Origin of the sequence: Flavobacterium flavigenum (genome assembly GCF_027111255.2) — a bacterium.
Classification (GTDB): domain Bacteria; phylum Bacteroidota; class Bacteroidia; order Flavobacteriales; family Flavobacteriaceae; genus Flavobacterium; species Flavobacterium flavigenum.
In genome coordinates, this window is the sequence record NZ_CP114285.2 from 1,903,158 (window position 1) to 2,133,843 (window position 230,686).

The 230,686-nt window shown below is 34.1% G+C and carries 203 protein-coding genes, 2 tRNA genes and 1 riboswitch (2 of these 206 only partly in view); of the genes, 117 read left to right on the forward strand and 88 right to left on the reverse strand.

Translation table 11 applies throughout. From position 1 onward, the window contains the following. The 7 genes in view from OZP09_RS07510 to OZP09_RS07540 are tightly spaced (at most 39 nt apart) and all read left to right on the forward strand, a layout consistent with a single transcriptional unit that may run on beyond the window. On the forward strand, window positions 1-470 hold the end of the coding sequence (locus OZP09_RS07510) for a sugar phosphate isomerase/epimerase family protein (RefSeq protein WP_269237236.1). It extends 583 nt beyond the left edge of the window; 470 of the gene's 1,053 nt are visible here — the last part of the coding sequence; the start codon falls outside the window, past its left edge; its stop codon occupies window positions 468-470. Window positions 471-490: 20 nt separating this feature from the next. Next, on the forward strand, window positions 491-853 hold the full coding sequence (locus OZP09_RS07515; protein ID WP_269237237.1) for a c-type cytochrome: 363 nt from the start codon (window positions 491-493) through the stop codon (window positions 851-853). A gap of 12 nt (window positions 854-865) precedes the next feature. Then, on the forward strand, window positions 866-2,329 hold the full coding sequence (locus OZP09_RS07520) for a Gfo/Idh/MocA family protein (RefSeq protein WP_281310548.1): 1,464 nt from the start codon (window positions 866-868) through the stop codon (window positions 2,327-2,329). 30 nt (window positions 2,330-2,359) lie between these two features. Beyond that, on the forward strand, window positions 2,360-3,070 hold the full coding sequence (locus tag OZP09_RS07525) for a 3-keto-disaccharide hydrolase (protein ID WP_281310549.1): 711 nt from the start codon (window positions 2,360-2,362) through the stop codon (window positions 3,068-3,070). 39 nt (window positions 3,071-3,109) lie between these two features. Then, complete coding sequence (locus tag OZP09_RS07530) at window positions 3,110-4,339, forward strand: nucleoside permease (protein ID WP_269237239.1); 1,230 nt, start codon at window positions 3,110-3,112, stop codon at window positions 4,337-4,339. Window positions 4,340-4,360: 21 nt separating this feature from the next. Continuing rightward, window positions 4,361-5,251 carry a hydroxypyruvate isomerase family protein gene (locus OZP09_RS07535; protein WP_269237240.1) on the forward strand — a complete coding sequence of 297 codons (891 nt, stop codon included), beginning with the start codon at window positions 4,361-4,363 and terminating at the stop codon, window positions 5,249-5,251. Between the two features lie 21 nt (window positions 5,252-5,272). After that, complete coding sequence (locus OZP09_RS07540) at window positions 5,273-6,145, forward strand: sugar phosphate isomerase/epimerase family protein (protein ID WP_269237241.1); 873 nt, start codon at window positions 5,273-5,275, stop codon at window positions 6,143-6,145. Window positions 6,146-6,283: 138 nt separating this feature from the next. On the opposite strand, the gene OZP09_RS07545 is transcribed toward OZP09_RS07540, so the two are convergent. The 3 genes from OZP09_RS07545 to OZP09_RS07555 are packed head-to-tail and all read right to left on the reverse strand — an operon-like array spanning window position 6,284 to window position 13,049. Next, window positions 6,284-10,270 carry a T9SS type A sorting domain-containing protein gene (locus tag OZP09_RS07545; RefSeq protein WP_281310550.1) on the reverse strand — a complete coding sequence of 1,329 codons (3,987 nt, stop codon included), beginning with the start codon at window positions 10,268-10,270 and terminating at the stop codon, window positions 6,284-6,286. Between the two features lie 45 nt (window positions 10,271-10,315). Continuing rightward, complete coding sequence (locus OZP09_RS07550) at window positions 10,316-11,077, reverse strand: LytR/AlgR family response regulator transcription factor (RefSeq protein ID WP_281310551.1); 762 nt, start codon at window positions 11,075-11,077, stop codon at window positions 10,316-10,318. Between the two features lie 10 nt (window positions 11,078-11,087). Continuing rightward, window positions 11,088-13,049: a tetratricopeptide repeat-containing sensor histidine kinase gene (locus tag OZP09_RS07555; RefSeq protein WP_281310552.1), complete on the reverse strand. Its 1,962-nt coding sequence runs from the start codon at window positions 13,047-13,049 to the stop codon at window positions 11,088-11,090. A gap of 259 nt (window positions 13,050-13,308) precedes the next feature. Here OZP09_RS07555 and OZP09_RS07560 point away from each other — a divergent pair, with 259 nt between their 5' ends. Beyond that, window positions 13,309-17,673, forward strand: a complete 4,365-nt coding sequence (locus OZP09_RS07560; protein ID WP_281310553.1) for a PKD domain-containing protein — start codon at window positions 13,309-13,311, stop codon at window positions 17,671-17,673. 15 nt (window positions 17,674-17,688) lie between these two features. Continuing rightward, the gene (locus OZP09_RS07565; protein ID WP_269237251.1) at window positions 17,689-18,690 is read left to right on the forward strand and encodes a PorP/SprF family type IX secretion system membrane protein; all 1,002 of its coding nucleotides are present in this window, start codon (window positions 17,689-17,691) and stop codon (window positions 18,688-18,690) included. 138 nt (window positions 18,691-18,828) lie between these two features. On the opposite strand, the gene OZP09_RS07570 is transcribed toward OZP09_RS07565, so the two are convergent. Genes OZP09_RS07570 through OZP09_RS07580 form a run of 3 tightly spaced genes read right to left on the reverse strand, consistent with a single transcriptional unit; the run spans window position 18,829 to window position 21,108 of the window. Next, window positions 18,829-19,239, reverse strand: coding sequence for a VOC family protein (locus tag OZP09_RS07570; protein ID WP_269237252.1), 411 nt, complete (start codon window positions 19,237-19,239; stop codon window positions 18,829-18,831). A gap of 32 nt (window positions 19,240-19,271) precedes the next feature. Continuing rightward, a complete protein-coding gene (locus OZP09_RS07575) occupies window positions 19,272-20,021 on the reverse strand; it encodes a DUF6597 domain-containing transcriptional factor (RefSeq protein WP_281310554.1) in 750 nt (249 codons plus the stop codon). Beyond that, window positions 20,011-21,108 (reverse strand): hypothetical protein, encoded by a 1,098-nt coding sequence (locus OZP09_RS07580; RefSeq protein WP_281310555.1) that lies wholly within the window; start codon window positions 21,106-21,108, stop codon window positions 20,011-20,013. Before OZP09_RS07580 ends, OZP09_RS07575 begins: the two co-directional genes overlap by 11 nt. Before the next feature lie 362 nt (window positions 21,109-21,470). Here OZP09_RS07580 and OZP09_RS07585 point away from each other — a divergent pair, with 362 nt between their 5' ends. The 6 genes from OZP09_RS07585 (at window position 21,471) to OZP09_RS07610 (ending at window position 26,025) form a co-directional block, all read left to right on the forward strand. Continuing rightward, a complete protein-coding gene (locus OZP09_RS07585) occupies window positions 21,471-21,635 on the forward strand; it encodes a hypothetical protein (protein ID WP_269237255.1) in 165 nt (54 codons plus the stop codon). 195 nt (window positions 21,636-21,830) lie between these two features. Then, complete coding sequence (locus tag OZP09_RS07590; protein WP_349293625.1) at window positions 21,831-23,396, forward strand: tetratricopeptide repeat-containing sensor histidine kinase; 1,566 nt, start codon at window positions 21,831-21,833, stop codon at window positions 23,394-23,396. A gap of 6 nt (window positions 23,397-23,402) precedes the next feature. Beyond that, a complete protein-coding gene (locus OZP09_RS07595; RefSeq protein WP_269237256.1) occupies window positions 23,403-24,071 on the forward strand; it encodes a response regulator in 669 nt (222 codons plus the stop codon). A 140-nt stretch (window positions 24,072-24,211) separates the two neighbouring features. Continuing rightward, complete coding sequence (locus OZP09_RS07600) at window positions 24,212-25,276, forward strand: type I restriction endonuclease (RefSeq protein ID WP_269237257.1); 1,065 nt, start codon at window positions 24,212-24,214, stop codon at window positions 25,274-25,276. A 106-nt stretch (window positions 25,277-25,382) separates the two neighbouring features. After that, window positions 25,383-25,796 carry a hypothetical protein gene (locus tag OZP09_RS07605; RefSeq protein WP_269237258.1) on the forward strand — a complete coding sequence of 138 codons (414 nt, stop codon included), beginning with the start codon at window positions 25,383-25,385 and terminating at the stop codon, window positions 25,794-25,796. Between the two features lie 13 nt (window positions 25,797-25,809). Then, the gene (locus tag OZP09_RS07610) at window positions 25,810-26,025 is read left to right on the forward strand and encodes a hypothetical protein (protein ID WP_269237259.1); all 216 of its coding nucleotides are present in this window, start codon (window positions 25,810-25,812) and stop codon (window positions 26,023-26,025) included. Window positions 26,026-26,075: 50 nt separating this feature from the next. Here the strand turns inward: OZP09_RS07610 and OZP09_RS07615 are convergent, their stop codons facing one another. Next, a complete protein-coding gene (locus tag OZP09_RS07615) occupies window positions 26,076-26,486 on the reverse strand; it encodes a VOC family protein (protein WP_025572698.1) in 411 nt (136 codons plus the stop codon). Between the two features lie 188 nt (window positions 26,487-26,674). Further along, entirely contained in the window at window positions 26,675-27,094 is a 420-nt protein-coding gene (locus tag OZP09_RS07620; protein WP_269237260.1) for a lipocalin family protein, read from the reverse strand. Window positions 27,095-27,860: 766 nt separating this feature from the next. Here OZP09_RS07620 and OZP09_RS07625 point away from each other — a divergent pair. The 3 genes from OZP09_RS07625 to OZP09_RS07635 are packed head-to-tail and all read left to right on the forward strand — an operon-like array spanning window position 27,861 to window position 34,998. Beyond that, window positions 27,861-28,319: a T9SS type A sorting domain-containing protein gene (locus OZP09_RS07625; protein ID WP_281310557.1), complete on the forward strand. Its 459-nt coding sequence runs from the start codon at window positions 27,861-27,863 to the stop codon at window positions 28,317-28,319. 3 nt (window positions 28,320-28,322) lie between these two features. Next, window positions 28,323-34,628 (forward strand): RHS repeat-associated core domain-containing protein, encoded by a 6,306-nt coding sequence (locus tag OZP09_RS07630; protein ID WP_281310558.1) that lies wholly within the window; start codon window positions 28,323-28,325, stop codon window positions 34,626-34,628. A gap of 7 nt (window positions 34,629-34,635) precedes the next feature. Further along, a complete protein-coding gene (locus OZP09_RS07635) occupies window positions 34,636-34,998 on the forward strand; it encodes a hypothetical protein (RefSeq protein WP_281310559.1) in 363 nt (120 codons plus the stop codon). A gap of 383 nt (window positions 34,999-35,381) precedes the next feature. Here OZP09_RS07635 and OZP09_RS07640 read toward each other — a convergent pair whose 3' ends face one another. The 4 genes from OZP09_RS07640 to OZP09_RS07655 form a co-directional block, all read right to left on the reverse strand. Then, on the reverse strand, window positions 35,382-36,821 hold the full coding sequence (locus tag OZP09_RS07640; RefSeq protein WP_269237267.1) for a TolC family protein: 1,440 nt from the start codon (window positions 36,819-36,821) through the stop codon (window positions 35,382-35,384). Then, complete coding sequence (locus OZP09_RS07645) at window positions 36,814-39,981, reverse strand: efflux RND transporter permease subunit (protein ID WP_223681991.1); 3,168 nt, start codon at window positions 39,979-39,981, stop codon at window positions 36,814-36,816. Before OZP09_RS07645 ends, OZP09_RS07640 begins: the two co-directional genes overlap by 8 nt. 78 nt (window positions 39,982-40,059) lie before the next feature. Then, complete coding sequence (locus OZP09_RS07650) at window positions 40,060-41,139, reverse strand: efflux RND transporter periplasmic adaptor subunit (protein WP_269237268.1); 1,080 nt, start codon at window positions 41,137-41,139, stop codon at window positions 40,060-40,062. A 170-nt stretch (window positions 41,140-41,309) separates the two neighbouring features. Then, window positions 41,310-41,660: a hypothetical protein gene (locus OZP09_RS07655; protein ID WP_281310560.1), complete on the reverse strand. Its 351-nt coding sequence runs from the start codon at window positions 41,658-41,660 to the stop codon at window positions 41,310-41,312. Window positions 41,661-42,015: 355 nt separating this feature from the next. Between OZP09_RS07655 and OZP09_RS07660 the strand changes: the two genes are divergently transcribed. The 8 genes from OZP09_RS07660 (at window position 42,016) to OZP09_RS07695 (ending at window position 49,447) form a co-directional block, all read left to right on the forward strand. Continuing rightward, window positions 42,016-42,516, forward strand: a complete 501-nt coding sequence (locus tag OZP09_RS07660; RefSeq protein WP_281310561.1) for a tetratricopeptide repeat protein — start codon at window positions 42,016-42,018, stop codon at window positions 42,514-42,516. Window positions 42,517-42,641: 125 nt separating this feature from the next. Continuing rightward, window positions 42,642-43,601: an ion channel gene (locus OZP09_RS07665; protein ID WP_281310562.1), complete on the forward strand. Its 960-nt coding sequence runs from the start codon at window positions 42,642-42,644 to the stop codon at window positions 43,599-43,601. Window positions 43,602-43,675: 74 nt separating this feature from the next. Further along, window positions 43,676-44,575 carry a MerR family transcriptional regulator gene (locus tag OZP09_RS07670; RefSeq protein ID WP_281310563.1) on the forward strand — a complete coding sequence of 300 codons (900 nt, stop codon included), beginning with the start codon at window positions 43,676-43,678 and terminating at the stop codon, window positions 44,573-44,575. Between the two features lie 34 nt (window positions 44,576-44,609). Then, a complete protein-coding gene (locus OZP09_RS07675; protein ID WP_281310564.1) occupies window positions 44,610-46,070 on the forward strand; it encodes a phytoene desaturase family protein in 1,461 nt (486 codons plus the stop codon). A gap of 10 nt (window positions 46,071-46,080) precedes the next feature. Beyond that, complete coding sequence (locus OZP09_RS07680) at window positions 46,081-46,920, forward strand: phytoene/squalene synthase family protein (protein WP_269237273.1); 840 nt, start codon at window positions 46,081-46,083, stop codon at window positions 46,918-46,920. A 23-nt stretch (window positions 46,921-46,943) separates the two neighbouring features. After that, window positions 46,944-47,384 carry a sterol desaturase family protein gene (locus tag OZP09_RS07685; protein ID WP_025572284.1) on the forward strand — a complete coding sequence of 147 codons (441 nt, stop codon included), beginning with the start codon at window positions 46,944-46,946 and terminating at the stop codon, window positions 47,382-47,384. Between the two features lie 122 nt (window positions 47,385-47,506). After that, the gene (locus OZP09_RS07690; protein ID WP_269237274.1) at window positions 47,507-47,974 is read left to right on the forward strand and encodes an SRPBCC family protein; all 468 of its coding nucleotides are present in this window, start codon (window positions 47,507-47,509) and stop codon (window positions 47,972-47,974) included. A 177-nt stretch (window positions 47,975-48,151) separates the two neighbouring features. After that, on the forward strand, window positions 48,152-49,447 hold the full coding sequence (locus OZP09_RS07695; RefSeq protein WP_281310565.1) for a cryptochrome/photolyase family protein: 1,296 nt from the start codon (window positions 48,152-48,154) through the stop codon (window positions 49,445-49,447). A 133-nt stretch (window positions 49,448-49,580) separates the two neighbouring features. Here OZP09_RS07695 and OZP09_RS07700 read toward each other — a convergent pair whose 3' ends face one another. The 9 genes from OZP09_RS07700 to OZP09_RS07740 form a co-directional block, all read right to left on the reverse strand. Next, complete coding sequence (locus OZP09_RS07700) at window positions 49,581-50,027, reverse strand: hypothetical protein (protein WP_269237275.1); 447 nt, start codon at window positions 50,025-50,027, stop codon at window positions 49,581-49,583. A gap of 29 nt (window positions 50,028-50,056) precedes the next feature. Next, window positions 50,057-50,188 (reverse strand): hypothetical protein, encoded by a 132-nt coding sequence (locus OZP09_RS07705; RefSeq protein ID WP_269237276.1) that lies wholly within the window; start codon window positions 50,186-50,188, stop codon window positions 50,057-50,059. A gap of 351 nt (window positions 50,189-50,539) precedes the next feature. Continuing rightward, the gene (locus OZP09_RS07710; RefSeq protein ID WP_269237277.1) at window positions 50,540-51,268 is read right to left on the reverse strand and encodes a hypothetical protein; all 729 of its coding nucleotides are present in this window, start codon (window positions 51,266-51,268) and stop codon (window positions 50,540-50,542) included. Next, window positions 51,265-52,857, reverse strand: coding sequence for an RNA-directed DNA polymerase (locus OZP09_RS07715; RefSeq protein WP_269237278.1), 1,593 nt, complete (start codon window positions 52,855-52,857; stop codon window positions 51,265-51,267). The genes OZP09_RS07710 and OZP09_RS07715 overlap by 4 nt, the downstream gene beginning before the upstream one ends. 376 nt (window positions 52,858-53,233) lie before the next feature. Continuing rightward, a complete protein-coding gene (locus tag OZP09_RS07720) occupies window positions 53,234-54,652 on the reverse strand; it encodes an SDR family oxidoreductase (RefSeq protein WP_281310566.1) in 1,419 nt (472 codons plus the stop codon). A 5-nt stretch (window positions 54,653-54,657) separates the two neighbouring features. Beyond that, window positions 54,658-55,341 carry an SDR family NAD(P)-dependent oxidoreductase gene (locus OZP09_RS07725; RefSeq protein WP_269237279.1) on the reverse strand — a complete coding sequence of 228 codons (684 nt, stop codon included), beginning with the start codon at window positions 55,339-55,341 and terminating at the stop codon, window positions 54,658-54,660. Continuing rightward, a complete protein-coding gene (locus OZP09_RS07730) occupies window positions 55,338-55,616 on the reverse strand; it encodes a TIGR03643 family protein (protein WP_269237280.1) in 279 nt (92 codons plus the stop codon). Before OZP09_RS07730 ends, OZP09_RS07725 begins: the two co-directional genes overlap by 4 nt. Beyond that, window positions 55,613-56,920 (reverse strand): ABC1 kinase family protein, encoded by a 1,308-nt coding sequence (locus OZP09_RS07735; protein WP_269237281.1) that lies wholly within the window; start codon window positions 56,918-56,920, stop codon window positions 55,613-55,615. Before OZP09_RS07735 ends, OZP09_RS07730 begins: the two co-directional genes overlap by 4 nt. Then, complete coding sequence (locus OZP09_RS07740) at window positions 56,917-57,579, reverse strand: TetR family transcriptional regulator C-terminal domain-containing protein (RefSeq protein ID WP_281310567.1); 663 nt, start codon at window positions 57,577-57,579, stop codon at window positions 56,917-56,919. The genes OZP09_RS07735 and OZP09_RS07740 overlap by 4 nt, the downstream gene beginning before the upstream one ends. A 98-nt stretch (window positions 57,580-57,677) precedes the next feature. Between OZP09_RS07740 and OZP09_RS07745 the strand changes: the two genes are divergently transcribed. Next, entirely contained in the window at window positions 57,678-58,589 is a 912-nt protein-coding gene (locus OZP09_RS07745; RefSeq protein ID WP_269237283.1) for a TIGR01777 family oxidoreductase, read from the forward strand. Window positions 58,590-58,595: 6 nt separating this feature from the next. Here the strand turns inward: OZP09_RS07745 and OZP09_RS07750 are convergent, their stop codons facing one another. The 4 genes from OZP09_RS07750 to OZP09_RS07765 all read right to left on the reverse strand — a co-directional run bounded on the left by OZP09_RS07750 (window position 58,596) and on the right by OZP09_RS07765 (window position 61,747). Further along, entirely contained in the window at window positions 58,596-59,165 is a 570-nt protein-coding gene (locus OZP09_RS07750; RefSeq protein ID WP_269237284.1) for a YceI family protein, read from the reverse strand. A 198-nt stretch (window positions 59,166-59,363) separates the two neighbouring features. Beyond that, window positions 59,364-59,759, reverse strand: a complete 396-nt coding sequence (locus OZP09_RS07755) for a VOC family protein (protein ID WP_269237285.1) — start codon at window positions 59,757-59,759, stop codon at window positions 59,364-59,366. Between the two features lie 18 nt (window positions 59,760-59,777). Continuing rightward, window positions 59,778-60,326 (reverse strand): acyl-CoA thioesterase, encoded by a 549-nt coding sequence (locus OZP09_RS07760; RefSeq protein ID WP_269237286.1) that lies wholly within the window; start codon window positions 60,324-60,326, stop codon window positions 59,778-59,780. A 47-nt stretch (window positions 60,327-60,373) separates the two neighbouring features. Next, window positions 60,374-61,747 (reverse strand): DNA recombination protein RmuC, encoded by a 1,374-nt coding sequence (locus OZP09_RS07765; RefSeq protein ID WP_269237287.1) that lies wholly within the window; start codon window positions 61,745-61,747, stop codon window positions 60,374-60,376. A 190-nt stretch (window positions 61,748-61,937) separates the two neighbouring features. Between OZP09_RS07765 and OZP09_RS07770 the strand changes: the two genes are divergently transcribed. From OZP09_RS07770 to OZP09_RS07785, 4 genes are all read left to right on the forward strand, one after another. Next, window positions 61,938-62,798 (forward strand): protease complex subunit PrcB family protein, encoded by an 861-nt coding sequence (locus tag OZP09_RS07770; protein ID WP_281310568.1) that lies wholly within the window; start codon window positions 61,938-61,940, stop codon window positions 62,796-62,798. A gap of 210 nt (window positions 62,799-63,008) precedes the next feature. Then, the gene (locus tag OZP09_RS07775) at window positions 63,009-63,485 is read left to right on the forward strand and encodes an RNA polymerase sigma factor (RefSeq protein ID WP_269237838.1); all 477 of its coding nucleotides are present in this window, start codon (window positions 63,009-63,011) and stop codon (window positions 63,483-63,485) included. Beyond that, the gene (locus OZP09_RS07780) at window positions 63,482-65,401 is read left to right on the forward strand and encodes a hypothetical protein (RefSeq protein WP_269237290.1); all 1,920 of its coding nucleotides are present in this window, start codon (window positions 63,482-63,484) and stop codon (window positions 65,399-65,401) included. Before OZP09_RS07775 ends, OZP09_RS07780 begins: the two co-directional genes overlap by 4 nt. A gap of 15 nt (window positions 65,402-65,416) precedes the next feature. Then, window positions 65,417-65,950, forward strand: a complete 534-nt coding sequence (locus tag OZP09_RS07785; RefSeq protein WP_269237291.1) for a MepB family protein — start codon at window positions 65,417-65,419, stop codon at window positions 65,948-65,950. Between the two features lie 53 nt (window positions 65,951-66,003). On the opposite strand, the gene OZP09_RS07790 is transcribed toward OZP09_RS07785, so the two are convergent. The 3 genes from OZP09_RS07790 to OZP09_RS07800 all read right to left on the reverse strand — a co-directional run bounded on the left by OZP09_RS07790 (window position 66,004) and on the right by OZP09_RS07800 (window position 70,986). Then, on the reverse strand, window positions 66,004-69,432 hold the full coding sequence (locus OZP09_RS07790; RefSeq protein ID WP_281310569.1) for a T9SS-dependent choice-of-anchor J family protein: 3,429 nt from the start codon (window positions 69,430-69,432) through the stop codon (window positions 66,004-66,006). A 278-nt stretch (window positions 69,433-69,710) separates the two neighbouring features. Then, window positions 69,711-70,463 (reverse strand): SDR family NAD(P)-dependent oxidoreductase, encoded by a 753-nt coding sequence (locus OZP09_RS07795; protein WP_269237293.1) that lies wholly within the window; start codon window positions 70,461-70,463, stop codon window positions 69,711-69,713. Between the two features lie 148 nt (window positions 70,464-70,611). Further along, on the reverse strand, window positions 70,612-70,986 hold the full coding sequence (locus OZP09_RS07800; RefSeq protein WP_281310570.1) for a hypothetical protein: 375 nt from the start codon (window positions 70,984-70,986) through the stop codon (window positions 70,612-70,614). A 140-nt stretch (window positions 70,987-71,126) separates the two neighbouring features. Here OZP09_RS07800 and OZP09_RS07805 point away from each other — a divergent pair, with 140 nt between their 5' ends. Both OZP09_RS07805 and OZP09_RS07810 read left to right on the forward strand, forming a co-directional pair. Then, window positions 71,127-71,702: a pseudouridine synthase gene (locus tag OZP09_RS07805; RefSeq protein ID WP_269237295.1), complete on the forward strand. Its 576-nt coding sequence runs from the start codon at window positions 71,127-71,129 to the stop codon at window positions 71,700-71,702. A gap of 81 nt (window positions 71,703-71,783) precedes the next feature. After that, window positions 71,784-72,242: a tRNA (cytidine(34)-2'-O)-methyltransferase gene (locus OZP09_RS07810; protein ID WP_269237296.1), complete on the forward strand. Its 459-nt coding sequence runs from the start codon at window positions 71,784-71,786 to the stop codon at window positions 72,240-72,242. A 134-nt stretch (window positions 72,243-72,376) separates the two neighbouring features. Here OZP09_RS07810 and OZP09_RS07815 read toward each other — a convergent pair whose 3' ends face one another. From OZP09_RS07815 to OZP09_RS07825, 3 genes are read right to left on the reverse strand one after another with little or no spacing between them, the layout of a single operon-like run. Further along, window positions 72,377-73,162 carry an ABC transporter ATP-binding protein gene (locus tag OZP09_RS07815; RefSeq protein WP_269237297.1) on the reverse strand — a complete coding sequence of 262 codons (786 nt, stop codon included), beginning with the start codon at window positions 73,160-73,162 and terminating at the stop codon, window positions 72,377-72,379. 11 nt (window positions 73,163-73,173) lie between these two features. Next, window positions 73,174-74,202 carry an iron ABC transporter permease gene (locus tag OZP09_RS07820; protein ID WP_269237298.1) on the reverse strand — a complete coding sequence of 343 codons (1,029 nt, stop codon included), beginning with the start codon at window positions 74,200-74,202 and terminating at the stop codon, window positions 73,174-73,176. Window position 74,203: 1 nt separating this feature from the next. Continuing rightward, a complete protein-coding gene (locus tag OZP09_RS07825; protein WP_269237299.1) occupies window positions 74,204-75,346 on the reverse strand; it encodes an ABC transporter substrate-binding protein in 1,143 nt (380 codons plus the stop codon). 148 nt (window positions 75,347-75,494) lie between these two features. Between OZP09_RS07825 and OZP09_RS07830 the strand changes: the two genes are divergently transcribed. The 8 genes from OZP09_RS07830 (at window position 75,495) to OZP09_RS07865 (ending at window position 83,678) form a co-directional block, all read left to right on the forward strand. Continuing rightward, on the forward strand, window positions 75,495-75,857 hold the full coding sequence (locus OZP09_RS07830; protein WP_269237300.1) for a C1orf53 family protein: 363 nt from the start codon (window positions 75,495-75,497) through the stop codon (window positions 75,855-75,857). 161 nt (window positions 75,858-76,018) lie between these two features. Next, window positions 76,019-76,528, forward strand: coding sequence for a bifunctional adenosylcobinamide kinase/adenosylcobinamide-phosphate guanylyltransferase (cobU, locus tag OZP09_RS07835; RefSeq protein WP_269237301.1), 510 nt, complete (start codon window positions 76,019-76,021; stop codon window positions 76,526-76,528). Window positions 76,529-76,736: 208 nt separating this feature from the next. Further along, complete coding sequence (cobT, locus tag OZP09_RS07840; protein ID WP_281310571.1) at window positions 76,737-78,416, forward strand: nicotinate-nucleotide--dimethylbenzimidazole phosphoribosyltransferase; 1,680 nt, start codon at window positions 76,737-76,739, stop codon at window positions 78,414-78,416. A gap of 48 nt (window positions 78,417-78,464) precedes the next feature. Beyond that, on the forward strand, window positions 78,465-78,902 hold the full coding sequence (gene tnpA, locus OZP09_RS07845) for an IS200/IS605 family transposase (protein WP_281310572.1): 438 nt from the start codon (window positions 78,465-78,467) through the stop codon (window positions 78,900-78,902). Between the two features lie 241 nt (window positions 78,903-79,143). Further along, entirely contained in the window at window positions 79,144-79,929 is a 786-nt protein-coding gene (locus OZP09_RS07850; RefSeq protein ID WP_269237304.1) for an adenosylcobinamide-GDP ribazoletransferase, read from the forward strand. Next, window positions 79,914-80,450, forward strand: coding sequence for an alpha-ribazole phosphatase (gene cobC, locus OZP09_RS07855; protein ID WP_281310573.1), 537 nt, complete (start codon window positions 79,914-79,916; stop codon window positions 80,448-80,450). The genes OZP09_RS07850 and cobC overlap by 16 nt, the downstream gene beginning before the upstream one ends. Window positions 80,451-80,517: 67 nt before the next feature. After that, window positions 80,518-80,748, forward strand: a riboswitch (cobalamin riboswitch). 28 nt (window positions 80,749-80,776) lie between these two features. After that, window positions 80,777-82,630, forward strand: coding sequence for a TonB-dependent receptor plug domain-containing protein (locus OZP09_RS07860; RefSeq protein WP_269237307.1), 1,854 nt, complete (start codon window positions 80,777-80,779; stop codon window positions 82,628-82,630). A 4-nt stretch (window positions 82,631-82,634) separates the two neighbouring features. After that, window positions 82,635-83,678, forward strand: coding sequence for a DUF5074 domain-containing protein (locus OZP09_RS07865; protein ID WP_269237308.1), 1,044 nt, complete (start codon window positions 82,635-82,637; stop codon window positions 83,676-83,678). Between the two features lie 138 nt (window positions 83,679-83,816). Here OZP09_RS07865 and OZP09_RS07870 read toward each other — a convergent pair whose 3' ends face one another. Beyond that, window positions 83,817-84,101 carry a GNAT family N-acetyltransferase gene (locus tag OZP09_RS07870; RefSeq protein ID WP_432419452.1) on the reverse strand — a complete coding sequence of 95 codons (285 nt, stop codon included), beginning with the start codon at window positions 84,099-84,101 and terminating at the stop codon, window positions 83,817-83,819. A 283-nt stretch (window positions 84,102-84,384) separates the two neighbouring features. On the opposite strand from OZP09_RS07870, the gene OZP09_RS07875 reads away from it, so the two are divergent. Further along, window positions 84,385-85,041, forward strand: a complete 657-nt coding sequence (locus tag OZP09_RS07875) for an alpha/beta hydrolase (RefSeq protein WP_269237310.1) — start codon at window positions 84,385-84,387, stop codon at window positions 85,039-85,041. Window positions 85,042-85,354: 313 nt separating this feature from the next. On the opposite strand, the gene OZP09_RS07880 is transcribed toward OZP09_RS07875, so the two are convergent. Continuing rightward, window positions 85,355-85,870 carry a DUF2892 domain-containing protein gene (locus tag OZP09_RS07880; RefSeq protein WP_163398961.1) on the reverse strand — a complete coding sequence of 172 codons (516 nt, stop codon included), beginning with the start codon at window positions 85,868-85,870 and terminating at the stop codon, window positions 85,355-85,357. Between the two features lie 167 nt (window positions 85,871-86,037). On the opposite strand from OZP09_RS07880, the gene rpmH reads away from it, so the two are divergent. Beyond that, complete coding sequence (rpmH, locus tag OZP09_RS07885) at window positions 86,038-86,199, forward strand: 50S ribosomal protein L34 (protein WP_008464848.1); 162 nt, start codon at window positions 86,038-86,040, stop codon at window positions 86,197-86,199. A gap of 145 nt (window positions 86,200-86,344) precedes the next feature. After that, window positions 86,345-89,200 (forward strand): carbamoyl-phosphate synthase large subunit, encoded by a 2,856-nt coding sequence (gene carB, locus OZP09_RS07890; RefSeq protein ID WP_269237311.1) that lies wholly within the window; start codon window positions 86,345-86,347, stop codon window positions 89,198-89,200. 57 nt (window positions 89,201-89,257) lie between these two features. Here the strand turns inward: carB and OZP09_RS07895 are convergent, their stop codons facing one another. From OZP09_RS07895 to OZP09_RS07920, 6 genes are all read right to left on the reverse strand, one after another. Next, window positions 89,258-89,776 (reverse strand): hypothetical protein, encoded by a 519-nt coding sequence (locus tag OZP09_RS07895; protein ID WP_269237312.1) that lies wholly within the window; start codon window positions 89,774-89,776, stop codon window positions 89,258-89,260. Window positions 89,777-89,845: 69 nt separating this feature from the next. Further along, entirely contained in the window at window positions 89,846-90,244 is a 399-nt protein-coding gene (gene yiaA / locus OZP09_RS07900) for an inner membrane protein YiaA (protein WP_269237313.1), read from the reverse strand. 171 nt (window positions 90,245-90,415) lie between these two features. Next, the gene (locus OZP09_RS07905) at window positions 90,416-90,955 is read right to left on the reverse strand and encodes a GFO_1091 family lipoprotein (protein WP_269237314.1); all 540 of its coding nucleotides are present in this window, start codon (window positions 90,953-90,955) and stop codon (window positions 90,416-90,418) included. 11 nt (window positions 90,956-90,966) lie between these two features. Beyond that, window positions 90,967-91,542 (reverse strand): DUF4252 domain-containing protein, encoded by a 576-nt coding sequence (locus OZP09_RS07910; protein WP_269237315.1) that lies wholly within the window; start codon window positions 91,540-91,542, stop codon window positions 90,967-90,969. A gap of 15 nt (window positions 91,543-91,557) precedes the next feature. After that, on the reverse strand, window positions 91,558-92,016 hold the full coding sequence (locus tag OZP09_RS07915) for a PG0215 family putative anti-sigma factor (RefSeq protein WP_281310574.1): 459 nt from the start codon (window positions 92,014-92,016) through the stop codon (window positions 91,558-91,560). Further along, complete coding sequence (locus tag OZP09_RS07920) at window positions 92,003-92,512, reverse strand: RNA polymerase sigma factor (RefSeq protein ID WP_281310575.1); 510 nt, start codon at window positions 92,510-92,512, stop codon at window positions 92,003-92,005. The genes OZP09_RS07915 and OZP09_RS07920 overlap by 14 nt, the downstream gene beginning before the upstream one ends. A 232-nt stretch (window positions 92,513-92,744) precedes the next feature. On the opposite strand from OZP09_RS07920, the gene OZP09_RS07925 reads away from it, so the two are divergent. After that, entirely contained in the window at window positions 92,745-94,208 is a 1,464-nt protein-coding gene (locus tag OZP09_RS07925) for a GFO_1087 family putative carboxy terminal peptidase (protein ID WP_269237316.1), read from the forward strand. Window positions 94,209-94,284: 76 nt separating this feature from the next. Here the strand turns inward: OZP09_RS07925 and OZP09_RS07930 are convergent, their stop codons facing one another. The 3 genes from OZP09_RS07930 to OZP09_RS07940 all read right to left on the reverse strand — a co-directional run bounded on the left by OZP09_RS07930 (window position 94,285) and on the right by OZP09_RS07940 (window position 97,859). Continuing rightward, on the reverse strand, window positions 94,285-95,919 hold the full coding sequence (locus OZP09_RS07930) for an ABC-F family ATP-binding cassette domain-containing protein (protein WP_269237317.1): 1,635 nt from the start codon (window positions 95,917-95,919) through the stop codon (window positions 94,285-94,287). Window positions 95,920-96,151: 232 nt separating this feature from the next. After that, window positions 96,152-97,327, reverse strand: coding sequence for a GlmU family protein (locus OZP09_RS07935; protein WP_269237318.1), 1,176 nt, complete (start codon window positions 97,325-97,327; stop codon window positions 96,152-96,154). Between the two features lie 277 nt (window positions 97,328-97,604). Beyond that, the gene (locus OZP09_RS07940; protein ID WP_011921626.1) at window positions 97,605-97,859 is read right to left on the reverse strand and encodes a type B 50S ribosomal protein L31; all 255 of its coding nucleotides are present in this window, start codon (window positions 97,857-97,859) and stop codon (window positions 97,605-97,607) included. 248 nt (window positions 97,860-98,107) lie between these two features. Between OZP09_RS07940 and OZP09_RS07945 the strand changes: the two genes are divergently transcribed. The 5 genes from OZP09_RS07945 to OZP09_RS07965 all read left to right on the forward strand — a co-directional run bounded on the left by OZP09_RS07945 (window position 98,108) and on the right by OZP09_RS07965 (window position 104,315). Beyond that, window positions 98,108-98,638 carry a DUF4199 domain-containing protein gene (locus tag OZP09_RS07945; protein WP_269237320.1) on the forward strand — a complete coding sequence of 177 codons (531 nt, stop codon included), beginning with the start codon at window positions 98,108-98,110 and terminating at the stop codon, window positions 98,636-98,638. A 7-nt stretch (window positions 98,639-98,645) separates the two neighbouring features. Continuing rightward, window positions 98,646-99,602, forward strand: a complete 957-nt coding sequence (locus tag OZP09_RS07950; protein WP_281310576.1) for a glycosyltransferase family 2 protein — start codon at window positions 98,646-98,648, stop codon at window positions 99,600-99,602. 130 nt (window positions 99,603-99,732) lie between these two features. After that, on the forward strand, window positions 99,733-101,460 hold the full coding sequence (locus tag OZP09_RS07955; RefSeq protein WP_281310577.1) for a phospho-sugar mutase: 1,728 nt from the start codon (window positions 99,733-99,735) through the stop codon (window positions 101,458-101,460). A 193-nt stretch (window positions 101,461-101,653) separates the two neighbouring features. After that, window positions 101,654-103,483: an ABC transporter ATP-binding protein gene (locus OZP09_RS07960; protein ID WP_281310578.1), complete on the forward strand. Its 1,830-nt coding sequence runs from the start codon at window positions 101,654-101,656 to the stop codon at window positions 103,481-103,483. A 130-nt stretch (window positions 103,484-103,613) separates the two neighbouring features. Beyond that, window positions 103,614-104,315 (forward strand): hypothetical protein, encoded by a 702-nt coding sequence (locus OZP09_RS07965; RefSeq protein ID WP_281310579.1) that lies wholly within the window; start codon window positions 103,614-103,616, stop codon window positions 104,313-104,315. A gap of 165 nt (window positions 104,316-104,480) precedes the next feature. Here the strand turns inward: OZP09_RS07965 and OZP09_RS07970 are convergent, their stop codons facing one another. The 4 genes from OZP09_RS07970 to OZP09_RS07985 all read right to left on the reverse strand — a co-directional run bounded on the left by OZP09_RS07970 (window position 104,481) and on the right by OZP09_RS07985 (window position 110,048). After that, window positions 104,481-105,200: a CREC-EF hand family protein gene (locus tag OZP09_RS07970; RefSeq protein ID WP_269237323.1), complete on the reverse strand. Its 720-nt coding sequence runs from the start codon at window positions 105,198-105,200 to the stop codon at window positions 104,481-104,483. Window positions 105,201-105,532: 332 nt separating this feature from the next. After that, window positions 105,533-105,880, reverse strand: coding sequence for a hypothetical protein (locus OZP09_RS07975; protein ID WP_269237324.1), 348 nt, complete (start codon window positions 105,878-105,880; stop codon window positions 105,533-105,535). Further along, on the reverse strand, window positions 105,877-108,342 hold the full coding sequence (locus OZP09_RS07980; RefSeq protein WP_269237325.1) for a TonB-dependent receptor: 2,466 nt from the start codon (window positions 108,340-108,342) through the stop codon (window positions 105,877-105,879). The genes OZP09_RS07975 and OZP09_RS07980 overlap by 4 nt, the downstream gene beginning before the upstream one ends. Window positions 108,343-108,353: 11 nt before the next feature. Continuing rightward, a complete protein-coding gene (locus tag OZP09_RS07985; RefSeq protein WP_281310580.1) occupies window positions 108,354-110,048 on the reverse strand; it encodes a M23 family metallopeptidase in 1,695 nt (564 codons plus the stop codon). A gap of 179 nt (window positions 110,049-110,227) precedes the next feature. Here OZP09_RS07985 and OZP09_RS07990 point away from each other — a divergent pair, with 179 nt between their 5' ends. The 3 genes from OZP09_RS07990 (at window position 110,228) to rny (ending at window position 112,584) form a co-directional block, all read left to right on the forward strand. After that, window positions 110,228-110,518 (forward strand): hypothetical protein, encoded by a 291-nt coding sequence (locus tag OZP09_RS07990; RefSeq protein ID WP_163398981.1) that lies wholly within the window; start codon window positions 110,228-110,230, stop codon window positions 110,516-110,518. A gap of 5 nt (window positions 110,519-110,523) precedes the next feature. After that, window positions 110,524-110,817, forward strand: coding sequence for a cell division protein ZapA (locus OZP09_RS07995; RefSeq protein WP_269237326.1), 294 nt, complete (start codon window positions 110,524-110,526; stop codon window positions 110,815-110,817). Between the two features lie 207 nt (window positions 110,818-111,024). Next, window positions 111,025-112,584: a ribonuclease Y gene (gene rny / locus OZP09_RS08000; protein ID WP_281310581.1), complete on the forward strand. Its 1,560-nt coding sequence runs from the start codon at window positions 111,025-111,027 to the stop codon at window positions 112,582-112,584. Between the two features lie 86 nt (window positions 112,585-112,670). Here rny and xerD read toward each other — a convergent pair whose 3' ends face one another. The 3 genes from xerD to OZP09_RS08015 all read right to left on the reverse strand — a co-directional run bounded on the left by xerD (window position 112,671) and on the right by OZP09_RS08015 (window position 115,517). Beyond that, a complete protein-coding gene (gene xerD / locus OZP09_RS08005) occupies window positions 112,671-113,567 on the reverse strand; it encodes a site-specific tyrosine recombinase XerD (RefSeq protein WP_281310582.1) in 897 nt (298 codons plus the stop codon). Window positions 113,568-113,692: 125 nt separating this feature from the next. After that, the gene (locus OZP09_RS08010; protein WP_281310583.1) at window positions 113,693-114,790 is read right to left on the reverse strand and encodes a M12 family metallopeptidase; all 1,098 of its coding nucleotides are present in this window, start codon (window positions 114,788-114,790) and stop codon (window positions 113,693-113,695) included. Window positions 114,791-114,932: 142 nt separating this feature from the next. Further along, entirely contained in the window at window positions 114,933-115,517 is a 585-nt protein-coding gene (locus tag OZP09_RS08015; RefSeq protein WP_223681888.1) for an outer membrane beta-barrel protein, read from the reverse strand. Between the two features lie 352 nt (window positions 115,518-115,869). Between OZP09_RS08015 and OZP09_RS08020 the strand changes: the two genes are divergently transcribed. From OZP09_RS08020 to OZP09_RS08030, 3 genes are all read left to right on the forward strand, one after another. Then, a complete protein-coding gene (locus OZP09_RS08020) occupies window positions 115,870-116,433 on the forward strand; it encodes a porin family protein (protein WP_269237329.1) in 564 nt (187 codons plus the stop codon). Window positions 116,434-116,573: 140 nt separating this feature from the next. Further along, a complete protein-coding gene (aroQ, locus tag OZP09_RS08025) occupies window positions 116,574-116,987 on the forward strand; it encodes a type II 3-dehydroquinate dehydratase (RefSeq protein ID WP_269237330.1) in 414 nt (137 codons plus the stop codon). Between the two features lie 70 nt (window positions 116,988-117,057). Then, a complete protein-coding gene (locus OZP09_RS08030) occupies window positions 117,058-119,547 on the forward strand; it encodes a DUF5686 and carboxypeptidase regulatory-like domain-containing protein (protein WP_281310584.1) in 2,490 nt (829 codons plus the stop codon). A 274-nt stretch (window positions 119,548-119,821) separates the two neighbouring features. Here OZP09_RS08030 and OZP09_RS08035 read toward each other — a convergent pair whose 3' ends face one another. The 4 genes from OZP09_RS08035 to OZP09_RS08050 all read right to left on the reverse strand — a co-directional run bounded on the left by OZP09_RS08035 (window position 119,822) and on the right by OZP09_RS08050 (window position 123,286). Further along, on the reverse strand, window positions 119,822-120,697 hold the full coding sequence (locus OZP09_RS08035) for a cation diffusion facilitator family transporter (RefSeq protein ID WP_281310585.1): 876 nt from the start codon (window positions 120,695-120,697) through the stop codon (window positions 119,822-119,824). A gap of 169 nt (window positions 120,698-120,866) precedes the next feature. Then, entirely contained in the window at window positions 120,867-122,180 is a 1,314-nt protein-coding gene (murA, locus tag OZP09_RS08040; protein ID WP_223681881.1) for a UDP-N-acetylglucosamine 1-carboxyvinyltransferase, read from the reverse strand. 89 nt (window positions 122,181-122,269) lie between these two features. Continuing rightward, window positions 122,270-122,986 (reverse strand): DUF4290 domain-containing protein, encoded by a 717-nt coding sequence (locus OZP09_RS08045; RefSeq protein WP_269237332.1) that lies wholly within the window; start codon window positions 122,984-122,986, stop codon window positions 122,270-122,272. A 3-nt stretch (window positions 122,987-122,989) separates the two neighbouring features. Then, window positions 122,990-123,286 (reverse strand): DUF493 family protein, encoded by a 297-nt coding sequence (locus OZP09_RS08050; RefSeq protein ID WP_078225905.1) that lies wholly within the window; start codon window positions 123,284-123,286, stop codon window positions 122,990-122,992. A 319-nt stretch (window positions 123,287-123,605) separates the two neighbouring features. Between OZP09_RS08050 and OZP09_RS08055 the strand changes: the two genes are divergently transcribed. The 5 genes from OZP09_RS08055 to OZP09_RS08075 all read left to right on the forward strand — a co-directional run bounded on the left by OZP09_RS08055 (window position 123,606) and on the right by OZP09_RS08075 (window position 128,189). Continuing rightward, entirely contained in the window at window positions 123,606-124,139 is a 534-nt protein-coding gene (locus OZP09_RS08055; protein WP_269237333.1) for an AAA family ATPase, read from the forward strand. A gap of 66 nt (window positions 124,140-124,205) precedes the next feature. Then, complete coding sequence (locus OZP09_RS08060) at window positions 124,206-126,101, forward strand: RecQ family ATP-dependent DNA helicase (protein WP_281310586.1); 1,896 nt, start codon at window positions 124,206-124,208, stop codon at window positions 126,099-126,101. Continuing rightward, complete coding sequence (gene fmt / locus OZP09_RS08065) at window positions 126,101-127,048, forward strand: methionyl-tRNA formyltransferase (protein ID WP_269237334.1); 948 nt, start codon at window positions 126,101-126,103, stop codon at window positions 127,046-127,048. Before OZP09_RS08060 ends, fmt begins: the two co-directional genes overlap by 1 nt. 180 nt (window positions 127,049-127,228) lie before the next feature. Further along, window positions 127,229-127,501: an HU family DNA-binding protein gene (locus OZP09_RS08070; RefSeq protein WP_223681873.1), complete on the forward strand. Its 273-nt coding sequence runs from the start codon at window positions 127,229-127,231 to the stop codon at window positions 127,499-127,501. Between the two features lie 127 nt (window positions 127,502-127,628). Then, window positions 127,629-128,189 (forward strand): YqgE/AlgH family protein, encoded by a 561-nt coding sequence (locus OZP09_RS08075; RefSeq protein WP_223681871.1) that lies wholly within the window; start codon window positions 127,629-127,631, stop codon window positions 128,187-128,189. Here OZP09_RS08075 and OZP09_RS08080 read toward each other — a convergent pair. Both OZP09_RS08080 and OZP09_RS08085 read right to left on the reverse strand, forming a co-directional pair. Further along, complete coding sequence (locus OZP09_RS08080) at window positions 128,186-129,022, reverse strand: aminotransferase class IV (RefSeq protein WP_269237335.1); 837 nt, start codon at window positions 129,020-129,022, stop codon at window positions 128,186-128,188. The two genes, OZP09_RS08075 and OZP09_RS08080, sit on opposite strands and share 4 nt — an antisense overlap. Window positions 129,023-129,076: 54 nt before the next feature. Continuing rightward, on the reverse strand, window positions 129,077-129,469 hold the full coding sequence (locus OZP09_RS08085) for an START-like domain-containing protein (protein WP_269237336.1): 393 nt from the start codon (window positions 129,467-129,469) through the stop codon (window positions 129,077-129,079). Between the two features lie 153 nt (window positions 129,470-129,622). Between OZP09_RS08085 and OZP09_RS08090 the strand changes: the two genes are divergently transcribed. Then, window positions 129,623-129,696: transfer RNA gene (locus OZP09_RS08090), tRNA-Met, on the forward strand. A gap of 70 nt (window positions 129,697-129,766) precedes the next feature. Here the strand turns inward: OZP09_RS08090 and OZP09_RS08095 are convergent. Together OZP09_RS08095 and OZP09_RS08100 are read right to left on the reverse strand one after the other, a co-directional pair. Next, the gene (locus tag OZP09_RS08095) at window positions 129,767-131,023 is read right to left on the reverse strand and encodes a tyrosine-type recombinase/integrase (protein ID WP_281310587.1); all 1,257 of its coding nucleotides are present in this window, start codon (window positions 131,021-131,023) and stop codon (window positions 129,767-129,769) included. Continuing rightward, window positions 131,020-131,424 (reverse strand): hypothetical protein, encoded by a 405-nt coding sequence (locus tag OZP09_RS08100; protein ID WP_269237340.1) that lies wholly within the window; start codon window positions 131,422-131,424, stop codon window positions 131,020-131,022. The genes OZP09_RS08095 and OZP09_RS08100 overlap by 4 nt, the downstream gene beginning before the upstream one ends. A 207-nt stretch (window positions 131,425-131,631) precedes the next feature. On the opposite strand from OZP09_RS08100, the gene OZP09_RS08105 reads away from it, so the two are divergent. From OZP09_RS08105 to OZP09_RS08115, 3 genes are all read left to right on the forward strand, one after another. Further along, entirely contained in the window at window positions 131,632-132,402 is a 771-nt protein-coding gene (locus tag OZP09_RS08105) for a hypothetical protein (protein ID WP_269237341.1), read from the forward strand. 90 nt (window positions 132,403-132,492) lie between these two features. Beyond that, the gene (locus OZP09_RS08110; RefSeq protein ID WP_269237342.1) at window positions 132,493-132,993 is read left to right on the forward strand and encodes a hypothetical protein; all 501 of its coding nucleotides are present in this window, start codon (window positions 132,493-132,495) and stop codon (window positions 132,991-132,993) included. Between the two features lie 486 nt (window positions 132,994-133,479). Further along, window positions 133,480-134,139 carry a hypothetical protein gene (locus tag OZP09_RS08115; RefSeq protein ID WP_269237343.1) on the forward strand — a complete coding sequence of 220 codons (660 nt, stop codon included), beginning with the start codon at window positions 133,480-133,482 and terminating at the stop codon, window positions 134,137-134,139. A gap of 488 nt (window positions 134,140-134,627) precedes the next feature. Here OZP09_RS08115 and OZP09_RS08120 read toward each other — a convergent pair whose 3' ends face one another. Both OZP09_RS08120 and OZP09_RS08125 read right to left on the reverse strand, forming a co-directional pair. After that, a complete protein-coding gene (locus tag OZP09_RS08120) occupies window positions 134,628-135,110 on the reverse strand; it encodes a lipocalin family protein (protein ID WP_269237344.1) in 483 nt (160 codons plus the stop codon). Between the two features lie 44 nt (window positions 135,111-135,154). Next, window positions 135,155-135,640: a hypothetical protein gene (locus tag OZP09_RS08125; protein WP_281310588.1), complete on the reverse strand. Its 486-nt coding sequence runs from the start codon at window positions 135,638-135,640 to the stop codon at window positions 135,155-135,157. A gap of 121 nt (window positions 135,641-135,761) precedes the next feature. On the opposite strand from OZP09_RS08125, the gene OZP09_RS08130 reads away from it, so the two are divergent. The 3 genes from OZP09_RS08130 (at window position 135,762) to OZP09_RS08140 (ending at window position 138,116) form a co-directional block, all read left to right on the forward strand. Continuing rightward, window positions 135,762-136,031 carry a helix-turn-helix domain-containing protein gene (locus tag OZP09_RS08130; RefSeq protein WP_269237346.1) on the forward strand — a complete coding sequence of 90 codons (270 nt, stop codon included), beginning with the start codon at window positions 135,762-135,764 and terminating at the stop codon, window positions 136,029-136,031. 156 nt (window positions 136,032-136,187) lie between these two features. Next, a complete protein-coding gene (locus tag OZP09_RS08135) occupies window positions 136,188-136,778 on the forward strand; it encodes a recombinase family protein (RefSeq protein WP_269237347.1) in 591 nt (196 codons plus the stop codon). Between the two features lie 63 nt (window positions 136,779-136,841). Beyond that, window positions 136,842-138,116, forward strand: coding sequence for an AbiH family protein (locus OZP09_RS08140; RefSeq protein WP_281310589.1), 1,275 nt, complete (start codon window positions 136,842-136,844; stop codon window positions 138,114-138,116). 22 nt (window positions 138,117-138,138) lie between these two features. On the opposite strand, the gene OZP09_RS08145 is transcribed toward OZP09_RS08140, so the two are convergent. The 4 genes from OZP09_RS08145 to OZP09_RS08160 all read right to left on the reverse strand — a co-directional run bounded on the left by OZP09_RS08145 (window position 138,139) and on the right by OZP09_RS08160 (window position 141,217). Beyond that, window positions 138,139-138,591 carry a hypothetical protein gene (locus OZP09_RS08145; RefSeq protein WP_269237349.1) on the reverse strand — a complete coding sequence of 151 codons (453 nt, stop codon included), beginning with the start codon at window positions 138,589-138,591 and terminating at the stop codon, window positions 138,139-138,141. Further along, window positions 138,570-139,184 (reverse strand): hypothetical protein, encoded by a 615-nt coding sequence (locus OZP09_RS08150; RefSeq protein ID WP_269237350.1) that lies wholly within the window; start codon window positions 139,182-139,184, stop codon window positions 138,570-138,572. Before OZP09_RS08150 ends, OZP09_RS08145 begins: the two co-directional genes overlap by 22 nt. Window positions 139,185-139,187: 3 nt before the next feature. Continuing rightward, entirely contained in the window at window positions 139,188-139,832 is a 645-nt protein-coding gene (locus OZP09_RS08155; RefSeq protein WP_269237351.1) for a hypothetical protein, read from the reverse strand. A gap of 968 nt (window positions 139,833-140,800) precedes the next feature. Next, window positions 140,801-141,217 (reverse strand): integrase core domain-containing protein, encoded by a 417-nt coding sequence (locus OZP09_RS08160; protein WP_432419446.1) that lies wholly within the window; start codon window positions 141,215-141,217, stop codon window positions 140,801-140,803. Between the two features lie 278 nt (window positions 141,218-141,495). On the opposite strand from OZP09_RS08160, the gene OZP09_RS08165 reads away from it, so the two are divergent. The 5 genes from OZP09_RS08165 (at window position 141,496) to OZP09_RS08185 (ending at window position 158,764) form a co-directional block, all read left to right on the forward strand. Next, window positions 141,496-142,635: a hypothetical protein gene (locus tag OZP09_RS08165; protein ID WP_269237352.1), complete on the forward strand. Its 1,140-nt coding sequence runs from the start codon at window positions 141,496-141,498 to the stop codon at window positions 142,633-142,635. A 193-nt stretch (window positions 142,636-142,828) separates the two neighbouring features. Further along, complete coding sequence (locus tag OZP09_RS08170; protein ID WP_281310591.1) at window positions 142,829-148,825, forward strand: hypothetical protein; 5,997 nt, start codon at window positions 142,829-142,831, stop codon at window positions 148,823-148,825. Between the two features lie 13 nt (window positions 148,826-148,838). Further along, window positions 148,839-149,423, forward strand: a complete 585-nt coding sequence (locus tag OZP09_RS08175) for a hypothetical protein (RefSeq protein WP_269237355.1) — start codon at window positions 148,839-148,841, stop codon at window positions 149,421-149,423. Window positions 149,424-149,479: 56 nt separating this feature from the next. Beyond that, on the forward strand, window positions 149,480-158,332 hold the full coding sequence (locus tag OZP09_RS08180; protein WP_269237356.1) for an RHS repeat-associated core domain-containing protein: 8,853 nt from the start codon (window positions 149,480-149,482) through the stop codon (window positions 158,330-158,332). 3 nt (window positions 158,333-158,335) lie between these two features. Then, a complete protein-coding gene (locus OZP09_RS08185; protein WP_281310592.1) occupies window positions 158,336-158,764 on the forward strand; it encodes a hypothetical protein in 429 nt (142 codons plus the stop codon). 195 nt (window positions 158,765-158,959) lie between these two features. Here the strand turns inward: OZP09_RS08185 and OZP09_RS08190 are convergent, their stop codons facing one another. Together OZP09_RS08190 and OZP09_RS08195 are read right to left on the reverse strand one after the other, a co-directional pair. Further along, window positions 158,960-159,169 (reverse strand): hypothetical protein, encoded by a 210-nt coding sequence (locus OZP09_RS08190; protein WP_281310593.1) that lies wholly within the window; start codon window positions 159,167-159,169, stop codon window positions 158,960-158,962. A gap of 434 nt (window positions 159,170-159,603) precedes the next feature. Beyond that, a complete protein-coding gene (locus OZP09_RS08195) occupies window positions 159,604-159,951 on the reverse strand; it encodes a helix-turn-helix domain-containing protein (RefSeq protein ID WP_269237359.1) in 348 nt (115 codons plus the stop codon). Between the two features lie 156 nt (window positions 159,952-160,107). On the opposite strand from OZP09_RS08195, the gene OZP09_RS08200 reads away from it, so the two are divergent. The 7 genes from OZP09_RS08200 to OZP09_RS22725 all read left to right on the forward strand — a co-directional run bounded on the left by OZP09_RS08200 (window position 160,108) and on the right by OZP09_RS22725 (window position 166,290). Then, entirely contained in the window at window positions 160,108-161,691 is a 1,584-nt protein-coding gene (locus OZP09_RS08200; protein WP_269237360.1) for a hypothetical protein, read from the forward strand. A 51-nt stretch (window positions 161,692-161,742) separates the two neighbouring features. Then, complete coding sequence (locus tag OZP09_RS08205; protein ID WP_269237361.1) at window positions 161,743-162,777, forward strand: tyrosine-type recombinase/integrase; 1,035 nt, start codon at window positions 161,743-161,745, stop codon at window positions 162,775-162,777. Then, a complete protein-coding gene (locus OZP09_RS08210) occupies window positions 162,770-163,546 on the forward strand; it encodes a tyrosine-type recombinase/integrase (RefSeq protein ID WP_269237362.1) in 777 nt (258 codons plus the stop codon). Before OZP09_RS08205 ends, OZP09_RS08210 begins: the two co-directional genes overlap by 8 nt. A 4-nt stretch (window positions 163,547-163,550) precedes the next feature. Continuing rightward, complete coding sequence (locus tag OZP09_RS08215) at window positions 163,551-163,841, forward strand: hypothetical protein (RefSeq protein WP_269237363.1); 291 nt, start codon at window positions 163,551-163,553, stop codon at window positions 163,839-163,841. Next, entirely contained in the window at window positions 163,841-164,131 is a 291-nt protein-coding gene (locus OZP09_RS08220) for a type II toxin-antitoxin system RelE/ParE family toxin (RefSeq protein WP_269237364.1), read from the forward strand. The genes OZP09_RS08215 and OZP09_RS08220 overlap by 1 nt, the downstream gene beginning before the upstream one ends. 902 nt (window positions 164,132-165,033) lie before the next feature. Then, window positions 165,034-166,050, forward strand: coding sequence for a CdiA C-terminal domain-containing protein (locus OZP09_RS08225; protein ID WP_281310756.1), 1,017 nt, complete (start codon window positions 165,034-165,036; stop codon window positions 166,048-166,050). 3 nt (window positions 166,051-166,053) lie between these two features. Continuing rightward, a complete protein-coding gene (locus OZP09_RS22725) occupies window positions 166,054-166,290 on the forward strand; it encodes a DUF8617 domain-containing protein (RefSeq protein ID WP_489886123.1) in 237 nt (78 codons plus the stop codon). Between the two features lie 598 nt (window positions 166,291-166,888). Here OZP09_RS22725 and OZP09_RS08230 read toward each other — a convergent pair. Further along, the gene (locus OZP09_RS08230) at window positions 166,889-167,236 is read right to left on the reverse strand and encodes a helix-turn-helix domain-containing protein (protein WP_269237359.1); all 348 of its coding nucleotides are present in this window, start codon (window positions 167,234-167,236) and stop codon (window positions 166,889-166,891) included. 156 nt (window positions 167,237-167,392) lie between these two features. Between OZP09_RS08230 and OZP09_RS08235 the strand changes: the two genes are divergently transcribed. The 10 genes from OZP09_RS08235 (at window position 167,393) to OZP09_RS08280 (ending at window position 175,838) form a co-directional block, all read left to right on the forward strand. Next, window positions 167,393-168,976 carry a hypothetical protein gene (locus tag OZP09_RS08235; RefSeq protein WP_269237360.1) on the forward strand — a complete coding sequence of 528 codons (1,584 nt, stop codon included), beginning with the start codon at window positions 167,393-167,395 and terminating at the stop codon, window positions 168,974-168,976. Between the two features lie 51 nt (window positions 168,977-169,027). Beyond that, entirely contained in the window at window positions 169,028-170,062 is a 1,035-nt protein-coding gene (locus tag OZP09_RS08240) for a tyrosine-type recombinase/integrase (RefSeq protein WP_269237361.1), read from the forward strand. Beyond that, entirely contained in the window at window positions 170,055-170,831 is a 777-nt protein-coding gene (locus OZP09_RS08245; RefSeq protein ID WP_269237362.1) for a tyrosine-type recombinase/integrase, read from the forward strand. Before OZP09_RS08240 ends, OZP09_RS08245 begins: the two co-directional genes overlap by 8 nt. A 4-nt stretch (window positions 170,832-170,835) precedes the next feature. Further along, on the forward strand, window positions 170,836-171,126 hold the full coding sequence (locus tag OZP09_RS08250) for a hypothetical protein (RefSeq protein ID WP_269237363.1): 291 nt from the start codon (window positions 170,836-170,838) through the stop codon (window positions 171,124-171,126). Next, the gene (locus OZP09_RS08255; RefSeq protein WP_269237364.1) at window positions 171,126-171,416 is read left to right on the forward strand and encodes a type II toxin-antitoxin system RelE/ParE family toxin; all 291 of its coding nucleotides are present in this window, start codon (window positions 171,126-171,128) and stop codon (window positions 171,414-171,416) included. Before OZP09_RS08250 ends, OZP09_RS08255 begins: the two co-directional genes overlap by 1 nt. A gap of 902 nt (window positions 171,417-172,318) precedes the next feature. Further along, entirely contained in the window at window positions 172,319-173,011 is a 693-nt protein-coding gene (locus tag OZP09_RS08260) for an RHS repeat domain-containing protein (protein ID WP_269237843.1), read from the forward strand. A gap of 8 nt (window positions 173,012-173,019) precedes the next feature. Next, entirely contained in the window at window positions 173,020-173,397 is a 378-nt protein-coding gene (locus tag OZP09_RS08265) for a hypothetical protein (protein ID WP_269237366.1), read from the forward strand. Between the two features lie 2 nt (window positions 173,398-173,399). Next, window positions 173,400-173,732 carry a hypothetical protein gene (locus OZP09_RS08270; RefSeq protein WP_269237367.1) on the forward strand — a complete coding sequence of 111 codons (333 nt, stop codon included), beginning with the start codon at window positions 173,400-173,402 and terminating at the stop codon, window positions 173,730-173,732. Window positions 173,733-174,069: 337 nt separating this feature from the next. Next, the gene (locus OZP09_RS08275) at window positions 174,070-175,377 is read left to right on the forward strand and encodes a hypothetical protein (protein ID WP_269237368.1); all 1,308 of its coding nucleotides are present in this window, start codon (window positions 174,070-174,072) and stop codon (window positions 175,375-175,377) included. Window positions 175,378-175,580: 203 nt separating this feature from the next. Continuing rightward, entirely contained in the window at window positions 175,581-175,838 is a 258-nt protein-coding gene (locus OZP09_RS08280) for a hypothetical protein (RefSeq protein WP_269237369.1), read from the forward strand. Between the two features lie 62 nt (window positions 175,839-175,900). On the opposite strand, the gene OZP09_RS08285 is transcribed toward OZP09_RS08280, so the two are convergent. The 9 genes from OZP09_RS08285 to OZP09_RS08325 form a co-directional block, all read right to left on the reverse strand. After that, a complete protein-coding gene (locus OZP09_RS08285) occupies window positions 175,901-176,914 on the reverse strand; it encodes a substrate-binding domain-containing protein (RefSeq protein ID WP_349293629.1) in 1,014 nt (337 codons plus the stop codon). A 223-nt stretch (window positions 176,915-177,137) separates the two neighbouring features. After that, window positions 177,138-178,040: a carbohydrate kinase family protein gene (locus OZP09_RS08290; RefSeq protein ID WP_269237370.1), complete on the reverse strand. Its 903-nt coding sequence runs from the start codon at window positions 178,038-178,040 to the stop codon at window positions 177,138-177,140. A gap of 129 nt (window positions 178,041-178,169) precedes the next feature. Beyond that, on the reverse strand, window positions 178,170-178,985 hold the full coding sequence (locus tag OZP09_RS08295; protein WP_269237371.1) for a T9SS type A sorting domain-containing protein: 816 nt from the start codon (window positions 178,983-178,985) through the stop codon (window positions 178,170-178,172). A 205-nt stretch (window positions 178,986-179,190) separates the two neighbouring features. Beyond that, on the reverse strand, window positions 179,191-183,690 hold the full coding sequence (locus OZP09_RS08300; protein ID WP_281310594.1) for a pectinesterase family protein: 4,500 nt from the start codon (window positions 183,688-183,690) through the stop codon (window positions 179,191-179,193). 53 nt (window positions 183,691-183,743) lie between these two features. Continuing rightward, window positions 183,744-185,198 (reverse strand): right-handed parallel beta-helix repeat-containing protein, encoded by a 1,455-nt coding sequence (locus tag OZP09_RS08305; protein WP_269237372.1) that lies wholly within the window; start codon window positions 185,196-185,198, stop codon window positions 183,744-183,746. Between the two features lie 105 nt (window positions 185,199-185,303). After that, window positions 185,304-186,884 (reverse strand): DUF5123 domain-containing protein, encoded by a 1,581-nt coding sequence (locus OZP09_RS08310; RefSeq protein ID WP_269237373.1) that lies wholly within the window; start codon window positions 186,882-186,884, stop codon window positions 185,304-185,306. A gap of 38 nt (window positions 186,885-186,922) precedes the next feature. After that, on the reverse strand, window positions 186,923-188,740 hold the full coding sequence (locus OZP09_RS08315) for a RagB/SusD family nutrient uptake outer membrane protein (RefSeq protein ID WP_281310595.1): 1,818 nt from the start codon (window positions 188,738-188,740) through the stop codon (window positions 186,923-186,925). Window positions 188,741-188,757: 17 nt separating this feature from the next. Beyond that, complete coding sequence (locus OZP09_RS08320; protein WP_269237376.1) at window positions 188,758-192,012, reverse strand: SusC/RagA family TonB-linked outer membrane protein; 3,255 nt, start codon at window positions 192,010-192,012, stop codon at window positions 188,758-188,760. A gap of 471 nt (window positions 192,013-192,483) precedes the next feature. Further along, the gene (locus OZP09_RS08325) at window positions 192,484-193,662 is read right to left on the reverse strand and encodes an MFS transporter (RefSeq protein WP_281310596.1); all 1,179 of its coding nucleotides are present in this window, start codon (window positions 193,660-193,662) and stop codon (window positions 192,484-192,486) included. Between the two features lie 183 nt (window positions 193,663-193,845). On the opposite strand from OZP09_RS08325, the gene OZP09_RS08330 reads away from it, so the two are divergent. From OZP09_RS08330 to OZP09_RS08340, 3 genes are all read left to right on the forward strand, one after another. Beyond that, window positions 193,846-194,406, forward strand: coding sequence for a helix-turn-helix domain-containing protein (locus tag OZP09_RS08330; protein ID WP_281310597.1), 561 nt, complete (start codon window positions 193,846-193,848; stop codon window positions 194,404-194,406). 83 nt (window positions 194,407-194,489) lie between these two features. Further along, complete coding sequence (locus OZP09_RS08335) at window positions 194,490-195,203, forward strand: heavy-metal-associated domain-containing protein (RefSeq protein WP_281310598.1); 714 nt, start codon at window positions 194,490-194,492, stop codon at window positions 195,201-195,203. Between the two features lie 86 nt (window positions 195,204-195,289). Further along, window positions 195,290-195,439, forward strand: a complete 150-nt coding sequence (locus tag OZP09_RS08340; RefSeq protein WP_223679732.1) for a hypothetical protein — start codon at window positions 195,290-195,292, stop codon at window positions 195,437-195,439. 67 nt (window positions 195,440-195,506) lie between these two features. On the opposite strand, the gene OZP09_RS08345 is transcribed toward OZP09_RS08340, so the two are convergent. Beyond that, window positions 195,507-195,959 (reverse strand): DUF4442 domain-containing protein, encoded by a 453-nt coding sequence (locus OZP09_RS08345; protein ID WP_269237379.1) that lies wholly within the window; start codon window positions 195,957-195,959, stop codon window positions 195,507-195,509. A gap of 253 nt (window positions 195,960-196,212) precedes the next feature. On the opposite strand from OZP09_RS08345, the gene OZP09_RS08350 reads away from it, so the two are divergent. The 5 genes from OZP09_RS08350 (at window position 196,213) to OZP09_RS08370 (ending at window position 200,579) form a co-directional block, all read left to right on the forward strand. Continuing rightward, window positions 196,213-196,668: a DUF4870 domain-containing protein gene (locus OZP09_RS08350; protein ID WP_269237380.1), complete on the forward strand. Its 456-nt coding sequence runs from the start codon at window positions 196,213-196,215 to the stop codon at window positions 196,666-196,668. A gap of 199 nt (window positions 196,669-196,867) precedes the next feature. Beyond that, window positions 196,868-197,200: a PadR family transcriptional regulator gene (locus OZP09_RS08355; RefSeq protein WP_017498072.1), complete on the forward strand. Its 333-nt coding sequence runs from the start codon at window positions 196,868-196,870 to the stop codon at window positions 197,198-197,200. Window positions 197,201-197,203: 3 nt separating this feature from the next. Beyond that, a complete protein-coding gene (locus OZP09_RS08360; RefSeq protein WP_281310599.1) occupies window positions 197,204-198,919 on the forward strand; it encodes a PspC domain-containing protein in 1,716 nt (571 codons plus the stop codon). A gap of 7 nt (window positions 198,920-198,926) precedes the next feature. Further along, complete coding sequence (locus OZP09_RS08365) at window positions 198,927-199,658, forward strand: head GIN domain-containing protein (RefSeq protein ID WP_269237381.1); 732 nt, start codon at window positions 198,927-198,929, stop codon at window positions 199,656-199,658. An 87-nt stretch (window positions 199,659-199,745) separates the two neighbouring features. Next, window positions 199,746-200,579, forward strand: a complete 834-nt coding sequence (locus tag OZP09_RS08370) for a GIN domain-containing protein (protein WP_281310600.1) — start codon at window positions 199,746-199,748, stop codon at window positions 200,577-200,579. 124 nt (window positions 200,580-200,703) lie between these two features. Here OZP09_RS08370 and trxB read toward each other — a convergent pair whose 3' ends face one another. The 4 genes from trxB to OZP09_RS08390 form a co-directional block, all read right to left on the reverse strand. Beyond that, window positions 200,704-201,651, reverse strand: coding sequence for a thioredoxin-disulfide reductase (gene trxB, locus OZP09_RS08375; protein WP_025571964.1), 948 nt, complete (start codon window positions 201,649-201,651; stop codon window positions 200,704-200,706). Window positions 201,652-201,852: 201 nt separating this feature from the next. Next, on the reverse strand, window positions 201,853-203,028 hold the full coding sequence (locus OZP09_RS08380; RefSeq protein WP_269237384.1) for a cation:proton antiporter: 1,176 nt from the start codon (window positions 203,026-203,028) through the stop codon (window positions 201,853-201,855). 77 nt (window positions 203,029-203,105) lie between these two features. Beyond that, window positions 203,106-203,558: an Hsp20/alpha crystallin family protein gene (locus OZP09_RS08385; protein ID WP_281310601.1), complete on the reverse strand. Its 453-nt coding sequence runs from the start codon at window positions 203,556-203,558 to the stop codon at window positions 203,106-203,108. 482 nt (window positions 203,559-204,040) lie between these two features. Continuing rightward, a tRNA-Pro gene (locus OZP09_RS08390) sits at window positions 204,041-204,115 on the reverse strand. Window positions 204,116-204,414: 299 nt separating this feature from the next. Between OZP09_RS08390 and OZP09_RS08395 the strand changes: the two genes are divergently transcribed. From OZP09_RS08395 to OZP09_RS08420, 6 genes are all read left to right on the forward strand, one after another. Next, window positions 204,415-205,182, forward strand: coding sequence for a ParA family protein (locus OZP09_RS08395; protein ID WP_025571958.1), 768 nt, complete (start codon window positions 204,415-204,417; stop codon window positions 205,180-205,182). A gap of 5 nt (window positions 205,183-205,187) precedes the next feature. Then, complete coding sequence (locus OZP09_RS08400; RefSeq protein WP_269237387.1) at window positions 205,188-206,090, forward strand: ParB/RepB/Spo0J family partition protein; 903 nt, start codon at window positions 205,188-205,190, stop codon at window positions 206,088-206,090. Continuing rightward, a complete protein-coding gene (locus tag OZP09_RS08405) occupies window positions 206,090-206,653 on the forward strand; it encodes a DUF5683 domain-containing protein (RefSeq protein WP_269237388.1) in 564 nt (187 codons plus the stop codon). The genes OZP09_RS08400 and OZP09_RS08405 overlap by 1 nt, the downstream gene beginning before the upstream one ends. 49 nt (window positions 206,654-206,702) lie before the next feature. After that, window positions 206,703-207,410, forward strand: a complete 708-nt coding sequence (dapB, locus tag OZP09_RS08410; protein ID WP_269237390.1) for a 4-hydroxy-tetrahydrodipicolinate reductase — start codon at window positions 206,703-206,705, stop codon at window positions 207,408-207,410. Window positions 207,411-207,457: 47 nt separating this feature from the next. Next, a complete protein-coding gene (gene lepB / locus OZP09_RS08415) occupies window positions 207,458-209,020 on the forward strand; it encodes a signal peptidase I (protein ID WP_269237391.1) in 1,563 nt (520 codons plus the stop codon). Window positions 209,021-209,101: 81 nt separating this feature from the next. Beyond that, complete coding sequence (locus tag OZP09_RS08420) at window positions 209,102-209,716, forward strand: WbqC family protein (RefSeq protein WP_269237392.1); 615 nt, start codon at window positions 209,102-209,104, stop codon at window positions 209,714-209,716. Window positions 209,717-209,795: 79 nt separating this feature from the next. Here the strand turns inward: OZP09_RS08420 and OZP09_RS08425 are convergent, their stop codons facing one another. The 6 genes from OZP09_RS08425 to OZP09_RS08450 form a co-directional block, all read right to left on the reverse strand. Further along, window positions 209,796-210,842, reverse strand: a complete 1,047-nt coding sequence (locus OZP09_RS08425) for an endonuclease/exonuclease/phosphatase family protein (RefSeq protein ID WP_281310602.1) — start codon at window positions 210,840-210,842, stop codon at window positions 209,796-209,798. Window positions 210,843-210,858: 16 nt separating this feature from the next. Continuing rightward, window positions 210,859-211,722, reverse strand: a complete 864-nt coding sequence (locus OZP09_RS08430; RefSeq protein ID WP_281310603.1) for a rhomboid family intramembrane serine protease — start codon at window positions 211,720-211,722, stop codon at window positions 210,859-210,861. Between the two features lie 41 nt (window positions 211,723-211,763). Next, entirely contained in the window at window positions 211,764-212,513 is a 750-nt protein-coding gene (locus tag OZP09_RS08435; RefSeq protein ID WP_281310604.1) for a rhomboid family intramembrane serine protease, read from the reverse strand. Then, a complete protein-coding gene (gene mutL, locus OZP09_RS08440) occupies window positions 212,510-214,429 on the reverse strand; it encodes a DNA mismatch repair endonuclease MutL (protein ID WP_269237394.1) in 1,920 nt (639 codons plus the stop codon). The genes OZP09_RS08435 and mutL overlap by 4 nt, the downstream gene beginning before the upstream one ends. A 177-nt stretch (window positions 214,430-214,606) precedes the next feature. Beyond that, window positions 214,607-215,179: a 6,7-dimethyl-8-ribityllumazine synthase gene (gene ribH / locus OZP09_RS08445; RefSeq protein WP_269237395.1), complete on the reverse strand. Its 573-nt coding sequence runs from the start codon at window positions 215,177-215,179 to the stop codon at window positions 214,607-214,609. Between the two features lie 78 nt (window positions 215,180-215,257). Beyond that, the gene (locus OZP09_RS08450) at window positions 215,258-216,037 is read right to left on the reverse strand and encodes a tetratricopeptide repeat protein (RefSeq protein WP_269237396.1); all 780 of its coding nucleotides are present in this window, start codon (window positions 216,035-216,037) and stop codon (window positions 215,258-215,260) included. 243 nt (window positions 216,038-216,280) lie between these two features. Between OZP09_RS08450 and recF the strand changes: the two genes are divergently transcribed. The 10 genes from recF (at window position 216,281) to OZP09_RS08500 (ending at window position 224,801) form a co-directional block, all read left to right on the forward strand. Further along, entirely contained in the window at window positions 216,281-217,360 is a 1,080-nt protein-coding gene (recF, locus tag OZP09_RS08455) for a DNA replication/repair protein RecF (protein WP_269237397.1), read from the forward strand. Between the two features lie 45 nt (window positions 217,361-217,405). Beyond that, complete coding sequence (locus OZP09_RS08460) at window positions 217,406-218,083, forward strand: DUF2461 domain-containing protein (RefSeq protein WP_281310605.1); 678 nt, start codon at window positions 217,406-217,408, stop codon at window positions 218,081-218,083. 85 nt (window positions 218,084-218,168) lie between these two features. Next, on the forward strand, window positions 218,169-219,218 hold the full coding sequence (locus tag OZP09_RS08465; protein WP_281310606.1) for a glycosyltransferase: 1,050 nt from the start codon (window positions 218,169-218,171) through the stop codon (window positions 219,216-219,218). A 130-nt stretch (window positions 219,219-219,348) separates the two neighbouring features. Next, complete coding sequence (gene murB / locus OZP09_RS08470) at window positions 219,349-220,362, forward strand: UDP-N-acetylmuramate dehydrogenase (RefSeq protein ID WP_269237398.1); 1,014 nt, start codon at window positions 219,349-219,351, stop codon at window positions 220,360-220,362. 30 nt (window positions 220,363-220,392) lie between these two features. Further along, entirely contained in the window at window positions 220,393-220,902 is a 510-nt protein-coding gene (locus tag OZP09_RS08475) for a hypothetical protein (protein ID WP_269237399.1), read from the forward strand. Between the two features lie 7 nt (window positions 220,903-220,909). Then, window positions 220,910-221,524, forward strand: coding sequence for an FMN-binding negative transcriptional regulator (locus tag OZP09_RS08480; protein ID WP_269237400.1), 615 nt, complete (start codon window positions 220,910-220,912; stop codon window positions 221,522-221,524). A gap of 81 nt (window positions 221,525-221,605) precedes the next feature. Next, entirely contained in the window at window positions 221,606-222,712 is a 1,107-nt protein-coding gene (locus OZP09_RS08485; protein WP_281310607.1) for a glycosyltransferase, read from the forward strand. After that, window positions 222,703-223,254 carry an RNA polymerase sigma factor gene (locus OZP09_RS08490; RefSeq protein ID WP_269237401.1) on the forward strand — a complete coding sequence of 184 codons (552 nt, stop codon included), beginning with the start codon at window positions 222,703-222,705 and terminating at the stop codon, window positions 223,252-223,254. Before OZP09_RS08485 ends, OZP09_RS08490 begins: the two co-directional genes overlap by 10 nt. 157 nt (window positions 223,255-223,411) lie before the next feature. Continuing rightward, entirely contained in the window at window positions 223,412-224,248 is an 837-nt protein-coding gene (locus OZP09_RS08495) for an energy transducer TonB (RefSeq protein WP_269237403.1), read from the forward strand. Window positions 224,249-224,420: 172 nt separating this feature from the next. Then, complete coding sequence (locus OZP09_RS08500; protein WP_269237405.1) at window positions 224,421-224,801, forward strand: PH domain-containing protein; 381 nt, start codon at window positions 224,421-224,423, stop codon at window positions 224,799-224,801. A 63-nt stretch (window positions 224,802-224,864) separates the two neighbouring features. Here OZP09_RS08500 and OZP09_RS08505 read toward each other — a convergent pair whose 3' ends face one another. Beyond that, window positions 224,865-225,740 carry a M48 family metalloprotease gene (locus tag OZP09_RS08505; protein ID WP_281310608.1) on the reverse strand — a complete coding sequence of 292 codons (876 nt, stop codon included), beginning with the start codon at window positions 225,738-225,740 and terminating at the stop codon, window positions 224,865-224,867. Window positions 225,741-225,980: 240 nt separating this feature from the next. Here OZP09_RS08505 and lipA point away from each other — a divergent pair, with 240 nt between their 5' ends. The 3 genes from lipA (at window position 225,981) to OZP09_RS08520 (ending at window position 229,820) form a co-directional block, all read left to right on the forward strand. Further along, complete coding sequence (lipA, locus tag OZP09_RS08510; protein ID WP_269237406.1) at window positions 225,981-226,847, forward strand: lipoyl synthase; 867 nt, start codon at window positions 225,981-225,983, stop codon at window positions 226,845-226,847. A 61-nt stretch (window positions 226,848-226,908) separates the two neighbouring features. Further along, a complete protein-coding gene (gene gap, locus OZP09_RS08515; RefSeq protein ID WP_269237407.1) occupies window positions 226,909-227,907 on the forward strand; it encodes a type I glyceraldehyde-3-phosphate dehydrogenase in 999 nt (332 codons plus the stop codon). Window positions 227,908-227,933: 26 nt separating this feature from the next. After that, window positions 227,934-229,820 (forward strand): tetratricopeptide repeat-containing hybrid sensor histidine kinase/response regulator, encoded by a 1,887-nt coding sequence (locus tag OZP09_RS08520; protein WP_281310609.1) that lies wholly within the window; start codon window positions 227,934-227,936, stop codon window positions 229,818-229,820. Window positions 229,821-229,834: 14 nt separating this feature from the next. Here the strand turns inward: OZP09_RS08520 and lpxK are convergent, their stop codons facing one another. Further along, window positions 229,835-230,686: the 3' portion of a tetraacyldisaccharide 4'-kinase gene (lpxK, locus tag OZP09_RS08525; protein ID WP_281310610.1), read on the reverse strand. 159 nt of this gene lie beyond the right edge of the window; 852 of the gene's 1,011 nt are visible here — the last part of the coding sequence; its start codon lies beyond the right edge, outside the window; the stop codon is at window positions 229,835-229,837.

The following is a 230,686-nucleotide window of genomic DNA, read 5'->3' on the forward strand; positions in this document are numbered from 1 at the left end:
ATGGCGAAACTTACGAAATGTTTCTCAAAGCCGTAAACAATCATCAACGAGCGTGCATTCTCTACGACCCATCCCATTTTGTGCTGCAGCAACTGGATTATATTCAGTATATCGATTTTTATCATGAACGAATCAAAGCCTTCCATGTTAAAGATGCCGAATTTAACCCAACAGGAAAACAGGGAACTTTCGGAGGGTATCAAAGCTGGCTGAATCGTGCAGGACGTTATCGCTCACCTGGCGATGGTCAGATTGATTTTAAAACCATTTTTAGCAAATTAGCACAATACGATTACAAAGGCTGGGCCGTAATGGAATGGGAATGCTGTTTAAAAAATCAGGATGACGGTGCCCGTGAAGGAGCCGAATTCATAAAAAAACACATTATCAAAGTAACTGATAAAGCTTTTGATGATTTTGCTGCGGTAGAAAGTAACTCAGAGCTTAACAGGAAAAATTTAGGATTATAAATTTGTTTAATTAATAGAATATGAAAATTAAAATTTTAGTTGCAATGATAGTTTTGGGCGCTTTATGCTCTTTTTCGAATTATGATTCAATTCCCGCAGAATACAATGTCATAAAGCAAACTAAACCATCTGAAGGAGAAGCTTTAATAAAAAAAGAAGATTGTGCTACCTGTCACAAAATAGATAAAAAAGTTGTAGGCCCCTCCTATTTAGATATCGCCAAAAAATATCCAATGAACGATAAAAACGTAAAGTATCTGACAGAGAAAATCACAAAAGGAGGTTCAGGCGTCTGGGGCGCAATACCTATGTCAGCTCATACTGCATTAAAAAAAGATGATGCAAAGAAAATTGCAATATACATTCTATCATTGAACAAATAAATTAAGACCTACATGGATCAGGATTTAAATAAAAATACAGAACCAGAATCGACTATACGCAGGGATTTTCTAAAAAAAGGAGTGTTGGCGACTGCCGCATTTATGATCATTCCAAGACACGTAATGGGCAGAGGCTTTGTCGCTCCCAGTGACAAATTAACAATTGCCGGTATTGGTGTTGGCGGAAAAGGAAGATCAGACATTTCATCTTTTGAAAGAAGCGGCATCGCAAATATCGCTTATTTGTGTGATGTTGATACAAGAAGAGCTGCTGATAGCGTAAAATATTATCCTAAAGCTAAATTCTACAAAGACTGGCGTGAAATGCTGGATAAAGAGCATAAAAACTTCGACGCGGTTTCTGTTTCTACACCCGATCATAATCATGCGATTCAGGCTTTTTCAGCTATGCAATTAGGCAAACATGTCTATGTGCAAAAACCATTGACGCATGATATTTATGAAGCACATATGCTTACTCAGGCAGCCTCTCGTTATAAAGTAGTTACTCAAATGGGAAATCAGGGATCCTCCAATGATGGTACCCGACTTTTAAAAGAATGGTATGATGCTGATTTAATTGGTGATGTGCATACGGTTTATGCCTGGACAGACAGACCCGTATGGCCTCAGGGAGTTCCGTGGTCAACCGCAAAAACCGAAATCCCAAAAGAATTAGATTGGGATTTGTGGCTGGGCACTGCTCCTTACAAAAATTATGTTGACAAATTAGTACCGTTCAACTGGCGTGGCTGGTGGGATTATGGAACTGGAGCATTAGGTGACATGGGATGTCATTTGATGGAAGCACCATTTTCCGTATTGAATCTAAAATATGCAAAAGATGTGCAATGCAGTGTTGGCTCCGTTTATGTAGATGAATTCAAAAGAGGCTATTTCCCCGAAAGCTGTCCACCTTCGAGTCATGTCACATTAACTTTTCCAAAAACCAATAAAACGAAAGGCGATATCAAACTGCACTGGATGGATGGCGGTATTCAGCCCGAACGCCCTGAAGAATTAGGTGCTAACGAAATCTTCGGTGATGGTGGAAACGGTACTTTATTTATTGGAACAAAAGGAAAAATGCTTTGTGATACCTATAGCGAAAATCCAAGATTATTGCCTTTAAGCCGTAACGAAAATCTAAAAATAAAAGAAAAATATCCTCGTGTAAAAGACGGTGCCAATGGCCATCAAAGACAATGGATAGAAGGATGTATTGCAGGCTATGGCAAAAAAGAACTGAGTTCACCATTTGAAATCGCAGGCCCTTTGACAGAAGCTTTATTAATGGCTAATCTTGCCGTAAGAGGCTACGATTTATATAAAGAAGTACTTGGTGAAGATGTGTATCCTGGACGTTCGGTTAAATTGCTTTGGGATAATGATGCCAAGAAAGTAACCAATGTAGATGATGTAAACCAATTTGTAAAACGCAATTATAGAGAAGGCTGGAAAAACCTGAGCTTCTAAAAAACAATAAAAGAATTAAAAAGTTAAACCATGAAAAAGATTATCACAGCAGTATTAGCATTCACTTTATTACAAACGCTACAAGCCCAAAAAGGATTCAAGCCTATTTTTGACGGAAAAACAACAACAGGCTGGCATACGTATGGTAAAAAAACAGCAAGTGCCGGTTGGAAGGTAGAAGATGGCGTATTGCATTTTGACCCTGAAGCTGCAAAAAATGGTCAGGGTGGAGATTTAGTAACGGATGCCGAATATGAAAATTTTCATTTAAAATTAGAATGGAAAGTTGCTCCAAATGCCAACAGCGGAATCATTTTTTATGTGAATGAAAACCCGCAAAAATATCCAAACACTTACGAAACCGGTTTAGAAATGCAGGTTTTGGATAATGATGGCCATCCTGACGGAAAAATAACAAAACACCGAGCCGGAGATTTATATGATTTAATTCAAAGCAAATCAGAACCGGTGAAGCCCGTTGGAGAATGGAATACTGCAGAAGTGGTTTGTAAAAACGGAAAACTGAGCTTGGTCTTAAACGGAGTTATTATTGTTGAAACGGTACTTTGGGATGACAATTTTAAAGCCCTGGTTGCAGGAAGCAAATTCAAAGCATGGCCAGCTTTCGGAACATTCAAAAAAGGAAAAATTGCTTTGCAGGATCACGGTAATAATGTATGGTATCGCAATATCTCTATTAAAGAATGGAATACTATGGAAACTACAACGGGCTGTAAATAATAACAGCCCAAATATATCTAACCAAAATAACCACAATATATGAATACAACTATTCGCATTAAATTATCTGTAATGATGTTTCTCGAATTTTTTATCTGGGGAGCATGGTTTGTTACTCTTGGCACTTTTTTAGGAAGCAACCTAAAAGCTTCCGGTTCAGAGACAGCAGCCGTTTTTTCTACCCAATCCTGGGGAGCCATCATTGCTCCTTTTATTATTGGCTTGATTGCAGATCGTTATTTTAATGCAGAGAAAATCTTAGGTATTTTACATTTAGCTGGTGCTTTTTTAATGTATCAAATGTATCAGTCGACAGATGTTGGAATGTTTTATATATATGTATTGAGTTATATGGTTTTGTATATGCCAACATTGGCTTTAGTAAATTCTGTAGCATTCAGTCAGATGAAAGATGCGGAGAAAGAATTTGCGAACATCAGGGTTTGGGGTACAATTGGATGGATTTTGGCCGGACTGTCGATTAGCTTCTTCTTTCATTGGGATTCAGCAGAAGCTGTTTCTAACGGATTGCTTAAAAATACATTTCTATTGGCCGGAATTGCAGCTTTGGTTTTAGGCTTATTGAGTTTTACTTTGCCAAAAACCCCTCCAAAAGTTAGTGAAGGAAAAATTAGAATTGCAGATATTATTGGCCTTGATGCATTAAAGCTTTTGAAAGACAAAAATTTCCTGATCTTTTTCATTTCATCAATCCTGATTTGTATCCCATTAGCTTTTTATTATCAAAATGCACATCCTTTTCTGACTGCCGCCGGAGTTGAAAACCCGACAGGAAAAATGGCTATAGGCCAGATCTCCGAAGCATTGTTTTTATTGTTTATTCCTGTATTTTTTGCCCGTTTTGGTTTTAAGAAAACAATTCTGGTGGGAATGTTAGCCTGGGCAATACGCTACGTTTTATTTGCTTATGGAAATGGAGGCGATTTGAGTTTTATGCTGATTACCGGAATCGCATTACACGGAATTTGTTATGACTTTTTCTTTGTTTCCGGACAAATTTACACCAATTCAAAAGCAGGCGAAAAATACAAAAGTGTCGCTCAGGGTTTGATAACGCTGGCCACTTACGGTATCGGAATGTTAATTGGATTTGCAGTTGCAGGCTGGATCACGGACAATTACAAAACTGCTGAAGGAGCAATCAATTGGGTAATGGTATGGATAATTCCTGCCGGAATCGCTTTTGCCGTATTCCTGATTTTTGCTCTTTTATTTCAGGAAAAAAATAAACTGGCAAATGAAATTTAAGTATTTTTAAAAATGAAAAAGATGAGTACAACTTTTAACAGAAGGACCGCTATAAAAGGTATTCTTGCCGGAACCGTTACTTTAGGCGTTCCGGCAGATTTATTTGCTTTGGCTAAGCCTGACGAAGAACTTAAATTAGATTCAATGCTAAAAGGAAAGATTAATCATTCGGTAGCGCGTTGGTGCTTTAACGATTTTGACATCGAAACACTTTGTTCAGAAGCTAAAAAAATAGGCATTACTGGTATTGATCTGGTGGGACCAAAAGACTGGCCGGTATTAAAAAAGCACAATCTTGTTTCGACTATGTGCAATGGTGCCGAATTAAATCTTGTGGACGGTTTCAACGATCAAAAATTTCATGGACAGCTAATTAAAAATTATACCGAAATGATTCCGCTGGTTGCTGAGGCGGGTTACAAAAACCTGATTTGCTTTAGTGGAAACACCAGAGGGAAAACCGATGAGGAAGGATGGAACAATTGTGTTCTTGGACTTCAAAAACTGATTCCACTGGCAGAAAAGCATAAAGTAACCCTGGTGATGGAATTGTTGAACAGTAAGATCAATCACAAAGATTATCAATGCAGCAAAACATACTGGGGAGTTGAACTGGCAAAACGAATCAACTCTGAAAATTTCAAACTGCTCTATGATATTTACCACATGCAGATTGACGAAGGGGATGTCATCCGAACCATTAGAGAAAATCATAAATACATTGCCCACTATCATACAGGCGGGGTTCCGGGGCGAAATGAAATTGATGAAACTCAGGAACTCAATTACAGCGCTATAATGAAAGCTATTGCTGAAACCGGTTTTACAGGTTTTGTGGGGCAGGAATTTATTCCGCTGCAAAAAGATAAAATAGCCTCTTTGAAAAAGGCAATTGCAATTTGTGATATTTAATTCAATATAAAAGTAACAATCATGATAAAGAGAAGAGATTTTATAATTAACAGCGGTTTGGCTTTGGGTGCATTGGCAATTGCTCCTTCCCTTGCGTTTTCGGCTAAGCCAAAAAGTATTGGACTTCAATTGTATACTTTGAGAACAGAATTTTCTAAAGATGTAAAAGGCGTTTTAGAACATGTGGCCAAATCGGGCTACAAAGAAGTAGAAACGTATGGATTCTCAGCTGACAAAGGTTTTTTTGGCACTTCTGCAAAAGATTTCAAAAAAATATTGGTTGATAACGGCCTTAAAGCGCCAAGCGGACATTATGATTTTAATTCTTTTATTAAAGATAATAATGCTGATTTTCTAAAAGCTTGTATTGAATGCGCTAATCAATTAGGAAGTGAGTATATAACTGTTCCCTGGCTGGATGAACAATTAAGGAGTGACTTAGACAGTTACAAACGAATTGCTCAAAAAATAAATGAGGCAGCCGTTTTATGCAAACAATCAGGATTAAAATTAGCCTATCATAATCATGATTTTGAATTTAAGAAGTTTGGAAATCAGACAGGGTATGATATTTTACTACAGGAAACAGATAAAAAACTGGTTGATTTTGAACTGGATTTATACTGGGTAGTTCGTTCAGGAAATGATCCTTTAGAAATGTTCAAAGCGAATCCAGGCCGATTTACGATGTGGCACGTAAAAGACATGGATAAATCCAAAGCAGAATGGAATACCGAAGTTGGCGAAGGAAGCATCGACTTTAAACCTATTTTTGCACTAGCTAAACTATCCGGAATGCAGCACTTTTTTGTGGAACAGGAAACGAATTACTCTCCAAATCCAACGGAATCTATAAAAACAAGCTGGGATTTTGTTTCTAAAAATTTAATTTAGGCAGAAGACATACAACTTCTTGAAACTATTTCGAAAAAGATATTTTTCTGAACTTTTCTTTGATTCCAAATAATTAAAAGCCTTTCAAAATCAACGACTTTGAAAGGCTTTTATGCAGAATAAATAATGTACCTAAATCTATTCCTTAATCAATTTTTCTACTTTGCTTCCTTTCTCAGTAGTAATTCTGATAAAGTAAAGACCGTTTGGTTTGTTCGAAATATCAAACTTAGTTGTATTGCTATTTTCGATTGAAGTTTGGAGCAGTCTTCCCTGAACATCGAACAATTCAATATATTTTAAAACGGTGTCACAGTTGATATTTACATTTCCTTTAGTTGGATTTGGATATACTGAAATACTTTTATCTTTTTTAAAATTATCATTTCCTAATGATTCGAAAACGGTTTCTGCCTTATTAGTTTCAATTGGGAAATTGTAATCAAAAAAGATATTGGCTGTTTTATCAACCTGATCACCTTTAAGAAGATCATCTGCGCTTTTTATTTTAAACAGAATATTTCCGTGACCTCCAACAGGATTTTTCTGTTTGGAAGTAGAACTAGCTGCCAAATGGATTTGTTCAAAAACAAATTCAACAATATTTCCGTGAATAACAGTCTTAGAAGAATGTGATGAATTTAATAATTGTAAAGAACTCAGATCATATTTACTTTGATCAACAGCTATTTTTACGACTATATTTTCTGCTTCATACGTTCCGGTATTTTCAAAATTGACAATGTAATGTAAATATTCGCCAATTGTATCTGGAGAAACGCTTTCGCCTTCAAGACACGTAATATCATTAGGATCAAATGAACCCACAACAGTTTGATGGTATGTAAAAGTATTATCAGCAGGTGATTCATCCCCGGCAACAGGTGTTATGGCAACTGTAAAGTTGAAGATATCACCATTATTTACCGCTGGAGTTTCCATCGGACTATTTACATTAAATTCAAGATCGATAGTACGGCTTTCAAAGGGAAGTAACCCATTGTAACTCCACTCAAAATTATTTACTGTTTCAATATCAACTGCCGGTGTAGCAGAAAGCAAATCCATTTTTGTATCATCAAAAGTCAATTTGATATTTCCTGAAAGCACCTGATTTCCTTTATTTTTATAGACAATTCTGTATGCCGAATCAAAGCCCGGTCTTGCAGGAGTAATTGGACTTATCACAATTTCTACATCGGGATGAACCCCATTTGCAGACAAACAAAAGCTTTGATAATTCGTATTATAGTTGTTATCTGTAAAATTGATTGTAGCTGATGCCGGTGAAATATTGAAAGCACCCGCATTTTCTATATTTGGAAATATATTATAAGTTCCTGCCTGCGTAAAGAATGTAGAAGTTCCGTCAGTATTGGTAAAAGCTGATCCAGTAGTTGTTCCGTCGTTTATATCGATTCTGATATTTGGATGCAAAGGATCATTAAGGTTACAGCCATTATTATTACCATCAAAGATTGTAGTTCCTACAACCGTATTGTGTTGTCCTCCGGGAGTGAAGCTGCAATAAGAATTAGCGACAGTTGCCGTCATTCCCATACTATTTAATTGTGATTGTACATTTGCAATTTGAGAATCATCTGCACAAATGTAAGTCAGACCCGGATTTCCGGAAAAATCAAGAGTTTCACTGCGTCCATTTTTTAGAAACAAATTAGTAAGCAAATTATTTGCACAGTACAAGCTGGAAAGATTATTTAAGGCACTTACATCGAGAGTTGCGATTTGATTACCATTACAAGCTACATTTTCAAGCGTTCGGCAATTGCTAACATCAAGATTGGTAAGCTGATTAAATCTAAAATCAATAGATCTTAAATTTGATAAAGCACTAATGTCAATATTCGTTAATTGATTGTTTCGGCATTCAATATCCAAAAGATTTGTCAGACCACTAAGATCAAGAGCAGTAAGCAGATTAATACTGCACCCTAAATGCAGTAATGAAGTTAAAGGGCTTAGATCAAGATTTACCAGTTCATTACCGCTGCAATATAGACTTTGAAGTTTTATAAGACCATTTAAATTAAGACTCGAAAGCTTGTTAGCCCCACATTGCAAATAAGTTAGGTTCGTTAAATTATTTACATCAAGAGTTGTCAGTTTGTTGTTGTTGCAACTAAATTCAGTCAGATTTGTAAAAGTATTTACATCCAGACTGGTTAATAAATTATTGCCACAATGAAATTTTGTAAGCTGGTTTAACCCACTTAAATCTAATGCTGTAAGTGCGTTGTAACTACAATTCAATGTTGTAAGATTTGGCATGGTCAAAACATTCAAAGTGCTTATAGTATTGTAGGAACAATCTAATTCTTTTATATTCACTAAACCAATCATATTAAGATTAGACAATTGATTGTGACCATAATTCAAATTTGTCAGCTGAGTCAGGCCAATCAAATCTAAACTCGTCAATAAATTATAAGAACAATCTAAAGTAGTAAGATTCGTTAATCCGTTTACAACCAGACTTGGAAGACGGTTTTTAGAACATTTTAATTGTTCCAGCAAAATTAAATTATTAACATCCAGTGAAGTAATTACATTTCCTAATGCTCCTATTACCCCATTATAACCGTAGTTAGAACAGTCTAGATATTTAAGCTTTGTTAAATTAGCTACAGCTAAAGACGTAATCTGGTTTCCAATTGAAGTTGTCGAAATATGATTCGAACAATCTAAATATTCCAGATTTGATAATCCGCTAATATCTAAATTGGCTAATAAGTTATTGTTACAATCCAGATACTTTAAATTAGGAACGCTGCTTAAATCGATACTGCTGATTTTGTTTATTCCAAAATTCAATGAAGTCAGATTCGTCAAATTAGTTAAATTCAGACTTGTCAATTTGTTATTACTACAGTTAAGTGACGCAAGATTGTTTAAACCATTTAAATTTAAACTTGTCAATAGACCGTTGGAACAGTTGATAGATTTAAGATTGGTCATTCCCGAACCGTTTACAGTAAAACTCGTAGTCTGATTGTTAAACATATTAATATTGGCAAGATTGTTAAATCCTGAAACATTTAATGTAATGCTTGCCGGAGATAAATTTAAATTCAGGTTTTCGATATTAGGAAAACCATTTAAAGTTAAATCTGAATTTGAACCTGTGTATTGAAACGTTTTCAAAGCTGTCAGGTTCGATCCATTGATAACTAAATTATTAGGCAGATATGAGCAATTCAAAGTCTTCAAATTACTCAAACCATTCAGGTTTAAAGTTGCGATATGATTTTCCCCGCAACTTAATTCAGTTAAAAGAGTTGTATTACTCAAATCTAAATTTGTAATTTGATTGTAAAAGCAATTCAGCTTCGTAAGTTTAGACAAATCACTAACATCCAGACTGGTAAGAAGATTATAATTACACTCTAGACTATCCAGGTTTGTCAAGCCATTTAAGTTAAGGCTAGCCAAATTGTTATAACTGCAAAGCAAGGATTTAAGACTTGTTAATCCGCTTAGATTAAGATTAGCGAGTTTGTTCGTTTCACAAAGCAATAAATCAAGTTTAGTTAAACCCGTAAGATCAATGCTTGTCAGTTGATTGTTGCTGCAGTACAATGTTTTAAGCTCATTTGCACCATTTACGTTAAGACTTATTAATTTATTATTACTGCAAAATAAGATTTTAAGATTGTTTAAACCACTTACATTCAGACTTGTCAGTTGGTTTTGATCTAAAAAAAGGTTCACAAGATTGGTTAATGTACTTACATTGAATGTAGACAGATAATTTGAAGTACAATTCAACTGAGTCAGATTGGTTAATGCAGTAACATCAAGGTTTAAAAGGATGTTGCTGGAACAATCTAAATTTTTAAGGTTTGTAAAACTGGAAATTCCGGTTAAATTAAGGATTCCTGAATTCGAAACTTTCAGTTGATATACCGCAAGGGCTTCACTACTGTCAATTTCACCATTGTCATCAGTATCGATTTTAATTGAAATTCCTGCCGAATTCAATGCTATAGAATTCGTGGTATTTGCTTCCAGCAATTTGGCTTTGAAATTTGCATCGGGGACATTAACATTTTGTGCCTTTACTATCGTGGTCAGTAACAGCACAAACAAAAGTATTTTTCTTTGCATAATTAAAAGGTTGTTTTGGATTAGTTTATAGTTTGGAGATATATCTTATAAGGATTTGATTAGTTCCTGCAGTTTTTCTTTTTTGCTTTGGGCGATTGGAATATTACTGTTATCCGCCATGATCACATAACCCCCATCTGATTTTATATAAGATTTCAAATACGAAAGATTAATTAAATGTGATTGGTGTATGCGTTCAAAACCATGTTCTGTAAGCAGTTCTTCATATTCTTTTAATGTTTTTGAAATCAGCACCGGTTTGTGATTTTTTATAAAAAACTCAGTATAATTGGCTTTAGCCTCACAACGAATAATATCAGCTACTTCAAACAGATGAATACCGTCACTGGTGGATAAAGCGATTCGCTTAAAATTATCTACTTTTTTCCGAATGTTTTCGAGCAGCAAATCGATGTTTTCAAAGGAGTTCTTTTTACCGGCTGCTTCTTTTATTTTTACTATGGTATCCTGCAATTCTTCAGGATCAACGGGTTTCAGAATAAAATCAAGAGCACTGAATTTAAACGCTTTCAAAGCATATTGCTCATGGGCCGTAATAAAAACAACATGAGCTTTTAGTTTTCCGTTTACTTTTGAAAGATTTTCCAAAATATCAAAACCGGTCCCGTCAGTGAGGTGAATATCCAAAAAAATAACCTGCGGACGCAACTTTTCAATGGCCGCTATTCCTGTTTTGACACTTTCGGCTTCACCAATAATAAAAATATCATTGGTATAACGCTCTAAAAGTGCTTTTAAACCGGTTCTTAAATGTTTGTCATCGTCTATAAGTAATGCTGTTATCATTGGCTTTTTATTATGATATATATTGAACAGGCAAATACAATATTGCTTTTGTACCTGTTTGGTTTTTTGAATTTAGTTCGAGTATTTCAATCCTTGCCGATTTAGATGTAATAGATTCCATGATCTTAAGGCGTTTTTTTGTGATGTTTAACGCCATCGACTGATGTGCTGTAACCGAATTTTCCTTTAAGAGTTTGGATTCTGATAGTCCAATTCCGTCATCGGTAATGGTGCAGATCAGCTGTTCATTTTGTACATCAAAATCAACATTTATTTTTCCTTTTCCTTGTTTAGGAACCAAACCGTGAAGAATCGCATTTTCTACAAAAGGCTGAATCAGCAAAGGAGGCAGCCCTACGTTAAATTCGACATTTTCGGTTGAATTGATTTCGAATTCAAATTTATTCTCAAAACGAAGCTGTTCCAGTTCCAGATAATTCTGAAGGCTTTCAATTTCTTTATCAATCGGAATAAGAGAGCCTTTAGAATATTCGAGCGTCAGACGCATGAGCTTTGAAAATTTCGACAAATATTTTAGCGCCGAATCGGTTCCGTTTTGTACAATAAAACTTGAAATTGAACTCAGGCAGTTGAATACAAAATGAGGGTTCATTTGCAGATGCAGAGCCTTTTGTTCGTATTCCGCTAATTCTTTTTTAAGTGTGAGCTGGCGTTTTACCTGCATCCGGTTATAAATTACGCAGCCTAAAACAATGAGTAAAATCCCTCCCAAAACAGAGAATACAATCAACTGAAATTCTCTTTTGTGCTTTTCAGAAAGTAAGGCCTCTTTTTTCTTATACTCATAATTCATTTCGGCCATTGCAAACTTTTTGCTTGTTTCCTGATTGATGATACTGTCACGGGCAATAATTGATTTTTTGTAGTGAGTTAAAGCAGCTTCAGGTTCTTTTAAGGATTCATATAATTCACTTAACAACTCTTCCGTATGATAGGTTTGATCCAGTACACCAATTTCCCGGGCACAGGCCAATGATTTCGTAGCAAAATGTACAGCTTCTTTATATTTTTTCTGCTCCTGTAACAGCAATCCGATGTTGTACAAAGCCAGAGAAGCCCCGAATTTATTCTGAATTTCTTCATACAAAGCCAATGATTTTTGATAATATTCATTCGCCAGAATAAAATTCCTCTGCTCTGCATAATAATCTCCCAAATAATTATTGAGTAAGGCAGAGCCTCGTTTGTTTTCATTTTTCTTAAATCCTTTTTGAGCTTTTTGGTAATACTGAATTGCATTTTGATATTCGCCGATTTCGAAATAAATAACGCCAATATTAGTCAATGTCATAGGCGCATTTTTCTCCCCTAAAATGATTTGTATCTGATGAGCTTCTTTAAGATATTGTAATGCTTTAAGATACTTTTTCTGTGATTTGTAAAGAATTCCAATATTATTCAGGGTTTTAGAAATACCTTCCTTTTCGTCAATCTGCTGATATAATTTTAGGCCTTCTTCATAATTTTTTAGTGATGAAGTATAATCGCCCTGCTCTGAATACACAACTCCTGAACTTGCATAGGCACGTGCCAGACCACTTTTTATTCTGTTTTTATTCCTTTCTTTTTGTAATGCCGTTTCAAATTCTGATTGTGCATCTTTAAAGAATTTCAATGCATCAGAATAATTCCCAAGTATAATAGAAGCATTTCCCTTGTTTAAATAAGCTGTTGCAAGTCCAAAATGATATTCGTTTTTTAAACTAATAACAATTGCTTTCTGAGCATAGGAAAAAGTCAAATCAGGGTCGATTTCTTTATATAAATCAGCTATTTTATTGTACCGATCAGCTTTTAGAGTATCAATTTTAGTATTCTCAACAAATCTTTTTAAACTATCTAGCTGAACATGTTGCGCATGTAATATTTCGCAGAAATGAAAGACGAAAAAGAAAATTATAAGATGTAATTTTAGATTCACTTTTGCTTGTTCTTGTTTGTTGTCTGACAAATGTATAATATGTTTCTAACTATCATACTACCAATTATTATTTACAAGGTTCTGATTATTATTTGATTCTTTTGACTTATTGTGAAAGCATTAAAACTATTATATAAATGATTAATGATTTATCTCTACAAAAGAAAATTTCAGGTATTATCAATTTTGCTATAAAACTTACAAATTATACAAAATCATTATTCGTAATCTTTCTTTGATTAAAAAAAAACACATACTTTTACCGCCGAAAATAACCGAATTATACTACATGAAGAAACTCTACTTCTTAACATTATTTTTTCTTTTAATCATTTCTACTGCTGCCTATAGTTATAATTGCAACGATAGAAATAATTTTACGAATAAAGATTACAGCAATTTTATAGCGCCGAGCGTCGATTTTAATTTTACTAATGATGGTGCCTGTTCCGGAACTCCTGTCACATTTACCCCTATAGTAAACGGGAACGCTCCCTTTTCTTACAAATGGGATTTTGGAGACGGAACTAGTTCAACAGAAATGAATCCAAGTCATAACTTTACAGCAGTTGGCTGTGGAACTCAAAATTTCAGTGTAAAACTAACTGTTACAGATGCCAGTGGGGAAACTTCTATTACAAAAACTGTTTCTGTAAAACAAAAACCCGATTTAAAATTTACCGACCTGAATGCCCCGGGTTCTAATAAACCTTTTGAAAGATGCGGGGACAATAATTCAAATCCAAAATATACTATTAATGTTGGAAACAGTTCAGCTTCTGCTTCATGTATAACATCTTATAATGTTAACTGGGGAGACGGAAGTACGGAAACAAATGTCACTTTCCCAAAAAGCCATGAATACCAGAAATTAGGTTCTTATAATATGGTAATTACGGCCGTTGGAAGCTGTAATAATTCTGTCACTTATGTAGTTAAAAATTCTAACAATCCCATTGGTTCCCTTATTGCTCCTGGAAACACTACCAATTTATGTGTTCCGGTTGACCCAATGGATTTTGCAATTGGTTCCTGGGCACTTAACCCTTCAGATACCAGGTATGTAGTTGACTATGGCGATGGCACAACTCAAAGTTATACTCAGGCACAACTTGAAAATTCTGTTTATTATAACAGATTCAATCCTCAGGCTTCACAAAATTTCCCTATTCCTCATAAGTTTACAAGAGCGAATTGTCCAACAGGAAATACCGTAATCTTAACTATTACAACTTCTTGCGGAAGTACTTATCTTACTGCCGGACCTATTATTATTTTGGATGTACCGGTAATCAGTTTTAGCATTCCGTCTGTTGCATGTGTAAATTCAAGTGTACGCTTCAATAATTCAACGTATGCCGGTTATACTAATGGCTGTAGTACTGTAAATGTTTATACCTGGGATTTTGGAGACGGAACAACTTCCAGAGAGGTTAATCCATATCATTCCTATGCAGCACCTGGAACTTATAAAGTTACACTCAAAGCTACAACCCCATGTGGCGTCGGATTAGATGTTGCTCCACAATATATATGTGTGGAACCTGTATTACAGCCACAATTTACTTTTGGTAATGCCTGTGCTTCAGAAACGGTTCAGATAACCAATACTACTGATACAAATTTAAGCTGTGGTGTTTCAAGTTTCTTTTGGGATGTGACTGGTTATTCTCCGGCGTATTGTGGTAAAGAAACTTCACCGGGATCAGGAAGAGGTCAATGGAATTTTGCAAACGGAACTTATTCCTCTTCTAAAGATCCTGCTTTTAATTTTACAACACCAGGAATTTATTATCTAAGACTTAGAACCTGGAATTCGTGTGGAATAGAGCGTGAAACCACTCAGGCAATCCATGTAAAAAAGAAGCCTGTTATTTCCTTGAAACCAATTTCAGATTTTTGTAAATCGGCAACAATCTACCCGGAAGGATTAGTAGAAGAAACCTGTTCCCCTCCTTCAGAAATCACTTATTTGTGGAGTTTCCCGGGCGGTACACCGTCAACTTCTACATTACCTAATCCTGGGGCTATTAATTATACTAAAACAGGAAATTATGTCGCTACATTTAGCGTTACAAACAGTTGTGGTACCTCAACAGTATCAAGAAATTTTTCTGTTGACATGGTTCTTTCTCCTGTTATAACTCCTAAAACAGCAAAGATATGCAGCGGCAATACTTTTCAGGTTATACCTTTCAGCAACGGAACAACAGATAATGTCCCTTCAGGAACTACTTATGTATGGTCTAATCCTGTAGTTTCTCCGCCGGGTGCTATAAGCGGTGCCAGTGCACAATCAAGCCCAAGAACAAGTATTAGTCAGACATTAATAAATAATACTGCCAGTCCTGCAACGGTAACCTATACTGTATCTCCAATATCAACTTCATGTCCCGGACCTGATTTTACGGTTACCGTCACCGTAGAACCAACAATAAAAGTTACTCAGACTATAAAAAATGTCACTTGTTATGGATTGAGTGATGGTTCAATCAGCTTAAATATAAGTGGAGGAACACCCCATACAACAGGAAAACCCTATATTATATCCTGGACAGGTCCTAATAATTTTAAAAGTTTTGATGAGAATATTTCTAATTTAAAAATGGGTACCTATTATTTATCGATTACAGATAATGGAGGTTGTCCTATTAATACTTCATATTACGTATCAGAGCCTGGAGAATTTAGGATTACAGGCGAAAGTAAAAACGACATTACGTGTTTTGGATTAAAAAACGGAACCATTAATACCTCTGTAACCGGCGGAACACCACCTTATAATTTTGTCTGGACAAAAGATGGGGCTCCATATGCTGTTAATTCCGGAAACCTAAACAATTTAGAAAAAGGGGTTTATCAGGTAAAAATAACAGAAGCTAACAATTGCAACATTCTTACAGGAACCAGTTTTACCATTATTGAACCTCCATTATTAGAAGTAAAATGGGAAAGCCAGGTTGATGTTTTATGCTACGGATATAATACCGGTGAAATTAATGTTAGTTCATCAGGAGGAAGATTACCCCATCGTTATAGCTGGACAGGACCAAACGGATTTAGGAGTAATCTTCAAAATTTAAAAAACCTTTATGCCGGCATATATAATTTAACGGTTACGGATAATTCAGGTTGTACTGTTTCTCTAAAAGTAGAAATACTTCAAAACCCGGAAATAAAATTAAATTACTCTGTCACTCATTTAACTTGTTTCAGCGTGAGGGATGGAGTTATAAAAATTAATTCTATCACAGGAGGAGTACCTTTTGCAACCGGCGATCCGTATATTATAAAATGGAGTAATTTAGGAACGGGTATGGAACAGTCTAATTTATCTGCAGGAAACTATTTAATTACCATTACTGATGCCTTGGGATGTCCGAAAGATTTTCCTATAACGGTTAACAATGCGCCGGTATTTATGATCAATCCTGATTTTCAAAATATTTCGTGCCATGGGGCAAATGATGCACACATCCGACTTAATCTTGTTGGCGGGCAGGCACCACTTAAACTGGAATGGAGTGATGGTTCTACAGCTGGGATTGAGCGAAACAACTTAGGCCCGGGAGTCTATAAAGTAAAAATTACCGATGCCAAATTATGTTTTATAGAAGCCGAATATAGAGTTATTGATCCGCTTGAGCTGGAAATAAGAGGAGATGTTTCAAATCCGCTTGACTGTGATAAAGCAAATACTGGTGTTATTGACCTTGTTGTTACCGGAGGTACTGCACCTTATACTTATGCCTGGTCTAATGGGGCACGAACTGAAGATTTAAGCCAGCTTACTCCTGACAACTATACTGTTACGGTAACAGACTCAAGAGGCTGTAAAAAATCAGATACCTTTAAAATTATCCGATTCGAACAACTTACACCCACAATCGAAGTGTTAACTGATTTTAATTGCGAGACCCGATTTGTAGATCAGACATTTGTAGGACACGTTAAAGGAGGTATTCCGCCTTATACTTTAAAATGGTCAGACGGAGTTGTTTCTGGTACTAATGGCGAAATAATGAAAACCGATAATAAAGGGTTAATCATTTTTACAGTTACCGATAGTTTTGGCTGTACTGCCGATGTAAATCATAATGTCAAAAAACCTGTTTTAGGTGTCGCAAATTTCTCTACAAGCTCTTACGGAAAAGAGATGTTTGATCTTTATTCTATTTACGATCCGGTTAAATTTACAAATCAGGCCACAGGGGATTTCACAAGTACATCATGGGATTTTGGAGACGGTAATTTTTCAACAGAAACAAGTCCGGAACACATTTATACCAGAGAAGGGACCTATACCATCAAACAAGTTGTGAACTATCCTTTCGGATGCCAGTATTCTTATGAAACCAGTATTCTTGTAGAAAAAGGATATAAGCTCGTTATGCCGAACGCTTTTACGCCGAATAATGACGGAATCAACGATTCATTTGCACCTGTATTTCAGGGACTCAACAATGTAACCCTTGATATTTATGATACTTGGGGAGGTATTATTTATACAGAAAGCGGAGTAAACATTCATGGCTGGAGAGGAAAAATTAAGGATCTGGACGCTGAAAACGGTAATTACTATTACAGGATAACGGCCAAAACGTTCTACAACCACACTATAACAGAAAAAGGATCATTAACATTAATTAAATAAAAGCAACAGATTAAAATGAGATTAAGATTATTATTTGTTATACTGATAACATGTTGTTTTTATACCAAAACAAGAGCACAGGATCCAATTTTTACACAATATTTTTTAGTTCCCGAAACCCTAAATGCTGGTTTCACCGGTTTTATGGAAACTACTTACGCCGGAATTATACATCGCGAACAATGGCCTGAATTAGACCTAAGTGTCGATACTGATTATGCTTTTGTAAATACCTGGAGTGACAAACTTAACAGTGGAATCGGCTTAAACATTTTAAACCAGAGAGAAAATGCTTCCAAATATAATTTTACACAAATCAATGCCAATTATGCATACAGGGTAAGAATAAATGATACATGGACTTTCAGACCTGGTATTGAAGCTGGTTTTGGTTTAAAATCATTTGCCTTTGGAAATTTACTATTGGAAGATCAGATCAATATAGGCGGTTCAAACAATGCAACTTCTATCGATCCTCTGCTAGCTAATGACAGGGTTACTTTTTTTGATGTGTCTGCCGGAATGGTTTTCAATACAGATGATCTTTGGATCGGTCTTTCGATGAAACACCTCAACCGACCAAATATTGCCCTGAGTGCAAACGGAAACCTGCCATTAAATACCTTTTTCTCGCTAAGCAGCGGATATGAATTTCTGGTAGCAGATTATATTGATGTATTGTTTTTTCCGTATGAAACTAAAATGTTTTTTACTTCAAACTACATGCAGCAAGGAAGATATAACCGATTTGATTTAGGCGCTTCTATCTTATTCGAAAAAATGTTTTTTGGAACAACATTCGTTACAAATCCTGCTAAAAACGGAATGAACAATGAATTACTAACCTCAGTCAATTTTTTCACAGGATTGCAATACGAACATTTACGATTAGGACTTTCATATGATCTTAATACTACCAAAATAGGAAGAACCGGAGGCGTTTATGAACTTTCATTAACCTATCAGTTTGATTTGTCACGTAAATGTTTCGGATGCCCGAATTATGGGGATAACTAAATTATTTTTGATCTACAAAATAGCCAGAAAAGAATTAAATCCAATTATTAAAAAATCAAAAAGCCTCCCGACAATTCAGGAGGCTTTTGATTTTTATATTCTGTTATTTGTTTTTAAGAAAAGACTTTTCCTCTTCTATTAATGATTGTCCCATTTTTCTTTTGGCAGCTCCGAATATAATTCGATTAAATTATGTTCAGGATCTCTAAAATGTACTACTCTAATTCCCCAAGCTGGCATATCTTTAGGTTCAGTTAAAAACTTCACTCCTTTACTTTGTAATAAAATATAAGTTGCATCAACACTCTCCACTTCTATGATGATAGCCATTTTGTCCTGAAAAGTTTCATTTTTTTCCGCTTTTTCATTGATGGCAAGACTCATTAGTTCTGCCTTAAACAAAGCAAGGCCTGAGGGGATACCGATATTAAAACTGGCAAAATTATCACCTGGTTTTCCCCACGTACATTCTAAGCCAAGAATATCATTGTAAAAAGTAAAACAATTATCAAAGTCATTTACTAAAAGTCTAATATTGCTAAATTTCATTTTGCTTATTTTATTTATTTATAAATGCAAAACTACTTTTCACTTATCGTTGTCAATTGTAAAAATCGGTCGTTTTTATTCTCAAACAATTCAGTTGGCTTATTCCCTGTTACTTTTTTCAGGTCTTTTATAAAATGTGACTGATCAAAATAATTATGTTCAGGGTAAAGCTGTCCCTTCTTGATATGTTTGTAAGAAGCATAACATTTTAAAATTTTACAATAGGACTTTAGAGAAATACCAAATCTGCTTTTAAAATAGCGATTAATTTGCCGACTCGTCCAAAAAACCTGTTTTGAATAATCTTCAACTGTCAGTTCACCATTTGTTTGATACAATAGAGAGAAAAGCTTTTGCTTTCTACTATCAATTTCTTTTTGACCATTTAAAATCGAAAGCATTCTTTTATCCAATTTGTCTGTTACACTTTCCAAATCTTCAAATGAAGTTTTATCTAATTCCCAAAAACTGCTTTCTTTTATTTCTTCACTATCACAAAATGATGCAACACTTTGCTGTATAATATAATCAGCCGCCAATAGCTTAAAACGGATTCCGAAAAGCTGAACATTGGGATCAATGGATATTTCTACTTGTTTTGTCCACAATCCGGTTAATGAAATTTCTTCCTGCTGCTGGTTATTAAATGAAACAATTAAATCAAAACAGCCGTCCGGCAGAATAGTAAAATCAAGTTGCTGATCTGTTGAATTATCAAACCACCAATAGTTCTTAACAAAATCACTTAGCACTACATCGGGCTGAAATTCTTTATAAATCATTTATTTTTTTGTCTGTTAGTTTACAAGATCCTTCTTTCACGTACTTATCAATAATATATTTTGTTACGGGTCTTAATGGTTTTTTATTATTTTCAGGATGCATTCCGTGTGTGTTAAAAAATTCTATCCCATCTCCTACTTTAGCATACCATATAACAGCTTCTCCGTTTTTAAAAAAAGTAGTGGTATCACACACCTTAATTTTTCGAAGGTTAATTATTCTTTCATCAAAAGGTTCGACTACATTGTAGGTTCCTATTCCCTGTATTTCTAAATCACAGCTTACTTCTTCATAATGATCTCCTGACCATTGCATGCATTCGTTTTTTTGTGTGAAGTAATAATAAGCTAAAAGTCCTAGAAAAGAAAGTATTCCCATCCCAACCCATTTATTCCGTTTTATCCAATCACCCTTTTCTTGGCCTGGATCACCTTCAATGCCCAAAAATAATTCTACTGGCTTAAGAACTTGTGTTATTTTAACTTCTTTTAAAATATTTTCTTCTTTTGGAATTCCATGATCGATGATTAATTTCTCTTCTTCATTAAATAGTGCTGTTTTATCTAAATTTTCTTCTTCCAATAAATTACTCTCCTCACTTAATTTTTCTATTTGAATTGAATCTTCATTTTTAACTTCGCTTTCAATTTGAAACTCTTGAGCAGTTTCTATTTCATACATCAAATCATTTTCTTCTTCCGTATTTTTCTGACCATTGGTATAATGCTTTTTAAACTTCGCAAAAGGTCTAAATTCAAAATCAACTAAAACTGCCGCAAAATTTATAGTATCAATTTTTGCTGGTTTCGTTTCTCCTTTAAAAAACCTTCCAACTTTTTTAAATTTATCAGTATAAGTAGTTGAAGTATCTTCATTATTTGAATCAAATTTAAATTTAAAAAAATCACTGTATGCATTTAAATCATCTGTGTTTTCATTTGATTTAAAAATCTTCCAACACAAATCCCTCAAGTTAGCTTGAGACGGATTATTCAAATAATTAGAATAAATCCCCTCTTTTTCTTTTTCAAATTTACTTCTAACTGCTTCTTTATAATCATCTTCATTTAAAGTATTGTTATACATAGGCATCACTTTTATACTATTTTTTTCCGGACATAATCGGATTTTTCTGGACATCTCAAACCTTTATAGGATTTAAATCGACTTTTCAGGGCGTCCCGGAATTCCGTATCAATTCAGGTTTGCAATGGTTGTTACTTTGCCTCAGAATCAAGTTAACGTTTTGATCTGCAGGTTAAAACAAAAGTACAAAACTAGTTCAATTAAAAGTGCGGAAAACCGTAAGACGGACTTTATCCGGGAAGTATAAATAAAATTTTACTGTTCTACGCACTTCACTTCCCAACCAAAATTTGGTATTGCCAAACAAGATCTGGACAGAATCCGGACAGCAATACCCATGTCTAATTTTAAATCACAAAAAGATGAAAACTTTATTTTTAATGGGAGCGTTTGCGCTATTGACAACTACATTATTTTCCTGCACAGCAGATGAATATGAAACTCAGACTAAAAAAGATGTCGCACCAGCTTATGCTGATGGCCCTGGAGATCAGCCTATCATTGTACCGCCACCGCCAACTAAATAATTAATCAATTAAAAATCTGTAATTTATATTTAATTACTAATTTCGGGGAAAGTAAATTCTATGTTACGATCCCCGTTTTTTTGTTTCGTCATTTTCCTTTTACTCCTTTCGTGCACGAAAAAAGCTCCTATTGCCCTTAATCAGGAAGCTATAAAAAAGGAAGCCGTTAACTTAAGAAATAAAGGAATCTCAAACATGGAGAAAAAAAACTTTAATACGGCTTTCTACAATTTCAACAAATCAAAAATAATCTTTGAAAGAGTAAAAGACAGTGGCAATGTTGTCTTCAATCTTATTCAGATGGCTTCCATTCAACAAGTTAATGGCGATTATTACGGAAGTAAGGAAACCTTAACAGAGGCATTGCCTTATATCAAAAAAAAAGATGTTTACAGTGCTTCTGTCAATAACTCTTTTGGCATTGCAGATAAGGAGCTTTCTATTTACAATGATGCCATTCATTATTACAAAGAAGCAATAAAAGAATGCACAGATTCTGTTTCAAGACAAGGACCGCTAAATAATATTGCAGTCGTATACATCCATCAAAAAAAATACGATAACGCAATCCGTATATTAGAAACTATTGTTGATTCAGAAACATTAGACAATCAATCTCTAATAAACAATAAAGCAAGAGTTTTAGACAATTTAGGTTATGCTTATTTTAAAAAAGACATCCCTGAAAAAGGTCTTATTCTAATGACAGAAAGTTTTAAACTAAGAAATAAGATTAATGATACATACGGAGCTATCGAAAGCAATTTGCATCTGGCAGAATATTACTCAAAAACTGACACAGGAAAATCAAATAATTATGCTATAAATGCTTATAAAATCGCGACTAAATGTAATAGTATAGATGAACGTTTAAAATCTTTAGCAATCTTAATAGCCAATGGTTCGGGAACTAAATATGCAAAAAAGTACCTTACCCTAAACGACAGCATAATTAAAATCAGAAATAATTATAAAAATAAATTTGCTAAAATAAAATACGATTCAAAAAAAGAAAAAGACGAAAACCAGAAACTGCGCTTAGAAAAAGCAGAAAATTTATTGGCTCTTCAGGAAGTTAAATACCAAAGAATCTTTTTTATAATTGGAATTATTTCCCTGTTCTGTTTAATGGCCTATCTAAAAAAACGGTATGAGAACCGAAACCGAATTGAAAAAATAAAAACAGCCTACGATACCGAAACCAGAATTGCCAAAGATATCCATGATGAACTGGCCAATGATGTTTTTCATACTATTACTTACGCACAAACCCAGTCTTTAACTTCCGGGAACAATAAAGAAACCTTATTACAAAACCTCGACCATATTTATTCACGCGTTCGCGGAATTTCCAGAGAGAATAGCAATGTTGATACCGGTCCTAATTATGCTGCCAACTTAAAAGAAATGCTTTCGAATTATAATAGCAGCAATACCAACGTTATTATTACAAACATTGAAAAGATAAACTGGGAGAACCTGGATGATGAAAAAAAGGTTACCATCCATAGAGTACTTCAGGAATTAATGGTCAACATGAAAAAACACAGTGAAGCTTCTTTGGTCGCTATTAAATTTGATAGTAAATCGAATTTGGTGTCTATCAATTATTCGGACAACGGAAAAGGCTGTGAAAAATCAAAAATCATACAAAATGGTTTGCAAAATATGGAAAACCGTATTCTGGCCATAAAAGGAACTATTACTTTTGATACTGAACCCGATAAAGGTTTCAAAGCACAAATAACAATGCCTAAATAAAAGCCTATGTTTAAAAAAGTAATAATAGCAGAAGATTTTGAAGAATTCAATTTAGCAGTCAAACAAACTTTAACTGATTTCAACATTGTCAATTTTCAACATGCAAAATATTGTGATGATGCTTTTCTAAAAATAAGAAAAGCTATTCAGGATAATGAACCTTACGATTTATTAATTAGTGATCTTTCATTTAAAAAAGACCATCGTGAGGTAAAAATAATTAGCGGAGATGAACTAATTCAAAAAGTTCGGGAGGTACAGCCTAATATTAAAATCATCGTCTACTCAATCGAAGACAAAGGAATTCGCATCAAATCACTTTTTGAAAATGATGAAATTGATGCCTTTGTATTAAAAGGACGAAACAGTATCGAAGAATTTAAGAAAGCAATCAGCATTATTTCGACTTCAGACCAAAAGTTCATTTCTCCGGAAGTAGCATCTGCCCTTCAGGAAAAAAATAATTACGAAATTGACGATGTAGATATTCAGATTCTAAAACACCTGTCTGCTGGCACTTCGCAGGATGAAATCATAGAAATTTTTAAAAACTCAGATATTAAGCCCAACAGCAAAAGTGCTGTCGAAAAAAGGCTTTCAAAACTCAAAGACTTTTTTAAAGCAAATAATACGGTTCATCTGGTTTCGATTACAAAAGATATGGGTATTATTTAAACTCATGTATAATACAATTTATAAGCTCCTTCAGGGGCTTTTTTTATTGCCAAGATTTAAAATTTACGGATTATGGTTTTCCGTAAAACACTGATTTAAAATAGGTTTAAGTTTGAATAATTAATTTAAACCACCAACTAATGGAAATCAATATTCAACTAAAATCATTAGCCGATAAAATCAATCAGCTAAAAAACAAAATTGATACAGAAGAATCTACCAAACACGCTTTTGTACTGCCTTTTATACACGTTCTCGGATACGATGCTTTTAATCCGCTTGAAGTTGTGCCTGAGTTTACTGCTGACCTTGGCTTAAAAAAAGGAGAAAAAGTAGATTATGCTATTTTCCAGAACGGCGAACCCATTATAATTGTAGAATGCAAAAGCTGGAAAGAAAAACTAACCATTCATAATTCGCAGTTATTCCGCTATTTCCATGTTACCAAAACCAGATTCGCTCTTTTGACCAACGGAATCAATTATCAGTTCTTTACCGATCTGGATGCTCCGAATAAAATGGATGAAAAACCATTTCTGGAATTTGACATCACAAATCTTAAAGAAAATACGATTAATGAAATCAACAAATTTCACAAGTCTAATTTTAATGTCGATAATATTGTGAGCAATGCGAGTTCCTTAAAATATATTAAGGAAATCAAAAAGCAGATCAACGCAGAGCTTGAAAATCCATCCAATGATTTCACTAAGCTTTTTGCCAGTAAAGTTTATACCGGAAGATTAACTGAAAAAGTAGTGGATGAGTTTAAAGATTTGGTTCAGAAATCATTGAGTCAATACATAAACGACCGTATTAATGACAGATTGAATGCCGCCCTTACGAAAGAGACAATCAAGCAACAGGATGAAGAAATAGTAACTGCTGAAGAAGAAGGCAAAATTGTAACCACTGAAGAAGAACTGGAAGCGTACCGAATCGTTGTGGCGATTTTGAGAAGAAAAATTCCAATTAAAAGAATTGTCCATCGTGACACGCAATCGTATTTCGGAATCCTCTTAGACGATAATAATCGGAAACCGCTTTGCAGGCTACATCTTAATGGAGGAAAAAAATACATCAGTCTTTTTAATGATAACAAAACAGAGTCAAAAACTGCCATTTTATCAATTGATGACATCTACCATTTTGAAAAAGAATTGCTGGATACTGTAGAAATTTATGATGGTCAAAATCAAGTATAAGTACTCATTTTAAAATACCGAATTGTATTTAGATTTATCAGACATTCATCAAAAACAATTCTAAAGTACTGACTTAAGCCAGCTTTACTTTAAAGCCACGTCGCCTATGCTAAAAAACTACTCCATCCTGTTATTACTATTGTCTACATTTTCCTGTAAAAAAACTTGCATAAAGTCACATTCACCGCAAATCAACTCTTTTTACAAGGAAGTTATCTCAGCAGATGACCGTAAAACCATTACACCCGAAGAAGCCAAAACGTATCATGTGGACAAAACCTATCAATACGAATACAGAACCGGATATTCAGGAAATTACGAGTATAATTATGATGTAAAAGGAATTAATAATAAAGGTGATTCGGTTTTTGGTAATATAAATGTTGAAGGAAAATACGGTGCCGGAATTTTAATAAACGATAGCATTGGAGATATCGAAATTAATACCGAATGGATTTCTTATGGAAAGCTAAAAGGGTATGATAAAAAAAGAAACGAATATTATTTAATGGTCAAATAAACAAACACTTCACATGAAATATAACTTATTATTAATTCTCATGGTTGTTTTACTTTCTTCTTTTCAACCTGTCGAAAACAGTATTTTTATATGCGGACCAAGAGGTGCTAAAAAATATCACTATTCTGAAAATTGCCGCGGACTTACTGCCTGCAGACATGAAATTATAAAAACCTCCTTGAAACAGGCCCAGGGTTATGGACTCACACTTTGCGGTTGGGAAGATTAAAAACAACAACCTCTCAGCATATATCTGAGAGGTTTATAACTAATAGAATACTAAGCTGGCTCCCAAAGTTCAATTTTATTTCCTTCAGCATCCATAATATGCACAAATTTCCCGTAATCATATGTTGCGATATCGTCCAGTATCGTTACTCCATTTTCTGTAAGCTGAGCTACTAATCCTTCAATGTTCTGAACGCGATAATTAATCATAAAATCTTTTTTCGACGGAGAAAAATAGTCATCTCCTTTTTTGAAAGGACTCCATTGAAGCGAGTTTATTTCCTCTGGTTTATTGAGATCCCGGGATTCAAAACTGGAAGTGCCCCAATCACTGATTTCAAAACCTAAATTTTTAGCATACCAGTCTTTGGTTTTCTGCGGATCATCTGAAAAGAAAAAAATCCCGCCAATTCCTGTGACCTTAGGTATTAAATTATCTGCATTACTTTTTTGATCTTCCATATTTATTGTTTTGAGTTAGTCAAAATCATCAACTAATATAATCAAAATCAATTATATATTAATTTGTTTAAAAACAAATTCGATCATAACCTGCTTAATTTTATAAATAAAAAACGGCAATAACATCGATGTGTTATTGCCGTTTTTTTAATACTAATTCAAATAAATGTTTTTGACTTAAGACATAATTATCTTTTATAAACTGTAATCGCGCCAGTCAATTTGTCTTTTAATTTCAACTCTTTATTAGTAAGGTTCATGATATCAGAAGTTGTACTTAGATTACCAAAAGTGAGAGTCAAATCATTATGAGATCTTACGTAAGTTCCTGTTGTTTCAGTTTTGTTACACTCTGTTCCGCTATAGTCTCCAATAACTGCAACATTACTCAATTTTAATTCTAAATAATCTTTGGAGCATCCACTTTGATTTTGCGCTGCATCAATTAAAACCTCTTTCCCATTAACTATCTCTCCAGTTTGGCTTAACTCATATTTTCCCTGAATTGGTACAATTGTTTCTCCGTCATTGTCTTCGTTGCTGCATGATGTTGTTGCGAATAATCCAAAACTTAAGGCTAATACATATAAAAAATTTCTAGTTTTCATGTTTTTTGTTTTTAAAAATTATAATTTGATTTGTTTTTACGAATTTACATTCGACTTGATTCAAATCTGTTTCAAAATTTTCAAAATAACTTACATAATTGCTGTTTAAATGAAAAATCATAATTTTACACTAACATGTCCTCAGAATAATCAAAAAAAACCTTCTAAAACTACTTCAGAATGTTTTTGATCTACGATCAATTTATACTAATTATTACAATATCTTTTTAACTAATGATAGAGAGAAATTGTAACTTTTAATCTTTGAATTAGCTATACTACTTTATTAAATAAATAATTGGATTCTTTAAAAATGTTATTCGAAATAGAAAAAATGTGTAATACAAAGCTTTTTAAAGATTAAAATTTTAAAAGTCTCAACTGTTTCTAAAGCTTATTTAAGTATCAATAATCATAAATCAGTTTCTTTGAATAAAATTCAAGAAAGATTAACGAACTAGATAATAAATAATTGAAAGTCATTTTTTAGACTGTATCTTCCTAAGAACTAGTGTTACAGAATAATTATTAATTTGATTAGACAGATTTTCCTTTTTTTAGGCAGAAAAACTTTATTTAATTTTATTTTAACAAAAGTGTTGTATTTGTTAAAATTAACCTAATATTTCAATACATATTTGCCATATAAGTATTTAATCGATTATATATACATTTTTAACGATTATTTTGATATTTAAACAATACTTATGTAAGTATTGTACTAAATATTTATTTCTGTTTTATTTGCATAAACATAAAAGAAGAAATGATGAAAATAATATGTGCAATTATTTTTTTGGGAATTACAAATTTTGCCCATGCTCAAAATGATCTGGTAAAATTCACTTACGATAGTGCTGGTAATCAGACGCAACGTATAATATGTATAAACTGTTTATCAGCAAAAAAAACTAATGACAGTATCAAAGAAGTTTCTGTATTGCAGGAAGAAGATTTACAAAAGTTTATACCAGACGATGATATCTCCTATTATCCAAATCCGGTAAGGGAAGAACTGTATCTTCAATGGCATTTTTTTGAGGGGACTCAAATCTCTTCTATTAACGTGCATGACTTGAATGGTCGCTTACTTCAATCTTTAAATGGCATGAGTAAAGTAACTAATCAAAATATTTCTTTTCAAAATTACCCAAGAGGAGTGTATGCTATTGTACTAACTTATAATAATGGTGAACAAAAATCAATCAAAATCATTAAGGAATAAAATATGAAACATTTTTACTTTACCCTATTCTTTTTAGGTTTATCTTTTTTGTTATCTGCACAGGAAATGGGAGGCACTCCAGTGGAAGGTTTATTACCTATCAAAAAAATAGACAATTCTGAAGGAGCATCAATCTCTAAGACAAGTGACTTAGGTTCAGCCTCGAATAGAATACTAACAACCTCAGCAATAACTCCTACAGGAAGTTCTTCTGAAGTTGGAATCACTGAAGGTCTATTATCAGTGTCGCTTTCTGGATCAGCAAATTATAATATTCCTATTTTAGTTCCCCCTGGCATTAATGGTGTAGTCCCTCAGGTAAGTTTAGCTTATAGCAGCCAGGGAGGCAATTCCATAGCTGGATATGGTTGGAATATTACAGGAGTTTCTAAAATTACAAGGATACCTGCAACAAAATTTCATGATGGAATTATCGATGGAGTTGATTTTGACAATTTAGATCGTTTTGCACTTGATGGCCAACGATTGGTCATAAAAAGCGGTACATATGGAGCAAGTGGTGCAGTATATGAAACGGAAAACTTTTCTAATATAAAGGTTACTTCATATGGAATTCACCCAAATGGTGTCTCTTATGGACCTGCTTATTTTATAGTTGAATACCCTGATGGCTCCAAAGCTTATTACGGTAATTCTACAGATTCCAGAAGTATAATGGAATACTCCATTACTTATTGGGAAAATCCACAGGGAGTTCGTATCAGTTATACATATAATAATGTCAATAACAGCTTAAGCATTGCTACTATTAATTATGGGACATTAGGAGCAACAACTGGTATAAACAAAATCCAGTTTAATTACGGTACAGCTAATCAGAAGGAAGAATTGTATGTAGGAAATCAAAAAATTTTACAGGACAAAATTTTATACAGCATTGTTGTGACAGCTAATAGTATTGGTTATAGAAGCTATCAATTGGCACATTGGCCAACCTCTCAGGGCTATCAACGACTAATTAGTATTACTGAAAAATCAGGAGATGGTTCAAAAAGCTATAATCCTACCATTTTTACTTATGAAGATACTACTCAATCTATTTCCTATGCTGACATCACTACTAATTTGAATATTGGAAATATTACATCATTAAATGCAGGAACTGTATCGGGAGATTTTGATGGAAATGAAAAAATGGAATTCATACTTTATCCAACTACCGGTACTGACAGCAAAGCTAAATACTGGTTGTTTTCAAGTATAGATTCAGATAATTACGTAAATTTTGGCACTCAGCATAATGTAGGAGCATTTGAAGAAATTTTTGCAACCACCTGGTTGAGTTGGAATAATCATCTTATGCCTAAACAAGGATGGACAGTCGTTAAAAAAGCAAATACTAATTATACTTTTACGGTTTATAGTGCTTCAGCTACTTACCCTATTCTTTATCAATATGAGCGGGTTGTTAATTTTCCAGTGGAGCCAATGGCTGGTTTATGCTACAAAAACCAAATGGTTCCTAAAAAGATAATTTCAGGAGATTTTAATGGTGATGGATTAACTGATGTAATTGCAATTGACAATCCTTCTTCTTGCACTAAAAAGAAAGTCTATTTTGTTGATTTAAAAAGAGATAATACCTCTAATTATTTAACCTATTCAGGGGAATTGCTAGTTAATCTGAGTTCTACTTCACGAGTGGATGTGGCTGATATGGATGGAGATGGGAAATCAGATTTTATGGTGTTTGAAAATGGAAAAGTAACTTGTTATACTTTAGATAACGCCAATCAATTGGTTTTATTGTGCAATTATTCTGATACCAATATCTCCGTTGCTACTACTAAAACAATTATACTTGGGGATTATAATGGTGATGGAAAAACTGATTTTATGATTCCAAAAGCATATGATTCGTATGATTGGTATAAATATTCCTCTACAGCAACGGGCTTTTATAAACAAATAGTTTCATCAGTACCATACTATAGAAATATTTCAACAGAAACCCACAATTATATAGCATCTGATTACGATAAAGATGGAAAATCCGATATAATTCGAGCAACGAATACCCGAAACTCAGCAAATACTTCTGGAAAAATACTAATAGTATGTTACGTGAATACCAATGGTTCTTTCGGTTATACTTCAGTTGAAGCAGTTAGTCCATTTCTATCCGATATAAATCTCAATACACTTCCTATTTATCTACCTACAGGAAAAGGATTTCAAAGCAAAGATAAACCTTATAATCCAACATTAGAAATAGCATTTTTAAGTAACAATAAAATTTTCTATTTTAATTCTGGCAAGGATAATACTAAGGATCAATTATTACGCTCTATTACTACTGGTAATGGTGTAAAAGAGTTCATCACTTACAAACCTTTAAACTCAGATGTTGATTATGAAAATGGTTTTTATAATCCTATTTATAATAGCTCTTATTCCGAGAGTTACCCTAATTCAAATATTGAATCGGCTTCCAGCATGCAGGTGGTTTCTATGTTGGAAAAACAAAGTGCTACAGATTATAAAAAACAGTTGTATTCTTATTATGATGCTATTTCAAACACAGAAGGATTAGGATTTTTAGGTTTCAAATCAACTGCTAATACCAATTGGTTTGACAATAATAATCCAACTATTTCAACAATATCTAAATTTGATACGAACTTGCGCGGAGCAAATATAGAAAGCTATAGTGTTATTGGACAGTACAATGCCAGTAATTATGCTGCACCAAGTGATTTTATTAGTAAAACAACATCAACATACATTAGTTCATTAAGTGCTACTAAAGTATTCAATCTCAAACTGACCAATTCTCAACAATACAACGGTTTGGAAAATACCAGCATAGAAACTTCCTCCATCGTATATGATGCTTTTAATAATCCAACAACATCAACAGTTACAACAAAAGAAGGAGGTGCAACCCAACAAACTACAGTAACTAATTTGGCGTATGCTGCACCTACAAGCTCTCCTTATGTTGTAGGCAGGCCCACGAATAAAACCCAAAGTGTGACAGTTTCAGGAGACACTATGACTACTGAAGAACAATACGTTTACAATACAGGGGGTTTATTAACTCAAGTGAAGAAAAAAGGACATAATACTAACTTTATTACCGAAAACAATGTCTATGACTCCTTTGGCAACATTACCAAAAAAATAATTTCAGCTAACAATGTTTATCCAAGAGAAACAATTTATGAATATGATCCATCGGGAAGATTTTTAACCAAAAGTATTGATGTAGAAGGACTAGCAACCAATTATAATTACAATACAGCTAATGGCGTATTAAATTCAGAAACAAATCCGTATGGATTAACAACTTCTTATTTATATGACGCCTGGTTCAAGAAAACAAAAACTACCGATTATCTAGGGAAGAATAATACTTATACCTATACCCAAATTAACGAAAAAACAAAAATAACTACCACCGGAGATGACGGCAGTTTTAATGAAGAACTCTACGATGATTTAGGACGAAAAATAACCACTACTGCAAAAGACTTAAATGGCAATGTATCTAGCGTTTCTTATCTTTATGATATTTACGACAGAAACTATAAAATAAGTGAACCTTATAGTGGCAGTAGTGCAACTCAATGGAACGAAACGCAATATGATGTATATGGAAGACCAACTCAAAATATATCTTTTACAGGCAAAACGACAAGTTTCAGTTATTCTGGTTTGACCACAACCATTAATGATGGCACTAAAACAAAATCAGTAACTAAAAATGCGTTAGGCAATACAGTATCTTTAACCGACACCCCAGGTGGAACAATTACCTATACTCATTTTGCCAATGGTAATCTAAAATCATCCAATTATAATGGAGAAGTAACCACGATTGAGCAGAATGGCTGGGGCAGAAAAACTAAACTTACTGACCCATCGGCTGGTGAATATAATTATACTTATAATGATGTAGGGCAGGTCTTAACAGAAACGACACCCAATGGCACCACAACTTACGCCATAAACACAGTAGGCAAATTAACGCAAAAAAAAATTGTAGGAACGAATACTAACACTACGACTACATATACGTATGATGTTGCCAGCAAATTACTAACATCAAGTACTTTTGTTGATGCCTTAGAAAATAATGCAACCACTACAACTGTTTACACGTATGACAGTAATAAAAGGTTGACATCTTCAGTTGAAACAACTCCATATGCAAGCTTTACCAAACAACTAACTTATGATGCCTTTGGCAGGGTAAATACTGAAACCTCAACAGCTACTGCAGCTGGAAAATCAAGTACTAAAACCGTACAGCATACCTATAAAAACGGACAGCCATGGCAAATAATAGACACATCCAATTCTCAGGTATTATGGCAAACTAATACCATTAACGCCAGAGGACAGCTTACTGGTGCGACTATGGCCAATGGAAATATTGCCATCAGTAATACTTATGATTCTTATGGATTTATTTCTCAAAGTAAACAGGACCGATTGATTGTTTCCCCGGGAAACATCATGACCCTTAATACGGTGTTTGAATCTCAAAAAGCAAATTTAACCAGCAGGACCAATAATTTATTTAACTGGAATGAAAGTTTTACTTATGATGCCTTAGACCGTCTTACTTCGTTTAAAAACACCGCAGGTATAACCGAAACCCAAAGCTATGATGACCGAGGAAGGATTACCCAAAATGCAGTAGGAACTTATAATTATACCAATACTGCCAAAGCATACCAAAATACCTCGATAGCAGTTACACCTGAAGCTTTAACTCATTATCAGGTAAATCAGCAACAAGATATTACCTATAATGTCTTTAAAAGTCCTTACCAGATTGAGGAAACAGGCAAGGATAAAATTAGTTTTACATACAACGATGCTAACAGCCGTAGTACCGTATTTTATGGTAGTACCGATAACGACAAACTATTAAGACCATTACGTAAATACTACTCTGCCGATGGCAGCATGGAAATTAAACACACCATTCAGACTGGAGCAGTTGAGTTTGTAACGTATATAGGTGGCGATGGCTATAGCGCTCCTGTAGTATTAAAAAGTGATGGCGCTACCCAGAATTATTTATATTTACAAAGAGATTACCAGGGAAGTATTGTTGGTATTAGCGATGCTACAGGCCAATTGCTGGAAAAACGTTTGTTTGATGCTTGGGGCAATGTGTTAGTACAGGATGGGGCAGGAAATGCATTAAACGGTCTTACTTTGTTAGATAGAGGTTATACCGGTCATGAACATTTGCAAAGTGTAGCGTTGATACACATGAACGGGCGTTTGTATGATCCTAAACTTCACCGTTTCTTACAGCCGGATAATTATGTGCAAGATCCTACCGATACGCAAAATTATAACCGTTACAGTTATGTGCTAAACAATCCATTAAAATACACAGATCCTAGTGGGGAATTATCATGGAGATCTGTAGGGGGATGGATTAAGAGAAATTCACAAGCCATTACTATTGTAGCAACAGTTGTGGTAGCTGTCGGTTTAACTGTAGTAACGGCAGGTATGGCTAGTCCACTAGCAGCAGCAGCCATTGTTGGGGCTGGAGCAGGCTTTACATCAGGTGCAGTAGGTACATGGACACAGGGAGGAAGTTTCGCAGACGGTCTTCTTAATGGTGCTATACAAGGTGCTATTGGTGCTGCTTCAGGCTATGCCGGAGCATATATGAGTACCGCTATAAATGCAGTTGGAATTATTCCGGGTGCCTTATCTGGCGCGGCTACTTCTACTTCTTTAGGAGCAATGACCAATTTGATATCAGGCAACGATTGGAATGCCGGTTTGGGAATGGCAGCAGTGTTTGGCGGAATTGGCGGTGGTATTTCCGGATTTTCAGCAGCTAAAGCAAGTGGTTCTGGTATTTGGTTTGGAACAGAAGTTAAGCCTTCTGCTACAGTTATTGCAGGAAATATTAATAATGCAACTGCAGAAGCTCGAGTGGAATATAATAAATCTACACAGGTTCAGACTGAACCTACGAGTATGTCTAATTCTAGCAGTGCGACACAGTTCGATGAATTACCTTCTGATGTATTAAATAAAACAGCTGAATACCCTAGTGCATATTTAGATTATCCAAGCCAAACAGGTACTCCAAATAGTATTCATCAATATACAACTAATAGTGGTAAACCTCTCCAAAATACTATTTATAATGGTGATGGAAAAGCAGTAATGCAACTCGATTTTAAACCACATGGAACTGGAAATATAAATGGTGTTCCTCACGGACATATAATGGAAGTTCCTGGAGTAATTTCAACAGGACATCAAGGAAATCATATTCCATTTATGTTATTAAAATTTAAATAAACAAGATATGTTAGAAAAGATCACACCAAGGTATGGCAATTTTCCTGATAGCCTTATTGAAAGAATTATTTTTTATCCAATTACAGGAAGTACCGAGAGCAATGTAGAGGTTCTTTTAAGTTGTTATAATATAAAAAATGAAATGAAGAAAGAAATGATAAAATTATCCTTTAAAAAAATAAAACAAATAAAACTAAGTCAACTTAATGATAATCCTAGTTTATTTTTGAATGAAATTTATATTGAGAATAAAAACGATTTAATTACATTCGATTTTTTTCCCATTGATCATTTTGATTATTTAGAAGAAAATCCTAATTCAAGTTTTATTATAAAATGCAGCGAGATTGATTTTGAGGTTTTAGAATAAGTCAAAATAGGAGATTACTTGTGGCGAGAAGGATAATCAATGGGTAGGCGCATGCCTGTAGCTTGTAACCACAAACAAGGTAACTTAATAAAATTTAATTATAACACATATTAGGGATTTCAAAAAAAATAGTATTTTAAATTAGAATAATAGCTAATTTACAAAATCTAAACGTTCCAAATTATATTATGACAGACTTAGTGCAGCTATTTACGTACGTTATAAAAATTATAGTACTAAAAAACTGTATTTTTTTTGGTTATAAATAAAACAATATTCTTCAGAATTTTCTGCAATAATTGATATTGGCACTAAAAAACCTCCCGAAAATTTAAACTTTTCCGGGAGGTTCAATCCTACAACTATTAATAAAAAAAATGATACTATTTCCAGCCGCCGCCTAAGTCTTTATAAACATAGACTGCTGCATTGAGCTGTTCTTTTTTGGTATCTATCAATTCTAATTTTGATTCTAACGCATCACGCTGTGTCATCAAAACTTCGAAATAATCTACTCTTGCCGATTTAAACAAGTCATTCGAAACCTCAATCGATTTATTTAAGGCATCTACCTGCTGTGATTTTAAATCGTAGCTTTTCTGTAAATTATCAATTTTAGAAAGTTGATTCGAAACTTCCAGATACGCATTCAAAATTGTACGGTCGTAGTTGTACAATGCCTGAAGCTGTCTGGCATTAGCACTTGAAAACTCGGCTTTGATAGCATTTCTGTTAATCAGCGGCGCTGCTAAATCTCCTGCCAGCGAATACAAAATAGATTCAGGAAACGTAAACAAATAAGACGGTTTAAAAGCCTGCACGCCAAAAGCTGCCGAAATATCAAGCGAAGGATAGAATTCGGCACGGGCAACTTTTACATCCAGTTTTGCTGCCACCAATTCTAATTCGGCTTGTTTCACATCCGGGCGGTTCATTAGTAACTGAGACGGAATTCCGGAGTTTACTTCAGCAGGCAATAACGTTAAAAAGTTAGTATTGGTTCTCTTTACTTCCTGAGGATATCTTCCTAATAAGAAATTGATTTTATTCTCGTTTTCTTTAATTTTCTGAAGAATATCAAACTCTAAACTTTTAGAAGTCAGCACCTCAGCCTGAAACTTCTGCACACCTAATTCTGTAGCTCTGGCTGCCTGTTTCTGAATTTTTACAATTTCTAAAGCATTTGTCTGTAACTCAATGGTCTGTTTTACAATATCCAGCTGACTGTCTAAAGCCAATAACTCGTAATAGGAATCGGCTACCTCAGCAATCAGATTGGTGATTACAAAGTTTTTGCCTTCTACAGTTGCCAGATAGCGGTTTAATGCGGCTTTTTTAGAATTGCGCAATTTTTTCCAGATATCTACTTCCCAATTGGCGTAAGCAGCAATGGTAAAATCTCCTAAAGGGTCCGGCATTTCTACACCTGGTTTAATTTCTGTAGTGGCATCACCCGCACCCTGACTGGTGTATCGCCCTACTTTTTCTACTCCTGCTCCGGCACGTACGCCTACAGACGGCAGTAAAAGCCCTTTTTTAACACGGATATCATTTTTTGCAATTTCGATTTCCTGCAGTGTAATGTTTAGTTCCTGATTGTTTTTTAAGGCTGCATCAATTAAGTCAATTAGATTTTGATCCTTAAAAAATGTTCTCCATTTCATAGAACCGGTATTGACTGTGTCCAGATTTTTGACTGCTCCAAAAGATTCCGGAACAGGGGAACTTGCCGTTGCAGTCTCGGCTACAGGGGCTTTACAGCCCACTACAGCAAGACAAATACCTAATGCAATACTATATTGATATGCTTTGAATTTATACATGATTGTTGTCAATTTCTTCAGTTAATGGATTCTCTTCTTCATGTTTTACCAGTTTATGTTTCTCGGCAATTTTAGCAAAGATGTAATACAAGCCCGGAATTACGAATACTCCGCAAATCGTCCCGATTAACATACCTCCTGCTGCTGCAGTACCAATAGTTCGGTTACCAATTTTTCCCGGACCAGTAGCAAAAACAAGCGGTATTAATCCGGCAATAAATGCGAATGAAGTCATCAAAATAGGACGGAACCTTGCCTTTGCACCTTCCATAGCAGCTTCTAAAACCGTTTTGCCTGCAGCATGTCTCTGGATTGCAAACTCTACAATCAATACGGCATTTTTACCTAATAATCCAATAAGCATAACCATCGCTACCTGCGCATAAATGTTGTTTTCTAATCCTGCAATCTGCAATAAAAGGAAAGCACCAAAAATACCGGCAGGAAGAGAAAGAATTACTGATAATGGCAAAATAAAACTTTCGTACTGAGCTGCAAGAACCAGGTATACGAATCCTAAACAAATTAAGAACACCCAGATTGCCTGATTGCCCTGTGCTACCTCATCGGCAGAGATTCCCGCCCAGTCAATATCATATCCTCTTGGTAATTTTTTCGCAGCTACTTCCTGAATCACCTTAATCGCAGTACCGGAACTGTAACCCGCAGCTGGAGAACCACTGATCTGTGTAGAAGTGTACATATTATGACGTGTAATCTCTGAAAGTCCATATACTTTTTCCAGTTTCATAAAAGCAGAATACGGCACCATCTCATCACGATTGTTTTTTACATACAACTTCAAAATATCATCTGGCTGTGCACGATATTCCGGTGAAGCCTGAACGATTACTTTATAATTAATTCCAAATTTGATAAAACTGATTTCATAATTACTACCCACAAGAGTCGACAGGGAATTCATGGCGTTTTCGATTGAAACCCCCTTCTGCTGTGCAAGGTCATTGTCTACTTTCATCATAAATTGAGGAAAACTGGCACTGTAAAAACTAAACACATTGGATAATTCAGGCTGTTTGTTTAATTCAGCCACAAAATCGTTGTTTACCTGCTCCATTCTCTTGTAATCGCCAGAACCTGTTTTATCTAACAAACGAAGCTCAAATCCTCCGGCAGCTCCATAACCAGGAACAGCTGGCGGTTGGAAAAACTCGATATTAGCTCCTGCGATATCTTTGCATTCTTCCTCCATTTCATGCATAATCTCCAGAACAGATTCTTTTCTTTCACTCCAGTCTTTTAGATTCACCAAACAAGTACCTGAGTTTGCTCCTGTACCCTCTGAAAGGATTTCATAACCTGCTAATGAAGAAACCGATTTTACGCCATCAATATGTTCTGCAATTTTTTGAACTCTCTCTGCAATATTGTTGGTTCTTTCTAGTGAAGATCCTGGTGGTGTCTGGATAACCGCATAAAACATTCCCTGGTCCTCATTTGGAATAAATCCGGAAGGCACGTTACTGCTTATTAGCCATGTTCCCGCACAAAATCCTAAAAGCGCCACTATGGTAACCACTCTTCTGTTGACAATTTTACCTAATAAATTTTGGTACTTGCCCTGCGCCAGATTAAACTTGTTGTTGAAACCATCGATAAACCGGTCAGCAAGAGTTTTTTTCTTAGGTTTACCATGATTGTTTTTTAACATCATTGCACACAAAGCCGGAGTCAGGGTCAATGCCACAATACCCGAAAGAATAATTGCTGTGGCCATGGTAACTGAAAATTGTCTGTAAAATACTCCAACTGGTCCTGACATAAAGGCTACCGGAATAAATACTGCCGCCATAAGAAAAGTAATTGCAATGATTGCCCCCGCAATTTCGTGCATTGCTTTTTTAGTAGCCTTAAATGGCGACAGATGTTCTTCTTCCATCTTGGCGTGAACGGCTTCGATAACCACAATCGCATCATCGACGACGACCCCGATTGCTAGTACCAAAGCAAATAAAGTAATTAAGTTCAGCGAAATATCAAAAAATGTCATGAACACAAAGGTTCCTACCAGCGATACCGGAACCGCAATGGCCGGAATAACCGTTGAACGCCAGTCTCCTAAGAAAAGGAAAACTACTAATCCTACCAGAATAAACGCTTCAACCAATGTGTGAATTACCTTTTCAATAGAAGCGTCAAGGAATTTAGAAACGTCATACGAAATTTCATAATCCATTCCTTTTGGAAATCTTTGTTTGATTTTTTCCAGCTTGGCTTTTACTTCTTCGATAACCTGATTGGCATTACTTCCAAAAGATTGTTTCAATACAATCGCCGCTGATGGTTTTCCGTTCAAATTCGAATAAATATCATACATCGAACTTCCAAATTCAACTTTTGCAATATCTTTCAAACGTAAAAGCTCTCCATTTGGATTTGATTTTACGACAATGTTCTCATATTGTTCTTTTGTAGTAAAACGTCCGGAATATTTCAATACATATTCAAATGCCTGAGAACGTTTTCCTGAGCTTTCCCCTGTTTTACCCGGGGAAGCCTCCAAACTCTGACTTGATAAAGCTTCCATTACCTCATCTGCAGAAATTTTATAAGCCAGCATACGATCTGGTTTCAGCCAAATACGCATGGCATATTCACGTGTTCCTAAGATATCTCCGGAACCAATACCGTTTACCCTTTTTAATTCAGAAAGTACGTTAATATCAGCATAGTTGTATAAAAACTTCATGTCGGTATTTGGGTCTGTACTGTAAAGGTTCACGTACATCAGCATACTTGGTACCTCTCTGGTAATTTTGATACCTTCACGAATTACCAAAGGAGGAAGTTTATTGGTAACAGAAGCCACACGGTTCTGAACGTTAATTGCTGCCTGGTTAGGATCAGTACCTAAGTTAAAAACTACTTTTATTGTTGCTTCACCATCGTTTCCGGCATCTGAAGCCATATATTTCATTCCGGGAACTCCGTTTAAGGCTCTTTCCAAAGGAATAACAACCGCCTTAACCATCAATTCTCCGTTAGACCCAGGATAGTCTGCAGTAACATTCACCATTGGAGGTGAAATGGTAGGGAATTGGGTAATTGGCAAACTTAATACCGATAAGACCCCTAAAAAGACAATTATCAACGATATTACTATCGAAAGAACAGGTCTTTGAATAAATTTATTAAACATTTGTTATATTTTTTATGATTGGATCAATTCAGAGTTTCAGGTTTCAGGTTTCGCTCTAAATTTGAAACCTGAAACTTTTTACTCCGCTTTTAGTCTTAAATTGTTGATTACCTTTTGCGGGGCGATATAAACGTAATTGATTTTATCTCCTTCTTTTACTTTCTGAACACCTTCAAGTAAAATTTTATTATTTTCTGTCAGTCCGCTGCTTACAACATATAAATCCGGAATTTCACCAGTAATCGTGATTTCTTTTGCGCTTACCTTATTGTTCTTATCGACAATAAACACATATTTTTTATCCTGAATTTCGTAAGTCGCTTTTTGTGGAATCACAATAGCATTTTTCAAAGGAACCAACATCTGAACCTTCCCGGTTTCTCCGTTTCTAAGTAATTTTGAATTATTAGCGAACCTTGCCCTAAAAGCAATATTTCCGGTTTCGTTATTAAATTCACTTTCGATAACCTCAACATTTCCTTTGTACTTAAAAGGTTCACCGTTGGCCAAAAGCAGCCCTACTTTTGTTTCTGCACGGTCTTTTACATCGGTTTGATATTGCAGGTATTCCGGCTCAGAGACATTAAAATAAGCAAACATCTGAGAGTTATCTGAAAGGCTGGTCATCAATTCTCCTTCATCAATAAGACTTCCTAATTTTAACGGAATACGGTCGATCGTTCCGTCAAAAGGCGCTTTGATTTCGGTAAATGACAAATGAAGTTTAGCCAGTGCCACCTCAGCTTTTGCCGACTGCAGTTTTGCCTGGGCAACACTTAGTTCGTTTTTAGAAACGATATTTTTATCTGCCAGGGTCTTCGCGTTTAAAACCTCAATTTCTGCAGATTTTTGTTCTGCCTGGGCTTTTAGCAATTCTGCCTGATACATGTTGGGCATGATTCTGAATAATAACTGACCTGCTTTTACAAACTGTCCTTCATCCACATAAATATTTTGTAAAAACCCTTTTTCCTGGGCGCGGATTTCGATGTTTCGTACAGAACGAATCTGCGAAACATATTCTTTGGTAAATGAAGTGTCAATTTTTACAGGATTGGTTACTGTAAATTTTTCTGCTTCCTCTTTTTCTTCTTTTTTAGATGTACAACTGGTTAGGCACACTAAGGCAATTAAGCCTGTGAAAACAATTCTTTTCATGATTTAAGTATGGAAATTAAGCGATTGAATGCTTGGAATAAAAAATTCCTTTAGAGGTAAAAAGCATCAGTAACCATAGTCAGAACAGAACTGTCCCATGTGAAGAAGTAAAAATATACATCACGAGATATGAATGCTCATAACTCAGGCAACCGATGTATAAGTATTTATCAGATTCTTAAAACGCGCTGCGTAATGTAAATAGGATTTGAATAGCCACAGAATGGCACAAAGAATTTGAAATAACGGTGATAATTTACAGTAATCTGATCTGAGAATGTCAGATACCAATTATCAAGCAGACTATAATTTGCAGCAAAAATTTTGCCGCCTAAATCATTTTTAAGAGCATCGCCTCCCAGAAATTCCTCATCCAGATCAAGGTCGGCTTCTTCAATTATAGAAGTTCCCTGTTCGTGGGTGATGTATTTTACACGGTGTTTATGCTCATAATTGTGAGAAGAATTTTGATGGGTACCGGCATTGATATATTGCCCTCCGCCCAGCAGAAGGAAATTCATGAATACCAAAAATAAAATTATTCTTCTCATATTGGTTGCGAAAGTAAGCAAAGAATTGAAACAAAAAAATAAATTTTAATAAGGTTTAACAACTATAAACCAACTAAAACGTTTTCTTTCACCCATTAAAAATTTAACAAATTAATTTTCAGATTTAATTTGTAAAAAATAGAAGACTTTTTTCATTATCAAATAAATCTTTTTTCATTTTTTAACCACTGGTTATCATTTAAATAACTCAAAAACACAAAATTATTTCTTCAATTCAGTCTAATTTTGGGTAAAAGAACTTCTCTTACAAATAAATATTTCTATATTCGTTTAACAAATATCAATTAACCCCAAATTAGTTTTTATGAAACACGTATTACTTACTTTATTTTTTATGGCGACCTGTTCAGTATGGTCACAATCAGCAACTGCTTATTTCGACAAAGCAATGAAAAAAGCCGAAGCCGGCAACACAAAAGGCGCAATTGCAGACTACACAAAAGCAATCAGTATGAATTCAAAATTTGTAGAAGCCTATCAGAACCGTGGTGTAGCCAAATTCAAGCTAAACGATTTCACAGGTGCTTTGGCTGATTTTAACAAAACCATCGAGTTAGATAACATGAATGCTGATGCCTATACAGGGAGAGCAAACGTAAATTACAAACTATTAAATTATCCTGATGTTATTAAAGATTGTTCTTATTCGATTATGTTAAACCCAAAAGATTATGTGTCTTATAATCTTAGGGCATTAGCCTATAACAAATCAGGCGACAAAAAAAATTGCTGCAAGGATTTCTCTAAAGCGATAGAATTAGGAAGCCAAAGTGCGATTAAGAACAGAGCAACTTTTTGTAAATAAACATTAGCTAAAAAATAATATCGGCAATCTGTAGAATTCAAATTTTACAGGTTGCTTTTTTTTTGTAAAAAGAAGCACATTTTTAACTCCAGAAGATATTCTTACATTTGCTCAAAATAAATGAAATGGCTCTTTTAAAGAAAATAAATAATAAGGCACAAACAGATCAAAATTCAGGTTTTGGCACAAATGCTAACAGCTATGGCGGAAGATTTGTGAACAAAAACGGAACGCCAAACATCGAGAAAAGAGGCATGCATATGTTGCGCAGGATCAGCTGGTACCATACCATGATAAATATGCCCAACTGGAAATTCATGTTGATTTTATTTATTTTTTATATTGCCATCAATTTTGTTTTTGCAATGCTATATTATGCAATCGGAATTGAACATCTTGACGGAATATCTCAATCGCAAAATGTTTGGACACAATTTGGACAGGCTTATTTTTTCAGCGCACAGACTTTTACAACTGTTGGTTACGGACATATCAGTCCAATCGGATTTTTGACCAGCGCCCTTTCTGCTGCAGAAGCTTTAATCGGACTTTTAAGTTTTGCCATAGCGACAGGTTTATTCTTTGGAAGATTCAGCAAACCAACCGCTTTTTTAAAATTTTCCCATCATGCCCTGATTTCTCCATATAAAAATGGCAAAGGTTTAATGATAAGGCTTGTCCCTTTTAAAAACACCAATTTTACTGATGCAAAAGCAAAAGTAACACTTGGGATGAGCATAGAAGAAAACGGAGTAATGACCAATAAGTTTTATAATCTTGATTTAGAACTAGACAGAATTAATGCACTTTCCTTAAGCTGGACGCTGGTTCATCCAATAACAGAAAACAGCCCTTTGTATAATTTTACCGAAGAAGATTTCATGAAGGTCAATGGAGAAATCCTGGTCTTTATTACTACTTTCGATGATATGTTCAGCAATACCGTCGCTGCAAGGACTTCTTATACATTTAATGAAATTATATATGGAGCCAAATTCAAAACCATGTACAACCGAAGCAAAGACGGTTCCAGAACAATTTTACACTTAGATTTATTAAACAGTGTAGAACAGGCAACTTTCTAATAATCTATCATTTTGATGAGGTTTTAGACGTAATCTCAGATTTTATTCTATTTTTGTTTATCCAATAACAAAGAATGATAAACAATATAAAAACAGTTTTCAATATAAAAGATCTTGAAAACTTATCCGGAATAAAAGCACACACTATTCGCATCTGGGAAAAGAGGTACAATATCCTTGAACCTATGCGGACTGATACTAATATCAGACTATACGATTTAGCCAGTTTACAAAAGCTGCTCAATATTACCCTGCTTCATGAATACGGATACAAGATATCTAAAATCGCCACTTTTCCTGAAGAAAAAATTCCGGAGTTGGTCCGCGAAATTATTTCAATGAAAAATTCACAGAATTACGCCATCAATTCGTTTAAGATGTCTATGATGAATTTCGATCAGGAGCTTTTTTTTAACACCTTCGACTGGCTGATTTCTGAAAAATCATTTCAACAGGTTTTTAAGGAACACTTTCTTCCACTTTTGAAAGAATTAGGACTTTTATGGCAATCACAAACCATCAGTCCGGCAAACGAACACTTCATGAGCCACCTGATTAAGCAAAAAATATTAATTTATACCGAGGGGCTTCAAATTGTTAAGCCTACCAAAACAGATAAAGTATTTGTGCTTTCTTTACCGCTGAATGAAATTCATCAAATAGGATTGCTGTATCTTCAATACGAAATCGTACTCAAAGGCTACAAAAGTATTTATCTGGGCGAAAGCATGCCTATAGAAAACCTGGAGGACCTCACCAGACATTTCAACAAAATTACTTTTGTTACCTTTATGACTGTACAGCCAGATCGCGGCGTTGTAAATCAGTATGTAAAAACAATGGAGAAAAAACTGCTTTTAAAAACCAACGAAATCTGGCTGATTGGAAAAATGGTTGAACATATTGACCGAAAAAACTTATCAGAAAGAACATTTGTTTTTGACACAATGGAAGAAACTATTCAAAGAATATAATTTTGTCTAAAGTTTTTGTATATTTGTTAAACAAATGAAAAAAACTATCTCCATAATAGGTTCTGGGTTTTCTGCTTTAGCAGCTTCATGCTACATGGCAAAGCTTGGACATGACGTAACTATATACGAAAAAAACGATTCGATTGGCGGAAGGGCAAGACAATTTAAAAGCAACGGTTTTACCTTTGATATGGGGCCAAGCTGGTACTGGATGCCGGATGTTTTTGAACGATTCTTTCAGGATTTCGACAAAAAACAATCGGATTATTATGAGCTTATCAAATTAAATCCTGCCTATCGGGTTTATTTTGGCATTGATGATTTTATAAATATCTGCGACAATCTTGAAGCAATAAAATCTACTTTCGAAAACATCGAAAAAGGAAGCGGACAAAAGCTTCAGACTTTTATCAATGAGGCTAAAAGCAATTACGATATTGCCATAAAAGATCTGGTATATCGTCCCGGGGTTTCTCCTTTAGAATTAATAACACCAAAAACTGTTTTAAAACTTAACGAGTTTCTTAGCACAGTCAGTTCTGATATCCGGAAAGAATTCAAAAATGAAAGACTGATCCAGATTTTGGAATTCCCCGTTTTGTTTCTGGGTGCGAAGCCTTCCAAAACCCCTTCGTTTTACAATTTCATGAATTACGCCGATTTTGGTTTAGGCACCTGGCATCCTAAAACCGGGATGTTTGATGTGGTTCGCGGGATCGAAAAACTGGCTTTAGAATTAGGCGTGACAATTAAAACCAACTCGGGAATTGAAAAAATAATTGTAGAAAATAAAACGGCTACCGGAATTGTAATTAACGGAAAAACAATCCAGTCGGACATTATTTTAAGCGGTGCCGATTACCAGCATACCGAAACTTTACTCGAAAAAGAATATCGCGCCTATTCTGACAACTATTGGGAGAGCCGTGTTTTTGCCCCTTCTTCCCTGCTGTTCTTTGTAGGTTTTGATAAAAAAATAGAAAACATAACGCATCATGCCTTATTCTTTGATGTTGATTTCAATCAGCATGCAGCTGATATTTATGATGACCCAAAATGGCCTGATGCCCCATTGTTTTATGCTAACTTTCCATCAAAAACAGATCCGACAGCAGCACCTGAAGGAATGGAAACGGGTTTCTTTTTAATTCCGCTAGCACCGGGAATAAATGACAGTGAAGCACTTAGGGAAAAATATTTTGAGAAAATCATCACTCGTTTTGAGCAGATTACGCAACAAAAAATAAAAAATAATATTATATTTAAGAAATCATTCTGTAAAAACGATTTTGTAGCGGATTATAATGCTTACAAAGGAAATGCTTACGGAATGGCAAATACCTTATTACAAACTGCTTTTTTAAGGCCAAAATTAAAAAGCAAAAAAGTACGTAATTTATATTTTACAGGACAATTAACAGTTCCTGGTCCAGGGGTTCCGCCTGCTTTAATTTCAGGAAAACTGGTTGCTGAGTTAATTCAAAAATCACTTTAGATCTTAAAAAATGAAATCATTATTCGACACCGTTTCTTTCAAATGCAGTAAGCTGGTTACCAAAAACTACAGCACTTCTTTTTCGCTTGCCGTACACATGCTGGCACCAAGCATTCGCGATGCCATTTACAGCATTTATGGTTTTGTGCGATTTGCTGATGAAATTGTAGATTCTTTTCATGATTATGAGAAAGAATACCTTATTGACGATTTCGAAAAAGAATATTACAAAGCGATGCAATTAGGAATAAGCCTCAATCCTATTCTTAATTCTTTTCAGCATACTGTAAAAGAGTATAACATCACAGACGATCTGGTTCAGGCGTTTTTAAAAAGCATGAAACTTGACCTCATCAAATCAAATTATAACACCCAGACTGAATATGAAGATTACATTTATGGATCAGCGGATGTGGTGGGTTTAATGTGCCTGAAGGTTTTCGTAAAGGGAAATAATCAAAAATACGAGCAGCTTAAAAATGAAGCGATGCGATTGGGATCAGCTTTTCAAAAAGTGAATTTCCTGCGGGATTTAAAAGACGACAATCTGGTTTTAAACCGAAATTATTTTCCGGGTGTCAATCTGAATTCATTCGATGAAAATACAAAAACTGCTATCATCAACGAAATCGAAGAAGATTTCAGAGTGGCCTATCAGGGAATCGTTAAACTGCCAATTGAAGCTAAATTTGGGGTTTACACCGCGTTTATCTATTATAAAAAACTACTGAAAAAGCTTAAAAATACTCCCTGCTCCGAAATTGGAAATTCAAGAATCCGTGTTTCAAATTATACTAAAGCAGGTCTTTTGGCCCAGTCTTTTGTAACTTACAAATTAAAATTAGTCTAAGGACTCAATCAAAAAAATACAAAATGATTTCTTTTTTAATCTTTTTAGGGGTTTTTCTGTTCATGGAATGCGTTACCTGGCTTACGCACAAATACATTATGCATGGGCTGATGTGGTATTTCCACGCAGATCATCACCAGCCAAAATACGAACATACTTTTGAGCGTAATGATATCTTTTTTGTCATTTTCGCCATTCCAAGCATCATTCTTTTTTACTTTGGAGTCCAGGGCGGTTTCAATTATTTGTTTTTTGTGGCATGTGGCATTACCACTTACGGAATATGCTATTTTCTGATTCACGATGTATTGATCCACCAACGTTTTAAATGGTTTAAAAACACCAAAAACAGATATCTTATCGGCCTACGAAAAGCACATAAAATCCACCATAAACATTTAGGAAAAGAACACGGCGAATGTTTCGGAATGTTATTCGTGCCTTTCAAATATTATAAAATGTAGCAAAATTTGGGCGTTCCCCAAGGGTCGGGCTTTCCGTTCCCGCTTCCCGATAAAAAATCGGGAGAGCTCCACTTTAATCCCTAACGCATTCGTAAATCAGGAAATTTCCCTAATCCAAGTCTATGAAAATCTATAAACTAGAAACCGTTCAGCATCTTAATGCCACTATTGAAGAATGCTGGGACTTTTTCTCAAGTCCTCAAAACCTTCAAACCATCACACCCAAAGACATGAGCTTCGAAATCCAGGATTTTGATGGAAAGCGCATGTATCCCGGACAAATCATAACCTATACGCTGAAACCTTTGTTCGGAATTAAAATGAATTGGGTAACCATCATTACCGTTTCTCAGGAAAACCAGTATTTCATAGACGAACAACGTTTCGGTCCTTACGCTTTATGGCATCACAAACACTTTTTTGAACCGGCAGAAAATGGCGGAACTAAAATGACCGACATCGTGCATTATGCCATTCCATTTGGATTTCTCGGACAAATCATGAATACGTTAGTGGTAAATAAAAAGATCAGGGGCATCTTTGATTTTCGTCGTACCAAAATCGACGAATTGTTCAATTCGAAATTATAATTGCAAACTTTATGTTTAAACACATGGAAACATAGATTCAATTTGTGCTTAAAGGCGTTTCACTTTTATAAAAACACATAGTTATGTGTTGAGAAATGTGTTTCTCTTTTTACACCCTCTTGAAAATCAAAATCTATGTATCTATGTGTTAAAAAATAAACAGTGAAAACCCATATAATGGCAAAACAAAAAGTTACTTTTTTCTGGTTCCGACGCGATTTGCGTTTAGAAGACAATACTGGATTATTTCACGCCTTACAATCCGGTTTTCCTGTTATTCCGCTTTTTATTTTTGATGACTCAATTCTGGAAAGCCTCCCAAAAAATGATGCCAGAGTGAATTTCATCTATGATTCACTTGAAAAGATAAACACTGAATTGCATGCTGTACCATCTTCAATCTTAATCAAAAAAGGAAACACTAAAAACGTCTGGCAGTCACTTATCGAAGAATTTGATATTCAAACTGTTTTCTTCAACAAAGATTACGAACCTTATGCCATTAAGCGTGATTTAGCCATTACCAAAGTATTAAAAGAAAACAATATTGAATCTTTCTCCTTCAAAGATCACGTTATTTTTGAAGAAAAAGAAATCACAAAAACTGATGGTCTCCCATATACAGTTTACACACCCTACAAAAACAAATGGCTGGAGAAATATAAAATGGCAGGACAAGTTCCTGAATACGATACCAAACCATTATTGAGCAACTTTGCGAAAACTTCATGTCCATTTCCTGCATTACCTGAAATTGGTTTTGAAAGAAGCTCGATAAAAGTCCAGCCACACAACTTAAGCCAGATTGGAAATTATAAAGAAACCCGTGATTTCCCGGCTTTAGACAGTACTTCGTATCTTTCACCGCATTTGCGTTTTGGAACCGTTAGTATTCGGAAATTAGTGAATTGGGCCAACCGAAAAAACCAGATTTTTTTGAGCGAATTAATCTGGAGGGAATTCTTTATTCAGATTCTGTTTAGCTTTCCGAAATGTGTCAATCACAATTTCAAACCAGCTTATGACGGAATTGAGTGGCGCAATAACGAAGACGATTTCAAGCGCTGGTGCTCCGGAACAACAGGTTATCCCATGGTCGATGCCGGAATGCGTCAACTCAACGAGACCGGTTATATGCACAATCGCGTACGTATGGTGGTAGCGAGTTTTTTATGCAAACATCTATTGATCAACTGGCAATGGGGCGAAGCTTATTTTGCAGAGAAATTATTAGATTTTGAATTAGCCTCCAACGTTGGCAACTGGCAATGGGCAGCCGGAACGGGCTGTGATGCTGCTCCGTATTTCAGGGTTTTTAATCCGGAAATCCAGCAAAAGAAATTCGACGAAAAAGGAACCTACATCCGCAAATGGATTCCTGAATTTGATTTGGGTTATAATGAACCAATGATTGATCATGCTTTTGCGAGGGATCGTGCAATTGCGACTTACAAGACGGGGATTTTGAAGTAATGTTACCTTGTTATTTTCGACTTATGAAAAATGAGTATTTCAGTGAAATGCAAAATTGTTAATATAAAATACAAAACCAACTTCCCATTAAGTTTATTGCCTCAAATCCGTTGTAGCTTTTAATAGTTCGTTTTTATTTTTTAACAAGGAATCTCAGTTTTTCTTTTTTAAATTGATATTCAATTTCCTCAAAATTTCTATTTTCAATTATTTCTCTTTCTTTGATGTCAATAATAAAACTTACTTTAGTAATCCAAGTATTAGAAACATTTGAAAAGTCAGAGTCAATTTCTTTTTCATCAGAGTCAATTTCAATTTCATAATCTTTGGTCAGTAAGGTTATTTTAGTTCCACGAGATGTTTTTAAATTCAAATGACTCAGAATTGTAGAATTCATAAATAAAAATCCATTTAATTCCTGAAAGTCTAACCAAAATTGACCTTGTTTTGATTCTGCAATTTTAATACCTGAAATATTTTTAATTTTCTCTTCAGTGTGAGTATCAACGTGTAATTTTTCAATTGCCCTAATATTTCCAAGAGCTGCTAAAATTTCATCTTTTTTTCTTAAAATATTCATTTACTCGATTTTTATTTTTAGTAAAAACTCTAAAAGTTAATAGAAATGATTTTATCCCATTTTTCTATTTCGGAAATTAGTTTACTGTTCTCGGTCAGTTTTCCATTTTCAGAATCTTCGGCTGACTTATCAATTCTTTTCTGAAACTCTTTTATTGTCATTGGTTTCAACTCACAACTATTTTGTTTTTTTTCTGTAATAGTTTTTCTAAATGAGAAATTGCTTTCTCACTTTCTAGTTTGAGAAAATCTTTTATAAAATTTAATTTTCGAGTTTGCAAATCCATTTTTTCTGTCTTTCTTTTTTCTAAACTACAAATTAACTTTAAACGATTGTTTTATTTTATACAGATTTTGCCAAACCAGAGTTTTGGCGTATATCTTTTTTGACTCGTCATAAGATACTAAACTCAATCTGTCTGTCGTTTGTAACTAATGCCTATTTTAAAACGAGTTTCATTGTTCGTGCTACGCACGCAACGAAATTATAGCTGTTAACAGTAGTAATTTCTTTCAAAATCTACTGTCAATTTCAACATCTCTATTGAGTCCATTTAGTAGGTTTTCAAATGCTTCATTTGGTGTCTTTCCACCTGTCAATTTATATATTAAACTCTTAATATTGAATTTACAATAAACTCCTTTTCTTGGATTATATAAGCCTGCAAATTTCCAATTTTCTTCTCCGCTTACTTGTCTTAAAGCGATGTAAATAAATAGTTGTTTTAAGTCACTTGATTTGAAATTTCTGTTTACTGTTTTTATCTCAAATAATGAATCTCCAATTGAAATGTCTGCAAACAAATCAGGTATAAAGCTATATCCTTTTAACTTTGGCTTGAATATGACGTCTTTTCCGCCCAATTTTTCAATAAATTCAAGTGTGTTGTCTGCGATAGAAATTATTTCTAGTTTCTCGATTTCTGAAATACTTAAATCATTTTCAGAATAATTGCCAGACCTCCAAATACTTCTTGCGGTTTCTTCTATAATTATATCTTGTTCCTTTTCGGTGAATGCGTTCAAAGGAGTTACCTTGTTCAAAAAGGCAAATTCAGAAAGGTTAAAAGCAGCTTCTGAAACTAAATCATACCTTACTTCATCTAAAGCAATTACTTGTTTTGCATTTATCGCTGTAATTTGGGTATCATTAAACACGCGAATGAAAGTTGGTGTAAGTAATGGAAAATGCTGTTTCCATATTGCACTGAATTTTTCAGATATATCTCTTTCACTTATCATACTAATATGTTTTGATTAGCTTGTTTTCTCATAGCACACCAGTCTCTAAAAAGTTTTTCTTCCTTACTGAATAGTTTTTTGTTATCGCCTCTCCAATGATTACCCTCATCATCTAAGAAATATGATGCATAAATAACTGCTCTTCTTTCCCAAGCCGTCAATGTTGTAAAGTTGTTTTTTATATCAACAAGCCAATAATGACAGTTCCAATTTGACATTGCAATAATTATTTGCCTCTTAATAAAGTGGTTTATTGGCATTTCAAATAGTTTGACGAACAAATACTCTTTTTCAGCTGAGTGTCTTATAGATAATATTTGTATGATATAACTGATATTCATTTCTATTTTAGTTAGAAAACTTTCAATGTTGAATAAGTTAATTAGTGAGCTATCAACCAAATCTTTACCCTCATTAATCAAGTCATCATAAACACTTCTTACAGATCGCATAATTGAAGTGAAAACAGGAGAGAGTGTTACCAAATTATTTTGGTCAAGTAAAATTTTTACTGCTTGCACTTGATTTTCAGGTATCAATGCTTTTATAGCGTTGATAGCTTGCTTTGTAACCGTTTGGTCAATTCTCGTTTTGTTAACCTCTCTAGAAAGAATACCGATAATATCAATTTCTCTTACGGCTTCCTTTAGAGTTTCATAATCTTCGACTGCTGTAGCTGAGTAAGGGTCGAATCGTATCGAAATATTTAGTAGTTTTTGTTCATCTTCTGCAACTTCCGAATTTGGTTGTGGGTCAAGAAATAGGTGTATTTCTTTGAATTCTTCGGATGCCATAATTTTAGTTTTATCTTTTTGCAATCCAAGTTGGTCGTTAGATAACTTTTCAGAAAGCAGAATTAGTTTTTTATATGCATCAGATTCACTTTCACAAAATATTGTGTAGTCATCTGCATACCTGCAAAAAACAACTCCTTTTGATTTTAAATGTTTGTCTGTATGATTAAGAGCGAGTTCTGCTAAAATTCTTGAAGCAGGACCACCAACTGGAAGTCCATAAGAAATTGTTCCAGAGAACTTGCTAAGTATTTTCATTATTTTGCCTTGAACTTTGTTGTTTGGGTCAATTCGTTTTAATTCATTCTCTAATTTATGATGGTTAATTCTGGGATAAAAATTTGATATGTCAGTTTGTAAAACATAGTTGTAATTTTTCGAATACTCAATGCACTGTTTTTTATAATCTATCCAAGTAGTATCCTTGAATAATGACCCAGTTGATTCATTCCATTGATAACGATATGAGAATACATTTTTTTCTTGTTCATTTAGTCTTTTGTTTTCAATGTCTTCAGCTATTGATATAACAAGTCCTAAGAAATATGCATTCCAAAAAGGTTCAATTAATGTTGCTTGTCTGAAGCCATAATATCCAACTTGGCTTAGTTCAACTATAGTCAAAGGTGGCGATTGTGCAATTGCTTCATCAATATTATTGTGATAAGCCTCTAAAATATCTAGAGTTTCTTCCAACTTTTGTTCAAAAAGATTTCGTTCAAATGGAAACGGGAAAATGTCTGTGTCACCGTGTCGAACTATATTTTCCAATGCTTTTTTAAAATTGTCTCTCATTTATCTTGATGTATTGTGGTCGTCTTTAAAATTGGTGCTAACTCATTTATATCAGCCATAAAATGACTTAAATAAACTTATTTTGTGTTCGCTTTGTGCCATAAATTGCTTAGCGAATATAGGAAAAACTTTCATAAATCTTTAAATATAATTTTATACCTCAGAGAACTTCTATACCGTTTAGCCTGACCGCTATTTTAATTTCAACAAATGGATTATTAACACTAAAAATATACTTATGAAACCTAAACCCCTAGCCCAGATGGAAACGGCATCCTTTTGTGGCGGTCCCGATAACTATCGGGAGCAAACAAAAGATACAGTGTACAGCTGGACACGAGCGATATCGAACTGACGAAGTAAATAGCTCCTGAAACTACTTAATGAGTTTATTCAGCATTCCGTTGAAGATAAAGCCATGAAAAGGCAGAACGGAATACCAGTACAATTTTCCTAAGATTCCTTTTGGCTTAAAAGTTGCTGCCTGATACAACGTATTGTGAATGATTTTAAATTCGAGCCAGGCTTCGCCGGGGAGTTTCATTTCGGCATATAAAATCAGTTTTCCTTCTTTTTTATTGGCGTACAGAACGCGCCAAAAATCGAGTGCGTCTCCGGGATAAATATTGTGTTTATTGGTCCTGCCGCGACGGGAACCAACGCCTCCAAACAGCTTATCGATAAAACCTCTCAAGCTCCAGAGCCAGTCACCATAATACCAGCCGGTATCGCCTCCAATAGACCAAATCTGATTAATGGTATAATCCCGATCCAGAATTTCTTTTTTTCGCCGGTCAATGTAACAGCCTTTTTTAGGCACTTTTATATGTGAAGAAAGTCTTTGGCTCAACCTGCCGCTAATGAGTGAATCCTTCCAGCTTGAAGCCACTTTATCTTCATCCACTTTTAACAAGGCTCTTGAAAGCGCTTCTTTGTAACTGATTGGCTGTACACCTAAAAGGTCATTGATGCGGTGATCGCTGCAAATTACCTCCACTTTCATACTGCTTACCAAAGCGGTTGCCAGTTTATAGGAAGTCGAGGTTACAAAATACAGCCAGTAGGATGACAGTTTGGGTGTCATTACCGGAATGGTAAAAATATACCTTTTTAGATTTTTTGCTTCGGCGAAAGCCAGTAGCATTTGTTTGTAGGTTAGAATATCCGGACCTCCAATATCAAAACTTTGATTATAGGTAAGGGTATTAAAAAGTGATTTTGAAAGGAATTCCAATACATCATTGATGGCAATTGGCTGGCATTTTGTATTGAGCCATTTAGGCGTAATCATGACAGGAAGTTTGTTGACCAGATCACGGATAATTTCGAAAGAAGCACTTCCGGATCCTACTATAATTCCTGCTCTTAACGTCGTCAATGGCACTTTTGATTTTGCTAAAATACTTTCGACATTTTTGCGTGAAGACAGATGTTTTGAGAGTGATTTATCATTTACGATTCCGCTCAAATATAAAATTTGCTGCGCCTGGGTTTGATTGATCCTCTCTGAAAAATTCGCTGCCGAAATACTTTCGAGTTCATCATAATTGGTATCAGAACCCGACATGGAATGGATGAGATAAAATGCAGCATCAATATCTGCCGGAATATTTACCAGGGTTGATTTATCTAAAAAATCAACTTCAACAACCTGTATTTTTCCCTGGAAATCTTCAGGTACATAAAATCTGTTTTTATCCCTTACAGAACAAACTACATCATGACCTTGTGCTAACAAAATAGGTAAAATCCGTTTACCGATATAACCTGTAGCGCCTGTTAGCAGAATTTTCATCGCCCTTAGATTTTAAAAGTCACGAGACCATAATCCATTTCGAAAATCTGACCTGAAATAGAATTTGCTTTTTCTGAAATAAGGAAATCAACCATGTTCGCTACTTCATCAGGCTTTAAATAACTTTTCATTGGATGTCTTTCGATCATATTTTCTTTCATGCGATCGTTTCGGAGTATGGAAGCTGAGAGTGAAGTATCCGTTATAGTAGGCGCAATCGCATTAATGCGTACAACAGGAGCCAATTCTGCTCCAAGTGATTTTACCAAACCTTCAACCCCTGCTTTTGCAGTTGCAATACTGGCGTGAAAAGGCATTCCTAATTTAGCAGCAACTGTACTAAATAAAACGACAGAAGGCTGGTTGCCTTTTTTTAAAACAGGTAAATATTTCTGGATTGCTTTTACGGCACCTATCACATTAATTTCAAAGTCATTTCTGAAATCATCAACACTTAATCCCGAGATAGGCTTTAAATTAATAGAACCCGGACAATAAATCAAGGTATCAATGCTTTCGACAGGAGGAAGTTCGTCCTTCAAAATATCTAAACCAAAATGAGTCAGGTTTGGATGGGAAAAATCAGGTTCTGTCCTACTGATATTTAATACTTTGTTATTTTCTAACTGCTGCATTAAAATACCTCTTCCAATACCTTTACTTCCGCCAACAATTAGAATGTTTTTCATCTTTTCGAAATTTTATTATGGGTTATATGTCTTTGTCGGGAACATTTAAAACGACCTTCTCTAAAGTCTCTCAATTTTTCATGCTTGGTTTTCCTACCCTGAACACGTTCCCGCCACATTTTAAAACTTGAAGCTTTCATTTCGATTCGCATTAAATCGATAACTTCCTGTTCTTTTAAACCAAATTGCATAAAGATAGCCTCAAAAGTAGTCCTGTCTTCCCAAGCCATTTCTATGATTCTGTCTTTTTCCAGATCTGTCATTTCTTTTATCATTTGTATTTTTGAAATTCGTTCACTACAATTTTTGCTTTCAGATCAAACATTAAATTATAAAGCCCAAAGAACGTACGGTTCATGTAAATAAAATGTTTGGATCCGCGGTTTCCGTTCATTTTTTTCAGGTTGGTATCTTCTGAGAAACGTTTTCCTAATTCGGCAATAGCGTTGAAAAATTCCTCATCAGCAAAATCGAAAGTTTCGTTTTGAAAAGGTTTGGTAAACAATGATAACAAATCATGAAACATTGTTGTAAAATATTCAATTTCAGCAGCAGTATCGTCTGTGCGAAGGATTTCTAATTCGAATAATTTATCATTGAAAAGATCTTTATCAGTAATAACATTTTTGTTTATCAGTTCGAAATACGGAATATAAAACTCATTCGGAATTTGTTTCATACAGCCAAAATCCAATGCAATCAGTCGGTTTTGATCGTCAACCAGAAAATTTCCGGGATGCGGATCTGCGTGCACTTTTCGTAACACATGAATCTGATACATATAGAAATCCCAAAGCGCCTGACCAATTTTATTTCCTGTTTCACGATCAAAATCTTTGGCCGTAAACTCAGAAAGGTGAATTCCGGTCATCCAGTCCATCGTAATGATTTTCTCTGATGAAAATTCAGGATAATAGCTTGGAAAAAGAATGTTTTCTATTTTACTGCAGGCTTCTACAACTTCCTGACTTTGTTTTAACTCCAGCAAATAATTCGTTTCTTCGATGAGTTTGTCTTCAACCTCCTTAAAATATTTATCAGAATCTTTTCCCTGCAGGTTAAACATTCGGATGGCGATTGGTTTTACCAAAGCCAGATCTGATGAAATGCTGTTGGCAACACCAGGATACTGAATTTTAACGGCAAGCTTCTTCCCGTCTTTCTTCGCCAGATGCACTTGCCCGATACTGGCTGCATTAACCGAATTGGCATTGAATTCATCAAAAATTTCATAAGGAGTTTTGCCAAAATTATTCTTGAAGGTTTTTAAAACCAAAGGCGCCGAAAGTGGCGGAACAGAAAATTGCGACAAAGAAAATTTCTCTACATACGCCTGAGGCAAAAAGTTTTTGTCCATACTCAGCATCTGGGCGACTTTGAGTGCACTTCCTTTTAAGCTTTTTAGTCCGTCGTAAATGTCTTCGGCATTATTTTCATTGAGTTTATCGCGCGTCAAATCAGGATTGACTATTTTTTCCGCATAATGCTTTACATAGTTTACGCCAATTTTAGCTCCTGTTTGCACGAGTTTTCCAGCTCGTTCTATTTTTGACGTTGGTATATAATCGATTGTTTTCATTGTTTGCTGTATATTTTTTCTTTGAAGAGAAATTTTCCTAAATCTATAAGATGGTTCATTGGCGCCACATTCATTAATTCGAAGGAAGCATTAACCGATTTTTCGATAAAAATATCTGTTTTTTCAAAAGCTGCAGATTCATCATCTTTCCAGAATTTTATGGTCAGCATCAATTGCAGCCAGGCGCTTTCCTGAATGGTTTTCTCCTGAAACTTCTGCAGTTTTTCAACTTCAAGTCTATAATCATCCGTCAGGATTTCAGCAACATATGCTTTAAAACTATCCCTGAGCGAAGTAAGCTGCGTTAAGTTTTTCAATGGATTTCTGTCGGTTTTCAGTGATTGTAATACATAACTTCTGTTGGCTGTCAGGATTTCGAAGAAGGTAAAATAAAAACTCAGCATTTTGTTTTTCATATCATATTCCGGATAGTCCTCGTGCTGATGCAATAACTTCAAAGTGTTATCAAAAAACAATCTGAAAATTTCTTTTTCCAAACCTTCGAGCGTTCCAAAAAATGAATAAAATTCAGCCTCCGTAAAATCCTTATCTTTAACAAAATGATAAACGGATTTTGGCTTTTCGCCTTTTTCCAGTACTTCATTCATATATATTGAAACAATATCTTCTTTAGTGATTATCTTATTTTTAGGAGCCATTTCTTTTAAATTTAGAATTTGCCTTAAAGGTAAGGAATGTTTAACTATCTTTACGGATAGTTAAACAAAAGTTACTGTTAAATATTTGATAAACTATTATGGCTAAAAACGTATTACTTACAGGAGGGACGGGATTCATTGGTAAACATCTTACCAGCGTACTACTCGCAAATGGTTTTTCGGTATCCATTTTAAGCAGATCACCCCGAAATAACAGGGATCAAATTACCTATTACAAATGGAATCCTGACCAAAATTATATTGACGATGAAGCTATTATTTCTGCAGATTATATCATTCATCTCGCGGGCGAAGGAATTGTCGAGAAAAGATGGACTGCTAAACGTAAAAAAGACATTTTAGAAAGCCGCATAAAACCTGTCGAACTTATTTATTCGGTTTTAGAAAAAAAGAATAAATCCCTAAAAGCCTTTATTTCTGCTTCAGCAGTTGGGATTTACGGAGCTGAAACATCGGATGAAATTTGTACGGAAGACAGTCCTCACGCCAATGACTTTTTAGGTACTACCTGCCAAAAATGGGAAGATGAAGTAACTAAAATCGAATCTTTAGGCATCAGATCAGTAAAAATCAGGACTGGAATTGTTTTAGGCAGAAACGAAGGCTTCCTTAAAAAACTGCTGCCTGGTTTTAAAATGGGTTTCGGAACCATATTAGGAACAGGTAAACAATATTTGCCCTGGATACACATTGAAGATTTGTGCGGTATCTATTTAAAAGCCATTGAGGATGAAGAACTAAAGGGTTCATATAATGCAACTGTTTTAGATAACACTACAAATGAGATATTATCTAAAACACTTGCAAACGCACTCGGTTATGCTATCTGGTTACCAAAGGTTCCGGCTTTTGTACTTAAAATAGTTCTTGGCGAAATGAGCATTGCTGTACTGACAGGAAAAAGGGTATCAGCTGAAAAAATAAAGCAAAAAGGTTTCCATTTTCTGTTTGAAGACCTGAAAACGGCACTATCAAACTGTGTTTCCTGAAATTATTTATTTTAAAGTCAGCAGCATCGTTTCATCATTTCCTATAATACCGTTTAGCTCGGTATTGACTGTTTTCGCAATTTTAGAAGCGATTCTCTCCGGGATTGCAATATCAAAATCGGCAACAGCAATTGGGAAATCAGATTTGATTTGTATTCCTCCGTATACTTTTTTCAGAAAAGCTTTTACTTCAATATCTTTGTATTTACCGCGAATCATCAGCCTTCCTTTGATTACGTATTCTTTTTCGGTTTCATCAATATCTTTTAAGTCAAATTTTGCGATTTTGCCTTTAAAAACAGCTTTTGGATACCGATCACTTTCAAGATAATTTTCATTAAAATGCTGTTCCATCAAATCCAGCTTAAAATGAAAATCACGCATAGGAACAGTACATAAAAAAGTACTCGCTTTAGGATCTAAAACAATCATAACCGATTTGTTTACCGCTTTAATTTCTTCAAAACAAGGTACAGTAGCTTCAAAATTGATTATTGCCTTATTTGTAGAAATTTTTTCCTGCCCCATTATTGAACAGGCAGTAAACATTAAAATAAAAAATATAGTTCTTTTCATAATCGTCATCATTTAAACAATTATGTCATTCGATTTTTTAAGAAAGAAAACTAAGATTAAAAAACGAATGGCGTACTCCGTAAAATAATATGGTAATTCAGTGATTATACACTTAAATTTACGAATTATTCAGGAGCATGTTTAATGATTTTATGCTAAAATTTTGTGAAATTTAAACGAAAACGATTGAATCAAAGTTTAATTTTCAACTGCTGTACAGATTTCAATTAAAAACCCATTCAGATCCCTCACATAAGCCACAATTTGCCCCCATGGTTTCTGTTTAGGCTCTGAAACTAAAACAGCTCCTAACGAAGTTGCCTTTTGTACCAATTCACCAACATTATCGGTTATAAAACCTAATTCTATTGCAAAAGGCTTATCTTCTAAGCTGCTTTCAACAAAACCTTCAGGTAAATTTTGTGAAGCCAGTTTTTTGGAAGCAAATGAAATTGTAGTTTCTCCTGTGCTTAATTCCCCATAATCATTTTCAGGAGTTATAAATTTCCTTGAAAACCCAAAAGCGTTCTCGTAAAATGCAAGGGATATCTCCACATCTTCAACATATAAAATTGTATAGCCAAACTTTACCATCTTATTTTTATTTATTTATTATCCAATCTCTACCAATACATTGTACTTGTCTAAATTTGCCAAATCTTCAATTGAGTTTACTTTGGCTTCTTTTGCATGTTCTTCTATTTCTTTTTTAGTTTCAATTTGCTTGATGCATTTTCTGAAACGGCGCACTTCATCCAGATTGGTTAAAATTAATCCGGGAACCTGAACACTTTTACCTTCTTTATCTTTGGCAACCATCGTAAAATATGAGGAGTTGCAATGTTTGACAACACCAGTCTGAATATGCTCTGCCTCTACTCTAATGCCTACTACCATAGAGCTTCTTCCGACATAATTTACAGAGGCTTTCATGGTAACAAGTTCTCCTACTTCAATAGGTTTTAAAAAGTTTACCGTATCTACTGAAGCCGTTACACAATAATTGCCGCAAAATTTAGAGGCACAGGCAAAAGCAATCTGATCCAGCAATTGCAAAATATAGCCTCCATGAATTTTGCCGCTAAAATTGGTATGCGACGGAAGCATTAATTCGGAAATACTAATCTTTGATGAAGAAACGGGTTTAAAATCTGTAGTCATTTATTATTGTAATTTATGGTTTTGGTTCGTTTTATTTAAAATGAAAATTAATTTACTAATTGATTTTCATCCGAATTAGAAGCTCTGGCAATAATATTTTCCGGAAGTGTCTTTTTAGCCTTGGCTCCCATTTTTCTTAGTTTTTCAACACTGGAAATCAGGTTTCCTCTTCCTTCAACCAGTTTGTTCATCGCATTTTCATATTCTGTTTTGGTATCTTTTATTTTGTTCCCGATTCTTAGCAAATCCGTTACAAATCCTTCGAACTTATCATACAATGCGCCGGCCTGACGTGCAATTTCAAAAGCATTTTCCTGTTGTTTCTGGTTCGCCCACATACTGTCGATTGTGCGTAAAGTAGCCAGTAAAGTCGTTGGTGTCACAATCACGATATTTCGTGCAAAAGCTTTATTGTACAATTCCGGATCTTGGTTTAGCGCTATAGCAAAGGCAGGTTCTATTGGAACAAACAGCAAAACAAAATCCGGGCTTTCAATCTGGTACAAATCGTGGTAGTTTTTGCTTCCAAGCTGTTCCACATGCCTTTTTAAAGAGTTTACATGTTCTTTTAAGAATTCATTTTTAAAGATTTCATCTTCTTCATTTGACCATTTTTCATAAGCCGTTAAAGAAACTTTTGAATCCACAATCATTTTTTTTCCATCGGGCAGATTAATTACCACATCCGGAAATACACGATTTCCATCTGCATTTGCAAAACTTTGCTGCACTTCGTATTCCCTTCCTTTTTCAAGCCCCGATTTTTCCAGCACACGTTCCAGAACCAGCTCTCCCCAATTGCCCTGCATTTTACTGTCGCCTTTCAGCGCTTTTGTCAAATTCAAAGTTTCTTTGCTCATTTGCATATTCATTTCGCTTAAACCTAAAATCTGCTGACGAAGGGCTGCATGGTAATCAATACTTTCTTTATGGGTTTGTTCTACTTTTTGTTCAAATCCCTGAATTTTATCCTGAAGAGGCAACAGGATGTTTTTCATATTTACAGAATTTTGCTCAGTAAATTTTGCCGACTTTTCTTCAAGAATTTTATTGGCAAGATTTTCAAATTCTTTGGTAAATTTTTCCTGTAAAGCTGTTATTTCTGCTTTTTGCTCTTTATGACGCTCCCACAAATTTTCAAAATCGACTTCTTTTTTAGAAAGCTGAATTGCCAGGCTGTCTTTTTCGTTTCGGATATTTTCTTTCTCAGAATTTAATAAATGAAGCTGTTTTTCGAAACTGCTTTTTTCACTTAAAAATTGTTCTTTCTGAAGCAAAAGCTGAGAATTTGCCGCACTCAGTTTTTCATTCAAACTTACTTTTTGTGATTCAAATTTAGCCGAAGACACTATTCTTCCTAAATAAATACCTAAGAATACAGCAACTACAAAAACTAATAAAAGCGGAAGAATGTCCAACATAACTACGTTAATTTTTACGTAAAAGTACGCAATAATACGTAGTTTTAATCCTTAAGAATAAAATTTCACGAATTAGTAACCATTCTAAATTAAATAAACAATCAAGCTAATTTTTTTTTTAAAAAGAGATTTTCAACGCAACCTTTTTAAAATCATTACATCTACTATTTATAAACCTAAAAATAAAATGATGAAAAAGTTAATACTAAGCTTATTTATAGCTTTTGGATTCAGTGCCTGCTCGCTGAATGATGATTTACCTCAGGATACTTGTGGCGTATATACGAATGTTTCCTTTACCGGCTATCCTCTTGCTTGTAATTATACTCTTAAACAACAATTTACTAATCCTTCCGCTTTAATTATAAACACACAGGAAAAATTAAACCAGTATTTTACACAAAATACTACTAATCCTTGTCCTGGAAGCGATCCAAATATTAATTTTGCCAATAATTTTCTGGTTGGAATTTTTTCAGGGCAAACAACAACAACAGGTTATGGCATAAAGATTACTTCAATTGTAGAAAACAATTGTCAGATTGTTGTCAATTTTTATGAGCACGGACCACAAACAGGAGAGACAACTACTCCGGGTGCAAACTATCCTTCTGATTATGTTTTGATACCTAAAACGACAAAACCTATCTATTTTAATAAAACTACAGAAAACAAAGACAATATTGTAATTGGAACTTTTGGAGCAGCAAATGACTTTTTCCAGTTAAACGATTATAATATTCTTAAATTCTTAAATGTTACTACCGGAAATTATGAATTTGGTAAGTATAAAAATACTGCTACAATAAAAAGAGGTGAATACACGCTGTTCCTGAAAAGTGTACCAACTGAAATCTTAAACTTAAAAGGTCAGACCAAAACCTATGGAACTCCTGACCCGGCAAATCAGGGCGGTGTTTATTTTGAACTACATCAAGGTGCCAGTACAACAAAAATCTATATTGACAATGTTGATACAGCAGATCAGAGTACAGAAGTAAAAGCATTTAAGAAAGCTATTAAAGACAAAATCTTACTCTTAAAAGCTTAAACGAATAAAGGAAAAAACAAAATAAAACCTTGATAATCAATGACTAAAAATAACTAAAAACACATACACTATCTATAAAAAATAGGTTAAGAGTATAAAAAAAGTTATTTTTGCCAAAACCAACCACCTCTATTTTTGAAAGACAATTTAGACATATATATTAAACAATGTATCCAAAATGACAGAGCAGGACAACTGAAAATTTATCAGTTGTTCTCGCCTGTTTTATATGGTATTTGCTTAAAATATATGAAAAATGAAGACGATGCCAAGGATGTTTTTCAGGAAGCGTTTGTCATTGTTTTTCAAAAAATCCATCAGTATAAATTTGAAGGCAGCTTTGAAGGCTGGCTAAAACGAATCTTCATCAATAAACTAATCGAAACATTAAATAAGAAGAAGAAAGAAAGTTTCTTTTTGGATGTTTTTGATCCTGATACCGATTTTGTAGAGGAAGAAGAATTAGATATTATTCCGATACCCCAGGAAAAGTTACTCGAATATATAAGAGAATTACCAGATCAGTACCGCATGGTTTTTAACTTATATGTTTTTGAAAAAATGAAACACAGAGAAATTGCGGAAAAGCTCAAAATTTCAGAAGGAACTTCGAAATCCAATTTAAACAGGGCGAAACGAATTTTACAAAAAAGAATTTTGAGTATTAAAAATTTTAAAACGGCATGAAAAAGCAAAAAATAGAAGATATTTTTTCATCAATCGAAAATTTCTCAAGTGTACCACCACCTGAGTTATGGGCTAAAATTGAAGAAGAACTTGATAAACCAAAAAAGAAAAAGAGAGCAATTCTTTGGTGGTCAGCTGCTGCATGCCTGTTATTAGGATTATTGCTTCCTACTGTTTCAAATTTCAATTCGAATTCAGGAATTGAAAAAATAAATAATGGATCTACTGAAAAAAATGTTGTTATCGATGAAAACAATGGCCTAAACAACCAGACAAGATCTATTGAAAAAAACAACCTCGAAATTAAACCTGGGATTATTGAAAATCCATCTGTAGAAAATGGAGAAAATCCACCTAATAATGCGCACAGAAACAATACGCACAGAACATCAATCACTCATACCGACTCTAAAAAGAAAATCAATTCCGGAATTACTAAACAAAATCCGAACATTGATACAGAAAATGTGAATAAGGCTGTAGCCGAAAAAACATATATTGGAGGAAAGCAAAACTCATTTAATTCTCTTTCAAACAATTCTATACCAACTGAAAAAGCAAATGAAAATCAGCATATAGCTGAGAAAACTTTCGCTACTGAAAAACAACACTCATCCAGTTCTTTTTCGAACAATCCAATACCAACTGAAAAAGCAAACATAAATCAGAATATAGCTGAGAAAACTTTGGCTGCAGAAAAACAGCACTCATCCAATTCTTTTTCAACTAATCCAATACCAACTGAGAAAGCAAACATAAATCAGAATATAGCTGAGAAAACTTTGGCTGCAGAAAAACAGCACTCATCCAGTTCTTTTTCAAATAATCCGATATCAACTGAAAAAGCAAACATGAATCAGGATGTAGCTCAAAAAACTTCTGCTCTGGGAAAACAAAATTCGTTCAGTTCTTTTTCAAACAATGATATGCCAAATTCAGTTTTAGAAGATAAAGCGAGTTCTAAAAACACTACTGGTGTTGCTTTAAATTCTTCAAATGTAACTTCATATCCTTACACAAAAAACACTCAAAAAGACGCTGCTAATACAACAGCAAATGAATCGATCCTCGCTGATAATTTTCAAAAGAACAACTCTATATCTGCCAATTCATTGAGCAGTAAAGATTCTGTTCAACTAGCAGAATTACAGAATTTAGAAAAAGGCATTGCCGAAGTTAAAACAGAAAAAGAAAAAGATATCAATAGTGTCAATGATTCTGAAAAATGGTCTTTGGATGTTTTTGCAGGAATAGCAAATTCTGAAAACTACAATAATCAAAAAACACTTGGAAATGTTAATGAATCAAAACAAACAAATTCATACGGTGTAAAAGCAAATTATAAACTCAATAAAAAGTGGGCTGTTAGTTCTGGTTTAAAAATTAACGAATTAGGACAAAGTATTGCTAATGTTTCTTATTACAATCATTATGAAACATCAGCATACCCATTAACAAACAGCTATTCATATGATAGTCCTTCAGTAATTGCACCACAAATTACAAGTAATTCTAATTATGTTTTTGTTTCAAAAAATACGCAAGCCGCATTAAAAAGCGATAATTTAGAAAATGGGAATATGGATCAAAGTTTAAAATATATTGAAATGCCTCTTGAGGTCTCTTATTCCATACTTAATAAAAACAAAACAAATATTAGTCTGAATACAGGCGGGTTTGTTGGAAAATTGATTTCAAACAATGTGACTTTAAATGGAAATTCTATAGGAGGAAATTTAAATGCAAATGATTTTGTTTACGGCTCTTTGCTAAGCAGTACTTTTCAATACCAATTATATAAAAAAACAAATGTTTTTGTTGAGCCTGGCATGAATTATTATATCAATCCGCTGAACAATCAAACCTTTAACCAATTTCAATGGTCATTCAATTTTGGTCTGAATGTTTCATTTTAAGGACATTAAATAATTATGGCAATTCATGACAATTGGATTACTCCAAAAACATTTCCTGATGATTTAATTCTGGCTAAAAATCTTTTATACAACTGCTGCGGTTTCGATTGCAGCCAGCCCTTTCCGGAAACTGAAAGTGCAGCATATAGTGCTTATCGTTTCAGTATCAATAAAAAAACAGTCTGTTACAGGGAAGCTAAAATTACGCCAACAAAAACAGGGCAATTTGTAACTTTATGGAAACGTAATAGCTCCGGAACGATTGAACCATTTGATTATTTGGACCTGATAGATTTTATCATCATAAGTGTCCGAAGAGAAAATAATTTTGGACAATTTATTTTTCCGAAGGCTATTTTATTAGAGAAAGGAATTTTCTCTACCTCAGCCAAAGAAGGAAAAAGAGCCATGAGGGTTTATCCTCCATGGGATATTACTAGCAGCAAACAAGCTCAAAAAACGCAGCAATGGCAGCTGGATTATTTTTTAGAAATATCAGAAAATGATTTTAATGTTTCAGGAGCCAAAAAAATATTTGGGATAGAATAGAAAAAAAACAGGCAGCCTAAATTAAGCTGCCTGTTTTTCGATTTCAATTTGGTTTATTTTTTTATAACCTTGCCTTTAAATATTACCTTATTATTGTCTGTCAAAGTATAAATATAGATTCCGGAATGCAAATGGCTCACCGGAATTTCGGTCGTGCTTATTTCCTGCCCCGCTTTTACATCAATTGAATTTCCTGTCAAACGCCCGTTGATATCATAAAATCTTAATTTCAGATTTTTATCTGAATTGCTTTTTACAAGAACATTTACTATATCTGTTGCAGGATTAGGAAACAATTTGGCTGCGAAACTTTGGCTTTCAAAATCAATTGTACCTAAATTATCCGATTTTAATTCAAAACGTGCAATTACAGGTCCATGGTCTGAAGTATTGGTGGTATAATTTGAAATATCTGCTCTTGGATCATAAACTGCGATTGAGTTTGGTATGTATTCATCTGTCAACTCATTAGAAATAATAATATGATCTAGAAAGCCTCCCGAACTCAAAAAGCTGTAAGCACCTCCCTGGCTGATACCCAAAGTAAGCGCATTGTATCTGCTTGTATCATTTACAAACGCCTCATAAGAAGAAGGATTCGGAGTAATTACAGATGCTTTTACATCATCATTAAAATCTCCTAAAATCATGAAATTTGCATCAGGATATTCCGTATCTAAAGCTTGTTTCAGATACTCAACATCATATTTACGCTGATTGTACTTTTTTATATCTGTTCCGCTGTTCGCACGGGCATGAAGATCAATCAGGTTGATTTCTTTTGTTACACCGCCAATATTAGTTTCTATCTGAACCAAATAAGGAAGACGTCCTGATGAGAAAAAACTATCGTCGTTAACATCTGGTGCATCAGTACCTGGATATCCAGGTAAAACTACAGTGTTAGCCCTAACCTGATCGTATAAATCTTTAAATAATACTTTTGTATTTTTAACAGTAGTGGTCTGCGTATTATAAAGTACTACTAATTTTTGAGGAGGAAAATTTGGGTCTGGTGCATTAAATGAATAGGACCATGATGTAGAAATTGTTTTATCGAATATTTTACCATTGACATTTAATTTTTGTATTAAAGCATCAATTGACGGATCATCCGATACCTCCTGAACTACATACACATCTGCATTCAGTTTGTTCATCACCTTTGCCACATTCTCGATTTGCAAAGCATCATCTGTTGGACCAAATTCCTTACCGTCTGTCCCTTTTACATCAGTACCAAAAAACTCTAAATTATAGGTTACCACATCAAAAGTATCTGCTTTTGGAAGTGAAGAGCCAGTTAAAGAACCTACTTGTTTGTTTAATGAAGTTCCTGTAACTGTCAGCGGGCCTGCAATTTTAAATTCTTTCGCAGTCGGTGCAAATCTCGCATATAATGTTTTTCCAGCAAAAGCATCAGCTTCTGTCAAAGCAACACTGTTTTGGAATGTATTATTATCTAAAGATAACTGATAACCAGCAGGTGCAGTAATTGTTACATCTCCATATCCCTTGGCTTTAAAAGCAAAAGATTGTGAGGTAGAAATAGTATTTTGATCTACAGTTCCAAAATCTAAAACAGGGCTTGAAGCCACATAACCTGACTCATTAACAATAGCATAATCATCAAACGACCATTCAGCAGCATTTCCTGTACCACCGCCTATTGCCGTTTCATAAACCCAAGCCAAATAAGTTTGACTTGTTTTAAAAGCTGATAAATCGATATACTGAGATTGAACATACGACTCTGTTGTAGTTGGAAAGTTACCATCTATTTCTGTCCATGTTGCTGTTTCTGGACTGCTTACCCCATCATAATTGGTAGAAACCATTAATTTTAAAGCTGGTCCCGGAAAAAATTTACGAGAATAAAAAGATAATAAGGGTAATTTATCAAAAGTATCTAAACGTAATTTTGGCGAAATCAACCAGTCTTTACTTGCTCCGCTGTCCGAATATCCATTCATAAGAACCGCTCCAGTCCCAGAATTTACATTTCGCGCTGTTGTAGTGTATGTCCATTTGTTCGCAGTTCCTGCCACATTGTACTGTGTCCATCCACTGTTGCTTAACACATTTGGATCATCAAAATTTTGAACGTAAGGATCGATTCCTCTTCCTGCTAAAGATAAATTTTTAATTACAGAAGTAGATTCATGTGTAATCTGGCCTGTAAAAGCCCCTGCTAAATTTGGATTAAACCTTACATAAACTGTCTGCGATGCATTTGAAGCAAAATCAGCAGCAGCATAAGTCAACGTTGAAGCAAATGTTACATTATCTTTTGAGATTGAAAAATTTGATGTAACACTAACCGTTAAATCACTTAGAAGATCTGTTGCCTGAATTTGATAACTTTTAGATGCGGATTCAAAGTTTATTTCATTAGCACCTAAATCAACAGCACCTACAGAGGTTGTAACTACTGGTAATGCAATTACAGCTGTTGTAACATCTACTTTATTTACTGCTGTTTGTAAATTTCCATATTGATCTTCAGAAACAGAAAATACAGTATAAGCCGTTGATAGCGTTAAACCAGCAATATTTTTAGTGTAATCTAATGCAGGATCAGCTATAGTTAAAGATCCAGCCTGTAAAGCAGCAGTTCCGTTTGCATCTACTCCTGATTTAACCTGAGCTGGAGTTGGTGATGTGCTTCCTCCTGCAAGCAAAACATAATATGTTTTACCTATCTCATTCAACTTATTCAAAAAGTCAAAATGAGTGGAAGATATATTAGCCGATTTTGGAAATCCAGTTTCATTTACCGGCGCTGTGTGATCGCTGTTTATATCAATATTGTCAATCGCGAAAGAAGGACGAGAACCTGCTCCCGAAACTTGTCTGGAAATCCATCTGATTTGCACTACAGGTTGATTATTACATATTGCAGGCAAGATCGTTTTGATAACAACATTATTTTGAGGATCTGTAATGGCAGTTATTTGCTGCACTGTATTATTACTATAAACTGTTTCTGGAAGCGTTGTAAAAGAATCTGTAGTACCTACTCTATATTGAAGAACCATTTCGTTTACACGGCTGGATACTGGGCTTCCTGCAAGTCCATATGGATTACGAATTGTCATCGCATCATACTGAACCTGAATTCCTGTCATTCCTGTTGTAGAAAATGCAAGACCAATTGTATAATCTGCACTACTTGTGTTTAAGAATCCCAGCTTCTCATTATAATTATAAACATTTCCAGTACCAACAGCTGCGGTTCCAACAACAATTGGTTTATCAGTTAAAACTATATTGGTACTAAAATTTGCTGATGGAGATCCAGTAACTGTCCAAGCTCTAAAACCTGATGGATAAGTTGTTGGATTTTGAGTTAAATCTTTAAAATCCTGTTTGTAAGGAAGTGGTTTTACTTCCGGCATTGTCTGTGCTTTTAAACTTAAAGAAAAGCAATAAAAAAAACTTAAAAAAGCCATTAAATGGCGTACCGTGTAGATCTTTTTCATGTTTAAAAAAATAGAGTTTTTAGAAGTCAAATTTATACTCTTTAAAGTTAAGGGAATATTACAAAACCATCAACTTAAAACCCTACAACTTATAAACATTTAACAATGAAACTCTATTTTAAAACAAATTTTGTTGAATATTATTAACAAAAAAGCTATTAAGCAATCAAATTAACAGATTCTTCTTGAGAGGTTTGTTAATAAGATACATGCTATAAAAAAGGCCATCTGAAAAACAGACAGCCTTAAATTAATCAATTAATCGCTTTAAAAAATCCTTAAACGGCAGTATAAGCTCCGTCGGCAATTATGTAACTTCCGGTAGTGAAGGAAGATTTTTCAGAACTCAGAAATACAACCAGCTCTGCAATTTCTTCTGATGTACCTAAACGATTCATTGGCGCTTTTGCAGCCACAGCATTCATCATACTTTTATCTAAATTGTCTTTTAACAGGGCGGTTTCGATATATCCAGGCCCTACTGCATTACAGCGAATATTTTTTTGAGCGTATTCTGCTGCTATGTTTTTTGTTAATCCTACAACGCCATGTTTTGAAGCAGTGTAGGCAGGACTGTTTGGAGCCGCAACCTGTCCGTGAATCGAAGCAATGTTGACAATGTTGCCCCCACCATTTTTCTCCATTTGTTCTAATTGATAACGACAGGCATAAAATACACCATTCAAATTAAGGGCAATTACCTTATCCCACGCATCCGGTTCATATTCCCCAGTTGGTTTTGCGGGACCGCCCATTCCGGCATTATTACACGCAATATCCAATCGGCCATATTTCGATACCGCAACTTCAACCATATGTTTATTATCAACAGAACTCGAAGAATCGCCTTTTATAAAAAAAGCTTCTCCTCCGTTATCCTTTATAATTTTTACAGTTTCTTCACCATGTTCAACATTAATATCTGAGACCACTACTTTTGCCCCTTCACGGGCGTACGCTTCTGCTACAGCGCGTCCAATTCCTGAACCGCCTCCTGAAACAAAAGCCACCTTATTTTCTAAAAGTGCCATATTCATAAATTTTAAAATTGTCTTTTAAATTTACGAAGCCATTCTTTAGTTACCTCCACAAAACCTGGGTTTATCATAACATTAACCACATATGCTAATCAAATGTTATTTTCTAAAAAAGCCTGTGAAATCTGTCATTTTTTCATTATTATTTATCTTCATCTAATTTCATATTCCCTCTGTCTTCATGACTTTCAGGATTTGAATTCGAATAACGGTTTGCCGTAACATCCGAATTATGATCTTTGTTTTCAACGGTTTTTTTTGCCTCTTCTTCTGTAGAAACTCCTCTGTTCGAATTTGGATTATCAGGATTTATATCACCTTTAACTTTTCTAATATCCTCGTTTTCATTTCTTGCTCTTTCAACAACTGTTTCATTACCACTGGCATCGGCAACTACTTCTTTTTTTAAATTTGCATCATCGGATTTTCCGTCATGTGAACTATTTTTCCCTTTTTGTTCGTCTATATTTTTTTGTACTCCGTTTATTTTTTTAGAGCCTAAATTATTAGTTTCCATAGTCTTTATTTTTAAAATTCTTCATATATAATATTACGAATTCTAAATTTTAAAACTAAAGGGTTTAACATTGCTTTGGGTTTATTCGCTGATTAATTTTCAATGAAGGTGAAACAAACTATCTTTGCAAAAAATTAAAAATGCACAGACACTTCCTTCTTTTTAAACCTTATGGTTACCTCAGCCAGTTTATTTATGAATTGAAAAGAAAGAAAAAGCTTTTAGGTGAATTATACGATTTCCCCGAAGGAACAATGGCGATAGGAAGACTGGATGAAGACTCTGAAGGACTGCTTCTACTCACTACTGACGGAATGGTAAGCGAAATAGTCAGAAGCAAAAAAGTCGAAAAGGAATATTATGTTCAGGTTGACGGAATCATAACTCCTGAAGCCATTGAGCAACTACAAAAAGGCGTAGAAATAGGTTTTGAAGGCGGCAAATACAAAACCAAACCCTGCAATGCATTTATTGTTACTGAAATTCCTGATTTCGGTCCGCGTGCAAAAAAAATCAGGGATGAACGTCATGGTCCAACTTCATGGGCTTCCATAACGATTAGCGAAGGAAAGTTTCGGCAGGTTCGAAAAATGACTGCAGCAGTTGGTTTTCCAACTTTAAGACTTGTAAGGGTTCGAATAGGAAATGTATATTTGCAAAACTTAAAAGCGGGGGAAGTACTTGAAGTTCCCGATTTCGAATTAGAAAATTTATAATTTGATAATGTAGCAATTAGTCAGTGAGATAATTATTTCAAAACTTCTAACATTTAACCTCTAACATTTAACTTTAAAAACATGCTAAACGTTGTTCTCGTAGAACCAGAAATACCAAATAATACCGGAAATATAGGCCGCTTATGTGTAGGCACCGAAAGCCGTCTACATTTAATTCATCCTTTTGGATTCGTGATTAATGATAAAAACCTCAAACGTTCCGGACTGGATTACTGGGTACATCTTGACGTAACCGAATATCAAAATATTGAGGAATGGATGCAGCAGATTCCTGATCAATCGCGAGTGTTTTTAATGAGTTCGCATGCTGAAAAATCATATCTGGAAACCGAATTTCAGGATGGTGACTGGCTTGTTTTTGGAAAAGAAAGTGTTGGATTGAGCAAGGAGTTTATGGCCAGGTTCGAAAACCACCTGACTATTCCGATGTCTCCGCTGATTCGTTCTTTTAATATTGCGAATTCTGTTGCTTTTATAATTGGCGAGGCTAAGAGACAGATTGGATTGAAAAAGGTTTAATCATATTATTTGCTTACTTCTCTTTGAAAAGTCGTTCTGGAAACAGAATTTCTAGCCCTGATGGAAGCGACATCCTTTTTTGCCGGGGTTCGGCAAAAAAGATATAGCGGACAGCAGGATTAGCTCCTGAAAATTTAACTCACAATAAACTTCCCTTTTTCGGCATCAAAAACAATATGCTCATTTTTAAATAAAGTATTAAAACTTCCTTTTGAGATTAAATTACACGGTTCGTCCTGTATTACCGTTTCCGGAGTCATCATAATCATTTCGTCACTCAACTGAATGGCCAGATCAATGTCATGGGTCGAAAATAAAATACATTTTTGAGTTTCTTGTGTTAACTTTTTAAGCAATTTGAATAATGAAACTTTATGCAGCAAATCGAGATGTGTTGTGGGTTCATCTAAAACAATCAACGGTGTGTCTTGTGCAAGTGCTCTTGCAATTAAAACTTTCTGCAATTGTCCATCACTGATTTCAAAATGCCTTTTTGAGGCTAAATGTTCGATTTGAGTTAATGCTAAAGCTTCATTTACTTTTACGATATCCTCGGGAGTTAAAGTTCCCACCCAATTCGTATAAGGCTGACGCCCCAAAGCAACCAATTCAAATACGGAAAGATTACTTGGCGGCAATTTTTCAGTTAAAACCAAACTTAGGTTTTGTGCTAAATCTAATGGTTTGTAGGTATTTATATTTTTATCATTCAGAAAAACACTTCCTGCCAATGGAAATTGAATTCCGGTAATTGTTCTGAGCAAAGTTGATTTCCCTATTCCGTTTGCGCCTATTAAAGCAATGAGTTTTCCGGAATCTAAAGTCAGATTTAAATCCTGTGCAATAGTAACAGTTCCTTTACTGGACTTATATCCAATACTTAAATTTGAAGTTGAAAGAATAGTGTTATTTTCTATCATTGATTAACTAATTACTTAAAATTATTTTTTCGAACCAATAACCAAATCACAACCGGAGCCCCAATTATAGACGTAATGGCATTTATAGGAAGCGTAACATCAAATCCCGGCATTTGAGAAACGATATCGCAGAACAACACGATAATAGCACCAAAAAGCAATGTACTCCAAAACAAAATCATATGATTACTGGTTTGAAAAGTCAGTTTTGCAATATGCGGAACTGCAAGGCCAATAAAAGCAATTGGACCTGCGAAAGCAGTTATACTTCCTGCCAAAATACTCGTTGCAAAAATAATCATCAATCGAGCCTTTTTTAAATTCAAACCCATGCTTTTAGCATAATTTTCGCCCAGAAGCAAAGCATTTAAAGGCTTGATGCTCCCAGCGCTCAAAACTAGGCCAAAAACAACACTCACAGCTAAAACTGTAATGGATTTCCAGGAAAGGTTTCCAAGATTTCCTAACGACCAGAAAGTAAATTTCTGAAGTTGCTCTGCCGTGCTAAAGTAGGTTAAAACACTCACAATTGCAGTGGTAAAGCTTCCGAACATTAAACCTACAATCAAAATTGCCATTGTATCCCTTAACCTTTGTGAGACCAACAAAACTAACAACAGAACAAGCGTACTTCCCAAAGTCGAAGCCAAAACAATTCCGTAAGATGACAAAGCGATTACTTTTAGAAAAGAGGGCAAAAAACCCGCACCCAAAATTACAAAAGCTACTCCCAGACTTGCACCTGAGCTCAATCCTAAAACATAAGGTCCGGCAAGCGGATTTCTGAATAATGTCTGCATTAACAAACCGCTTATTGAAAGTCCGGTACCAACTAAAACCGCTGTTATAGCTTTTGGCAAACGGTAATTAATTATAATATACTCCCAGGTTGATTTACTGGCCTGACCGCCTGTTAAACTTGTATAAATATCTCTAAAAGGAATATTTACAGACCCTAAACTAATGCTGGCAAAAAACATCAGAAGCAAACCTAAGGCCAACAGGAAAAATAAAATTGTATTTCGTTTTTTGTTGACCAATTTAATTCAGTTTTGTTGCAAAAGTAAATTCATAACCCGGTAGTAAATCCGGATGGAAAATTTTGATATAATCTTTCAGCACCAAATCTGGTCGGCTTGGTGAGACTTCATAATAAATAGTGCCTCCGGTAGCACCAAACTTACTTTCTAAACAATAAACCGACTTGTTTTTAAAAGCGTCAAACTCACTGTAATGTGGATTCGCTTTTTGTAGTTGGTCCAAGGTTGTAAAGGAGCCTGAAACAATCCAAAAATTGGCGGTTTTGGCTTTATCGAGAACCTTCTCAAATGATAAACCTTCACTTCCCGTTCCTTTTAAATCTGACCATAAATAATTGGCCTGGGCATCTTTCATAAATTTGGCAACCCAGCTGTTTCCTTTGGCAACATACCACACATCTTCATACATTGAACCATATAAAACTGTTGATACTGCCGTTTTTTCAGCGACTAATTTTAATGCCTGATTATAACTCATTACAATCTTATCGAATAATTCTTTCGCTTTGTCTTCTTTACCAAACAAAGCACCGTAGAGTTTTATCCATTCGGCTTTCCCGAGTGGGGACTGCTCCATCCAGTCTGCCTGAATCAATACATTTAAACCACTTTTTTTCAAATTATCAAGCATCGGATTATTGTTATCTACGCCAAAAGTCACAATTAAATTCGGTGCTAAATCTATTAGTTGTTCTATATTTAATTTTTCATTCTGTCCTACATCTTTAACGGACCCTTTGTCAATTAAAGCTCTGGTTTTTTCAGAAGAAATATAATCTGTATGCGGAAAACCGGTCAGTTTGTTTTCGACATCCAGCATTTCAAGAAATGGAATATTGGTTGTTGAAGTTACCACAATAGACTCCAACGGAATTTTAATTGTTGTATAACTCTTTAAACTATCTGGCACTTCAGCATCTTTTTCCTTTAAAATGTATTTAAAACTTTTATCTGCATTTGGCCAGGGATTTGAAACTGTAACCACAGAATATCCTTCATGTTTTACGATAGAAAGTCCGGAAGCATATTCGATACTGTTTTGAGGAATTTCAGAGGTTGTAATTGCTGTATTTTCATTTTTTTTACATCCCGTCAGAAGAAAAAAAGAGATTATCAAAATAAATTTAGGAAATAAATGTTTCATAGATTGCAGTATTGTTTCAATGAATATGGCATCGTTATTGTTTGCCGTTCTTGCCACCTCTTATCAATAACGACAAAGGTAACGCAAATTATATTTTTTTTATCTACCTTTATTCTTACAAATTTAAACAAACCCTTTTTTACATATTATGAATAGTATAAAAACAAAAGTTTGTTCGAGCTGTGAATGCTCTTTTGGCTGCGGAAATATTTCTGCTGAAAATACTTGCTGGTGCAATGATTTTCCTCCTATTTTCAATGTTTCAGAAGGAGGAGATTGTCTTTGTCCGGAATGCTTTAAAGAAGCATGTGTTGACAAAATAGACGCTTATGTAGAAACGATTACTCCTAAAAAAGCCCTTCAAAACAAAGCGATATCTCTGCTAAAAACCGACAAAATAATTGAAGACATTGACTATTATATCGAAAATGGCAATTATGTTTTTAAAACCTGGTTTCATTTAAAAAGGGGAAGCTGCTGCGGAAATGCGTGCCGCCATTGCCCTTACTAATTTCCTGAAAAAATAAATCTTCATACATTAGCAGAATTAACAAGGTACCGATTGCGTTAGGGATAGTAGTGGAAAGCCCACAGCAAAATGAAATGAAATGGAATTTTGCGAGGACTTGAAACGAATAGCCCGACCGGAGGGAACGCCCAAAATATTAATAAATGATTTACTTAATTACCGGTGGTGAACGATCAGGAAAAAGCAGTTACGCTCAAAATCTGGCTTTACAACTTTCGAATGCACCAATTTATGTCGCTACGGCCAGAAAATGGGATGCTGATTTCCAGAACCGAATTGACCGCCACCAACAGGAACGCGACGAACGATGGACCAATATTGAGAAAGAAAAGTTTTTAAGCGAAATTGATTTTTCAGGCAAAACAGCTTTAATTGACTGTGTAACGCTTTGGCTGACCAATTTTTTTGTTGACACCAAAAATGATGTTTCATTATCACTTGAAGAAGCAAAGACTGAATTTAAAAAAATAGCGCTTCAACCTAATACGAACCTGATTATTGTAACAAACGAAATTGGAATGGGAGTTCATGCCGATACTCACATTGGCAGAAAATTTACCGAACTTCAAGGCTGGATGAATCAGTTTCTGGCGTCAAATGCCGATGAGGTTGTACTGATGGTTTCTGGGATTCCGGTCAAAATAAAAGGATAAGCAATGGCAAAAATCAATGGCAATTTCAATGGCAATGGCAATTTCAAAATCAATATCAATATCAATCAATAAATAAATTCCAACATTTTAAATTCCAAATTCCAAAGCTCTGCCTTAACTTTACATAAATTCAAACATCAAGGTTATTACAATTGATTTTTGACATTCTAATTGATATTGATTTTGACATTCTAATTGATTTTTGAAAATGAGCAATCTTGACGATATATTAAAATCACGACGTGATACCCGACATTTTACAGCCGATGAAGTTCCTGATAAGGTGATTGAAAAAGCTTTGCAGGCGGGTCACTGGGCACCTTCTGTAGGACTAACGGATGCTACGAGATATTACATCATAAAATCGGCAGAAGTAAAAAGTGCTGTTAAAAATCTGTTTTTGGATTACAATAAAAAGGCGGAAGAACTTACTGATAATCCCGAACAAAAAGAACATTACAGATCACTTAAACTCGAAGCGATTGAAGAAGCTCCAATTGGACTTATCATTGCGTATGACCGATCTGTACTAAATCAGTTTACGATTGGAACTGTTGGCAGTAACGAAGCTGTGAAATTCAGTTCGGTTTGTGCAGCTCAAAATATCTGGCTTTCGCTGACAGAACAAGGCTACGGCATGGGCTGGGTTTCGATTTTGAATTATTATCAGTTCAAAAAAATACTTGATTTACCTGAAAACATTGAACCTCTTGGTTATTTCTGCATTGGAAAACCGGCAACCAATTACGACAATCAGCCGATGCTGCAGCAATTGCACTGGAAACAAAAGTCGGAAGCACCTAATTGTATTGAAATTGAAAATGTTATTGAAAATTGTGTTTCTGATTTTGTTGTAAACCCGAAACCTGATGATAAAAACAAAACAAATTTCAGCAGACTTTTACAGGAAAAGATAGATTCGAAAACCAAGCCGGTTGGGGCTTTGGGAACTTTAGAAACCTTAGCTTTTCAACTAGGAACCGTTTTTAAAACTTTAAATCCGAAAATAATAAATCCGAATATTGTGGTTTTCGCAGCTGACCACGGAATTGCAAATCATGGAGTCAGCGTTTATCCGCAGGATGTTACCAGACAAATGATCAATAATTTTCTGGAGGGCGGTGCGGCGATTAATGTTTTTTGCAATCAGCATAATATCAAACTTTCCATAGTAGATTCCGGGGTAAATTATGATTTCCCCACCAATACCAACCTCATCAATGCGAAAATCGCCAAAGGAACCCAATCTTTTTTACATGCGCCAGCAATGAGTGATACCGAATTGAAGTTGTGCTTTGAAAAAGGAAAAGCCATTGTAGAAACTATTGCCCAAAAAGGTTCTAATTGTATTGGTTTTGGTGAAATGGGAATTGGGAATACCTCAACAGCTTCAGTCCTAATGAGTATTTTAACCGGTTTTGCTATTGAAGAATGTGTTGGAAAAGGAACTGGCGTTGCTGATGAGAAATTAATTCAGAAACAAAACCTGCTCAAAAAAGCCATTGAAAATTATTCCGGTCCAGCCGAATTAATGCAACAGCTCGCCTATTTTGGAGGTTTTGAAATCATACAAATGGCAAGCGGAATGTTGACGGCTTTCGAAAATAATATGATTATTCTGGTGGATGGTTTTATTTGTAGCGTTGCTTTTTTAATTGCTTCAAAAATGAATCCCGCAATCATACAAAATGCTGTTTTTTGCCATTGCTCTGCCGAAAAAGCACATCAAAAATTATTGAATTATCTGCAGGCAAAATCAATTTTAAATTTAGATTTGCGTCTTGGTGAAGGTACTGGCTGTGCTATTGCTTTTCCAATTTTAAAATCTGCTGAAGCTTTTTTGAACGAAATGGCGAGTTTTGAAAGTGCCGGGGTTAGCAGGAAATAAAAAAACAAGTTTTAAATTCAATACAATCTTCAAAAGCAAAATCATTATATGCCATTTACCAAAGTTTATATTCATTGTGTATGGAGTACCAAAAACAGATATCCATTTTTAGATTCTGTTGAACTACGTCAAAAAGTTTGGCGTCACATAAAAGAAAATGCTTTAAGTAAAGAAATATGCCTTGATTATATCAATGGATATTCAGATCATTGCCATTGCTTAATTTCACTAGGAAATGATCAAACTATTCAAAAAACGATACAATTATTAAAAGGAGAATCTTCCTATTGGATTAATAAAAATCAATTGACTAAAGAAAAATTTGAATGGCAGGATGAATATTTTGCAGTTTCTGTTTCAGAATCTATAGTTGACAAAGTTCGTGATTATATCAGAAATCAAGAGGAACATCATAAAAAGAAAACATTTCAGGAAGAATATGATGAATTCATGATTAAATTTGGATTTCAAAAAAAATCTAAATAAAAAATTTGGCTAAAGCCTTTCCTGAGACCTAAATTTGTACCTCCAGATAAATCTGGAGGCAATTCAAAATAATTTCGAATATTTTACCGGATAATCAGTATTAAAATTAATCCTGAATAAAATCTTATCAAAAATTAAAACAAATCAAAAATCAAATATAATTTGAATTGCCAACATCTTTAGATGTTGGAAAAAATATTGATCCACAAAAAAGGCTTTAGCCAAATTAACCACATTTAAAATGAAAAAAGAATTACATATTTTCTTTACATGCCTAATGTTTTACACCCGGATTCCATGTCCGAAAAATATCAGTCACGATCCAGAATATTTAAATAAAGCTACCCGTTATTTCCCTTTCATTGGCTGGATTGTTGGAAGCATTTCATTTCTTGCTTTTTATATTTTTTCTCTTTTTCTTTCTATAGAAACAGCTGTAATTTTAGCACTCATCGCTTCAATATTAACAACAGGTGCTTTTCACGAAGATGGCTTTGCCGATGTGTGTGATGGTTTTGGTGGAGGCTGGACGAAAGAAAAAATCCTGATGATTATGAAAGACAGTGCCATTGGCGCTTATGGTGCGATTGGCTTGGTTTTGCTTTTTTTATTGAAATTTAAATTGCTTTCAGAATCTGTTCTGCTTTTTTCTGATCACAATTATTTGATTTTCCTGCTGTTTATTTCTGCTCACTCCGTAAGTCGTTTAGCAGCAATCTCAATTATTTTTACTCATGAATATTCACGGGATGATGCTTCAAGTAAAAGTAAACCCATTGCAAAAAATCATAGCAGGAAAGAAATTTCAGGTTCTTTTTTCTTCGGACTGCTTCCGTTATTTGCACTCTCCTGTTTGCAATATGAACTGCTTTTTATTGTGATTCCGGTTTTCATAACGCGTTATTTCCTGGCCCGTTACTTTCAAAAATGGATTGGCGGCTATACAGGTGATTGTCTCGGTGCGACACAGCAGGTTTGCGAAGCGGTTTATTATTTAAGCATTCTTTTGATATGGAAATTTATTTAGTCCGTCATACCGAAACGATCTGTGAAAAAGGAATCTGCTACGGACAATCTGATGTCGATATTGTTGAACCTTTTGATACTGTTTTTAAAAACATCCTTTCGCATTTACCCTCAGAGGCAATGATATTTTCCAGTCCGCTGAAGCGGTGTGTAACTTTGGCAAAATACATCCAAAACCACATAAAAACCATCTCTTACGAAGAAGACAAACGCCTCATGGAAATGAATTTTGGCGATTGGGAAATGAAAAACTGGGATAATATTCCACCCGAACAACTTAATCCCTGGATGGAAGATTTCGTGAACATCCAGGTTTCAAACGGGGAATCTTTTATGGATTTACATCAAAGGACCGGTGATTTTTTATCCGAAAAAGAATCAAAAAAAATAAATTATCCTATTATTATATTGACTCATGCAGGCATCATCAGGAGCTTTTTATGCCACAATTCTTCACTGCCTTTGAAAGATGCTTTTCAAAACAAAGTAGCTTTTGGAGAGGTTATCAAAATAGATTTTTAAAGTTATCATATTTTATAATTTCTTTTAAAAGATAAAACAAATTTGCCTTTTAGATATTTTTAACTTTATCTTTGCAGCCAATTAAGGTTGTGTTTTAATTACCAAAACACATTAAAAGGGAATCAAGTCACTGATTTTAAATTATTTAAAATCATAAATCTTGAGCTGTACCCGCAACTGTAAGCTTAGTTCTTTTTAAAGAATGCTTGTTGTTCTCTACAAACCACTGTCATTTTCATGATGGGAAGGTAAACAACAAGACGCAAGCCAGGAGACCTGCCTTATGTAACCAATATCGAACTCTCGGGAAAAAGAGTGTAGAAATTATGATTTTTAAAAAACGTTTTACTTTTTGCTTTCTGCTTTTGTGCCAGATTATTTCGGCACAGCATGATTCTATTACAAAATTAAAGGAAGTTTTGGTGTCCGACTCTAATCTTAAGAAGTACTCCGATTCTCAGTCTGTTATAAAACTCAATGATTCGATTATCAATAAAAACGAGGCTTTATTGACCGATTTATTAAACTTCAATTCAACACTTTATTTTAAAGAATACGGACGCGGAATGCTTTCTACGGTTTCTTTTAGAGGAACAACTTCCTCTCAGACAGCTGTGATTTGGAACGGTATCAACATAAATTCCCAAATGAACGGAAGCACTGATTTTAATACAATTTCAGGTTCTGATTATAATTCAGTAAGTGTAAAAGCGGGCGGCGGGGCCGTAATCTATGGCAGTGGAGCTATTGGAGGAACAGTACATTTAAATAGCAATTTAGACTTTTATAATCGTTTTGAGAATAATTTAAAACTAGATTACGGAAGTTTCAATACAATTGGGATTAATTATAAAACCAATATTTCTAATGAAAAATGGAGTGCTCAGATTGGTTTTTCCAACAACAGTTCTACAAACGATTACAATTACCTGAATAAATACACGTGGAAAGGAGAACAGCGCTGGAACCGAAATGGTGAATACAATATTTTTACAATGAGTGCCAATTTAGGTTACAAACTTAATGCAAAGCACATACTTAAATTATACAGTCAAACATCCAATACAGACCGAAACACTTCTTTAATTACAGAAAGTGAAACCCCAAGTAAATACATCAATGGTTTCAATAGAAATTTATTAGAATACGAGGGTAGTTTTGGCAAACTCACCGCAAATCTCAAAACTGCATACATATTCGAAAACTATCAATATTATGCCGACAATTCAACAAACAATTATACTTACGGAAAAACAGAGAGCTTAATTACAAAGGCTGATTTTGGTTACAGTCTGTTTAAATCAACTCAGATAAACGCGATTGTAGATTACAATAAAACCACAGGAACAGGAAGCGGTTTTGGAACCAATACCCGTGAAATCAGTTCCGCATCTTTATTGATAAAACAGAATATTTCTGCTAATTGGATAAATGAATTTGGTGTTCGAAAAGAATTCACAGACAATTACAAATCGCCAGTTTTATTTTCCTTAGGTTCTTCTTATCAATTTGGGAAATTATATAATTTGAAATTGAATCTGTCACGTAATTTCAGAATCCCGACCTTTAATGATTTATATTGGGAACCAGGCGGAAATCGTGATTTAAAACCTGAAAGTTCCTATCAGGCTGAAATAGGAAATGTATTTACATTCAGCAATATTACACTAACCCAGACTTTTTATTACATCAAAATAAATGATTTATTACAATGGGTTCCAGGCAATAATGGTATCTGGACTCCCCAAAACACAGATAAGGTAAACAGTTACGGAGCTGAAACTTTACTAAGCTGGCAAAAACAATTTAGAAAAAATATTTTTGCGATTAATGCAACCTACGCACATACTATTTCTGAAAATATTGATACCAAAAAACAGCTCTTTTTTGTTCCTTTTGACAAGACTACAGCAACATTCACTTATTCAAGAAATAGAATTTCTGCCAATTATCAATTTTTATATAACGGTTTTGTTTATACAAGAGAAGATAATAATCCTGATGAAATAATTAAAGACTATATGATTTCAAATATAGGGGTAGATTATGATTTTAAATTTCTTAACTCTTTCAAATTAGGCTTTCAGGTACTGAACATATTTAATGAAGTTTATGAAAGTCTCGAAAACAGACCTATGCCAGGTCGCAATTTTAATATGTATTTAATCTTAAAATTTTAATATAATGAAGTTTAGCAAATTATTTTTAATAGCACTTAGTGCGTCAGTGTTGATTTCCTGTTCTAATGACGAAGAAGAATTTAAAGAGCCAAAAGGTGTTTATGACAATGGGCTTTTTATTTTGAATGAAGGAAGCGAAGCTCAGGGGAGTATTTCTTTTTTAAGTAATGATTTAATTACATTTAAAAAAGAAATATATGGTCCCGCAAACAATGACGATATACCAGGTGGTTATTTACAAAACATTTTTTTTGACGGAGATAATGCCTATATAATCTCAGGAGGTTCTGATGTAATTAATGTAGTTAACAGATACACTTTTAAACTTGTAGATAAAATAGAAACAGGTCTTGAAAATCCAAGATATGGCGTGGTAAAAGACGGGAAAGCTTATGTAACAAATGCAAATACATATGGTTCAACTAAAAATCCTGCTGGATACACGGATGATTATGTCGCTATTATCGACTTAAAAACCAATAAGTATGAATCTAAAATTGATTTGAATGCAACAGGCAATCGTTTGGTTTTAGAAAATGGAAAACTATACATTACAGAACCTTACGACAGTACTAAATTATTGATTATCAACATTGCAACCAAAACACTTGAAACTCCTATTGAAATTGGCTCCAATGCTAATTGCATTGAAGAAGAAAATGGCTCGTTGTATATCTTAAGAGCTCCTTATACGGATCGAAGCGAAATTGTAAAAGTAAAATTATCTGATAAATCGCTTTCTAAAATCACTTTCCCTGAAACATTAGACGGAGCTGGATTTATGGATATAGAAGATGACAAAGTATATTATACTGTAGGAAGTTCAATATATGCAATCAATACTAATGCAACAGCGGCTTCAACTACTCCAATTACTACATCTTCCGCAAGTTATGTTTATGGATTTGCTGTAAATGACAATCGTATTTACATCGCTCATGGAGATTTTAAAAAAGACGGTTCAGCTTACATTTATGATTTAAGTGGAAATTTACTAAAAGAATTAACAACTGGTATAGGAACAAACGGTTTTTACTTTAATGATTAATAAACTCTTGACAAACACAGATAAGGAGAAATAAAAAAATAATTACCAATTAGTTAATTTTGTTTTTTAAATTGTTTTTGGAAAAAAGGCTTTCATAATCTGAAAGCCTTTTTACGTTTGTATTTATGAGTTGAAATTTTAAATCCTGATTCCTGGCGGAAGCAATTCCTTATATTTTGGGTTTTTCTTAAAAAAAACAGCAATTTTTGGATGAATTGGAACCACCCTGAATTTTTTCTCTGTACTCAGTTCCATTATATTTTTAAGCAAAACATCTATGATTGGATGATTTTCAAAATTTTCAGGGGTATTGATTTTAGTTAAAAAAATCTTTTTTTCCTGAAATGAATATTCAACACTCAATAAACCTTCAGGTACTGTAGCTTCAAATTGTCTCGCAAAAGTGTTGTCTTTAATTTCCATTACGGTAGGTTCCATATTTATCATGTTTTTGGGGTTAATAAAAAATATTAGAAAAAGAACGTGAAAATAACTTCAGATAAAATGCTTAATTAAAAGCTTTCATCAGTAAAAATTCAGACTACAAAGATAATCATTTGATTTTCAATACAACACATTTTCTTTAGATATATAAAATGATTAACTCAACGATAATTTAATAATTCTATCCGAATTAAGTTCTAAGATTTGCCTCACATACAAGTAAAAGAGGTAATTTTAGCACATAATTAAAAACCTCTGGAAAATGAGTAAGATTCCTGTTTATTTTATGCCCGGATTAGCTGCTAGTCCAACCATTTTCGAAAGAATCAAATTAGATGAAACTGTTTTTGAAACCTTTCTACTGGAATGGGAAATCCCAAATTTAAAAGAGCCATTATCTGATTATGCCCTCCGAATCACAAAAAACATTAAACATAAAAATCCGGTTTTAATTGGTGTTTCCTTTGGCGGAATTTTGGTTCAGGAAATGGCCAGACATATCGAAGCCCGAAAAGTTATTATTATTTCGAGTGTTAGATGCAATGCTGAATTTCCCAGAAGAATGAAAATCGGGAAAACCACAAAAGCGTACAGACTGATTCCGATGAAACTTATTTTGAATATTGAGAATCTTGCCAAATATTCTTTTGGAGAAAAAATCAACAAACGTATTAAGTTATACGAGAAATTTTTAGCAGTTCGCGATCTAAATTATCTACAATGGGCAGTTGAGTCTGTGATTTGTTGGGACAGAAATCAAATTGACGAGAAAGTAATTCATATTCATGGCGATCAGGATGATGTATTTCCTATAAAATATATCAATAAATGCATTGTTGTAAAAGGCGGCACACACATTATGATTCTGAATAAATACAAATGGCTGAATGAGAATTTGCCTTCTATTATATTAGAGTAGAAATTCCAAATTTTAAATCCCAACTATTTGTCGGTTAAAATCTTTGTTAGAGTTTTAAACTTTGAAAAAATCTGTTTGCATTAAGGAATAAACACAATCGTTATTTCTCCTCCTTACACCAAAATGACATAAATTAAGAAATCATTGTTTCTTATAAAACCTAAAGTCCTAGCCCTGATAGAAGCGGTATCCTTTTATGGCGGGGTTCGCCATAAAAGATACAAGTGGATAGCAGGAAACAGCTTCAAAAAAAAATCCCAAACTCCATTAAAAATTGGAATTTGGGATTTAGAATATTGTATTTTTAGAAAATTTAGATTTTCTTCATCTGTTCTTTCATCATAGAGATCTGCTCTTTCAGCATTCCCTGCTTGTCTAATTTTTTAGCTTCATTTAAAAGATTGGTTGCTTCCAATTTTCTTCTGCGTGACATGGCTACTCCTGCAAGATTAAGTTTAGCAACTGCTAAATCCATATCCATCGACAGACCAAGTTCGATTGCTTTTTTGAAATGCTTTTCAGCCTGGTTGATATTAGTCTGAGACAACATAATTCCGTGTAGGTAATTAAAGTATCCCTGTTGTTTTCGTACCAATGCAGCTTCAGGATTTTTAATGTATGCCAGCCATTTTTTTGCCCCTTCAAAGTCTTGTTTTCTCAGTTTAAGGAAGGCTAAAAGAATAAATTCATTTTTAAAGTATAAAAAAACCGGAATTGCAGTCAGCAAAATAAGAAAAATTCCATTCCCGATATTGCTCTCTGTAAATTGCCAAATGCCAGCGACTACAAGAAGTCCGGCTAAAATAAGTTTAATATTTTTATGAAACATAATAGGTGTATATTTGTGACTGCAAATATAGTAAAATGAATTAAAAATATTTTTATTAAAGTACTTGCCAGAAAAAAAAGTCTTTGTATATTTGCACTCGGTTTTTGAATAACGATATCCAAAACCAAGAAAGAGTTAATAGATACCATTTTTAAAGATACAAAGCAATGAGCAAAAGAACGTTTCAACCATCGAAAAGAAAAAGAAGAAATAAGCACGGATTTATGGACAGAATGGCCTCTGCGAATGGAAGAAAAGTTCTAGCGCGTAGAAGAGCAAAAGGAAGACATAAATTAACTGTTTCTAGCGAACCTAGACACAAAAAATAATGTTTGTATAAACATACATAAGGCGATTACTTTTTTAGTATCGCCTTTTTTTATACCTTGTCGGTAAAAATTTTCTCAACATTCTAGTTTATAGCACACTAGAAACGTTTTTTAAAATCTTAAACAACTACTCAATACATACAAAATGCCTAAAGACACATCAATAAAATCAGTTTTAATCATAGGTTCAGGACCTATTGTTATTGGCCAGGCTTGCGAATTCGATTATGCAGGATCTCAATCTGCACGCTCGATTCGTGAAGAAGGAATTGAAGTTATCTTGATCAACTCAAATCCAGCAACAATTATGACCGACCCCTCTATGGCCGATCATATTTATTTGAAACCATTAACAACAAAATCGATTATTGAGATTCTGAAGGAACATCCACAAATTGATGCTGTTTTACCTACAATGGGAGGTCAGACTGCTCTAAACTTGTGCCTGGAAGCTGATGAAAAAGGAATCTGGCAGGATTTCGGAGTAAGATTAATAGGTGTTGATGTTAATGCAATTAATATTACAGAAGACAGAGAGCAGTTTAAACAACTTTTACAAAAAATTAATGTTCCAACTGCACCTGCAAAAACAGCGACTTCGTATTTAGAAGGAAAAGAGATCGCTCAGGAATTTGGTTTCCCGCTTGTAATCCGTCCTTCGTTTACACTTGGAGGAACCGGAGCAGCTGTGGTTTACAAAAAAGAAGATTTTGATGAGCTTTTAACTCGCGGACTTGAAGCCTCTCCAATTCACGAAGTTTTGATAGACAAAGCTTTAATGGGATGGAAAGAATATGAGTTAGAGCTTCTAAGAGATAAAAATGACAACGTTGTAATTATTTGTTCTATCGAAAACATGGATCCAATGGGAATCCACACTGGAGATTCGATTACAGTAGCACCAGCGATGACATTATCAGATACCACTTTCCAAAAGTTACGTGACTACGCTATCTTGATGATGAGAAGTATCGGAAACTTTGCAGGAGGTTGTAACGTACAATTTGCAGTTTCTCCAGACGAAAAAGAAGACATCGTTGCTATCGAGATTAACCCTCGTGTATCTCGTTCTTCTGCTTTAGCATCAAAAGCTACGGGTTATCCAATCGCTAAAATCGCTTCAAAATTAGCTTTAGGATACAACTTAGATGAATTACAAAATCAAATTACAAAATCTACTTCGGCTCTTTTTGAACCAACTTTAGATTATGTAATTGTGAAAATACCACGTTGGAACTTCGATAAATTTGAAGGTTCAGACAGAACTTTAGGTCTTCAGATGAAATCGGTTGGGGAGGTTATGGGAATCGGACGTTCATTCCAGGAAGCGCTTCACAAAGCCACTCAGTCTTTAGAGATTAAGAGAAATGGTTTAGGTGCTGACGGAAAAGGATACAAAGATTACGAATTAATCATCGATAAACTGACTCACGCAAGCTGGGATCGCGTTTTTGTAATTTACGATGCAATTGCAATGGGAATTCCGTTGAGTACCATTCACGAAATTACAAGAATCGATATGTGGTTCTTAAAACAATATGAAGAACTTTATACTTTAGAAAAAGAAATCTCAAAATATAAAGTTGGGGATCTTCCTAAAGAATTATTACTTGAAGCAAAACAAAAAGGTTTTGCTGACAGACAATTAGCGCACATGATGAGCTGTCTTGAAAGTGAAGTTCACACTTTACGAACAGACATGAACATCAACCGTGTGTTTAAATTAGTAGATACTTGTGCGGCTGAATTTAAAGCACAGACTCCTTATTACTATTCAACTTTTGAAGCTGAAATCGAAAAAGCAAACGGAGAACGTTTTGTAGATAACGAAAGTATCGTAACAGACAAAAAGAAAGTAATCGTATTAGGTTCCGGACCAAACAGGATCGGACAAGGAATCGAGTTTGATTACTCTTGTGTTCACGGCGTTTTAGCAGCAAAAGAATGCGGTTACGAAACGATCATGATCAACTGTAATCCTGAAACGGTTTCTACAGATTTTGATACGGCTGATAAATTATACTTCGAACCAGTTTTCTGGGAGCATATTTATGACATTATCCAACACGAAAAACCGGAAGGTGTAATCGTGCAGTTAGGAGGTCAAACAGCCCTTAAGTTAGCTGAGAAATTGTCTAAATACGGTGTAAAAATTATCGGAACAAGTTTTGATGCACTTGACTTAGCAGAAGACAGAGGAAGATTCTCAGATTTATTAACCGAATTAAACATTCCTTTCCCAAGATTTGGAATCGCTGAAACGGCTGATGAAGCTTCAAAATTAGCTGATACATTAGATTTCCCTCTTTTAATCCGTCCTTCTTATGTATTAGGAGGTCAGGGAATGAAAATCGTAATCAACAAAAAAGAACTTGAAGAGCACGTTATCGATTTGCTGAAAGCGATTCCAGGAAACAAATTGCTTCTAGATCACTATTTAGCCGGAGCAATTGAAGCTGAAGCTGATGCGATCTGTGATGCTGATGGAAATGTTTACATCATCGGAATTATGGAGCACATCGAGCCTTGCGGAGTTCACTCTGGAGATAGTAACGCAACATTGCCTCCTTTCAATTTAGGGGAATTTGTAATGCAGCAAATTAAAGATCACACACATAAAATTGCAAGAGCTTTAAAAACAGTTGGATTAATCAACATCCAGTTTGCGATTAAAGATGATACAGTTTACATTATCGAGGCAAACCCTAGAGCTTCCAGAACAGTTCCTTTCATTGCAAAAGCTTACGGAGAACCTTATGTAAACTATGCTACAAAAGTAATGTTAGGCCACAGCAAAGTAACCGACTTTGATTTCAACCCGCAATTAAACGGTTATGCGATCAAGCAGCCTGTTTTCTCTTTCAGCAAATTCCCAAATGTAAACAAAGCATTAGGACCAGAAATGAAATCAACAGGAGAAAGTATCTTGTTTATTGATGACTTAAAAGACGATCAATTTTACGAATTGTACTCTAGAAGAAAAATGTATTTGAGTAAATAATCTCAAATTCTATTATAAAAGAAAAGCTCCAATTTAAATTGGAGCTTTTTTAATTTTCTAATTATTTTTATAATAAGAATTCTTAGCATTTTCATAATTAAAATATCTTTCTTCATTTGCTACCCATGAAAAATTTAAACCGATATTTTCATTGTACTCTTTCTTATTGCTGTAATTCCCGAAAAATTTTTCTTCATCAAGTACAATTGAATCTTTTTTAATTTTCCCATTAATCACTGCAATATAAAAATTATCATCTGGGAGGTCTGCCCATTCTGTGTAATATTCAATTGAAAAATTTTCTAATTGATATGTTTCGATAATATCAATTATAGAGTTAATGCTTTGCTCGCTCTCTGATGAACTTCCCATTATGTTATAAAATGGAAGTGATTTTAAATATTCTATATATTCAATAATAGTATCAAAATTATCGGCTTCTTTGATAAAATATTGAATTGTATTTCCGTCGATTTTTAGAGGTATAATTACCACATCATTTTCTAAGAAATGAATTAAGTTTTTATTGTATTTATATTTTTTATCTGTTACAATTGCACAAATTTTTTGTCCCATAAAACGGTCATTTATAAATTAAAAAAAAGCTTCAATAATTTGAAGCTTTTTATCTATCTATTTCTGAATTTATTCACCTTGTCCAAAATTCATATTATCCCTAGTGTTTTTTTGCACTGAAATTGCCCCAAATAACGCTAATAAAAATGCAAAAGCATAAAACCCTTTTTCACTAGGCAAAATCGTTGCATTCCATAATCCAACAACTAAAAGAACAATTGAAAGTAATGTTCCGAACCAGCAGATTCCGTAATAGATGTCTGTAACAGGTAAATTTTCAAGCCTGTCTCTTACACTTTTTTGCAAAGAAACTACGGCAAATAAACCGAACATTAGAACTGTAAAATAGTATCCTTTTTCGTTTAATAACATTTCTGCTCTTGCTAGTCCAACGATAAAACCGATTGTTCCTGCTCCAAGGGCGACCCAAGATGCCGCAATAAAGGCATTTGAAGTTTTTTGTATCATATTGATTCTGGTTAAATTAGATTTCTGAGATTTTTGTTTATCTCAGTTCGTAAATGTAATTAAATTTGATTGATGGCAAAATGAAAACACAAACTAATTAACAGGCATAATCCTGTTATAAAAAAAGCTCCATATAAAATAGGAGCTTTTTGATTGCAAGAATAAGATGTATTATTTTTTAAGTAACTGCTGTAAAGGCTTCAACTGTTCCATATCAATTTTGGATTCTTTCAAAACCGACATCAAAGTCATGATGTTATTGGGATTCATATTTTTTCCTAAAACACGCACAATAGCAAAACCGTTTTCTTTTCTGTTTGCAAAAACGACAAATTCTTCAATATTTTCATCGGTACCGACAAAACTCACAGAAGCACCATCTTTACCAGAACCAACCTTCATCAATTCCTGATATTTAGGATTTTTCAAAAGAGATTTTACTTTTGCCCTTTCTTGCTCAAATTGTGTTTGATTTTTATCATTTGCCTTAAAAGCCAGAATATTCATTTTATCAAACGAATTCAAAGCTTCGGTTTGTTCAGACGATAATTTTGTTTTATCAACATTTAAAATACTGGGTGAAACATCAAGCGCAATAAAATCTTTATTCTCCGTATTCTCTACAAAATATTTTTGCAAAGAAGGCTCAGAATTACAACTTGTAAAAATCAGCAATATTAAAAGAACTGAGGTAAAAATACTAGCTTTCATATTTATTGGATTTATTTTTTGCCTTTAGAAGCTTTTTTTAAGTCGGTACCTCCAGGCAATTTCATTTTGTCTGTAAGGACAGCAATTTCATTTAAATCAAAGTTTCCCGTTAAGGACAACAAAACTGTATCTTCATTTTTTGCACCATCAATAAACATAAACAGTTCTTTTATTTTAGTATCCGAAGCACCCGACTTAACATATATCTTTACATTTTTTCCGCTATCATTAATACGCATCAATTCTTCCAGATTTGCTGTTTTGATGTATTTATCAGCTGAAAGTTTCATGTCAGCTTCAATTTTTGCGTTCTTTGTGGTAAACACTTTTAAATTGTCAAGCTTTTTAATAAGATTCATGTATTGCTGGGTCTCTTTATCAGAAGGATCCACTTTTACCTTACTCATTATGTCAAACATTTTTTTGTTTACAATAACTGAAGTCACATCATCCTGTCCGTCAAATTTATCAAAAGTACTCTGCGCATAAAAGGTATGGCTGATTAGTGTAAAAACTATGGTTATGATTAAATTTTTAACCATTCCTTTTTTACTCTCTTTTCTATATTCCTTAATCGTTGATTTCATTTCTATATTTTTTAATTATTGTTTAAAAACTTTATTTTTTGATTGTTCGTATTCTTTAATGTATTGTACACTTTCAATACCTACATTAACATGGTTTGACAATAGGGCCAAAGCTTTTTGCGTTTCGGCAAAGGCTTTTTCCGGATTATCATAAGTCCCTAATTCTGATTGGGCTACAACAGGTGTTGTACTTTTTTTGCTCAAATAAAAAAAGGTTCCAATTCCGAGTAAAACAACAGCAGAAGCCGCAATTGATAACCACGCCACATTTCGTTTTTTAGTTTGTAGTGGAATTTCCTGCATTGACCTTTGTTCTTTTACCTGAGAGAAATAACCAAACATAGATTTGTATTGCTCCAAATGCTGCGCAACATCTGAAGAAGAAAAGTATTCTTTTAAGTCATTTTCTTCAGCAATAGTAGTTTCTCCCTGAAAGTATTTTTCTAATATTTTTTCTATTTTATTTAATTCCATATCCGTGTGTATTAACCATGGCTTCCCGTATTTTTTTTCTTGCTCTTGAAAGTGCTACCCTGATAGCTGTTTCATTCATATTGACAATCTTGGCAATTTCATCAAACTCATATTGCTCAACATCGCGTAGCTGAATTAGGATCTGTAGCTGCTCAGGCAATTGGCTTATTATTTTTTCAACCCACTCTAAATTATCCGAATCTTCTAGTTTTTTATCCAATAGAGGTTCACGATCCGTAAAATTATTATGCACTATTTTAAGATTATCTGCTCTTTTAGACTTTAACTGATCGAGACAATAATTTTTTGTCATGGTCATCGCTACTGCTTCGATACTGTTATAAGTGGCTAAATTGTCTTTTTTGTTCCATAATTTCACCATTACTTCCTGAGTTGCATCTTCAGCTTCTTCAGTGCTGGTTAATAATCTCTTTGCCAGACGAAAAACTTTGTCTTTAAAAGGATTTATTACTTCTATAAATGCAACCTGGTTCATATTTTACTATTAATGATGAGTCTTAGGCAATTCTTCACATATTTCGATCAATACTTAACCAAATTATATTAAAAAAACAAACATTTTGATCGGTTCATATTATCAAGACGAGTCACTATTATTTTTGTTACAAAGTAAGCTTAAAAAAATATTGTAAAAAAAACTGCACATTTATTATAGTTAAAACTAAAGGTACTATTTTTACGTATATTCTATATTGAAACCTTGTTTTATGAAAAAAGTATCGAGAATTTTAGTTTTAATGTTTTTAACAGCATTTAGCCTGCAGTCTTGTGAAGACAGCGATGATATTGCTTCACCGAAAGACTTACAAATAAATAATTTTATATGGAGAGGACTGAATGAGGTTTATTTATGGCAAGCCGATGTTCCAAATTTAGCTGACAACCGTTTTGCCAGTCAGGAAGATTTTAATGCATTTTTGAAAGGATATTCAAAACCGGAAGATTTATTTCAGGATTTATTAAACAAGCCAGAAAGCAAATACCCTAATGGAGGCGCTATAGATCGTTTTAGCTGGATTGTTGATGACTATAGTGTTTTAGAACAGGAATTAAATGGAATTACGAAAAACTCCGGTATTGATTTCAGGCTGAGTTACATTGAAGAAGGATCAGACAATTTAGTAGGATACGTTAGGTATATAATTCCTAATTCAGACGCTTCAAAAAAAGATATAAAACGCGGAGATTTATTCACAAAGGTTAACGGCATACAGCTTACAGTTTCAAATTATCAAAAACTATTATTAGATTCAGATAGTTACACTTTAAGTTTAGCCGGATTTAATGATAGCGGTGCTATTGTTTTAAATGGAAAATCAGTATCGCTTACTAAAACTACTTTAGAAGAAAATCCAATTCTAATAAATAAAGTAATTTCTTCAGGAAATCATTCAATTGGTTACTTAATGTATAATGGCTTTTATAATGAATACGACGATGCTTTGAATCAGGCTTTCTCACAATTAAAAACATCAGGAATCACAGATTTAGTTTTGGATCTAAGATATAATGGCGGAGGAGATGTTCATTCATCAACACTTTTAGCAAGTATGATTACAGGGCAATTTAAAGGACAAGTATTCTCTCAAAGACAATATAACCCAAAACAAATGGCACTTATAAATGAAGAGGATTTAGAATCATTAAAGGAAAGATTTACTAATAAAACAAATTCTGGAGCCGCATTAAACAGTTTAAATTTAAACACAATATACATTATAACAACAGACAACACAGCTTCTGCTAGTGAATTGATTATAAATGGATTAAAACCCTACGTTAATGTGATTCAAATTGGCGAAACAACTGTAGGTAAAAACGTTGGTTCTAATACGATTTATGACTCGCCTTCATTCTCAAAAGCAAAAATAAATCCTACCCATAAATACGCGATGCAGCCATTGACTTTTAAAATAACAAATGCGGACAATTTTGGAGATTACACAGCAGGATTGGCACCTACTTTCGCACAAGAAGAACGTGTTCGAACTTATGGCGTTTTAGGAGACCCATCAGAACCATTGTTAAATCTCGCTATCTCAAGAATTACAGGTTCAGCATCAAAAAGAGTACAATCAGAAAAAGGCCCAGCTCTTCCTTATTTCGCAGATTCAAAATCAATGCGCCGTTTTGGAAGAGAAATGTATATAGATAGCCCCTTAAAAAATTAGAATAAAATACACTGAAAAATTAAATGCCCCAAAGTCAAATACTATTGGGGCATTTTTATTTGAAAAAATCTAGTTATTACTTTTCAATTTCTCTCATTGAATCCATCTTCTTATGTGCTAAGAAACCGGCAACATCTTCAAAATGTTCTTTTACACGTTTGTTTCCAAATTCGAAAACTTTAGTTGCTAATCCGTCAAGGAAATCACGGTCGTGAGAAACCAGGATTAATGTTCCGTCAAAATCACGCAATGCATCTTTGATAATATCTTTAGTTTTCATATCAAGGTGATTTGAAGGCTCATCCAGAATTAACAAGTTAACAGGTTCCAACAATAATTTAATCATTGCCAGACGCGTTTTTTCGCCTCCTGAGAGTACTTTTACTTTTTTTGTAATATCGTCACCCTGAAACATGAACGCCCCTAAGATGTTTTTGATCTGCGTTCTGATATCTCCAACGGCAATAGCATCAATAGTCTCAAAAATGGTAGCATTTTCATCCAACAATGCTGCCTGATTTTGAGCAAAATATCCAATTTGTGCATTATGTCCAATTTCGACACTTCCGGAATCAACACCTATCTCTTTCATAATCGCCTTGATCATGGTTGATTTTCCTTCACCATTTTTTCCAACAAAAGCTACTTTCTGACCTCTTTCAATCACAATATTAGCATCTTTAAAAACTACATGATCGCCATACGATTTTGACATTTCTTTTACTATAACAGGATATTGTCCAGAACGTGCAGCCGGTGGGAATTTTAATCGCAATGCAGAAGTATCGACCTCATCAACCTGAATGATTTCTAGTTTTTCTAACATTTTTACACGAGACTGAACAGCATCTGTTTTCGAAAAAGTCCCACGAAATCTATCAATAAAAGCCTGATTATCTGCTATGAATTTCTGTTGTTCGTCGTACGCTTTTTGCTGATGTATTCGTCTGTCTTTTCTGAGTTCCAAATAATGGGAATATTTGGCCTTGTAATCGTAAATTCTACCCATCGTTACTTCAATAGTACGATTGGTAATATTATCTACGAAAGCTCTATCGTGTGAAATTACCACAACTGCTTTTGCCTGATTTAAAAGAAATTCTTCCAGCCATTGAATACTTTCAATATCCATGTGGTTGGTAGGTTCATCTAAAAGAATCAAATCCGGTTTTCTTAATAAAATCTTAGCCAGTTCGATACGCATTCTCCATCCTCCTGAAAATTCAGAAGTCTGGCGTGTAAAATCTTCTCTTTCAAATCCTAACCCAACTAATATTTTTTCTACTTCAGCTTCATAATTTACTTCTTCAATCGCATAGAATTTCTCACTTAAATCAGAAACTCTCTCAATTAATTTCATGTAAGCATCACTTTCATAATCGGTACGAATAGTTAACTGCTCGTTTATTTCATCGATTTCTGCTTTCATACTGAAAATCTCACCAAAAGCTTTTGACGCTTCTTCCATAACAGTTGCACCGTCTTCTGTAAGCAAGTGTTGAGGAAGATAAGCAACAACAGCTTCTTTAGGCGCAGAAATATTTCCGGTAGAAGGCTTACTTTGACCTGCAATTATTTTTAAAAGTGTCGATTTTCCCGCACCATTTTTACCCATAAGGGCAATTTTATCATTTTCATTGATAGCAAAAGAAACATCGCTAAATAATGTAGTTCCACCAAACTGAACCGAAATATCGTTAACTGTAATCATGTTAGACTTTAGATTTTAGACTGCTTAGACTTTTAATTTTCTGCACAGGTATTTTTTTGAAGCCGCAAAGATAGATTTTAATTAGATAATGTGCCAATTTGAGAATTAGATAATTTGAGAATGCAACAATTAGACAATTATCTGAATTTGTAAAAAAATAAAACCCTATAGATTTTAACAATCTGTCGGGTTTACAAAAATTATCTCATTGATTAATTATCTCATTGACTCATTAATCTTTTCTCCATTTTTTAGTTTGTTCAAAAACATGTTCTAAGATAGCAGCTTCAGTTTCATCAAATTCGATATTTCTTCTTCCCATAACCAGTTTAGCCGTTTCAAAAGCTTTTTTGGTTATGTATGTTGTAAAACCTGATGCTCCACCCCATGAAAAACTCGGAACAAAATTGCGCGGAAAGCCAGATCCAAAAATATTGGCACTCACCCCTACTACTGTACCGGTATTAAACATCGTATTTATACCGCATTTACTGTGGTCCCCCATCATTAAACCACAAAACTGAAGTCCTGTTTTAGCGAAACCTTCTGTTTCGTAACTCCATAATTTTACTTCTTCATAATTATTTTTCAGGTTTGAATTATTACTGTCAGCCCCAATATTACACCATTCACCTAAAACAGAATCGCCCAAAAAACCATCATGCCCCTTATTTGAATTCGCAAAAAGAACAGCGTTTTTAACTTCCCCTCCTATTCTGGATCCTGGTCCAACCGTTGTGGCTCCATACACTTTTGCATTCAGTTTAACCTGTGCATTTTCGCATAGAGCAAAAGGGCCACGAATTACGGTTCCCTCCATAATTTCAGCATTCTTACCTATATATATTGGTCCGGTTGAGGCATTTAAAGTTACAAATTCCAGTTTTGCCCCTTCTTCAATAAAAATGTTTTCTGGAGAAATAACATTGACACTTTTCGGAATAGGCTGTGATTTTCGATCTTCAGTTACATAATCAAAGTCGGCGCGAATGGCAGCATCATTTTTAGAGAAAATATCCCATGTATGTTCAACGGTTAAACATTCCTGATCGTAATAAATAATTTCATACGAATCAAAATCAACCTCGTCCTGATTTTCAGTTGTAAAAAAAGCGATAACGTCATCCCCTTTAAAGATTGCCTGATTTTCCTTTAAATCAGAAATCATATCTACAAGCGTATCATTTGGTAAATACGCAGCATTTATCATAATATTTTCCTCCATCTCCACCATTGGAAATTTAGCAGATAAATATTCTTCTGTAATTGTAGTAATAGTCGACCCCAAACGCGCCTCCCATTTTTGACGAATCGTCATAATTCCGATTAGAATATCAGCCACAGGTCTTGTAAAAGTAAAAGGTAATAAAGCATTCCGAACGGGACCGTCAAAAAGGATGTAGTTCATAAAGAATAAATTTGGTACTTGTTAAAATCTTGATTTGGTTATCAGGGTCAAAGTTACAAATATTTTATTTGTGGCATTTATACTATAGTGGTACAGACTGTTTTTTTATCGCAAAAAACCGCAAAGGCTAAACACACAAAGGTTTGCAAAGAATTATTATTGAGTTCAGATCCACTAGCTATAGGAATTACACAAATCTTAGTATTACTTACAATTAAATCTCAGCATAAAAAAAGCCTTCCGGAGTGGAAGGCTTCTGTATAATTTTAAACAGCTATTATTTTTTAGCGTGTTTTGCATATTTAGTTTTGAACTTGTCAATACGTCCTGCAGTATCGATAAGTTTAGATTTACCAGTATAAAAAGGGTGAGATGTTCTTGAAATCTCCATTTTTACAACTGGATACTCAACTCCGTCAACTTCAATTGTCTCTTTTGTATCTGCAGTAGATTTAGTGATAAAAACGTCATCGTTTGACATGTCTTTAAATGCTACTAATCTGTAATTTTCCGGGTGGATTCCTTTTTTCATCTTTCTTTTTATTTATTGTTTGGAGCATTTTTATTTTGAAGCTTTTTCATGGTTAGAAAAAGGTGTAAACAATGAATACTCTTTTTTGTTTAAAAATTTAATTATTTTTGAGTGTGCAAATTTACAATTCTTTTTTAATAAACAAATACTTAGCCTGCTTTTTTTTAGTTAAATTCAAAAAGCTTTTTTTATATTCGATTATAGGGGGAATTGCTATATTTGTGGATTAATTTTAAACATATAAAAATATGATCAATGAAGTTATAAAGAAGAATGGGATTACTTATGGAATTATTTTAGGCATTATTTCAGCATTAATTACAGCTACAATTTATGCAATTGATCTAAAATTATTTGTTTCTGGCTGGATTGGAGCCTCAACATTTATCATTTTTGTAGTAACCGGCATTGTATTACTAACAAAAACAAAAAAAGAAATAAATGGATTTTTTTCTTTCAAAGATGCATTTACAACCTATTTTATCACCATTCTGATTGCTCTTTTAATCTCAACAACATTTAGTGTTATTTTATTTAATGTAATTGACCCTGATGCAAAAGAAGTTATAAGTGAACATCTTATAAAATACATGGCTGAAACGCTTCAAAAATTCGGGACACCTGCTTCTGCTATAAACGAAACATTAGCAAAGATGAAAGAAACCAGCCCTTTTTCGACTTTAGAGCAGCTTAAAGGATTAGGTTTCAGTATTGCGCTTTACTCTATTTTAGGCCTGATTTTAGCTGCATTTTTTAAAAGCAAAACTACACAAGAATAAAAAATAAATGAATTTATCTATACTTATACCGCTTCTAAACGAAGAGGAATCACTAAAAGAACTCTACTCATGGATTATTAAAGTGATGCAATCCAACAATTACTCTTATGAAATCATTTTTGTGGATGACGGTAGTACAGATAATTCGTGGAATATTATCGAAAGTTTCTCTAACGAAAACCCAAATGTAAAAGGGATTCGCTTCATGAAAAACTTCGGAAAATCGCAGGCATTACATGCTGGTTTTGCAAAGGCTCATGGCGACGTAATCATTACAATGGATGCCGATTTACAGGATAGTCCCGATGAAATTCCGGGATTGTACGAAATGATTACCGCTCAAAAGTACGATTTAGTTTCAGGCTGGAAGAAAAAAAGATACGACTCGGTTGTAGCAAAAAACCTGCCTTCGAAATTATTTAACTGGGCCGCCAGAAAAACCTCAGGTGTTGAACTAAACGATTTTAATTGTGGTCTGAAAGCCTACAAAAACGTTGTTGTAAAAAATATCGAAGTTTCAGGCGAAATGCACAGGTATATTCCGGTTTTGGCTAAAAATGCCGGATTTGGTAAAATTGGCGAAAAAGTAGTAATACACCAAGCCAGAAAATACGGCGAAACCAAATTTGGAATGGAACGTTTTATAAACGGATTCCTTGATTTGATTACAATTTGGTTTTTATCAAGATTCGGAAAAAGGCCAATGCACTTATTTGGCGCTATGGGCTCTTTAATGTTCATCATCGGATTTTTAGCAGCGGGATACATTGGTATTTCTAAACTATACCATATGTATACCGGAATGAAATACAGCCTTGTTACAAATAACCCATGGTTCTATATTGCCCTGACTACAATGGTTTTGGGAACTCAGCTTTTTTTGGCAGGGTTTTTAGGCGAAATTATTTTGCGCACTAAAAGCAATGAAGCCCGATACAAAGTTGCCCGAGAGGTTAATTTTTAACGTAATGCCCTAGCCCTGATGGGAACGGCATCCTTTTGTGGTGGGGTTCACCACAAAAGATATAGTGAACAGCAGGATTAGCTCCTGAAAAATTCCTATCTTTAATTAAACATTTAAAAAAATTAGTTACATGAATATAGCACCTAATATTTTAGACGCCGTAAACGAGTGGCTTACGCCAACATTTGACAAAGAAACACAAGATGCTGTTAAGGAATTAATGACCACATCGCCAAAAGAACTTGAGGAAAGTTTTTATAAAAACCTGGAGTTTGGAACCGGGGGAATGCGCGGTGTTATGGGAATTGGAAACAATCGCATCAACAAATACACACTTGGAAAAAACACACAGGGACTTTCTGATTACCTGCATGAAGTTTTCCCTAATCAGCCTATAAAAGTAGTTATTGCTTACGACTGTCGTCACAACAGTAATACCCTGGCAAAAGTAGTGGCCGATGTCTTTTCTGCAAACGGAATTCAGGTTTATTTGTTTTCTGATTTGCGTCCAACGCCTGAATTATCTTTTGCACTTAAATATTTAGGTTGTCAGTGCGGAATTGTATTGACTGCTTCGCACAATCCACCCGAATATAATGGTTATAAAGTGTACTGGCAGGACGGAGGCCAGATTGTTCCCCCTGAAGATGCCGCTATCATTAAAGTAATTGAAAGCCTTACTTATGATAAGATCAAATTTAATGCTGATGAAAGTCTGATTCAGTATATTGATACCGAAATTGACAAAGCTTTTGTAAAATCATCTATCGAAAACGCAAGTTTTAATACCCCGGCTGAAGCCAAAGACAATCTGCATATTGTTTTCACTTCATTACATGGAACTTCTATAAAATCAATTCCTGATACTTTATCTGAAGCAGGTTATAAAAATGTTCACATAGTTCCCGAGCAGGCTGTTCCTGATGGAAATTTCCCAACGGTAAAATCCCCAAATCCTGAAGAACCGGAAGCATTGACAATGGCTTTGGCATTGGCAGACAAAACAAACTCCGATATTGTCGTAGGAACGGATCCTGATTGTGATCGTTTGGGCGTTGCTGTTCGTAATAACGATGGAAAAATGATTTTGCTAAACGGAAATCAGACGATGGTTTTGATGACTTCTTTCCTTTTGAAACAATGGAAAAAAGCCGGTAAAATTAATGGAAAACAATTCGTTGGTTCTACAATCGTTTCTACTCCGATGATTATGGAACTGGCTACAAGCTATGGCGTTGAATGCAAAGTGGGTCTGACTGGCTTTAAATGGATTGCCAAAATGATTAAAGATTTCCCTGAACTCCAATTTATTGGAGGCGGTGAAGAAAGCTTTGGTTTTATGGTTGGTGACGCTGTTCGTGATAAAGATGCTGTTGCTGCTACCTTATTAATCTGCGAAGTTGCTGCTCAGGCAAAAGCAGCCGGAAGCTCTGTTTACAAAGAACTTTTACAGCTTTATGTGGAGAATGGTTTCTACAAAGAATATTTGGTTTCTTTAACCAAAAAAGGGATTGAAGGTCTTGAAGAAATTAATCAGATGATGATTAATTTAAGAGAAAAACCATTGAAAGAAATTAACAATCAAAGAGTTATTATGGTCGAGGATTACCAGTCATCCGTTGCTTTGAATTTATTGACAGGTGAGGAATCTGTAATGGATATGCCAAAATCAAACGTTTTGATTTATTACACCGAAGACGGCTCGAAAATTTGTGCAAGACCAAGCGGAACAGAACCGAAAATCAAATTCTACATCAGCGTAAATGCTGAAATCGAATCGGTTTTGGACTTTGATGAGGCTGAAAAATTCTTAGACCAAAAAATACAGAATATCATTGCAGATATGCAATTGAGTTAACACAACAAACTAAGAATAAGATTTTCATAAGCTCTGATTTGTATTTCATCAATGCAAATCAGAGTTTTTTTTATAAAAAAAAGCAAAAAGAAATTAAAAACGTGCTAATTCGACTAATTTTGTGCGGTAAAAAATCCATACCAAAACACTTCAATGTTATGGTTGTATAAAGAAATCAATATCAAAAGAATAAATGAGTAATTTCAAAAAAATACTTCCTTTTATATATCCTTATAAAAAATATGCTTATCTAAACATTTTTTTTAATGTTTTATATGCACTTTTCAGCACCCTTTCTTTCATGGCATTAATCCCTATGATTCAGGTTTTATTTGACAAAACAAAAAGAAATACTGTCATGCCTGCTTACGAAGGGATTTCGCACATAAAAGAATATGGGGAAAACTACTTAAGCTATTATATCACAATGAATACTGACCAAAACAATCCCGGTTTTGTACTTTCTGTTATGGTAGCCATCATTATTTCTATTTTTTTATTAAAAAACCTGGCTGATTATCTGGCTATGTTTTTTGTTACTTATTTAAGAAATGGCGTATTGAAAGATATCCGAAATGCGATGTATGAAAAAACACTTGAATTGCCATTGGCTTTTTTTTCTGAAAAACGAAAAGGAGATGTTATTTCGAGAATTTCTGCAGATGTAAATGAGGTTCAGACTTCTTTTTTAGCCATATTAGAGCTTATTGTGAAAGAACCTTTAACCATTATTTTCACTATCATTGCTATGTTAATCATAAGCACTAAACTAACTTTATTTGTTTTTGTGTTCATTCCGGTTTCAGGGTATATAATTTCATTAATTGGAAAACAGCTTAAAAAGAAATCCAGTAAAGCACAACAGGAACAAGGAACTTTTTTATCAACTATTGAAGAAACTATTGGAGGATTAAAAGTAGTAAAGGGATATAATGCTGAGAATTATTTCAACACTATGTTTAAAAATTCAACTGAACGATTTTTTAAATTATCAAACAGCATTGGACATCGCCAGAATTTAGCTTCTCCTGCTAGTGAATTTATGGGCATCATGGTTATTACTATTTTATTATGGTACGGAGGACAAATGGTTTTGATTGAAAAAACACTGGATGGAGCATCATTTATTGCTTATATGGGACTTGCTTACAACATTCTTACCCCTGCAAAATCAATCTCAAAAGCTTCTTATGCTGTAAAAAGAGGAAATGCTGCTGCTGATAGGGTATTGGAAATTTTAGAACAGGAAAACACAATTGCTTCCAAACCTAAAGCACTGGAAAAAACAAGTTTTGACCATAATATCAGCGTTCAAAACATCAATTTTAAATACGAAAATGAGACGGTTTTAAAAGACTTTTCACTTGAAATCAAAAAAGGCCAGACCGTTGCCCTTGTTGGACAATCAGGAAGCGGAAAGAGTACAATCGCAAACCTGCTGACCCGCTTTTATGATGTTAACGACGGATCTATTTCTATTGACGGGGCAAATATAAAAGAAATTAACCTCCAGTCGCTTAGAAGTTTAATGGGCTTGGTTACCCAGGACAGCATTTTATTTAATGATACTATCAAGGCTAATATTGCATTAGGAAAATTAGATGCTACAGATGACGAAATCATTGAGGCTTTAAAAATAGCCAACGCTTTTGAATTCGTAAAAGAATTACCATTAGGAATTTACACCAACATTGGCGACAGTGGAAACAAATTATCCGGCGGGCAAAAGCAACGTTTGTCTATTGCACGTGCGGTACTTAAGAACCCTCCTATTATGATTCTGGATGAAGCAACATCAGCACTGGATACCGAAAGCGAAAAATTTGTTCAGGTGGCACTTGAAAATATGATGCAGAACAGAACTTCAATTGTTATTGCTCACCGGCTCTCTACGATTCAAAAAGCTGACGTAATTGTTGTAATGCAAAAAGGTCGAATTGTAGAACAGGGAACCCATGAAGAATTAATTGCACATAACGGCACTTATAACAAACTGGTAACGATGCAGTCTTTTGAATCTTAAGAGTACCTATCGACTACCACATAATTCACACAGATTAAGGAAACAATAAAACTGATTTTAACTTCCTTAATCTGTTTTTATTTTTATAACTTTAGGTTCGTTAAAGAATAAATCATTTAATGCGCTCAAAATGTATCTTAACAACCCAAACATAAAACTGCCTGACGATCCTGATACTGTTGTGTGGAAATATCTCGATTTATCTAAATTTCTTGATTTACTTCTTTCAAAAAAACTATTCATGTCACGATCTGACAAATTTGAGGATCAGTATGAAGGGACTTTTAGTGAACCAACATATGAAGAAATCAAAAAACTCGCCATTGACAATCCGGAATTTTTAAATTATTACAAAACGCATCGGGAAAAGGTAGCTGTCAGCAGCTGGCATATTAACGAGTATGAATCATTTGCAATGTGGCAGATTTTTACACAAAACAGTGAAGGATTAGCCATTCAGTCCACAATTGGAAGATTACAAAAAGCAGTAAATCCGGAGCAAAATTTTGATCAGTATATTGGTGAGGTAAATTATATCGACTACAAAAAAGAATATATTCCGTTTGACGATTCTTTTTTTCCTTTTTTGTTTAAAAGAAAAAGTTTTCAGTACGAACGGGAAGTCCGCATTATTACAGACACTTCACAAAGCAATTTAAAACTGAATGAAGGATTAAAAATAAACGTAGATGTTAATGAATTAATAGAAAAGATCTACATTCATCCGAAATCAGAAAACTGGTATAAAAAACTGGTAATTGAATTGGTAGATCGTTTAGGATTTGGATTAGAAATAGAAAAATCAGATCTGGAAAGTGATATTTTGATTTGATTTTCTAAAAGTTGCGAAGGTTCTAAGATACTAAGCTACTGAGTTTTTTCCAGCCACAGAATAAAAAACCGTATAGAAATTTTAAATTTCTATACGGTTTTCTTTTTCTTTATTCTAAAGACAGAATCTTTTCTATCTGTTGCAAAACCTTAGAATCTTAGTATCTTAAATAGGTTTATAATTTTTCACTTCCCAGTTTTTCAAAGCCAAATCGATGTAATTATAATGCAAAACATCGTTTTTATCAAACTGACCATTTTGATTGGTGTCTTGAATTGTCCTGAAATACAGACGATTTTTTGATTCAACAATATTCCAGTCTACGAGTTCCTCTAAATCTGTAGAAACTTTGGTAAAGTTTTCTCCGCTAATATTGCTTAAATAAAGGGTTTTGATATCTCCGGTATCTATTTTACCATCTTTATTTGTATCCGAATCTGTAAGCGTATAAACCATAATTTTATTTTGTGTTTTATCAGCAATTGTTTTTAGATATGTTGCTGTTAAAATTAAAATTGGTTTATCAGATAGCGGTCGGATAGAATCTGAATCTGTTTTTTGGAATTTCAAATTTTGCAGATAACCTGTAATTTCATACTCTCCCAGATTAGAAATAGTAAAACTCACATCATTTACAGTTGATGATCCGTAACGTGCTTTTGATCCTTTTTCGAATACACGCAAATCCCCAACCGGATGAATCAAATAATCTGTTCCTTCCATCTGAATTGGCAAATCTGCCACTTCAATTTGCGTGGAATCTGTTTTACTGACACTTACTTTGTTTGAAACATCGTAACTCACTTTGGGCTTTTGAACTTCCTCACGGCAACTGATAAATGTTGCTGCAATTGCTAAGGCTGTATATTTAAGGTACTTTTTCATCTGCAAAATTATATTCGATTATCAAATATACTATTTTTGATTGTAATTTTGGTTTTTATTGAATTTTACTAACGTAAAGATGCTTAGAAAAAAAAGAGCTAAATAGCCTAACAGTATTATCTTTTGCTGTTTAAAAAAAGAAATTTGAAAAACATTCAATTCTTCCTTTCGTTTTTCTTCTTCCATTCGAATAGTATTCAGTTCTGAATATTTTGGAGTTCCGCAAAAAAATCTATTATCTTTTTTCACCTTTGGCCTAGGATGTGTAAATGCATAGATATTATCTGAAAATAGTGCCCAGACAGGCATTTTTTCTTCATAAAAAACATCAATTACATTAATAAAAGTACATATTCTGTTTTTGGCCCAAATTGGATTTTTATTCCATTAATACTGTCATAATGTTTCACTAAATCACGCGCAAAAAGCCGCAATTCTTTTAGCTTTTGTTCTTCTTTTGATTTCTGATTATTGAAATTAAATGTTTTATATTTTCTTAAATTCCCAACTTTATACTTTTCAAAATCTTCTTTATCTGGAAGTGAAAAATCTAAAGCCCCATAAGTTTTAAAAGCCTCAACCTTGTAAAAATGATATAAGCAAAACAAAGGAATTAAAACCAAAGAAATCATTCCCGGAACGTAAAAAATCTTCTTTCTTTTTTCACGTTTTTCGATCATAATCTCGCATTCAGCTTTATATTAAAAACCCTTGAGGTCATATAGTTTGGAATTGCGTATTGATTTTTAGAATAAGCATCCCGCACCCAGGTATTGGTTATTGCATTTTGATTATTGAAAAGGTTGAATATTTCTACTCCTAATGCCAACTCTTTAAAATTCTTTAACCAGCGGGTTTTGGATATATTATTATGATCAATAAAAACTTTTGCAAAACCTACATCTGCCCTTCTGTAATCATTCAGCCTGTTCTGATATACATAAGGATCCGAGTAAGATGGTGAACCACCCGGTAAACCTGTATTATATACTAAATTAAGATATAATTTAATACTTGGGATATTGGGCATATAATCCTGAAAAAGCATCGCAAACTTCAGCCTTTGATCAGTAGGTCTGGCTATAAAACCTTTATCTTTATAATTTTCTTCCGTTTTAAGATAACCGAAACTTATCCAGGATTCCGTTCCCGGAACAAACTCCCCGTTTAGCCTGAAATCAAGCCCCTGAGCATATGCTTTGGCATTATTGTCTGCCACATAGCGAATTCGCACATTGTCAATCGAATAGGTATTTACATCTGAAAGCGATTTATAATACACTTCCGTTACCCATTTAAAAGGCCTGTTCCACATTTTAAAATTATAATCGTTACTCAAAACGACATGAACAGACTGCTGGGCTTTTACGTTTGGATTAACTTCTCCGTTAAAATCGCGAAGTTCACGGTAAAATGGCGGCTGATGATACAAACCTCCGGAAAGCCTGAAAATCATATCCCTGTTCCAGTCCGGTTTTAAGGAAAATTGCACACGTGGACTAAAAACAGTCTGATTTTTACCTTCTACAGCTGCTCCTGAAACCTGCCAGCTTTGAAAGCGGGCCCCAACAGTATACCAGAATTGACTGGATCCCAAATCAGTCTTGTTACTCCATTGTGCATAACCTGAAAATCTGTTTATATCATTAAAATTGACAGCACGAATATTTTGGTATGGCAAAAGCGGTCCGGCGTAGGGTTCATACGGCTGGTTGTTTTTAGGAAAATTTAAATTAGGCCGATTTATCGAAAATCCTGCCGAATCAATCACTTCCCACTCCACTAACCTGTCACGTATCGATTCTCTTGTAAATTTCAAGCCAAATTCTAACTGATTATTATCTTTCCACTCTTTAAAACCTTTGAATTCAATGTTAGCGATCAAAGCGTCCAGATCATTTCGGGCGTGATTGAGCTGCGTACCGATTCCTCTAGTAAAATCGACATCATCAGAATTGATATTTCCGTTCTCATCTATATTTCCCAATCGGTATTGTGCCAAAATATCAAAATGCTCCTGTTCAATAGTATGAAATAGAGATCCGATTAATTTAAAAGTAAGGGTTGGGGAAGCCTTAAAAGTTGTTTTTACAGCTCCAAAATAAGTATCGTACTGATCCTTTTCCTGACCTTGATAAAAAACGGCCAGTGACATTGGCTGATCAATAGTTCCAAATTTTGTTTCGCGTGTTAAAGGCTGATATAAATACTTATTTTGCGAAATATTTCCCAAAAAACTTAGCTGCCATTTTTGAGAAATATCATAATTAATATTTGTCTGAATATCTGCAAACGTTGGCGTATAGTTTGTCTGGGTATCCTGGCTGTTAACCAACAGGCTATTGTTGCGATAACGTACACCAGTAATAGCAGACCATTTTTTATTTTTTGAAACCGCATCAACTGAAATGCTTCCGCCAAGAAAACTCGCCTCGACTGATGCGCTAAACTGAGTTGGTTTTCTATAACTTATATCTAAAACAGAAGATAATTTATCTCCAAATTTAGCCTGAAAACCGCCAGCTGAAAAATCTACATTTTGTACTAAATCAGTGTTCGTAAAACTCAATCCTTCCTGCTGTCCGGAGCGAATTAAAAACGGACGATATACTTCGATTTCATTTACGTAAACCAGGTTTTCATCATAATTACCTCCACGAACAGCATATTGTGTACTCAGTTCATTGTTGGAGTTTACACCGGGTAACGTTTTAAGTATGTTCTCGATTCCGGCATTTGCTCCTGGAACTTTTTTTATAGTTGACTGATCAATAACTGTAATACCCTGAACACGTCTTTTATTTTTCGAGGACACAAAAACTTCTCCCATTTGCTCTTGGGAGTTATTCATAACGGGGTTAAAAACAAATGTTTCGTAAGGTTTTAAATTTACCGTTAAGGTCACCATTTTCAAAGAAATGTGTGTAAAAACTAAAACCACCTTTTTATTTGAAGCCACAAAAATATCAAAATGACCTTTAGCATTCGATTTTGCAGCTTTATCTCCTGAAGTAATATTTACATCTGCAACCGGATGGTTCTCATTGTCTAAAATAATACCTTTCACACGTGCACTCTGGGCAGATGAAGCAAAACCGATCCACAGAAAAAGTATAACAATTATTAATTTAAAATTATTCAAACGTTTAGATTTTACTTTTGTTGACTTCTAAAAAAGTGAGTTTCAAAGATAGCAGAATTCCCTACATTATCAACTACTTCAATTTTTAAATCGTTACCCCCTTCAGCCACTATATTATCATCAAAACGATGGATTATTTTTTTTGTTTTATTATCATATTCAAATAAAATCCAATCGCCATTTAAATATCCATTATAAGATTTAATCCCGGATAGATTATCACTAATCGTAAACTGAATAGTTTTTAGATCGCTGATCCATTTATCCTGAATAGGTTTTGTAATTTTTATTACTGGCGCAATTGTATCTAAAACCAACCCGTACTGTCCCAATATTTTTGATTTCGAAGTAAAAACATCATTTTTTCTGGTAGTAGCATTATAACTTTTACTGTTGCCGGTTATTCTTCCAATAAAAAGTTTATCCCTTAAAGTTTCAGAATACGTGCTGTCCTTTATAGTAACAGTAAAATTTGAATGTACCGGAATAACATCTTCGTGAATATAGATACGATTGTTTTTTACATCAAAATTCAAATTAAAATCTTCATAAAAAGTTCCGGCAGGAAAAAAAACAGACATATTATCTTTTTCAAAATTTGAGTCTTTATTGTATTGGATGCGATATTTTGATGTGATGGGCTCTTCCTCTACAACCGGCACTTCTGAATCATATTCGACTGGAACGGTAACTGAATTCATGTTACCAAAATAATCAGAAACCTCAATTCTGTAAGTTGAAGCCAGATTAGGTTCAACCGGAATAATTCCACGAAGCGAATCAGTTTTTATAATACTGAGTGCAAAAGGCGTTTTCATAAATAACTTTTGCACACGCTGACCCGTTCTTTTATATCTTGGGTAATCAATAAAGGCATTAATAAAACGCATCTCATCGAAAGAATAAGTGTTAAACTGATAATTGTATTTCGGATCTCCGTTTAAAAAACCAGTCACATTAAAAACTCCATTTCTGTTTTTTGAGACATCATCAAAATCGACAGCATTAATTCCGAAACCAATTTTCCCATTAGCTTTTACTTTGCCTGCCAGATATGTCCCGTCCTTTTGAAGCGAAAGATTCAATAATAAAGGCTGTTTAGACTGATTTACCGTTACATTGTCCATTGGATAAACAAACACACTGGAAATGGTTGGTTTTTTACTATCAGCTATATGCTGATCAAATCCAAAAAACATCGGATTTATTACAAATTCTGTTTTGGTATCACGAAACTCAAAGTGCAAATGCGGCCCTTCAGAAGAACCTGTATTTCCTGAAAGTGCAATTATTTGACCTTTGGTAACCGGGAGTTCATCCGGTTTAGGAAACATTTCAATTTCAAATGACTTTTCCTTATAGTGCGTTTTATGTATATATTCCTGAATTGGCCCTACTGCTGTCTGTAAATGCCCGTAAACCGTGGTAAAACCGTTTGGATGCGTGATATAGATACACTTTCCATTTCCAAAAGTTGAAATTTTTATTCTGGATACATATCCATCTGCAACAGCATACACATTCAATCCTTCCCTTTGATTGGTTTTTAAATCGAATCCAGCATGAAAATGATTAGGTCTCAACTCTCCAAAATTACCCGATAACTGCATCGGAATATCAAGCGGAGGACGAAAATAATCCTTAGGATATTGAACCTGTGCAAAAACAAAACTGTAAAAAAATAAAAAAAACGCAGAAAATTTCATAGGTAACATTTTTGCTAAGATAAAAATTAAGGAGGGAAAAACCGAAGGATAATCCCCAAAAATACAAATCACTGAATTTCATGAATTTGATTATTTTTAATGCAAAAAAATCGATAAAAAATTGCATTAATAAAAAGGAATATTAACTTTGTAGGATTAAGTAATGAATAGGATGTACAATGAGTGTAATTGCTGAAATAATTGATACTCTTGAATATAAAGTTGAAAAGCTTTTTGCAAAATCAAAAGCTTTAGAAAAAAACAATCAGGATCTTCGGTTAGAATTAAACAAAGCAGCGCAAATTATCCAGAAACAGTCTGAAGAAATTGAAGCTTTGAAGAAGCAATATGAAACACTTAAGATAGCCAATTCGTTGCTCGGCAGCGACAATAACAAGAGAGAGACAAAGCTTAAAATAAATTCATTAATTCGCGAAATTGATTACTGTATTGCACAACTATCAGACTAGTAAATATGGACGGAAAGCTTAAAATTAAAGTATCAGTTGCAGACCGGGTTTATCCGTTAACGGTTGAGCCTGCGCAGGAAGAAGGACTTAGAAGTGCTTCCAGAAAAATTGATGCCATGATTAAGCAATTCGAAGAAAATTACGCCGTTCGCGACAAACAAGATGTATTGGCTATGTGTGCCCTGCAATTTGCATCACAAGTAGAACAAAAACAAATTGATAATACTAACGATGCGCTTGAAACCATCGAAAGAATTAAAAGATTAAATTTGCTATTAGATCAATATCTCGAAAATTAACGTTCTTTACATAAACTAAGATACTGCCTACATTAGTTCACAATTGGTAAACTCAACACTAACAAATTAGAATGAGCAAATCGTCGCTACTATAGTATGCCATGCTTCGGCTTGGAAACTTGAACAGTGAGTTAGCTCAAAACTTGTCTTTACGAGTTTATTCAAGCAATTAATGTAGGCTTTTTTTATATAAAACCTTTAACAAACATGGACACTATAACGATCATTATTGGTATTGTAGGTATTGCAGCAGGTTTTGCAATAGCTAAAATTATCGAGAAAAGTAATATTTCTAACCTAATCAAAAATGCTAAAAAAGAAGCAGCTTCAATTTTAAAAGATGCCAATTTAGAAGCAGAAAACATTAAAAAAGACAAAATTCTTCAGGCAAAAGAAAAATTTATCGAATTAAAAGCAGAACACGAGCAAGTAATTTTGGCACGTGATAAAAAAGTTGCCGAAGTTGAAAAAAGAGTTCGTGATAAAGAGTCACAAGTTTCAAATGAATTATCTAAAGCTAAAAAAGTAAACGACGATTTTGAAGCAAAGACTCAGGAGTACAATAATAAAATTGAGCTTTTAGACAAAAAACAGGCTGAAGTTGACAAACTACACAAAAGTCAGTTACAGCAACTGGAAGTAATCTCAGGACTTTCTGCTGAAGAAGCAAAAGAACAATTAGTAGAAGGATTAAAAGCCGAAGCTAAAAGTAAAGCCATGTCTCACATTCAGGAAACTATTGAAGAGGCAAAACTTACAGCTCAGCAAGAAGCTAAAAAAATTATCATTAACACGATTCAACGTGTTGGAACTGAAGAAGCAGTAGAGAATTGTGTATCTGTATTCAATATTGAATCTGATGATGTTAAAGGTAGAATTATCGGTCGTGAAGGCCGTAACATTAGAGCTTTAGAAGCAGCTACAGGAGTGGAAATCATTGTTGATGATACACCAGAAGCCATTATCTTATCGTGTTTCGACCCAGTGCGTCGAGAGATTGCACGTTTATCATTACACAAACTGGTAACTGACGGACGTATTCACCCGGCAAGAATTGAAGAAGTTGTTGCTAAAACGGCTAAACAAATTGATGACGAAATTATCGAAGTAGGTAAACGTACTGTTATAGACTTAGGAATCCACGGTTTACACCCGGAATTAATCAAAGTTGTGGGTAGAATGAAATACCGTTCGTCTTACGGACAAAACTTATTACAACACTCCAGAGAAGTTTCTAAGCTTTGCGGTATAATGGCAGCCGAATTAGGCTTAAACGTAAAATTAGCCAAAAGAGCAGGTTTACTTCATGACATTGGTAAAGTTCCTGATACTGAAAGCGATTTACCTCACGCTTTATTAGGTATGCAATGGGCTGAGAAATACGGTGAAAAAGAAGAGGTTTGTAACGCCATTGGAGCTCACCACGACGAGATCGAAATGAAATCTTTATTATCACCAATTATTCAGGTTTGTGATGCGATTTCAGGAGCAAGACCAGGCGCAAGACGTCAGGTTTTGGATTCATACATCCAGCGTCTGAAAGATCTTGAAGATGTAGCTTACGGATTCAGCGGTGTTAAAAACGCTTATGCAATCCAGGCTGGTAGAGAACTTCGTGTGATTGTAGAAAGCGAGAAAGTTTCTGATGATAATGCAGCAAATCTTTCTTTCGAAATTTCACAAAAAATCCAAACTGAAATGACTTATCCTGGTCAGGTAAAAGTGACCGTAATCCGTGAAACCAGAGCAGTAAATATTGCTAAATAAATTCACAAAATATTTTCATAAAACTTCTCAGCAATGGGAAGTTTTTTTTTATTCCCTATTTGTAACTAATCTTAAAACAGCACAAATTATCTTCTGGGATGAAAAGTATGCATTACTTCTTTCAGAAAACTTCTGTCTAAATGAACATAGATTTCTGTGGTAGTTATAGATTCGTGACCAAGCATTAATTGTATAGAACGCAAATCAGCCCCATTTTCAAGTAAATGCGTAGCAAATGAATGTCTCAAAGTATGTGGACTAATATTTTTATTTAAACCTGCTTTTACTGCCAAATCTTTTATAATAGTAAAAACCATAGCCCGGGTTAACTGACTGCCTCTACGGTTTAAAAACAAGGTATCTTCATGACCTTTTTTAATATTCAGGTGACTCCTTATTTCTTTTTGATAAATCGTGATATATTTTTGCGTTAAATCGCCAATCGGAACAAAACGTTCTTTATTGCCTTTTCCAGTAATTTTGATAAATCCTTCTTCAAAAAAGAGATCTGAAATTTTTAAAGAAATCAATTCTGAAACCCGAAGTCCGCAACCGTACAAAGTTTCAAGCATCGCCCTATTCCTTTCGCCTTCATTTGAACTTAAATCTATTGCAGCTATCAATTTATCAATTTCTTCTACTGATAGCGTATCCGGAAGCTTACGCCCTGTTTTTGGCGTTTCAATCAGTTCCATGGGATTATCATTGCGGTAATCCTCAAAAACCAAATAATTAAAAAAGCTTTTTAAGCCTGAAATAATCCTGGCCTGCGAACGTGGATTAACTTCTTTTGAAACCGAATAAATAAACTGTTGTACTGTTTCATCTGAAATTTTTATTGGGGAAACCTCTATTTTGCCTGCTTCTAAAAAAAGATAGAGTCGTTCAATATCAAAACTATAATTTTCAATTGTATTTTTTGACAAACCTCTTTCTATTCGTAAATACGACTGATAATCTTTTATGTAAGTTTTCCAATTCATATTTACAAAGTAACATATTTTTGGGCATAAAAAAACCTTCCGGTTAGGGAAGGCTTCTTCAAACTTGATTAAGTAAATTTTACAAATAATCATCAATTTAATATTAAAAAAGAATTAACCATCATTTAAGAAGACCAAATAACTATGTTAGTAGGACCTTTTATCTGTAAATGCCTCCCTGCAAAATACATATAAGCTTCTAAATTACCAGAAGTCCCTGTACTCCATAAAATTTTTCCAGATTTAGACATTACAACAAAATTACCATTTGTTTGCATAACAGCATAAGCACCTGGATTTCCATATGTTTTTGTTTGCCATAAAATTAATCCCTTTTCATAAATTTGAAGATCTCCATCTTTTGTCATCTTCAAATAATAATCAAATCTCCTAAAATACTCTCCCGATTTTAAAATTTGACCCGGGAACAATTCAAGCTTATAAGGATTAACAACATCAGGAGGATACAATTTATTAGCTGAAACTTTATCTTCATCAGACAAAACAATATTCCAAGGGGAGGAATAACCATTCAAAGTTAAATAACTTGGAAAAGAATATAACATAATTGATTTCTCGTCAAAATTAGTATAATCTACATTATCCGGAGAAAATTTATCCAAAATATTGTGATCAACCTTTTCTTTATCCCATCCTGCTTGTGCATAGTAACTATAAACAACAGTAGTATTCCACTGAATTGGAGACGTAGGATTTTGATGCTCATGTGCAAATCCTAAAGCATGCCCAAACTCATGAATAATAACACGGCTAAATTCTGTCTCAGATGTATTATTATCAAACCATCCAAAATTCATTGATGGCGAATATCTACGGCTATTATTACCAATATTTGACCATGATCCTTCATCACCATTCCATTTAAAAGCAATTTTTATACTGGCAATTTCATTACTACCTACCCATTCGAATTTTAGATTTGAATATTTAAGCCACTCGCTGGCATATTGTTTAACCTTGTTCTGTAAATATTCATCTCCATTCAAAAATTTAATCCTAATGGTTTGCCCTGGCTCCCAATATGATCCCCTATAAGAGACCCTTCCAGTTGAACTTGCTTCATTTTCAGAATCTATTGTAGTACAAGATCTGAATGGCTCTATTACTTTATTAACATTTAAAGCAGGATTAGCATATTGTTCTGATTCAGTTGTACAGGACAACAAAACTGACAAACACAGTAAAGTAAGATATTTTTTCATCTTTTCATTTTATAGATTTGTGAAGCTATATAATTATTTTTTTTATTTATCATTCTTATAATAAAAATTTTAAATATAACTTGCTTATATATTAAAAAACCTTCCGGTTAGGGAAGGTTTTAAATATAAGCTTAATTACAAATTAGAATTTGTAAACAACACCTAAGTTGATTGAATCAAGATTAGCTCCTAAACCAAAAGTATTAGTTTTGTCAACTCCATCTCCACCATTATCGTTTGAAGTAAAGCCTAATCCAGCCCATGTAGCTTCGATAGCAAAGTTGCTAGATACGAAATAGCTTAAACCTAATCCTAAGTTTGCACCAATTTCATTAGCTTTAGCATCAGCTAATTTGTCATCAACACTACTGTAATCAACTCCTAATTCACCAAATAGAGAGAAATCAGAAGATGGTGTAAAATAGTATCTACCGAAAGCACCAACTGATAATCTTGCCTCGTCTCTAGTATCTGTAACTGCATTTTCAGCTTTGTCAGATCTGTATCCTAACCTACCACCGATAGCAATATTATCAGTAACAAAGAAACCAACTTTTGGAGCAATTTCAAATCCAGATTCTTTAACATCTCCTTCTTTTTCAGAATTAATTCCAACTGATCCAGAAATAAAAACATTACCTTTAGAAAATCCTTTTCCTGTAGAATCTTGTGCATTAGCAAATCCAAAAGCTAAAACAGCAACCATTGATAAAACAATTTTTTTCATTTTTTTTTTAAATTAAATTAAGTTAATTATGGGGCAAATCTATATCATTTGACATTAACGAACCAAACATTATTCTAAAAAAAACACTTCAATATGTTATAAAAATTCCTATTAAAACAAACAAAAAACTAACTGTCAAATAATTACATTTTTAAAAATCACTAAAAATAGTGAGAAAAAAAAAACGATTAATTATTAGTAAAATTCTTTCATTAGTGCAATTAATTAGCCTAGCAGGTTATAATGCTGAATGAAAAAATGGAAATATTGAAACTTAAGGTAGCAATAATTATAAATATTCTGAGTTTTTATTAATGTTACTTTGTACATCTAAAATCTTAAAATTAACATTATGAAAAAAGTATTTTTAGCAGTCATTTTGTTTCTTGGAACAGCTGCATCAATTCAGGCACAATTATTAAAAATAGGGGTTAAAGCAGGGGTTAACTTTGCAAATCAAACAGGGGATGCTTTTGATGCTCCAGAAGTGAACAAAGAAGGAATTACAAGTTATCATGCTGGTTTAGTAGCAGAGATTAAATTATTGGACAGATTTGCCGTTCAGCCAGAGCTTTTATATTCTACAACTGGTGCATCATATAAATTTAATGATGTGAGTGAAGATATTAAAAATGAATTAGGTTATTTATCTATTCCGGTAATGGCTAAATTTTATTTGAGTGATTCTTTTAGTCTTGAAGTTGGTCCGCAAGCTTCCTTTTTATTAAGTAAAAAAGATGATGTAAAACTGGGAGATCCCGAAACTTTCGAATTTGGTGTTAATGCCGGTCTAGGATTTAAAATAACTGAAAACTTCTTTATTCAGGGCCGCTATGGTTTAGGATTGACTGATGCATCAAGAAATGCAGATGTTAAAAACTCAACTATACAATTGTCTGCCGGATTTATGTTCTAAAAAAATAATATATCACATACTTTTACAAAACCGTTCTATTTATCTGGAGCGGTTTTTTTATTTTTACAATCTATTGTAAAATGGTTTCTGTAAAATATAAAATGAATCCTACTTACTCTAATCAAAATTAAAATTCCATTATGAAAATCGCTATTATCAACGGTCCAAATTTGAATTTATTAGGAAAACGTGAACCTGAAGTTTACGGAAGCCAGACATTTGAAGATTATTTTGAAACACTGAAACAAAAATTCCCCAATATTGAACTTTCGTATTACCAAAGTAATATTGAAGGCGAACTGATTGGAAAAATTCAGGAAGTGGGCTTTACATTTGATGGAATTATTTTAAATGCAGGGGCTTATACCCATACTTCAATAGGCCTGGGCGATGCGATGAAAGCTGTAACTACACCGGTTATTGAAGTTCATATTTCTAATACTTATGCGCGCGAGAGTTTCAGGCATCAATCGTATTTATCCGGAAATGCAAAAGGGGTTATTCTGGGTTTCGGATTAAAAAGTTACGAACTTGCTATTCAGTCATTCCTGTAAACAGTTATTTAACAAATAATTAATAAGCTCATTTTCGACTTATTTTATTTTTGTAAGAGAAACTTTTTACATGAAAAATTATACTTTATTTGCCTTCTTATTTTTTTCGATTTACAATTTCGCCCAAATCAAAGGAACGATTACTGATGACAAAGGGAATCCACTCCCCTTTGTTTCTGTTTTTGAAGAGAATACGTATTTTGGAACGACATCAAACGAGCAGGGAAACTATCAATTGAATGTAAAAGAACCCGGAAAAAACAAAATCATTTTTCAGTATCTGGGTTTCAAAACCCAAAAGCTTTCTGTGGCTTCAGATTCAAAAACTGTAATTCTGGATGTAAAAATGGCTGAAGAAAGCTTTACTTTGAATGAAGTCATTATTGATCCAAAAAACAATCCTGCAAACGCAATTATTAGAAGTGCTATTGCAAGCAAAAAGGAAAACTCAGAAAAAATTTCGAGATATACAGCCGACTTTTATTCGAAAGGAATGTTTAAAGTAAAAGATCTTCCTAAAAAAATCCTGGGACAGAAAGTCGATCTTGGCGAAGACATGGCATCTAATTTAGATTCAACAGGAACAGGCATTTTATATCTTTCTGAAACCCTTTCTAAAGTTACTTTTGAAAAACCGGATAAGCTAAAAGAAAAAATAATTGCTTCCAAAGTTTCCGGAAACAACAGAGGGTACAGCTACAATACCGCAGCCTTATCAACTTATGATTTTTATGACAATACATTAGATTTTAGTGTAAAACTCATCTCGCCAATTGCAGACAATGCTTTCAGTTATTACAAATATAAACTCGAAGGCACTTTTTTGGATGATAACAACCACCAGATTAACAAAATCAAAGTAATTCCTAAACGTGATAAAGAACCTGTTTTTGAAGGTTACATTTATATAGTTGATGATAGTTTTGCCATTTATGCAATAGACCTGGACATCAAAGGCTATAGAATGAAAAATGAATTTACCGAAGTAATGAGTTTAAAACAAAGCTTCAGTTATAATGTCGCGCATAAAATCTGGGCAAAAAATGCACAGACACTTTCCTTTAACGCCGGTTTTTTTGGAACCAAATTCTCTGGAAAATTTAATTACGTTTATTCTAATTATGAGTTTCCGGATACTTTTCAAAAGAAAACTTTCGGAAATGAAATTGTAGCTTTTGAAGCCAATGCCAACAAAAAGGATGACGCATTTTGGAATGAAATACGTCCAATTCCTTTGACTATAGAAGAGCGTAGTGATTATATCAAAAAAGATAGTTTACTTACAATTCGTAAATCCAGAAAATACACTGATTCTATTGATGCCAAAAACAACAAATTCAAAATTTGGGATATTTTAGCGGGTTATGATTACAAAAACACATTCAAAAAATATTCGTTTAATTATAAAGGTCTGCTGAATATCGCGTCTTTAAGCTTCAATACTGTTCAGGGATTTAATTTTGACTCTGGTTTTTCTTTCAGAAAATGGAACGAAGAAGAAGGAAAAAGCACCTCGATAAGCACAACTTTTAATTACGGTTTTTCAGATGAGCGTTTTCGGGTTACAGGAGAATTCAGCCATCGTTTCAACGCTATCAATTATGCCACAATTTGGGGCTCGGGAGGTGTAAAAACAATGCAGTTTAATAATTCTCAACCCATCACTAAACTTATCAATTCCATAAGTTCTTTATTCTTTAAAGATAATTATATGAAATTGTACAATTTAGAATTTGCACAAATCAATTATGGCGAGGATATTGCGAACGGAGTTAATCTGACCGGGCAAATTGGCTACGAACAGCGAAAGCCATTGTTCAACACTACTGATTATTCTTTTTTCAAAAAAGATGATTTTTACAGCTCCAATAATCCTTTAGCACCAAATGATTACACAACTCCTGCTTTTGAGACCCATCATTTATTTAAAACACTTATCACAACCAGAATTAATTTCGGAAATAAATACATTTCAAGACCAGACGGAAGATATAATTTCAAAAATGACAAATACCCAACAGTTTATTTAGCATTTGAAAAAGCCTTTGCTGCGAGCGAAAAAAAATATGAATTTGAAAGAATCGGCGCCTCTGTTCAATATGATTTAGCATTAGGAAACAAAGGAATTCTGGGAACAAATTTCAGGGCCGGAAAATTCTTCAACGCTGAAAATATTTCTTTTATAGATTACAGACATTTTAACGGAAACCAGACTCATATTGGCACAACAGACCGCTATTTAAATGTTTTCAATCTGATGCCTTACTATTCAAACAGTACAAACGACCGTTATTTTGAAATGCATCTGGAACACAATGACATGGGATTTGTGACCAATAAAATTCCTCTGATCAGTCTTTTAAAATCAACAATGAATATCGGATTTCACTCTTTGGCAATTCCGGATAGAAAGCCGTATTCTGAGTTTACCATTGGTTTAGACAATCTGGGATTTGGAAAATTTAAATTATTCAGGATTGATTACATTCATTCTTATCAGGGCGGTGTTCAGCAAAATGGCGTTGCATTTGGGTTGAAAATTTTGAATGTGTTGAATTAAGCTTTTTTAGCAGATTGGGGCGTTACCTACGGCCGGGCTGTCCGCTGTATCTTTTTATTTTTAAAGAAAAAACAAAAAGGATGCCGCTACCATCCCTAACGCATATTGTAAATTCAAATATTGTGATACTATTTTAATATCTAAAACAAATAAAAATCCGTTTTTAAAAAGGAACTTAAAAACGGATTTTTATTATATAACATTTACTGGATTCAATCCTGCCTCAACGTAAAAAAACTATAGAAAACTAAACAATATTAGTGACTTAGTATCTTTAATTATAATCATCTGGTTCTACATGAATCAAAACATGTCCTAATTCAGGGATTTGTTCCCTTAAGGTATCTTTTAATTTATGTGCCAGATCATGCCCCTCTTTTACTGAAATTTTTGCCGAAACTATAGCATGCAAATCAACGTGATATTTCATCCCGGCTTTACGGATAAAACATTTTTCGGTGCCTAAAATCCCTTTGACTGTTAGAGCCGTAACTCGAATCATTTCTACTAAATCATCGTTTAAATGCTCATCCATAATTTCACCAAGTGCAGGTCTGAAAATTTTATAGCTGTTGTAAAGAATAAAACTGGCTGCAAAAAGCGCAGCCCAGTCATCTGCAGACTCATATCCTTTTCCCATAAACAAAGCAAGTGAAATCCCTATAAATGCTGCAACAGATGTTATCGCATCACTTCGATGATGCCATGCATCGGCTGCTAAAGCACTACTATTAGTTTGTTTACTGCGTTTCATTACTAACCTAAAAGAGTATTCTTTCCAGATAATAATCGCACCCAAAACATACAATGTCCAGGATTTAGGCAAATCATGCGAAGTCTGGATATTGGCTATACTTTCATAACCAATAATTGTTGCTGATGTAATTAAAAACCCAACAACTAAAAACGTGATCAGCGGTTCTGCCCTGCCATGACCATAAGGATGATTTTCATCAGCCGGTTTATTCGAATATTTGATACCGAATAAAACTAGAAAAGACGAAAATATATCCGTAGTTGATTCGATCGCATCTGCAATCAGGGCATAAGAATTACCAAAAAAACCTGCGAAGCCTTTTATGAGGGCCAAGCAGGTGTTTCCGGCTATACTAAAGTATGTAGCTTTTATAGCTTTTTGTTCGTTTGTCATTCCGACTATTTTTTTTCGCCACGACCCGAGCGATAGCGAACGGGCGAAGCAATTCACAAATTACACGAAAATTAGCTTTGTGTTTTATTTACTATTTTTTAAAATTAAATTATAATTCAATTTCAAAAAATAAAAATTATTGAAATTCGTTTAATTCGTGGCTAAATTTTTATGCTCTCACAATTTTTGCTCCAATTGCTCTTAAACGCTCATCGATGCGCTCGTATCCGCGATCGATTTGTTCAATATTTTGAATTGTACTGGTTCCTTTTGCAGAAAGGGCCGCAATCAACAATGAGATTCCTGCACGAATATCAGGAGAAGACATTGTCGTTGCTTTCAGCTGAGATTCGAAATTATGTCCCATAACCACAGCTCTGTGCGGATCACATAACATAATTTTTGCTCCCATATCAATTAGTTTATCCACGAAGAATAAACGGCTTTCAAACATTTTCTGATGAATTAAAACATCTCCTTTTGCCTGTGTTGCCACAACTAAAACGATACTTAATAAGTCAGGCGTAAATCCTGGCCATGGCGCATCCGCAATAGTTAAGATAGAACCGTCGATATCTGTTTTTACTTCATATCCGTCTTTGTGAGCAGGAATATAAATATCGTCATTACGTTTTTCAATGGTAATACCCAGTTTTCTGAAAGTATTCGGAATCAAACCTAAATTTTCCCAGCTTACATTTTTGATAGTGATTTCACTTTTTGTCATAGCGGCAAGACCAATCCAGGAACCGATTTCAATCATATCAGGAAGAATTCTGTGTTCGCATCCTCCAAGGCTTTCAACACCTTCGATGGTCAATAAGTTTGAACCCAATCCGGTGATTTTAGCTCCCATCGAATTCAACATTTTACATAATTGTTGTAAGTAAGGCTCGCAGGCAGCATTATAAACAGTTGTTTTTCCTTTAGCCAGAACAGCAGCCATTACGATGTTTGCTGTACCCGTTACAGACGCTTCGTCTAAAAGCATATCTGTACCCTGAAGCCCTTCTTCCGGAGTTTCTACTCCGTAAAAGTGGTCTTCCCTGTTATATCTGAATTTTGCTCCAAGGTTAATAAAACCTTCAAAATGTGTATCTAATCTGCGACGGCCAATTTTATCACCTCCAGGTTTTGGAATATATCCTTTTCCAAAACGGGCCAAAAGCGGACCTACAATCATAATAGAACCACGAAGTGCTCCACCCTCTTTTTTAAAAGCTTCTGTTTCTAAATACCCAACATTAACCTCATCTGCCTGAAATGTTATCGAACCTGGCTCATTACGTTGGATTTTCACCCCTAAATTACCCAGCAAAGTAATTAATTTATTGATGTCTATAATATCAGGAATGTTATTAATTTTTACCTTCTCTCCTGTTAAAAGCACAGCACATAAAATTTGTAATGCCTCATTTTTTGCTCCTTGCGGAGTGATTTCTCCTTTTAGAGGAGTTCCTCCTTCGATTTTAAAAATTCCCATAGATTTCTTTTAGGTTCTAAGGTTCTGAGATTCTGAGTTTCTGAGCCAAAAATATTAGTATTTTAGCTCCTTAGCATCTTAGCCCTCTTTTATTTCTGATTGTTATTTTTCTGAAAAGGTTTTTTACCGCCTTTATTGTTTTTATTATTTTGAATTTTTGGCTGTCCGGGCTGAGAAATTTTATTCGACATACGTTTGTTGGTACGCATCAAATCAGTTGTATTTAAAAGCTCCTCTGTACTTTGCAATAAATTGATTTTTCCACCGGAAAGTTCATATAAATGTTCAAAGATCACATCGTCTTTTACTGTGTCTTTGTTCCAGCTTAAGAAAGATTTTTTCATGTGATTGGCAATCACCATCACCAAAGCATTTTTCATTTCGCCCTCCTCCCACTTATTAGCAACATCAATCATGTACTTAATGTTATTGCCGTAAAACCTGTACTTAGGGAAGTTTTGCGGATATTGCAAAACATCAGGTTTTAACTGTAACACATCACGTGAAGGAATTGGATACGGTGACTCAACATTTAATTTAAAATCAGACATAATAAAAAGCTGATCCCATAATTTATGTTGAAAATCCGGCACATCACGCAAATGAGGATTCAGGCTTCCCATTACCTGAATGATGTATTTTGCCGCTTTGTTACGCGTTTCATCATCTTCAATCATAGTCGCCTGATCAATCAGTTTTTGCAAATGACGACCATATTCGGGAATAAGTAAACGTTGTCTTTCAGAATTGTATTCTAAATTAAAAACAACGTCGTTTGCGTTTTCTTTTTTATATTTTTCGACCATAATTTATAATGAAACTATACCTTCTATCGTAGAAACTTCTTTGTATTTGCCAATTACTTCATCAGCACTATCCATCGTTACATCTATAGAAACACTGGTAAATTTACCTGTTTTAGATTTTGTTGTTTTGATAACCGCACCCATTCTGTCAAAAGCTTTTTCAACGCGCTCCACATTATCGGCTACAGAAGGGACTATAAATTTATATAAATATTCTGCAGGCCAGGTGTTTGAATTATCCAGCTCAACCTTTAATCTTTCGTAAAATTCGGCGGTGTTTTTTTCTTTATCGTTCTCCATTCGTAATTAAAAATAAACGCAAATATACGGTTTTGGTTTTAGATATTTTAAATTGGAAAAAGATATTAAAGCGTTGTATATTTTTGAAATGAAATACACTATTTAGAATACTTAATTTTTCAAAGTTTTTTAAAATACAAAATCAACATTCAATATTTATATCTATGTTTTATTATTTTGTTGCGGGTTTCAATATATAAAGATTACTACCAAAAATAATTACCCCAAGTTTAAAAAAATGCAAAATCTTTCGGTTTCGATAAATAATCTTTTTAATTATAAATAACTTTAGGTAAATTTGCGCTTTATTTTTAGAATAGTGCAAAAAGAAATCATAGTTCTCCTTGGCGGTCCTGGCACAGGAAAATCTACGCTAATAAACGAATTAGTCGCTCGTGGCTATTGCTGTTACCCTGAAATTTCCAGACAAGTTACTCTCGAAGCGCAACAGCGCGGCATTGACCAATTATTTCTGGAACAGCCTTTATTGTTTAGCGAAATGCTGCTTGAAGGTCGTATTGAACAATTCAAAAATGCGTTGCAAGAACCTGACAATGTAGTTTTTATAGACCGCGGAATCCCTGACGTTGTTGCTTATATGGACTATATTGGTGATGTCTATCCCGAACATTTCACTAAAGCCTGCGAGGATTTCAAATACTCCAAAACATTTATTTTACCGCCCTGGGAAGAAATTTACGAAAGCGACACAGAACGTTACGAGAATTTCGAACAGGCACTGAAAATACAAAAACATCTTATTGAGACTTACAAAAGGTATGGTTATGATTTAATTGAAGTCCCGAAAGACACAGTTGAAAACAGAATTCTTTATATATTAGACAAAATTTAGCAGCCAGATTTAAAGTTGCAAAACTAGAAACTGATTTCTAAATTTTTTAACTTTAATACTTTGGTCATGCAGGAAGCACAGGATATTCTTTTAAAATACTGGAAACATACCAGTTTCCGACCGCTGCAAAAAGAAATTATTGATTCGGTTTTAGAAGGCCACGATACTTTTGCACTGCTTCCCACAGGTGGAGGAAAATCGATTTGTTTTCAGGTTCCCGCAATGATGCAGCCAGGTATCTGCCTTGTTGTTTCACCTTTGATTGCACTAATGAAAGATCAGGTAGCGAATTTACAAAAGCGGGATATTAAAGCGATAGCACTTACAGGCGGAATTCATGCTGAAGAAATTATCGATCTTCTTGACAACTGCCAATATGGAAATTATAAATTTTTATACCTCTCTCCTGAGCGTTTGCAGTCTGACTGGATTTTGGAACGCATTAAAAACCTTCCGATAAATTTAATTGCAATTGATGAAGCACATTGTGTTTCGCAGTGGGGACATGATTTTCGTCCTGCTTACCTGAAAATTTCAGAGCTTAAAAAACACTTTCCCAAAATTCCCTTTCTTGCTTTAACTGCTACAGCAACCCCAAGGATCATTGAAGATATTAAAACTGAATTAGGCTTAAAGGAACCTAATTTTTTCCAACAATCATTTGAAAGAAAAAATATAGCGTACATGGTTTTCGAAATTGAAGACAAATTGTACCGGGTTGAACAAATTTTAAAGAAAAACCCACAACCGTCCATAATATATGTACGAAACAGAAAATCCTGTTTAAACATATCAACCCAATTACAATCGTTAGGATTTCGTGCTACTTATTATCACGGTGGACTTTCTGCCAAAGAAAAAGACAAAAACATGCAATTATGGATGTCTGAACAAGCGCAGGTCATTGTTGCCACAAATGCTTTTGGAATGGGGATCGACAAAGACAACGTAAAAACGGTCATTCACACACAGCTGCCTGAAAACTTAGAAAATTATTACCAGGAATCCGGAAGAGCGGGACGAAATGGAGAAAAAGCTTTCTCTATTTTACTTTATAATAATTCTGATGCAAATCAGACAGAACAGCAGTTTTTAAGTGTTTTGCCAGACAAAAAGTTCTTAAAAACCATGTTTATAAAGCTTTGCAATTATTTTCAGATTGCTTATGGTGAAGGACTAGATGATTCTTTTTCTTTTAAATTAAACCATTTTTGCGATAAATATGATTTCCCTACATTAAAAACATACAACTCACTACAGTTTTTAAATCAACAAGGAATCATTACGCTTTCTCAGGAGTTTTCAGAGAAGATTACGATGCAGTTTTTAATCGAATCGAAAGAAGTGATCCGGTATATGAGCCTGAATCCAAATGACGAAGAAATCATTTTGGCAATTTTGAGAACGTATCCCGGAATTTACGAAATGAAAACACCCTTTAATCTTTCACTGATTGCTAAAAAATCACATCATACAGAAGAAGAGGTTTTGGCTGTTTTAGAAAAGCTGAAAGAAAAAGAAATCATCGAATACAAATCAAAAAATAATGATGCTACCATTTTATTCAATGAAGTCCGGGAAGATGATCTTACTATAAACAGGGTTTCAAAATATCTGGAAAAACAGAATCAGCTAAAAAAAGAACAATTACTATCTGTCCTGCATTATATAAAAGAAAATAAAACCTGCAAAAACAGATTGGTTTTAGATTATTTTGGAGAAGAAACTATGGAAAATTGCGGGGTGTGCTCCTATTGCATTACTCAAAAAGGAAAAATCACAGAAGCCGATTCAATTGCTGATAAAATCCTGCATTTATTGAAAACAACTGCATTAACTTCGCGGGAAATTCAAAATAAGATAAAACTGGATACAAAAGATGTTTTATCAGCCATCCAGCAATTATTAGAAAACAATCATATCGTTATTTTGACGAACAATAAATACACTTTAAAAACCTAATGGAAAAATTACGAATTATATTTATGGGAACTCCCGAATTTGCAGTTGGCATTCTGGACACCATTCTTAAAAACAATTATGAAGTTGCCGGCGTTATTACAGCAGCAGACAAACCAGCTGGACGCGGACAAAAAATAAAATATTCAGCAGTAAAAGAATATGCACTGGCCAACAACCTTACATTATTACAGCCAACCAATTTAAAAGACAAAGACTTTTTAGCCGAGTTAAAAGCGCTGAATGCCAATTTGCAGATAGTAGTTGCTTTTAGAATGCTTCCAAAAGTAGTCTGGGAAATGCCACAATTTGGAACTTTTAATCTTCATGCATCCCTATTACCAAATTATCGCGGCGCAGCGCCAATAAACTGGGCTATCATTAATGGAGAAACAAAAACAGGTGTTACTACTTTTTTTATAGATGATAAAATTGACACAGGCGCAATGATTTTAAACTCAGAGATTGCTATTGAGCCGGAAGAAAATGCGGGACAATTACATGACCGATTAATGCATTTAGGAAGCAAAACTGTTATTGACACCTTAAAAGTGATTGAAAACGGAAATGTAAGCACCACCATCCAGGAAGATAGTGACGATATTAAAACAGCCTATAAATTAAATAAAGAAAACTGCAAAATAGACTGGACAAAGTCCGGAATCGAAATAAACAATCTGATACGCGGGTTAAGTCCATATCCTGCATCCTGGTGTTTTCTGAAAGACAAAAATGAAGAAATAAGTATCAAAATATATGAAGCAAAACTGGTTTCAGAAGCACATTCACTAGAATCCGGCAAACTGATTTCCGGCAAAAAAGAGCTAAAAGTTGCAGTTAAGGATGGTTTTTTACAGTTAGTGAGCTTACAATTACCGGGCAAAAAAAGGATGCAGGTAGCAGAATTATTAAATGGAGTATCTTTTTCTGAGGATGCAAAACTTTATTAATACCAACAAAACAAGGCACTCTAACTGTGTTTAGCGATAAAATACTTTGTTTTATGAACAAAAAAAACAAGTTATTAACATTTTTTGCTAAAATTAAAGAAATCACTTGCAAGGAACGGATTTCCTATTAAATTTGTGTATTAACAATTTTTTTTAACCAACAATTAATAACTAATTATTATGAACAAATCAGAATTAATCGATGCTATCGCTGCTGATGCAGGAATTACAAAAGCTGCGGCGAAATTAGCTTTAGAGTCTTTTTTAGGTAATGTAGGTACTACTTTGAAAAAAGGTGGAAGAATTTCATTAGTAGGATTTGGATCTTGGTCAGTATCTGCAAGAGCTGCAAGAGACGGTAGAAACCCACAAACTGGAAAAACTATCAAAATTGCTGCTAAGAATGTTGTAAAATTCAAAGCTGGAGCTGAATTAGAAGCAGCTGTAAACTAAGTAAGAAAGTTCCTTACACATATAATATAATTAAAACCCTCATTTTTGAGGGTTTTTTTTTACACTTTGACGATTTTATTGGGTTTTTAAATATTTTATGAGTAAATTTAATAAAAATTGTAGCCGTATGATTTCAGAAAAATTAAAAAAAGGACACCTGCTTATTGCCGAGCCTTCAATAATTGGAGATTTATCATTTAACAGATCGGTAATTTTATTAGCAGACCATAACAAAGAAGGATCAATAGGTTTTATCATTAATAAGCCGTTAAAATACACTATTAATGACTTAATACCTGAAATTGATGCGAATTTCAAAATATACAATGGGGGGCCTGTAGAGCAGGATAACCTATATTTTATTCACAACATCCCTGAATTAATCCCAAATAGTGTCGAAATCTCTAATGGAATTTATTGGGGTGGTGATTTTGAATCGACTAAAGACTTAATAAACGACGGATCCATTCACAAAAACAACATTCGTTTTTTCTTAGGTTATACAGGTTGGGACGAAAATCAGCTTGAGAATGAAATGCAGGGGAATTCATGGATCATAACCGATAATACTTATAAAAACAAAATTATCGGAAAATCTGCCACTCATTTTTGGAAAGAGCAAATTATGGAGCTTGGAGGCGATTACCTCATCTGGTCAAATGCACCAGAGAATCCATATCTGAATTAATTTTCAGAAATGGATTCATTCAGTTTTTGCACCAATACATGAGCAAAATCATTTGCAAACTCTTTTTTTCGGTATTTTGTTATCGGTTGAATCCCGGTAATTACATTTGTCAGAAATAATTCATCTGCTTTCTGAAGATCGAATGGTGAAATTATTTCTTCGAGTACTTCTATGCCTTCTATTTTTTTTGCTAATGCTAAAATTTGTTTACGCATAACACCATTCAAACAACCCTCGGAAACTGGTGGAGTGATCAGTTTTTTACCTGTAAGCATAAATAAATTTCCCTGTAGTACCTCAACAACATTTTTAGTATCATTAAGCAAAATACAGTTGTCTAAAGCGTTCTCATAGGCAAAAATACTTCCGGTAACATTGATCAGCTTATTAGTTGTTTTAATCGACGACAATAACTGTTTATTCACATAGAAGTCTTTATACAAATCAACTTCATATGCAGCAGTATTTAAAGTATAATCGACACTTTCAAGAGGTGTTGCATGAATTAAATAAGAAACTAAATTTGTTTTTGGCAAATACAATCCTCCGTCATTTCTAAAAACCGTTATTCTTGCTCTTGCCGATGCAGCGATGCCCATTTCATTAACAAGATTCAAAACCTGTTCTTCAAAATATTCCATAGTGAAATCCATTGGGATCTCCATTCTCACCACACGCATAGAAGCCATTAACCTGAAATAATGATCTTCCAGAAACAAGACCCTGTTATTTACTATTTTCAGGGTTTCAAAAACACCATCGCCATACAAGAATGCACGATTTTGTGTTAGTATATTTTCTTCCTGTGCAATGTTTCCGTTAAAATTGATCATAAAAAAACCCTGAATTTTGTTCAGGGCAAATATAAGGCATAAAATAGACTTTTTCTAAACAGAACCTATAAGATGTTTCAGATCTGAAATCTGATTCTCCCACAATTGTTTAGCCTCTCCTATTTCTTCTTTTTCCGCAAAATCAATCACCATTAATGAAACATCTTTGGTTAATTCATCTACCAAAATATGCAATTCAAAGAAATACTCTGTGTCTTTACTGGACTCATCGACCCATTTAAACTTTACTTTTTCACCGGTTTTTTTAGATGCAAGACGCGCTTTTTCCTGCGAATCATTCCATATAAAAGTAAAAAACTCACCTCTTGAATTTACATTGTCTGCAAACCATTCTGATAAGCCTGACGGCGTTGATATATATTGGTATAATAACTGTGGCGACGAATTGATTGGAAACTCTATTTCGTAACGTATTTTTGAATCCATGTGATACATTTAATTTTTTCGAAATATAAGAATATCTGTCCAAAAACAATGCATTTTTAAAAATATTTTTTTTTCTTGATTTTATACTTGTAAGCTTTAATATTATTTCTATATTTGCACCCGCAATCAGGAACACATTTAGATTGCAGTCCAGGCGAGGTAGCTCAGTTGGTTAGAGCGCAGGATTCATAACCCTGAGGTCGAGAGTTCAAATCTCTCTCTCGCTACTTGAAACAAAAGGATTTACGAATTTTCGTAAATCCTTTTTTTATTGGAGTGACTTTTAAGAGTGACTTTTTACGTACCAAACACTCTAATTTTCAACGTCGCTTCTTCTAAAGCAGAGAGAACAGTACTGTCAATATAATGGTCTTTTAAAATTTTTTCACCACTATGTGAAGTTAGCAGACCAGTATTTTTTCCCATTGCTCGATGCATCCAAGTAATATATGTCTTTCTTAAATTTTTCAGACTAACATCTTTCTGTATCCCTGATTCTTTTACATAATGAGAAAATGACTTAGACAAAGCGTCCATTATTGTTTTTGTTTTCACATTTCTTTCTGGAAGTAAAATATAATCGTCTGTATTTTTCTTTGCTTCATACCCCATCTCTAATAATAATTCAAATAAATCATCATTGATTGGTACAAACTTATTATACTGCTCCGTTCTTCTTATCCTGTTAACCTTTTTATTAGCAATTTTAAAAAATTTAACACCTTCAATTGTAACCAACATATCACACCACCTCAACTCAACAACATCTTCACGTCTGCCACCAGTCAACAAGAATAGCTTAAAACCATGAACTAAATACGGCTTATACATGTTTTTCCTTTCACCCTTACCTCCAAGAATCTGAAATTGATTAACAACACCAATAGAATCAATAACAGTTTTAAACTCTTCTTTTGTCAAAGTCGTTACATCTTGCATTATTACCGACTTTGATTCATACACCGCAAATTGATTCTTCATCACTATCTCCTCAACATCAATCAAAAAAGAAAAAAAAGCTTTCAAAGCTCCCATGCATTTATTGAATGATTTAGCACCATAATGATTTTCTGCCCATAGATAAAACCGAGCAACATCATTTTGATTTACATCAATTATCCTTGTCGTCAATAGATTCCTTTCTTCCATTAAATTATCCAAAAAGTATTTACAATATCTCATGCACTCTTTTTGATATTCTAATGACACATTTTTTACTTTATGAGCATATTTATGTTGCCCTGCTAAATAGCGTTGATATTGAATTACCGAATCTAAAATCGAATAATCATTTCCTTCCTCTTTCACAATTCTCCTTTCATAATTAGAGCTTTTCAATTCATTTTCAAAATCAATAGCTTCCTTAACTGCTTCATTATAACTTTTAGAAGATAAAACCTTTGTTCTCTTCTTTCCATCTCCACCAACAACATGTATTTTAACCTTGTATCTATGCACATCATAATGATTGCAAGCAGGATTATCTCTTTTGCATTTATGACAATATATCTTCATCCCTTTATGAGGATTTTTAGGTAATTTTAATTTAGTCATTTAGAATATTTTTTATAAAGTTCATTTTCAATGTTGTTTGATAATTTAATTTTAGTTGTAGGTTTTGAAGTTTCTTCACCTGAAAGACTATGAATTACCATCTCACAGACAGATTCATCTTTAGATATTTTTCGATACAATTCAATCCAATCATTAGGATACTGTTTTTTCAATTCCATTACCTTGACTTTATCAATTGCGCAATCAACATCAATTTCATATACATATGGCTTTCCCATTTTATGAATTGTAATATCCTTCGAGATTAACCACTTTTTAATAGCATCGTAATCTTTTAGATTTATTCTCTCCCCTACTTGGACAAAATTTAAAGTTGGTAAGTGATAAAAGTAAAAGAAGAGATTAATCATGTTTTCTGTATTTTCATTATTATAGTGCAAATGTAGCGTTTTTAAAGAAATAAACAAAGTTAAAATCATTTTTTTTATGAATTTACAGATTCAATAAAAATCAAAACACTAATAATCAAACACATAAAAAAAATTAAAACATTAAAATTCTGTATTTTCATAAAAAATGTGAAAATAAAATTGTTTAATTAAAAAATAATGCTACCTTTGCATTGTTAATATGAAAATACAGAAAGCATGAATGAAAATAATAATGACTTGATATGGACATCCGAAAACTTAGTAATGTTTGGAATGTGGCTGGTTAAAAAAGGAGAGCATGGATATGGGTTACTTTGCATTCACGGTTCCTGTTTAGGACTAAAAATAGGAACATTACTAAAGTTGAAATGGAATGACTTTATTGAAGAATATAATGAGGAGTGCAAATTTTATCTTGAAATCGTCGATGATAAAAAATCGAAAATTGACACTTATCGATTAAGTAAGTTTCTTATGCGTTATACAAAATGGGCATATAAAAACGATTTTAACGACGAAAATAGGACAATAGAATCTCTAATCTATATCAACTGTAAAACTGGAAAATCACTTACTACTTCAAGCTTAAATAGAGAATTGAACAAATTCTACCAGGAATTTAGGTCAGAAGTGTATTCCACAACATTCCTAGACCTAAAACTCAGAGAACTAAAAACAAATTCATTTGAGATTGCTTGGGCAAGAGATTTCGTAACAAAATATAACTGCACAAAAAAGGCTTTTATTATCGTATCTAAGCATATGGGGCATAGAACTGTTAACGACACAATAAATCTTTTAGAAATTGAACCAAATGACGACATTGTGATTACCTATGACCTGTTCAACCCAAGCACAAAAGAAGAATCCGAAATTGAGCAAATATTTTCTAACAAAGAAAAGTTAAAACAATATTTGTTAAGCCAGAACATATCAACGACCACTCTTGAATTCATGAAACTTCGTGATAAGTCGAAGGACGAATAAAGCCTAGAAAAAACTTCACTTTAAAACATTAAAAAAAAATCCATCTAGAATGGACAGGAAGAAAACTGCCTTAACTTAAAATTTATAAATATGAAAAACAATGTATTCTATCACATTTCACCAATCGAAAACAAAGATTCCATCTTAAAAAATGGGTTAATTTCTACATCATCCGAAATATTTGTTTGCAACGAATTTAATCAATTAAGAAGAATCGCACATGGTCAATTAGGCATCTCAGAGTATTCAATTTTTAAAATTCCTTCATCAAACATTACAGGCGAAATTTTGAATGATGACGTCGCAGAATTTGGAGCACAATATCAGTTCATCGTAAAACAAGATATAATTGAAAGCAAATGCATTTCGCACGTTGAAGATGTTAAGTGGCATCCTTGTGATTTAGCAGAAGTAAACAATCGAGAATTCGCATCATTTCTAGGCATGGACGTAGATAAACTCATGCAAGAAATGGTTCAACACAACAAAGAATGGTGCGAACACTTTAATAAAAAATACAACCTAAATATAGATTATGTGCCACTCAACATGGAGGGGGTGAACGGAATTGGGGGTGGCAATTTGGAGTGAAAACTTTTTGAGGAGTTGAGATATTCTTTCTCCTCAAGCGTATAAGTCTGAAAAAAATCTCTCTATCGTTGAAGTAAGTTCTTTGAAATATTGAAAACAAAAAAATCTTCTCGTTGAAGTAAACTTTCTCTAACTGTTGAAAACAAAAATCTTTTCGTTGAAGTAAAGTTTCTTTAAACATTGAAAATGAAAAACTAAATAATAACAATTCAACCAATAATTAATTTCAAAATAAAAACTAATGAAACTTTCTAAATATCAGTAATGTAATTTATTATATTTTTCTTTTTCTTATTTCTATTCTTATTTTAATATAAGCAGTAGTATAATAGAAAGAGCTTAATTCAGCATACCCCTGTTTCTACCTCAACATACCTATGTTCATTTAGCAACAGGAGAATGTTTAAAAAACAACATACCCTACTGAAAAAACAGCACCAACCTGCTGAAAAAAAATTAAACAAATAATAACTTAAAAAAAATAATATGAACGAAAATCAAGACCAAAACTTCGTAAAAGTAAATTACAATTTACTAGCAAGCCCAAAACTAAACTCAACCCAAAAACTATTTTTATCCTATATAATTGGATGGCAAAACAATAATAAAATCTGTTTCGAAACCAACAGAAACCTAGCATTAAGATTTGGTAAAAAATATGGCGGAATCAGGTCAGTCATTAAAGACTTAAATACTTTTGACTTTTTCAAATCTAAAAGCAAAGACTATGATGAAACAACCCGCACATCAGGACATGAAATTACTGTCAATATTGACAAGCTGGAAAAATTTTTAAGTACCGAAAAACCAATAGTAGAACCTACCTCAACGGAAGAACAATCAAATAATGAAGACAATTCAAATTTACCCGAAGCAGGAAAAATTGATGAATGCGAATTTGAACAATTTCCAACATATGACCTTGATGACATAGTTGATTTAACTAAAATATTAAAAATATTAGATTTCAATGAATCTGACATAAATCAGTTCATACAACATTTTCAAACCCAACAAGTAACATTCGATTCATTTACAGATTATTTTATTTCTCTCAAAATAGAGAACAAAACTAAAGGTTATAAAGGAATTATCATTTCAAATACACAAGCAGAACAGTTAGAAAAAATGTTCTCAAAAGACTAATTTACAAAAGACGGATATCCTACCCCTACAACAGTACCTTATGCGTAATTTTTAACTCGTTTAACTACACTTATACAATCTAGATGCTCCTGCAACAGTTCCATGGGGCATCAAAGATTGAAAGAGTCGCTCTACATTAAAGAACGCCTCCCTACCTCCCTGTTTTTCAACAACTAAGAAGTTTTAACAGCAGAGTTATCGCCCTCGAAAATTAGCTTAAAATATCATTAAATATCAAACACTCGAACTGCCGTTCAAAATTTTTTTTTATAATTTTTCCCAAGGTTTTATTCGAACTGATATTTATACATAAAGAAGTCATGACAAAAAGAATCTTACTCAAACCATCACAGATGCGAATGCTAATAGACAAAATAGGAGTTCCTCCTTGTTGTAAATCATTGTCAGCAAACGGAGCAACAATAAATGTTATTTACTATAAGAAAGAAAAATAAAAGCCACAAATTGTGGCTTTTAAATCAATTTACTTATTGAGGAAAATATCTAGAGTAAGTACTTGTATCTCCTGTATTGTTTTGCACCAACACCATTTCTGTATCTGTGATGGATTTTATTGTGTAAACAATTGGAATATAAGGTAGATAAACTTTCTTTGTAATAGTTAGAGTATTCTTGTCGATTTCCCATGTACCAGAAGTAATAGACCCTAAACCGTATCGACTGTAAAATTTGAATACACCCTCTGATAAAAAATAATTAACTCCTAAGTAATCTTTATCATCGTAATTACCATCATTAGTCCTGCTTTTTAAAGCCCAACCCCATTTCATCTCTCCCATCAATAATGATTTATTATTGGGAACGGCTGGAGTATTCGGTACAGTTGGAGTTACTGGAGTATTGGATGTATTATCAGTATTATTATCTTCGGTCATGGAATCACTTGAGCATCCTGTAGACAGTGAAACGATAAATAAAACGACAGCAACGATATGTAGTATTTTTTTCATAAATTTTATTTAATTTTTAATATTTTAAAATGTTGTACACTTAATCAATATTCCCAATTTTTTTCGAGATTGCCAGTATGATATTCACCTTCAGCAGTATTATTGTCTTTAAAATAAAGTCTGTTTTCACCATCATTACCTTTTTCAAACCAAAACCTTCCGTAATTACAATACCCCAAATCTCTATACTTGTTCTGATTAGAATCTATTTGAACACTCCCAATTGACAGAGTTACTGGGGTTTGCTCATTCCATTTATCAGTAATATTATCTGATGCACGTCCATTATCAGACATCAGGAGATTTGATTTCCAACATCTTATTTCCGTTTCGGTTATCTGAAACCTATAATATGTTATCAAACCACCTCTACTAACAATTTCATCGTGCCATTTTCCTTGAATGAACCTTTTGACACTTTCAGTAGAATCAATATTGCCCCCTTCTTTATAACTTTTCAAGCCATAGGCAAAGGCTAAAAAAAAGATTGAAAAGATAAAAAATGTAGTAGGGTTAAAGATTTTTTTCATTTTACTAATTTTTAAGATTAGATACAAACATATAAAAAATACTCCACATATAGAGTATCCATATATGGAGTAAATAAATATGGAGATTTTAGCTTGATTTGCTTTATAAAAAAGTAAAGAAATGGCTTCAAAAAATGACACGGAAATTAAGACAGGTACAAAAATTGAAGAATCAATCTACTTAAAAAAAATAGGCGCCAGATTAAGATATTTCCGAAAAAAGGCAGGCTACACTAACTCAGATGACTTTGCATACGACAATAACATAAGCCGACCTCAATATGGAAAATATGAAGCTGGTGCAAATATCCAATTAAACACATTGATTAAGATTTTAAAATTAATGAATGTTTCACTAGAAGAATTTTTTCAAGGCTTCAACGAATATTAATATTGTACCTTTTTAAGATTATACCTTATCGTAAATACAATTTTAATTAAAATCTAAACAGTTTTGTTGACTTTTGATTGTGTCAAAAATAACCACCCTAAAATTAACACATTTTGATAAAATTCACTACCTTTGTTTTAACAAAAACAAAGAACCATGAAAACTGCAAAATATATTAGAGTTAGTACAACAGAACAAAACATCGATAGACAAACAACTTCTACTCACAAACAATATGTTGACAAGTGTAGTGGTTCGATTCCATTTAACGAACGTCCGAGTGCTATAAAATTATTAAAGGATATATCCAATAAAAAAATTGACACTTTGATTGTGCATTCTATTTGCAGATTAGGAAGAAATGCCTACGACATTCAAACTGTCTTGAACACATTAAGCAACCTCAATATAAATGTATATGTTGAAAATATCGGTTTATATTCTATGATTCAAAATAAACCTAACTCCATTTTCAAAATGATAACTGATGTTTTAAGTAATGTAGCAGAAATGGAAAGAGCATCTTTATTGGAAAGACAAAAAGAAGGAATCTTAATTGCGAAAGCTAAAGGAACTTACAAAGGAAGACAATTAAATACTAATGAATCTCCTCAACAGTTCTTATCAAAGTACAATCAATCCCATTTAGAACTGATTAAAGATAAAAACTATTCTATTAGAAAACTTGCTTCAATTACTAATTTATCAAATAATACAATAGTTAAAATTAGAAAAATGTTATCGTAAATAAATTTCAGCATTCGATATTGTAAGAAAAAATATTCTATATATTTGATTAAAACAAAATTAATGAATAGAATTATACTTATCGGAAATGGATTTGATTTAGCTCATGGAATGAGAACAAGCTATAATGATTTCATCAACGATTATTGGACTAACGTAATATCAGATATCAGGACATCTTCAGAAAGTACATTTGAAAATTCTGAACTTAAAATTATCCGAAAACCACCTGGTATTTACATGTTATCAACGATTACTAAATATGAGGAATTACATGAAACCTTAAAATCCCGTGGAAGCACAATAACTTTTAAAAATAAATTCCTTGAAAAAATAAACCAAAAAAAACAAATTCAAAATTGGGTTGACATAGAAAATGAGTATTATCAACTATTAAAGGATTCCTTTAAAGATGACAAATGTAAATATAAGATATCTCAACTTAACTACGACTTCAGCGTAATACAAAAACTACTAGAAATATACTTAAAAAAAATCGAACACAACTTCAAAGAAAACTTTGGCAGAGATAGTGCTGACAACTATCTAAAAAAAGCTATTACATACAAAGTATATTCTAATTTCAAATTAAAAGATTTTACTGAAGCATCCATTAACAAAAAGGTTGAGTTTGAATACCAAAAAATCAAAGATGACCTTAAGGCTTTTAATACTGGAAATATAACAATAGAAGATATAAAAGAAGAAAAACGCTCTTTAATTTCTACAATAGGGAAAAGTGACCCAGTCAATACTATAAGAAAAAGATTGCTTTCAGATTCCGCTACTAACTACTTCAACTTACAGCCAACAGAAGTTTTATTCTTGAACTTCAATTACACATTTACAGAAAACTTATATTATAATGTGTCTTGGTTTGACCTTTCTGGAGACTTTAATAGAGATGTAGAAAAAAGTGTAATCCATATCCATGGAACTACCAACGAGCGAGATAATAATGATGTAATTTTCGGCTTTGGTGATGAAATTGATGAAGATTACAAATCAATTGAAAATCTAAATGACAATACTTATCTTGAAAATATCAAATCTATTAAATATTTGGAAACCGACAATTACAAAAAGCTATTAGAATTTTTAAATAGTGGCGATTACCAAATATTCATTTTTGGGCATTCTTGTGGGAATTCTGACAGAACTCTCTTAAGCACACTTTTTGAGCATAAAAATTGTGTATCAATAAAACCATTTTATTATCAGAGGGAGACTAGTGATAATTATAGCGAAATTGTACGAAACATAACTAGAAATTTTAGCAATAAAGCAGTATTAAGAGATAAAGTAGTGAATAAAGAATACTGTGAACCTTTAACATAATTAATCTATCCCACTTTTTTATTTAAGGAGCTATAGCCCATTGACCTATCTCAATTATTTTTGCTCTAAATTCTGCGTTATTGACTCCTTCATTTGCAGGTTTTCTACCTCTAATAGTTGCATGAGCTCTATTAAGCTTACTTGGAGTGTGCAAGACTTCTTGTGATGGCTCCAAATCTGTTCTTATTTTACCAACATTCATTTTCCAAATAAAATAATCATCAGGATTTTTAGGTGGCTTTCCAGGCTTATTATGTAATTTAACGCTTTCTCTACATTTTTTTGCAGTAGTATATCTATCCCAATCTGAAGACAATTCATTACTATCTACATTAAATGGGGTATTTTTAAAAGCATCTGCTTTTGGAAATCCTTTAATCAAATTTCTTTTGTGAATTCTAGTAAACAAAAAGTCTTTATCTGGAATCTCTTTAATTTTTGTTTTAAACCAAATCATATAAGCTTTTGCATCCAATGTGAAACATCTCTATTAATCTCAAAATCATGCAAAAAGCCTTTTAAAACAGTTGAATTAACATCCTTTCCATAGAAGTGAACGTCTAATTTTTCATCATTAACAACATTCATCAAAAACATCCTATTATCACATCTCCATTCAATATCAAATGAGCCATCCCTTGTTAGACTTATCTCAGGAACTTTAATAACAACATCATGAAACTTCAATACATACTCGGCATATAAAATCAACAACTCTATTGTCATTAAATATACTTTAGGATTACACCCTACTGCGTCTTCATCATCCCAATCATCTTTATAATCTAAATATCTTTTTGATATTAAAATTTCCTCATATAAACCTTTTAATTTATGGCTTATAGTAAAACTTTTATCAAGAATTATAATACTGAATGGCTTTGTATCCCAAGAAAGCATCACCATATTTTTAGAAGCCGTTTTAGACGAACCAAAAATATCTGACCACTCTGATTCTTGAGCATGAATCGATTTAAATTGCATAGCGGTATCGTAAGTCACTCTAACATTATCGTGCTTAAATGGTTTTGCAATTTTGGGTCTTTTATCTAGCAGTAGTTCAGACATATATTAAAATAGGATATTTAAATTATTTTTGTAGTCTTCACGGATTATTTGGTCTTTTTCGATAGCTTTTTCTATTTCAGCTTTTAATCTATTTAAATCTTTTAAATCAAGGGTAAAATATAACTCTTTATCACTAAAATTATGTTGATATTCCACATGTAATTTGTGTATTATTACAGCATCTCGATTCTTATTGCTTAAATCATCCTGAAAAAGTATCCTCAAATCAGTAATCAATTTACTAGACCTTAAAATTGATTCATTATCATATGCACTTCTCCTTGAAACAATATTTTTTCGAAGATTAGCAACGTTTGATAAAATAATATTTAAGTTTTTTTCTAATGCAACTTCTTCTTCTTTTGATTTTTGATAATCTTGTATAAAAGATTCTGCTAAATTTTTCGCAACCTCTTCAACTGTAGCATCATCTTTTCCAATTAAGCCACTAAAACTAACTACAGTTTGGAGCAAAATTCTCGATTTATTTTCGAAAACTTCATTTAATCGTTGGATTATACTATCATATTCATCTCCAGCACGAATATCCGCTAAAATTTTGACTAATGAATTCACATCGTTTAAATTCATTTCTGAAATAAGTATAAAACCTTCTTTTACTTCTTCTGGGATATATATTGTAGCCATTTATCTATTTTTCTATTCAAATATATATATAAATATATTTATTTTATGCAAATATACAATACCTTTTGACAAAATATTACGAAAAACCATATAACAATTTAAGTTATAGTATATCTAATACTTATAATAGTTTTATTTATTATTCATCAAATTAAAGAGATTAAAATAAAAACGTAATAAATAAAATTTATATATGTTGCGCCGAAAAATTAAAGGTTCTTATATTACTCTGATAGTAGCACTAATCACAAGAAAGAAATAAGGAGTGACGAAAAGGAGTGACGAAAAGAGCTAAAAACGTTTCAAAACGATTTTGGTGTTTTGAAAATCCTTACAATTAACTCTCTGCTAATAGTATAGCACTTATTTATAGGATTCATAACCCTGAGGTCACGGGTTCAACTCCCGTCCTCGCTACAAAAAGCAAACCCTTAAACAGCAAATGTTTAAGGTTTTTTTTTATTGTTTTTTTTATATTAAATACTGTTCCTTCCCATAATTCAAGTTTATTTTTAGACTAAATGTAGCACATTAAATGAAACTGCTAAAATTAATTTCAAAGCTTACAAGGCATTATGTGTTCCTTTATTATAATATTCAACACAATAGATGTTCTGTCTTGAGTCCCGAATATTTGTAAAATTCTATTGAGATCAGTTGGTCTGGTTCTATTACATTTTTTTTGATTTTTCTGCCAATATAATTTCACTTACGAAACTCTTTTCATAGTATGCATTTCACATCATTTGGGCATGCCCATACCCTTGTTTACTTTCGGCATCAATTTTAATGATTATTTTTCATGCTTTATCCATGCTTTATCTATGCTTTATCTATGCTTTATCCATGCTTTATCCATGCTTTATGAATCGTCCTAAAATAACTATGAATCGTCCTAAAATAACTATACAGATTATTAAATAAATCCTGTTATAGCTATACAAATATAATTTTTAATCCTAAACTTACTATACAACTGTTTTTTCATGGCTAAATTTTTTATTATAATTCTTCCATCGCTTCTTCAAGTTCCCTGATTGCAAATGAGCTTGATTTGGGGTTAGGTAATTACAACTTGAATGTGGTCTGATTTCATTATAAACTTTAATACTTTTCTTTATCTGGTTGTAGGTTTGTTCAAAACCCAACTGGCTACTATGAAGATTGAACTCTGTCTTGATGATTCCGTTTACACGTTCTGCCAATGCGTTTTCATAAGGATCTCCATTTTCAGTCATGCTGATTCCAATAGCATTTTGATGCAACAGATTTACATACTGGTGAGAGCAATACTGTGAACCTCTATCCGAATGATGAATGATTGGTTCGTGATACATCCTGTTTTTCAAAGCCATTTCTAATGCTTCGATACATCCTTCTGCCATTAGGTCATTACGAAAACAATGACCCGTCCTAAAAAATATTGAAAAAACTTTGTTTTTTAAACCATAATAATCCTTAAAAACACAACCTATTATCCTACAAATACTTATATAAAAAAATAGGTAATTTAACTTTTTATAACATTTTTTTTTAAAATCTATGAGTTTTTTTTTATTAATTAGCATTTTTTTTAACACTTATTAACATTTAATTATATTGTTAAGATTGTTTAAATTAAATAACGTGAAATTGATAACATAACTCTTTTAAATATCTACAAATGAAATTAAAATTACTTCTAATCATTAATCTTTTTTTTGTTAATTCGCTGCTTATTGCCCAATACACAAATACTACTTTTGGTTATTCATCAAATGATGGAGGAGAATATAATTCTTTTTATGGAGCTTATACTGGTTATAGTAATACTACAGGAAAGGACGGTGTTTTTGTGGGATTTAAAACAGGATATTCCAATACTTCAGGAGAAAAAAACACCTTTATAGGTAGACAGGCTGGCTACTTTAATACTATGGGAGGCTACAATGTTTTTTCAGGATATAATTCAGGGTATCAAAATACTACAGGAAGCAACAATGCTTTTTATGGTACCAAATCTGGACTTGGAAATACTACCGGATGGGAAAATGTATTTACCGGACACGAGTCAGGCCAAGGAAATACTACAGGTTATAGAAATGTATTTGTTGGATGTGGATCCGGAAGAGGAAATAATACAGGTAGTAATAATGTTTTTATCGGATATGAATCTGGGCAATCTAATCAAACAGGTAGTTATAACGTTTTTACTGGTGATGATACTGGATTACAAAATAAAGGACATGGAAATATTTTTACAGGTCGTCAAGCAGGATATCGTAACACTACGGGAAATTATAATTTATACTTAGGATACAAGGCAGGATATTCAAACAATAGCGGATCCTACAACATTTTTATAGGACACAGAGCAGGTGAAAATGAAACCACTAGCAATCGTTTATATATAGACAATAGTCCAACAACTATACCTCTTATTTATGGGAAATTTGATACCGACCAAGTAGGCATTAACACCAATGTAATCCCAGCGGGCTATGCTATGGCAGTTAAAGGAAAATTTATTACTGAAGAAGTAAAGGTTCAGACTTATGCCAACTGGCCTGACTTTGTATTTAAAAAAGAGTACAACCTACCTTCTATAAATGAAGTAGAACAGCATATTAAAAAGAAAGGACATTTACCAAATATTCCATCGGCGAGTGAAGTTTCTGAAAACGGAATTTTATTGGGCGAAATGAACGCCAAACTACTTCAAAAAATCGAAGAACTGACCCTCTACATTATTCAACAGGAAAAACGATTTAATGATCAGGAAGCACGTCTAAAAAAATTAGAAGCAGAAATGTCTTCGAAATAATCCTGCAATACTATTGTCACTTTACTATATAGTCGTATTCTATTAATATTCATAAAGCGACTTATATTAATTCCCGCGACAAAACAATTGACCTATAGTGTTTCTTTTTTAAAGAAAAACATACAACTTAAAATTCCCTATTCCCACTAGCTCCATAATTATGCAAAAAAAAACAAGTAAATTTAAAAAAACAATGGCTATTTATTTAGCCATGATGATTCTGTTGGAAACCCTACAACCTGTTCAGATGTATGCCTTAACAAGTGGCCCGACACAACCGGAGTTTAACGCCTTTACCCCTATTGGTACATCTGATATGGTAGATTTAACGAATGGAGATTTTAATTACAATATCCCAATCATGGATGTAGGCGGATACCCACTGAACCTCTCCTACAAGTCAGGAATCACAATGGATCAGGAAGCTTCTTGGGTAGGCTTAGGATGGAACCTTAATGTAGGGCAGATCGAACGCCAGGTTCGGGGATTACCGGATGATTTTAATGGCGATGAAATGCTTTATGAAAATAATCTGAAAAAGAATATAACGGTAGGTACCAATTTAGGTATAAATCTGGCATTTGCAGGAACTGACAGTAAATTGTTTACAGCGGGTGCAGGTATTGGAGTAGAATATAATAATTATGAAGGTGTTTCGTTTCGTCCTTCATTTGGTGTAGGATTTAATTTAAGCGATGAAGTGGGTGTTGGATTAAATTTTACAAGTTCAGTAACCGAGGGTGCCAGCGTAACCCCTTCAGTTAGTATTTCTAAAAAAATGACTACCAAAGCAAATGGTGCGGTTAATTATATTGATGGTACAGGTACAATAGGGCTAGGGCTGAATAGCAGAAAGGGAATTGAGAATCTTAATTTGTCTGCAACAGTAAAAAACAAAGCTTATGTCGCAAATTGTGAATCTACCCATGATGTACAAATACAATCAAAAGGAAATATCGGAGGAAGTATTTCTTTTAACAACCAGAGTTTTACACCCAGTAAACGAATTGGATTTCAAAATTATAGTTTTAGTTTCAATGGCGCTGTGGGTGTTGAAGCCTGGTTCTTAGAGCCGCAGTTTCAAATGACCGGATACGGATCTTATCAGGAAATTGCACCTGAGTATAAATATCGTCCAGAAAAAGCCTTTGGTTATGAATACACTGAATATAAGAAGAAACAATCAGGAATACTGGACTTTAACAGGGAATATGAAAGAAATGTTTCTGAAAACACCACTGCGCTTCCAGTCACAAACTACACCTACGACACTTATAATATTGAAGGACAAGGTGTATCCGGAATGTTTAGGCCGTATCGTTCAAAAGTAAGTTATGTTTATAATGATGCCGTTGTGGACAGAGGGACAGGAATTAGTACAGGAGCAGAATTTGGGATTGGGGAATTACTGCATTGGGGTTTTGACTTTAAAAAAACAACTACAGTCAGTTCAACTGATGGCTGGTTTCAGAACAATAATACGATAAAACATTTAGAAGAAAAAAATACAGATAAAAAAGCTCCCGGTTATGAACCTGTAAGTTTTAGGCTGGTTGGAAGCATGTCAGTAGATCCGGAAATTAATATTTACGACGGAATTCAAAATACAAATCCGTTGCGATTTGGACTTGAAGGACCATCCAAAAGCAGAACCCTAACACCAAGATATTATAATGAAACCAGTAATACAAGTCAAATTCCAAGTAAAAGAACTAAACGCGTACTAAGAAATCAACTGGTTCAAAAAATCACAGACGAAGAAGCAATCAGGGACTCTAATTTCATTACAAGAAACCCCAATGCCCAACTACATCATACAGCCGGAATGAAAGTAGTACAAAATGATGGCACCATCTATGTGTACGGAAATACCGTTTATAACACGCGAAAAGTAGAAGCAACTTTTGACGTGTCCGGCAAAAACGGAAACAATACCTCTGGATTAGTGCCTTATAATCATCAGGACTTAACTAAAAACTACGGTAACAACAGTGACCAGTATCTAAATAGAGTCACTACACCCCCTTATGCACATACTTATTTACTAACCTCTGTTTTGTCTTCAGATTATCAGGATACTGACAACAACGGCCCCTCGATCAATGACCTTGGGAGTTATACTAAATTTGAGTATGAAAGCAAAAATTCTAATTATAAATGGAGAATTCCGTATGAAGAAAACATGGCCACTTATAACAGAGGGCTTATTTCTAAAAAAGAAGATGAAAAAGGAACCTATTTGTATGGCGAAAAAGAATTAAAATATTTAACCCGAATTGTCACTAAAACACATGTGGCTTTTTTTGATCTGGATGAAAGAAAAGATGCCAGAGGTGCTCTGGGAGAAAATGGTGGTATAGGCTCAGGTTCAGGAAAAATGTATAAAATTAAATCCATAAGACTATATTCACTGCCTGAAGTATCCAATTCAGCAGGTACTATTACGGATCCGGGTGAAGATGGCGCAATAAAACCTATAAAAACGGCTCACTTTGTTTACAACTATAATTTATGCAAAGGAATGCCAAATAATGACGGAACAGCTGGTGCCAGTGGAGAAATTAATGCAAAAGGAAAGTTAACCCTGGAACGTGTTTATTTTACCTACAGAGGATCCAAAATGGGAAAATATACCCCATATGTTTTTGATTACGGAACTAACAATCCTAATTATGATTCAAAGGGGTTCGATATTTGGGGGAATTATAAAGAAAATCCTCTTCAAAGCGGGAACAGCGAAGTGCCTTCGGATTCGTTATCAACTACAGAATTTCCTTTTGTAGAACAAGATTTAGAAAAGGCGAAGTTATATACGGGTTCCTGGACGTTAAAAACCGTTACTTTACCCTCTGGCGGGAAAATTTCCATCGAAACTGAAAGTGATGACTATCAATATGTCCAGAACAAAAAAGCCATGCAGATGTTTATGGTTGCGGGCTGTGGAAATAGCCCTGTTCCTCCTTCTAATATGACCAGTACATTGTATGACAGTTCAATAGCAAATAAATATTTATATGTACAATTAAAAAATGAATCTTCAGACTTAGACAGGGAAACGTTTGTAGATAAGTACCTAAAAGAAAATTTAGACAAGCCTATTCAGTTTCGCTTTTTATTAAATATGACAAGCAATAGCTGGCAAAAAGAATACGTTTCAGGATACTTTAAAATTAATGAAGATGGCGGAAACACCCCTATAACCATCACAGACCGATCAGGAGGGCCTATAGTTGCACTTCCTTTAGAATTTTTAAAGCTTGATGGCGGGACTAACCCAAACGGAGATGTTAACCCAATCGCAAAAGCTGGCTGGGGTTTTGGCCGGACTTACCTGAACAGGGTTGTCTATAGCCTGGGAGGAGACAGTGTAAATGATGATTTTACTTCAATTGTAAAAGATCTGGCAGGAAGTATTAAGGCTATTTCTGAAATCTTTAATGGTCCTAATAAAGCGTTAAAGGATAAAGGATGCGCCAGTACTTTTGACCCCAATAAATCCTGGATACGCCTTGAAAACCCTACAGGAAGCAAATTAGGCGGCGGGTTAAGAGTGACCTCGATTAAATTAAGTGACAGCTGGGGCAAAATGCTTGGCAATACAGGTGATGAAAATTCAGATCCTGATACGATGCAATATGGACAAACGTATTCTTATCTTGATGAATCTGGAAAATCATCAGGGGTTGCCACTTTTGAACCTAATTCCTCTCCTGAAAATCCTCTGGTAGAACCTTTTTATAATAATCAGGGAAATTATGCCGAAAATATTGCTGCACCAAAAGAAAACAATTACGTTGAAAAACCATTTGGTAAAGACTTTTTTCCTGCGCCAAGAATTACTTATTCGCGCGTGATAGTAAAAAACCTCGAACGTAAAGATGAGGCAAGACAGCTTATGGTAAAAAAACACGCCACAGGTATTGTGGTCACAGAACATTATACAAGTTATGATTTCCCAACAAAAGTTACCTATACCAAACTGGATACCAGACCGGATATAGTACCAAATACACTGTTAGGCTCCATGATTAAAACAGGGAACGTAAGAGTAAGAAACCATCTAACGATGTCACAAGGGTATTCGATTGAAACCAATGATATGAATGGTAAAATGAAATCGCAACACGTATATTCTGAGGATCAGGCTGATTTACTTTTACAGCCAAATCCTGCTAGTCCAGCTGTCCCAACTTCGTATGTAAAATATAAATACAATGTTGATGCAGATCAAAATTTAGTTAACAATTTAGCAACAATTAATTCGGCAGGAAAGGTTGAAACGAAATTAATAGGGGTTGATTATGATTTAGTGAATGATTTTAATGAAAGTCATTCTGAAACCAACCTTATAGGATTTGATGCGAATGTCGCCACTGTTATCTTTGGTATTTTTCCTGTATTTGTACCTAAAGTTATTCCGAAATTGTCTTATCATGAAAATTTGCTGCGTACTGCAGTAACGACAAAACATGTTCACAAAACAGGTATACTGCTTGAAAAAACGGCCTACGATTTAGGTTCTACAATAAATACTAAAAATATAGCCTGGGATGCTGATAGCGGCGAAGTTATTTTGACCCAGACTGAAAATGAATACGACGATAGCTATTATTCTTTTACCTATCCTGCCTATTGGATGTATGACGGAATGGGAATGGCCAGTAAAAACATTGGTATTGAAGGGGAATTAATCCCAAAAACACCCGTTGCACCAATCGGTATGTCTCCGGTAGCTTTAGATGCCGGATATACACTAAAAGATTATACCGGACCTTTAACAAGCCTATTTCATGTTGGTGATGAACTTTATATAAAGGATGGATTACTATTACCCGTAAACTATGAACCCGAATATAAACTATGGGTCATTGGTGTGAATAACAATGCTATCACCCTGATGGACCGTAAGGGAAATTATGTCAATCCATGTGCTGACCATGGGAATATTAATTTCAAAATTATGCGTTCCGGATACAGAAACCTGCAATCGGCAGCCATGTCAACCATAACATCGATGACAAACCCGATTGCGAATGGCAATTTAAATGCAAATAGTTTTATGTATTCAGGTTCTTCAGGCATCAATCCGAGAATTATAAATGCGAGTGCTGTTGCATACAACGATTTCTGGAACCCACAAAAAGAGTCCGATTTACCATCCTATCCTGAGAGAGATCCTGCACAATATCATACATATACTGATGCTCAAGGCTTACCATATATAAGATATGATGGCAATCTTTATACAGATGAAAATGGAAACCCGAATTATCCAATTAATATTAAAGCGAATCCATATTTATGGAATATAAAAGGAAACTGGAAAGCGGAGAAGTCATATGCGTATTTAGCCGGGAGAAATTCAACTGCTTCCACGAACGCGAATAATCCCCGAAATGAAGGTTTTTTCAATAATTTTTCTCCTTTTTACCAACTGGCTAATGGTATCTGGACTGCAAAAACGGATAACTGGACGTATGCCAGCAGTGTGACAAAAATAAGCCCGTATGGGGCAGAACTGGAAAACAAGGATGCCTTAGACCGCTATAGTGCCGCCCAATATGGATATGGTTATAAACTGCCAATGGCCGTCGCTTCTAACTCCAGGTATGAACAAATGGGGTTTGAAGGATTTGAAGAAGTCAAAACGGGTAAAACCAATAAGCATTTCGGATTTAATGTAGTTCCAGCCGATTTAGTTTCGACAGAATCACACACAGGTAAAAGCAGTTTAAAAGTACTAACCGGTCAGACTAAATCATTAACCCGAAAACTGTTAAAGACTTATAAAAGTTACTCAAGTGTAAGTTGTCCGATTGATCCTAACTTATTTTGCCCGGTTGTATCAATTGGTGCAAGCTATCCTCCGATGTCGGGCATGATTGTAGTTAAGCTTACGTATCCCAGCAATATAAATGGAATTATTCCAGATATCAGACATTATCCGGATTACGATTTTGGGAATTTTCCGGAAAATTTATACCGGGTTGAATTCGTTGGCAATATAGTTTATGTTGGTTTTAATAGTGAAGAAGTTTACAAACATAGAAATGGCGGACCTTTACAAGGACAACCTTTTCATACCAATGTTGATTATCATTTAATAGATGGAACTCCTTTAATCCGCACCCAGGTGGGAATAAAGTTTGGAGAATATACCTTAAGTGCTCAATGTCCAATATCTAATTGATAAAATATAAAAAATGAAAAAAACGATATATACTTTCATCCTTTTTCTGATCATTACTTTATCCGCTTTTGCTCAAATTGATAATGAGGGATCTTTCATACCTCTTACCTCGACCACTGCACCAACAAAATATATTGTAAGCGGCTGGGTAAAAGAAACGCATACAGTATTACCTGTAACTTATGCCAACTCTTCAATAGTTGTCTCAGTAAATAATCCAGCCGTCATCAAGACCATAAACTGCGTTCCCTCCGGGGCAATTATTGATGGATGGCAGCGTATTATTGGCATTCTGGAAATTCCTCCCATAACATTAGATTATTATAATGCAACTATCAAAATCGATTTAAATTGCAGTGGAAACACAACAAGTTGTTATTTTGATGATATACGATTCTATCCTTATGAAGGAAGTCTCAAAAGTTTTGTGTATGATGAAGACACACAAAAGTTAATGGCAGAATTAGATGAAAACAACTATGCTACTTTTTATGAATATGACTTAGAAGGAGGACTTATCCGGATAAAAAAAGAAACCGAAAAAGGAATTTACACCATACAGGAAACCAGAAGCAGTACGGCTAAAATTACGCCATAAAAATAATTTTTCTGTTTCACCATCAAACTTTTAACTCCCAATCAATATTAAAATATATGAACATTATATTCAAAAATTGGATCAAAAAATTTTATCTGTTTGTTGCATTTTTCTTTTCACTGGCTTCACAAGCTCAGGTGCAGGAAGTGGAATATAGCAGTTTTACCCCAACAGCATTACGAAATTTTACTGCCGGAATCGTTTTGGATTCAGAATACAACATCCCCAATCAAAAAAACATTGATACTTATTGCTATTTCTCCTTAGCGATAGACAATGAAAAAGTACCTTATACCGGATACAGTGTTACGGCTGCTTTTGAGTTTACCCCTTATGACCAGTCCGGAAATCTACTTCCAGCCGAAATGGTTACCAAAACCATGACTGTCAACTACAATCCTAACTTTAGTACCGTCAGCCCTGCTTTTAGCGACTTAAATTATTTTAAAATCAAAAATAAATTTGGGATTAAAGTCGCTTTGGTTTCTAACAGTATCGTAGTAAAAGATCTTTCGAATACTGTTATTCCAACTGCTTCTGCCACAGCCCAACTGAATAACGTTACAGTAAATATGGGCTTCAAAGCCCGAAGGTATTATCCTTTGGCTACGAGTTTAATTACTCCAACAGCAACGACAAATACTAATGGAACAGCGGTTAAAATTTCCTGGGGCGCTTTAACAGGTGCGGTTGAATATGAATTAGAATGGACATGGGTTGATAATTACAGTGACGCAAGCAGTACAGCAGTTACCTCTCCGCAAAATATTCCGTTTACTGACCGAGATTTCGATCTGAATAATACCCGAATTGTAATCAAGGCAAATGGATCTGCAAATAATTATGAAATCCCACAAATCTACAGCAAAGGTTATCTGCTGTACAGAGTAAGAGGAATAGGCAGAAATGCCAGTAATGAAAATGCTAAAACATATGGCCTCTGGAGTTCTGGAGCCGGATTAAAAACAACTGTTGCAGACTGGCCCAATCAAATTACCATAGCCGAGCATGAAAACAATAAAAACTGGCAATTTCAGGCCAGTTATGCCGAGGATGGGAAGAAAAAAGAAATTGTTAGTTATTTTGACGGATCTCTTCGAAACCGACAAACCGTTACTAAAATCAACTCTGACAATGTTCCGGTTGTAGGTGAGGTTATATATGACACACAGGGAAGACCTGCTATTGAGGTATTGCCAACACCTGCTCCGGATAACAGCATTCATTATTTTCCAAATTATAATTTGGTTAATGCCACTACACGATATTCTAATAAAAATTTTGATTATGGGCCAAATAACTGTACAACTACTACAGCGTCCATGACCAATACTATTTCAGGGGCAAGCAGATACTACTCGGCAAATAATGATTTCTCAACTTCTGTAAATCGAAACTTTATTCCGGATGCCAAACTGTTTCCTTTTTCCCAGACAGAATACACTCCTGACAATACCGGAAGAATTTCGCGCAAAGGAGGCGTTGGCGACAAACATAAACTGGGCTCCGGCCACGAGATGAAATATTTTTACGGAGTTCCGTCTGACATGGAATTAAACAGGCTTTTTGGATATAAAGTGGGAGAGATTTCCCACTACAAAAAAAACACTGTAATTGATCCTAATGGTCAAATATCTGTAAGTTATTTAGATCCACAAGGGAGAACAATTGCAACTGCACTTGCCGGAGCCAATTCTACCAACTTAGAGAGTCTGCCTGAGGAAACAAATACTGGCAGTCAGGTAAATGAAGATTTAACTGCCTCTAATACATTAGCAGAAAGCGGTGCATTTAAAGGCTTTCTGGATAAAAAAACAATAACAAAGGAAATTTTAGTTTCAGACGTTATTCCCTATCACTTTAATTATACTTTAGATCAAAGCAGTTCTTTTCAGCCTGAATGCCAGACCCCTGCTTTTTCTTATCCTTTTGTTTACGATCTGGATATCTCCCTTAAAAACAATTGTGGAGAAGAACAATTGATAACTCCCGTACACCAGCCAGTAGGGACAAAAAAAACAGATGGAATGCCGGAAGGAGTTACAATAAACAAAAGTGGCCTTATTACCCCTCAACTCACAGCAGGAAAATATAGCCTATCTAAAGAACTGAAAGTAAATGAGAGTGCATTAAAATCTTATGCAGCACACTATGTAAAAAAACTGACTACCCCTGGTTCGTCCTGTTATATAAACCCTAATGCTTACAAGGCCGATGCATCACTGCTAATTGAAAATTGTAAATTTAGCTGTCAAACCTGCACGGATAAATTAGGAGAAAAATCAGTATATATTCAGAATTCATTTAACGCCTATTATTCAAGTAGTTTAATTACTGTCTCGATTGCTGGTACAACCATTAATGTTCAGCTTAATGGTGCTACAAATAGTAATGGCACTGCTATTGACGCAGAAGAAAAATCAGGCTTGACCACCCGTTTTTCTAAAGAATGGGATTTGTTAAGCAGTGAATGTAAGAAATACTGCGATCCTGATATTGTATTTGCACCTTCATGCGATGTAAATGAAGGAATGCTGTTGGCGGATGTGAGTCCAAATGGTCAATACGGAGCTACATCGAATACCTATGTTAATGATGAAAATCTTCCGGTTACACCAAATCCTGCCTATAAAGTAAGTGTCTTTAATAATACAAGTCCGGAAAGCATAACAGGAAACCAATTATTTTATTATGCTGATAATTCGACTTCTGGAAATAACTGGAAAAAACCCACAACATCCTACGTAAATGAGGATGAATCCATTGCATGGATTGAGTTAGAAACTACAACTGCTGCAAATGGAGAAATTACATTTGACCCTGAAATTGATAAATACAGTGATATTCCAACAACAGGTAAACTCGAAATTACAAACCCTGATGGTTCAATTACCTACAAGGTAAGGCCGCAATATCTGAAACACAGTAAAGATTTTATTTTCAAATGGGATGATGGCTGGGCTGCCTCATTGGTAAAATATCATCCGGAATATAATTATCTGGTGTATAGCAAAGCACTATGCGGAATCACAAAAACTGTTACAATGAATGGTGTTTCTGTTACCTTAAATTCAGACGATTATGACAACCGTATTCAAAACGCCACTACTTTTCTACAGGCACAATCAAATGGATTCATTGATGCCTTAACAGGTACGAATTTTGATTTAATTTATACCAATGATCCTTATTTTCAAGACTTCGCAACTATCAATTCTACAGCTGCCACTATTGTAACTACAACGCAGCCTCTTTTAAGATATAATCCGAGCACTTCTGGAAATACCAGTATCATGTATCAGGCGCTAAAAAGCAATTATAGCAATGGTATTACCATGTTTCAAAATGCGCTTAAAACTGTCTTGTGTTCACCTCTAAATAGTAATTGCACCTCAACATTTAGTTCAGCAACACCAGAACAAAAAGATGCGATCTGGAACATCTATAAATCTTTATATTTGGGTTTAAAGGCCAATATAAAACACATTTATCTAAATCTTTATGCTTTAGAGAAAAAAACATACAATGGCTGTATTGGCTCTGAAAAGTCTAAAAATGTAGCCAATGTGCTCAGCAGCAGTTTTACGACCCAAAAAACAGCTATCAACAATGCCATCCAGTCGATTACTACTGCAGGTACCCTATGTGCCAGCAGCAGTGCACCTCTATATGCAAAGCTGGAAAGACGTTTTATTCCAACAGATTACAGTTATGATTCTTCTGCAGATCCTAATACGGTGATCATTAATGCCAAGGCCGTCAATCATTATCAGGTGTATGCCCAAACAGGGAATTGCCCTCTTTTGTCAGATTTAGATCTTTTTTTAAATAACTTTTTTAAAGATCCAATTCTTCCTATTACGTTTACTACTACAAATGCTACTTATTCAACATTTAACAAGCAATATTTAAGTACTAATTTATTAAAAGCATTATCCCCTGGCGTTGCAATACCTACTGCTTCACTTAACATCAACTCGACTTCTTCGGGAACAAAATTAGACATTCGTTTTAGTAGTACTACACCCAGCATCACGAGCGGCATTACAAGTTTAACTACACCATCATCTACTTACAACTGGTCTGGTTATGGCTCGAATTGGAAAATTATCAATTTAAAACAATTTTTCTATGATAAAGCAGCTTCTACTCCCGGAAGCGGTATTTTCAAATTTAAAGTAATTGCTGAAATCAGTAACGGATCAAATGCAACAAAAACAGGTGAGATTCTCCTAACGGGAACCACTACAGCTGCAATAGGCGAATGTGGGATAAGTGGCGGCGCCGGAGAAACATTATATCCAAATGCGGATATGTCCGGACCAAATGTATGCAGCAAACAAACCCAATTTGAAACAAGTATCCTTAACTTGTTTAATGAGATCAGAACAAGTTTAAACAATACATATCTTATTTATACTATAGCAAATAATAATCAAAGTTATTTATACAATTTTTTTGGTTCTGAAAACTCAATTTTTACCAGAGATCCTGGTAGTACGGAATTTTATTATATAAAAAAAGGAAACGTAATCGTTGCAAGCTTTTATCTTGATAGTGCTTTTCCAAACAACATAACCAGTTTTACTTCATTTACAACCTCCAATAATTCACCAAGTCATTTTCGATTTAATTATAATATTGGAGCTCTCACTGGTACTATGGAAGGAGAAATGGAATTACCTTATAATAATTTTGACTGCCCTGTTGCAGCCCAAAAATGTATTACGCAAACTGTAGCACCCGTTGCTTGCGATAACACAAAAAAAACAGAATATATAGAATTTATAAATGGCAAGAGCGGGGTTCCTCCTGCCCTGTCCAATTATAGTGTAGATGCTGCCAAGGTACAGTTTTGCGAAAATAATTACCAATATATCTTTGATAGTTACAAGGCTTATATCAATCAGATGAAAAGTATTGGCATGACATCTGCACACGATATTCGTTTCAGGACTATTTCAGAATTTGGAAACACCTATCTTAATTATGGTTTTTCAGATATTGGAAATACCATCACACAATATTCAGCTTATTATGTGGCTAATGCAAACGATCCTAATTTATTGAACTGGAATGACTGGGTAAATACCGTCTATAGAAAAATTAACGGTCTGTGTCCTCCGGCGCCGCTCTCCAACACCTACACTATGCCACTGCCAACTGTTCAGGCAGAAAAGTGTGATCATTTTAGTATTAACATAGATGGTGCATTTGGAAATGATATTTATAATAGTGTCATTGAAGCCAAAAAACAAAAATTCATAAAAGATTATATTGCCAAGGCAATGACCGCAACAGAGACTTTTGATATGAATTACACCGGTAAGGAATATCAATATACCTTATACTACTATGACCAGGCTGGAAACCTTACCCAGACTGTGGCGCCTGAAGGGGTAAAACGTATGACATTGGACAAGGCATCAAACGACAATATCAATGCGTACCGTACAGCCAATAATCCTACAGAAAATGCGGCTTTCCAGCCTCAACATACTTTTAAAACCCAATACAAATACAACACATTAAACCAGCTGGTATGGCAAAAGACACCGGACGGAGGCGAAACCCGCTTTGCATATGACAAGCTAGGACGAATTATTGCCTCACAAAATGCAAATCAGGCCAAGCCGGCAGCTGGATCGGTAAGATTCAGTTATACTGCCTACGATGGATTGGGCCGCATTGTCGAAGCCGGTGAAGTGCTGAACCCAAATACAACTGCAGCAACAACTTATACAATAAACGATGAGGGAAAATTAGTTTATGGAGGTACTGCGATAGTGAATGGCTTTACCGATAATATTGCCAGCAAAACAGAAGTCACAAGAACCGTATATTCTGAGGATCCTGATGTAGAAAAATGGAGTCCTTATTCACCTCCAGGAGGCGGATTACCTCCAGTAATTACACGACAAGCTTCCTTTTTCTTTTCGGATAAATCAACTACTCCTGCCCTTAATAATATAAACAGGGTAACCGGTGTTTTTTATTATGATAATTATATAGCGGCGTCCCCGCTGAATTTCAATAATGCCATTTTATATAATTACGATATTCATGGCAATGTAAAAGAAGTGGTCAATTATTATTCGGCACTTAGGGACCCTAATTGTTATTCCCCTACCAAAAATGATTGCGAAAAACACATCAAAAGAGTGGCCTATGAGTATGACCTTATCAGCGGTAATGTCAATACGGTAACTTTTCAGCCTGACAAGCCTGATATGTTCATCCATAAGTACAATTATGATGCAGATAACAGAATCGTCGATGTACAAACCTCATCAGATAATGTGATCTGGGAAAAAGAAGCGAATTATAAATACTATCTGCACGGTCCCCTGGCACGAGTTGAGCTAGGGAATAAAAAAGTACAGGGTATTGATTATGCGTATACCCTGCAAGGATGGCTTAAAGCAGTAAATGGTGAAAACCTCACCGCTGCTGCCAATGATATGGGACAAGACGGACTCGCTTCAGGAACCACCAAAACATTTGATGCCTTTGGATATTCCTTAAACTATTATGACCAGGATTATAAATCTATTGGAAATACCGATGATGGAACTTCCGGTTTCAAACCTTTGATGTACAGCCGAAATGCCACGATTCAACCCAACTCAAAAGATTTGTTTAATGGCAACATCAAGCAGATGACTACGGCCATACGCAAAACCGATGGCAGTTTGCTTAACATTCAAAAGAACACCTATACGTATGACCAGCTCAATCGTATAAAAACCATGAACTCCAGTGCCATTGTACCTAATGCGACTTCCGGAACTACCAGCTACGATTCGAGTTATTCATATGACAAAAACGGAAATCTCCAGACTCTAAACAGAAAAGCCCCAAACAGCAACGGAGCGCCAACCGACATGGATAAACTGACCTATGAGTATCCTAATGAAGCAGGTCAGACGTACCGAAACAGCAATAAACTGGCTTTGGTTAAAGATGCCGCTGCTATACCAGCAGCAACATTTGTCGGAGATTTAGAAGATCAGGAGACCAAACTGTCTGCTTTAACACAGCCCATAACCTACAATATTAATTCCCCTAAAACGCATAATTATATTTATGATGACATAGGACAGCTTATTGAAGACAAAACAGAAGGGATACTCATAAACTGGCGTGTAGACGGAAAAGTAAAAAGTGTAGTAAAAGGAACTGTAACCTATGCCTTTGAATATAATGGCTTAGGAAACCGAATCGCCAAAAAAGAAATTAAACCGGGGCTTATCACCACGACCTATTATGCTCCTGATGCCCAAGGGAATGTGCTTGGGGTATATGAAGAAAAATTCAAGCCCAAAGAAACCGACCTGCAAAACGACCTGCTTTTAAACAGCTACAATGTTAATAGTGTTGCCTTAAAACGCGCCATCAATAACATATTTATGACCAGCGATGGCAGTACTGCAAGCGTGAGTGCAACCGGAAATTTAAAGCTGCAGGCAGGGAATTCTATTACGCTTAAAAATTTTACCGCAGTTCAGGGCAGTACTTTTACAGCACAAATTACACCAGTACAAGCCAACAACAACGAGTCTGTATTGACGCTTAAGGAACACCATATTTTTGGCAGCAGCCGACTGGGTATGGAAACCAAAAGCTTAGTAGTATACAACAGCACTATTAGCAGCGGAACACCTGATCCGGTCCCGACAAATTTTGTATCTTTGATTGGTGACAAAAAATATGAATTGTCCAACCATTTAGGGAATGTACTGGCGGTAGTAAGCGATAAAAAAATTCCGACCACTACTGCAGGCGTATTTAATCCTGACGTTCTTAGTTATTCTGATTATTATCCTTTTGGACAGTTAGTGCCTAATAGACACGATAGCAGTGATAGCTATCGCTATGGCTTCCAAGGACAGGAGAAGGACGATGAGTTGAAGGGTGAAGGAAATTCTTTGAATTACACCTTTAGGATGCACGACCCGAGGATTGGGAGGTTTTTTGCGGTTGACCCATTAGATTATAAATTTGCATGGAATAGCCCGTACGCTTTTAGTTCAAATAATGTAATTCACGGAGTAGAATTAGAAGGATTAGAAGTTACACCTTATAAAAATAAAATTAAATATAAATCTGTTTTTGTTGAAGGTGCAGGAAATGTATCGACAAGAATTGGAAATGCAGCTCATAATACAACGGGGTATTTAGCTAATATTAGTGTTATTCCAGCATATAATTTAAGTTCTGATGCTATTAATGGAACATATAATTTGTTTACTGGAAAATACAACAATACTATTTCTTATTTGCCAACAGAAATAGACAGAGGTTTAAATCAGTTCTCTAATCAAGTTTCAGATTTCTTTTCCAATTTAAAAAGTTATTTTTCTGATAATTCAGGAGCTGAGATTTATAAAGACCAATTAAGTGGTTTAACTAAATTAGAAAATTATGAATTAGCAGGTGAATTGTTTTTATGGCATAAAGCAAGTAAATTCAGTGGTTCAGGAGCTAGTATGGGAGTTACGACTGTAGAAGAAACTGAAAATTTAATTAAAGTTGATTTGATGAGCGGACCAAAAGGCAGGTCTGGGTTTCTTACATTTGATATTGTAGAAGGAGCAGATATTTCTGATGATGTGGTTAACTTTGGTAAGCATTTTAAAAATGCTTCGATAGATGTATTAGAAGTTAATAATCCACAAGCTGCTTTTATGGAACATGTTGAGGCTAGTGTGAAACCTGGCGGAACTATGACAATTAGAGGAACTATGAGTAATAAATACTTTAGTAAAATATATAATAACCTTGAATCATTAGATAGTTTTGATGTTATACGTAAAACTGAAAATGTAAAAAATAAAGGTTACTTAAGAACAGATGGTAATCCTGTAACTGGACAAGTAAACGAAATTGTATTGAAGAAAAAAGGATAGATTATGATTTATACTAAAGAATTAAATGAATTAGATTCTTCTGAATCTTATTTTAAAATTATCTTGTGTAATAAAAATGTTGTGGTAATTGCTTTTGTAAATCTAGGAATTAGTAATCATGAATTGAATAAGGAGTCTAGGTTAAAACACATAGACAGAAGTTATATTATTTGTTATTCTGTAGATTTTTTAAAAATAAATAATAAAATTTTATTCGATAGTGGTATTAACTCCGAATCGTATTATTTTGGAGGTTACAATATTGATAATAATAATGATGTTCAGGATATTGAAATTAAAACTAGTCACTTAATATTAAAACTTTGTGATGATAGTAAAATTGAAGCGAGTTATTTTATCCCTATTGATACACCAAACATTAAAGCAAATATGAGTTTATTAGACCTAAATAATTTTTGGAATAATGGGTAATAGCCCTGACCGCTCGGATATATAGACAACGATAGCGCAGAAATTTTTCCCCACTGGCGCTCGTTTGTCCGTCATTCTGGTACCTACTTAAATTATGAAAACAAAACGTAGCGTTTGCAACGCGGGTAATAAAACACAAAAGCAACTCGTTATGAGTTGCTTTTGTGTTTTATAAATGTTGCTGTTACAGGTTTTTTATTGCGCTAACTGCTGTATTTTCTTTTTGGTAATAAAGGCATCAATTAGAATTTTAATTACAGATTTATCCTCTTCCTGCATTTTTTCAATCGCCATAAATTGGTTAAGGAGTTCTTTATCGGTTAGGGAACTATCTGCTAAATCGTCAGAACTACCGCTCATTAAAAAATCAGAAGACACACCCAGCGCATTAGAAATCTTTGCCATAATATCGGCAGAAGGTGTTGCCCCAGCTCGCGCGAGCAGAAATAAGTTCAACAGCTCGCGCGATGCCTCTGGCTCGTGCCCATTCCAATAAGCAAACAAAGCATATAAAAACAAAAAAGCAACTCGTTACTGGAGGGCACTGAAAAAGTCCTTCTTTTCAAAAACTCATTAAAAAATCGATTAAATAAGAGTTTGATTTTATTTAAACTCTTTTTTTTACTCAAATTTGATTTTCTGAGATTATAGAGGATTACAACAAGAAAAAGGAGCACAAACAATAGCGTTTGTGCTCCTTTTTGGTTTTTTCCCCAGCTGGTGCGAGCAGAAATAAGTTCAACGGCTAGCGCGATGCCTCTGGCTCGTGCCCATCCCAATAAGCAAACAAAACATATAAAAACAAAAAAGCAACTCATAACTGGGTTGCTTTTTTTGTTTTAAGAAAGTTGTTTTTGAATATCTTTTTGAAAGACAAAAGCTCTTAGCATGGCTTTAATGCTGTTAATGTCTTCTTGGCTTAAGAACTGTGTTTTATGAAAAAGCTGTAAAAGTTCATCGTCATTAATTTTAGTGCTTATAATTTGGTCGTTAGAACCATAGATAAGCGAATCTGTAGAAACTTCTAATGCATCAGCAATCTTTTTAGCTACATCAATCGTAGGCGAAGTTAAATTACGCTCGTATCTGGAAATGTGCGTAGCGTGAACCTCAATGAGTTTTGCTAAATCTCCTTGTGAAATATTTTTATCGGAACGAATTTTTTTCAGGTTATCTCCAAATGACATAAGTGTGTTATTAATAGCTGTAAACAACATAAATGATTTACAAAATTAACTATTTATAGACAAAAAATATATGATGTTAAAAAATATAAACAAATTTTATATTTTTGTATAAACATAAAATATATATTTGTAGTCAAATATGATTATTTAAAACTTATGAACAATCTCAACACTGCCAACCCCAACAACTACCTTTTCGAAACCAAATACTTAAAAATTCAAGTTTTGGGAGGTATCAGGTTTAACAATCTCGAAGCATTACGAGTTACTTTAGGAATCCAAAAACTAAAAACAGAAACTGTACTACGCCAAAATATCGATTTATACAACGACACATCAATAGAAAAGCTAACAAGAAAAGTAGCAGAACGATTAGAAATTGGCACAACGATAATACGAAGAGATTTAGATCAACTCACAAACGAACTGGAAAACTACCGATTGCAGGAAGTAGAACAACAAGGAAAAATCTACGAAAAGCAAGTAAAAGTGTTAACCGAGAACGAAATCAAAACCGCCAAAGCCTTTTTACAAAACCAAAATTTAATACAGGAAACCCAAAACCTAATCGGCAAAGCGGGCGTAATCGGAGAAGAAGTAAACAGACTTTTAATGTATTTAATCTTCACGAGCAGAAAAACAAACAATCCGTTACACTGCATCAGTTTAGGAAGTTCGGGAGCAGGAAAAACACATTTGCAAAGCAAAGTAGCCGAACTCATTCCGGAGGAAGACAAAATAGAAATGACCGTATTATCAGCCAATGCCTTTTATTATTTTAACCGCACCGAACTGCGAGGAAAACTCATTTTGATAGAAGATCTGGACGGAGCAGAAAGCGTATTGTATCCGCTTCGGGAACTGCAAAGCAAAAAGCGAATCACAAAAACAGTCGTTCATAAAGACAAAAAAGGAACAACCAAAACCATTCATTTAACAGTCGAAGGTCCTGTATGCGTGAGCGGTTGCACCACGCAGGAGAGCATTTATGAAGACAACTCCAATAGGAGTTTTCTTTTATACATTGACGAAAGCGAAGTGCAGGACGAGAAAATAATGAATTACCAAAGAAAGTTATCCGCAGGTAAAACCAACCAAGAGGAAGAATTACAAGCTAAATTACTACTTCAAAATTGTCAAAGACTACTCAAAACCATCACCGTCAAAAATCCTTTTGCCGAATATTTAAGTTTGCCACAATCGGTATTCAAACCAAGAAGAACCAACGCCCATTATTTGCAATTTATAGAAGTGATTACTTTTTACAAACAATACCAAAAGTTCCATCACATCGACAAAGAAACTGGCGAAGAATATATAGAAACCACCGTAGAAGACATACAAGAAGCCAATGAGCTGATTAAAGAAGTGTTGCTACGCAAAAGCGATACACTCACAGGCGCAAGCAGAAATCATTTAGAAAATTTAAAAGAATATTTAAAACAAAACAATCAAACCCAGTTTACCAATAGTGAAATCCGCAGGAATTTAAGAGTAAAAGAAACCACTTTGCGACGATACAATAACCAGTTATTAAGTGAAAATTACATCAAGAAAGTAAAAAGCAAAAACACAAAATCCTACTGCTATGAGATTACCGACATAGAAGAATATAAGAACCTGAAAACCTTGATAGATAAAGCATTGCAGGATTGTATCACACAAATACAACTCGCCAACTCGCACACAACTAACCACGCCAAAATGGCGAAGTCAATCAAAACAAAACCAGTTACTTAACTACCTAAAATCAAAATACTCTAAAATAAAACAGGTACATAAATAAAAAAAATGAAACAGCTAACACTACACAACGAAAGCTATCAGGAAATACACAAAGATTTTAGTAATTGGCTGGATATTTTAGGCTTTGCCGATAGTACGTTGCTGAGTTTGCCCAATCATCTCAAAGAGTTTTTTCATTACCCTGAAAACGAAAGCATCAATCAAATTAATACGATTACCGTTCAAATTATAAAAGACTACTACGAGCATCTAAAAACAAGGGACAATAAAGCCCGAGACGGCGGATTAAGCAAGGCGTATCTCAACAAGCATTTGCAAGCCTTATTCAAGTTCAACGATTATCTAAAAAGCCACAATCACAAAGCACTGCCCATACACCTCAAACGGGAAGAACAAAACCAGCGGGACAGCCTGCAAATACTCACACAAGACGAAATCAAACAACTATTTAAAGCTACAGAATTTAGCAACAGTCAGGAAAGAATCTGCAAAAGAGACACCGTAATATTAGTATTATTATACAGTTGCGGACTGCGCAGAAACGAAGTAATCAATCTGGAAATCAAAGACATATTATTCGATAAAGAACGAATTTATGTTCGAAAAGGCAAGAATTACAAAGAGCGATTTGTCCCCATAAACCAGTACAATATCAAAATTATTGAAGAATACATTTACGATTACCGCCCACAATTTAAAGACTACAAAGACACCGAATATTTATTAATCAACTACCGAGGGACACCATTGCAAGGACAAAGTTTGTGCAACAGATTAACCGAAATTGTCAAGGCTACTAACAATCAGGAACTAACAGCCAAAAACCTCACACCGCATATTTTACGGCATTCTATTGCCACGCATTTACTGGAACAAGGCGCAAAAATTGAAACCATCAGCCAGTTTTTAGGACACACTTCATTGGAAAGCACACAGATTTACACCCATTTATTAGAGGATAAAGCAAAAACTACAAACGATGAAAAACTTCATAACTCACTTAGAGAAAAACGGTTACTCAACCAAGAGTATCCCAGTATTCCAAAGGGCTACAGACCGCCTCAATATATGGATGAATAATTTTGGCACAAGCAAAGAAAGCATCGATTACAAAACATTCTTAAAATATGTAGAAGAACTCAAAAAGACAGGAATCAAAGTAAGAACCCTGCAAAGCTACATTGGAAACCTAAAAATATACTTCAGGTATTTACAGGAAGAAAATTATCGAAGCGATAATCCAATCGAAAACATCAACATCAAAGGCACAATAAGAACGGTAGTAGGTAATCTTTTGACAGCCGATGAACTGGAGGATTTGTATTATTCTTACCAAACTAAAGACAATGATCTGGCAAGGAAAAGGAACAAAATAATTATAGGATTATTGGTCTATCAAGGGTTGCAAAGTAAAGAATTACAACATTTAAAAGAAGAGCATATAGAACTCTACAAAGGCAAAATAACCATTCCACAAACCAAAAGAACAAACGGGCGAACACTCGAACTCAAACCGTGGCAGTTAATGGAAATGATGGAATACCTGCAACAAATCAGACCTAAAATCGTCCCCAAAGGCGAAGAGAATTTATTTACATCCAGCTACGGAAATACCAACATTAACAATGTGATTAAAAAGATAAGCGAAGAATTAAAACTAATCAACTACAATTATCAGAATGCCATCCAAATCAGAAACAGCGTGATTGTAAACTGGCTCAAAATACACAACTTACGGAAAACCCAATATCTGGCAGGACACCGCTATATTAGTTCTACCGAGCGTTACAAACAAGACAATTTAGAAAGTCTGCACGAAATGATTAATAGTTTTCATCCGATAAAATAAAATTATGGAACAAAATAATTACCTTTGGAATATTAAAAACAATATGATTATGGGAGCTTTAGAATTGAGAGATAGTGTTTTAGAATATATAAACACGGCTGACGAACGTCTTTTAAAAGTTGTTAAGGCTGTTATAGAAAGTTATCAGGAAAATGATATTGTGGCTTATACTATTGATGGAAAACCATTAACCAGAACGACCTACAAAGAAGAACTTCAAGAAGCAAAAGCAGAAATAAAAAGAGGTGAATATACATCTCAGGAAGATTTAGAAAAAGAATCAAATAACTGGTAATGGGTGAATTAAAAAAGGTTTGGACAAATACAGCCAAAGCACAGTTAAAAGCGATTTATGAAAATTACAAAGTTAAATCTCTTCAAGGCGCAAAAGCCATAAAAGATGAAATGCTACAAGTCACTAAAGAACTCCATTTTGCAGAACAATACCAACAAGATGAAATGGAACCTGAATTTAGAAGAATCATTGTAAGACACTATAAATTACTTTACATTGAGGAAAATGGAGTTGTGTTTATTGCAAGAATTTTTGACACTAGGCAAAATCCAAACAAACAAAATGAATAAAATCAAGGAGCAGAAATGTTCCTTTTTTTTATGTTCAAAAATCAAGTTCCAAAAGAAACAATCTGCAAAGAAACAGCAGAGGAATAAAGCGGTCTCCCTCTGGTCGCTTCCTTTGTTTCGTTCGGCTGTTCCAGTCAGTCGTTCCTCCTTCCGTTCCACAGTCCACTCGTCAGCATAGCACCTGCCAGCTCTGAAAAAGAGCAGGCAGTTACTATGCTTCCTCGTCCTCATCTTCACACGGTCGCTTCCGTCGTTCGTCGGGGCTACTACATCCACAATACCGCTTCATTATGTTCCGCTACGCTCCACTTCATTCAGCAGTATTATGTCTGTCGCCCCTTGTGTTTCGGCGGTTGCTCAAGGTCGCTCGGTTCGGGGTGCTCCACTTCGTTCTGCATTTGATTAAGGAACGCCCGAAAAGGGCTGATTTTATTGTTCCCTCTCTAGTTACTGGTTGCTTCTCTCGCTTCGTAAACTACGCTCGTTCCCGCCCCCCAGTACCTCGCTCCCGACCGCAACACCGCCACCCGTTCAGCAAAAAACGCTCCTTGCAAGCACCGCTTTTTTTGCTTCACTTGGGGTGTTTATTGTAGCACCGCATAGTTCAATCGCCACAGGGCTATGCTCATTTTTTGGAAGATTGCCAAGGGGAATTTTGGTAAAAAAGGGAGATTTAGGTTTTGGCAATCTTCCAAAAAAATCGAGCGCAGGATTAAAGCTTTATCGGTAAAATTGGGTTGCCGAATTTAGAGATTTAGGCATTTTTGTCAATGATAATGAGGGAATACAGAATATTTTGTTATTTTTACAAAGGAAGATGAAAGGGATACGTTCTTAAAAAAAAATACTGAAATCATCAGAAAAAGCATACTAAAAGTAGTGCCAGCCCAGCAAAATATCGCATAAGTTATTATCCTTTTGGTATGCAAGTGCCAGGTAGACATGGGCAAAGCGATAATTACCGTTACGGATTCCAAGGACAGGAAAAAGACGATGAGATTAAGGGTGAAGGGAATTCTTTGAATTATACTTTTAGAATGCACGACCCGAGGATTGGAAGGTTTTTATCTTTAGACCCATTAAGTCCTAAATATCCTCATAACTCACCTTATGCTTTTAGTGAGAATAGGGTTATTGATGGTGTTGAACTGGAAGGTGGAGAATATGAACACTATTCTTTGAGGTTTAATTTTCAAGAAGGACAACCAGTGCAAACTGTGATAAATCATGATTTTACACAACGTACAGTAGATTGGATGGTTCAATCTTGGGAAGCTGGTAAAATGAAAAAAATTGCAGACTATCCTATTATGGATAAAGCATATATATTAAATGTTAATGGTTCTAATTTTGTATTTAAAACATTTACCGAATTATCGAGAAATGTATTTACAGGTAAATGGAAAGATTTAAAAGAAGGAAATCATCCAACTTTATATGCAGCTGAGAAAAAGCTTGAAAAAATATTTCAAGCTACTGATATGGTAGGAGGGCTGATTGTTTTTGGAAAGAGCATAAAAGATTTTTCAAATATATTTAAAGCACCTAAGACTGGTGTTTCCCAAGGACTTTTATCTATAGAAGAAGGAGCCACTTTTTCTGCAAGTGAGGTGAACGCTGCAAAGTATATGCAAAGTTTAGGAAAAGATGTTGTATTAAGAGCTCCTCAAGGAACAAGAGCTGGTGGAGCAACTTCTGATTTATTAGTTAATAACGTTAATTATGATGTATTTACACCAACATCTAATAATGTTAATAGAATTATATCTGCGATGGCAAAAAAAAATAGTCAAACTACAGGAATTGTATTAGACCTTTCAAAAACTGAAGTTACAGCTTCTCAATTGGGTAACGCTTTACAGCGTGTACAAGGTTCGGGAGCTAAGAATATAAAAGATATTGTAATAATGCCAAAATAAATTATGTCAAAAATTAAGTGTAAATGCGGGAATACGATAGGTCTTGGGGATATACCTAGTCCAAATCAATCATTGATAATCTCAGATGTTAAATTTGATAATTTTCAAGGATTAGTTGATGTTGAAAAAATTTATGATGAAATGAAAATTGTTGTTCATTGTGAAAATTGCAGTAGATTATATATTTATTTCAATGGATTTAATTTACCACCGACAATATACATTAAAGACTTTGACTGAACCTCGCTCTGAGAAGTATTATTGTTAAATAGAATTTGTTGTGTGTAATGTGTAAATTTCTACTGATTTCGTTACCAACACTCTAAAACAAGTATAAAAGCCACTTCTATTACGGAGTGGCTTTTTGGTTGTTTATAGAGTTGCTACATGTTTAGCGGAAAAATCTTTTGAATTATCAATACTCCCCCAGCTCGCGCGAGCAGAAATAAGTTCAACAGCTCGCGCGATGCCTCTGGCTCGTGCCCATTCCAATAAGCAAACAAAGCATATAAAAACAAAAAAGCAACTCGTTACTGGAGGGCACTGAAAAAGTCCTTCTTTTCAAAAACTCATTAAAAAATCGATTAAATAAGAGTTTGATTTTATTTAAACTCTTTTTTTTACTCAAATTTGATTTTCTGAGATTATAGAGGATTACAACAAGAAAAAGGAGTACAAACAATAGCGTTTGTGCTCCTTTTTGGTTTTTTCCCCAGCTGGTGCGAGCAGAAATAAGTTCAACGGCTAGCGCGATGCCTCTGGCTCGTGCCCATCCCAATAAGCAAACAAAACATATAAAAACAAAAAAGCAACTCATAACTGGGTTGCTTTTTTTGTTTTAAGAAAGTTGTTTTTGAATATCTTTTTGAAAGACAAAAGCTCTTAGCATGGCTTTAATGCTGTTAATGTCTTCTTGGCTTAAGAACTGTGTTTTATGAAAAAGCTGTAAAAGTTCATCGTCATTAATTTTAGTGCTTATAATTTGGTCGTTAGAACCATAGATAAGCGAATCTGTAGAAACTTCTAATGCATCAGCAATCTTTTTAGCTACATCAATCGTAGGCGAAGTTAAATTACGCTCGTATCTGGAAATGTGCGTAGCGTGAACCTCAATGAGTTTTGCTAAATCTCCTTGTGAAATATTTTTATCGGAACGAATTTTTTTCAGGTTATCTCCAAATGACATAAGTGTGTTATTAATAGCTGTAAACAACATAAATGATTTACAAAATTAACTATTTATAGACAAAAAATATATGATGTTAAAAAATATAAACAAATTTTATATTTTTGTATAAACATAAAATATATATTTGTAGTCAAATATGATTATTTAAAACTTATGAACAATCTCAACACTGCCAACCCCAACAACTACCTTTTCGAAACCAAATACTTAAAAATTCAAGTTTTGGGAGGTATCAGGTTTAACAATCTCGAAGCATTACGAGTTACTTTAGGAATCCAAAAACTAAAAACAGAAACTGTACTACGCCAAAATATCGATTTATACAACGACACATCAATAGAAAAGCTAACAAGAAAAGTAGCAGAACGATTAGAAATTGGCACAACGATAATACGAAGAGATTTAGATCAACTCACAAACGAACTGGAAAACTACCGATTGCAGGAAGTAGAACAACAAGGAAAAATCTACGAAAAGCAAGTAAAAGTGTTAACCGAGAACGAAATCAAAACCGCCAAAGCCTTTTTACAAAACCAAAATTTAATACAGGAAACCCAAAACCTAATCGGCAAAGCGGGCGTAATCGGAGAAGAAGTAAACAGACTTTTAATGTATTTAATCTTCACGAGCAGAAAAACAAACAATCCGTTACACTGCATCAGTTTAGGAAGTTCGGGAGCAGGAAAAACACATTTGCAAAGCAAAGTAGCCGAACTCATTCCGGAGGAAGACAAAATAGAAATGACCGTATTATCAGCCAATGCCTTTTATTATTTTAACCGCACCGAACTGCGAGGAAAACTCATTTTGATAGAAGATCTGGACGGAGCAGAAAGCGTATTGTATCCGCTTCGGGAACTGCAAAGCAAAAAGCGAATCACAAAAACAGTCGTTCATAAAGACAAAAAAGGAACAACCAAAACCATTCATTTAACAGTCGAAGGTCCTGTATGCGTGAGCGGTTGCACCACGCAGGAGAGCATTTATGAAGACAACTCCAATAGGAGTTTTCTTTTATACATTGACGAAAGCGAAGTGCAGGACGAGAAAATAATGAATTACCAAAGAAAGTTATCCGCAGGTAAAACCAACCAAGAGGAAGAATTACAAGCTAAATTACTACTTCAAAATTGTCAAAGACTACTCAAAACCATCACCGTCAAAAATCCTTTTGCCGAATATTTAAGTTTGCCACAATCGGTATTCAAACCAAGAAGAACCAACGCCCATTATTTGCAATTTATAGAAGTGATTACTTTTTACAAACAATACCAAAAGTTCCATCACATCGACAAAGAAACTGGCGAAGAATATATAGAAACCACCGTAGAAGACATACAAGAAGCCAATGAGCTGATTAAAGAAGTGTTGCTACGCAAAAGCGATACACTCACAGGCGCAAGCAGAAATCATTTAGAAAATTTAAAAGAATATTTAAAACAAAACAATCAAACCCAGTTTACCAATAGTGAAATCCGCAGGAATTTAAGAGTAAAAGAAACCACTTTGCGACGATACAATAACCAGTTATTAAGTGAAAATTACATCAAGAAAGTAAAAAGCAAAAACACAAAATCCTACTGCTATGAGATTACCGACATAGAAGAATATAAGAACCTGAAAACCTTGATAGATAAAGCATTGCAGGATTGTATCACACAAATACAACTCGCCAACTCGCACACAACTAACCACGCCAAAATGGCGAAGTCAATCAAAACAAAACCAGTTACTTAACTACCTAAAATCAAAATACTCTAAAATAAAACAGGTACATAAATAAAAAAAATGAAACAGCTAACACTACACAACGAAAGCTATCAGGAAATACACAAAGATTTTAGTAATTGGCTGGATATTTTAGGCTTTGCCGATAGTACGTTGCTGAGTTTGCCCAATCATCTCAAAGAGTTTTTTCATTACCCTGAAAACGAAAGCATCAATCAAATTAATACGATTACCGTTCAAATTATAAAAGACTACTACGAGCATCTAAAAACAAGGGACAATAAAGCCCGAGACGGCGGATTAAGCAAGGCGTATCTCAACAAGCATTTGCAAGCCTTATTCAAGTTCAACGATTATCTAAAAAGCCACAATCACAAAGCACTGCCCATACACCTCAAACGGGAAGAACAAAACCAGCGGGACAGCCTGCAAATACTCACACAAGACGAAATCAAACAACTATTTAAAGCTACAGAATTTAGCAACAGTCAGGAAAGAATCTGCAAAAGAGACACCGTAATATTAGTATTATTATACAGTTGCGGACTGCGCAGAAACGAAGTAATCAATCTGGAAATCAAAGACATATTATTCGATAAAGAACGAATTTATGTTCGAAAAGGCAAGAATTACAAAGAGCGATTTGTCCCCATAAACCAGTACAATATCAAAATTATTGAAGAATACATTTACGATTACCGCCCACAATTTAAAGACTACAAAGACACCGAATATTTATTAATCAACTACCGAGGGACACCATTGCAAGGACAAAGTTTGTGCAACAGATTAACCGAAATTGTCAAGGCTACTAACAATCAGGAACTAACAGCCAAAAACCTCACACCGCATATTTTACGGCATTCTATTGCCACGCATTTACTGGAACAAGGCGCAAAAATTGAAACCATCAGCCAGTTTTTAGGACACACTTCATTGGAAAGCACACAGATTTACACCCATTTATTAGAGGATAAAGCAAAAACTACAAACGATGAAAAACTTCATAACTCACTTAGAGAAAAACGGTTACTCAACCAAGAGTATCCCAGTATTCCAAAGGGCTACAGACCGCCTCAATATATGGATGAATAATTTTGGCACAAGCAAAGAAAGCATCGATTACAAAACATTCTTAAAATATGTAGAAGAACTCAAAAAGACAGGAATCAAAGTAAGAACCCTGCAAAGCTACATTGGAAACCTAAAAATATACTTCAGGTATTTACAGGAAGAAAATTATCGAAGCGATAATCCAATCGAAAACATCAACATCAAAGGCACAATAAGAACGGTAGTAGGTAATCTTTTGACAGCCGATGAACTGGAGGATTTGTATTATTCTTACCAAACTAAAGACAATGATCTGGCAAGGAAAAGGAACAAAATAATTATAGGATTATTGGTCTATCAAGGGTTGCAAAGTAAAGAATTACAACATTTAAAAGAAGAGCATATAGAACTCTACAAAGGCAAAATAACCATTCCACAAACCAAAAGAACAAACGGGCGAACACTCGAACTCAAACCGTGGCAGTTAATGGAAATGATGGAATACCTGCAACAAATCAGACCTAAAATCGTCCCCAAAGGCGAAGAGAATTTATTTACATCCAGCTACGGAAATACCAACATTAACAATGTGATTAAAAAGATAAGCGAAGAATTAAAACTAATCAACTACAATTATCAGAATGCCATCCAAATCAGAAACAGCGTGATTGTAAACTGGCTCAAAATACACAACTTACGGAAAACCCAATATCTGGCAGGACACCGCTATATTAGTTCTACCGAGCGTTACAAACAAGACAATTTAGAAAGTCTGCACGAAATGATTAATAGTTTTCATCCGATAAAATAAAATTATGGAACAAAATAATTACCTTTGGAATATTAAAAACAATATGATTATGGGAGCTTTAGAATTGAGAGATAGTGTTTTAGAATATATAAACACGGCTGACGAACGTCTTTTAAAAGTTGTTAAGGCTGTTATAGAAAGTTATCAGGAAAATGATATTGTGGCTTATACTATTGATGGAAAACCATTAACCAGAACGACCTACAAAGAAGAACTTCAAGAAGCAAAAGCAGAAATAAAAAGAGGTGAATATACATCTCAGGAAGATTTAGAAAAAGAATCAAATAACTGGTAATGGGTGAATTAAAAAAGGTTTGGACAAATACAGCCAAAGCACAGTTAAAAGCGATTTATGAAAATTACAAAGTTAAATCTCTTCAAGGCGCAAAAGCCATAAAAGATGAAATGCTACAAGTCACTAAAGAACTCCATTTTGCAGAACAATACCAACAAGATGAAATGGAACCTGAATTTAGAAGAATCATTGTAAGACACTATAAATTACTTTACATTGAGGAAAATGGAGTTGTGTTTATTGCAAGAATTTTTGACACTAGGCAAAATCCAAACAAACAAAATGAATAAAATCAAGGAGCAGAAATGTTCCTTTTTTTTATGTTCAAAAATCAAGTTCCAAAAGAAACAATCTGCAAAGAAACAGCAGAGGAATAAAGCGGTCTCCCTCTGGTCGCTTCCTTTGTTTCGTTCGGCTGTTCCAGTCAGTCGTTCCTCCTTCCGTTCCACAGTCCACTCGTCAGCATAGCACCTGCCAGCTCTGAAAAAGAGCAGGCAGTTACTATGCTTCCTCGTCCTCATCTTCACACGGTCGCTTCCGTCGTTCGTCGGGGCTACTACATCCACAATACCGCTTCATTATGTTCCGCTACGCTCCACTTCATTCAGCAGTATTATGTCTGTCGCCCCTTGTGTTTCGGCGGTTGCTCAAGGTCGCTCGGTTCGGGGTGCTCCACTTCGTTCTGCATTTGATTAAGGAACGCCCGAAAAGGGCTGATTTTATTGTTCCCTCTCTAGTTACTGGTTGCTTCTCTCGCTTCGTAAACTACGCTCGTTCCCGCCCCCCAGTACCTCGCTCCCGACCGCAACACCGCCACCCGTTCAGCAAAAAACGCTCCTTGCAAGCACCGCTTTTTTTGCTTCACTTGGGGTGTTTATTGTAGCACCGCATAGTTCAATCGCCACAGGGCTATGCTCATTTTTTGGAAGATTGCCAAGGGGAATTTTGGTAAAAAAGGGAGATTTAGGTTTTGGCAATCTTCCAAAAAAATCGAGCGCAGGATTAAAGCTTTATCGGTAAAATTGGGTTGCCGAATTTAGAGATTTAGGCATTTTTGTCAATGATAATGAGGGAATACAGAATATTTTGTTATTTTTACAAAGGAAGATGAAAGGGATACGTTCTTAAAAAAAAATACTGAAATCATCAGAAAAAGCATACTAAAAGTAGTGCCAGCCCAGCAAAATATCGCATAAGTTATTATCCTTTTGGACAGTTAGTGCCTAATAGACATGGTTCAAGCGATAGCTACCGTTACGGATTCCAGGGACAGGAAAAAGACGATGAGATTAAGGGTGAAGGGAATTCGCTTAACTATACTTTTAGGATGCACGACCCGAGGGTGGGGAGGTTTTTTGCTGTGGATCCTTTAGCGCCTAAATATCCCCATAATTCTCCTTATGCATTCTCTGAAAATAGAGTTATTGATGCAGTTGAATTAGAAGGATTAGAAGCCCAAACACTTAATGGTGGAGGTACGGTTTATGGCCCTTACACTTCTGCAGAAGCTGGGCGAGAAAATGGAGCTCAAGTTTATTTGGAAGAAGTAGTAGTGACACGCACCCCTGTTTCTTTTGATGAGAAGTTTGCAAATATGAGTGCTTCATTAGCAGCTGTAAAACGTGGTTATGGTAATCAATGGATTGCAAATGGAAGTATATATAATCAAGTGTCATCTAATACTCTTATTGTTAATAAAATTGGAGAGGATAATCCTGAATTTAAATTTATTTATCCTCCCGATATGGGATCTTTGGATAGAGAAGGGTCAGATGGCCTCAGATGGTATGGCTGTGCTTCTTGCCATGCTGAAATGGTGCATATAGATATGCCGCTTATAACTCAAGAGAAGCTTTTACAGGCAAGTTTATTGGTCAACAAATAAATGCATTAATGCTTGGAAGAGCTTTAAAATTAATGCGTACTCCAAATGTAATACCTAAGTCATTAGGAGCAGCTTCAAAAGGATTTACAAGTAGATGGCCTTGGAAAAAAGTGCTTACAGCCAAAGAAATAGAAGTTGCAAGTTGTGACGCAGATGCTTTAAAAATTCAAAAAATGATAGGAGGGGATATTTTAACAGTATCAAATCCAAGAGGAATGCAGTTAGGACCAGTAAGATACGGAGAAGAAACAATTTCTGGATGGTATTACCATAAAGCTGTATTTAAAGATAATATGGTATATGATAGAATGACTGGACCTAGTGGTATGCATATTGATAGATACAAAGAATTATTTGAATACGCTACTGATTTAATCTTTAAATAATTATGGAAGAAAATATTTTAAAATTATTAAATAAAATTATAAATGACATTGAACTAAGGCCCAAAATGTTTTTTGTAAACCCTAATTATCGTGAATTGTCTTCTTATTTATTTGGTTATCTAACCTGTATTGATAATATTAATTCTACTCATATTAATAATCTCTTTTCGGAGTGGTTAAATAATAGAAATATAAAAACTTCTTTATTTTGGACAGAATATATTTTAAGAATAAGTGCAAATGATAATGAAAAATATGCATATGAAATATTGATAAAGGAATTTAAATTATTTTTAAAAGCTAATAATGCCGATGGCTCGGATATATTAACATAACCCCGCTCCCGCACGAATTCTTTCTTGTGGCTCGTAAAGACAAATATACTAACTGGTTTGTTCTAAGTTCTCGATTACGCAGGTTCATTAAACAAAAAAGCAATTTGTAAAAGAATTGCTTTTTTGATGGTTTAAAATATAGTAATCGGTTCATGCGAATAATAACGAGTCTGAATATGTGCTTAAAGAACACCCTATTTGCATCGAGTAACTAAATTAAAAACACAAAACAAGCGTTTGCAACGCAAATATTTACAAACAGAAATAATAAGGTTTACTTCTGTTTTTTTTTAAAAAATTAAAAATAATGAACTAACCAAAAACCAAAACAAAACCAATGAAATTAAAATTACTTACCGTGACGAGCCTTCTTGTAGTCAACATAATTACAGTTGTAGCGCAAACTAATACCAATACTGGGACAGACGCAGGTAATGCCGGAGCCTACAACAGTGCTTTTGGCTATTATGCAGGAAATCTTATTACAGGCAACAATAATTCTTTTGTAGGCTATTTTGCGGGTCAGGCCACCACTACAGGAGAATACAATTCTTTTTTTGGAGCCAATAGCGGTGTTAATAATGTTGCTGGAAAAGATAATGTTTTCTCAGGCTTTAAATCAGGATATACAAATTTCGGAGGATCCAGAAATGTATTCATTGGCCGTGAATCGGGGTTTCTCAATAGTAGCGGAAATAATAACGTGTTTACAGGCTATGAGTCAGGATTTAGTAATTCCAGCGGAGAAGGAAATGTCTTTTCGGGTTATAAAGCGGGTTATAGTAATATTTCAGGAAAAAATAATATTTTCATAGGCTATGAATCTGGACTCAGTAATGATATAGGGAATTACAATGTATTTGCAGGTTTTCGAGCGGGTAAGAACAATAAACAAGGTACTTACAATGTGTTTGTAGGTCAGCATTCAGGATTTAATAACATTAATGGATATGAAAATGTCTTTGCGGGATTTCACTCAGGATATACTAACTTATCAGGAAGTGGTAATGTATTTTTAGGTTCCGGTTCAGGAAATTACAATTCGACTGGCAGTTATAATATCTTTGCAGGATATCGGGTAGGAAACGAGAACACTTCAGGACACGAGAATATTTATTTTGGGTTTAAAGCAGGATATCATAGTAAAGGATCAGGTAATGTTTTTATAGGACAGCACGCAGGATATTGGGAAATGGAAAACAATCGTTTGTACATAGATAGTAACCCAAATACGAATATACCAAATTCGGTAATAGATGCCAGTACAGCAACTATCCCATTGATTTACGGGAAATTTGACACAGATCAATTAGGTATTAACACCAAACTAATTCCAACAGGTTATACCATGGCCGTAAAAGGCAAAATGATAGCAGAGGAACTAAAGGTACAATTGTATGCGAACTGGCCGGACTACGTATTTGATAAAAAGTATAATCTGCCGCCATTAAGTGAAGTAGAGCAGCACATTAAAGAAAAAGGGCACCTAAAAGACATTCCATCAGCAGAAGAAGTTTCCCAAAACGGCATTCTGCTAGGAGAGATGAATGCAAAACTGCTTCAGAAAATTGAAGAGCTGACCCTTTACATAATTGAGCAGGAAGCACGTATAAAAAAATTAGAGGCAGCCATGAGTTCAAAGTAATAGGATGACTTAGCCAAAAATAAACTACAACCTCAAAAAGTTGTAGTTTTTTGTTTTATGAATTTTGCAAGAGGATTATTTGCTGAATGGAATAACATTAACAGCATTAATACAGCAGTTGAGTTCAGACAAATTTCCTATCTTTGATGGCTAGAGATATCGTTAATAGTAACATTCTGCCAACTAAGTATTTTTAAACAATTATGGATATAGTCAAATTTAAAATCACATCGAAAACGATAAAAGTAGAAGTACGCAATTCGAATAATTATGTTTTTAATTTTAATACGGCTTTAGACATTGCAAAAGAAGACAGGGATGTTTTATTAAAACTATACAATGCCTTAGATATCCTGTTTAGGAAAGAAACACCAAGCGAAACAAAAAACTACATTTCACCCAACCAAACCAATATATTAGACCAGATTTCTGCTGCTGATAATTTAGAACAGGAAAAATAGTATTGTATTGTATTGTAGTGTAGTGTGGAAAATAAAAAAAATGATTGTTTTTATATATAATACTACCTATAATTTTCTTTTACAATTATGTCCAGCGGTATAAAATGTACCGGATCTAAACTTTCCTGTAAAATAATTTTTTTATAGAGATAATTTATCCCCATATACCCCTGCTCTTCTGGCTTCTGGTTGATTAAAAAGTCAATTATTCCCGAATTTAAATAGGTTATATTTTCTTTTAAAAGATCGTAACCTATTATTCTTATTCCTTTTATATTGTGTTTGTCTAAAAATTGCGCAACAACATAAGCACGGGAATTAGGAACAAATATACTGCTGATGTTTTTAAACATTTCCAGATTAAGCAGATTCGCATCCGGTTCTTTAATGGTCATTTCAGAGAAACTAAAATTTGTGAGTTCAGGATGGTCTTCAAAAAAAGCATAAAACCCTTTAATACGTTGCAGATAGACAGAAGTATTATCTATTTCTTTGGCTATTTTGACTATAAGTACATTGCGCTCATTTTTTACTGCAAAACTAATAAGACGTCCTGCTAAATAGCCACTTTTAAAAGCGTCCTGCCCAATATAATAATGATCTATTTTATCTTTAATATCGGAATCTATCATCACTACAGGCTTGTTCTTCTTTTTGTATTCATCAAGAAATGCAATTGATTCTTCATGAAAAATAGGCGAAAAGAGCAATCCGTCGCATTCAAAATCCAGTACTTCAGCCACCATTTTCTGAAATAAACTACTTTCAAAATCATAAAGAAAATACTGGAGTTCGATACCAAATTTTTTAAATTCTTCGGATGCCTTTTCTATTCCGCTTAACTGGCTTCCCCAGTATTCCAGCTTTTCGGATTTAGGTAAAAAAACAGCTATTTTACATTTCTTATTAGAAGCTAAGTTACTTGCAAAAATATTCCGTTTAAATCCGTGTTTTTTAATTATGGCATTTACCTTATCTATATTCTCCTGCGATACCTGGCCGCGTTTATGAATAATCCTGTCCACTGTTCCGGGCGAAACATTGGCTAGTTCTGCTATTTTTTTTATTGTTATGATATTGTTTAGCTTTAAGTTAAATAATTAAATTAAAGTTATAAAATTAATTTAATTATTCCATATATCTTTTTCTCCATGTTTTTTAATATAGCTTTACAAAAGAATGTGATTAAACATTAAGATTACTCAATATACATTTAATAGTTTACTAAACTTCGCTGGTCTTAAAAAAAAAAACAGTAATCAGGTTAATCATCAAACAAATTCAAATTCTTATTTTTCATCATTTTTTTGCTGAAATCATTTTTTGAATTTCTACTAAAGAGATATCCGGATTTGCGCCAGACGATGCAGCCACTAACGCACCCACTGCACAAGCGAAGTCAATCGCTTTTTGAGGTGTACTTCCTGTTAGCAAACAAGTAATTAATGAAGCTAAAAACGAGTCGCCTGCACCTACCGTATCAACTACCTTGACAGCATAACCTGCATTTTCATACAATGTCCCTTTCCATAACAATACTGCTCCGTGTTTGCCTTTTGTTACGCAAATAGATGGTGTATTGGTGTGAGTTGCTATAAAATGAATATTCTCTTCGAGCGAGGTAAAAGGAGATTGCAATGCAGCCGAAATTTCAAGAATTTCTTCATCATTAAATTTTATGAAATTTGCCTCCAGCATCAATTTCTCTAGAATTTCATATGAATAATGTGGCTTTCTTAAATTGACATCAAATACTTTAAAAACTTCATTTTGTAATAATGATTCTAACGATTTTCTTGACACGTCATCCCTGCAAACTAAACTTCCGTAAATTAAAACATCTGCATTCTTTACCAATTTTTGAGCATAATCGTTTATTTCAATTTTGTCCCAGGCAGATGGATAATGAATATCATAGGTTGCTGAGCCATTTTTATCCAGTGTTACCTTTACCAAGCCTGTAGGATATGTTTCTGATTTTGAAATTGTATTAGTATCAATTCCTAAGCTTTCCACTTCATGAAGTATTGCATCGCCATTATCATCATTTCCTACACCGCTGATCATTGAGACTTCGCAACCCAGGCTTTTCATTCGAAGGGCGACATTTAGTGGCGCTCCTCCAATCTTTTTTTCGTTTTCAAAAACATCCCAGAGAATTTCTCCAAATGCCACTACTTTAAGTTTTCTATTGTTGTTCATTATACTTTTTTTATAAAATTACGATTTAATTAAAAACTTTCATTGATCAAACAATCCTTAAATTTATTTCATAAAAAAAGGGAATATCCAATTAAATGAATATTCCCTTTTGCTATTCTTAGAACTAAATTAGTTAACTAATACTTTTGCTGTTTTTATTCCTTCAGCTGATTTTGATCTTACTACATACAAACCTGTATTTAAATCAAAACTTGTATCTGCTCCTGTTTTGAATGATTTAACTAAAGCACCGCTAATACCGTAAACATCTACCTGAGTATCCGATTTTACATTCGATACAAAAACTGATTTGCCGTTTGAGAAAACGTTTGATACAGCGTCAGCATGGAAATCATTAGTCCCAAGAGAAGGTGTCACTACAGCAGCACCAACTACTTCAATTTTATGAATAGTAACATTTGCGTCAGAATAAATATAAATTTTACCTGCAGCAGATACTGGAGCTGTTAAAATTTCATTAGGTTTTATAGATGTTGCAGCTGTATTTGTAACTGAAGCAGTAGCTAAAACATTAACTCCATTTGATACTGTAAGATTACGATCTGCACCACTATTACTACCATGTCTAAACCAAACTTTAACAGAACAAGCTCCATCAACATTAAAAGAAAAATAACGAGTAGACGGTAAATTATTACTTACTGTTGCATTACCATTAGTTTTAATACCATCAGTAGCTATAAAACCATCACTATAAGTCGTCCCAGTTGTAACCATCGCGCCAAATAAATTATTTGAAGTCGTATGAGAGGTTAAGTTTAGTAAATCTATTTGTATTGTCGTTACTGGAGTTGTACTAGTAAGACCCAAATACGTTGTTGGCCAGTTTGCTTTATCATCACTAAAATTCCAAGTTTTTTGTGCATTAACAGAGAATGTCGCAAACAGCACAATTGATGTAAAATAAAGTAATTCTCTTTTCATAATATAATTTTAAAAGTTTAATAATCAGTGTAATCGATTATCTAAGTTAAGATTTTTTTATTATTATTTTAAAAAAACATTTAAAATTTATCGATTCCTTATTTAAATAATTCCACTTACTTTAAAAAACTATAATCATTATAAGAAAAGCGGGTCTCTGGAAAACCAAAAGACCCGCTTTTTAAAATTAAATTTAAAACTACTATTAGTTGGTAATCACTTTTACAGCTTTTTGACCATCTTCAGCTTTAATTAAAACAATCCAAACTCCGGTTTGAAATTCAAAATCGATATCCTGAGCTGTTTTGAATGTTTTTACTTTAGCTCCTGTAATCGTGTAAATTGCTACTGCAGTTTCTGACTTAACGTTTGAAATGGCAATACGGTTTTTATAAGCAAGAACGTTCACAGCAGAAGTTGGCGTATTATCCTTTACACCTAAATTATCATTAGAAATTAATTGTGGCAGGGGATCCCAGCCATCGCTTCCTTTTGTGAAATTTAGAGTTGTAATAGCAGTACCGTCTGTTAATGAAGCTGCAGCCAGTTTAGTTGACCACGCTACACGTCCTGATGCATTGTTTACACCAGAATTTTCAATTGTTCCATATTCGTACATTTTAGCTGACTGACCGCCTAAACTATCATTCCATCCCGCAGGTACTATCAATGACTGGTTTTCATTTCCTGGGAAATTTGACGTTTCAATAGTGGTGTTGTAAAAAACTACCTCACTTGTTGTAGCTTGCCATGGACGACCAAAATAACCTGGTTTTGAACGATACGCTGAAGCCGTTTCTGTACCCGGGATAGCAGTTGTCACTTTACACTCGTACATTAAGTACCCTCTGCCACTAGTTTGCTGCGGCGCTGTTATGTAAGCCTGATCTCCTGCAGTATCGCTTGTATTCATAGCTAAATCAGTTTTATAGAAAACTGCAGTCATTCCTCCAAAAATATAATCAACAGCTCCCATCATTACCCCTTTGTAAGCCACAAGCCTTGTTCCTGTTCCTCCATAGAAAGAATCCTGGCGACCTACTACCCTACATTTATTCAGGACTACTTTATCAATATTATTAGCTATTGCAATAGCAGCTGCTCTTTCTACAAAACTTCTGTTCTGAACAGCCGTATTTCCAATATCAGTAGGTCTTATACCTTTACTTCCTGAAGACCACATTACGACAACGTCTTCAGATTCTTTTTTAGAAATGTATTGGTTAAATGAGTTCTCAAAGATAATGTCATTCGCTTCGAAACCATTCGCTGTAACAACTACAGTAGCATTCCAGTAAGATCCGTTTGTTGTTCCTGAACCTTTGTTTTCATACGATAAATAACCGTTTTCTTTGTTCACTTTTAAAACATCTGCATGCCATTTCTGGTCAGATGACATACTGTAATAATTGTAACCATGACCATAATAAGATGTGATTCTTACCGCTCCTGCATCAATATCAACACCTTTATTCAATAGCTTAATGTTTGGAGTAGAAGCTGCATTTTTAAACGTTACATTTGCCTGATTAATTACCAGCATCTCTTCGTAATTACCCGGATCAATCATAACCGTAACACGATCTGTAGCTGTACGTGTCATTCTTGCAACATCTGCAAGCGCCGCATTAATAGTTTTGTATGGCTTATCTGAACCAACAGCCAGAACAGGTGCATAAGATATACTTCCTTGTGAAGCTGTAGACAGGAAGTCCAGTGTTTTAGAAGTTGCTGCATTTGCCACATTTAGATTAGAAGTTAAAGCCATCGCTACACTGCTGTCTAATCCGCTGTATGAAATACTATAAGTTCCATTACGTAATGTTATTCCCGAAACAGAGTTAAAGTTATATACATACCCGCTTTCATTTAAGTTAGTGAACGTTAACTTTAAGTTACTAATTTGGGTAGCGTTTAAACCTGTTGTATTGATAGTAATAGGATATGCCGCTTTTAATGTAAATGCAACATTCGCATTAGTATTACCGGTAATTGTAATTTTATTAGCCAGTACTTCATAATCATTTACACCTTGACCTGAAATTGTATATTCTGTATTTGGTTCTAAATTTACTGTATAAGAACCATCAACTGTATTAATAACCGGTGCTGGCACATAAATTTTATTAGCTGCTGCAGGAGCTGTATATTTTAATACTAAATTAGAAATTTTAGTTCCTAAACCTGTAATAGTACCGCTAACTGTGTATAATTGTACTTTTTCAATTACTACATTATGACTGGTAGTAGTCTTTAATACCTGCAATGAACTTCCATTATTAATCACATATCCATTAGCACCTGATAAACTTATATCATACGTATATCCGGCAGGCAATTTTACTGTGTAAGAACCAGAAGTAATGGTTGCCGGGAAAACTTTACCAACAGCATTTGTAAACTGGACATTATAGCCGTTAGGAATTCCGTTAGCCAAAGTTACATCTATAGTTCCGGTTAAGTTAACATAATCAGCATCTTTTCTATAGATTCTATAATAACTTGGTTTACCTTTTGTGTCAAAAATATGATAAGTACCTGATTTTTTAGCCACAAATTTAATTTCTGTTATAGCAGATGTAAATGCTACTTTATCTGTTTGTTCTGTCGCGTTACCAACATATTCAAAATTTAGAACTCCTCCACCATCACCATCTGTTTTGGTAATAACTGTTACCTCATCATCTGCACTTAAAGTCAGACTTAAATATCTCCCTACAGCTGCTGCTGCATTAACATATAATCTTCCCTGATAATCTGTTGTCCCTGAAGCATCTTCATCGAAACGGGTAAGGTTTGTATTAAGCGTTCTTAACCTGTCATTTGACCCTCCAACCCAGCTTAATACTCCAGCTGAAAAAGATGGCAATACATTATTATTACTACCAACAACAACAGAAGACAAATACCAGCTATTAATAGCTAACTGATTTAGTTTATTATTGTACAAAGTACCATCAAGTTGCGTAGCAGCAAAATCCCAAACATCCGTTTTACCATTTGAAGCAATAACTTGTGCAGCATTCTCAACACTCATTCCATGAATATAGATTTCTGCTGTAGGGTTTGCAGCGCTAATTAATTTTGCTGTAATAACTGCCTTAGGACCTGTGTAAGAAAAATTAAATGGCTGAGCATCTGTTAATCCATTATTTTGTGCTCTGATAGTTCCCAAGAGATTATTTGATGCATCTCTAAATTCTAAAAGGGCATCAGGAGATCCGTACATACATGCTATTACAGTAATAGTTGCATTGCCTGCTACCGCTATATCAAATGAATTACCTGCATAAAAAACACCTCCGTGAGCAGCATCATGATAACCAAATTTTACAGCATCAGTAGCCGTATTACTTTTTATGGTAACCATACCGTCATTGGTAACAAAAGTATTGTAACGCAAAGAAGTATAAGCTGTCTGAGGCATTTCAGAACCATTTGCAAAATTATACGTGTACGTTTTTCCAAATTCCGGTGCAGGAACAATACTATTGTCTTTAATAGTAATTGAATATGTTTTTGGATCAGTTGCGCTATTGGCATAAGTAACTGTCATTACATCGCCGCTAACGCTTACTGAAGCAATATCTCCTGTTACAGCTGGTGTAAAAGTAGATAATGCGCTACCATTCAAATTAATTCGTACTGATGCTTTATCACTCGTAGCACTGATTACAGTACCAGCACTAACACCAACAGTAGCATTAGTTGCAGCATCAATTCCAGATTTAAGATTAATAGTCGTTCCGTTTACAACAATAGTACCTGTTTTTTGTACATAAGAACTTAATGAAACAGGATAAGGTACTGGAGAAACCTCAATGTATGGCAAATAATTAGTTGCCCCTACACTTTCAAGTGTAACTGTACCAGCAGTTCCTACGTATAAAATATTAACATAAGTTGGGGCCCCATTACTAAAAGTTGTTCCAGTATTATTATTAACCGTCGTTATATCAAAAGCACCAGTTGCACTTGTAGCTTTTATAGTACCGCCTGAATACTGATCAGTCGCTACTCTAATGTAACTATTTCCTGCAACCTTAAGGGTAATTTTGTTTCCCGCTTTAAACGCAATACCGTGTTGGGCTCCGTTTAAACTATAAGCATTACAACAACCAGCCTCGATTTTAAACAATCCTAGTTCGTAATTATTTCCCGGATAAGCAGATGGAATAATACTCTGGTCTCTTAAATCAAACAAATACGCTATGTTTTTTTCAGCCGAAGTAAAGTTTTTACCGAGCTGGGCAGGTATTACTTCAATCTTAGGAAGATAAATATCATTTCCTGTACCCGCAACAGCTTTAAAGTTTAAAACGGCGGCAAGCCCTGAGTAAACAAACTCATAAGTGTCAACTTTATCATTGACTACCTCAGTGTTCATCGTTCCAAGATTTACACCGGTAGAAGAAGTACCGGTAAGTTTTAGACCGGAATATTTGGATCCCAAGAATCGAATAGTACAACTTCCAGTAACAGAAATATTAATTTCCTGGCTCAATTTTAAATCCAATCCATAGCCACTTGGGCTATTGTTGTGCCAGGTATAGGCACCTCCTAAAGTCAGTTTCCCATCGGTACTTTGCTTCGCAGCAATAATGGTACCGTCGGTAAAATCATAGGTAACTGCATTCGTAATCTGACCCCGTACAACGGAACCAAACAGAATCAATACCAGAAAAAAGAGATAGTTTTTCTTCATAGTTTAATAGTTAATAGTTAAGGTTTAGTTTAAAAAAAAAGTTTATTTAATATTTAGAATTCAAAAGCCCCTAAATCAGGCAAAGTTCCATTAAAAGGCAGTCCAACATTGATCCCTTTATTGATCATATCACTATCTGCTTTTAGATGAAAGAAAGTAACATCCGGCAAACTGCCATCTGCTTTTCTTGCTCCTAGTAATTGAGCATAATCAATACTTGTAAAATCATCTGCCGTAACCGTTATTCCGTTTTGCCAGCTGTTATTGGTGATGTCGGCAACAGTAGCAAGTGTAGTTCCGTAAGCACCTAAAACATTACTGTTTTTAAGAATCAGTTTTGCTAAAGGGTTTGTATTGCTAAAAGAATAATTTCTGCCATTATCATAAGCAGAACAGTTGTAAATGGTCACTTCTCCCCTGTTGCTATTATGATCAAAGCCATCAGCGACATTTCCTGCAGCTATACAATTCGTGTACGTAGCGTTATGTTTTAATAACTTATCATCACTTCCTCCCGTTTTGAAACCGTTTCCGTCTCCGGCTCCTTTACTTCCATCTTTTAGATAACCATTTTTAACCGCCCAGCAATTTTGGTAAGTTGTAGAAATATTATCTGTTCCTCTTAGATAACCATCCCATCCATCGTCCAGATTTTGCCATGCACGACATCCTATAAATTTATTACCTGTTCCTGCATTTAATTTACATGCAAATCCATCGGCATTTTCAAGAGTTGCATCGGCATTAAAATAAGAATCACAATTTAGTATTGTATTGTTTGCTGCACCATTATCCAATTGTAATCCTGAATCTGAACATTCTGAGAAAGTCATGAATTCAATTATATTATTACTCCCTGTAATCTGCATTCCATTATCTCCGGCATTGTAAATATCAATTCCTTTAATGTGCCAATAATTAGCATTTAAAACAATTCCCTGATTAGAAGAACTTTCAGACATAGCCGAAAAATCGAATTTTGGCCTTGCTGTTCCATCTTTCGCTTTAAGCGTAATTATTTTATCTGAAGTACCGGAAGTTGCTATCGTAATTTTTGAAGTCATTGCATAAGTACCTCCATTTAAAACAATCGTTTCACCTGCCTTGACCTTGCTAAGAGCTGTGTTTAATTCAGTCACTGTTGAAACCTCATAATCAGCTGTAGGAATAGTTGAAAAGCTGGTAATAGTAATTACTTTGACAGCAGCAACAGCACTTTTATCTTTTGCTGTAGCTGTTACAGTAATACTCCCGTTTTTCTTTGCCGTAATTAAACCTGTGGAAGAAATATCTGCTACTGTTGGGTCAGAAACTTTCCATGTTACTGCTTTATCTGTTGCATTATCCGGCGTTATTTTTGCTGTTAATTGTCCACTTGTAGCCGAAGTTATATCTGTTCCCAGTATTTCGATTTGCTGTACCAATACAGTCGAAACTCCGTTAGTATCATCATCTTTTTGGCATGAAATCAAAGCGAAAAATACCAGAAGCCTAAAAATTGTTTTCATATTAATTTATTAAAATTAATCTCATTAAAAAAACCTCCATTTACTAAAAAAGACATGCATCAATATAAATTTCAGCATGTCTCTTTATAATTACATAATGATTTACTATTTAATCCAACGTGGATCTCCAACTTTATTATCAATCAATGTTTGATTGCTTATTGTGAAATTTCCTGCTGCTACATTAGCAAAGCCAGGATCAAGAGTAGTACCTGAAGCATCTACTTTATTACTTGCAATAGTCGTATCTTTAAAATTTGGTGAATTAAAATAATTATTATTACTAAAAACAGGCAATGTTGTACCTACTTGATTAGAGGAATAAATAGCTGCTGTATTTGAAAACAATGTGTTTTTAACCGTACATACATTACTAGCAAAACGTACGTACATAAATCTGTTGGCAACTGTCATTCCCGGAGCATTAATAGTACATGATTCTACTAAAACATTTGATGTCAAACCCGTAATAGTAGTAACTGCATCCATACGAATAAAATCTCTGGTAACAGAACAGTTATTAAAAGTACTGTTTTTAAGTACAACACTTGCAACATAGGCTGTCCTAACGTTGATAAACTCAACACCATTATTTGTACTTACATTCGTAACGGTACAATTTTCAGCAGTAAATGAAGCTATTTTAGACCCACCTGCACTACCAGCATTTAATATTGCACGAGTAAAATCATGTATTTCACATCCACTAATTAATATATCACCAAAATTAGAAGCAGTAGAAGAAGCAACTGTTACAACACTTGCATTTTCAAGTCCTGTACCATCTAAAATTAAATTTACAAGGGAGATATTATTTGTCCCGGCATTCGCTGTTATTTTATAATGTAAAACTGGTTTCTGCAGTCCTGGCACACCACTAATGGTGATACTTTTATTTAATGTAATATCAGTACTTGGGGTTGTTCCATCAGCCCCTACCGACTTGTATTCGCCAGGCTCTAAAAATAATTTAGCACCAGAATCTGCATTAGCAATAGCTACTAATAAATCATCACCTTTTCTAACTAAAATACCATCACCAATATCAATACCTGTAGTAAATGTTATAGCTCCACGTTTCTTAGTACCATTAAACAAATCCGCCTGATAATTTATCTCCGGACTTAATCCTGTGATTGTTGCAATACCAGCTACTTTTTCTTCAGCAGTAATAGTATGAGTAATATCTCCAGGAGTAAGAACAATTTTTGTTACATTACTATTAGCTACCCATCTTAAAATAGCAGTTTTAGCAGCTATATCTGTATCCTGAACAGGTAAGAAAAGTTGTTCTGATAAAGTATTTGCAGTAGTAACTGTCCATTTAGATTCCTCCAAATTTCCTTCACTAACAGCTTTAACCCTAATCGAATAAAGGGTTTCACCTTCTAAAGCTACAGTAACTGGTAATTGAGCAGAAGTAACTTCAACTGTTTTAAAAATAGTTGTAAAGTTTGGATCATCTGCACTAAATTCTATTACATAATGATCGGCTTGTGCATTTGCAGTCCAATTCAACTCAACAGATGTTTGGTTTCTAACTTTTGCAGTTACACCTACTGGTGAAAATACCCTTGTATTTCCAACTCCGTCTAATACAGCATCGTTGTAACTATCACAACTTACCGCAAGGCCTACCACTAATAAAGCGGCAACCAGACTTTTAATTATATATTTTCTTTTCATAATTATATATCTTATGATTTTTATTTTTCTAATTAGCTTTAATTACTACCTCCGTATCCATAATCGTTCCATAACATATTATTACTAGTCTCGATAAACACTTGCCAAATTGGCCAAAACTGTCTAAGATCCGGATCAACTCCTGCTTTATAAAGAGAAGCAATTTTAGTATCTTCTAATTTAGTCCACGTTGCAGAAGTGTAATCAGCTCCTGGACTTGCATTTTCACCACGGTTCAAACCATATATAATTAGTGAAACATTGTCAGCTGCATATTTATAGTACAAAGTAGACGGCACATTCGCATATTGTCCTGTACGCGCTTTTAAATCGGTCATTTTAGCTTTTGCCTCATCCAATTTCACCTTAAGCAGATTCCAACGAATCAATGCTTGTTTACGTTCCATTTCTCCGGTAAACTCATATTTATTTTCTTCAACAATAGCATTAAACATAGCTGTTTTATCTGTCAAAGCGTTTACATAAGCATCCACTTTTACAGCTTGTGCAGCAGCAGGGAAAGCTCTTCTTCTGATTTCTTTCAAATATGTTGCAGCGGCAGCAGGACCCTCTAATTCGTTGGCAGCTTCAGCAGCAATTAAAAGTACTTCAGCATAACGCATGTATATTTTATTAACACCGTCATCATTGGTAGAAATAACCCTACGTTTCATCCACTCATAACGATATTTACCAAAATACCATGTATCCAGAGTATTCAACTCTTGTTTAGCAATATTATTTACTGCTGCTCCATATTTATAAGGAACACAAGTCACATCTCTACGAGTATCAGCCTGATCATAATCATAAAATACGAAAGGCAATGGACCAGCAACACCTCCACGATTTGGTCCGTTAGCCTGAAATTGGTCACTAGCAGAAGTATGACGAACAGCAAAAGTAAACAACATTCTACCTCGACCATCAGCAAAAGGAATTTCCCAAAGAGATTCTCCTCCAGCAGTAACTACTTCCTCATTGTATTTTCTCCATAATCCTTCAAAAGTTGTCTCCAATTTTGCTGAACCATTTGCAATGACCTCACGACATTCTTTTAATGCCAATGCATACATTTTATCAACTGAAAGATCCGGATCTGTACTTCTTCTAACACCACCAAAACTACCCGGATATTGCTGATAACCGCTGGCTGCCATTGCTAAACGGGCTCTAAATGCCTTTACAAAAGCTTTATTTACGTGTTCTACAGTACTTGTATAAGCTGTTTCATTAGGCCATGCCACCAATGTTGATGCCTCACCCAAATCTGCAATTAATTGTTTATAAATTTCATCTCTATTTACTTTAGCTAAATACAAAGTTTCCGGAGTAATAGGCTCAAAACGGTAAGGAACATCCCCCCATGTTTTTACTAAATCGGCATAGTAAATAGCTCTTAAGGTTAAAGCCTCTCCTAACAATTGTCCAAGTTCTGTCCCAGGCAAAGGGTTTCCGTATTTACGCAAACCTCTGATACAAATATTAGCACGTTCTATACCCTGAAACATCATTGCATACGCATTATTAGTTGTATTCATCTCCGAATTATTCCATTTAGCATCATAAACACACAAATCAGCTTTATCACCAGCAGTTTGAGAAGTATTATGCCACTCAACATCTGTGTTTAATCCGTAATATGGTAAAAAACGTCCTCTGTATGAATTAGTTTCGCCAAACGGAACTTTTATTCCATCGATAGCTCCCTTAGCAAGTCCTGCATTAGAAAAAAGCAAAGCTTCATCTGTTGTTGATGGCGCCTCTGCATCTAAATAATCATCTTCAAATTGGTCACAAGAACTGAATAGTCCCGAAACAATCAATCCTGCTATTATTATTATTTTATATTTCATTTTGTACTATTTTAAAATTAGAAATTAAGATTCAGCCCAAAAACCATTTGTCTGCTTCTTGGATAAGGGCTAGAATCAACACCAGGTGTCATTGGGTTTTTTCTTTTTGTCGAAACTTCCGGATCAGAGCCTGAGTATTTTGTCCACACAAAAACATTACTTGCAGTCAAATAAAATCTCAATTTAGAAACTCCAATTTTAGATATTAAAGATTCTGGAGTTGTGTATCCTAATGTTAATGTATTCAATCTTAAAAATGATGCATCTTCAACTGCCCAGTCAGTAAATAAAACCCTAGTCATATAAGGTGACCACATTGTTGTATTAGCATTCAAAGCTGTTAAAGCATCTGGATCAGTTACCAATTGACCTGAAACAGGATCTAAATTTGTCCATCTGTTACCATCAGACATAACAGTACTTAAGTTTTTATATTGTCCTGTTGAACCCTGTACTGATGAACTATATTCAATTTTATCAGCATTATATACTTCATTACCGATACTCCAGTTAAAAGCTGCCATTAAATCAAATCCATAAGCATTACCATTGATAACAAAACCACCAGTACTTTTAGGATTAACATTGCCAATAACTGTTCGGTCTTCTGCAGTCACAAGACCATCCCCTGTAAGATCTTTCAATTTCATATCCCCTGGCTTAACAGTGTCACCAGTTCCAACAAGCTTACCACCATTAGCTATTCCAGCTTTTAAGACATATTTCCCTCCAATATAATCAAAGTCCGAAACTTCATATCTGCCATCACTTTTATATCCATACATAGCCCCTAATGAACCACCTTTCTCTAACAAATAATCACTTGTTATTTGCGAAGTCCAGCCTGAATTTTGTACAAACCCACTATCCATTTGGCCCAATGAGTTAATAGTGTTTTTATTAACTCCCATATTGAATGAAAAACTCAATCCATATTTAGCTCTTTCGATAGCAACAACATTTAAAGTCGCCTCAATACCTTCATTCTGAGTCTCTCCCATATTACGGTACTGAGAATCATATCCGGTACCCGGAGTTAAATAATTGATTAACAAGTCGCTTGTGATATTTCTGTAAACATCTACATTACCATTTAAGCGGTTTTTGAAAAAACCAAAATCCAATCCAAGGTTTTGCGTAATAGTAGTTTCCCATTTCAAATCAGGATTCGCCATTATTTTTGAAGTCGAAGTTATACTTGTAACACCATTAATCCATGCTGCTCCAGTAGTACCTGAACTTTCATACGTTTGAACTTGCTGACCTACAGGAATATTATTATTACCTGCTTCACCATAACTTGCTCTGACTTTAAGAAGATCCATCCAGGAAACATCTTTTAGGAAACTTTCTTCTGAGATTTTCCATGCCGCTGCTGCTGCTGGAAAATATCCCCAACGGTTTTGTGGCATAAATTTACTTGATCCATCTGCACGAAACGTACCAGTTAACAAATAACGCCCTTTATAATCATAATTTACACTTCCAAAAAATGATAATAATTTATCATCTGGACTATAGTAATTATTTACAGATTGAGGAACTCCCAATGATGTTAAAGTTTTTGCCTTATTAAAATCAAAAAATACCGGAAGACCATGAATAGTATTTGTAACTGCATTAGATGTATACGTAATACTCTCTTGTCCTAAAAGAGCTGTCAAGTGATGATCCTCTCCTAATATTTTTTTGAAATCATAAGCCAAAGTATTGGCATTTCTAAAACGTTTATCTTTAGTATCGGTCATAATTAAGGCCGGCATACCCTGATATATAGCTAATGGTGAATTATCTATATAATAAGTACTAAGTCCATAGAAACGATAATCCTGATTATTGAAATTATCCAACCCTAGGTCAACTTTCAATTTTAAATTATCTATCAGTTCCCATCCAAAACTTCCTAACATGTTAAAGTTTTTACGTAACTGTGTACGATCATTATCATAAACAGCCGCAAATGGATTTACCAATACATCGCCTTCATTTGTATCATCAGTAGACGAAGTCAACCCAGATACAGAAATTGGAGAATAACCAACGATTGTACGCAAACGAGAATCTGTTGAAGATTTTTCATTTTGCTCATTAGCTCCCCCTCCATTAATCTCAGTATCAGAATAACGCATAGTAAAAGAAAGATCTATCTTATCATTTACTTTACTTTTTAATGCTAAAGACAAGTTATTTCTTCTATAATTGGAACCAATCATAATTGCTTTTTCATCAAAGCGAGTATAATTAAAGTTATAATTTATCTTATCACTTCCTCCCCTAACGCTTAAATCATAATTTTGTACCTCGCCTCTACGTCCAAAAATCTGTTTTTGCCAGTTATTCCCTTTTAAATTTTTGTACATATCCTGATCCTGCCAGTTACCAAAATACTTTGTATATGAAGTAGGATTAGTTAAAATCGTTTTATCACTTTGATCTAACAAAGCAAATTCATATTGCCATTTAGTATAATCATCCGGAGATAAAACATCAATTTCATTAGCCATTGTTTTCAAACCATAAAACGAATTGAAATTGACAGCAATTTTTCCGTCTTTACCACTTTTGGTTGTTATTAAAATTACCCCATTTGCACCACGAGAACCATAAATTGCAGTAGAAGAAGCATCTTTTAAAACCGTCATCGATTCAATATTTGATGATGCAATATCATTCATACTATTTACAGGAAATCCGTCAACTATAATTAATGGCTGATTACTCTGCGTAAGAGAACCTCCCCCACGAACTCTAATTTGTATATCCGCATCAGGAGAGCCTTCTGATGATACTACCTGTACACCAGCAATTCTACCTGTTAAAGCTTCTGCAACGTTTGCTACCGGCACTTTTTTCAAGTCATTACCTGAAATACTAGCAACAGCCCCAGTTAAATCCGTTTTCTTAACAGAGCTATATCCGACTACAACAACTTCGTTTAGTGAATTTGCTTCTTCCGCTAAAACAATATTAATCGTTTTTTTACCGGCCACTGCAACTGCCTGAGTTGTAAAGCCTATAAATGAAAATTCAAGAACCGCCTTTGAATTCGATAATTTAATTTTGTATTTACCATCAAAATCTGTTGAAACTCCATTTTTTGCACCTTTTTCTGATACATTTACACCCGGTAATGTTAAACCTGATGCATCTTTTACAACACCTTCAACTGTTAAGTCCTGTGCACTTGCCTTGTTAGTGGTAAGTAAACACAATAATAAAGCAAATGCCAGATAGCAATTCGCTCTTTTATTAAATAACTTTTTAAAATTCATAGTTTACTGTTTAGTTAAGTTTAATATTAATTGTTTATTAAGTTCATTCATCGTTTATGAATCACATTTATCACCAAAAAATTTAGAAGCATATTTATTTATAACACTATTTTTTTAATCCTTCTAAAACTATTGAAAATAAAGAAATTCATTATTTTTTTATTATAAAGAAATTAACATGTAATCGATTGCACAAACATAAAAATTTTTTTTCTATTAAAAATTATATTTCCTAAAAAAATCTTAAAAATAATTATTTATAGAAAAATTATCTATTTTAAAATATGAAATTCATAATTTTTTCCAGAAGAAACCTTTAAAGAAAGTTTTATTATTTTCTATTAGAAGTATTTATTAAAAAAAATTCAATCGATTTCAATTTGTGTGAATTTTTAGCAATTTAAGTTAAAAATAGTATTATAAATAGTTTTCTGACAACTTGTTGAATATTATTTAATATTTACCGAATGATTAATTTTCTTTATTAATTTCATTAAAATTTAATCCTTTTTTTATGCTTTTTATTAAAGCAAAAGTTATAATCATTCCAGTAATTGCCATGCAAACACCCACAAGATTTGGTGATGCATAACTGTAACCAGCTTCTAAAGGCAGACCACCTAAAAAAGCCCCTAAAGCATTCCCAATGTTAAAACTTGCCTGAAGTGCTGCTGAAGCTATCATTTCAGCATCTTTTGCGGTCCTAATCATTAACATCTGAATTGGCGCTATCACAGAAAAAGAAATGGCGCCCGTTAAAAACGTAAAAATTAATGACAGATATTGATTGTAAGAGAAAAAGTAAACCATAAGTAAATCAGCGACCATTAGACACAACAAAGCCATCACGGTTGGTGCCGGCGAATATTTATCAGCTAATTTACCTCCTGCAAAATTTCCAATAACCATTCCTAAGCCTGCTAAAATCAATATATAAGACACATCTTCGGGTAAAAACCCGGAAATATTAATTAATAAAGGAGCAATATAACTTATCCATGCAAACAGGCCTCCAAAACCAATTGCTGTGATTCCAATAATTAACCATGCTTCTGTTTTTTTAAAAAACTTCAATTGAGTCTTCATATTCACATCTCCATTTTTTTCTAAAGCAGGCATCCACAGAGAAATAAACAAAAAAGTCAGCAATCCCGTTATGGCAATTAATACAAAGGTATATCGCCATATAAAATGATGACCTATATAAGTACCAATTGGCACACCAATTAAATTAGCGAGTGTTAGTCCTGCAAACATAATCGAAATAGCCTGAGCTTCTTTCCCTTTATCTGCCAAACGGCTCGCGACTACCGCCCCAACCCCGAAAAAAGCACCATGTGGTAATCCGGAAAGAAATCTGGAAGCAAATAAAAAATTATAATTGGGCGCAATAATTGAAAGCGCATTAAAAAGTGTTAACATTAAAGCTAAAATTAAAAGCATTTTTTTGGAAGGAAAATTGCGCCCTAAGATGACTAATAAAGGCGCACCAATAACAACTCCAAGTGCGTAAGCCGAAATTAAGTACCCGGCAACCGGAATTGAAACCCTCATATCTGAAGCAATGTCAGGAAGTAATCCCATCATTACAAATTCTGTAATTCCAATAGTTAAACCTCCTAAAGAGAGCGCAATAAGACTTTTTTTCATTTTGATATATTATGTGATCACGAAAAGATTTTTCCTCGCAAAATTACCACCATATAACGTAAAACAAATTGTAAATTTGTGATATAAAACTGTATATTCAAGATATGTGTAAATTAAAATCAGTTTAAATGACTTTCTTAACAACAGATTATAAAAAACTTCAATCTTATTCAAACGAGAAACATGAAATTATATATCAAAAACATGGTTTGCGGCAGATGTAAAATGGTTGTAAAAGCGGAATTTGAAAAACTCGGACTTCAGACTGTTTCAGTTGAACTTGGTGAAGTTGAACTTCAGAATACGATTACCGAAAATCAAAAAAAAGAGCTTTTAAATCATTTACGCACGTTAGGCTTTGATTTAATTGATGATAAAAAAAGTAAAACAATCGAGAAAATCAAAACACTAATTATTGATCTTGTCCACCATAAAAACAGCGAACTAAAAACAAACTTATCGGATTATCTTTCAGAAAATCTTAATCAGGATTATAATGCACTGAGTAATCTTTTCTCTGAAGTTGAAAACACCACAATTGAGAAATATTTCATCAGTCAAAAAATAGAAAAGGTAAAAGAGCTGATTATCTACAATGAACTTTCTTTAAGTGAAATAGCTGATATTTTAAATTATAGTAATGTGGCGCATTTAAGCAATCAGTTTAAGAAAGTGACCGGCTTTACCCCTACCTATTTTAAACAGCTGAAAGACAGGAAACGTATTCAGATCGAGAATTTGTAAATTTTGCAAATCATTTCCAAAATTTTACAATTATAAGTGTGTTTTTGTTCGGAAGTTTGTTTTTTAATCCTAAGCCAAATATTATGACACATACTTATCAAATTACCGGAATGACTTGCAGCAGCTGTGAGGAAAAGGTTAAAAAAGCATTAGAAGCCGAAGATAACGTTACAAATGCTATTGTTTCAAAAGATAAAGATACCGCAACTGTATCCATGACAAAACATATTCCATTAACTAATCTGCAAAATGCTCTAGATAGTAAATATCAAATTTCAGAAATTAATCATTATGAAATTGCTGAAGATACAAGGACCTGGCTTGAAACATACAAACCCATTTTATTGATTTTCTTTTATATTAGTCTGGTTACAGTTTTGATACAGTTTACATTTCATGATTTTGATATAATGCAGGCTATGCAGCACTTTATGGCAGGGTTCTTTATTGTCTTCTCATTTTTTAAATTGCTTAACCTAAAAGGCTTTGCAGAAAGTTATAAGATGTATGATGTTTTGGCAAAAAGAATTCCGGTCTGGGGATATGTTTATGCTTTTTTAGAACTTGGATTAGGAATTGCTTATCTGGTGAACTTTAGTCCGATATTTACAAATACAATTACATTTATTGTTATGAGTGTTAGTATTATTGGTGTTTTACAATCGGTTTTGAATAAAAAAAGTATTCAGTGTGCCTGTTTGGGAGCTGTTTTTAATTTACCTATGAGTACTGTAACGATTATAGAAGATGGTTTGATGATAGTAATGAGTTTGGCAATGCTTATTTCGCTGCTATAATTTAACTAAATCTTGAGAATCATCCAACTAAATCTTATTATATTTGACCGAATACCGATCAGCAACAATAATTAAACTATAAAAAAATGAAAAAACTATTTACCGTATTAGCGATCGCCTTGTTTACAATTAGTCTTCAGGCACAGGAAACCAAACCAGCAAAAGAAAAAGCAAAAAAAGAATCTTGCTGCAAAAAGACTGCAACAGAAAAAAAATCCTGTTGTGTAAAAAAATAATAGAAATTGTATTTCAACAAAAAAGACCTAATTAAGGTCTTTTTTGTATTTAGGCTTATTTATAAAATCATTTCAAACGAACGCTCCACTCAAAATCCATTTCAGAAACCTGAACACCTTCTTCATTTGTCCCTATGGATTTCATCCAGAACGTCTGCCCTTCTCCGGTTTTGATTGTTTTCCTGATAGCATCTGCAATTAAATGACCGTCATTGCAAACAAATGTAATTCTGCCAGTGGCTTTTTTGGTGAAGTTTCCTTTATTGTTGGCAACCAGCATTGAAATTTTCCTTCCGCTTTCCTGAATTTGTGAGATTACCAAAGCACCGGTTGTTAATTCTGCTGCCATTGCCTGAACTGCAAAATACATAGAGTTAAAAGGATTTTGATTGATCCATCTGTGTTTTACTGTTACCGTACAGCTGTTTTGATCAATAGCTTTAACACGTACCCCGCAAAAGTAAGCCGAAGGTAATTTGAACAACACAAATTTATTGAACTTAGAAACTGAAACTGCCATGAGATGTTTTTTCATGTAAAAATACGAAAAAACTATGCATGCACAATAAATTACTTAAAATTCGACATAAACCCAACAAAATCAGTACTTAAAACAAATTTAAATCAATAAAAACTTAAAACCCAAAACATGCTTTTGTTAAAATTTTGTTAATATATGGTACTATGCAAAACAAGATACTGTCTTTTAGATATATATTTGCATAAGAAATTACTATATACTTTTAATCATGGAAACATCAACACCACTCATCATGGAAAAAACACCAGAAAAGAACACAGCAGCATTTACTCATTTGAGTACTTTAAGTCAGTACATTATTCCGTTTGGGAATTATATTTTTCCGCTTATCATCTGGACGAGCTATAAAGATAAATCTGAATTTACAGACCACCACGGAAAACAGGCTTTGAATTTTCAGTTAAGCTTATTGCTGTACACTTTGGTTTTAGCACTTATTGCAATCCCGATTTTTATAACTGTGGTTTTACAAAATCTTCCAATCGAAGCGATTATTAACGATGAAGATTTTGTTATTAGAAATTTTAATTTTGAAGGAAATATTGGTCTTTTAAGTGTTGGTGCAACAGCCGTTTTACTTTTTGGGGTTTTGAAGTTTGTTGAATTCTTTTTAGTGATTTATGCTTCGATAAAAGCTTCGAACGGAGAATTATACAAATATCCGCTAACAATTCCTTTTATAAAGTAATCTGCTAACCATTAAAAGTTATAGATAACCCAAGAGCCCTAGCCCTGACAGAAGCGACATCCTTTTGCTGGCTCCTTTAGCCAGAAAAAGATACAGCGGATGGCAGGAAACATCTCCTGAAAAAAATCAATCATCAATCAACCAAATCATCATCAATCAAAAAACGAATTGTTCAATCAAAAAAAAATGAAATGAAATTATGAACATTGAAAACACAAAAGCACAGATGCGCAAAGGTGTTCTTGAGTTTTGCATCTTATCTGTATTAAAAGAAAAAGACGCATATACATCTGAAATATTAGACACTTTAAAAAACGCAAAATTATTAGTTGTTGAGGGAACTGTTTATCCTTTACTAACCAGACTAAAAAACGACGGTTTACTGAATTATCGCTGGGAAGAATCGACCTCAGGGCCACCAAGAAAATATTATGGTTTAACCGAAATAGGGCAAACATTTTTAAATGAATTAAGCGGAACCTGGACAGAATTATCAGATGCCGTAAAACTAATCACCAATCAAAATCAATAAGTCATGAACAAAACAGTAAATATTAACTTAGGCGGTATGTTTTTTCACATCGATGAAGATGCATATTTAAAATTGACACGCTATTTTGACGCTATAAAAAGATCATTGAACAACTCATCCGGACAAGATGAAATTATTAAGGACATTGAAATGCGTGTTTCTGAACTTTTAACAGAAAAACAGAAGAGCGAAAAACATGTTGTTGGCTTAAAAGATGTTGACGAGGTGATTGCGGTAATGGGACAGCCTGAAGATTACAGACTTGAAGACGAAGGAAGTACTAATCATTCTTTTAATTATGACAACAGAAAACACAAAAAATTATACCGTGATAAAGAAAAAGGTATGATTGGCGGTGTTGCTACAGGTTTAGGACACTATTTTGGAGTTGATGCTGTATGGATTAAAATCGTGTTCTTAATATTTGTTTTTGCAGGTTTCGGAACCGGAATTTTAGCTTATTTCGTATTATGGGTTGTAACTCCTGAGGCGGTTACAACTTCAGAAAAACTGGAAATGACAGGAGAACCGGTAACAATTTCTAACATCGAAAAGAAAGTTCGTGAAGAGATTGACTCATTGTCTGATAAATTTAAAAATGCAGATTATGACAAAATGGGAAATCAGGTAAAGTCTGGAGCTGAGAGAATAAGTAGTTCATTTGGAGACTTTGTTATGACGGTTTTTAAAATCTTCGCAAAATTTTTAGGGGTCATTCTTATTATGTCCGGAGTTACTGTCTTAATACTATTACTAATTGGAGTCTTCACTTTAGGGACAAATGTTTTTCTTGATTTCCCTTGGGAAAACTTTATTGAAGCCGGAAATTTTACTGATTATCCAATCTGGTCATTCGGTTTATTAATGTTCTTTGCCGTTGGAATTCCGTTTTTCTTTTTGACGCTTTTGGGTTTCAAATTGTTGTCCCCAAATACAAAAACTATCGGAAATATTGCAAAATATACTCTGTTAGCGATTTGGATTATTGCTGTTGCCATTGCAATCAGTATCGGAATCAAACAGGCTACTGAAATATCATACGATAATAAAACAGTAGAGAAAAAAGCAATCAACATTACTCCTAATGACACACTATATGTAAAGTTTAGATATAATGATTACTATGCCAAAGACTTAGATCATCATAAAGAGTTTGAGTTTGTACAGGATTCTGCCAATAATGCTTTAATTTACTCAAATGATGTTCGTTTACACGTATTGCATACCGACCAGGCTGCGCCTTATTTACAAATAGAAAAAAGCGCCAGAGGAAACTCGTTTACAAGTGCTAAAAAAAGAGCAGAAAAAATCAATTATAATATTGATATTAAAGGAAATTACTTAATTTTGGATAATTATTTTCTTACAGACGTAAAAAATAAATTCAGAGGTCAGGAAGTAGATGTTTTTTTATATTTGCCAGAAGGACAGTTATTTAAGCCAGATTCTTCTATACAGGATTATGATGACTCTGAAAATGATTTTTTCAATTTACACTTTAGCGGTAACTATAACTATAAAGTAGAAGGTTCTAAAATAAAATGTCTGAACTGTCCAGCTGATGAGGATGAAGACAATGATTTTGAAGAAGATACTATAGCAAATGATACTGTAAAAGAAGTTTCGATTAAAATTAACGGGGAAGAAGTTTTAAATGCAAAAAAAGGCAAAGGGAAATTAACCACTGATAAAAACGGAGTTATTATCAAAATTAACTAAGAAAACCATGATAAAAATAATCATTCATATTACGAAATTCATTATTGCCACTATCACTGCATTATTGTTTGCCTCATGTAATTTTAATATAAACTCAATTGAAGGCAGCGGAAATGTTACTACCGAAAAAAGAATTGTTCAGGGCGATTTTAAAAATGTATCTGTCAGCAATGCGATAGATTTAGTAATTGAACAATCTGATGCTACAGAAATTATCGTTGAAGCAGACGATAATATCCAAAAAGAGATTACAACTAAAGTTGAAAACGGAACTTTGATCATTTCATGCAAATTCAGTTCGTTTAACAATGTAACCAAAAAAGTTACTGTAAAAATGCCGGTTATTGACAAAATCGAAGCTTCGAGCGCCTCATCTGTACACAGCAAAAATGTACTTCAGGGAGAAAATATACGTCTGGATGCATCAAGTGCTTCTACAATAGATGTTAATATTGAATCTGACAATATCTCTTTTGAATCCGGAAGTGGCAGTACCATAAATGTACAAGGAAAAGCATTAAAAATTAAAACATCAGCTTCTAGCGGCTCCAGCATTAATGCAGAGAAATTATTTGCAAACGAAGTTGAAGCAGAAGCGTCAAGCGGAGCCAGCATAAATGTGCATCCTATTTTACGATTAAAAGCAGATGCATCAAGCGGATCAAGCATTAATTATGATTCATCTCCTAAAACAATAGAAAAATCTGAAAATTCAGGAGGAAGCATCAGTCAGGGATAAACACTATTGAAGTGTTAAATATAAAAGAAATCATTCATCAAAAGTGGATGATTTTTTTATATTTGTCAAAATCAAAATTTAGAATTAATGAAAAAAAATACAGTCTTGTTCTTACTACTATTAGTTACAACTTTAACTTTTGCCCAAAAGAGAGAAAAAATAAAAGGTTCTAAAATTGTTACCACATCTATAAAAGAAGTTGGTGATTTTGATGCTCTTGAAGTAGATGATAATATTGAAGTGTATCTGGAGAGAGGCGAAAAAAACGAAATAAAAATCGAAGCCGATGATAATTTACACGACATTATTGGAATGGATTTAAGAGAAAAAACACTTCGTTTGTATACTTCAAAAGAGTCTACAATTTTTAAAAAATTATCAGTAAGGATTACTTATACAAAATCATTATCAAAAGTAATTACTAAAAATGACGCTATAGTCTATGCTATTCAGGAACTTCAGTTAGATGATATTGCATTTAACAGTTTTGATTATTCTAAATTATTTCTGAATGTCAATGCGAAGAAATTCAGTTTAGTTTCCGATGATAAATCAAAATCGGAAATAAATTTAAAAGCAGATGAAGCGGCTTTACAATTAAGCAAAAGCTCCTCAATAAAATCTTTAGTTTCTGCAATTAAATTCAAATGCGATTTATACCAGAAAGCAAACGCTGTAATTGAAGGTGTAGCTGAAAAAGGAAGTGTTCGTATAGATAATAATTCCGTTTTTACCGGAACAAAGTTTAACATAAAAGAAGCCAGTTTTACTGCCGAAAATAATGCAACAGGAACCGTAATGGCAGAAATTTCGATTTCACTTGCCATTGGAGACAAAGCTGAAGTTTCGCTTTTAGGAAAACCAAAAATAGAACTTACTCGTTTTAGTGAAGAAGCCAAATTGATTAAGAAGATTAAATAAAGATTTCAGGTTTCACAAATAAAAAAATCCATTCCTAAACGCGAATGGATTTTTTTATTTGTGAATTCCAGATTAAGCTCCAACAACTTGAAACTTTAAACAAAGAAAACCTAAAACCAAACTTTTATTCTTTAGCAGCCAAATAACGTTCAGCATCAAGTGCAGCCATACATCCAGTACCCGCAGCTGTAATCGCCTGACGATATACATGGTCTGCAGCATCACCTGCTACAAAAACACCCTCAACATTTGTTTTAGATGTTCCCGGAACATTAATAATGTAACCAGTTTCGTCAAGTGTGATATAATCTTTAAATATATCTGTATTTGGTTTGTGACCAATAGCTACGAAAAATCCTGTAGCAGGAATTTCAATAACTTCTGCAGTAGTTTTATTTAAAGCTTTAATAGCATGTACTACATTTCCGTCACCTAAAACTTCTACGGTATCATGATTCATTAAAATCTCAATATTTTCAGTTTTACGAACACGCTCCTCCATAATTTTAGAAGCCCTGAATTTTTCGCTTCTTACCAGCATTGTCACTTTTTTACAAAGTTTTGACAAATAATGCGCTTCTTCACAGGCAGAATCACCTGCTCCTACAATCACCACTTCCTGATTACGGTAGAAGAACCCATCACAAACCGCACAGGCAGAAACTCCCCCACCCATATTCAGATAATGCTGCTCTGATGGGAGTCCCAGATATTTAGCTGAAGCACCGGTTGAAATAATCACGGTTTCACAGTGCAATTCTATCTTATCGTTAATCCAAACTTTATGAATATCTCCTGAAAAATCAACCTTTGTAGCCCATCCGTCACGTATATCCGCCCCAAAACGTTTTGCCTGTTCCTGTAACTGAATCATCATTTCCGGTCCTGTAACCCCATCAACATAACCCGGAAAATTTTCAACTTCATTAGTCGTTGTCAACTGACCTCCTGGCTGCATTCCCTGATATAAAACCGGGTTCATATTTGCTCTGGCAGCATAAATAGCAGCAGTATAGCCTGCCGGACCAGAACCAATAATAAGGCATTTAATTTTTTCGATTGTATCTGACATAATATTATGGTTGTATTAATAATTATGTTGCAAAAATAAGTTTTTATTGTTGGAAAAAAGAATACGATTAATCAGTTTTTATTATTCTAAAATAGAGAGCTGTAAATCTGTTATATAAAACACATTGGATAAAATTAAGGAGAAGATTAACTGAGACAAGATTACAGCATTATCCTGAAAAGCAATTAACTTTTTAAATTTTCAATGATTATCTTCTGATATAACAGGCAATTGGTAGATTAACCTCTGTATAATTGTCAGCCATATACTTGAAAACAGCATCGTGAAAGTTATCACAGAAAGCGTAATCTGATGTATATAGCTATCAACAAGCCCAAGGGAAGCAGCGAGAGTTACCAGTACGAAGCTGAATTCTCCAATTTGTGAAAGAAGCCCTCCTCCATAAAGACTGTCTCGCAAATTATTTCCGGTAACCTTAAAAAGTATGGTATTAATAAAACTGTTAATCACTAAAACAGTGATTGCAATCAGGATAATTATACCCACATTGTTACTGACAAAGTTGATGTCAAGCTGCAATCCAATAGCAAGAAAAAAGAAAGCCATAAAGAAAACCCTGAAAGGAATTAATGCTTTTCCAAGCCATCGTGTTGCTTTATCCTGACCAATTATGATTCCGCCTGCAAATGCCCCAAATGCTGGAGAAAGCCCAAACCATGAACTAAACCAGGCCATTCCAAAACAGATGCAAAAACCAATAAAAACTTGCAGATCATGATCGGCAATTATTTCTCTCCGCATAGGAATCTGAAAAAGCTTTTTCCTAATTGCAGCTCTCAGGAATAGTAGTATTAGTACTCCACCTATACATACTTTTACAAGCTCGAAAACAGTTATGTTAGTGCCCGAGATAAAATTCAGGGATAAAATCATAGGAATAACCAATATATCTTGTACTAAAAGTACTCCACAAGTTATAATCCCCAACTGACTTTTAATTTCTCCGGTCCTTTCCAAATATTGAAAAACTATTGCAGAACTGCTCAGACTTATTACAAACGACAGTAGTACTATTGTATTCAATGTCCATTCAGCCTTCCCTCCTATTAAATATATACATATAAAACTTAATACAATCTGGACTAAAGCAATAAGAAAGGGTTCGTAAAAGTTTTGGCTAAAGTGGCGTAAATCTATATCAGCACCTATGGAAAACATCAAAAGTACAATTCCTATTTCTCCCAGATCTGCCACTACTTCAGGAGCGTGAATTATATTTAAAACATTAGGACCTAGAAGTACACCAGATACTATATAAGCAATAAAATAAGGCTGTTTAAAACGGCGCAGTAACAGAATTAGGAATAAAACCACACAGGAAAGCACAGCTATTCCTGAGAATAATTGTGAGGACATAACATAAGATGATTTATAAAAAACAATAAAAGCCGCCCTAAAAAAGGGCAGCTTTGCACAAGGGTAAAAAAACGAAATTAAGCAATTTCGATCATTCTTGGAGGTCTTTGCTTAGCCTCTTCTTTTTTTGGAATAGATAAATGGAGAAGTCCATTTTCATAACGGGCACTGATTTTGTCCTCGTCTACCACGTTTTTAGGAAGTTCAAAACTTCTCTGGAATGACTGGTAGCTGAATTCCCTACGAGTAAAATTCTCCTGTTCTGTAGTGTGTTGATTTTGTTTCTCTGATGAAATAGTCAACAGGTTACCGTCAAGTGTTACTTTGAAGTCATTTTTGTCCAGACCAGGGGCAGCTACTTCTACTTCATAATTATCTGAAGTTTCTTTGATGTTTACTGATGGCAGCGTAGTGCTTGTAGTTGAAAAATTGTTGCTTTCCCAATTGAAAAGCTCACGGCCAAAAACGTCATCAAAAAACGTACGTGGCAAACCATTAAGCTGGTTTCCGTTTCTCTTGATAAGATTCATAACATTTTACTTTTAAATTGTTTGACAATATTTTTTTGAACATACACTGATTAGCAGTGCATCAGGTCTAAAAACCAAAATTATGCCAATCAAAAAAAATGACATTTTTTCAGTTTCAACTATCTAAGCCAATTTTATTTATAGTAAATTATTATAAAATTCTGATGCGATTTTTCAAAATTTTATTCGGATATTTAAAATATTTATAAAAAATAGTTATCAGTATGAATTTAAAATACTGACAATTTTGCAATCTCCATCTGAAAAACTGTCAACTTTTAAGAAAACATATTAACTTAAAGTGTAAATGGATTCAATTTTTGGAATTTAAAATTATGTATTGAGATTATAATACATTAAATAATCAGTTCTAAACTTAATGAAGATGATTGCAATTAATATCAATACGTTTTTACAAGAAAAAGAAAATCCCCTTAAATCATACGATTCAAGGGGATTTTGATAACACTGTAAGTTTAGTGTCGGGGTGGCAGGATTCGAACCTGCGGCCTCCTGCTCCCAAAGCAGGCGCGATAACCGGGCTACGCTACACCCCGTAAGCGGGTGCAAATATATAACTATTTTTGGCTTATCCAAAACAATTTTAGAAATAAGAAAAAATTAAATTAAAATTCACAAAAGTCACCTTAATATATTAACCGGCTAAATCGGAAATCAGAACCTTTTTTACTAAACAACAATTTACAGTAAAGCAAAGCAAGTTAGGGAATTTAGCTTAAATTGTTTTCAAACACCCATCAAACAAAGGCTAAGCAAGGTTTCACAAATGTTAACAAAATAGATTTTCAAAAACCATAAATAATTGTATTTTTACGGTTCAAAATTCAGAAAATAAATGGGCAAAATCATTGCTATTGCTAATCAAAAAGGAGGCGTTGGAAAAACTACTACATCAGTAAATCTTGCTGCCTCATTAGGTGTTTTAGAGAAAAAAGTTTTATTGATCGATGCTGATCCTCAAGCCAATGCCACTTCTGGTCTTGGAATTGATGTGGAAACAGTTGAAACCGGAACTTACCAGATTCTTGAACACACTGTAACACCAAAAGAAGCTATTCTAAAATGTACAGCTCCAAATGTTGACGTGATACCTGCTCACATTGATCTTGTTGCGATCGAAATTGAGCTGGTTGATAAAGAAAACCGTGAATACATGCTTAAAAAAGCATTAGAAGAAGCTAAAAAAGAGTATGATTTCATCATAATCGACTGTGCACCTTCTTTAGGATTATTAACTTTAAATGCTTTAACAGCTGCTGATTCTGTAGTTATTCCGATTCAGTGTGAATATTTTGCACTTGAAGGATTAGGAAAGCTATTGAACACTATTAAAAGTATTCAGAAAATACATAATCCTGACCTGGATATTGAAGGATTACTACTAACCATGTATGATTCAAGATTACGTTTGTCAAATCAGGTTGTTGAAGAGGTTCAAAAGCACTTTAACGATATGGTTTTTGAAACCGTTATTCAGCGAAATGTAAAATTAAGTGAAGCCCCAAGTTTTGGAGAAAGCATCATTAATTATGACGCAACAAGCAAAGGAGCAGTGAATTACATTAATTTAGCTCAGGAAATTATAAAGAAAAACAGCAAATAGTTTTTATGACAAAAGCAATTAAAAAACAAGCCTTAGGGAGAGGATTATCAGCATTATTAAAAGATCCGGAAAATGACATTACATCAGTAGAAGACAAAAATGCTGACAAAGTTGTTGGAAACATCATTGAGCTTGAAATAAGTGCTATCGAAATAAATCCGTTTCAGCCCAGAAGTAATTTCAATGAGGAATCTTTACGTGAATTAGCCACTTCTATTAAAGAACTTGGTGTAATTCAACCTATTACTGTTCGAAAATTAGATTTTAATAAATACCAGTTAATTTCCGGAGAGCGTCGTTTGCGTGCTTCGACTTTGATAGGCTTAACACATATTCCTGCTTACATCCGTATTGCTAATGATAATGAATCATTGGTAATGGCTTTGGTTGAAAACATTCAGCGTCATGACTTAGACCCTATTGAGATTGCTCTTTCATACCAGCGTCTGATGGATGAAATTCAGCTAACTCAAGAACAAATGAGTGAACGTGTTGGTAAAAAACGTTCTACGATTGCCAATTATTTACGTCTTCTAAAATTAGACCCAATCATTCAGACAGGTATCCGCGATGGCTTTATCAGTATGGGGCACGGAAGAGCTATTATCAATATTGAAGATCTGGACATTCAGACCGATATTTACCAAAAAATAGTGAGTCAAAACCTATCAGTACGTGAAACTGAGACTTTAGTTAAAAATTATCACGAAAGCCTGCAGCCCAAAGCTGAAGGAAAACCAAAAATAGCTTCTTCATTTGTAGTTAAAGAAACGCAAAAAAACACATTCAATGACTATTTTGGTTCAAAAGTTGATATAAAAGTTGCCGGAAACGGAAAAGGAAAAATTACAATTCCGTTTAACTCAGAAGCCGACTTTAACAGAATTATAAAATTAATAAACGGATAGTGAATAAAATTGTCCCCATAACTCTATTGTTCTTTCTATCAGGAACCGTCTCTTTTTTTGCTCAGGCAAAACAAGAAACGGTTTTAGTCGCTAAAGACACTTCCAAATTAGAAGAAATAGACCCGCTGAGACCAGCAAAAGCTGCCTTCTACTCGGCAATTTTACCAGGCTTAGGACAGGCATACAATAAAAAATACTGGAAAATCCCTTTGGTATATGGCGCAATTGGCACCAGTATGTATTTTTATCTTGATAATCAAAAAAAATATCGAGAAGCAAGAAATGAATACAAAAGAAGACTAGAAGGTTATGAACCAAGCGAAAAATTTGCGAGGCTTGATGACTCCCGTCTTATTGCAGCCCAAAAGTTTTATCAGCGTAATCGCGATTTATCCTCATTGTTTGTCGTTGGTTTTTATGCTTTAAATATCATTGATGCTAATGTTGATGCTTCACTGATACAATTTAATGTGAATGAAAGATTATCTGTACGCCCGGAAATCTACCCTACAGATGTAACTTTTAAACCAAATGTAGGACTAACTTTTAATTACAACTTTTAAATAGCTTTTTTACTATTCTATTTAAATAAAAAAAAATATACAAAAAAAAATGAAAATTGCACTTTTAGGATACGGAAAAATGGGCCAGGTAATCGAAAGAATTGCTCTGGAGAGAGGGCATGAAATTGTCCTGAAAAAAGACGAATTCAATACATATGACGGTCTTTCAACAGCGGATGTTGCTATCGATTTCAGTGTTCCCACAGCTGCTGTAGCTAATATTTCAAGTTGCTTTCATGCCAATGTTCCGGTAGTTTCAGGAACAACAGGCTGGTTAGAACATTATGATGAAGTGGAAGCTCTTTGCAACGAAAAACAAGGTGGCTTCATCTCTAGTTCAAACTTTAGTTTAGGCGTTAATATTTTTTTCGGCTTGAATGAATATCTGGCTAAAATTATGAGTCAGTTTGATTCTTACAAAGTATCAATGGAAGAAATTCACCATACTCAAAAGTTAGATGCACCAAGCGGAACAGCTATTTCATTAGCAAAAGGTGTCATTGAAAACAGTGCTTATGCAAATTGGACAATGGAAGATCCGAAGTCAAATGAAATTCATATTGAAGCTAAAAGAATTGGTGATGTTCCAGGAACACATACTGTAACTTACGATTCTATAGTTGACAGCATCGAATTAAAACATACTGCCCATAATCGTGAAGGCTTTGCCCTTGGAGCTGTTATTGCCGCTGAATGGCTTGCTGGCAAAAAAGGAATCTACACGATGAAAGACGTTTTAAATCTGGAATCTAAATAAAATCCAAAAAATAATATTCTGAAATTTCAGAACTAAAACATAAAACTATGACACTTTATCTTTGGTTTGTTTTTTTCTTAGCAGTACAAATAATCCATTTTCTGGGTACCTGGAAATTATATCAGGCTGCGGGCCGTAAGTCATGGGAAGCAGCAATTCCCGTTTATAATTCAATCGTTTTAATGAAAATTATCGGGCGGCCAACCTGGTGGACAATCCTGCTTTTCATACCCATAATCAATCTTATTATGTTTCCTGTCGTTTGGGTGGAAACTTTGAGAACATTTGGAAAAAAATCAACATTAGATACCTTTTTAGGCATTTTCACTCTGGGGTTTTATATCTATTATGTCAATTATACCCAAAAATTAGAGTACAATGCAGAAAGAAAACTAACCCCTGAAAACAGAGCTGCCGACACGGTTAGCTCTCTGCTTTTCGCTATAATTGTAGCAACTTTGGTACACACTTATGTTGTACAGCCGTTTACAATCCCAACTTCTTCATTAGAGAAATCATTATTAATTGGTGATTTTTTATTTGTGAGCAAGGTAAACTACGGCCCTCGTGTTCCCATGACTACTGTAGCGTTACCAATGGTTCACGACTCTATTCCTTTAACAAAAAAGAAATCTTACTTAAGCTGGCCGCAATTACCTTATTTCAGGCTTCCGGCTTTAGAAAAAATAAAACGAAATGACATTGTCGTTTTTAACTGGCCGGTCGATACAGTACATTACTTCTTTGAGCCAAAAGGAAAACCGGGTGTTATAAAACCAATTGACAAGAAATCAAATTATGTAAAACGCTGCGTAGGTGTCCCAGGGGATAGTTTATCAATAAAGGATGGATTCGTTTATATTAATAATAAAAAACTAATCCTTCCTGAAAGGGCAAAACCACAATATTCGTATGCTGTAGCATTAGACGGAAAGACACCTATTGATTTTGAATCTCTTTTAAAAGAACTTAAGGTCAATCTTGTTGATGTTATGGGATTTAAGGATGAAGCAAAAAGAGATACCTTATATTTTGCAGCTTTAACAGAAGAAAGTGTTCAGCGATTAAAAAATACTCCCGGAATTACGAATGTAAAAAGACAAATTTCTAAAGGAAATGACAATTCCATTTTTCCTCATATCAACAAATGGAATCAGGATAATTTTGGTCCGATATATATTCCGGAAGCGGGAAAAACAGTTGCTTTAACAAATGAATCATTGCCATTTTACAAGGACATCATCACTACTTACGAAGGCAATACTTTAGAGTTGCAGGGTTCAAAATTTTTAATAAACGGCAAACCGGCAACCAAATACACTTTCAAACAAAACTATTACTGGATGATGGGTGACAACCGTCATAACTCTGAAGATAGTCGCTACTGGGGATATGTTCCTGAAAACCACATTGTAGGAAAACCGGTTTTCATCTGGATGAGCTGGGATACGAACGGAAAAGGCATCAATAAAGTACGTTGGGACAGGGTTTTCACAACAGTTGATGGCGAAGGTCAGCCACAATCCTATTTTAAATATTTCCTTGTAGCTTTAGCAGTATTTTTTATTGGAGAATATTTTTGGAAAAAAAGAAAAGAAAATAAAGCATAAATAAAATAGTTATTTTAGTTTCAGGTTTCAAGTTTTATAAGAACCTCAAACTTGAAACCTGAAACTTTTAAACAAAAAACAATGAACTCTTTATTACTTCCTACCTATTTTCCGTCAATTAGCCATTTCGCAGTTATGGTTCAATCTGAAAATATCATTTTTGAGATGGAAGATAATTTTCAGAAACAGACTAACAGAAACCGTACCTATATCTATAGTCCAAACGGGATTCAGTTGTTAAACATCCCTATTAAGCACTCTAAATCAGCACATCAAAAAACAAAAGATGTTTTGATTGAAAATGAATTCGACTGGCAAAAACAGCATTTTAAATCTTTGGAAGCAGCTTACAGAAGCTCTCCTTTTTTTGAATTTTTCGAGGACGACATTCTTCCTGTATTCGAAAAAAAACATACTTTTTTAATGGATTTAAACATGGAAGTCCTGGAAACAGTTACCAAATGCTTACGAATGAAATTAGAATTTGGAAAAACAACTGAATATTTTCATGAGGCAGAAAATGTTGCTGATTTCAGATATCTGGCTAATGGAAAAAAAGATCAGAATTCATTTGAAAAATATCCTCAGGTTTTCGATGACAAGCATGGTTTTATAAACAATTTAAGCGTTTTAGATTTACTTTTCAATGAAGGGAAATTTGCAATGGATTATTTAAAAACACAGAAAATTATATAAATCAATTATGAATGTAAGTTGTGAATTATGAGTTTTCATCTCACTATTTAACTTTTCAATTTCGTCTTTGGTTCAAAAATTATTCCATTGAAAGCCTTGCCATGATAGGATAATGATCTGAATTTTCAAAATCAGAAAAACTTTCAAACTGTTTTACCTTCATTTTAGGATCAGTAAAAATATAGTCGATTCTGGCAGGATAATATTTAAATTTATAAGTAGCACCAAAACCTTCGCCTGCTTCTTCAAAAGTATCTTTTAGTTTTCCTTTTATATTTCGATAGACATAAGAAAAAGGGCTGTTATTCATGTCTCCACAAATAATAATCGGGTATTTACATTGTTTGATGTTTTCTTTAAAAATCTCCGCCTGCTCTTGCTGCTGTCTAAATCCTTTACTTATTCTGGCCAGTATTCGCTGTGATTTTTTTTGATTTACATTATCAATATCATCCGAAATTTCATTTACATCAGGCGAAATTTTAATAGACTGTAAGTGCATATTGTAAATTCTGATTACGTCCTTACCTCGTTTTATATCAGCATAAACCACATTATTATCTGAATTCGGAAAAATAATCTTCCCTTCATTTATAATAGGGAACTTCGAAAAAATAGCCTGCCCAGTTTTGATTTTCTTTCCATCAATAAAAATATAACGGTGCGGATATACTTTTAGATCCAGATGTGCAGAATTCGAATACTCCTGAATACACAAAATATCAGGATTTTTTTCATCTATAAATGCTTTTATGTTATCAGGAATATCATCACGTTCGAGCCATTTAAAAACATTAAAAAGACGAACATTATAACTCATCACAGAGAAGTCCTTTTCGTCTTCTACATATTCTTTCCCCGAAGTTTTATAAAATTTGCTAATAAATGTAATACCCGTCAACAATACCAATCCTGATAAAATAAGACGTTTTTTAAACTGAATTGCCCAATAAATAAAGAATAACCCGTTTGCCACAAAAAAGGCCGGCATAAACAATGTGAGCACCGATAAAAGTGGAAAACTTTTAGGTGCTAAAAAAGGCAAAACATAGATACTAAATGTAAGAACAGTCAGTACTATATTCAAAAAGAACATTAATTTATTAAACCAGGAAAGGTTTTTCATATTATTCTGCTAAAGATTATTTTCCAGCTTTAAATAGAAACTCTTTTTCTTCTTTAGTAAGACAATCATAACCAGATTGGCTGATTTTGTCTAAAATTTCATCAATTTGCTGTTGCGTTTTGTCTTTGGTAACAATCCTTGATGTCGCTTTTTCTGTAGGTTTTTGATAATTTTTATGCACTTTTTTAAACGGGGTCTTAGGGGATTTTTTAAATAGATTGGTAAAAAAGTCTACTATTTTGGTAATAATAATACTTAAATCTGTTCCGCTTTGGATGAGCTTTACATACATAAACCCAAAAAAGGCACCGGCTAAATGCGATATATGCCCTCCGGTATTGTCTAAACGCAACTGCATCAGGTCTAAAATCAGGATTACGCCTGTTATGTGCCATAATTTTACATTTCCAATCAACAGTAAACGAACATCCATCAATGGCTGATATGTTGTTGCCGCAACCAAAATTGCCATAATTGCAGCAGAAGCTCCGACTATAGGTGCCGAAATATTTAAAAAATAATAACTTAATGCAAATATAATTCCGGCAAAAACAGCACTTAAAATATACAATCCCAGATATTGTTTTTGAGTAAAAAAGGTCAAAAACAACTGGCTTGCAAAATTCAAAACCATCATATTAAACAATAAATGCAAAAATGAAGAATGAAAAAAAGCATACGTTAAAAACGTCCAGGGCTTGAATAAAAAAACCTGAGAATCTGAAGACAGCGCAAGCCAATTCGGATAAGCAAATGCCCCTGTAAAATTCGGCCAGAAAAAAACTAATGAAATAATAAAGCAAGCAACATTCCAATAAATTAGCCGCATTGCTATACCGCCTAATCTATATTGTAATTTTAAATCATCCAGAATATTCATAAAAGCTTTTTTTTCGTTTTATTAATTATTAAAGTTAAAAATTAATTCCAACGATTGTTATTAAACTGATTTTTTTTCCAGTATAACATCATTAAAAAACCAGTTATTGCACCTCCTATATGCGCAAAATGCGCTATACCTGTACCTCCGCTTCCAAACAATGATCCTCCTTTAAAACCTAAGAATAAATCGACAGCTAAAATTCCCGGTACAAAATATTTTGCCTTGATTGGTATTGGTATAAACATTAAAGCAAGCTCAGCATTAGGAAACATAAAAGCAAAAGCAGTCAACAAACCATAAATAGCACCTGAGGCCCCAACAATTGTCCCGATGTAAGCATTTGTAAAACCATCAAATTGTGTTACTGAAACCAAATCCTGCCATCTTGTATCTATTTTTCCTTCTCCTAAAAGTTTTAAAATATCTTCTTTTTGAAAACCATGACTGGTCAATACATTAATAGTATCCTGAAAAAAATAATAGTTTACAGCTGTATGCAACAAAGCCGATCCTAAGCCACATGAAATATAAAAAAACAAAAATTTCTTGCCTCCCCAAAAATGCTCCAAAGCCGAACCAAAGGAAACCATTGCAAACATATTGAAAGCAATATGCATGATTCCACCATGCATAAACATATGTGTAATAGGCTGCCAAACCTGAAAACCTGGATTTTCAGGAAAAAACATAGCCAGGTACTCGTACGAAACGGGTACAAGTTGTGAACCAATAAAAAAAATAATATTAATAATAAGCAGTTGTTTTACAACTGGAGTCATATTCATCATAAGGCAAACTTTTTATCTATATCTTCCACACGCATGGTGATGAAAGTAGGTTTTTGAAAAGGTGAAATATTGGGATCTTTACAGGCAAATAATCCATTTACTAAATTATCCTGCTCTGTTTCGGTTAAATAAGACCCGGTTTTAATTGCTAAACTTTTGGCCATTGATTTGGCTATGGTATCATTCTGGCTATAACTGCTCGCTGGAATTCCGTCTTGTAAGTCGCTTAATAATTGTTCAATTACAAGAGAGACTTCGCTTTCAGTAATATTAACAGGAATTCCTGAAATCACAACATGATCTGATTGTGTTTCTTCAAAAACAAAGCCTGTTGTTTCTAATGAAGGTTTAAGCTCTTCGATTAACGCCATTTCATCTGATGAATAAAACAAATTCAAAGGAAACAACAATTGTTGACTCGAAGCCTGATTCACTGTCATATTCAGCAAAAACTGTTCATATAAAATACGCTGATGAGCCCGCTGCTGATCCACAATTACCATTCCTGATTTTATTGGCGAAACGATATATTTTTTATGTATCTGATATGTTTTTTGGCTTGCCTGCTCTACTTCATCATCATTAAAGAGAGAAGAAGTAACTTCCTCATTTTCGAATGTAAATGGTGAACTTTCAATGCTTTCTGCATTATCTAAATCCAGCCCAACATATAAGCTTTCCCAACTTGCTGTTGGCTCTACTCTTTTAGAATATCCGGAATACGAATTCGATCCTGAACTAAAACCAGAGGATGAACCTGAACCTGATCCCGAACCGGCTTTTGAATAATGCTGATTAGTTTTGTCATCCGTAAAAGGATTAAAATTGCCATCAACCTGAATCGTTGGTGTTTCGGCTTGTAAATCTTTATAGTGATAAGGTGTATCCAAATTCGAATCCCGATCAAAATCAAGAACCGGCGCTACATTAAACTGACCTAAACTGTGTTTTATCGAAGCCCTCAAAATAGCATATAAAGCCTGCTCGTCATCAAACTTTATTTCGGTTTTTGTTGGATGAATATTAATATCGATTGTATTCGGCGGAACTTGCAGATACAAGAAATAACTTGGCTGTGAGCCATCTTTTAAAAGCCCTTCGTAAGCAGCCATAACTGCATGATGCAAATAACCGCTCTTTATAAAACGATCGTTTACAAAAAAGAACTGCTCGCCCCTGCTTTTCTTGGCAAATTCCGGTTTACATACAAACCCCTGAATGTTTATAATTTCAGTATCTTCATTAACAGGAACCAATTTTTCATTCGTTTTTCCTGACATTATTCCAACTATACGCTGGCGATACCCTGCAGCAGGTAAATTATACATCTCGCTTCCGTTGTGATAAAAAGTAAAATGAATATTTGGATGGGCCAAAGCAACACGTTGAAATTCATCCATAACATGACGAAATTCAACTGTATCTGACTTTAAGAAATTGCGTCTGGCAGGAATATTAAAAAATAAATTTTTAACCGCAAAAGAAGTTCCTTTTGGTAAAACTGCCACTTCCTGCGAAATAAATTTACTTCCTTCAATAACAATATGCGTTCCTAATTCTTCCTGATCCTGCCTGGTTTTCATTTCCATATGAGCAATCGCCGCAATCGAAGCTAAAGCTTCTCCACGGAAACCTTTAGTACACAACGAAAACAAATCTTCGGCCTGACGAATTTTTGAGGTCGCATGACGTTCAAAACACAAACGTGCGTCAGTAACGCTCATTCCTTTGCCATTATCAATCACCTGAACTAGTGATTTTCCAGCATCTTTAATAATCAATTTAATATCAGTCGCATTAGCATCAACTGCGTTTTCTAAAAGCTCTTTTACAACCGAAGCAGGTCTTTGTACCACCTCTCCGGCAGCAATTTGATTGGCAACATGATCAGGAAGTAATTGAATAATACTCGACATTGAAAATTTTAGATTGTAGATTAACGATTTAAGATTTTGATTTTAAATCTAAACCAAGGTGTACAAATTTAATGAATTTCTACTGGCTTTTAGAATTTCATTAGTCATAAAAAAAACAAAAAACCTATACTATTTTTACACAGTATAGGCTTTATAATATTTAAAAAAATGTTTTTTTTATTCGTTCTCAATTTTTCTGGGAGTATCTTCAATCTGAATCGCCCCTGAAGACAGCAATGGCTGACTAAAAGGATGCGAGATAGAAGCCTGCTGACGGATGTAAGCCATTTTTATGGCAGCAATAGCAGCTTCTGTCCCCTTGTTCCCGTGAATCCCTCCGCTTCTGTCAATTGACTGTTGCATTGTATTATCTGTCAGGACGCAAAATATTACAGGAATATCCGTCTGAACATTCAGATCTTTAATTCCTTGAGTTACACCTTCGCAAACAAAATCAAAATGTTTTGTCTGTCCCTGGATTACACAACCAATTACAATAACTGCATCTACATTTTGTGTCTGCAGCATTTTTTTTGCACCATAAATCAATTCAAAACTTCCCGGAACATTCCAGCGGATAATTTGCTGTGCAGGAACATCGCAGTCAATTAGTGCTTCAAAAGCACCATTATAAAGTCCTTCGGTTATAGTGTCATTCCACTCAGAAACAACAATCCCAAATCGAAAGTCTTTCGCATTTGGGATCGTGTTTTTATCGTATTCTGATAAATTTTTATTTTCGGTAGCCATTTGTAGTATTATTAGAATTTAAATTTACGATTGCTAAAATACGAATCTAAAATATAAAATCTGAACTCAAAAGTATAATTATTGCGCTAATCCAATCAAGGCATCAACTGAAGCTGCTTCCGGAGTTCCGTCAAAGTTTTCTTTAATATCTGTAAGGTATTTCAGGGCATCTTCTTTTTGTCCTAAAGCTATAGCGGTTTTACCTGCTTTTAATAAAAAACGAGGTGTTGTGAAATCATTTTTATTAGATTCAGCAGCTTTTACATAATAATCAAGAGCTTCTTTTTGATTATTTTTTTGAGAATAAGCATCTCCAATTGCACCTTTAGCTAAAGCGCTTAAAATCATATCATCTGATTTAAACTCTCCTAAATATTTGATCGCTTCGTCAAATTTACCGGTGTTCAAATAAGCCATACCAGCATAATAATTGGCTAAGTTCCCAGCATCAGTTCCTGAATATTCATCAGCAATTTTGACAAATCCGAATTTACCTTCAGAACCATTCAAAGCCAATTTGTATAATGAATCGCTTGCTACACCATCAGTGGCTTTTTGGAAATTTTGCTGTGCAACAAACATTTCGTTAGCAGCTTCATCTTGCTTAGGTGCTTCAATAAATTTTTGGTAAGCCAAATATCCAATAGTTAATACAGCAATACCAGCAACTAAACCAATAATGATTTTTTGATTTTTAGCAACCCAATCCTCAGTTCTTGAAGCAGTTTCATCTAATTTTGAAAAAACACCAGCTGTTGTACTGTCTTTTTCATCAATTACTACCTGTGTTTCTTCAGTTACTTCTTTAACTTCCTTTTCCTTTGGTGCTTTATATCCTCTTTTATTGTAAGTAGCCATTTAAAATTAATTTAGTGAACGGCAAAAATAAAATTTTTATTGAAACTGAAGTAAAAAAAATCGATTTTATCACTATTTAAAAAAAAATATTTTCGATAATGATAATTACTTTCATATTGACACTAAAATAATTCATTCCAAAACGCACTAAAAGCCTAATATATCGATAATTTTCGATAATTTGCACCCTTAAATATTTGCTGTTTCTAAACATCATATTTTACCTATTAAGGTGCCTAAAAAATGCATTTAAACAAGATTTCCTTATTCAATTATAAAAATTTCTCCGAAATCAGTTTCGATTTCGACCGTAAAATCAATTGTTTTGTCGGCAAAAATGGAATTGGCAAGACCAATGTGCTTGATGCGATTTATCATTTAGCATACGGAAAAAGCTATTTCAATCCACTTGCCGTTCAAAACATAAAACACGGAGAAGAGTTTTTTGTAATTGACGCCGAATTAGAAAAGAATGACAGAACGGAGCAAATTGTCTGCAGTTTAAAAAAAGGACAAAAAAAGGTTTTAAAAAGAAACGGAAAAGCTTATGATAAATTTTCAGATCATATTGGATTTATTCCGTTAGTCATTATTTCGCCAGCAGACCGTGATTTAATTGTGGAAGGAAGCGAAACACGCCGTAAATTTATGGATAGCGTGATTTCACAATTAGACTCCACGTATCTGCATCAGCTTATTCAGTATCAGAAAGTAATTGTACAGCGAAATGCACTTTTAAAATATTTTGCACTCAATCATACTTTTGACAATGATACCTTATCTATATATAATGAGCAATTAAATGAATACGGAAAATCGATTTTTGAAAAACGAAAAGATTTTCTGGAACAATTTATACCTATATTTAATGTACACCATCAAGCCATTACAGGTTCTGAAGAATCAGTACAATTAGTGTATGAAAGTCATTTATCCGAAAAAAACTTATTGACGCTTTTACAAGAAAACATCAATAAAGATCGTGCCTTACATTATACAACTGTCGGAATTCATAAAGATGATTTGTCGTTTGAAATTGATTCGCATCCCATAAAAAAATTCGGTTCGCAAGGTCAGCAAAAATCATTTTTGATTGCTTTAAAACTGGCTCAATTTGAATTTTTGAAAAAACAAAGCGGTGTAAAACCTATTTTACTTTTTGACGATATTTTTGACAAACTCGATGAATCCCGCGTTTCTAAAATTATCGAAATGGTAAACAGCGAGACTTTTGGGCAGCTTTTTATTTCTGACACACATCCGGAACGTACCGAAGCGATTGTGAAATCGACACATCAGAGTTATAAGATATTTAATTTGTAATTTTATAAATAATTCAACAAAAACAACTGCAATAAAAAAAGGATTATGCTAACAAAAGAATCATTGCAATTTTTAGACGATTTAAAAAAAAACAATAATAGAGACTGGTTTCAGGACAACAAAAAGCGTTATGAAATCTTCAAAAAAGACTACCATCAACTGGTCAGCGATTTTCTGGATGCAATGAAACCGCTTGATCCTTCATTAGAATTACTGGAAGTTAAAAACTGTACTTTTAGAATCAATCGTGATATTCGTTTTTCTAAAGACAAATCGCCTTACAAAGCACATTTGGGTGTCTGGATGTCAGCTGGTGCGAAAGGCGCAAATCGTTCCGGATATTATGTACACATTGAAAAAGGCGCGAGTTTTATAGCCGGCGGATTTTATTCGCCTGAAGCGGAAGATTTAAAGAAAGTCCGTAAAGAAATTGCTTTTTTTTATGAAGATTTAGAAGAAATACTAAATAATAAAAACTTCAAAAAAGAATTCGGAAGCTTAGACATTAACGAAAATAACTCGCTTAAAAGCATGCCCAGAGGTTATGAAAAAGATCATCCGGCAATTGAGTTTTTAAAATTGAAGAGTTTTACCGCCACTCAAAAATTTGATATTTCTGAAGTTACACAGAAAGATTTCGTTTATAAAATGAGTAAAAAACTAATTGCCCTAAAACCATTGAACGAATTCATCAATCGTGCTTTAGAGACTGATGAATTCTAAAATTGTTTTGCCATGAATTTCACAAATTACACTAATTAATTCGTAGAAATTAGTGAAATTCGTGACGGAAAAATAAACAACCTGAATGAAAAGAAAAATACTTTTTCTGGGAGAATCCTATCGCGCTGATGCCATAACCTGGATGAAAGGCCTGAAAGAATTTGGTGATTTTAAAATCATTACCTGGGAGCTTCAGACACCTAATAATCAAAGATTCAAACGTATTTTTGAATATTTATTCTCTCCTCTTTCAATTCGAAAAATAATCAGGAAAGAAAAACCGGACATGGTTATTGCAGAAAGAACAACCAGTTATGGTTTTCTTGCCGCTTTATCCGGATCTAAAACTATTGCCATTGCGCAACAAGGAAGAACCGATTTATGGCCTGAAGAATCTGTTTTATATCCTTTTAAGAAAATCATTCAGAAATATGCTTTCAAAAAAGCGCATTTAATTCATGCGTGGGGACCAGTGATGGCAGTTCACATGAAAACAACCGGCGTTGATATGAATAAAGTTTTGGTTTTGCCAAAGGGTATTGATTTATCGCTTTTTACTCCTTCAACCAATAATTCGAACAAAATTGAAGCGATTGTAACGCGTTCGCTTCAACCGGAATATCGACATGATTCGATTTTAAAAGCATTCGGAATTTTAAACCAAAAAGGAATTGATTTTTCTCTGACTATTGTAGGCGACGGAACAAGGCTGCAATGTTTAAAAGATTTAGCGAAAGATTTAAAAATAGAAAACAAAGTGATTTTTACAGGAAGAATCCCCAATACAGAACTTCCAAAACTGTTACAGCAATCGAATATTTATATCAGCATGCCGATTACAGAAGGTGTTTCGGCTTCTTTATTTGAAGCAATGGCTTGTAATTGTTATCCCATAGTTTCAGATATTCCGGGAAATCAAAGCTGGATTACCCATCGCGAAAATGGACAATTAATCGGAATTGATAATATCGAAATGCTGGCTGAAGAATTAATCTGGTCTTTTGAAAATCCTGAATTGCGAAATCAGGCGATTGTTCGAAATAGAAAGTTTGTGGAAGAGAATGCGAGTTATGATGTTAACATGAAGGTTATTACGGAGAAATATCATAACATACTAAACTTGCAAAATAGTTAACCGCAAAGTTCGCAAGGGTTTACGATATGAATACAAAGCTTTGTAAGCTTTGCACAAACTTTGTGTCGTTGCAGTTAAATTAAAACTTATAATTCATACTTTTGAATTCAGATTAAAAAGCCTTTTACATATGGAAATCCAATCCAATTTTTCTTTAAAAAACTACAATACTTTTGGCATTGAAGCCAAGGCTAAACAATTCGTTGCAGTTCACTCAAATGCCGAATTAAAAACAATTTTAGAAGAAAATAAAAACAAAAAAAAGTTCATTTTAGGAGGCGGAAGCAATATGCTTTTAACCAAAGACATTGATGCATTGGTTATTCATATTGATTTAAAAGGAAAAGAAGTAATTAAAGAAGATGATGATTTTGTATGGGTAGAAAGTCAGGCCGGCGAAACCTGGCACGATTTCGTTCTTTATACGATCGACCATAACTTTGGAGGTTTAGAAAACATGTCTCTTATTCCCGGAAATGTGGGTACAACTCCGGTACAGAATATTGGTGCGTACGGAGCCGAAATCAAAGATACATTTGTTTCCTGCGATGCCATGAATATTGCTACTCAGGAAATGAAAACTTTTAATAATGCCGAATGTAATTTTGGCTACCGCGAAAGTATTTTTAAAAATGAAGTAAAAGACCAATATATTATTACTTCCGTTATTTTTAAACTAACGAAGCGTAATCATAAAATCAATACTTCATACGGGGATATTTTGGCTGAATTGTCAAAAAACAACATTACAGAACCGACCTTAAAAGATGTAAGCAACGCTGTAATTGCCATCAGAAAAAGTAAATTACCAGATCCGAAAGAGTTGGGAAACAGTGGCAGCTTCTTTAAAAATCCGATTTTATTAAAATCTGATTTCGAAAAAATTCACCAAAAGTTTCCTGAGATGAAATACTATGAAGTTTCTGAAACTGAAGTAAAAGTTCCGGCTGGCTGGCTAATTGAACAAGCTGGTTTAAAAGGAAAACGTTTTGGAGAAGCCGGAGTTCACAAAAATCAGGCTTTGGTTTTAGTAAATTACGGCAATGCAACGGGACAGGAAATTCTAGCCGTCTCAAAAGAAGTTCAAAAAACAGTTTTTGAAACTTTCGGCATTCATATTGAGGCAGAAGTAAATATTATCTAAACGGCTTCTCAATTATTTTCAGTCTTATAAATGAAAAAACTAAATTTCAAAATTATTCTTATCCAGTTCATAGGAATAATATTTTTAATCAACGGTCTTCTGCAGCTTAGATTTTATACAGCAGCAGAAAAAATCATTTATATCAGAAAACATTTTAAAAGCTCGCAAACACGAGGCTATGATCCTTTATTTCCTGCTGAAACAGATATTTTTGATTTTTGGTCAAGCATTTATGTATGGATATTTCTAGGCATGTTACTAGGAATCTGTCTGATTTCATATATAAATTGGAAAAACAAACTTTCGGCACTGAATAATATTATAATCGCATTATGCCTATATATCGTTCTAAGGCTTAAATTTTTCAGAAGAGGAATTCTATCCGATGTGTTCCATCCTTTCACAGTAAATTTATCTGATGATCTTGCAATACAATTTTTTATTGAAGGAATTATATTCACTTTTATTGGTTCCGTCATTTTATATGTAAGTGCTTATCGAAATTTATTTAATTTTAGCAAAAATAGGAGTAAAAGCTAGTTATAAAATGTACACACCACAGATTTACAAAAATGAAAATCAGGAAGAAATCAGGGCTTTTTTAAAAGAAAACAGTTTTGGAATCCTGATCAATCAGACTAACGGAAAATTATGTGCAACTCATATCCCGATAGAATTGGAATTGAATTCTGAAGGGAAAGAAATCCTGCAGGGACACATTTCAAAACTGAATCCGCAGGCAGAAGGCTTTGCAGAAAATGATCAGGTTTTGGCTGTATTTATCGGTCCACATTCCTATATTTCTTCTTCCTGGTACGATCATGAAAATGTACCAACATGGAATTATATAGCCGTGCATGTTTATGGAAAAATTAAGATTGTAGATTATGAAACTTCTGTAGAACAATTAAAAAAGCTGGTTGATAAATACGAAGTGAATTCGGAAAATCCCATTCGGGTTGAAGATTTATCTGCCAAAACAATGCGCGAAGCGAGAGGGATCTTTGGATTTGAAATAGAAATTGAAGAAATTCAGGCTGCCAAAAAACTTTCTCAGAACCGTGATGATCATAATTATAAAAACATCATTTCAGAATTAGAGAAAACTAAAAACGCTCAGTCTATTGCCATTGCGAAAGAAATGTCAAAATACCGAAAGTAAATCGGTTTTAATATTGAAAATTACGAATTCATAAGTACATTTGCACTCGCAAGATTCAGAAATTAAAAGACCATAAAACATATGCTTATATTTTTACTTTACTTCTTTATTGCTGTTGTATTCATACAAATTTTCTACTACTTAGGGATTTTTGGAAAGTTCGCTTTCGGTAAACCTCAAACTATTACGCCCAAAAAACTTCCGGTTTCTGTAATTGTCTGTGCAAAAAACGAAGAAGAAAATGTAAAAAAATACATTCCGCTTTTAGCAGAACAGAATTATCCTGATTTTGAAATTGTTTTAATTGATGACGCATCAAGCGATGAAACGTTAGAAGTTTTTGAACAATTTGAAGAGAAATATTCAAACATCCGATTAGTAAAAGTAAAAAATAACGAAGCTTTTTGGGGAAACAAAAAATATGCTTTAACATTAGGTATCAAAGCCTCGACAAAAGACTATTTACTTTTTACTGATGCTGATTGCTATCCCGTTTCAAAAGATTGGATCACTGCTATGAGTTCGCAATTTACAATGAACAAAACAATCGTTTTAGGATATGGAGGTTATGAAAAAAAAGAACGCTCTTTATTGAATAAAATTATACGTTTTGAAACAGTTCTTACCGCTATGCAATATTTTTCATGGGCTAAAGCAGGACTTCCTTACATGGGTGTAGGAAGAAATTTAGCTTATAAAAAAGAAGAGTTTTTTAATGTAAATGGATTTATAGATCACATCCAGATTCGTTCCGGTGATGATGATTTATTTGTAAATCAGGCAGCAAACAAAGCAAACACTACTATTGCATATAGCCCTGAAAGTTTCACTTATTCTAAAGCAAAAGAAACCTATAAAGAATGGTTTACTCAAAAAAGAAGACATGTCGCTACAGCAAATTATTATAAGTTTTTTGATAAAATACAATTAGGCCTTTTTTACATCTCACAATTATTATTCTTCTTATTAGTTATTATTTTATTGGCTTTCCAATTCCAATGGATTGCTGTATTGGCACTATTGGCAACCCGATACACGATCACCTGGATTGTAATTGGGTTTTCAGCCGGAAAATTAAAAGAAAATGACTTAAAAGTTTGGTTTCCTATTGTTGAAATTGTGCTTATATTCACGCAAATCAATATCTTTATAACTAATCTTTTTTCAAAACCAGTAAATTGGAAATAAATTCTAAAATAGAAAAAGCAAAACAAGGCGATCAGATCGCCTTTACTTTTTTATTAGATTTTTATTGGAATGAAGTGTACGGATTTATGCTCAAACGTACAGAAAATGAAACTGTAGCCGAAGATATTACCATTGAAACTTTTTCAAAAGCTTTTGACAAAATCGCAAGTTATAACCCGGAATTTCAATTCAACACCTGGTTAATCAGTATTGCAAAAAATGTTTACATTGATTTACTTCGCAAAAAGAAATCCAGTCTTTTTATAGAAATAACTGACAACGAAGATCAGCAGGCATACAACATTGCCGACCCTACCCCATCTGCCGAGGATGCATTAATTAAGGAGCAAAATTTATCCCGTCTGCTTTTATGCATCAAAGAATTAAAACCCCATTATCAGGAAGTCATTCAGTTACGATATTTTCAGGAAATGACATATCAGGAGATTGCACTCAAAATAAATGAGCCTTTAAGCAATGTAAAAGTAAAATTACTTCGGGCTAAAAAATTATTGGCAGAAATTATCGAACGTAACAGGTAATTCATTATCTTTAATAAAAGAATAAGATATCAATAATTTTATTCTTAAAAAAACCCACATTCCACATACCAAACGTTCTTTGTTTTCGTTATTAGTCAAACTAAAAACCTGTCATGCTTATGATTTAATGTTACTTAACCTTTTAAATCTAATTACTATGTCTAAATTAAGCCTTTACGAAACCAAATGGACTGATCTTGTTTTCGAGAATAAAAACAAAGAGTACGGCGCGTACCAATTACGTCAGGAGAATACCAAAACAACTGTTACTGCACTTTTTACAGCATTATTATTGATCGCTACATTGGGAGCTATATCTGTTGTAATCAACAAATTTAGACCTGTTGATATTACAGCTCAGCAACCTACAATTTTTGATGACCCGCTAGTTCCAGTAAATATGGATCCAACAATTGTACAGCCAAAAACAGAAGAACCAATTGCTCCACCTATGCAGGAAAGCGCTCCGGCATCAACTGAAGTACAATTAGTAAATCCGGTAGTAGCTCCAACTCATGAAGCAACACCGGAAGTTATCGCACCAAACACAAATAATGCTTCTACAGTAGATAATACTTCTGCCGGAACAGGAACCGTAGTGAATACATTACCAACAACCGGCGGTAATGGAACGGGAGGAGAAGCGACTGCATCAGCAGGTGATGGTAATTCGGTTGTAAGCACCGCTATATTAGACAAAATGCCTGAATTCCCAGGCGGAATGGCGAAGTTCTACACTTATGTTGGTAACAACTTCAACAAACCTGAACTGGACGCTGAAAGAACATTGAGGGTATATGTTTCTTTTGTTATCGAAAAAGATGGTTCAATGACTGACATCACAGTAAAAAATGATCCAGGTTACGGTTTAGGAAAAGAAGCTATACGTGTTCTAAAATCATTAAAAACAAAATGGACTCCTGGAATATTGGAAGGAAAGCCAGTGCGAACAGCATATAATCTTCCAATCACGATAAAAACAGAAATGGAATAACAACCAATAAAAAAGCAGAATTCAGGTTCTGCTTTTTTTTGTGCAAATTTTTATCATAACAAATGGAATACAATTAAACTTAATTTCTTAATCGTAAAAAACATTCCTTTATATTTAATTACTTTTACAACTGTTAAAAACATATTAGTTGTATAACATTAAAAACTAAAAAATGGGAATATTTTCAGCTATCCTTGGTAACGCAAGTTCTGTAAGCCAGGAAGATTTAATTAAAAAATACGGACAGCTTTTGACTGATAATGAGCAATTTGAAATAGGATTCAAATTAATCCGTGACACTTTTATCTTTACAAACAAAAGATTAATTTTAGTTGACGTACAGGGAATCACAGGCAGCAAAACAGAATATAAATCAATTACATATAAAAGCATTACACGATTTAGTGTAGAAACTGCCGGAACTTTTGACCTTGATGCCGAATTAAAAATTTGGGTTTCCAGCGAATTACAGCCAAGCATTGTAAAACAATTCAATAAATCGGTAAATGTATATGATGTTCAAAAAGTATTAGCACATCACGTTTTAGGTTAATCTCAAAATAAAAAACCCGACAAATTTAAACTGTCGGGTTTCTTTCTTTTTAATCAAAAACAATTATTTCTTTTTAGTAATTGTTTTCTTTGTGGTTGTCTTTTTTGTAGTAGTTGTTTTTTTAACTGGTACAGTATTGTCTATTTTTTGCTGCACATAGGATTTATATACTCCATCTTTTTCAGCTCTCTTTTTAGCATCTTCCGCTCTTTGTTTTGAGTCCGGGTGCGAACTCATCATTTTTTCTAAAAATGATGCTTCATTGCCTTCACTCATTTTGGCTAAAATCCTGAAAGCTGATTCTTCAGCATTAACGTTATAACCATTTTTTTTCATAAAATCATAGGCAAATAAATCTGCTTCAGATTCTTGTTTACGACTATGTTTGCTATCAATCATAGCACTTCCAATTTTACCCAGCTGACTATCCGTAATACTTGAAATTGTTGCAGACTGTGAAGAAACCCCATCAATCAAAGCTTCTTTTTGATAAGCTGCACGCATAGCATCTCTTGAATCATTATTAGCAACGTGACCAATTTCATGACCAATTACAGCCAGCAGTTCATTATCATCCATAATATCCATTAGTCCGGAATACACACGTACACTTCCATCCGCTGTTGCAAATGCATTTACTTCTTTTAATTTGTACACTTTATAGTTCAAAGTATAACCTTCACCGGAAGTATGTTTTCCAAAAAGCCTGTTCAATCTTAGTGTGTACGGATCATTTGGCCCTGCAACTTGATTTTCAGCATCTAATTTATCTACGGCCTCTTTAGATAATTTAGCCGCATCTGCATTTGTCAGACTAAAACTAGCCACTCCTTTTTGAACTGCCCCTATTGCTTTTTCACCAAAGTTAATCTGCGCCTGTACTTTTGTAAAGCTCAAAGAAGCGAATAGAATCCCTAGAACTATAAATTTATTTTTCATCTTTTTTTAATTTAATTACAGAGCAAATATACTTAGAACTAAAAATATAAAATGGTTTATATTTATTTCTTTTAACCGTTAAACAATCACAAATACATTACTTTATTAAAATTAAACCTTAATATATCCCATAAAATTAACAAATTACCGATAATCAACCAATAAAATCGATAACATAACAATTAGTCACATCACTTACTTATACAACTTTGCGTATATTTGTACTTTCAATTTTAATGTATGGAAACTGTTGTCGAAAATATACCTGCCGGAAAACCTAAATGGTTAAAAGTAAAACTTCCGATTGGTCAAAAATACACTGAACTTCGCGGTTTGGTAGATAAATATAGCTTAAATACGATCTGTACTTCAGGAAGCTGTCCTAACATGGGAGAATGCTGGGGTGAAGGAACAGCAACTTTTATGATTTTAGGAAATGTCTGTACACGTTCTTGCGGTTTTTGTGGTGTAAAAACAGGAAGACCGGAAACAGTAGACTGGGATGAACCGGAAAAAGTAGCACGTTCTATCAAAATAATGAACATTAAACATGCTGTAATCACAAGTGTGGACAGAGATGATTTAAAAGATGGCGGTTCTATTATCTGGATCGAAACCGTAAAAGCAATTCGCCGCATGAACCCAAACACAACCCTTGAAACTTTAATTCCGGATTTCCAGGGAATTGAAAGAAATCTGGACCGAATTGTAGAAGCAAATCCTGAGGTGGTTTCCCACAACATGGAAACAGTAAGACGTTTGACCCGTGAAGTACGTATTCAGGCCAAATATGACCGTAGTTTAGAAGTATTACGCTACTTAAAAGAAAAGGGAATCAACAGAACAAAATCAGGAATTATGTTAGGGCTTGGTGAAACAGAAGAAGAAGTTTTTCAAACCATGACTGATTTACGCAATGCAAATGTTGACGTAGTAACTATTGGCCAATATTTACAGCCAAGCAAAAAACATTTACCTGTAAAAGAGTTTATTACTCCTGAACAATTTGCCCGATATGAAAAATTTGGACTTGAACTAGGATTCCGCCATGTAGAGAGCGGTCCTCTTGTTCGATCCTCTTATAAAGCACAAAAACATATATTGTAAAAAGTTTATCCGGTTAATCCCTAATTTGTTTTGACCGATTAAACAAATCACAGAATAAAATTTGAAAAGTAGAATTGCTATAAATGGTTTTGGAAGAATCGGCAGAAATTTATTTCGATTACTTATAAACCATCCTGAAATTGAAGTTGTTGCAATCAATGATATTGCAGATAATAAAACGATGTCGCATTTGGTAAAATATGACAGTATTCATGGAGTTTTGCCTTTTGCAGTATCTCATGATGAAAAAAGCATAATCGTGGATAAAAAACATTATTTATTCTTTCATGAAAATAAGATTTCAAATTTAGACTGGAAAAGTCATAATATTGATTTTGTAATTGAATCAACGGGAAAATATAAAACCCACGAAGAATTAAATACACATATTGAAGCAGGGGCTAAAAGAGTAATTCTTTCTGCGCCGTCTGAAGTAGATACCATAAAAACTGTTGTTTTAGGAGTAAATGAAGGGATTTTGGACGGAAGTGAAAAAATTGTTTCGAATGCGAGCTGTACAACAAACAATGCAGCCCCAATGATCAAAATAATTGACGAGTTGTGTGGCATTGAACAAGCTTACATTACAACAATTCACTCTTATACGACCGATCAGAGTTTGCACGATCAGCCGCATAAAGATTTAAGAAGAGCAAGAGGAGCCAGCCAGTCGATTGTTCCTACAACAACAGGAGCAGCTAAGGCACTTACAAAAATCTTCCCAAATCTGCATCAAAAGATTGGAGGCTGTGGTATTAGGGTTCCGGTACCGGACGGCTCTTTAACAGACATTACGTTCAACGTAAAACGCGCTGTAACTATCGAAGAAATTAATGATGCTTTTCAAAATGCATCAAAAACATATTTAAAAAACATATTAGATTACACAGAAGATCCAATCGTATCAGTAGATGTAATAGGCAATACAAATTCATGCCTATTTGACTCTCAACTAACTTCTGTCATTGATAAAATGGTAAAAGTGGTTGGCTGGTATGATAATGAGATAGGTTATTCATCAAGGCTTATCGATTTAATTTTGCTGATGAAAAAAACATAAGATTCCATTATAAAAAGTATTGCATTATGAAATACGTTTTTATTTTTATCAGTTTTTTTTCCACCCTTTTGTATTCGCAGGCTAAACCGAATACAAATACTCTTTTGCATGATAACAAATCGTCCAGCCCAGATAAAAAAGCTGTCGATATTGTTGGCAAATCGGATTACGGAAATTCTTATGAATATTCGAATTTCCAGAAAGCGATGTCTTTCAAATTGTTAAAAAAATACGATTTAGCTTCTAAAACACTAAAAGAAATAATCCGGAGTCCGGAAAATACCAAAACTTCAGCAATCAAGTCAGAATCCTATTATCAACTTGGATTACTAGAAACGCAATTAAAGAAAAGTGATTCCGCTATTTTATACTTTAATAAAGCTTTGGATTTAAATGCAAAAACTCAAAATTTAAAACAAAAAGCCAGTATTATATTAGCAATAAGTCAATATTATAAAAACAAAAAGGAATTCGAACGTGCTTACAACTATCTAAACGAACATTTTCAGATTGAACAGAATATTCTAAAATTAAAGAATAGTAAATCCAATGCTGATAAATATAAAAAAATCAATGAAGTTCATCTTTTAAACGAAGAAAGAAGAATAAATGAAGAAAAAGCACAGATTAAAACATACAGATACTCCAAATTAATCAGTATTCTGGCTATTGCACTAATTTCTATTTTATCACTACTAAGTCTTGCTCTCTACAAAAACAATGTTATCAGAAACCAAAATAATTTACTTTTAAGAGAAAAAAATAAAGAGCTTATTCTGGCAAAAAATAAAGCCGAAGAAGCTTCAAAAGCCAGATCTGAGTTTTTATCTACAGTAAGCCATGAACTTCGAACCCCATTAAATGCAATTAATGGTATTGCACATTTATTACTTGAAGAAAATCCCAAAGAATCACAATTAAAATATTTAGATTCGTTAAAATTCTCCGGAAATTACCTCACTACATTTATCAATGAAATACTTGAAATCAACAAAATTGATTCAAGTAAAATTGAAATAGAAAAAATTAGCTTTGACTTAAAAGCTTTACTTAACAATATCCAGAATTCGTTAAAAGAGTTAGCAGCTGCAAATGACAATGATTTCTTACTGGACATAGACGATGCTATTCCGGATAATTTAATTGGCGACACAACAAAGCTTTCACAGATTATCCTGAATTTAATCAACAATGCATTAAAGTTTACTCAAAACGGACAAGTCATAGTTATTGCTAAGCTACATGCACTCGAAAATGAAAAAGCGACGGTTTATTTTGAAATAACTGATACCGGAATCGGAATCCCAAAAGACAAGCAGAAAAAAGTCTTTGAAAGTTTTTCACAAGGTTCTGTAGAAGTAAATCGCAAATATGGCGGAACAGGCTTAGGCCTTACCATTGTAAAAAAGCTCATTCACCTCTTAGGAGGCAAAATTCATTTAGAAAGTGAAGTGGGTAAAGGTTCTACATTTAATTTTAAATTAAACTTTGATATCAGCAAAAGCCCATTAGAAAAAATTCAGGAGACAAGACATTATAATGATGACCAGTTAAAAAACAAACTCATTTTATTGATTGAAGACAATAAAATCAATCAGATGATCACCAGAAAAATGCTCGAAAACAAATCTATATCTTGTGAAATACTTGATAATGGAGAGGAAGCAATCGAATTACTAAAAACAAAAAGTTTTGATTTAATTTTAATGGATGTCCACTTACCAGGCATAAATGGCACAACAGCCACTCAGCTAATCCGGGAATTCGACAAAAGAACACCAATCATTGCCCTTACCGCCATTTCACTGGACGAAAACAGAGAACAGCTTTTATCTTTTGGAATGAATGATGTGATTACAAAACCTTTTGTGCCTGATATATTCTACAATACTATTGCTCAATTCTTTGATTAAACTCAATTCTGAAATTAACCTTTCACATAATTCAAAATAGTAGCGTCAAAATTTTGCTGATGATTGACAAAAGTACTTTTTATAGGCAAATAATACAATTTCGAAATCATCCGGACATCTTTCAACCGAACGTAATCTTTTTCAGTTGTAATGATTTTTTTGCCTTGAGCCTTATTCTGAATTTCATTCAAGTTTGTTTCAGAAAAATGATGATGATCAGGAAAAATCAGGCATTCATCATTTTCAGTTTTTAGAAAATCAAAAAAAGGTTTCGGTTTTGCAATTCCGGCTAAAAGCACTTTTGATTCTGATTTTATTTCGGTTACAGCTATTTTGTCTTCCAAATTATAAATTGAATCATCATACTCTATAAAAGTAAAATAAAGTTGTTGTGAGCAATTTAAATTTAATTTTAAACGGATTTCTTCCTGCTTTTCATCAGACAGGTTTTTAGGGCACTTTGTAACGACAATAATATTGGCTCTCCTGGCTCCACTTCTGCTCTCCCGTAAATTTCCAGTTGGCAGTATAAAATCATCTGCATACAAATCATCAAATGCAGTCAATAAAATATAAAACCCGGCTTTTACTTTTCGGTGCTGATAAGCATCATCCAGTAAAATAATTTCAGGCTTATTCTTTTGTGAAAGCAATTGCTTGATTCCATTGGTTCTGTTTGCGTCAACCGCCACCTGAATATTGGGGAATTTTTGATAAAACTGAAAAGGTTCATCTCCCAGAATTTCAGCATTTGAATTATTGCCGGCCAAAACAAAACCTTCCGATTTTCTCTTGTAACCACGGCTTAAAGTAGCCACTTTGTATTGATTCGACAATAATCGGATTAAGTATTCTATTTGTGGCGT

Bases quoted from the DNA above. Each gene is read 5' to 3' on its own strand.
- murA (WP_223681881.1), bottom strand. From the start codon at position 122,180: ATGGGAATTTTTAAAATCGAAGGAGGAACTCCTCTAAAAGGAGAAATC.
- OZP09_RS07875 (WP_269237310.1), top strand. From the start codon at position 84,385: ATGAGTAAGATTCCTGTTTATTTTATGCCCGGATTAGCTGCTAGTCCA.
- dapB (WP_269237390.1), top strand. From the start codon at position 206,703: ATGAAAATTGCACTTTTAGGATACGGAAAAATGGGCCAGGTAATCGAA.
- OZP09_RS07550 (WP_281310551.1), bottom strand. From the start codon at position 11,077: ATGATAACAGCATTACTTATAGACGATGACAAACATTTAAGAACCGGT.
- mutL (WP_269237394.1), bottom strand. From the start codon at position 214,429: ATGTCGAGTATTATTCAATTACTTCCTGATCATGTTGCCAATCAAATT.
- OZP09_RS07545 (WP_281310550.1), bottom strand. From the start codon at position 10,270: ATGCAAAGAAAAATACTTTTGTTTGTGCTGTTACTGACCACGATAGTA.
- OZP09_RS08045 (WP_269237332.1), bottom strand. From the start codon at position 122,986: ATGGTCGAAAAATATAAAAAAGAAAACGCAAACGACGTTGTTTTTAAT.
- OZP09_RS08175 (WP_269237355.1), top strand. From the start codon at position 148,839: ATGAAAAAAACGATATATACTTTCATCCTTTTTCTGATCATTACTTTA.
- OZP09_RS07690 (WP_269237274.1), top strand. From the start codon at position 47,507: ATGAAAATCTATAAACTAGAAACCGTTCAGCATCTTAATGCCACTATT.
- OZP09_RS07645 (WP_223681991.1), bottom strand. From the start codon at position 39,981: ATGTTTAATAAATTTATTCAAAGACCTGTTCTTTCGATAGTAATATCG.
- OZP09_RS07755 (WP_269237285.1), bottom strand. From the start codon at position 59,759: ATGGTAAAGTTTGGCTATACAATTTTATATGTTGAAGATGTGGAGATA.
- OZP09_RS07570 (WP_269237252.1), bottom strand. From the start codon at position 19,239: ATGAAATTTAGCAATATTAGACTTTTAGTAAATGACTTTGATAATTGT.
- OZP09_RS07595 (WP_269237256.1), top strand. From the start codon at position 23,403: ATGTTTAAAAAAGTAATAATAGCAGAAGATTTTGAAGAATTCAATTTA.
- OZP09_RS07630 (WP_281310558.1), top strand. From the start codon at position 28,323: ATGAAACATTTTTACTTTACCCTATTCTTTTTAGGTTTATCTTTTTTG.
- OZP09_RS07665 (WP_281310562.1), top strand. From the start codon at position 42,642: ATGGCTCTTTTAAAGAAAATAAATAATAAGGCACAAACAGATCAAAAT.
- OZP09_RS08380 (WP_269237384.1), bottom strand. From the start codon at position 203,028: ATGTCCTCACAATTATTCTCAGGAATAGCTGTGCTTTCCTGTGTGGTT.
- rpmH (WP_008464848.1), top strand. From the start codon at position 86,038: ATGAGCAAAAGAACGTTTCAACCATCGAAAAGAAAAAGAAGAAATAAG.
- OZP09_RS08330 (WP_281310597.1), top strand. From the start codon at position 193,846: ATGAAATTATATATCAAAAACATGGTTTGCGGCAGATGTAAAATGGTT.
- OZP09_RS08495 (WP_269237403.1), top strand. From the start codon at position 223,412: ATGTCTAAATTAAGCCTTTACGAAACCAAATGGACTGATCTTGTTTTC.
- OZP09_RS07780 (WP_269237290.1), top strand. From the start codon at position 63,482: ATGAAAAAGCAAAAAATAGAAGATATTTTTTCATCAATCGAAAATTTC.
- OZP09_RS08505 (WP_281310608.1), bottom strand. From the start codon at position 225,740: ATGAAAAATAAATTTATAGTTCTAGGGATTCTATTCGCTTCTTTGAGC.
- OZP09_RS08335 (WP_281310598.1), top strand. From the start codon at position 194,490: ATGACACATACTTATCAAATTACCGGAATGACTTGCAGCAGCTGTGAG.
- OZP09_RS08325 (WP_281310596.1), bottom strand. From the start codon at position 193,662: ATGAAAAAAAGTCTTATTGCGCTCTCTTTAGGAGGTTTAACTATTGGA.
- OZP09_RS07880 (WP_163398961.1), bottom strand. From the start codon at position 85,870: ATGTTTCATAAAAATATTAAACTTATTTTAGCCGGACTTCTTGTAGTC.
- OZP09_RS08425 (WP_281310602.1), bottom strand. From the start codon at position 210,842: ATGAAAAACCTTTCCTGGTTTAATAAATTAATGTTCTTTTTGAATATA.
- OZP09_RS07605 (WP_269237258.1), top strand. From the start codon at position 25,383: ATGCTAAAAAACTACTCCATCCTGTTATTACTATTGTCTACATTTTCC.
- OZP09_RS08030 (WP_281310584.1), top strand. From the start codon at position 117,058: ATGAAAAATTATACTTTATTTGCCTTCTTATTTTTTTCGATTTACAAT.
- lipA (WP_269237406.1), top strand. From the start codon at position 225,981: ATGGAAACTGTTGTCGAAAATATACCTGCCGGAAAACCTAAATGGTTA.
- OZP09_RS08215 (WP_269237363.1), top strand. From the start codon at position 163,551: ATGGAACAAAATAATTACCTTTGGAATATTAAAAACAATATGATTATG.
- trxB (WP_025571964.1), bottom strand. From the start codon at position 201,651: ATGTCAGATACAATCGAAAAAATTAAATGCCTTATTATTGGTTCTGGT.
- OZP09_RS07865 (WP_269237308.1), top strand. From the start codon at position 82,635: ATGAAGTTTAGCAAATTATTTTTAATAGCACTTAGTGCGTCAGTGTTG.
- OZP09_RS08105 (WP_269237341.1), top strand. From the start codon at position 131,632: ATGAATGAAAATAATAATGACTTGATATGGACATCCGAAAACTTAGTA.
- OZP09_RS22725 (WP_489886123.1), top strand. From the start codon at position 166,054: ATGTCAAAAATTAAGTGTAAATGCGGGAATACGATAGGTCTTGGGGAT.
- OZP09_RS08165 (WP_269237352.1), top strand. From the start codon at position 141,496: ATGAAATTAAAATTACTTCTAATCATTAATCTTTTTTTTGTTAATTCG.
- OZP09_RS07725 (WP_269237279.1), bottom strand. From the start codon at position 55,341: ATGAAAAACATTCTAATTGTTGGCGGAAGTAAAGGTATTGGAAGAGGT.
- OZP09_RS07615 (WP_025572698.1), bottom strand. From the start codon at position 26,486: ATGGAAGATCAAAAAAGTAATGCAGATAATTTAATACCTAAGGTCACA.
- OZP09_RS07905 (WP_269237314.1), bottom strand. From the start codon at position 90,955: ATGAAAGCTAGTATTTTTACCTCAGTTCTTTTAATATTGCTGATTTTT.
- OZP09_RS08205 (WP_269237361.1), top strand. From the start codon at position 161,743: ATGAAACAGCTAACACTACACAACGAAAGCTATCAGGAAATACACAAA.
- OZP09_RS08430 (WP_281310603.1), bottom strand. From the start codon at position 211,722: ATGAATATTCTGGATGATTTAAAATTACAATATAGATTAGGCGGTATA.
- OZP09_RS07520 (WP_281310548.1), top strand. From the start codon at position 866: ATGGATCAGGATTTAAATAAAAATACAGAACCAGAATCGACTATACGC.
- OZP09_RS08265 (WP_269237366.1), top strand. From the start codon at position 173,020: ATGCTTGGAAGAGCTTTAAAATTAATGCGTACTCCAAATGTAATACCT.
- lepB (WP_269237391.1), top strand. From the start codon at position 207,458: ATGACACTTTATCTTTGGTTTGTTTTTTTCTTAGCAGTACAAATAATC.
- rny (WP_281310581.1), top strand. From the start codon at position 111,025: ATGGACACTATAACGATCATTATTGGTATTGTAGGTATTGCAGCAGGT.
- OZP09_RS08395 (WP_025571958.1), top strand. From the start codon at position 204,415: ATGGGCAAAATCATTGCTATTGCTAATCAAAAAGGAGGCGTTGGAAAA.
- OZP09_RS08345 (WP_269237379.1), bottom strand. From the start codon at position 195,959: ATGGCAGTTTCAGTTTCTAAGTTCAATAAATTTGTGTTGTTCAAATTA.
- OZP09_RS08060 (WP_281310586.1), top strand. From the start codon at position 124,206: ATGCAGGAAGCACAGGATATTCTTTTAAAATACTGGAAACATACCAGT.
- OZP09_RS08140 (WP_281310589.1), top strand. From the start codon at position 136,842: ATGAATAGAATTATACTTATCGGAAATGGATTTGATTTAGCTCATGGA.
- OZP09_RS07825 (WP_269237299.1), bottom strand. From the start codon at position 75,346: ATGAAACATTTATTTCCTAAATTTATTTTGATAATCTCTTTTTTTCTT.
- OZP09_RS08320 (WP_269237376.1), bottom strand. From the start codon at position 192,012: ATGAATTTTAAAAAGTTATTTAATAAAAGAGCGAATTGCTATCTGGCA.
- OZP09_RS08485 (WP_281310607.1), top strand. From the start codon at position 221,606: ATGCTTATATTTTTACTTTACTTCTTTATTGCTGTTGTATTCATACAA.
- xerD (WP_281310582.1), bottom strand. From the start codon at position 113,567: ATGAATTGGAAAACTTACATAAAAGATTATCAGTCGTATTTACGAATA.
- OZP09_RS07655 (WP_281310560.1), bottom strand. From the start codon at position 41,660: ATGAATTTCCTTCTGCTGGGCGGAGGGCAATATATCAATGCCGGTACC.
- OZP09_RS08110 (WP_269237342.1), top strand. From the start codon at position 132,493: ATGAAAAACAATGTATTCTATCACATTTCACCAATCGAAAACAAAGAT.
- OZP09_RS07850 (WP_269237304.1), top strand. From the start codon at position 79,144: ATGAAAAAAGAATTACATATTTTCTTTACATGCCTAATGTTTTACACC.
- OZP09_RS07870 (WP_432419452.1), bottom strand. From the start codon at position 84,101: ATGGAAATTAAAGACAACACTTTTGCGAGACAATTTGAAGCTACAGTA.
- OZP09_RS07795 (WP_269237293.1), bottom strand. From the start codon at position 70,463: ATGGCACTTTTAGAAAATAAGGTGGCTTTTGTTTCAGGAGGCGGTTCA.
- OZP09_RS08310 (WP_269237373.1), bottom strand. From the start codon at position 186,884: ATGAAAAGAAAATATATAATTAAAAGTCTGGTTGCCGCTTTATTAGTG.
- OZP09_RS07935 (WP_269237318.1), bottom strand. From the start codon at position 97,327: ATGAACTACATCCTTTTTGACGGTCCCGTTCGGAATGCTTTATTACCT.
- OZP09_RS08255 (WP_269237364.1), top strand. From the start codon at position 171,126: ATGGGTGAATTAAAAAAGGTTTGGACAAATACAGCCAAAGCACAGTTA.
- OZP09_RS08460 (WP_281310605.1), top strand. From the start codon at position 217,406: ATGCTAACAAAAGAATCATTGCAATTTTTAGACGATTTAAAAAAAAAC.
- OZP09_RS08240 (WP_269237361.1), top strand. From the start codon at position 169,028: ATGAAACAGCTAACACTACACAACGAAAGCTATCAGGAAATACACAAA.
- OZP09_RS08150 (WP_269237350.1), bottom strand. From the start codon at position 139,184: ATGTCTGAACTACTGCTAGATAAAAGACCCAAAATTGCAAAACCATTT.
- OZP09_RS08370 (WP_281310600.1), top strand. From the start codon at position 199,746: ATGAAAAAAAATACAGTCTTGTTCTTACTACTATTAGTTACAACTTTA.
- OZP09_RS07560 (WP_281310553.1), top strand. From the start codon at position 13,309: ATGAAGAAACTCTACTTCTTAACATTATTTTTTCTTTTAATCATTTCT.
- cobT (WP_281310571.1), top strand. From the start codon at position 76,737: ATGAGCAATCTTGACGATATATTAAAATCACGACGTGATACCCGACAT.
- OZP09_RS07680 (WP_269237273.1), top strand. From the start codon at position 46,081: ATGAAATCATTATTCGACACCGTTTCTTTCAAATGCAGTAAGCTGGTT.
- OZP09_RS08290 (WP_269237370.1), bottom strand. From the start codon at position 178,040: ATGAACAACAATAGAAAACTTAAAGTAGTGGCATTTGGAGAAATTCTC.
- OZP09_RS07535 (WP_269237240.1), top strand. From the start codon at position 4,361: ATGAGTACAACTTTTAACAGAAGGACCGCTATAAAAGGTATTCTTGCC.
- OZP09_RS07915 (WP_281310574.1), bottom strand. From the start codon at position 92,016: ATGGAATTAAATAAAATAGAAAAAATATTAGAAAAATACTTTCAGGGA.
- OZP09_RS07610 (WP_269237259.1), top strand. From the start codon at position 25,810: ATGAAATATAACTTATTATTAATTCTCATGGTTGTTTTACTTTCTTCT.
- OZP09_RS08010 (WP_281310583.1), bottom strand. From the start codon at position 114,790: ATGAAAAAATATCTTACTTTACTGTGTTTGTCAGTTTTGTTGTCCTGT.
- OZP09_RS08050 (WP_078225905.1), bottom strand. From the start codon at position 123,286: ATGGAGAACGATAAAGAAAAAAACACCGCCGAATTTTACGAAAGATTA.
- OZP09_RS08085 (WP_269237336.1), bottom strand. From the start codon at position 129,469: ATGGATTCAAAAATACGTTACGAAATAGAGTTTCCAATCAATTCGTCG.
- OZP09_RS08360 (WP_281310599.1), top strand. From the start codon at position 197,204: ATGAACAAAACAGTAAATATTAACTTAGGCGGTATGTTTTTTCACATC.
- OZP09_RS07640 (WP_269237267.1), bottom strand. From the start codon at position 36,821: ATGTATAAATTCAAAGCATATCAATATAGTATTGCATTAGGTATTTGT.
- OZP09_RS08250 (WP_269237363.1), top strand. From the start codon at position 170,836: ATGGAACAAAATAATTACCTTTGGAATATTAAAAACAATATGATTATG.
- OZP09_RS07945 (WP_269237320.1), top strand. From the start codon at position 98,108: ATGATCAATGAAGTTATAAAGAAGAATGGGATTACTTATGGAATTATT.
- OZP09_RS08465 (WP_281310606.1), top strand. From the start codon at position 218,169: ATGAAAAGAAAAATACTTTTTCTGGGAGAATCCTATCGCGCTGATGCC.
- OZP09_RS07735 (WP_269237281.1), bottom strand. From the start codon at position 56,920: ATGAAAACAATCGATTATATACCAACGTCAAAAATAGAACGAGCTGGA.
- cobC (WP_281310573.1), top strand. From the start codon at position 79,914: ATGGAAATTTATTTAGTCCGTCATACCGAAACGATCTGTGAAAAAGGA.
- OZP09_RS07785 (WP_269237291.1), top strand. From the start codon at position 65,417: ATGGCAATTCATGACAATTGGATTACTCCAAAAACATTTCCTGATGAT.
- OZP09_RS08095 (WP_281310587.1), bottom strand. From the start codon at position 131,023: ATGACTAAATTAAAATTACCTAAAAATCCTCATAAAGGGATGAAGATA.
- OZP09_RS07740 (WP_281310567.1), bottom strand. From the start codon at position 57,579: ATGGCTCCTAAAAATAAGATAATCACTAAAGAAGATATTGTTTCAATA.
- OZP09_RS08015 (WP_223681888.1), bottom strand. From the start codon at position 115,517: ATGAAAAAAATTGTTTTATCAATGGTTGCTGTTTTAGCTTTTGGATTT.
- OZP09_RS08500 (WP_269237405.1), top strand. From the start codon at position 224,421: ATGGGAATATTTTCAGCTATCCTTGGTAACGCAAGTTCTGTAAGCCAG.
- OZP09_RS08035 (WP_281310585.1), bottom strand. From the start codon at position 120,697: ATGACAAACGAACAAAAAGCTATAAAAGCTACATACTTTAGTATAGCC.
- OZP09_RS07515 (WP_269237237.1), top strand. From the start codon at position 491: ATGAAAATTAAAATTTTAGTTGCAATGATAGTTTTGGGCGCTTTATGC.
- OZP09_RS08115 (WP_269237343.1), top strand. From the start codon at position 133,480: ATGAACGAAAATCAAGACCAAAACTTCGTAAAAGTAAATTACAATTTA.
- ribH (WP_269237395.1), bottom strand. From the start codon at position 215,179: ATGGCTACCGAAAATAAAAATTTATCAGAATACGATAAAAACACGATC.
- OZP09_RS08480 (WP_269237400.1), top strand. From the start codon at position 220,910: ATGTACACACCACAGATTTACAAAAATGAAAATCAGGAAGAAATCAGG.
- OZP09_RS07575 (WP_281310554.1), bottom strand. From the start codon at position 20,021: ATGATTTATAAAGAATTTCAGCCCGATGTAGTGCTAAGTGATTTTGTT.
- OZP09_RS08355 (WP_017498072.1), top strand. From the start codon at position 196,868: ATGAACATTGAAAACACAAAAGCACAGATGCGCAAAGGTGTTCTTGAG.
- OZP09_RS08235 (WP_269237360.1), top strand. From the start codon at position 167,393: ATGAACAATCTCAACACTGCCAACCCCAACAACTACCTTTTCGAAACC.
- OZP09_RS07975 (WP_269237324.1), bottom strand. From the start codon at position 105,880: ATGATCGAAAAACGTGAAAAAAGAAAGAAGATTTTTTACGTTCCGGGA.
- OZP09_RS08230 (WP_269237359.1), bottom strand. From the start codon at position 167,236: ATGTCATTTGGAGATAACCTGAAAAAAATTCGTTCCGATAAAAATATT.
- OZP09_RS08350 (WP_269237380.1), top strand. From the start codon at position 196,213: ATGGAAAAAACACCAGAAAAGAACACAGCAGCATTTACTCATTTGAGT.
- OZP09_RS07910 (WP_269237315.1), bottom strand. From the start codon at position 91,542: ATGAAATCAACGATTAAGGAATATAGAAAAGAGAGTAAAAAAGGAATG.
- OZP09_RS08120 (WP_269237344.1), bottom strand. From the start codon at position 135,110: ATGAAAAAAATACTACATATCGTTGCTGTCGTTTTATTTATCGTTTCA.
- OZP09_RS07540 (WP_269237241.1), top strand. From the start codon at position 5,273: ATGATAAAGAGAAGAGATTTTATAATTAACAGCGGTTTGGCTTTGGGT.
- cobU (WP_269237301.1), top strand. From the start codon at position 76,019: ATGATTTACTTAATTACCGGTGGTGAACGATCAGGAAAAAGCAGTTAC.
- OZP09_RS08365 (WP_269237381.1), top strand. From the start codon at position 198,927: ATGATAAAAATAATCATTCATATTACGAAATTCATTATTGCCACTATC.
- OZP09_RS08125 (WP_281310588.1), bottom strand. From the start codon at position 135,640: ATGAAAAAAATCTTTAACCCTACTACATTTTTTATCTTTTCAATCTTT.
- OZP09_RS07895 (WP_269237312.1), bottom strand. From the start codon at position 89,776: ATGGGACAAAAAATTTGTGCAATTGTAACAGATAAAAAATATAAATAC.
- recF (WP_269237397.1), top strand. From the start codon at position 216,281: ATGCATTTAAACAAGATTTCCTTATTCAATTATAAAAATTTCTCCGAA.
- OZP09_RS07950 (WP_281310576.1), top strand. From the start codon at position 98,646: ATGAATTTATCTATACTTATACCGCTTCTAAACGAAGAGGAATCACTA.
- OZP09_RS07810 (WP_269237296.1), top strand. From the start codon at position 71,784: ATGCTAAACGTTGTTCTCGTAGAACCAGAAATACCAAATAATACCGGA.
- OZP09_RS08195 (WP_269237359.1), bottom strand. From the start codon at position 159,951: ATGTCATTTGGAGATAACCTGAAAAAAATTCGTTCCGATAAAAATATT.
- OZP09_RS07525 (WP_281310549.1), top strand. From the start codon at position 2,360: ATGAAAAAGATTATCACAGCAGTATTAGCATTCACTTTATTACAAACG.
- fmt (WP_269237334.1), top strand. From the start codon at position 126,101: ATGGAAAAATTACGAATTATATTTATGGGAACTCCCGAATTTGCAGTT.
- OZP09_RS08270 (WP_269237367.1), top strand. From the start codon at position 173,400: ATGGAAGAAAATATTTTAAAATTATTAAATAAAATTATAAATGACATT.
- OZP09_RS07715 (WP_269237278.1), bottom strand. From the start codon at position 52,857: ATGAGAGACAATTTTAAAAAAGCATTGGAAAATATAGTTCGACACGGT.
- OZP09_RS08435 (WP_281310604.1), bottom strand. From the start codon at position 212,513: ATGATGAATATGACTCCAGTTGTAAAACAACTGCTTATTATTAATATT.
- OZP09_RS07925 (WP_269237316.1), top strand. From the start codon at position 92,745: ATGAAAAAAGTATCGAGAATTTTAGTTTTAATGTTTTTAACAGCATTT.
- yiaA (WP_269237313.1), bottom strand. From the start codon at position 90,244: ATGATACAAAAAACTTCAAATGCCTTTATTGCGGCATCTTGGGTCGCC.
- OZP09_RS08135 (WP_269237347.1), top strand. From the start codon at position 136,188: ATGAAAACTGCAAAATATATTAGAGTTAGTACAACAGAACAAAACATC.
- OZP09_RS07675 (WP_281310564.1), top strand. From the start codon at position 44,610: ATGAAAAAAACTATCTCCATAATAGGTTCTGGGTTTTCTGCTTTAGCA.
- OZP09_RS07580 (WP_281310555.1), bottom strand. From the start codon at position 21,108: ATGTATAACAATACTTTAAATGAAGATGATTATAAAGAAGCAGTTAGA.
- OZP09_RS08245 (WP_269237362.1), top strand. From the start codon at position 170,055: ATGAATAATTTTGGCACAAGCAAAGAAAGCATCGATTACAAAACATTC.
- murB (WP_269237398.1), top strand. From the start codon at position 219,349: ATGGAAATCCAATCCAATTTTTCTTTAAAAAACTACAATACTTTTGGC.
- OZP09_RS08160 (WP_432419446.1), bottom strand. From the start codon at position 141,217: ATGGCAGAAGGATGTATCGAAGCATTAGAAATGGCTTTGAAAAACAGG.
- OZP09_RS08420 (WP_269237392.1), top strand. From the start codon at position 209,102: ATGAACTCTTTATTACTTCCTACCTATTTTCCGTCAATTAGCCATTTC.
- OZP09_RS08020 (WP_269237329.1), top strand. From the start codon at position 115,870: ATGAAAAAAGTATTTTTAGCAGTCATTTTGTTTCTTGGAACAGCTGCA.
- OZP09_RS08185 (WP_281310592.1), top strand. From the start codon at position 158,336: ATGATTTATACTAAAGAATTAAATGAATTAGATTCTTCTGAATCTTAT.
- carB (WP_269237311.1), top strand. From the start codon at position 86,345: ATGCCTAAAGACACATCAATAAAATCAGTTTTAATCATAGGTTCAGGA.
- OZP09_RS07970 (WP_269237323.1), bottom strand. From the start codon at position 105,200: ATGAAAAAGTACCTTAAATATACAGCCTTAGCAATTGCAGCAACATTT.
- OZP09_RS07650 (WP_269237268.1), bottom strand. From the start codon at position 41,139: ATGAAAAGAATTGTTTTCACAGGCTTAATTGCCTTAGTGTGCCTAACC.
- aroQ (WP_269237330.1), top strand. From the start codon at position 116,574: ATGAAAATCGCTATTATCAACGGTCCAAATTTGAATTTATTAGGAAAA.
- OZP09_RS07720 (WP_281310566.1), bottom strand. From the start codon at position 54,652: ATGAAAATTCTGCTAACAGGCGCTACAGGTTATATCGGTAAACGGATT.
- OZP09_RS08170 (WP_281310591.1), top strand. From the start codon at position 142,829: ATGGCTATTTATTTAGCCATGATGATTCTGTTGGAAACCCTACAACCT.
- OZP09_RS08300 (WP_281310594.1), bottom strand. From the start codon at position 183,690: ATGAAGAAAAACTATCTCTTTTTTCTGGTATTGATTCTGTTTGGTTCC.
- OZP09_RS07625 (WP_281310557.1), top strand. From the start codon at position 27,861: ATGATGAAAATAATATGTGCAATTATTTTTTTGGGAATTACAAATTTT.
- OZP09_RS07960 (WP_281310578.1), top strand. From the start codon at position 101,654: ATGAGTAATTTCAAAAAAATACTTCCTTTTATATATCCTTATAAAAAA.
- OZP09_RS08315 (WP_281310595.1), bottom strand. From the start codon at position 188,740: ATGAAATATAAAATAATAATAATAGCAGGATTGATTGTTTCGGGACTA.
- OZP09_RS07710 (WP_269237277.1), bottom strand. From the start codon at position 51,268: ATGATAAGTGAAAGAGATATATCTGAAAAATTCAGTGCAATATGGAAA.
- OZP09_RS07800 (WP_281310570.1), bottom strand. From the start codon at position 70,986: ATGGAAACTAATAATTTAGGCTCTAAAAAAATAAACGGAGTACAAAAA.
- OZP09_RS08210 (WP_269237362.1), top strand. From the start codon at position 162,770: ATGAATAATTTTGGCACAAGCAAAGAAAGCATCGATTACAAAACATTC.
- OZP09_RS08130 (WP_269237346.1), top strand. From the start codon at position 135,762: ATGGCTTCAAAAAATGACACGGAAATTAAGACAGGTACAAAAATTGAA.
- OZP09_RS08520 (WP_281310609.1), top strand. From the start codon at position 227,934: ATGAAATACGTTTTTATTTTTATCAGTTTTTTTTCCACCCTTTTGTAT.
- OZP09_RS08275 (WP_269237368.1), top strand. From the start codon at position 174,070: ATGAAATTAAAATTACTTACCGTGACGAGCCTTCTTGTAGTCAACATA.
- OZP09_RS07600 (WP_269237257.1), top strand. From the start codon at position 24,212: ATGGAAATCAATATTCAACTAAAATCATTAGCCGATAAAATCAATCAG.
- OZP09_RS07990 (WP_163398981.1), top strand. From the start codon at position 110,228: ATGAGTGTAATTGCTGAAATAATTGATACTCTTGAATATAAAGTTGAA.
- OZP09_RS07695 (WP_281310565.1), top strand. From the start codon at position 48,152: ATGGCAAAACAAAAAGTTACTTTTTTCTGGTTCCGACGCGATTTGCGT.
- OZP09_RS07765 (WP_269237287.1), bottom strand. From the start codon at position 61,747: ATGTTGGACATTCTTCCGCTTTTATTAGTTTTTGTAGTTGCTGTATTC.
- OZP09_RS08280 (WP_269237369.1), top strand. From the start codon at position 175,581: ATGGATATAGTCAAATTTAAAATCACATCGAAAACGATAAAAGTAGAA.
- OZP09_RS07815 (WP_269237297.1), bottom strand. From the start codon at position 73,162: ATGATAGAAAATAACACTATTCTTTCAACTTCAAATTTAAGTATTGGA.
- OZP09_RS07635 (WP_281310559.1), top strand. From the start codon at position 34,636: ATGTTAGAAAAGATCACACCAAGGTATGGCAATTTTCCTGATAGCCTT.
- OZP09_RS07530 (WP_269237239.1), top strand. From the start codon at position 3,110: ATGAATACAACTATTCGCATTAAATTATCTGTAATGATGTTTCTCGAA.
- OZP09_RS07790 (WP_281310569.1), bottom strand. From the start codon at position 69,432: ATGAAAAAGATCTACACGGTACGCCATTTAATGGCTTTTTTAAGTTTT.
- OZP09_RS07940 (WP_011921626.1), bottom strand. From the start codon at position 97,859: ATGAAAAAAGGAATCCACCCGGAAAATTACAGATTAGTAGCATTTAAA.
- OZP09_RS08220 (WP_269237364.1), top strand. From the start codon at position 163,841: ATGGGTGAATTAAAAAAGGTTTGGACAAATACAGCCAAAGCACAGTTA.
- OZP09_RS08475 (WP_269237399.1), top strand. From the start codon at position 220,393: ATGAAAAAACTAAATTTCAAAATTATTCTTATCCAGTTCATAGGAATA.
- OZP09_RS08200 (WP_269237360.1), top strand. From the start codon at position 160,108: ATGAACAATCTCAACACTGCCAACCCCAACAACTACCTTTTCGAAACC.
- OZP09_RS07565 (WP_269237251.1), top strand. From the start codon at position 17,689: ATGAGATTAAGATTATTATTTGTTATACTGATAACATGTTGTTTTTAT.
- OZP09_RS07705 (WP_269237276.1), bottom strand. From the start codon at position 50,188: ATGACAATAAAAGAGTTTCAGAAAAGAATTGATAAGTCAGCCGAAGAT.
- OZP09_RS07700 (WP_269237275.1), bottom strand. From the start codon at position 50,027: ATGAATATTTTAAGAAAAAAAGATGAAATTTTAGCAGCTCTTGGAAAT.
- OZP09_RS07955 (WP_281310577.1), top strand. From the start codon at position 99,733: ATGAATATAGCACCTAATATTTTAGACGCCGTAAACGAGTGGCTTACG.
- OZP09_RS07685 (WP_025572284.1), top strand. From the start codon at position 46,944: ATGATTTCTTTTTTAATCTTTTTAGGGGTTTTTCTGTTCATGGAATGC.
- OZP09_RS08180 (WP_269237356.1), top strand. From the start codon at position 149,480: ATGAACATTATATTCAAAAATTGGATCAAAAAATTTTATCTGTTTGTT.
- OZP09_RS07590 (WP_349293625.1), top strand. From the start codon at position 21,831: ATGGAGAAAAAAAACTTTAATACGGCTTTCTACAATTTCAACAAATCA.
- OZP09_RS07745 (WP_269237283.1), top strand. From the start codon at position 57,678: ATGGCTAAAAACGTATTACTTACAGGAGGGACGGGATTCATTGGTAAA.
- OZP09_RS07805 (WP_269237295.1), top strand. From the start codon at position 71,127: ATGCACAGACACTTCCTTCTTTTTAAACCTTATGGTTACCTCAGCCAG.
- OZP09_RS08155 (WP_269237351.1), bottom strand. From the start codon at position 139,832: ATGGCTACAATATATATCCCAGAAGAAGTAAAAGAAGGTTTTATACTT.
- OZP09_RS08190 (WP_281310593.1), bottom strand. From the start codon at position 159,169: ATGGCAAAGATTTCTAATGCGCTGGGTGTGTCTTCTGATTTTTTAATG.
- OZP09_RS07620 (WP_269237260.1), bottom strand. From the start codon at position 27,094: ATGAAAACTAGAAATTTTTTATATGTATTAGCCTTAAGTTTTGGATTA.
- OZP09_RS08075 (WP_223681871.1), top strand. From the start codon at position 127,629: ATGATTTCAGAAAAATTAAAAAAAGGACACCTGCTTATTGCCGAGCCT.
- OZP09_RS07995 (WP_269237326.1), top strand. From the start codon at position 110,524: ATGGACGGAAAGCTTAAAATTAAAGTATCAGTTGCAGACCGGGTTTAT.
- OZP09_RS07670 (WP_281310563.1), top strand. From the start codon at position 43,676: ATGATAAACAATATAAAAACAGTTTTCAATATAAAAGATCTTGAAAAC.
- OZP09_RS07730 (WP_269237280.1), bottom strand. From the start codon at position 55,616: ATGATAAAAGAAATGACAGATCTGGAAAAAGACAGAATCATAGAAATG.
- OZP09_RS08340 (WP_223679732.1), top strand. From the start codon at position 195,290: ATGAAAAAACTATTTACCGTATTAGCGATCGCCTTGTTTACAATTAGT.
- OZP09_RS07585 (WP_269237255.1), top strand. From the start codon at position 21,471: ATGAAAACTTTATTTTTAATGGGAGCGTTTGCGCTATTGACAACTACA.
- tnpA (WP_281310572.1), top strand. From the start codon at position 78,465: ATGCCATTTACCAAAGTTTATATTCATTGTGTATGGAGTACCAAAAAC.
- OZP09_RS07770 (WP_281310568.1), top strand. From the start codon at position 61,938: ATGAAAAAGTTAATACTAAGCTTATTTATAGCTTTTGGATTCAGTGCC.
- OZP09_RS07860 (WP_269237307.1), top strand. From the start codon at position 80,777: ATGATTTTTAAAAAACGTTTTACTTTTTGCTTTCTGCTTTTGTGCCAG.
- OZP09_RS07660 (WP_281310561.1), top strand. From the start codon at position 42,016: ATGAAACACGTATTACTTACTTTATTTTTTATGGCGACCTGTTCAGTA.
- OZP09_RS07760 (WP_269237286.1), bottom strand. From the start codon at position 60,326: ATGACTACAGATTTTAAACCCGTTTCTTCATCAAAGATTAGTATTTCC.
- OZP09_RS08305 (WP_269237372.1), bottom strand. From the start codon at position 185,198: ATGAAAACAATTTTTAGGCTTCTGGTATTTTTCGCTTTGATTTCATGC.
- OZP09_RS08385 (WP_281310601.1), bottom strand. From the start codon at position 203,558: ATGAATCTTATCAAGAGAAACGGAAACCAGCTTAATGGTTTGCCACGT.
- OZP09_RS07965 (WP_281310579.1), top strand. From the start codon at position 103,614: ATGTATCTTAACAACCCAAACATAAAACTGCCTGACGATCCTGATACT.
- OZP09_RS08070 (WP_223681873.1), top strand. From the start codon at position 127,229: ATGAACAAATCAGAATTAATCGATGCTATCGCTGCTGATGCAGGAATT.
- OZP09_RS07750 (WP_269237284.1), bottom strand. From the start codon at position 59,165: ATGAAAAGAACTATATTTTTTATTTTAATGTTTACTGCCTGTTCAATA.
- OZP09_RS08400 (WP_269237387.1), top strand. From the start codon at position 205,188: ATGACAAAAGCAATTAAAAAACAAGCCTTAGGGAGAGGATTATCAGCA.
- OZP09_RS08450 (WP_269237396.1), bottom strand. From the start codon at position 216,037: ATGGCTACTTACAATAAAAGAGGATATAAAGCACCAAAGGAAAAGGAA.
- OZP09_RS07920 (WP_281310575.1), bottom strand. From the start codon at position 92,512: ATGAACCAGGTTGCATTTATAGAAGTAATAAATCCTTTTAAAGACAAA.
- OZP09_RS07830 (WP_269237300.1), top strand. From the start codon at position 75,495: ATGAATAGTATAAAAACAAAAGTTTGTTCGAGCTGTGAATGCTCTTTT.
- OZP09_RS08295 (WP_269237371.1), bottom strand. From the start codon at position 178,985: ATGAAAAGAGAATTACTTTATTTTACATCAATTGTGCTGTTTGCGACA.
- OZP09_RS07985 (WP_281310580.1), bottom strand. From the start codon at position 110,048: ATGAAATTTTCTGCGTTTTTTTTATTTTTTTACAGTTTTGTTTTTGCA.
- OZP09_RS08080 (WP_269237335.1), bottom strand. From the start codon at position 129,022: ATGATCAATTTTAACGGAAACATTGCACAGGAAGAAAATATACTAACA.
- OZP09_RS07930 (WP_269237317.1), bottom strand. From the start codon at position 95,919: ATGATTACAGTTAACGATATTTCGGTTCAGTTTGGTGGAACTACATTA.